The following is a 225,325-nucleotide window of genomic DNA, read 5'->3' on the forward strand; positions in this document are numbered from 1 at the left end:
GGGGGGGGGGGGCGGGGCTCCACCTCGCCTTCGGGGCGGGGCCCCCCCCCCCCCCCGCCCCGGGCGGCCCCCCCGGGGGGGGCCCCCCCCCCCCCCCGCCCCCCGCGGCCGTGGCACCGGATCGACCGCTTTGTCGCATCCACGGGGATCCGTTGGGATCCGTTGGGTCCGTTGGGATCCGTTGGGAGACAGTTCATGTACGACTACGACCTCCTGGTCGTGGGATCGGCCAACGCCGACCTGGTGATCGGGGTCGAGCGGCGGCCCGCGGCCGGGGAGACCGTGCTCGGCTCCGACCTGGCCGTCCACCCGGGCGGCAAGGGGGCGAACCAGGCGGTGGCCGCCGCCCGCCTCGGCGCCCGTACGGCGCTGCTGGCCCGGGTCGGCGACGACGCGCACGGACGGCTGCTGCTGGACGCGCAGCGCGAGGCGGGCGTCGACACGGCGGGGGTCCTGGTCGGCGGGGCGCCCACGGGGGTCGCGCTGATCACGGTGGACCCGTCGGGGGACAACAGCATCGTGGTCTCCCCGGGCGCCAACGGGCGGCTCGCCCCCGAGGACGTACGGGCCGCGCGGAGCCTGCTGCACATCTCCCGGGTGGTGTCGGCGCAGCTGGAGATCCCGCTGGACACGGTGGAGGAGGTCGTACGGAACCTGCCGTCCGGCACCCGGTTCGTGCTGAACCCGTCGCCGCCGAGGCCACTGCCCGCCGAGGTGCTGGCGGCCTGTGACCCGCTGATCGTGAACGAGCACGAGGCACGGGTCATCGCGGGCGACGAACTGGGCGGGGCGCCCGAGGAGTGGGCGCGGGCGCTGCTGGCGCTCGGCCCCCGCTCGGTGGTGGTGACGCTGGGCGCGGAGGGGGCGCTGGTGGCGGCCGACGGCGTCATGACGCGCATCCCCTCCGTGAAAGTGGACGCCGTCGACACGACGGGCGCGGGCGACGCGTTCACGGCGGCGCTGGCCTGGCGGCTGGGCACGGGTGAGGCGCTGCCGGAGGCGGCGGCGTACGCGGCGCAGGTGGGGGCGGCGGCGGTCACGCGCCCCGGCGCCCAGGAGTCCTACCCCACCGCCGAGGAGGTCGGCGCCCTGTGCTGTGCCGGCCCGGGGGACAGCTCCGAGACCCCCGGCCGGGACGGCGAGCCGGGAGCGTCCCTGCGAGGTGGGTCCCTGTGAAGAAGGCCGGAATCCTGAACCGTCATCTCGCGGGTGCCCTGGCCGAGTTGGGGCACGGTCACGGGGTCCTGATATGCGACGCGGGCATGCCGATCCCGGCGGGCCCGCGGGTCGTGGACCTGGCGTTCCGCGCCGGGGTGCCGTCCTTCGCGGAGGTCCTGGACGGTCTGCTTCAGGAGCTGGTGGTGGAGGGCGCCACGGCCGCGCACGAGGTGCGGGACGCCAACCCGCAGGCCACGGCGCTGCTGGAGGCCCGCTTCCCGGACCTCGAGCTGGTCCCGCACGAGAAGCTGAAGCGGCTCACGGCCGACGCCCACCTGGTGGTCCGCACCGGCGAGGCCCGCCCGTACGCGAACGTACTCCTGCGCTGCGGCGTCTTCTTCTGAACCGGCCGCTGCGCCCGAGTGAACCGGCCGCTGCGCCCGAGACACTTCGAGGGGCCCGGTCACTGCCCGGGCCCCTCGGTTTCCCCCACCCCGCCAGAACCCCCGTGATCCCCCCAGATCCCCCCGGGGAGTCCTGACTCCCCTTACGACACGCGGAGAGCGGCAAGGGTTGCACCGTTCGCCGAGAAATTTGCCGCGGGGCCCGGCGCGGGCGGCGCAGGCCTGACTGGCACGGGCTTTGGACAGGGGCGATGATGGATGGAGAGAAGAAGGTGATGGATCACGAACGACCGTGAGCCGGACAAGGCAGACTCCCCCTCGCCGAAGGCGTCCGCTCCGGAGCGAACGTCGGCCCCCGAGGCCATGCGGAGCGCGGCCGCGCAGCTGACCGAGCTGCTCGGGCGGGCTCCTCAGTCCGTTTCGGCGCTGAGGCCGACGGATCAGGGCTGGGAGGCCCTCATCGAGGTCCTCGAGCTGGAGCGCGTTCCGGACACGAGCAGCGTCATGGCCAGCTACAGGGTCGTTCTGGACCCCGCGGGCAATCTGATGGGCTACGAACGCGTACGCCGCTACACCCGCGCGCAGGTCGACAAAGAGGGCCGCTGACAGCGGCCGACGCCCTTCGCTCGAAGGGGAAGATTGTGACTGTAGTGCCGCAGGGCGGTGGTCTGCCGGCCGGCGGGGGCGGCGGAGGTTCGGGCAACCTCTACGACGTACTGGAACTGGTCCTCGACCGGGGCCTGGTCATCGACGCGTTCGTACGGTTGTCCCTCATCGGCATCGAGATCCTGAAGATCGACGCACGCGTCGTCGTGGCGAGCGTGGACACCTATCTGCGCTTCGCCGAGGCTTGCAACCGACTGGATCTGGAGTCGGGCCGCAAGGCCCCCGCCACGCTGACCGATATCACCCAGAGCATCACCGAGGGTGGTGCCCGGGGCAAGAGCAAGGGCGCGCTGACCGGCGCGGTGGAGGCGTTCACGGAATCGCTCCAGAAGGGGAGCAAGGAGCGCGAGAAGGAACACGAGCACATCGAACGCGGCTCGAGCCACCGTTCCTCGAAGGACCGGGAGGAGTGAGCGAGCCGATGGCGCTGTACGTGTACGCGATCACCAAGGACTCGCATCCGCTGGATCTGGACGGGGTCAAGGGCGTGGGCGAGGCGCCCGCCGAGCTGCGCGCCGTCCACAGCGGTTCGCTGTGCGCCGTCGTCAGTGACGCCCCCGAGGACCTGTCGGTCGCACGCCGGGACCTGGAGGCACACAACGAGGTCCAGGGACGTCTGTGGGCCGGCGGCAGCATCCTGCCGCTCGGCTTCGGCTACGTCGCCGAGAACGAGGACGCCGTACGCGCGGTGCTGGAGTCGCGGGCGGAGGAGTTCGCCCAGCGTCTGGACGAGCTGACCGGGCGGGCGGAGTACAACGTCAAGGGCGTGCAGAGCGAGGACGATCTGCTGCGCACCATCCTCGAGGAGTCCGAGCAGGTCGCGGCGCTGAACGCGCGGACCCGCGAGGGCGGGAGCTACGAGGACCGGCTGGCGCTCGGTCAGCTCGTGGCGCAGGAGGTGCAGAACCGTCAGGAGGCGCAGGCCGAGGAGGTCCTGGCCGCTCTGCGGCCGCTCGCACTGTCCGAGAAGGTCTCGCCGCCGTCCAAGCAGTACTTCGTGAACGCGTCCTTCCTGGTGGACGGGGAGCGGGCGGAGGAGTTCACGCAGGCCGGACGGGAACTGGCCGAGCGCCTCGGCGAGGGCATCGAGCTGCGGGTACGGGGGCCACTGCCGCCGTACAGCTTCGCCTGACCGTCCTGGCCGACCGGCCCAATGGCATGAGGAGGCGCTGTGGGAGGACTGGTCACGGGGATCCTGGGGCTGCCGCTAGCCCCCTTCAAGGGCATCGGCTGGGTGCTCGACAAGGTCGTCCAGACCGCGGAGCAGGAGTACTACGACCCGGCTCCCATCCAGGAGGAGCTGATCAACCTGGAGCAGGCGCGGACCGAGGGCCGTATCGGCGAGGAGGAGTTCGCGCGGCGCGAGGAGGCGCTGCTGCACCGCCTGGAGGAGATCAGGGCCTACCACCTGCGGCGGGCGCAGGGCGGGGCGTGACGATCGGCGCAGGAAAGAAAAGAGACGGACCATGAACAACGCCAAGATCGGTGCGGCTGTCCTCGGCGGCTATCTGCTGGGCCGGACGAAGAAGGGCAGGCTCGCCCTGAGCGTGGGGGCGGCGCTGGCCGGGTCGCGGATGAGGCCCGGGCAGGTCGGCAAGCTGCTCCAGGACTCCCCCGTCCTCGGCAACGTCAGCAAGCAGGTGCGCGGTGAGCTGGCGAGCGCGGGCAGGGCCGCGGCGACCACCGTGCTGTCGGCGAAGGCCGAGAGCCTGGCCGACGCCCTGCACGAACGCACCGTGGGGCTGAAGGAGAAGGCGCACGGCGAGGGCGGGCGCGGCCGGGACGAGGAGGCCCGCGACGAGGAAGGCGCGGACGAGGAGGACCGGGAGGACGACCGGGAGGACGACCGGGACGACGCAAGCCGGAGAGAGCGTCGCAGCGGAGCGGGGGAGGAGTCGGATCGCCGGGGCGAGGGGGGCGGAAAGAAGGCGAAGAGCGGGTCCGCACGATCGAGGAGGCCGGACGATGGTTGAGGGCACCCTCAACAAGGTTCGTGGTCAGGTGCAGGGAAACCCTGGCGCGGAGCGGCTGAAGCAAGAGCTTGAGGAGTACCTGCAGGCCCGGCTCCAGGTGATGCTCGAGGGCATGGGCGAGCGGCTGGGTGAGGGTGCCCGCCGGCTGGCGGAGACGCATGTCGGTCCCGGCATGCTGGGCAAGCTCGCCCTGAAGGGCGGCAAGAAGCTCCTCGGAGGGGGAGGCGCGGGGGCGGGGGCGGGCGGAATGCTGTCCCAGGCGAAGGACACGCTGCTCGGCAAGGTCAAGGAGGCGGCGGGCGTAGGAGGCAAGAAGAACAAGCCCGGCGGACCGCAGCGGGGACTGACCATCATCGAGGACGTCGACGTGGGCGTGCCCGTGCGCGAGGCCTACAACCAGTGGACGCAGTTCCCGGACTTCGAAAAGTTCGCCAAGGGTGTCGAGGACGTCCGGCAGGACGACGAGACCACGACCCACTGGCAGGCGAAGATCGCCAAGTCACGTCGCCAATGGCGGGGCGTCGTGACCGAGCAGGTGCCCGACGAGCGCATCGCCTGGACCACCGAGGGCCCCAAGGGCACGAACAAGGGCGTCGTCACCTTCCACCCGCTCGGCGACAACCTCACCAAGGTGCTTCTCGTCCTGCGGTACTACCCCAAGGGCCTGTTCGAGAAGACGGGCAGCCTGTGGCGCGCCCAGGGGCGGCGGGTGCGGCTCGATCTCAAGCTCTACCGCTCGTTCGTCATGTCCCGCGGCGAGGCCACCGGCGCCTGGCGCGGCGAGGTCCGCGACGGGGAGGTGGTCCGCAGCTCGGAGGAGGTGGAGCGCGAGGAGCGCGAGGAAGCGGAGAAAGAGAAGGCAGAGGGCCGCGAGGAACGCGAAGAAGAACCCGAGGAGCGCCGCGAGGGCGAGGAAGAAGAAGAGGAAGAGGAAGAGGACCGCGGGCGACGCCGGGACGAGGAAGAGGACGAGTACGACAAGGACGAGGAGGAAGAGGAAGAGCACCGGGAACGCGACGACAACCCCACCTCCGAGGAGGACGACGAGTGGGAGGAGGACGAAGACGAGCAACCCGACGACCGCTACGACGAGAGGGAAGCATCCGGAGGGCGTCGGCGCCGCGGATAGCCGCGGGCGCCGAGGTGCGCGAGCCCGCCGGTCTTCGCGTCGCCGGCGCCGGGTGCTCAAGGGAACGAGGTCGAGTGTGCCGTGTCCGAGCCCGCCGTCCCCGCGTCGCGGCCCCTGACCCCCTACAGTCAGGGATCCTCCGGCGCGAACCTGGCCGACATCCTTGAACGCGTGCTCGACAAGGGCATCGTGATCGTCGGCGACATCAAGATCAACCTGCTCGACATCGAGTTGCTCACCATCAAACTCCGGCTCCTGGTGGCCTCCGTGGACAAGGCCCGGGAGATCGGCATCGACTGGTGGGAGCACGACCCGGCGCTGTCCTCCCGCGCCGACGGCCGACGCAGCCTCCGGGAACAGAACGAGCGGCTGCGGGCCGAACTGGAGGAGCTGCGCGAACAGCTCGCGTCGTCCCCACCGCCCGAGCTGTCCGAGGGCAGGTCCGGCCGCCGCAGCCGGCCGCGGGAGGACCGCGACACCGAACGAGAACCGCGACGGGACCGCGACACCGAACGAGAACCGCGACGGGACCGCGACACCGAACGAGAACCGCGACGGGACCGCGACACCGAACGAGAACCGCGCACCGAGTCCCGGCGGGCCCGGCGCAGGGTCGATGAGGACGAGGACCGGAGCTGAGGACGGTGGACGAGCAGCTGTGCTACGCGTATGCCGTGCTGGGGGCGTCCGCCCTGGACGAGACGGCGCTCGCGGCTGTCCGGGGCGTGGCGGACGCCCCCGTCACCCTGGTCCGCCACGGCCAGGTGGCGGCCGCGGTGAGTGCGGTGCCCGCGGCCGAGTTCTCGGAGGCGGCCCTGAAGGCCGGTCTCGAGGACCTGCGGTGGCTGGAGGCGACGGCCCGGGCGCACCACTTCGTGATCGAGACCCTGGCCGGGCACACCACGGTCCTTCCGCTGCGGCTGGCCACCGTCTACCTGGACGAGAGCCGGGTGGGGGAGATGCTGGCCGGGCGGGAGGCGGAGTTCGCCGCGCTCCTCGACCGGCTCGCCGCGCACGTGGAGTGGGGCGTGAAGGTCTACGTCGAGGCGCCGCCCGAGCCCCCGCCCGCCCAGGCGCCCACCGGCGCCCCGGCGGGCGGGGAGAACCCGGGGCGGGCGTATCTGCGCAGCCGTCGGCACCAGCGGCAGGCGCGCGAGGACGCCTGGCGGCTCGCCGAGGAGGCCGTTCGGCGGACCGAGCAGGAGGCCAGGGGCCTGGCGGTGGAACGCACCCGGCACCGGCCGCAGCAGGGGGGCCTCGCGCAGGTGCCGGGCGAGAACGTCGCCAACGACGCCTATCTGGTCCCGCGCAGGCTGTCCGAGGAGTTCCGCGACCGGATGCTGCACGCCGCCGACGGCCTGCCCGGGGTCCGCGTGGACGTCACCGGGCCGTGGGCGCCGTACTCCTTCACCGCGCCGCTCGCGCCCGACGAGCGGGAAGGGGCCGGGCAGCGGTGAGCGAGTACGGCCCGTACGACGACCGCCCGGTCGCTCAGCCGCAGGTGGCGTTGATCGACCTGCTGGACCGGCTGCTGAGCGGCGGTGTGGTGCTCACCGGCGATCTCGTGCTGTCCATCGCCGACGTGGACCTGGTGCGGATCTCGCTGCGGGCGGTGATCGTCGCGATCCGTGAGGAGCTGGACGAGGGGTGGGAGACGTTCCTGCCCCCGGGCCACTCCGCGCTTCCGGTCTACGGGAGCCACGGTGACGGGCCCGGCTGACGGCCCGGGCGCGGACCGGCTGCGGGAGGTGGCCGAGGCCGCGACCCGGGCGTTCTCGCTGCTGCCCGCCCGCCCGGACGAGGTCCCCTCGCCGTCCGCCGGCCGGGGCGCCGTCGCGCGCCGTCTGCACGCCGACCCGGAGACGGTGGAGCGGGACCTGGTCAAACTGGTCCTCACCATCGTCGAGTTGCTGCGCCAGCTGATGGAGCGGCAGGCCCTGCACCGCGTCGACGAGGGCGGTCTCACCGAGGAGCAGGAGGAACGGCTCGGACTGACCCTGATGCTGCTGCACGACCGGATGGCCGACCTGTGCGACCAGTACGGCCTGACCATGGCCGACCTCAACATCGACCTGGGCCCGCTGGGCACGCTGCTTCCACCCTGACAGCCTGTGAGCCCCTGGGCGAGCCGGGCCGCGCGAGCCGGGCCGCGCGGACCGGGCCCGCCCGAGGGGCGTCACCGGATCACGTGCTCCACGAACCGCTCCACCGTCTCCGCGAGGACCTCCCGCCCGTCCCGTGCCCACAGCCCGTCGTTGAACAGCTCGACCTCGATGGGACCGGTGTAGCCGGCAGCCTCCACGTATCCCTTCCACTCGCGCATGTCGACCGCGCCGTCGCCGATCTGCCCGCGGCCGTTGAGGACGCCCTCCGGCAGCGGGGTGGTCCAGTCGGCGAGCTGGAAGGTGTGGATCCGGCCACCGGCGCCCGCACGGGCGATCTGCTCGGGGGCCGTGTCGTCCCACCAGATGTGGTACGTGTCCACCGTGACGCCCACCTGCTCCGCCGGGAAGCGCTCGGCCAGGTCGAGGGCCTGGGCCAGGGTCGAGACCACACAGCGGTCCGAGGCGTACATCGGGTGGAGCGGCTCGATGGCCAGTCGCACACCGCGCTCGGCCGCGTACGGGCCCAGTTCGGCGAGCGCGTCCGCGATCCGCTCGCGCGCCCCGCGCAGGTCCCTGGAGCCGGCCGGCAACCCGCCCGAGACCAGGACCAGTGTGTCCGTGCCCAGCGTGGCCGCCTCGTCGACCGCCCGGCGGTTGTCTTCGAGGGCGCGCGCCCGCTCGTCGGGGTCGATCGCGGTGAAGAAGCCGCCCCGGCACAGGGTCGTCACCGTCAGCCCGGCGTCACGGACCAGCTTCGCGGTGGCCTCCACGCCGTAGGACTGGACGGGCTCCCGCCACAGGCCCACCCCCCGGACGTCCAACTCCAGGCAGGCGTCCACCAGTTCGGGCATGCCGAGCTGCTTCACCGTCATCTGGTTGATGGAGAACCGCTCCGGTGCCGTGCTCACTGGGCCACTCCGTACAGGGACAGCAGCGTCTTCATCCGCGTCTCGGCCAGCTCGAGGTCGGGGAACAGGCCGAGGCCGTCGGCGAGTTCGTACGCCTTGGCGAAGTGCGGCAGCGAGCGCGCCGACTGCAGGCCGCCGACCATCGTGAAGTGCTCCTGGTGGCCCGCGAGCCAGGCCAGGAAGACCACACCCGTCTTGTAGAAGCGGGTGGGCGCCTGGAACAGGTGGCGGGACAGCTCCACCGTGGGGTCGAGGAGTTCCCGGAAACCCTTCACGTCACCGGTGTCCAGGACCCGTACCGCCTCGGCCGCCAGCGGGCCGAGCGGGTCGAAGATGCCGAGCAGGGCATGGCTGAAGCCGTGCTCGTCGCCGGCGATCAGCTCCGGGTAGTTGAAGTCGTCACCCGTGTAGCAGCGCACGCCCTGCGGGAGGCGCCGACGCAGGTCGATCTCGCGCTGGGCGTCGAGCAGGGAGATCTTGACGCCGTCCACCTTGTCCGGGTGGGCGGCGATGACCTCGAGGAACACGTCCGTGGCGGCGTCCAGGTCGCTCGAGCCCCAGTAGCCCTCCAGTGCCGGGTCGAACATCGGGCCGAGCCAGTGCAGGACGACGGGTTCGGCGGCCTGGCGCAGCAGGTGGCCGTAGATCTCCAGGTAGTCCTCGGGACCCTTCGCCGTGGCGGCCAGGGCGCGGGACGCCATGAGGATCGCCTGTGCACCCGCCTCCTCCACCACGGCGAGCTGCTCCTCGTACGCCTTGCGGATCTCCTCCAGGGAGCCGGCGGTGAGCTGGTCGGTGCCGACCCCGCAGGCGATGCGCCCGCCGACCGCCTTCGCCTCGGCGGCGGAGCGGCGGATCAGCTCGGCCGCGCCCGCCCAGTCCAGGCCCATTCCGCGCTGTGCGGTGTCCATGGCCTCGGCGACACCGAGGCCGTGCGACCACAGATGGCGGCGGAAGGCGAGCGTGGCGTCCCAGTCGACGGCGGCGGGCGAGTCGGGGGACACGTCCGCGTACGGGTCGGCGACGACGTGTGCTGCCGAGAGGACCGTACGGGAGGTGAACGGCGTGCCGGAGGTGAGGGCGAGGGGCTCGCGGCGCGGCTCGTAGACCCTGAGCCGCCCGCTCGCGTCGGGGAGATGGATGGTCACAGGGAGATCTCCGGTACGTCGAGGCGGCGGCCCTCGGCCGAGGACTTCAGGCCCAGCTCGGCGAGCTGCACGCCGCGGGCGCCGGCCAGCAGGTCCCAGTGGTAGGGCGCGTCGGCGTAGACGTGCTTGAGGAACAGCTCCCACTGGGCCTTGAAGCCGTTGTCGAACTCGCCGTTGTCCGGGACCTCCTGCCACTGGTCGCGGAAGACCTCGGTGGCGGGTATGTCCGGGTTCCACACGGGCTTCGGGGTCGCCGAGCGGTGCTGCACGCGGCACTTGCGCAGTCCCGCGACCGCCGAGCCCTCCGTGCCGTCCACCTGGAACTCCACCAGTTCGTCGCGGTTGACGCGCACCGACCAGGAGGAGTTGATCTGCGCGATCGCGCCGCCTTCGAGTTCGAAGATGCCGTACGCGGCGTCGTCCGCCGTCGCGTCGTACGGCTTGCCGTTCTCGTCCCAGCGCTGCGGGATGTGGGTGGTCGCCAGGGCCTGTACGGACCTCACACGGCCGAACAGCTCGTGCAGCACGTACTCCCAGTGCGGGAACATGTCGACAACGATGCCACCGCCGTCCTCGGCACGGTAGTTCCAGGAGGGACGCTGGGCGGGCTGCCAGTCGCCCTCGAACACCCAGTAGCCGAACTCGCCGCGCACCGAAAGGATCCGGCCGAAGAAGCCGCCGTCGATGAGCCGCTTCAGCTTCAGCAGGCCGGGCAGGAAGAGCTTGTCCTGGACGACGCCGTGCTTGACGCCCGTCTCATGGGCGAGGCGGGCCAGTTCCAGGGCGCCCTGAAGGCTCGTCGCCGTCGGCTTCTCGGTGTAGATGTGCTTGCCCGCCGCGATCGCCTTCTTGATCGACTCCTCGCGTGCGGAGGTGACCTGCGCGTCGAAGTAGATCTCGACGGCCGGGTCGGCGAGGACCGCGTCCACGTCCGTCGACCAGTGCTCCAGGCCGTGCTGCTCGGCGAGCGCCTTCAGGGCGTGCTCGCGGCGGCCGACGAGCACCGGCTCGGGCCACAGCACGGCGCCGTCGCCCAGGTCGAGGCCGCCCTGCTCGCGGAGGGCCAGGATGGAACGGACGAGGTGCTGGCGGTAGCCCATGCGCCCCGTCACGCCGTTCATGGCGATTCGCACCGTCTTGCGTGTCACGTCGATCCCTTCGTACGCGTCCGGCGCCTCGTACGCTCCGGGGTGAGCGTGACAGCAAGCGCTTTCTATGCACGAAGACGCTAGCCTCTGTGCGGCGGCTCGGACAAGACCGCGGAGCCGACGAGATGCACGTGTCCGCATACAGCGTCACAGGAGGTGACACGACGGACACGGTGCCGTGAAGTCGGCCGGTCCGGGAGCGTGAAGTTGGTCGATCCGTCGAACACGGTGAACCGCGGGCCTGTACATGGGTGTCCGTAGAGCTGTAGATGGATCTCGGCGGATGTCGGTGGATGTCGGTGGACGGACACGACGGACGCCGCCGAGCACGACGGGTACGACGAGACACGCGACCGGAGGACGACGATGACGGTGACCCTGGCGGACGTGGCGGCGCGCGCACAGGTGTCGCCCGCCACCGTGTCGCGCGTGCTGAACGGGAACTATCCCGTGGCGGCGTCGACCCGGGAACGGGTGCTGCGCGCGGTGGACGAGCTGGACTACGTCCTCAACGGCCCGGCGAGCTCGCTGGCCGCGGCCACCTCCGACCTGGTCGGGATCCTGGTCAACGACATCGCCGACCCCTTCTTCGGGATCATGGCGAGCGCGATCCAGTCGGAGATCGGGGGCCCGGGCGGACGGGCCGGCGGCGAACGGCTCGCCGTGGTGTGCAACACCGGCGGCTCGCCGGAGCGGGAGCTGACGTATCTGACGCTGCTGCAACGGCAGCGGGCGGCGGCCGTGGTGCTCACCGGTGGCGCGGTGGAGGTCAGCACGCATGTGGAGGCCGTGGGCGCGAAGCTGCGCAAGCTCGCGGCGGCGGGGACCCGAGTGGTGCTGTGCGGCCGGCCGCCGGCGCCCGAGGCGATCGCCCTCACCTTCGACAACCGCGGCGGCGGCCGGCAGCTCACCGAGCACCTGATCGGGCTCGGGCACCGGCGGCTCGGCTATATCGCCGGCCCGGAGGAGCGCACGACGACGCGGCACCGTCTGGAGGGCCACCGGGAGGCACTGGCCGCCGCCGGGCTCGAGGACGACCCGAAGCTGACGGTGCACGGCCGCTACGACCGCCGGGCCGGTTACGAGGCGACACTCGAACTCCTGCGCAGGGACCCGTCTCTCACGGCGATCGTGGCCGCGAACGACACGGTCGCGCTGGGCGCGTGCGCGGCCCTGCGGGACTCCGGGCTGCGCATCCCCGACGACGTGTCGGTGGCCGGCTTCGACGACCTCCCGTTCGCGATCGACGCGGTACCGGCCCTGACGACGGTCCGCCTTCCGCTCGCGGAGGCGGGGGCCCGCGCGGGCCGTATCGCGATGGGACGCGAGGAACCGCCGCCGGGCGGGATCGCGACGGTGCGGGGCGAGTTGATGGTGCGGGGTTCCACGGGGGTGCCGCGAGGGTAGGCGCGTACGGGATCCTCGGGCGCGTCGCGCGGCCGGGGCGCGTACGGGGTCCTCGGGCGCGTCGCGCGGGCACGGCGCGTACGGGATCTCGGGCGCGCCGCGCGGCCGGGGCGCGCCCGAGTGTCGCCGACGGGCGCTCCCCACACGTGCCGAGTAGGGTCCATGAGCATGAAGCTCGCGTTCTCCACCCTCGGTGTCCCCGGCCTGCCCATACCCGATGTGGTCCACCTCGCGGCGACCCACGGCTACCACGGTGTCGAACTGCGCGCGCATCCCGACGAACCCGTGCACCCGGGCATCGGCCCCGCCGAACGGGCCGACGCGGCCGCCGCGTTCAAGGCGGCCGGTGTCGAGATCCTGGGGCTCGCAGGGTACGCACGCGTGGCCGCGCCCGGTGACGACGCGCCGGTCCTGGCGGAGATCCGCGACCTCCTCGACCTGGCCCACGACGTGGGCGCTCCCTTCGTCCGCGTCTTCCCCGGCGGCGGCACCGAGCAGAGCCCGGAGGAGGCCGACGCGACGGCCGCCCGGCGCCTGGGCACCGCCGCCGAGCACGCCGCCGACGCCGGTGTACGGATCCTGCTGGAGACGCACGACTCGCACCGCACCGGCGCGGACGCCCTGCGTGTCCTCGGCGCGGTCGGCCACCGGAACGCGGGCGCGCTGTGGGACGTGATGCACACCTGGCTGGGCGGCGAGCAGCCGCAGGAGACGTACGCGGCGCTGTCCCCGTACCTCGGCTACGTCCAGGTCAAGGACATCGCGTCCGCCGACGACAAGACACCGCTGCCGCTGGGCTCCGGCGTCCTCCCGCTCGCCGAGTGCGTGGAGGTCCTCTCCCGCCACGGCTGGGACGGCTGGCTGTGCTGGGAGTACGAGAAGCGCTGGTACGAGTCGGCGACACCGCTGCCGGAGCTGCTGGGCGCGGGGCGGGAGCACCTGGGGCGGCTGCTGAACGAGTCGGCTTAGAGCCCGGCTCGATGAGCCGGCTTGGAGCCCCAGCTCCGGGGAATCGGCTCAGGGACCCGGTTCCGAGGAATCGGCTCAGGGAGCCCCTGCCCGGCGGCCGCCGTTGTTCGGTGGCCGCCGCCCGGTGACCCCCGTCTCAGGCGCTGTGCCCGTGACATGCGACCCGCCGCCGGCTGGTCCTTCGGGCGGTGGCTCCGCCGGCTGTGGAGGACGAGGTTGCTCTCATGCGGCGATCGTCTCGGATCGGCACTGAGAGGTCCGGCTCTCGAACGTCGCTCGTCAGACCACCCCACTCAGCGGCACCTCGCGTCGGCCCGCCCGGGCCCTGCCGCCTCCCGAAGTGCGACGGATCCGCCAGTTGTGTCGCACTGACAGCCCACACCCACCCCGCACCCGGCCGGAACCACCGATCCCCCGCACGCTGGAAGCCGCCGTCTGCCCGGACCGCCCCTACCTCGCCATCTCCCCCGCCGCCTGAGCCGACTTCCTCGCCACCCTCGCCTCCAGCAGCGAGCGGCACTCCGGCCACTCCTCCGCCGTGATCGAGTAGATCGCGGAGTCCCGGAGCCGGCCCTCCTCGCCCGGTGACCAGGAACGGGACCAGTTGCGCAGGACGCCCTCGAAGCGGGCGCCCGCGCTCTGGATCGCCGCGCGGGAGCGGTCGTTGCGGGCGTCGGTCTTCAGGTCGACGCGGGCCACGCCCCACTCCTCGAACGCGTGGCGGAACAGCAGGAGTTTGGACTCGGCGTTGACGCCCGTTCCCTGGGCGGAGCGGGCGAGCCAGGTGACGCCGACCTCGATGGCGTCGAGCCGGTCCTCCGTACGCCAGGAACGCGGGTCCCAGTACGCCGTCGCACCGACCGCCCGCCCCGTGGCGAGGGAGATCTGCGCGTACGGGGCGAGCCGGCCCGCCGCCGCACGGCCGAGCTGGGCGTCGATGTACGCCCCGACCTCGTCCGCCCTCGGCACCCACGTGAACGCGTACGTGTCCCGGTCCTCCTCCGCCGCCACCGCCAGGTCGGCCGCGTGCCGGTGCTCCAGCGGCTCCAGGCGTACGAGCGTCCCCTCCAGGACCGGCCCTTCCAGCTCGAACGTCAACGCTCTCCCGCCCCTCTGTCCGGCAACCCCGCCCGCAGTTCCGCGAACACCTCGTGGAAGTCCGGGAAAGTCTTCCGCACGCACCCGGGGTCGTCGAACGAAATACCGGGCACCCGAAGGCCCGTCACCGCGAAGGACATGGCGATGCGGTGGTCGCCGTAGGTCTTGATGTCCGTGCCCACCGGCGCCCCCGGCGCGATCTCGATCCAGTCCGGGCCCGTGACCACCCCCACCCCCAGCCGCCGCAGGTTCTCGGCGCAGGCCTCCAGGCGGTCGCACTCCTTCACCCGGGTGTTCGCGACGTCCTCGATACGGACCGGACCGGAGGCGAACGGGGCGATCGCCGCGAGGGTGGGCATCGTGTCGGAGATGTCCCGCATGGTGACCGTCAGGCCCCTCGACTCGCCCGTCCCGCGCACCGTCGTACGGTCCGCGGCCACCTCCACCTCCGCTCCCATCCGCCGCAGCACGTCCACGAACCCCAGGTCTCCCTGGAGCGCGCCCGACCCCAGCCCCGGCACCGTCACCTCGCCGCCCGTCACGGCCGCCGCCGCGAAGAAGTAGCTCGCGGTGGAGGCGTCCGGCTCGATCGCGTACGTCGTGGCGCGGTAGCCCCCGGGCGGGACCACGAAGACGTCTCCTTCGCGCCGCACCTCCGCCCCGAACGCCCGCATCATCGCGACCGTGATGTCGACGTACGGCGCCGACACCAGGTCCGTCACCGTGATGCGCAGGCCCTGATCCGTGAGCGGGCCGAGGAGGAGCAGGGCCGTGAGGTACTGGGAGGACTGGCCTGCGTCCAGCACCACCTCGCCGCCCGCCACCCCGGCCGCCTCGACCGTCAGCGGGTGGCGGCCCTCCGCCTCCTCGTGCCGCAGCCGTACGCCCAGGTCGCGCAGGGCGCGGGTCAGGGGGCCGAGGGGGCGGCGGCGCATCTGCGGCGAGGCGTCGAAGCGGTAGGTGCCGTGGCCCGTGGCGGCCAGGGCCGGCAGGAAGCGGGCCGTGGTCGCGCCGTCCCGGCAGTACACGTCCGCCTCCGTGACGGCGGGACCCTGCGGGCGGCCGTCCACGTGCCAGGCCTCGGGGGTCTGTCCGACGCGGTAGCCGAGGGTGCGCAGGCCCTCGGCGAAGCCCTCGGTGTCGTCCGACCGCAGCGGACGTACGAGCGTGGTGACTCCGTCGGCCGCGGCGGCCAGGAAGAGCGCGCGGGCGGTGATGGACTTCGAACCGGGGATCTCGACTACGGGCATGGGATCATGCTGGCCCGGTGATCGGCTCGCGCGCCGGCACGTCCGCCGACTGGACCTCCTTCGACCGAACCCTCTTCGCCGGTGCCAGCGAGGTCAGCGCCACCCCGCCCACCAGCAGTGCCGCCGCACCCCAGCGCAGGGGGCTGATCGGTTCGCCGAGGAACAGGGCCGCGGACGACATGCCGAAGACCGGGACCAGGAGGGAGAAGGGGGCCACCGTGGACGCCGGGTGACGGCGCAGCAGCCAGCCCCAGGCGCCGAAGCCGAAGACCGTGGTGATCCAGGCGACGTAGAGGACGATGCCGGCGCCCTGCCAGTCGAGGGCGCGCAGCGCGGAGAGGTCGCGGGTCGGGCCCTCGGTGAGGAGGGACAGGCCGAGCAGGGGCAGCACCGGCACCGTGCTCACCCACACCATGAAGTTCAGCGGGTCCGGCGGGGACGCCTTGCGGGTGAGGACGTTGGACAGGCCCCAGCAGGCCGCCGCCACGATGACCAGGGCGAACGCACCGAGCGGACCGGCCGTTCCCTCGTCGACGGCCGCGAGCGCCACGCCTCCGAGGGCCACCGCCATGCCCAGCACCCTCAGGCGCGTGGGGCGTTCGCCCAGGAGCGCGAAGGCCATGAGCGCCGTGAACACGGCCTGGATCTGGAGGACCAGGGAGGACAGGCCGGCGGGCATCCCGGCGGCCATGCCGAGGAACAGCAGCCCGAACTTCGCCACGCCCAGCACCAGGCCCACCGCCACGATCCACTTCCACGCCACCTTGGGGCGGCCCACGAGGAAGACGGCGGGGACGGCCGCGGCCAGGAAGCGCAGGGCCGAGAACAGCAGCGGCGGGAAGTGGCCGAGGCCGAGTTCGATGACGGTGAAGTTGACGCCCCAGACGGCGGCGACAAGAACGGCGAGACAGAGGTGTGCGGGTCGCATACGGCGATGATCACGGCACACGACCGTGAAGCACCAGCGATGATTGCTGCATGGTTGGATGAAGCACCTCTAATCCTCGAGGGGGTCCTCTTGCTCGATCTTCAGCGCCTGCGCGCCCTGCACGCCGTCTCCGTCCACGGCACCGTCGGCGCCGCGGCCACCGCGCTCGGTTACACCCCGTCCGCCGTCTCCCAGCAGATCGCCAAGCTGGAGCGGGAGACCAGGACCGTGCTGCTCGAACGGGAGGGGCGCGGTGTGCGGCTCACCGACGAGGCGCTGCAACTGGCCGCAACCGCACAGGAGTTGCTGGCGATCGTGGAGCGCGCCGAGACCGAGCTGGAGGAGCGGCGGGGGCTGCCCGCCGGGCGGCTGACGGTGGCGGCGTTCGCGTCGGCAGCGCGCGGGCTGATGCCGGGAGTGCTGGCGGATCTGGCGCGCCGGCACCCGGCCCTGGACACCCGGCTGACCGAGGTGGACCCGCATCTGTCGGTCGACCTGGTGGCGAAGGGCGTGGTGGACGTCGCCGTGGCGCACGACTGGGACATCGCGCCGCTGCCCGCCCCGGAGGGGGTGGAACAGGCGGTCATCGGAGACGACCTGTGCGATCTGCTCGTGCCCACAGGACACCGCTTCGCCGGGCGGACGGCGGTGCGCCGCGAGGAGCTGGGCGGCGAACGCTGGATCTGCCAACCGCCGGGCCGGGTCTGCCACGAGTGGCTGGTGCGGACGCTGCGCGCGGCCGGGCACGAGCCCGAGGTGGTCCACCAGGCCGACGAGAACCCGACCCTCGTCGCCCTGGTCGCCGCCGGGCTCGGTATCGCCCTGATCCCGCGGCTGGGCCGGGGCCCGCTGCCCGAGGGGGTCGTCGAGGTGCCCCTGGACCCCATGCCCGTACGGCATCTGTACGCACTGTGGCGCAGGGGAGCGGCCCGGCGGCCGGCGATCGCCGAGACCGTACGCACTCTCCAGCACCACTGGCCCACGGTGTCGGCGCACACGCCCCGTTGACCACCCTGGTACCGACTTCCGGCGGCCGGCCGTTTCCGGGGAACCCGACCCGGTGCGCCTTCGTCCCATGGGCAGGCTGCCGGATGAGTCTCCGCGCTGCGGTGTCGGCCCTCGCTGCTGGCTGCGATCGCTGACCACCCTCTCCGCCGCACGCGGCCGGCAGCACGCCGCCATCGGCGCGCCCCCCTCCAACAGCGCCGATGGCGGCCCCTTGTGTGCGGTGCGTCGTGTGCGGCGCCTTGACCGGCAGAAACTTCCAGGATATTGGTGACTCCTCGGAAGTTTCCTTCAGCGTTCTCCTCCGGAAGGAGCGCACGTGCACGACTCCGGCACGGGAAGCACCGCACAGCCCTCCAGACGCACGGTCCTCACCGCCACCGCGGGCCTGACGGCGGCCCTCGCCCTCACCCCGGGTGCCGCTCGGGCCGCCGGGCACAACGACGAACGACTCAAGGGCCTGATCTCCTCCATGTCGCTCGAGGAGAAGACCGGCCAGCTCTTCGTGATGCGGGTCTACGGCCACTCGGCGACCGCCCCCGACCAGGCCGACATCGACGCCAACCTCAAGGAGATCGGCGTCCGCACGGCCGCCGAGCTGATCGCCGAATACCGCGTCGGCGGCATCATCTACTTCACCTGGGCGCACAACACCCGCGATCCCCGGCAGATCGCCGAACTGTCCAACGGCATCCAGAAGGCGTCGCTCGACCGGCCCGGCGGACTGCCCGTGCTCATCGCCACCGACCAGGAGCACGGGATCGTCGCCCGCGTGGGCAGGCCCGCGACCCTGTTCCCGGGCGCAATGGCGATCGGAGCCGGTGGCTCCAGGGCGGACGCGCAGACCCTGGGCCGGATCGCCGGCGCCGAACTGCGGGCCCTCGGCATCCGCCAGGACTACTCCCCCGACGCCGACGTGAACGTCAACCCGGCCAACCCGGTCATCGGCGTACGGTCCTTCGGCGCCGACCCGGAGGCGGTGGCGGACCTGGTCGCCGCGGAGGTGAGGGGCTATCAGTCCTCCCGCGTCGCCGCGACCGCCAAGCACTTCCCGGGCCACGGCGACACCGCCGTCGACAGCCACTACGGCTTCCCGGTCATCACGCACAGCCGCGAGCTGTGGGAGAAGCTGGACGCGGTGCCGTTCCGGGCTGCGGTCCGGGCCGGGATCGACGCCGTCATGACCGCGCACATCATGGTGCCCGCGCTCGACGACTCGGGCGACCCCGCGACCCTCTCCCGCCCCATCGTCACCGGCATCCTGCGCGAGGAGCTCGGCTACGACGGGGTCGTGGTGACCGACTCGCTCGGCATGGAGGGCGTACGGCAGAAGTACGGCGACGACCGTGTGCCCGTGCTGGCCCTCAAGGCAGGGGTCGACCAGCTGCTCAACCCGCCGAACCTGGACCTCGCCTGGAACGCGGTGCTGGACGCGGTGCGGGGCGGCGAGCTGACCGAGGCCCGGCTGGACCAGTCGCTGCTGCGCATCCTGCGCCTGAAGGCGAAGCTGGGGCTGCTGGACCAGCCGTTCGTGACCGGGGCCGGCGTCGAGCGGACCGTGGGCACCCCGGAGCATCTGCGCACCGCCGACCGCATCGCGGACCGTACGACCACGCTGCTGGTCAACAAGGAGCACCTGCTGCCGCTCTCGCGCCGAACCCACCCCCGGCTGCTGGTGGCAGGCGCGGACCCGGCGCCCCCGACCGGCACCGACGGACCGCCCACCACCGTCCTGGCGAACGCCCTGACCGAGCTGGGCTTCACGGCGACCGCGCTGTCCACCGGCACCGCCCCCTCGGCGGCGACGATCGCGAAGGCGGTGACGGCGGCGGGGGACGCGGACGCGGTGGTCGTGGCCACGTACAACGTCAGCGCGACCAGTTCCCAGCGGACGCTGGTGAACCGGCTGGCCGCCACCGGGAAGCCGGTGGTCGCCCTCGCCGTCCGGAATCCCTACGACGTCGCCCAACTCCCGGACGTCGGCGCCTTCCTGGCGTCGTACTCCTGGACGGACGTCGAACTGCGCGCCGCGGCACGGGTGATCGCGGGCCGGGTGAGGCCGCGCGGGAAGCTGCCGGTGCCGGTGCAACGGGCGGACGACCCGGCGCAGGTGCTGTACCCGATCGGGTACGGGCTGTCGTACTAGCCGTACGCCGGGAACCGGGCACCCCGCCCCCAAATGTCGCAAAACACCCGAGACGTCTGGCGTGGCCCGTGGCCGCGGGTCACGCTGGACGGGGGTGGACCAGGTTGGCGATGCGAGGGACGCGAGCGTTGCTGGGTGCGCTGCTGGCCGCTGCGCTGGTGGTGGGCGGGCTCTCCGGGTGCCAGACGGTGTCGGGGGCGGCGAGGGACCGGCCGAGCGGGCGTGCCACGTCGGCGGCGCCGTCCGGGTTCGGCGCCGAGTTCCTCGCCGTGGACGAGTGCAGTTCCTTCGGGACGACGAGCTTCACGGAAGTGCCGTGCACCAGCGAACGGGCCGCCGCCCGGGTGGTCGCCCGCTACGACGGCGACCCGGCGCAGGGCCCCGCGTGCCCCGCGACCACGGACTTCGTGCTGCACATCAGCCCCTCGGGGGTGGTGCGGCGCGGCTATGCGTGCATGCGGAACCTGGAGCCGCCGCACCCGGGCGACCCCGGCGGCGGGGGCGGCCCGCGCACGATCGTCGGGGACTGCGTGTACGGCGCGGGCAAGGGCGAGGTCCGGGAGACGGCCTGCGACGGCAGGGGTGGGCGCACGCCCGAGTACAGGGTGACGTCGGCGGTCGCGCGCCGCTCGCAGTGTCCGCCGTCGACGGCGCTCTACGTCCAGCTGGGCGGCAGCAGACCGGTGGGGTGCGCCAGGCGGCTGTGAGCGCGGGGACGCGTCAGCAGAGGGTCCACCCGGAACTGACCGATCCGGACCCGACGGAGCCGCGGATCCACACGCACCGGTGACCGGCGTGCACGGTGACGGGCCCGGCGTGGTGCGTGTACTGCCCGAGGTCGACCGCGGGACGGCTGCCGCGCGCCTGCACGCTCACCGACATGGTCTTCCTGCCGGAGACCCGCTTGGCGAAGGTCACCGCGCACACATAGCCGTCGCGCCTGTAGACCTGCACGGAGCCGGTGGAGAACGAGAGCGTACGAACGTTGCGCCCCGAGCAGTAGCCGGCCGCCTCCGCGTGTCCCGGGCTCGCCAGTGCGAGCAGCCCGGACGCCGTCAGTACGGTCATGCCGAGCGCCAGGCGCCGGCGTATCGCACTCTTGTCCACCTTTGTGGTCCCTCCCCGCGACGATGAGCGTACTGCTGTACGGACGCATGGCGTACGGCAGATGGTTGCATCGCGGTGGAGCACACAGGCACACACTTTCGAAGGTTTGGGGCAACCTCCGCAGAATTTCCTAAATCCGACGGAGCGTCAGGCCGAGGAGCCGACCGGCTCCTCCTGCCCCGGTTCCGGCGCCCCCACGAACGTCCGCCACAGCTCGGCGTACCGCCCGCCGCGGCGCAGCAGCTCCTCATGGGTGCCGTCCTCCGCGATGCGGCCGTGGTCCATGACCACCACCCGGTCGGCGCGGGCCGCCGTCGTCAGGCGGTGCGCCACGACCAGAGTCGTACGGCGGCCGACGAGGCGGTCCGTGGCCTGGTTGACCTGGGCCTCGGTGGCCAGGTCGAGTGCGGCGGTCGCCTCGTCGAGCAGCAGGACGTCGGGGTCCACCAGCTCCGCGCGGGCCAGCGCGATCAACTGCCGCTGTCCGGCGGACAGGTTGCGGCCGCGCTCGGCGACCTCGTGCAGATAGCCGCCCTCGAGGCGGGCGATCATGTCGTGCGCGCCGACCGCCCGGGCCGCGGCCTCCACCTCGGCGTCCGTCGCGTCCGGACGCCCGTACGCGATGGCGTCCCGGACGGTCCCCTGGAACAGGTACGCCTCCTGCGGGACCACGCCGAGCCGGTGCCGGTACGAGGTCAGGTCCAGCGAGCGCAGATCCGTGCCGTCGACCAGCACCCGGCCGCGCGTGGGGTCGTAGAACCGGGCGACGAGCTTGACCAGGGTCGACTTGCCCGCGCCGGTCTCGCCGACGAACGCGACGGTCTGCCCGGCCGGGATCGTCAGGTCCACGCCGGTCAGCGCCTCCGCGTCGTCGCCGTAGGCGAAGTGGACGCCGTCGAAGGTGATGTCGCCGCGCAGCGACAGCACTTCGAGCGGCTCGTCGGCGGCCTTCGTGGTGGTGGGCTCCTGGAGGAGTTCCTGGATGCGGCCCAGCGACACCGTGGCCTGCTGGTATCCGTCGAACACCTGGGAGAGCTGCTGCACCGGCGCGAAGAACAGGTCGATGTAGAGGAGGTAGGCGACCAGGGCGCCCGTCGTCAACGTCCCCGCCCCGACCCGGTGCGCGCCCACGATCAGCACGGACGCCGCGGCCACCGACGACAGCAGCTGCACGAAGGGGAAGTAGACGGAGATCAGCCACTGGCCGCGGATGCGCGCCCGGCGGTAGGAGTCACTGCCCTCGGCGAACCGCCGCCCGCCGTCCCGCTCGCGCCGGAACGCCTGCAGGATCCGCAGTCCGGACACCGACTCCTGGAGGTCCGCGTTGACCGCCGAGACCCGCTCGCGGGCGAGTTCGTACGCCTTCACGCTGGCGCGGCGGAAGAAGACGGTCGCCGCGATCAGCGGCGGCAGCGTGGCGAACACGACGAGGGCGAGCTGTACGTCGATCACCAGCAGCGCGACCATGATGCCGAAGAAGGTGACGACGGAGACGAAGGCCGTCACCAGCCCCGTCTGCAGGAACGTCGACAGCGCGTCGACGTCGGTCGTCATCCGCGTCATGATCCGGCCGGTCAGCTCCCGCTCGTAGTAGTCCAGCCCGAGCCGCTGGAGCTGGGCGAAGATCTTCAGCCGCAGGGAGTACAGGACGCGTTCGCCGGTGCGTCCGGTCATCCGGGTCTCGCCGACCTGCGCCGCCCACTGGATCAGGACGGTGACCAGCGCCAGCAGGGACGCGGACCAGACCGCGCCGACGGCCATCCGGGACACGCCCTGGTCGATGCCGTGCCGGATCAGGATCGGCAGCAGCAGCCCCATGCCCGCGTCGACGGCGACGAGGGCGAGGCTGACCAGCAGGGGCAGCCCGAAGCCGTGCAGCAGCCGGGTGAGGCCGTAGGACTCCTCCGGCCGGACGGCGCGTGCCTCGTCGACACCCGGGGTGTCGGTGGCCGGGGGCAGCTTCTCCACCTGGGCGAGCAGCTCGGGGGTCGCCGGGGTGCCGGCGAGGGCGTGGTCCTTGGGCTCGCGGTCGCCGGTCCACAGCCGCGGGGTGACGCCGCGCTCGGCGTCGAACTCGGCGTCCAGCTCGTCCCGGACACTGGTGTCCTCCTCCGGCGGGGCCGGCCGGGCGTGGCCGGGGGAGACACCGCCCAGTTCGTCGGGGTCGGTGAGGAGGCGACGGTAGAGGGCGGAGCGCTCCTGCAGCTCCTCGTGGGTGCCGATGTCGGCGAGACGGCCGCCGTCGAGGACCGCGATGCGGTCGGCGAGGTTGAGGGTGGAGCGGCGGTGGGCGATCAAAAGGGTGGTGCGGCCCTCCATGACCTGCTTCAGGGCTTCATGGATCTCGTGCTCGACGCGGGCGTCCACCGCCGAGGTCGCGTCGTCGAGGACCAGCAGCCGGGGGTCGGCGAGGATGGCGCGGGCGAGCGCGATGCGCTGGCGCTGGCCGCCGGAGAGGGTCAGGCCGTGCTCACCGACCTTGGTGCCGTAGCCGTCGGGCAGCTCGGCGATGAAACGGTCCGCCTGGGCGGCGCGCGCGGCCCGCTCGATCTCCTCGTCGGTGGCGTCGGGGCGGCCGTAGGCGATGTTGCTGCGGACGGTGTCCGAGAAGAGGAAGGAGTCCTCGGGGACCAGCCCGATCGCGGCGCGCAGGGACGTCAGGGTCAGCTCCCGCACGTCGTGGCCGCCGACGAGGACGGCACCGTGCGTGACGTCGTAGAAGCGCGGCAGCAGCAGCGAGACCGTGGACTTCCCGGAGCCGGAGGAGCCGACGACGGCGAGGGTCTCGCCGGGGCGGATCTCGAAGGAGAGCCCGTCGAGGACCGGGCGCCCGTCCTCGTAGGCGAAGGAGACGTCGTCGAACTCAACGGTCGCGGGGGCGTCGGCGGGCAGTTCCTTGGTGCCGTCCTTCAGCGACGGCTCGGTGTCGATCAGCTCCAGGACCCGCTCCGCGCCCGCGCGGGCCTGCTGGCCGACGGTGAGGACCACGGCGAGCATGCGGACCGGGCCGACGAGCTGCGCGAGGTAGGAGGAGAACGCGACGAATGTGCCGAGCGTGATGTGCCCGTGCACCGCGAGCCAGCCGCCGAGTGCCAGCATGGCGACCTGGCCGAGAGCCGGTACGGCCTGGAGGGCCGGGGTGTACTTGGCGTTCAGCCGGATGGTCCGCAGGCGCCCCGCGAACAGCCGGCGCCCGACCTCGCGGAGCTTGCCGGTCTCCTGGTCCTCCTGCCCGAAGCCCTTCACCACACGAACACCGCTGACGGCGCCGTCGACCACGGTCGCCACGGCGGCGGCCTGGGCCTGGGCGTACCAGGTCGCCGGGTGCAGCCGGGACCGGCTGCGCTTGGCGATGAACCCCAGGGCGGGCGCGACGGCCAGGGCGACCAGGGTCAGCGGCAGCGACAGCCAGGCCATGACCATCAGGGAGACCAGGAAGAGCAGGACGTTCCCGATGGTCATCGGCAGCATGAAGAGCAGGCCCTGGATCAGCTGGAGGTCGCTGGTGGCGCGGCCGACCACCTGGCCGGTGGACAGTTCGTCCTGACGCCGCCCGTCCAGCCGGGTGATCGTCCCGTACATGTCCGTGCGCAGGTCGTGCTGGACGTCCAGGGCGAGCCGCCCGCCGTAGTAGCGGCGGATGTAGGTGAGGAAGTAGACGAGAACGGCCGTGCCGATCAGGGCGCCCGCCCAGGGGGCCATGGGCCTGCTGTGGTTCCCGATGACGTCGTCGATGATCACCTTGGTGATCAGCGGCACCAGGGCCGTGAGCGCCATGCCGGCGAGGGAGGAGCCCAGGGCGAGTACGACGTCCTTGGGGTACCGCCAGGCGTACCCCGCGAGTCGCCGCGCCCAGCCGCGAAGCTCCCCCTCGTGCTCTGCCACGCCGGTGCCCTCCTTCAGACCTGGTCTACCGAAAGGCACCAACGCCGTCAGCAGCGGATTTCATCCCTGCGCAACATTCGGACTCGTACCGGCGAGTAGGGCAGCCGCGTGATCCGGACCGGATTCCCGGTCATCGGGAGTTCGGCCGTGTCAGCCCGCGGGAGCCGCCGGATACGCCTCCTGCGGCGTGCTCGTGGGCACGAACGTGCTGGTGGTGGACGTCGTCGGCACCAGGTCCCGGTGGATCGCCCTCGCCACGTTCTGGATGGTGGTGACGCCGTAGTTCATCGTGCTGTTGTCCCAGGTCAGCACGGTGATCATGTAGTCGTGGCCGCGGCCGTTGAACGTGCCGACGCTGTGCACCCGCCAGCCGTGCGTGGAGCGCTGCAGCCAGCCGTTCTTGACGTGCACGGCCACGCCGGAGGGCGCGCCGGCCGGAGTGCCCCAGCGCTGCGAGGAGATGACGTTCGCCATCAGCTTCAGCTCGTACGCGCGGGAGTTGTCGCTCAGCACGGAGTTCTTCGCGGTGAGGAGCTTCAGCAGCTTCTGCTCGTCCTGCGCGGTGATCTGGGTCAGGCCCCAGTAGCCGTTCGCGCCCGGCTTGGTCTGGGTCATGCCGGCGGCGGCGAGGAAGCCCTTGATCTTCGTCAGGCCCAGCTGCTTCCACAGCGCGCTGGTGGCGTTGTTGTCCGACTTGGTGATCATGGCCGTGGCGAGGCTGTTCTCACGGCTCGTCAGATAGCGGTTGTGCTTCTTCGCGTCCCACAACAGGGTGGCGAGCACGGTGACCTTCACCACACTGGCCGAGTCGTAGGCGGACGTGCCGCGCAGCGAGCAGGTGGTGTTGGTGGAGCGGTCGTACAGGCCGACCGCGACGGTGCCCTTGCGGCCGGCGAGGGCCGAGGTGATGTCGTTCTGCAGCTTGGCGGCCAGGCCCGCCTTGCCCGAGGTGCAGCTGACGGTGGGCGTGGCGGCGGCAGCGGGCGCGGCGGCCGCCACGAACGGTACGAGCATGCCGACGCCGAGCCCGGCTGCGAGGACCCGAGTTCTCTGCAGTGCCGGGAAAATGCCGGATATCCGGTGAGTCATAGAGGTTGACCATCCTCTTACATGGACGAGAGCGCGCCCCCCGGGCGCGCTCGTGCCCTATTGACTCACGGGAATGTCCGAAAGTTGTAGGCGAGTTCGGTCACACAATCGTTCGCAGGCCGGTTCACACCCGCAATCGCGGCGCCCCCGTGAGGAACCTCTCACTTGCCGTCCGCTTACCGGGCTCTCACCCATCCACAGCTCACGCCCAGGCGGACCACAGTCCGTACCCAAGGCGTCCCTGCACGGTGCACTGGTGACCTCTGCCACACATCCTCGCTCCGAAGTCCCCGGCCGCCCCCCGGCCCCCGGTTCACCGGCCGCCGGGCCGCCCCACGGTCCGTCCCCCGACGACGGCACCGCGCCGCGCTGGTCGCTGCCGGCGTTGCTCGGCATCCTGGCGCTGGCCGCGGTGCTGTACTCCTGGAACCTGTCCGGATCGAGCCTGAACAGCTTCTACAGCGCGGCCGTGCTGAGCGGCACCCAGAGCTGGAAGGCGTGGTTCTTCGGCTCGTTGGACGCGGGCAACTTCCTCACCGTCGACAAACCGCCGCTCGCGCTGATGGTCATGGGACTGTCGTGCCGCGTGTTCGGCTTCGGCACCTGGCAGATGATGGCGCCGATGATCGTCGCCGCGCTGGCGACCATCTGGATCCTGCACTCCTCCGTGAAGCGGGTGTGGGGCCACGGGGCGGCGGCCGTCGCGGCGCTGGTGCTCGCGCTGACGCCCATCACGGTCGCCATCAACCGCGACAACAACCCGGACACGCTGCTGGTCCTGCTGATGGTCGGCGCGGCGGCGCTCGCGCTGCGCGCGGTGACGAACGGCCGGCTGCTGCCGCTGATCGGCTCGGCGCTGTGCTTCGGACTCGCCTTCAACACGAAGATGCTCCAGGGCTACATCGCCCTGCCCGCCGTGTTCGCGGTCTACCTGTTCGCGGCCCGCGTCGGCGTGCTGAAGAGGATTGTGAACCTGCTCGTGGCCGGCGTGGCCCTGGCCGTCTCCAGCTTCTGGTGGGCCGTGGCCGTGTCGCTGGTGCCCGCCTCCGAGCGGCCGTACATCGGCGGCTCGACGGACGGCACCGCATGGAACCTGATCATGGGCTACAACGGCCTCGGCCGTGTGTTCGGCGGCGAGGGCAACGGCGGTGGCAGAGGCGGCGGAGGCGGCGGAGGCGGCGGCTTCTCCGGCAGTGCGGGCATCGGCCGCATGTTCAACGACATCCTGGGCGGCCAGATCTCCTGGCTGATCCCCTTCGCGGCCATCTCCTGCGTCGGCGGCCTGATCCTGTGCGGCCGCGCCCCGCGCACCGACCTGACGCGGGCCGCACTGCTGCTGTGGGGCGGCTGGACGGCGCTGCACTACCTGACCTTCGCCATGGCCGAGGGCACCATGCACCCGTACTACACGACCGCGCTCGCCCCCGGCATCGCGGCCCTGTGCGGGGGCGGCGGCACGATGCTGCTGCGCGCGTTCCGCGCCGACAGGCGCTGGGCGTGGGTGCTTCCGGCGGGACTGGCCGTGACGGCCGTCTGGGCGATCGTGCTGCTGCGCCGGGCCTCCGGCTGGAACACCTGGCTGTGGCCGGCCATCGGTGTGGTCATGGCGGCGGCGGTCGTCGGCCTGTTCGTCTTCCGCTCGGACGACCGCGTCCGGCTCCTGGCGGCCTCCGTCACCGCGGCGGTCGTCGCGGCGCTCGCGGGCCCGGCGGCGTACGCCTGGTCGGTGCCGTCCCGTTCGGGCGACGGCGGCATGGGCGGCACGAACCCGACCGCCGGCCCCTCCACGGGCGGCGGCTTCGGCGGCGGGCCCGCCCGCGGCCGCGGCGCCTTCGGCGGCAACGGCGGCCCCGGCAACGGCGGGATGCCGGGCGGCGGCCAGCAGGGCTCAGGCCAGAACGCCGAGGCCGGTGGGGCCCCGGGCGGCGGCGCACCCGGCGGCGGCTTCCCCGGCGGCGGCTTCCCCGGCGGCCAACAGGGCGGCGGCAACGCCGAGACGGGCGGTACGCCCCCGAACGGCACCGGCGGCGAGCCCGGCACCCAGGACGGTGCGACCGGCGACGACCGCACGCGCGGGGGCTTCGGCGGCGGCCCCGGTCGCATGGGCGGGGCGAGCAGCGAGCTCATCGCCTACCTGAAGAAGCACCGGGACGGGGCCACGTGGCTGCTCGCGGTCTCCAACTCGCAGGGTGCGGCGCAGATCGAGTTGAGCAGCGGCGTGCCGGTCATCTCCATGTGGGGATTCACCGGCACCGATCGGGCGATGACCGTGGCGAAGCTGGAGGAGCTGGTGAAGAAGGGCGAACTCCACTACGTCCAGCTCGGCGGGGGCATGGGAGGCGGCCCGGGCGGCGGCAACAACAACCTCAGCTCCGAGGTGACGTCCTGGGTCCGGAAGCACGGCACGGCGGTGAAGGAGAGCGCCTACGGCAAGACCACGACAGCGAACTCCTCGTCGCAGACCAGCCAGTCGACGCTCTACCGCCTGGACCCGTCCGACGTCAGCTGAGGTGCGTCGGCGCGAACATCCGCAGGAGCGCCGGCAGGACGACCACCGAAGGCCCTGGTTCCGCCAGGGCCTTCGCCAGGTCGGCCTCCAGGGTCTCGGGGGTCGTACGCACGCCCGGGACGCCGAAGGACTCCGCCAGGGCCACGTAGTCGGGACGGGTCAGTTCCGTCGCCGTGGCCTGACCGAAGGCGTCCGTCATGTACTCGCGCAGAATGCCGTAGCCGCCGTCGTCGACGATCAGCCAGGTGACCGGGAGGTCGTACTGGCGGGCGTGGCCAGTTCGGCGATCGAGTAGAGCGCTCCGCCGTCGCCCGACACCGCCAGGACCGGGCGCGTCGGGTCCGCCGAGGCCGGAGTAGGTGGACGCGTCTGGTGGCACTGCGGTAACTGAACTCCCTACAAGCGAGGAGTCACGCCAGGACTTACCGAATATCGCCCATCCAAAGTCGTCGCCCTAGCTCGTCGAGGTCCGCACGCCGCTCTTCGTACTCGGGCAGCGCGCTCCGCAGCAGCCGCCAGAAGTCCTCGCGGTGCCCGGACACTTTCACGTGGGCCAGTTCATGCGCGATGACGTAGTCGATCAGGTGCATGGGCAACTGGAAGAGCGGCCACCCGAGACTCATCAGACCCTTGGCGCCCGACCCGGCCTGCGGCGGCCGGTACGAACCCCACCGGTCTCCCAGGTCCCGCACGTCGATTTCCGGCTCGGGCACCCCCATGCGGGCCGCCCAGGGCTGAAGCCGGTGTCCCGTCCAGTTCCGGCCGGCCCGGCAGTACCAGTCGACCAGCGCCGCCCGACCCGCCTGCGGCTCCGCCGCCAGATCCGGGCCCATGACAAGGCGCCCCGCGATCAGCCGGACTCCTCCGGTCGCCCCCTCCTCACCGGACACGGCCAGCCGGTACGTACGCCCCAGGTAACGGAAGACCTCTCCGTCGACGAACTGTTTGACGGGACTGAGGGGGCGTGTGCGCTCCCGCTCGTGCCGCTTGGTCAGCAACCAGTTCCGGTGCGCGCGTACGAACTGCTTCGCTTCGGCTGTCGAACGCCCGGCAGGGGTGTGCAGGGTGAGGGTCGCGTCGGTCTCGACGGTCAGTGCGAACCGTTTCCTGCGGGCACTGACGCACACACGCAGAGCCAATCCGTCCACCGTGAGCAGGGATGGGGGGACGGAGTATGTCGAAGGATCGGCCGGCGCGGTCACCCAGTCATTCTCCCCTCGCCCTGGCCCGGAACTGCCGAAGGTTGTCCTGCGCGAAGGAGGCGAGGCGCTCGGCCGCGCTGTCCAACGGCGCCCAGTCCGCACCCACCGGCCGGACCCCGCTGCTGAGCAGGACTTCGTGAAGGTCTCCGGCCAGCATGCTGATGTCCTGGTGCTGTCCCTGGTACGAGGCCCTGGCCATGACCTGGGTGGCGACGTCGCACACCTTGCCCGTGAGCTGCCGGACGTCTGCGCCACCGGCGAGCCTGATCCCGGGTGTGTCCTCCAGGATCTGTTCCACGAGCCGATACACCCTCTGTTCGAGCGGCGTCAGACCGGCGAGTTCCGGGGACTCCTCCTGTTCCTGCCTGGCCTCCTCGATGAGCGGGCCGAACTCCTCGATCTGCTCCTCGAAGCGACCCGGCATCGTGCGCAGGATCTCTTCCAGGCGCTTGGAGAGCCGCTCGTACTTCGCGGGGTCCTCCCTCTTCGTCCGCTCCTCCAGGTGGAAGCGGAGCGCGTGGCCCATCTCCGCCGCGGCCTCCTGCGGCGGCAGCCGCCGCACGGCGTCGTCGAAGGTGAGCGCGGTGAGCGAGACCGGTGGAATGACCTGATCGATCTCCGGGCCTTCGAGGTGGTCGGCGATCATGGCTCGGACCTTGCGGCCGTACCGGCGCATCGTGAACGTGCCGCCCTCGTCGTCCCGGCACAGGCGCCGCACCCGCTTCTGGAGCAGGCTCCAACGCCTGGCGTCCCCGACGTAATTCAGGGCATCTTCGTGCGGAAGAACGCGCTCGAGGGTGGCGAGGAACGCGTGCAGCACCTCGTCGAAGCCGAACCGAAGGTCTTCGGGTTGCAGTGCGAGAGCTGCGGGCCCCAGCTTGGCGAGCTGGTCGAGCTCCGCGTCGTCGATTCCGTTGTGCCGCAGGAAGTCCCGGACCTTCTGGGCCGCGGGCCCGAGTTCGTTCACCTCGTAGGACAGGTCGCGCATGGTGTCGGTGACATCGGCGTTCCGGTACCCGGCCAGTGCGCTGGACAGATGCTCGAAGACGCCGTAGTAGTCGACGACGTAACCGACTTCCTTGCCGGGCGAGGTCCGGTTGACACGCGCGACGGCTTGGAGCAGCTCGGCGTCCCGGATCGGCCGGTCCAGGTAGAGCACCTGTTCGCGCGGCGCGTCGAATCCCGTGAGCAGCATGGACTTCACGATCAGAAACGCGATGGGGCTGTCGGGGTGCACGGGGTCGGGCACCGAGGTGGGAAGCGGCGGCTGCTCGCTGTTGGCGGCCTCGGACCACGGGGCGTTCAAGCCGTCGGCCTGGTCGGTCGGCGGTATCGGGGCCTGCGGTGGGTTGAAGGGGGTCACGGCGACCCACTCCGCGTCGGGCGCCAGTTCGGGGAACGCCTTCTGGAAGCGCTCGGTGTACGCCTCCTGGCGGCCGGCGTCGGTCCACTCCCGCCACTCCCCCCGCTTGCGGCCTGAGCCCGGTGAGATGATGGGGACGAAGTCGATCCGGCGCAGCAGCGCCCGGAATTGGTAAGCCTGGTGGAGGTAGCGCAGCCTGCCGGACAGCTTCTCCGGCGGAATCCCGGCCACCGACTCCGGGTCGAAATCGGACAGCCGGGCCAGCAGTTCGTCACGCGCCTTGCGCAGGGCGTGGTGGTACTGCACGGCCGCCTTCCGGCTGACGGCAGCCACCTGCGCCTTGAAGCCGCCGGGCAGCACGGTGGTGACCCAGTGCTCCAGCATGTCCTCGGCCTTCGCCTCGATCATGGGAACGGACTCGGCGACGTCCCGCTCGGTGGGCCACCGCTTGAGCAGCGCGGCCCGCTCCTCGGGGGTGCGGTCCCGGACGAGGTCGTCGAACCCTCTGTCGAGGACCTCCCCGTCACGGACCTCGCCTTCCCCGGTCCGCCCCTCGTAGCGGATACGCACGACGACGCCGTCGTGCTCGGCGTCCTCCATCCGGTACTCGTCGAGGAAGCCTCGCGGCGAGTCCCCCCGCCCGAAGATCCGGCGCGTGTCCTCCTCACGCCCGGTGATGATCGGCGTACCCGTGAACCCGATCTTGGCGGCATTCGGGACCGCCTTGCGCAGCGCGGCGTGCAGGACGCTGGTGTGGGAGCGGTGTGCCTCGTCGACGAGGACGAGGATGTCCGGTGAGGTGTTGCACTCGGGGAAGTCCGGGACAGGGCCGGGGCTTTCGTCCTCGCTGCGGCCTGTTCCCTCTGCCGTCAGATCCCGGTCGTCTGCGCTGCCTTCCGCGTCCCCGGCGAAGGTGAACCCGGTCCCGTACTTCTGGATCATGCCGAAGACGACGCGCCGCCCACCGTCGCGCAGCAGCCCTTCCATCTGCGTCCGGGTCTCCGCCGTCTCGACGTCGGACTCGCTGAGCTTCAGTGTCCGCGAGAGCTGGGTCTGCAACTGGGTGCGGTCGGTGACCACGACCACCGTGAACTCACTGAGCCGAGGGTGCAGGTGCACCCGTCGCACCAGGAACGTCATGGTCAGCGACTTGCCGGAGCCCTGCGTGTGCCAGATGACACCGCCGCGCTCGTCCTCGGTGTCACGCCCGGCACGGGCCCGCCCGGTCAGCAGTCTGCGTACGGCCTTCTCGGCGGCCCGGTACTGCTGGTGCCGGGCGACGGCCTTCACGGTCCGCACGGCCCCGCCGTCCGCATCCGACTCGACGGTCATCGGGATCACGTAGTGCCGTACGACGTTGAGCAGGGCGGCCGGCCGCAGGACCACACCGACAAGCTTCTGCTGCTCGCCGAGCGGCGCGGGCGCAGCCGAACCGGCGCCGTCCACGAGCAGCCCGGCGGTACGCAGCTCCCGCCGCAGCGTGCTCTCCTCCTCCGGTTCGACGCTGCGCCACGGGTGGAAGTGCTCGGGCTCAGAGGTGACGGTGCCCAGGTGGGCGGTCTCGCCGGTCGCGGCGACGAGGAGCTGCACGGTCCGGAACAGTTCCGGCACGCCGGCGGGGACCGGAGCACCGGTGGCGTCGAGGTCAAGGACGGGATTCCCCGCGTAGTGCCGGAGATCGAGCACGGCACTGCGGACGGGCTCGGCGAGATCGGGGCTCTTGCACTCGACGACGACGAGCGGGATGCCGTTCACGAAGAGGACGAGGTCGAGTATGGACAGTTCGCCGGAGCGGCTGCGCACACGGAGTTGGTCGACGACGGTGAAGGTGTTGCGCGTGATGAGGTCCGGATGCCACTCGACGTACTGGACGGTGGCGGACGGACCACCGTGCGCGGCGGAGGGTGAGGGAAGCGTCCAGCCGTGGAGCAGCATGTCGGTGGCGGCGAGGTTCGCCTGCACGACGCCCTTGCCCAGGGAGAGGGAGGCAAGCTCGCCGACCGCCCGCCGGATGTCGTCCTCACCCATCCAGGGCTGACCGTCACTGCCCCGGAGGTTGATCCGCCGCAGCGCGGGCCCGAGCTGGTCGACGAGCAGCGGCACCGCCGCGTCGAGCGTGTCCAGCTCCACGCCCGGGACGTGCGTCCACCCCATGGCCTCCAACTGCGCGACTAACGGCCGCTCCACCTCGTCCCGCTCGACGTGCACCACCACAGCCCCGCGCCTCTCTCCGTACGTCCCGCTGTTCCCCGGAGATCCATTCTGCGCCCGGGGGGCGGGGTGAGGGGAAGAGAACGGGACGTAGGACCCGGCTGAGCGCGCGGACACACGGGGCTTTGTGCCGGTACGTCCACACGCTCGGCGGAGGGGGTGGGTCAGGTGCCGGGGGCCTCTTCCGGGACGGCGCGTGAGTCCTCGTCGTCGCGGGGCACGGCGAGGCGCGCTCCTCTGCTGCGGGCGATGCGGTGTACGTCGTGGAGCGCCTCGGCCAAACGAGATGCGAGGTAGCGGAGTTGAGGCGTGGTGGCCTTGGCGTCTCCCAGGAGATCGACGGCGTGGCCGAGGAGGTCGTCGGCCATGCCGAGCTGGACGGCTTCGACGTCGTCGGCAAGGCGCGAAAGACGGCTGGTTCCGGTGTCGTCGGTGACGAGGTAGCAGGGGTTACCGTCGAGGTTGGACCAGGGGAGGAGGCGGGGCCGGCCTGACGAGGTGGCGGCGTCGTGACTCTTGTAGATCATGAGACGGCCACCTCGTTGCCCCAGATCCGGCGCGAGCCGACGTCGAAGCCGTGGATGCGCCGTGGCCCTACGTCGATGCCGTGCACGGCGAGCCAGAGGGTCCGGCGACGGCCGCGCTGCTGCCTGGCCTGGGCACGTCGTTCGTGGGCGAGGAGGTAGGGGCGGACGAGCCGGGAGTCCTCGCCGCAGAGGAGGGCTTCGTGCGGGGAGGGGCGGCGGCCGGGCGAGACGGGGGCGGCCGGCACGGGGGTGGGCCGCGCCGCTCCCCCGGCGCGGTGTCGGTGCCGGTTCCGGTGCCGGTGGCGCCCGGAGGCGGGCCACAGGAGCCGCAGCAGCGGCTCGACGAGGCAGGCGATACGGTGCAACATGTCTTCAACTCCAGTGCGGTTGAGGGCCATGCCCCCGGGCCGTCGGTAGCGGTCGCGGGGGTCTTCCGTGCCCAAGGGCAGGTCGACGTGCATGGACGTCGCTGTGTAGCGATCCACTCACAGAGTGAGACGGGCCGGGCTAGGCTCGCCAGAGGGTCAGAGGTGACAACGCATCTGTCACACGGGAGTTCACGGTGAGCAACATCTATGGGGAGTGGTTGAAGGCGCAGCGCGAGGCGGCCGGGATGACACAGCAGGAGTTGGCGACAGCCGCCGTCATGACGCGTTCGCACATCGCGCACATTGAGGCGGGGCGGCGCACCCCGTCCAAGGAGGACGCGAGACGCCTCGACAGGGCGCTGAACACGGGCGATGTGCTGAGCAGCTTCCTGCCGGACGAGGACACCGCTGTCGCGGGGTACTTCGAGGCGGCCCTTCAGCTCGAACAGCAGGCGACGATGATCCGGGAGTTCGCCCTGTCGTTCATCCCCGGCATCCTCCAGACGGAAAGGTACGCACGTGCAGTTCTGAGTACGTCGTTCCCTCCGGTGGGTGAAACGGAATGTGACAGGCTCGTTGTCACACGCCTTGAGCGGGCGAAGATCCTGGAGGACCCGGTGACACCCGTAGTGTGGGCACTGCTTGACGAGGCTGTGCTGCGGCGGGTGGTGGGCGGGCCGGACGTCATGGCGGAACAACTCCGCCACATCGTGAAGCTGGCGGAATCAGGACGCGTACGCGTCCACGTGTTGCCCTTCGCGCTGGGGGTCCACCCCCTCATGCAGAGCATGCTCACCCTGCTCAAGTTCGAGGATCAGCCTCCGGTGGCGTACTCCGAAGGCATCCAGGTAGGCAGGATTCACGACTCTCCCGCCATGGTCGACCGCCTTGAAGGCACCTACGATCTCGCGCTAGGCGACGCAATGCCGCTCAAGGAGTCACTGACCCTGATGAGGGCGACAGCAAAGGACTACGAACACCGTGAATGAACCCATCATCCCCAACGCCTCCTCCCTGCACGGCTGGCGCAAGTCGACGTACAGCGGCAACGAAGGCGGCAGCTGCATCGAGGTTTTGGACGGCTACACGACCGGTGTCCCGGTCCGCGACTCGAAGGCCCCGCAGGGGCCCGCACTGGTCTTCTCGTCGACCGGCTGGTCATCGTTCGTCGCAGCGGTCAAGGACGGCCTGCTGCCCGCCTGACCGCTCACCGTCACGATCCGTCCGGCCCGCCTTAGTGCGCGGGCCGGACGTCGCCCGCTTAGAACCCCTAACGAAATGATCTTCGAAGTGGTTGGATCACCCCGGGACTGCTGATCCGGAGGTGTGCGGTGGCGCGGCCGAAGCCGTGGGAAGTCGACGACGAACTGTGGGCAGTGATCGAGCCGCTACTGCCCAAGGTTGAGCGCCGGACCCGGCACCCTGGGCGCAAGCGGCATCCGGACCGGTTGGTGTTCCAGGGCATCCTGTTCGTGCTGCACACGGGGATCTCCTGGGAACACCTGCCGCAAGAACTCGGCTTCGGGTCAGGCATGACCTGCTGGCGGCGCCTGGCCGAGTGGACCGAGGCTGGCGTGTGGTCCCGGCTGCACGAGGTTCTCCTCGCCAAGCTCCGCAACGCCAACGCCCTGGACTTCTCCCGGGCGGCCGTCGACGGCTCCCACATCCGCGCGTTAAAGGGGGAGCCAAGACCGGACGAAGCCCTGTCGACCGGGGCAGAGCGGGCAGCAAGCACCACCTGATCACCGATGCCACCGGCATCCCGCTCGCCGCCACCCTGACCGGCGGCAATCGCAACGACGTCACCCAGCTCATCCCGCTGCTGCAGGCCGTGCCGCCAGTGCGGGGCAAACGCGGCCGGCCCCGGCGCCGCCCGGACGTGGTGCTCGGTGATCGGGGTTACGATCACGACAAGTACCGCCGCCTGGTCTGGGACCTCGGAGTGAAGCCAGTGATCGCTCGCCGTGGTACCGAGCACGGCTCCGGCCTGGGCACTCAGCGCTGGGTCGTAGAGCGCACGTTCGCCCACCTGCACTGGTTCCGCCGTCTACGCATCCGCTGGGAGATACGCGACGACATCCACGAAGCTTTCCTCAGACTCGCGTGCGCGTTGATCTGCTGGAGGCGGCTCAGGTCGTTGGGCGGGCAACCCTAGAAGGGGGGCCAGCAGGAACCGGCGGGAGGCGCGGGATTAACACGATTCCCGCGACGCATTTCCAATGGCCAGCGCTGGTCAATGACGGACGCGGCCTCCTTGCAGGCGCCACACGCGTTACTCCGATCCGGCATCCACCAGTACGGAGAGACCGAGAGACCCTCGTGTTCTATGCCGCACAGGGTCGCGCCGGAGCCTGTGTAGGCGTAGGCCGTGTCATAGGCATGGGCCACGTTCTCCGGGAGGCTCGGTGATTCTGCCCGCTCCCAGCGCCCGTACATGGGCTGGTACTGCGGCCGTGAAACCTCATGGGGATCTTGTCCCAGCTCGGTCCACGCGTAGCACCAGGAGCAGAACCACCGCTCCTTCACCGGCAAGTCCCACGCCGCTCGCGGTTCCGCTACCGGCGCCTGCCGCATCTCGTGTCCACACACATCACACGTCACAGCCGGATCCTGCCATGGCAACTCCACACCTACCTCTGGCAGCAGGATCCTCGGCCGAACCGCATTCCGATAGGGGTTCTTAGGCCGCCACAGCAGATACCGCAACCCGTCCCGACAGCAAGTCGTCCACAAGCCCCTGCTTGAGTTGACGCAGTTTCGCAAGCTCGGCCACCTCTGCCAGCCTCTGATCGTCTACGGCATTGAGCCGCTCAAGAAACGCCAACTGCCCCAACAAACCCATTTTCGGGAACGGACAATTACGCACGTCATCGGCATTAATGCTGGCTTGAGAGATGGCACTCTTAGCACGCTGCAGAAAGTACCGCTTGACTACCGAGCTCCCCAACCACGTTTCAGTGAACAAAGGCTCGGCAGCGGAACGACGCAGTTTGCATCGCATCATGTTCGACTCAAAAATCGTTGGCTCAGTCAAGCGCCGCACTGATGTTGACTTGCCAACGAGGTCGAGCGTATTCACGCGATTGATTACAATATCCCCTACCTCCAGCCCATATCGTGCAACTTCGTCACCACTAACGGCGACGCGCAACAGACCCCGAGTAAAATCGGACTTCCCCCTGGAGAAGCTGTCAATGCGCACGATAGGGGTGCCTTGCAGACCGTACGAGTTTGCGGGCTTGTAGATCCCATTCTGGGGCCCTTGCTTGAGCACCGCATCGAACAGTCCGCACTCCAGCTCGGCAAGCTCCTCTATCAAACCGGAGCGCAACGCCTCAAACTTAGCAATCGACGCCTCGATGCCCCGCTCCAGCTCAGTGAAACTGTTGATTATCTCAACGATCCGCCGCTGCTCATCAACCGAAAAATCAGGCACAGGAAGTTGGCGCAGCACATCGCCTGAAATCTTCACCATGCTCTCCGAAGTCCCCTGCGCCATAGCCATTACACGTCGCCGTGTTCGCGGAGAACGAAGCACCAACTCAAGGAACTCAACCAAGTAACGCTTAGAGGGACGGACGCGCATCATCAGATCGGGATAGATGCATGGGGTTCCGACATCGCGATAGACCCCCACCATCCCCACCAACGTCCGAGTGTTCGCGCGGCTGACCAGCAGGTCGCCATCCTGAAGGATCGCAGGATGCATCACCGACACCGACCCAGGGGCGTTCTTCAGCTGGACAGGATTGAAGCCCTTAGCCGATAGGCACCCAAGGCCCAACATCTGAACTCCGGTCCAGGCCTGGCTCTCTGGCGGCGAATAGCCATTGCGGATCGGCTCAGCCAAGACGTCGGAAAGCTTCAACTCCGACCAAACGTCACCTGGCATAGCCCAGCTCCTCAAGAAACCCATCCAACTTCGCCGCAACCGCTCCCTGCCCCGCCCGAATCTCCCTCAAGGAAACCGCGTACTTCTGCTCCCACGTCTCATAGGAAGCCGCCAGCTCCCGCTGCCGCCGCACCACATGCCCGTCCAGCTTCGCCGCCAGGTCGTCCCGCAGCAGGTCGAGCACCACCCGGCGCTCCCCCTCCGCGTCCAGCTCCGCCCGTGCCCGGAACAAGCGCGGCGGTTCCTCCCCCAGCGTCGGCGGATCGCTCGGGTACGGATACCGGTGGAAGTCCGCCTCAAGGCGTTTGATGTCTGCGCCCGCCTTCGTGCGTGCTTTCTTCACCCGGGCCAGCTCAGCCGTGAGCTCCGCCAACTCCTCCACACTCAGCGCGACTTCTTCCGAGTCGGCCTCGCTGTCGGACGGCTCACCGTCAGCCTCCGGCTCCTCACCGCCCCCGGAGAGCCGAGCACTCAGCTCCTTGAACCGCGCGTCCGCCTCCGCCTTGCGTGCGTCCGCCTCCGCCAGCTCATCCAGGAACCCGGGAGCAATGGCGGCCACCACCTTGTGGCCGTACGCCTGGCGCCGCTCCGCCGCCGTCCGCGTCCGCAGCTTCTTCGTCCGTGCGTCCTGTTCGGGCGAGAGCATCGTGTCGACGTTCTCGACCCATCCGTCCACAACACCGCCGAACCCGTTCTCCGACAGCGCGAGCAGGTCGTATTTCGCGTCCCACCACCAACCCGCGACCGCCCCCGCCAACGCGTACCGGTCCAGCAGCCCGACCCGGCCCAGCCGTTCCCCGAACGACTTCATCAACTGCCCCCGCACTGCCATCAATGCGGCCTTGCGCTCGGAGGACGTGGAGGAAGCGAGGACTTCGGGCGTGGCCGCCACCGCCTCCAGCCGCAGGGCGGCCTCCTCCTCCCACCACTTGGCGAACTCCGCCCGCAGCGCCTCCTCCCGGGGCCGGGCCAGCTCGCCCAGATCGGGACGGCCGCCCGCCGCCTCGTCCCGGAAGTCGACGTACGCCGGGTCCGCCGGCTCCCGCTCCACGAACAGGTCGGTCACCCCGATCCCGTACGAGTCGAGCAGCGGCTTCTTCGCTTCGATCTCCGCGCGCGGCACCCCGCCCACCAGATGCGCCCGCACGTCCTGCGGCTCCGGCGGCGGCGTGTTGTCCACATACCGGCGGATGTTGAGGTTGTCGTTGTTGGCGGCGAGTTCCTCGCGGGTCACGATCCGCGAGAAGCCGGGTACCTCCTCGTACGCGTGGAAGGTCGAGACGATCTTCTCGGCGTGCTCGGGGAGCAGAATGTTCTGCGCCCGCTCCGCGTGGAACTCGCGGTCGGCGTTGATGAACAGCACCTTGCCCTCCCGCGCCCGGTCCTTCCGGCCCGGCGGGCGGAGCACCAGGATGCAGGCCGGGATGCCGGTCCCGTAGAAGAGGTTCGGGGCGAGGCCGATGACCGCCTCGATGGTGTCCTTCTCCAGCAGTTCCGTACGGATCGTCTTCTCACCGCCGCCACGGAACAGCACCCCGTGTGGCATGACCGTGATCACCATGCCGCCGCGAGGGCCCTCCCGCCTGGCCTCCCACAGCATGTGCTGGAGGAACATCAGGTCGGCCTTGCCGCGCTCGCTCGTCGCCCCGTACTTGGCACGCTCGGCCGGGTGCGCCAGGTCTGCAAGGGTGTAGTCCAGGGAGAACGGGGGATTGCTGAGCACCCCGTCGAACCGGTCCTCGTCCGAGCGCGGAACGTGCGCCGGCTGCGACAGCGTGTCCCCGGTGGCCAGGTCGAAGCGACGTACGCCGTGCAGCACCATGTTCATCGTCGACATGATCCAAGAGCCGGAGTTGGCGTCCTGTCCGGCGAAGAACATCGACGATGTGTCGCCGCCGTGCTCCTCCACGTACTCCGCCGCGTGGATGAGCATGCCGCCCGAGCCGACGCACGGGTCGTAGATCCTCATGTTCTCGGTGGGGGCGAGGAGCTCGACCATCATGCGGACCACGGCGCGCGGGGTGTAGAACTCGCCGCCCTTGCGTCCGGCCGTGTCCGCGAACTCCTTGATCAGGTACTCGTACGCGGCACCGATCAGGTCAGGGAACTCGAAGTCGTCCGTGCGCAGCCGGATACGCCCGAAGTGCGCGATGAGAAGCTTCAGGCGCTGGTCGGCGAGCTTGGCCGCGCCGGACGCGGCCCCCGATCCACCGATGCGGTTGAAATCGAGGTGATCGAAGAGGCCCTTGAGCTTCGCGTTCTGACTCTCGAGCGCTTGTAGCGCGGGACGCAGCGCCTTCTCGTTGATGTTGTGGGGGACAGCGGAGATCCTGTGCCAACGGGCCTGCTCGGGCACGTACAGCACATCGCGCTTGCGGTAGGGGCCCGGCTGCTCAAGGTAGCCGCGAAGGTCCTCGTCGCCGAGCTTCAGCTCCTCGACGGCATACTGCCGGAGCCTGTCCCTGGCCGCCTCGAACTCGTCGTTGGCGCGCTTCAGGAAGAGCAGCCCGAAGATGTAGTCCTTGTACTCGGAGGCGTCCATCGTGCCGCGCAGAATGTCCGCGGCGGCCCACAGATGGCGTTCCAGCTGCGCGAGCGTGAGCTTGGCCACGTACGACTCCCTACAACCCGACCTGAGACAACGGAGAGACCTTATTGCCCGGCCGGAGCCATATCGAAATCGGTGCGCGGACGGCCTCCGGGATCAGTACGTGCCGATGTGCAGCGCCTCCTCCACGAACTCGTGCACGTCTGTGTACGGGTCCCTGTCCCACTTGGCCACATGTGCCGCATGCCGGCTGTTCATCTGCTCGGCGTTCTTCCGCGCCGTCTCGTAACGGCCGAGGATCTGGTGCGGCAGGATGACCTTGGGGGTCTTGGCGTCCTGGGACCCTCGCTGGAACGGGAGCCGCTCGGCCGCCCCGTCGCAGACCCCGGCGAACGAGCCGCTGACCGGCTTGTAGTGGGCGAGCCGCCAGACCTCGAAGCACGGATGCGAGAAGGCGACTCCGATTCCCGCCTTCTCCGCCTCCTCCAACGCGTCGCGAATGTACTTGTATCTGTCGTGGTCGAAGAGACACCAGACCGCGGGCAGGTACTTCGCGTCCAGCTTGGCCCGCTTGGCCTTGCGGTCCTCTTCCCGCTTCAGCTTGATCGCCTGCTCCACGAGGTCCAGCGGCTTGCGCCCGCTGTCCGCCTTGCGGTTGGCGATGTGCATCTCCACCGGGACCTTGTCGGCGTGCGGGACGCCCTTGTCCTTGAGGATGTCGAGATACGAGGGCTCGGTCACCTTGCCCTCGGTGAAGATGAAGACCTGACGCCTGCGTTGTCCGCCCCCTCGGGCCGGACGCTCCCACGAGTCCCTGCCCTTGTGCGCCCGCCCCATCAGTCGCGCCCCGCCCGGTCTGCTCGCTCCCCTGTCTCGTCGTACGTGCCGGCCTCACGCGCCACGAGCAGTCGCCGCGCGATCTGGCCCTCCAGAAGGGCCGGAACCCCGCCGAAAGCCCCCGCGAGGTACGACTGTGTGAGGTCCTCGTCCTCGCCCGGCTCGACGTCGGTGAGGGGATACAGCGCGGTCGCCCCGTCCTTGTCCTTTTCCGTCAGCCACACCTGCCCGGGGTCGAGGAGCCGCTCGCCGCTCGGGGTGGTGAGCACCGTCGCGTCATGCGATGTGAAGACCAGCTGGGCGCCCTTGGGGTTCGCGTACGGGTCGTGGAAGAGCCGGACGACCTCGGCCGCGAAACGGGAGTGCAGGCTGGCGTCGAGCTCGTCGACGAGCAGGACCGCGCCCTCATCGAGGGCGAGAAGCAAAGGGCCCAGGAGAGCGAACCAGGAGCGGGTGCCGTAGGACTCCTCGTGCCAGTCGAAGGCCACATCCCCGGCAGTCGAATGGTGCGTCAGCTTCACCGCGTCCTGCCCCGGGCCCTCCTGGACGACCGTCGCTCCGGTGATGCCGAGGTCCGCGACCCTCAACAGCTCCTGGATCCTGGTGGCCCTCGGGCCGGACAGTTCCTTCGTGGTGTACCGCGCGCGCTCGTCCCGCTCGACCTCGGGGCTGATCATCCAGAAGTTACGGCGGAACCAGTGGAACAGCGCGGAGAGCTGCGGGTGGTTGTCCGTGCCGGCCGTGGAGAGCAGCAGTGCGTTCGGCCGCGTACGCCGTACGAGCTGGGCCCGGTCCCTGACACGCCCGCCGGGCCACTTGAAGACATCCGGCCGGGAGGCGTCGCGGTCGAGCCATTCCTGACGGCGGCCGCGCGGGTAGCTGTGCAGCCACTCGGACTCGACTCGGGTGGCGCCGAGCTCGAAACCGTACGTCCAGCGGACCGAGTCGATGACGACGTCGACCTCGAAGAAGGCAGGTTCGCTCTCGCTCTTGGGATCCAGAGCGAAGACCTGGCGCGGGATGCCGTCGTAAGAGGCCCAGCGGGCGTAGGAGTTAAGGACGGCGTTACGCATGTCGGTCATCGCCGTCAGCACGTTCGACTTACCGGATGCGTTGGCCCCGAAGATGCCGATCAGCGGAAAGACGGAGACGGATTCCCCGCCGGCAAGATCCACCGGGTTCGCCGACCCGCCCTGCTCGTCGCCAGGCACGACGAAGGACAGCTCCTGCTCATCCCGCAGGGACCGTACGTTCGCGACGCGGAACCTCAGCAGCACGCTGTCCTCCTCTCCGGGCTCAGGGTAGTGGCCGCATCTGACATCGGCCCGGTCGGGACGCCTGCGACCTCACGGAACATATCCCTTGAGGGCCACCGCGACCAGCCGATCGGGTGGTCAGCCCGTGCCCAGGTGGGTCGGCGCGAACATGCGCAGGACCGCGGGGAGCACGACCACTGACGGGCCCGGCTCGGCCAGGGCCTTCGCCAGGTCGGCCTCCAGGGTCTCGGGGGTCGTACGCACGCCCGGGACGCCGAAGGACTCCGCCAGGGCCACGTAGTCGGGACGGGTCAGTTCCGTCGCCGTGGCCTGACCGAAGGCGTCCGTCATGTACTCGCGCAGAATGCCGTAGCCGCCGTCGTCGACGATCAGCCAGGTGACGTCGAGGCCGTACTGCCGCGCCGTCGCCAGTTCCGCGATGGAGTACAGGGCGCCGCCGTCGCCCGACACCGCCAGGACGGGGCGCGTGGGGTCCGCCGCCGCCGCGCCGAGGGCCGCCGGGAAGCCGTAGCCGAGACCGCCCGCTCCCTGCGCGGAATGCATGGTGTTGGGAGCCTTCGCGTCGAAGGCCGACCAGGCCCAGTAGGCCAGGATCGTCATGTCCCAGAAGGACGGGGAGTCGGCGGGCAGGGCGCGGCGCACCGACGCCAGCACCTCCTGCTCCAGGGTCAGGTCCTGGGACGCGATCCGCTCGGCCACCTTCGCGAGCAGCGTCCGTACGCGCCGCGGAGCCCCCTCGTCCTCCCGGGCCTCCACCGTCTCCAGCAGCGCCTGCAGCGCCAGGCGGGCGTCCGCGTGGATGCCGAGGGCCGGGTGGTTGGACTCCAGCTTGCCGAGGTCCGCCTCGATCTGGACGACCCGGCCGCGCGGCTGGAACGTGTGGTAGTTCGAGGAGAGTTCGCCGAGGCCCGAGCCGACCACGAGCAGGACGTCCGCGTCCTCGAGGAAGTCCGTGGTGTGGCGGTCCTCCAGCCAGGACTGGAGGGACAGCGGGTGCTCCCAGGGGAAGGCGCCCTTGCCGCCGAAGGTGGTGACGACGGGGGCGTTCAGCTTCTCGGCGAGCGCCAGCAGCTTCCCTGACGCGTCCGACCTGACCACTCCCCCGCCCGCGATGATCGCCGGACGCTCGGCGCCCGACAGCAGGTGCGCGGCCACCGCGGTCAGTTCGGGGCGCGGCGACAGCTCCTCCGGGGTCGCGTCCACCGCCGTCACCACCGGCAGCCGTGTCTCGGCGAGCAGCACGTCCTGCGGGATCTCCACCCACACCGGGCCGTGCGGCACCGTCAGCGCCGACTTCCACGCCTGCGCGATCGCCGACGGGATCTGCGACTGCGTACGGACCGTGTGGACCGACTTGACCACGCCCCGGAACGAGGCCGCCTGGTCGGGGAGTTCGTGCAGGTAGCCGTGGCGGCCACCGCCCAGGCCCGCGGTCGGGACCTGGCTGCTGATGGCAAGCACGGGCGCCGAGGCCGCCGCGGCCTCCTGGAGCGCCGCCAGGGAGGTCAGCGCGCCGGGGCCGGTGGAGAGCAGCAGCGGTGCCGCCTCACCCGTGATCCGGCCGTACGCGTCCGCGGCGAACCCGGCGTTGTTCTCCACCCGCAGCCCGACGTACCGCAGGTCGGAGCGGCGCAGCGCGTCGAACATGCCGAGCGCGTGCTGGCCGGGCAGGCCGAAGACCGTCGTCGCGCCCAGCCCGGCCAGGGTCTCCACGACCAGGCCTCCGCCGTTGCGGCCGGGGGGAGGATTGAGGGCGGCCTCCTGCTGGGCGGGCGTGGGGCGGAGGACCAGGTCGTGGTCGTGCGTCACTTGCTCTCGGTCTCCTCACCGGTGCGGGCCGCCGCGATCTGGCGGGTCATGATCGTCGTCAGTTCGTACGCCGTGTGGGACGCGGCCACCGACGTGATCTCCGCGTGGTCGTAGGCGGGCGCCACCTCGACGACGTCCGCCGAGACCAGGTTGCAGGACGCGAGGCCCCGGAGGATCTCGAGGAGTTCGCGGGAGGTCATGCCGCCCGCCTCCGGGGTGCCGGTGCCGGGGGCGTGCGCCGGGTCGAGGCAGTCGATGTCGATGGAGATGTACAGCGGACGGTCGCCGATGCGCTGCCGCAGCTGGTCGGCGACCTCGTCGGCGCCGCGCCGGTAGATGTCGGCGGAGGTGACGATGCCGAAGCCCATCTTCTCGTCGTCGGTCAGGTCCTGCTTGCCGTAGAGCGGGCCGCGGGTGCCGACGTGGGAGAGCGCGGAGGTGTCGAGGATGCCCTCCTCGACGGCGCGGCGGAAGGGGGTGCCGTGCGTGTACTCCGCGCCGAAGTAGGTGTCCCAGGTGTCCAGGTGGGCGTCGAAGTGGAGCAGCGCGACCGGGCCGTGCTTCCTGGCCACCGAGCGGAGCAGCGGGAGTGCGATGGTGTGGTCGCCGCCGAGCGTCATCAGGCGGGCGCCGGTGCCGAGGAGTTCGTCGGCGGCGGCCTCGATGGTCTCCACCGCCTCGTGGATGTTGAACGGGTTCACGGCGATGTCGCCGCCGTCCGCGACCTGGGCGAGCGCGAAGGGGGAGGCGTCCTGCGCCGGGTTGTACGGGCGCAGCAGGCGGGACGCCTCACGGATCGCGTTGCCGCCGAAGCGGGCGCCCGGGCGGTAGGAGACGCCCGAGTCGAACGGCACGCCGACCACGGCGACGTCCGCGGTGCCGACCTCGTCGAGGCGGGGCAGCCGGGCGAAGGTCGCGGGGCCCGCGTACCGCGGGATGCGGGACGAGTCGACGGGGCCGCGGGGCCGGCTGCCGCCTGCTGCGGGGATCTCGGTGCTGCTCATCGTCGGACTCCTCCAGGAAATGCGTGTTTCTTCCAGTGTCGCGGAGCCCTCCGACAGGCCCCGCACGGCCCGGCCGCCCCCTGGCGGCCGGGCCGAAGCAACAGGGTCAGGCGCCCACCGCCGCGGGCTCCTCCGCGCTCGCCGTGCCGCGTCCGGCGAGCCGCTCCCGCCACGCGGCCAGGACGGCCTCGTCGGTCGGCCTGGTCGCCAGCGACACGACGACGTAGGCGGCGAGCGAGGCGAGCAGCCCGTAGTAGACGGGCTCGTTGGCGAGGATGCCGTAGGACACCATCAGGCCGATGACGGCGAGACCGCCGACCACCACGGAGGCGAGCGCGCCCTGCACGGTGCCCCGCTTCCACAGCAGGCCGCCCAGGATCGGGACCAGTAGACCGCCGACGAGCAGGTTGTACGCGACGGTCAGTGCCTCGACCACGTTGTTCAGCGCGATGGCCGTGCCGATCACCGCCACCCCCATGATCAGGATGAAGACGCGGTTGCCCCTCACCTCGTCGTGCGCCCCCTCGTCGCGGCGCACGACACCGCGCAGCCGCGACCAGATGTCGTTGTTGGCGACGGTCGCACATGCGATGAGCGCGCCGGAAGAGGTCGACATCACCGCGGCGAGGGCGGCGGCGAGCACCAACCCCCGTATTCCGACGGGGAGTTCCTGCTTGACGATGGTCGCGAACGCGTCGTCCGGGCTGCCCAGCTCGGGGAACAGCACCTTGGCGGCGGTGCCGATGACGGCGCCGGCGAGAGCGTAGGCCAGGCAGTAGGTGCCGGCGACCGTGCCGCCCCACTTGGCCGTGGTGTCGCTGCGCGCGGTGAACACGCGCTGCCAGATGTCCTGCCCGATCAGCATGCCGAACGTGTAGATCAGGACGTAGGTGAAGATCGTCTCGCCGCCGATGCCCAGCGGGTCGAAGTACGAGGTCGGCAGCTTGGCCTTCATCTCGCTGAAGCCGCCCGCCTTGACGACCGCGATGGGCAGCAGGAGCAGCAGCACGCCGATCGTCTTGACGACGAACTGCACCATGTCCGTCAGCGTGATGGACCACATGCCGCCGAGCGTGGAGTACGCGACGACGATGGAGCCGCCGAGGATGATCGCGAGCGTCCGGTTCATGTCGAAGAGGACGTCGAAGATGGTGGCGTAGGCGATGGTCGAGGTGACGGCGAGCATCAGGGTGTACGCCCACATGACCACGCCCGAGATCACGCCGGCCCGGCCGCCGTATCTGAGGTCGAGCATCTCGGAGACGGTGTAGACCTTCAGACGGGCGATGCGGGCGGAGAAGAAGACCGAGAGGGCGAGCAGGCCGAGGCCGATGGTGAACACCATCCAGGCGCCCGACAGCCCGTACCGGTAGCCGAGGCCGACACCGCCGATGGTGGACGCGCCGCCGAGGACGATCGCAGCCATGGTGCCGGAGTACATGGCGGGCCCGAGGCGGCGCCCTGCCACCAGGAACTCGCTCTTGGAGCGGGCGCGGCGCATGCCCCACCAGCCCATGGCCAGCATGCCGGCCAGATAGACGACGATCACTGTGTAGTCGACGGCCATGTGTGGGCCCTCCTTCGCGCACTTCCCGGTGGCGTGTCGTGCAGATGGATCTCGGGGACGCGGTCGGCCACTCGGCTCGACCGGGGACGGCAGGGGCTCGCGGGGACATCCGCCCGTACCCGCGGCTGCCGGTCTGGACTGACATTAGGTGGCTGGAAAGCGACTGCGAAGTGTACGTTTCATCCATCCGAACCGAACGGGATGGAGGAACCGTCCACGATGCCGGACACCCCGTCGGCGCCGGCGGTACCGCCGACCCCACCGGTACCGCTCTCCGCCCTGCTGGCCCGCGAGGACCTGGCCCTGCGGCAGATCGCCGGGCCCGGGGACTCCGACACGGCGATCCACTGGGCGCACACCTCGGAGATGGCGGACCCCTACCCCTACCTGCTGGGCGGCGAGCTGCTGCTGACGGCGGGCGTGCACATCCCGGAGGCAGCGGGCTCGGGGACCTACTTCGACGACTATGTCTCCCGGATCGTGGCGGCGGGTGGCGCGGCGCTCGGTTTCGGCCTGGCGCCGGTGCACGACACGGTGCCGCGGGCGCTGGTGGCGGCCTGCGACCACTACGGGCTGCCGCTGCTCGAGGTCCCGCCGCAGACGACGTTCTCCGGCGTGGCCCGCGCGGTGTGGCAGCTGATGGCCCAGGCACGGCTGGCGGAACTGCGCCGCGTCACGGAGGCCCAGCAGAGCCTGGCCGCGGCGGCGTCCCGCCCGGACCCGGTGCCGTCGGTGCTGCGGCAGCTGGCGCAGCGGGTGGGCGGCCGGGCGGTGCTGTACGGACCGGACGGCGCGGAACTGGCGGCAGCGGGGCGAGCACCCGAGGAGGCGGCCCGGGCGCTGGGCGAGCTGGCGGGAGTGGTCCGCCCGGCCGGCCCCGCGGGCTCCGCCCCCGCCTCCGCCACCGACACCGTCGCCGAGACCCATCTCGCCGCCTACGCCCTCGGCACCGGGCAGGGCTTCGTGCTCGGGGTGGCGGCAGCGCGTCGGGACCCCGGCGACCACACCATCGCCTCCGTCGCGGCGGTGCTCCTCACGCTCCTCACCGGGGAGCACCAGAGCGGCACCGGTGCGGCCCGCTCCTCGGCGCTCGTACGGCTGCTGCTCGGTGCCCCGCCGGAGGCGGTCGCGCCCCTGCTGGGCGGCGACCGGTGGGTGGTGGTGCACGCCCGGCCCACCCGGGACGGACCGGCGCCGGACGCCGTGGCCGCGTCCGCGCTCGGCGCCGCGCTCGGATCCACGCTGGTCGATCTCGGGGACGGGTTCGTACGGGTCCTGGTCCCGGCCGACCGCGCACCGGCCCCGCAGCCCGGCTGGACCCTGGGCCTCAGCGCCCCTGCCGCCCCGCGCGACTGGGCCGCCGCCGACACCCAGGCCGCCCGCGCCCTGGCCCGCGCCCGCGCGACCCGCACCGCACTGGTCCGGCACGGCGAGCGCACGGGCCTGGCGGACCTGGTCCCGTCCGCGGAGGCCGAACTGCACGCCCGCACGCTGCTGGCGCCGCTGGCCCAGGGCACCGCCCTCACCGAGACACTGCGCACCTGGCTGTCCCTGCACGGCAGTTGGGACCGCACGGCGGTCGCCCTGTCGGTCCACCGCAACACGGTCCGGCAACGGATCGCACGGTGCACGGCACTGCTGGGGGTGGACCTGGACGATCCGGACGTGCGGATGGAGCTGTGGTTCGCGCTGAAGCAGACGGGGGGTGGGTGAAACCGGACGGCACCCGCGCGCAACACCCCGGGGCGTCCCCGGCCGGGGAGTGACGCGCGTCCCACGCACCGAAACACCGGCGGCCCCGGCGGAGCGCCCCGGCAGAATGGAGCACATGCCGATACCCGGGATCCCCAGCCGCTCCGAGCTCCTCGTCCACCTCGTCCGGACCCGTGTCGCGGGCGAGGTCGCCACACCCCGCGAGAACAACCTCTCCCACTACCGCAAGCTCGCGAACGGCGACCGGAACTTCTGGCTCGGCCTGGAGCTCGGCGACCGCTGGACCGACGAACAGGACGTCCTCGCGGTCATGGCGGAGCGCTGCGGCGTCAACGACGACCCCGAGTACCGCTACGGCCAGGACACCATCGACCCGGAACTGACGGTCGACGCACTGGAACGGCTCGCGGCCCGCCTGCGCAAGGCCGCCGACGGCGGGCAGCGCGTCCTGTTCGCCACCGGCCACCCCGGCGGCCTCCTCGACGTGCACCGCGCCACCGCCGCCGCCCTGCGCACCGCCGGCTGCGAGATCGTCGTGATCCCGGACGGGCTGCGGACGGACGAGGGGTACGTCATGCAGTTCGCGGACGTGGCCGTCCTGGAGCACGGCGCGACCCTGTGGCACACGCACTCGGGCGAGCCGATGCGGGCGATCCTGAAGGGCCTGGAGGCCGAGGGACGCCCCCTGCCGGACCTGGTCGTCGCCGACCACGGCTGGGCGGGCTGCGCGGGACAACTCGGCATCGACTCGGTGGGGTACGCCGACTGCAACGACCCGGCGCTCTTCATCGCCGAGGCCGAGGGCACCGTGCAGGTGACGGTCCCCCTCGACGACCACGTCACGAGCCCTCGCCACTACGACCCGCTGACGGCGTACCTGCTGCACGCGGCGGGCCTGACCGACGACGACTGAGCTCCCTCAGCCGGTCCCCCCGGCCACCCCGGCAGAGCCACCTCAGCGGGGGACGCGGACCACGCCCTCCTGAATCACCGTGATCGCCAGCCGCCCGTCCTGGGTGTAGATGCGGGCCTGGCCCAGCCCGCGTCCCCCGGAGGCGGACGGCGACTCCTGGTCGTACAGCAGCCATTCGTCGGCCCGGAACGGCCGGTGGAACCACATGGCGTGGTCCAGCGAGGCCCCGACCACGTCACCGACGGCCCAGCCGCCGCGCCCGTGCGCGAGCAGCACGGAGTCGAGGAGCGTCATGTCGGAGACGTAGGTGGCGAGGACGACGTGCAGCAGGGGGTCGTCGTCGAGCTTGCCGTTGGTGCGGAACCACACCTGTGAGTGCGGCTCGCGCGGCTCCCCGAATCTGCCGTAGGGCGGCTCGTCCACGTACCGCAGGTCCACGGCCTCACGGGCTTCGAGGAACCTCTCCACTACCTCCGGGGCGAGGTGGTCATAGCCGCGCAGCCGCTCCTGGGAGGTGGGCAGTGCGGCCGGATCGGGCGCGGGCGGCATCGCCGCCTGGTGCTCCAGGCCCTCCTCGTACGTCTGGAACGACGCCGAGAGGTGGAAGATCGGCTGCCCGTGCTGTACCGCGACCACCCGGCGGGTGGTGAAGGAGCGGCCGTCGCGGATGCGGTCGACGCTGTAGACGATGGGCGCGCCGGGATCGCCGGGGCGCAGGAAGTACGCGTGCAGCGAGTGCGCGTGCCGTTCCTCGGGGACGGTGCGCCCCGCGGCGACCAGCGCCTGGGCCGCGACCTGCCCGCCGAAGACCCGCGGAACCACGGCCGACCGGGACTGGCCGCGGAAGATGTCCCGCTCGATCCGCTCCAGGTCGAGCAGATCGAGCAGGGACTGCAGTGCCTGACTCATGGCGTCAGTTGTATCCGGCACTTTTTTCGGGGACCTTACAGACCCATGTCCTTGGCGATGATCGTCTTCATGATCTCGCTGGTGCCGCCGTAGATGCGGTTGACGCGGTTGTCGGCGTACAGACGGGCGATCGGGTACTCGTTCATGTAGCCGTATCCGCCGTGGAGCTGGAGGCAGCGGTCGATCACGCGGTGGGCGACCTCGGTGCAGAACAGCTTCGCGGAGGCGGCCTCGGCGGGGGTCAGCTCGCCGGCGTCCAGGGCCTCGAGCGCGCGGTCGGCGACGGCCTCCGCGGCGTCCACCTCGGCCTGGCAGGCGGCCAGCTCGAACTTGGTGTTCTGGAAGTGGGCGACCGGCTTGCCGAAGACGGTGCGCTCCTGCACGTACTGCTTGGCGAACCGGACGGCGGCCTTGGCCTGCGCGTAGGCGCCGAAGGCGATGCCCCAGCGCTCGGAGGCCAGGTTGTGCCCGAGGTAGTAGAAGCCCTTGTTCTCCTCGCCGAGCAGGTCCTCGGCGGGCACCTTGACGTCGACGAAGGCCAGCTCGGCGGTGTCGGAGGTCTTCAGGCCGAGCTTGTCCAGCTTGCGGCCGACGGAGTAGCCCTCGGACTTGGTGTCCACGGCGAACAGGGATATGCCGAAGCGGCGGTCGTCCTCGCGCGGGGCGGCGGTGCGGGCGCAGACGATGACGCGGTCGGCGTGGACGCCGCCGGTGATGAACGTCTTGGCGCCGTTGAGGACGTAGTGCGTGCCGTCCTCGGAGAGCTTGGCGGTGGTCTTCATGCCCGCGAGGTCGGAGCCGGTGCCCGGCTCGGTCATCGCGATGGCCCACATCTCCTCGCCGGTGACGAACTTCGGCAGGTACCGCTTCTTCTGCTCGTCGGTGGCGAGCATCTTGATGTACGGCAGGGCGAGCAGCACGTGCACTCCGGAGCCGCCGAACTGCACGCCCGCGCGAGCGGTCTCCTCGTAGAGGACGGCCTCGAACTTGTGGGTGTCCAGGCCCGCGCCGCCGAACTCCTCGGGCACGCTGATGCCGAAGATGCCCAGGTCCCCGAGCTTGTAGTAGAAGTTGCGCGGCGCCTGACCGGCGGCGAACCACTCGTCGTACACCGGGACGACCTCGGCCTCGATGAAGGCGCGCAGGGTCTCCCGGAACGCCTCGTGGTCCTCGTTGAACACAGTACGGCGCACCGCCGCCACCTCCAGCTGGATACTTCCGGCCATGTCTAAGCGCTTGCTCAGACATCACCGTACCGGCGAGTACGGACGGCAGTCCAGAGCCATCCAGCCGTAACGCTCGTCACGCTTGCGGAGCAGGACCCCGGCTCATTCCCCGTCCGCCGCCGCGAACGCCCCCCGCGCCATCCGGTGCAGCAGCTCCGCCGTGGCCCCCCGGCCGGGGAGCGAACCCGGCCGCCCGAGGTGCGGGGTCGAGTTGAGCAGCCCGAAGACCGAGTGCACCGCCGAGCGCGCGGTCGGCTCGGCCAGGCCCGGATACACCTCACGGACGACCTCCACCCACAGCTCGACGTACTGCCGCTGCAGCTGGCGCACGAGCTTGCGGTCGCTGTCCCGGAGGCGGTCCAGCTCGCGGTCGTGCAGGGTGATCAGGGGGCGGTCGTCGAGCGCGAAGTCGATGTGCCCCTCGATCAGCGAGTCGAGGACCGCCTCCGGGTTCCGCCCGTCGGGACCTCCGTCGGCCTCGGCGACCCGCCGCCTGGCACCGGTCAGCAGCTGCCCGCTGATCCCCACGAGCAGCTCGGCGAGCATCGCGTCCTTGCCCGCGAAGTGCCGGTACAGACCGGGTCCGCTGATGCCGACCGCGGCCCCTATCTCGTCGACCCCGACGCCATGGAAGCCGCGCTCGGCGAACAGCCGCGCGGCCTCCTTGAGGATCTGCTCGCGACGGGTGGGGGCGTCGGTTCTCGTGGCCATGAAAACAATTCTAGACAGGGAGGTTAGCGGTCGTTAACCTGAAGGAAATGCGTTAACGCTCATTAACAAGGTGAGGGGACCGCAGGATGCAGGAGGCACCGGAGCTGACGAGCGCGGCAGACCCCGCGTCGGAGGCCTGGCGGGCCAACGAGGCGGCGCACCGCGCGCTGGTGGAGGAGTTGCACGCCAAGCTGGCCGCGGCCCGGCTGGGCGGCGGCGAGAAGGCCCGCGCGCGCCACACCGCCCGCGGCAAGCTGCTGCCGCGCGACCGCGTGGACACCCTGCTGGATCCGGGCTCGCCCTTCCTGGAGCTGGCCCCGCTGGCCGCCGAGGGGATGTACGACGGTCAGGCGCCGGCCGCCGGGGTGATCGCCGGGATCGGGCGGGTCAACGGCCGCGAGTGCGTGATCGTCGCCAACGACGCCACCGTCAAGGGCGGCACGTACTACCCGATGACGGTGAAGAAGCACCTGCGGGCGCAGGAGGTGGCCCTCGACAACCGCCTGCCGTGCGTCTATCTGGTCGACTCCGGGGGCGCCTTCCTGCCCATGCAGGACGAGGTCTTCCCCGACCGCGAGCACTTCGGGCGGATCTTCTACAACCAGGCGCGGATGTCCGGCGCCGGCATCCCGCAGATCGCGGCCGTCCTCGGCTCCTGCACGGCGGGCGGGGCGTATGTCCCGGCGATGAGCGACGAGGCCGTGATCGTGCGCAACCAGGGCACGATCTTCCTGGGCGGCCCGCCCCTGGTGAAGGCGGCCACCGGTGAGGTCGTCACCGCCGAGGAGCTCGGCGGCGGCGAGGTCCACGCGCGTGTGTCCGGCGTGACGGACCACCTGGCGGAGGACGACGCGCACGCGCTGCGGATCGTGCGGAACATCGTCGCCACGCTTCCCGCGCGCGGTGCGCTGCCCTGGGAGGTCGTCCCGTCGGTCGAGCCGAAGGTGGATCCGTACGGGCTGTACGGGGCGGTGCCGGCCGACTCCCGCACCCCCTACGACGTCCGCGAGGTCATCGCGCGCGTGGTGGACGGCTCCCGCTTCGCGGAGTTCAAGGCGGAGTTCGGGCAGACCCTGGTCACCGGCTTCGCCCGGATCCACGGCCACCCGGTGGGGATCGTCGCCAACAACGGCATCCTGTTCTCCGAGTCCGCCCAGAAGGGCGCCCACTTCATCGAGCTGTGCGACCAGCGCGGCATCCCGCTGGTGTTCCTGCAGAACATCTCCGGCTTCATGGTGGGCCGCGACTACGAGGCGGGCGGCATCGCCAAGCACGGCGCCAAGATGGTGACGGCGGTCGCCTGCACGCGCGTACCGAAGCTCACGGTGGTGATCGGCGGCTCCTTCGGCGCGGGCAACTACTCGATGTGCGGCCGGGCCTATTCACCGCGCTTCCTGTGGATGTGGCCGAACGCCAAGATCTCGGTGATGGGCGGCGAGCAGGCCGCCTCGGTCCTCGCGACCGTCAAGCGCGACCAGCTGGAGGCACGCGGGGAGTCCTGGGCGGCGGAGGAAGAGGAGGCGTTCAAGGCCCCGATCCGCGACCAGTACGAGCGCCAGGGCAACGCCTACTACGCCACGGCCCGCCTCTGGGACGACGGCGTGATCGACCCGCTTGAGACCCGTCAGGTACTGGGCCTGGCCCTGACCGCGTGCGCCAACGCGCCACTGGGTGAACCCCAGTTCGGCGTCTTCCGGATGTGAGGGGGGCTTGACGACCATGTTCGAGACAGTGCTTGTGGCCAACCGGGGCGAGATCGCCGTCCGCGTCATCCGCACGCTGCGGTCGATGGGCGTGCGCTCGGTGGCCGTCTTCTCCGACGCCGACGCCGACGCCCGGCACGTGCGCGAGGCCGACACGGCGGTACGGATCGGACCGGCGCCGGCGGCCGAGAGCTATCTGTCCGTGGAGCGCCTGCTGGAGGCCGCCGCCCGGACCGGAGCCCAGGCGGTGCACCCCGGGTACGGCTTCCTCGCGGAGAACGCGACGTTCGCGCGTGCGTGCGCCGAGGCCGGCCTGGTGTTCATCGGGCCGCCCGCGGACGCGATCGCGCTCATGGGCGACAAGATCCGGGCCAAGGAGACGGTACGGGCGGCCGGAGTGCCGGTCGTACCGGGGTCGAACGGCAGCGGGCTGACGGACGCCGAGCTGGCCGAGGCCGCCCGCGAGATCGGCATGCCGGTGCTGCTCAAGCCCAGCGCGGGCGGCGGCGGCAAGGGCATGCGGCTGGTGCGGGACACCTCGGCGCTGGCCGACGAGATCGCCGCCGCCCGCCGAGAGGCCCGCGCCGCCTTCGGCGACGACACGCTTCTCGTCGAACGGTGGATCGACCGCCCCCGCCACATCGAGATCCAGGTCCTGGCGGACGCCCACGGGAACGTGGTGCACCTGGGCGAGCGCGAGTGCTCCCTCCAGCGCCGCCACCAGAAGATCATCGAGGAGGCGCCGAGCGTGCTCCTCGACGAGGCCACACGCGCGGCGATGGGCGAGGCGGCGGTCCAGGCGGCCCGCTCCTGCGGCTACGAAGGCGCGGGCACGGTGGAGTTCATCGTGCCGGGCGGCGACCCCTCCTCGTACTTCTTCATGGAGATGAACACCCGCCTCCAGGTGGAGCACCCGGTCACCGAGCTGATCACCGGCCTGGACCTGGTCGAGTGCCAGCTGCGGGTGGCGGCGGGCGAGCGGCTGTCCTTCAAGCAGGACGACGTCACCCTCACAGGGCACGCGATCGAGGCCCGTATCTGCGCCGAGGACCCCGCACGGGGCTTCCTCCCGTCGGGCGGCACGGTGCTGAGGCTGCACGAGCCGCAGGGCGACGGCATCCGCACCGACTCGGGCCTGTCCGAGGGCACGGAGGTCGGCAGCCTCTACGACCCGATGCTGTCGAAGGTCATCGCCTACGGCCCGGACCGTGCGACCGCGCTGCGCAAACTCCGCGCGGCCCTCGCGCAGACGGTCACCCTGGGCGTGCAGACCAACGCCGGTTTCCTGCGCCGACTGCTGGCCCATCCGGCGGTCGTGGCGGGGGAGCTGGACACGGGACTGGTGGAGCGCGAGGTCGACTCGCTGATCCCGACGGAGGTGCCGGACGAGGTCTACGAGGCAGCCACCGCCGTACGTCTGGACGCGCTGACACCGCGCGGGGAGGGCTGGATCGACCCGTTCTCCGTGCCGAGCGGCTGGCGGCTCGGGGGCGAGCCCAGGCCGGTCACCTTCCCGCTGCGGGTGCACGAGCCGGTGCAGTACACACCCCGCGGCACCCACACGGTCACCGAGGACCACGTGTCCGTCGTCGTGGACGGCGTACGCCACACCTTCCACCGCGCCCGCGACTGGCTGGGCCGCGACGGCGACGCCTGGCACGTGCGCGACCACGACCCGGTCGCCGCGTCCCTCACCGGCGCCGCCCGCTCCGGCAACGACTCGCTGACCGCGCCCATGCCCGGCACGGTGACGGTGGTCAAGGTGGCCGTCGGCGACGAGGTGACGGCCGGGCAGAGCCTGCTGGTGGTGGAGGCGATGAAGATGGAGCACGTCATCTCCGCCCCGCACGCCGGGACCGTCACCGAACTGGACGTCTCCCCCGGCACCACGGTCGCCATGGACCAGGTGCTGGCCGTGATCGCGGCGCACGAGGAAGGCCCCGAGAACGACACGGAGGCGGAGCGATGACCGTTCGTGAACTGCCCATGGTGCAACCGGCGCAGGGCCTGCCCGCCCGGGTGAGGATCCACGAGGTCGGTCCGCGCGACGGCCTGCAGAACGAGAAGCGCACGGTACCGACGGAGGTGAAGGCGGACTTCATCCGCCGTCTCGCGGACGCGGGCCTGACGACGATCGAGGCGACGAGCTTCGTCCACCCCAAGTGGGTGCCCCAGCTCGCCGACGCGGAGGAACTGTTCCCGCTGGTCGGCGAACTGCCCGCCGAGCTCCCGGTCCTCGTCCCGAACGAACGCGGCCTGGACCGCGCCCTCGCGCTGGGCGCCCGCCGGATCGCCGTCTTCGCCAGCGCCACCGAGTCCTTCGCGAAGGCCAACCTCAACCGCACGGTGGATGAGGCGCTGACGATGTTCGAACCGGTGGTCGTGCGCGCGAAAGCGCAGAAGGTGCACGTCCGCGGCTATCTGTCTATGTGCTTCGGGGACCCCTGGGAGGGCCCGGTCCCCATCCATCAGGTGGTCCGCGTCTGCAAGGCCCTCATGGACATGGGCTGCGACGAGCTCAGCCTGGGCGACACGATCGGGGTGGCGACCCCGGGCCACGTGCAGGCCCTCCTGTCCCAGCTGAACGAGGAGGGCGTGCCGACCAGCGCGATCGGCGTGCACTTCCACGACACCTACGGCCAGGCGCTCGCCAACACCCTGGCGGCGCTCCAGCACGGCGTGACGACCGTCGACGCCTCCGCGGGCGGCCTCGGCGGCTGCCCCTACGCCAAGTCGGCGACCGGCAACCTCGCCACCGAAGACCTCGTCTGGATGCTCCAGGGCCTCGGCGTCGACACCGGGGTCGACCTCGGCCGGCTCACCGCCACAAGCGTGTGGATGGCCGCACACCTGGACCGGCCGAGCCCCTCCCGCACCGTCCGAGCCCTCTCCCACAAGGAGTAACCGATGGACCACCACCTCACCCCCGAGCTGGAGGAACTCCGGCGCACGGTCGAGGAGTTCGCGCACGACGTCGTGGCGCCCAAGATCGGCGACTTCTACGAGCGGCACGAGTTCCCGTACGAGATCGTCCGCGAGATGGGCCGGATGGGCCTGTTCGGACTGCCGTTCCCCGAGGAGTACGGCGGTATGGGCGGCGACTACCTGGCGCTGGGCATCGCGCTGGAGGAACTGGCCCGAGTGGACTCCTCGGTCGCCATCACCCTCGAAGCAGGGGTCTCCCTCGGCGCGATGCCGATCTACCGCTTCGGCACGGAGGCACAGAAACAGGAGTGGCTCCCGCGCCTGTGTTCGGGCGAGATCCTGGGTGCGTTCGGCCTGACGGAGCCGGAAGCCGGCTCGGACGCGGGCGGGACCCGTACGACGGCCCGCCTGGACACGTCGACGAACGAGTGGGTGATCAACGGCACCAAGTGCTTCATCACCAACTCGGGCACGGACATCACGGGCCTGGTCACCGTCACGGCGGTCACCGGCCGCACGGAGCACGGCCGCCCGAACATCTCCTCGATCATCGTCCCGTCCGGCACGCCCGGGTTCACGGTCGCGGCCCCCTACTCAAAGGTCGGTTGGAACGCCTCCGACACCCGGGAGCTGTCCTTCGCGGACGTCCGTGTCCCCGCGGAGAACCTCCTGGGCGAGGAAGGCCGGGGCTACGCCCAGTTCCTGCGCATCCTGGACGAGGGCCGTATCGCGATCGCGGCCCTGGCGACGGGCCTGGCGCAGGGCTGTGTGGACGAGTCGGTGAAGTACGCGAAGGAACGGCACGCCTTCGGCCGCCCGATCGGCGCCAACCAGGCCGTCCAGTTCAAGATCGCCGACATGGAGATGAAGGCCCACACGGCCCGCCTGGCCTGGCGCGACGCCGCCTCCCGTCTGGTCTGCGGCGAGCCCTTCAAGAAGGAGGCGGCCCTGGCGAAGCTCCACTCCTCCACGGTCGCGGTGGACAACGCCCGCGACGCCACCCAGATCCACGGCGGTTACGGCTTCATGAACGAGTACCCGGTGGCCCGTATGTGGCGCGACTCCAAGATCCTGGAGATCGGGGAGGGCACGAGCGAGGTACAGCGGATGCTGATCGCCCGGGAGCTGGGGCTGGCGGGCTGAGCCGCCCTGCGGGGAAGCCCGGCCGTGAAGAGCGGGGCGCCGTGTCCAGCGATACGGCGCCCCCGCCGTCACCTCGTGGCGCAGTTGTCTTTACGCCACTGGACGAAGTCGCCCACCCGGTTGGTGATGACACCGTCGACGCCCCAGGACGTGGCGGTCTTCCACTTGGTGTCGGTGTCGACCGTCCAGACGAACACCTTCACGCCTGCCGCGTGGAGCTCCGCCAAAGCGGTGGGCCTGGCCGCGAGACCGTTGAAGTTCACCGCATACGTGTCAAGTGAGAACGAGCGGGCCGTGGCCACCGGGTCCGCGTCGAGTGCGTCCCGGAGCAGCGCGACCTTGATCCCGTACGGGGAGGTCTTCGCCTCCCGCACGATGTTCTCGTCGAAGGACTGCACAACGGTGCGCTCGGTCATTCCGGCTTCGGACACCAGCCTGAGGGCGTGGTCGACGGCTTCAGGTGTCTGTGGACCCTTCAGTTCCAGCAGAAGCCGAGTGGACCTCGCCTTCACCGAGGACAGCAGTTCCTCCAGGGTGGGAACGTGCCCTCCGCCCTTCACCGTCAGCTTGGAGATCTCTTCGGCGGTGAGCTCGTCGACGCGTCCGGTCCCGTCGGTCGTTCTGTCCACGGTGTCGTCGTGCATGATGACCGGCTGGCCGTCCTTGGTGAACTGCACATCGGTCTCGACCCAGTCCGCGCCTCGGTCGGCCGCCGCGTCCATGGAAGCGATCGTGTTCTCCGGCGCGATCTGCGGTGCGCCGCGATGGCCGATGCCGTAGGTGCGGGAGCAGTCGAGGGCCGCGCTGTCGTCGGAGACGACGATGTCGTCAAGGGTGCCGGCGAAGTACTCCTGGAAGGCGCCCTTGTAGAGCACCCGTCCGATCTGCAGACCACCGGAGGCACGCCAGGGAGTGGTGAAGGACGCAGCCGCCTGAGGCTTCCCGTTCACGAACAGCTGGATCTTCTTGGCCGACGCGTCATACACGCCCTCCAGATGCGTCCAGACCCCGGCCTGCGCCGCAGTCGAACTCATCGACCGGACGATCCCCGTGTCGTCGGTGTCCTTGACGTGCCGGTTGAACACCCAGCGGTCGTACCACTTGGAGTAGTACAGCTGGAACCCACTGGCCCGCGAACCGGCCTGCGACAAGAACGTGCGGTTGGCGCTCTTGTCGTCCAACTTCATCCACGCCGACACCGAGAACGACTTCGTCGTGTCCACCACCGGCCCCGCCGTGGCCGCATACGCCGACGACCCGTTCAACTTCAACCCGGTCCCGACCTTGCCCGCCACACCGAGCTGAGCACCGCCCCCCGCCACCGTCGCGACGGGTCCGGCGCCCATGCCCCCGCTGACACGGGTGCTTCCCGCGCCCTCGTCCAGCGGGAACGACGCGAGCTCCTGCAGGCGGGCCGGCAGCCCACCACGCGCGATCGCCTCGACCTCCGTCTGCGTGGCAACCGACTGCACGAGCCGCACATCATCGACGGTGCCGGTGAAGTACTCCTGGAAGACGCCCTTGTAGCGCCCCCGGCCGATCTGCAGACCACCGGAGGCACGCCAGGGAGTGGTGAAGGACGCAGCCGCCTGAGGCTTCCCGTTCACGAACAGCTGGATCTTCTTGGCCGACGCGTCGTACACGCCCTCCAGATGCGTCCAGACCCCGGCCTGCGCCGCAGTCGAACTCACCGACCGGACGATCCCCGTGTCGTCGGTGTCCTTGACGTGCCGGTTGAACACCCACCGGTCGTACCACTTGGAGTAGTACAGCTGGAACCCACTGGCCCGCGAACCGGCCTGCGACAAGAACGTGCGGTTGGCGCTCTTGTCGTCCAACTTCACCCACGCCGACACCGAGAACGACTTCGTCGTGTCCACCACCGGCCCCGCCGTGGCCGCATACGCCGACGACCCGTTCAACTTCAACCCGGTGCCGACCTTGCCCGCCACACCGAGCTGAGCACCGCCCCCCGCCACCGTCGCGACGAACTCCTTGGGCGCACCGCCCAGCACACGCCGCGTACCGGAACTCTCGTCCAGACCGAAGGACGCCTTGGTGGCGAAGGCGGCCGTCTGGAGAGGGACTTCCTGCTCAGCCTGCGACACCGCGAACGGGTCGTTTGACCTGCCTGCCACGACGGCCGTCGCCAGCGCCGTTATCAATGTCAATGGCAGCGTAAGTCTGATACGAGACTTCAATTCCGAGTCCTCACCGATTGGGAGCCCAGGCACGGCCCGGTGCTGAACACGGACGTTGTCGACGGTCCCGACAAACCCATGCGCGAACTTCCCCCCTGCAGGTTTCCTCAACGACAGCAGGCCGCCGAAGGCAGAGTTCGGGGGCATGCCGCACGGGTGCGGATCGCGATGACGAGCCGATCAGGCACCCAGGTCACGGACCCTTCGGTCAGCGGCTCGGCGTGACCAACTGAAGGATCTTGACGCGGAGTCTACGACTTTCACAGACGTTTCACAGCCAACTTCCCAGCACTCCGGCGGGGGCCCGACAGACACCGCCTCGCCCGCTCCCCGCCCCCTGGGACATTGAGTAAGGTTAGGCTAACCTAATTGCGATCAGGCTCAGCGGCCCCAACGCACGAAAGCAGACCACCCATGTCCAAAGCTCCCGCCACCCGTCTCACCCGCCGCGGCATCCTCACCGCCGGCGGCGCCCTCGGCCTCGGTGCCCTGCTCGCGGCCTGCGGGGACGAGAAAGCGAACAGTGGTGGTTCGGGCAGCGGGGCCGCGGACGGCAAGTCCGGTCCCTGGTCGTTCAAGGACGACCGCGGGCAGACCGCCAAGGCCGACAAGGCGCCGTCGAGCATCGTCGCGTTCGTCGGTGTCGCCGCCGCGCTGCACGACTACGGCGTCGACGTGAAGGGCGTCTTCGGCCCGACGAAGACCAAGGACGGCAAGGCCGACGTCCAGGCCGGCGACCTGGACGTCGACAAGGTCACCGTTCTCGGCAACGAATGGGGCCAGTTCAACATCGAGAAGTACGCGGCCCTCGCTCCCGACCTTCTCGTCACCACCATGTTCGACGGCGCCGGGACGCTCTGGTACGTGCCCGAGGAGTCCAGGAAGAAGATCCTCGCCGTGGGCGCCCCGAGCGTCGGGATCTCCGTCTACGACCGCCGGATGCCCGAGCCCCTGCAGCGCATGCTGGACCTCGCCAAGTCGCTCGGCGCGGACACCGCCTCCGCCAGGACCGCCCAGGCGAAGAAGCGGTTCGAGGACGCCGCCGCCCGGCTGCGCGCCGCCGCCAAGGCCAAGCCGGACATCAAGGTACTGGCGGGCTCCGCGAGCCAGGACGTCTTCTACGTCTCCGGAACCAACCTCTCGATCGACCTCGAGTACTTCAAGGCCCTCGGCGTGAACTTCGTCGAGCCGCCGGCCTCCGCGCTGAAGGCGAGCGGGGGCTGGTTCGAGAACCTCAGCTGGGAGAACGTCGACAAGTACAAGGCCGACGTCATCATGATGGACAACCGCACCTCGGCCATCCAGCCCGCCGACATCACCGAGGCGACCTGGAAGAAGCTCCCCGCGGTCAAGGCGGGTCAGGTCATCGCCCGCAACCCCGAGCCCATCCTGTCGTACGACAAGTGCGCCCCGCTGCTCGAGGACCTCGCCAAGGCGATCGAGACGGCCAAGAAGGTCAGCTGAACCCCACCCCCTCCCCCGCCCTCCCCTGACGATCGTTCAGGAGTACTCATGACGACGGCCGTAGCCGCCCCGTTCCGTTTCTTCTCCCTCCAGGTCGTACGGACGAGGCGGCTCGGCCCGTCTCTCGTCCGGGTCACCTTCGCCGGAGACGACCTGAACGCCTTCCGCTCCGACGGACGGGACCAGAGCCTGTCCCTGTTCCTGCCGCATCCCGGGCAGCCGGAGCCCGTCATCCCCCTGCACCTCGGCGACGAATGGTGGCACGGCTGGCGTGAACTCCCCGACGACGTACGGGCGGTGATGCGCTCGTACACGCTGCGCTCCCTGCGCCGCGACCCCGACGAGATCGACATCGACTTCGTGCTGCACGGCATCGAACCGGCCGCCGCGGCACCCGCCGGTCCCGCCTCCCGTTGGGCCTCCCGGGCCACCCCCGGCGACCGGGTCGTCCTCCTCGGTCCGGCCGTCGAGGACAACCGCGCGATCCGTTTCCGTCCGCCCGAGGACACCGACCTGGTGGTGATCTGGGCCGACGAGACCGCCGTGCCCGCCGCCTCCGCGATCCTCGAGTCGCTGCCCCCGGGAACGCGCGCCCAGGTCTGGCTGGAGGTCGGGCAGGCCGGTGACATCCAGGACCTGGTGACTCAGGCGGACGCCGAGATCACCTGGCTCGTACGCGACGGCGAGAGGTCCCCCATGACTCTCGCCGCGCTGCGGGACGCCGAACTCCCGCCCACGAAGGCCCCGTACGTGTGGATCGCGGGGGAGGCCGGCCGGGTGAAGGAGCTGCGTCGGCACTTCGTCGGCGAGCGCGGTGTCGACCGGCGGCGTGTCACCTTCGTCGGCTACTGGCGGCACGGACTGAGCGAGGAGCAGGTGCGCGAGGAGCAGTGACGGCGGTCACGACGGGGCGGAGTTTCTCTAGATCCAACTTAGGTTAGGCTAACCTAAGTTCCGACAGAGACGACTCCGCCCCTCTGCTGTCCCGCCCGGACTCCCCCACCGGAGGACCCACATGCGCTCGCACCTGCTCAATGACCTCACCGCGGAGCACTACCGCCGCTCCGTGACCGAAGGAGTGGAGCGGGTGGCCGACCGACTCGCCACCACCGACCGTCCGTTCACCGGCGTCACGGTCGACGCCCTCGCTCCCCGCATCGACGGGATCGACCTGGACCGCCCGCTGCACGACACCACCGCGGCCCTGGACGAGTTGGAGGAGCTCTACCTCCGCGACGCGGTCTACTTCCACCACCCCCGCTACCTCGCCCACCTCAACTGCCCGGTCGTCATCCCGGCCGTGCTCGGCGAGGCCGTCCTGTCCGCCGTCAACTCCTCCCTCGACACCTGGGACCAGTCGGCGGGCGGCACCCTGATCGAGCGCAGGCTCATCGACTGGACCGCCGAGCGGATCGGCCTCGGCCCGGCCGCCGACGGCGTGTTCACCTCCGGCGGCACCCAGTCCAACCTCCAGGCCCTGCTGCTGGCCCGCGAGGAGGCCAAGCCAGGACGGGCCGGGTGGGAAGCATCGGACACGCTCGCCAGGCTGCGCGTCCTCACCTCCGAGGTCAGCCACTTCAGCGTCAGGAAGTCCGCGAAACTCCTCGGCCTCGGCCCCGAGTCCGTCGTCGCCGTCCCCGTCGGCCACGACAAGCGCATGCAGACCGTCGCCCTCGCCCACGAGCTGGAGCGCTGCACCCGGGACGGCCTGATCCCGATGGCCGTCGTCGCCACCGCCGGGACCACCGACTTCGGCTCCATCGACCCGCTGCCCGAGATCGCCGAGCTGTGCGCGCAGTACGGCACCTGGATGCACGTCGACGCGGCCTACGGCTGCGGACTGCTGGTCTCGCCCCGTCGCCGCGGTCTCCTCCACGGCATCGAACGCGCCGACTCGGTCACGGTCGACTACCACAAGTCCTTCTTCCAGCCGGTGAGTTCGTCGGCCGTCCTGGTCCGCGACGCCGCCACGCTGCGGCACGCCACCTATCACGCGGAGTACCTCAACCCGCGCCGCGCGGTGCGGGAGCGCATCCCCAACCAGGTCGACAAGTCGCTGCAGACCACCCGCCGCTTCGACGCCCTCAAGCTGTGGATGACGCTGCGCGTGATGGGCGCCGACGGCATCGGGCAGCTCTTCGACGAGGTCTGCGACCTGGCGGCCGAGGGCTGGAGACTGCTCGCCGCCGACCCGCGCTACGACGTCGTCGTCGAGCCGCAGCTGTCCACGCTCGTCTTCCGCTACATCCCCTCCGCCGTCACCGACCCGGCCGACATCGACCGCGCCAACCTGCACGCCCGCAAGGCCCTGTTCGCCTCCGGTGACGCGGTCGTCGCGGGCACCAAGGTCGCCGGCCGCCACTACCTGAAGTTCACCCTGCTCAACCCCGAGACCACGGTGGACGACATCGCCACCGTCCTCGACCTGATCGCCGGCCACGCCGAGCAGTACCTGGGAGAGTCCCTTGACCGCGCGTCCTGAAGCCACCGGGAAGACGTACGACTTCGTCGGGATCGGGCTCGGCCCCTTCAACCTCGGTCTCGCCTGCCTCACCGAACCGATCGACGGCCTCGACGGTGTCTTCCTGGAGTCCAAGCCCACCTTCGAGTGGCACTCGGGGATGTTCCTGGAGGGGGCCCACCTCCAGACCCCGTTCCTGTCGGACCTGGTCACCCTGGCCGACCCCACCTCCCCGTACTCCTTCCTCAACTACCTGAAGGAGCGGGGCAGGCTGTACTCGTTCTACATCCGCGAGAACTTCTACCCCCTCCGTGTCGAGTACGACGACTACTGCCGCTGGGCCACCGAGAAGCTCTCCAGCGTCCGCTTCGGCACGACGGTCACCGAGGTGACGTACGCGGACCAGGACGAGGTGTATGTCGTACGGACGCAGAACGGCGGCACCTACCGCGCCCGCCGTCTGGTCCTCGGCACCGGCACCCCTCCCCACATCCCGGAGCCCTGCCGCGGTCTCGGCGGTGACGTCATCCACAACTCCCGCTACCTGGACCACAAGCACCGGCTCCAGGCCAAGGAGTCGATCACCCTGGTAGGCAGCGGCCAGTCCGCCGCCGAGATCTACCGCGACCTGCTCGGGGAGATCGACGTCCACGGCTACCGGCTGAACTGGGTGACCCGCTCCCCGCGCTTCTTCCCCCTCGAGTACACCAAGCTCACGCTGGAGATGACCTCCCCCGAGTACATCGACTACTTCCACGCGCTGCCCGAGCGGACCCGCTACCGCCTCACGGAACAGCAGAAGGGCCTGTTCAAGGGCATCGACAGCGATCTGATCGACGAGATCTTCGACCTGCTGTACCAGAAGAACCTCGACGGCCCGGTCCCGACCCGCCTGCTCACCAACTCCTCGCTGACGAGGGCCACGTACGAGGACGGCACCTACACCCTCACCTTCCGCCAGGAGGAGCAGGAGAAGGACTACGAGCTGCGCTCCCAGGCCCTGATCCTCGCCACCGGATACAAGTACGTCGAACCCGGCTTCCTCAGGCCCGTCCGCGACCGTCTGCGCTACGACCGGCACGGCAACTTCGACGTGGCCCGCAACTACGCGATCGACGTCACCGGCCGGGGTGTGTTCCTGCAGAACGCCGGCGTCCACACCCACTCGATCACCTCACCCGACCTGGGCATGGGCGCCTACCGGAACGCGTACATCATCCGGGAGCTGCTCGGCGCCGAGTACTACCCCGTCGAGAAGACGATCGCCTTCCAGGAGTTCGCCGTATGAGCACCGCCGACATCGGCACCTTCACCTTCCGCCCCCTCGACCCGGGCGGCGACGCCGAGCTGCTGCACGCCTGGGTCACGCACCCCAAGGCGGCCTTCTGGATGATGCAGGACGCCACGGTCGGCGACGTGGAGCGCGCCTACCGGGAGATCGCGGCCGACGAGCACCACCACGCGCTCCTCGGACTGCACGACGGCGAACCCGCCTTCCTGATGGAGAGGTACGACCCGGCCCACCGGGAGCTGGCCGGGCTGTACGAGCCGGAGCCGGGCGACGTGGGCATGCACTTCCTCGTGGCGCCGACCGGCACGCCCGTGCACGGGTTCACCCGGGCCGTCATCACCGCGGTGATGCGGCACCTGTTCGCCGACCCGGCCACGCGCAGGGTCGTCGTCGAGCCCGATGTGCGCAACACGGCCGTGCACGCACTGAACGCGGCGGTCGGGTTCGTACCCGAACGCGAGATCGAGAAGCCGGAGAAGAAGGCACTGTTGAGTTTCTGCACCCGTGAGCGGTTCGAGAAGGCGGTGGCGGCATGACCCTCGCCGACGCCGTGGCCCATCTGTCCCCCGAGCGCTGGGAGAAGGCCAACCGCCTCCTCATACGCAAGGCCCTGGCCGAGTTCGCCCATGAGCGGCTGATCACCCCCGAGCGGGAGGAGGACGGCCGGTACGCGGTCCGCAGCGACGACGGGCTCACCCGCTACCGCTTCACCGCCACCCTGCGCGCCCTCGACCACTGGCAGGTCGACGCGGACTCGATCACCCGTCACCGCGACGGCACCGAACTGCCGCTCGCCGCCCCGGACTTCTTCATCGAGCTGAGGCGGTCGCTGGGCCTGAGCGACGACATCCTGCCCGTCTACCTGGAGGAGATCTCCTCCACCGTCTCCGGCATCTGCTACAAGCTCGCCAAGCCGCAGGTCACGTCGGCGGAGCTGGCCCGCTCCGGTTTCCAGGCGATCGAGACCGGGATGACGGAGGGCCACCCCTGCTTCGTCGCCAACAACGGGCGGCTCGGCTTCGGCATCCACGAGTACTTGTCGTACGCGCCCGAGACCGCGAGCCCGGTCCGGCTGGTGTGGCTGGCGGCGCATCGCTCACGGGCGGCGTTCACGGCGGGCGTGGGGATCGAGTACGAGTCGTTCCTGCGGGAGGAGCTGGGAAGTGCAACGCTGAAGCGTTTCCGCGACGCACTCTCGGACCAGGGCCTGGACCCGGCCGACTACCTGCTCATACCCGTCCACCCCTGGCAGTGGTGGAACAAGCTCACCGTCACCTTCGCCGCCGAGGTCGCCCGCCGGAACCTGGTGTGCCTCGGCGAGGGCGACGACGAGTACCTGGCGCAGCAGTCCATACGCACGTTCTTCAACGCCTCGCACCCGGAGAGGCACTACGTCAAGACGGCCCTCTCCGTGCTCAACATGGGCTTCATGCGGGGCCTGTCGGCCGCCTACATGGAGGCCACCCCGGCGATCAACGACTGGCTGGCCCGGCTGGTCGAGAACGACCCGGTGCTGAAGTCGACGGGCCTGACGATCATCCGGGAGCGCGCGGCCGTCGGCTACCGGCACCTGGAGTACGAGGCGGCCACCGACCGCTACTCCCCCTACCGGAAGATGCTCGCGGCCCTGTGGCGGGAGAGCCCGGTGCCCTCGCTCCAGGACGGCGAGACCCTGGCGACCATGGCGTCCCTCGCCCATGTCGACCACGAGGGCGCGTCCTTCGCGGGGGCGCTGATCGAGCGCTCGGGACTCCCACCGACGGAGTGGCTGCGACGGTACCTGCGGGCGTACCTCGTTCCGCTGCTGCACAGTTTCTACGCCTACGACCTGGTGTTCATGCCGCACGGCGAGAACGTCATCCTCGTCCTGAAGGACGGCGTCGTACAGCGCGCGATCTTCAAGGACATAGCGGAGGAGATCGCGGTCATGGACCCGGAGGCGGTGCTGCCGCCGGAGGTGGCGCGGATCCGCGTGGAGGTCCCGGAGGACAGGAAGCTGCTGTCGGTCTTCACGGACGTCTTCGACTGCTTCTTCCGCTTCGTCGCGGCGCACCTCGCCACCGAGGGGATCCTCGAGGAGGAGAACTTCTGGCGGACGGTCGCGGAGGTCGCCCACGAGTACCAGGACGCGAACCCGCAGCTCGCCCACAGGTTCCGCCGGTACGACCTGTTCGCCCCGGAGTTCGCCCTGTCCTGCCTCAACCGGCTGCAACTGCGGAACAACAAGCAGATGGTGGACCTGGCGGACCCGTCGGGGGCGCTGCAACTGGCCGGGACCCTGAAGAACCCGATCGCGGGCCTGTGATCAGCGGTCGCAGACGGGCGGGCACCCCGGTGTACGGTCCGCCGGGGTGCCCGTCGTGCTTCGGCTACCGCGCGGGCCAGGGAACCTGCGGCGAGCGGTAGTAGGCGATGCCGAGTGCCTCCCAGCGCGGCGCCTGGGCCGCGAGCCGCACCCGGTAGGTGTTCCAGTCGTGCGTGGCGGCCGGTGACCAGCCCAGTTCGGCGACGCCCGGCAGCCGCGGGAAGGTCATCCAGTCGATGTCGTGGTCCGTGACGATCGTCTCGGACCACAGCGGTGCCTCGACTCCGGCGATCGCGGAGGCGGGCGCGCCGGGGAGGTAGGCGCCCGGGTCCCAGTCGTAGGAGCGGCGCACCTCGACCAGCCCCGCCCAGTCCTGCCCGAGCGGTGTGTCCGCGGTGTACTTCATGTCCAGGTAGACCCGGTCGGCCGGGGACAGGATCAACGGAGTCCCGTTGCGCGCGGCCTCGGCGACCTGGGCCTTCTCGGCCGCGCTGGTGCTGTCGAGCCCCCAGTACTGTGCGAGCGCGCCCTTGACCGGGTGCGCGCCGGTCACCTGGTGCCAGCCGATCACCGTCTTGCCGTACCGCTCGACGATCGGCTGCACGCGGTCCATGAACTTCACGTAGTCGTCGTGGCTGGTGGAGTGCGCCTCGTCGCCGCCGATGTGGAGGTGGCGCCCCGGTGTGAGCGCGGCGAGTTCACGGATGACGTCGTCCACGAAGTCGTACGTCACCTGCTTGGGAGCGCACAGCGAGCTGAAGCCGACGTCGGTGCCGGTGTACAGCGGCGGCGCCACGCCGTCGCAGTTCAGGTCGGCGTACGAGGCCAGGGCGGCGTTGGTGTGGCCGGGCATGTCGATCTCGGGGACGACCTCGACGTAGCGCGACGCCGCGTAGCGGACGATCTCCTGGTAGTCGGCCTTGGTGTAGTAACCTCCCTTGCCGCCGCCGACCTGGGTCGAGCCGCCGTAGCCCGCCAGGCGCGGCCAGGAGTCGATGGCGATGCGCCAGCCCTGGTCGTCGCTCAGGTGCAGATGCAGTTCGTTGATCTTGTAGGGGGCCAGGGCGTCGACGAAGCGCTTGACCTGGGCGACGGTGAAGAAGTGCCGGGCGACGTCGAGCATCGCGCCGCGGTAGGCGTAGCGCGGGGTGTCCGTGATGGTGCCGCCCGCGACCGGCCAGGGGCCGTGCTGCACGGTCTTCTTCTCGACGGCCGCGGGCAGGAGCTGACGCAGCGTCTGCACGCCGTGGAAGAGGCCGGCGGGCTCGCGGGCGGTCAGAGTGACGCCTCGGGGGCCGCTGTCGAGGCGGTAGCCCTCGGCGCCGTACGGGCCGTCCTGGAGGCGGAGCCGGATGCCGCCGGTGCCGTGCGTGGTGACCGGTAGCCGGTAGCCGGTCGAGGGGCGCAGGACGTCGGCGAGGTAGCCGCCGATGCGGCGGACCGCGCCGGAGTCGTCCACGCGGATGCGGGTGGCGGGGGTGATCTCGTACGGGGATCCGCCCGGTTGGACCGAGGCGGGCGCCGGGATCACCCGGTCGAGGGGGGTGGCGGTGCGGACCGCCCGGTCGGGTGCCCCGGCGGTGACGGACAGGCCCGCCGCCGCGACGAGCAGCAGGGTGCCTAGGAGGCGGGGCGTTCTGTGGTGCTGTCTCACATGCGCTCCCTTCCACGAGGTGCCACGGGCCGGTCCGCTCCGGACCCGATGGGTATAGACCACTCTCTCGCGAACGGGATCGGAACTGGAAGACGGAGGCCTCGAAGCAGGCCGCGGGCACGCGCACACTGCCGGTCGCCGACATCACCGGCGTGGAGTGGCAGCCGGCGGTCGGTCTGGAGAACGGCTGCCTCCGCTTCACCGTGCGGGGAGCCGAGACCAAGGCGCCGCCGAAGTACGACCCCAACTCGGTGGAGCTGTGGGGCTTCAAGAAGGACGCGCATGGGGCGCTCGTCGCGGCGGCCGTCCAGGCCCGGCTGCCGCACCCGGCGGCGCCCGTGGACGCCGTGCCACTGCTCAAGGAGCGGTCCGCGCCCGCGCGGGACGCCGTGGAGAACGAGCACGACGCCCTGCTGCGGCGGCTGCGGGAGCTGGGCGAGCTGCACCGCGAAGGGGTCCTCACCGACGAGGAGTTCGCGACGGCCAAACAGGCGGTCCTCAAGAGGATGTGAGGACCGCCCCCTCGTCGAGGTTTCACTACTTGGCCCGGCGCGCCACCGTGAAGTGGTCGATGCGGTCCCCGGCCTCGGCGATGCCCGAGACCTTCAGCTTGGCGTAGTGGCCGCTCGGCGCGGGCTCGACGTCCACGCGCAGGAACGAGTAGTTGAGGTAGCGCACCCGGGACCAGGCGACGGTCTCGTTGACCTTGCCGTCCTTGGTGTTGATGAAGGAGGCGACGGAGTCGACCTCGTTCAGGTGCCCCTCGTAGGAGTCCGGCGCGCTGAACGCGTACAGGCTGCGGCCGGCCGCGCCCGCCGTCACGTAGACGACACCCTCGGTCTCGGGGTAGGCCGTCTCGCCGATCGGCAGCTTCTTGGCGACCTTGTCGCCCTTGATGACGTCGGTTCGCTCGTACTGGTGGTTGTGGCCGTTGATGACCAGGTCCACCGTGTACTTCTCGAACAGCGGCACCCACTCCTGTCGCACGCCCCCCTCCGAGGCGTGCGCCGTGGAGGTGCAGTACGCGCAGTGGTGGAAGAACACGATGATGAAGTCGACGTCCTTCGAAGCGCGGTACTTCTTCAGCTGCGCCTCGAACCACGTGGTCTGGGTGCCGCCGGAGATGCCGAGGTTGGCCGGGATCTCGAAGGAGACGTCGTTCGGGTCCAGCGAGATGATCGCCGTGTTGCCGTAGACGAAGGAGTAGACGCCCGGCAGGTTCTTCTTGTCGGGCCCGTTGTCGGGGAGCGTGAAGCGGGCCTCCTCGCCGCCGTAGCCGTTGGGCGAGTACCAGGCCTCCATGTCGTGGTTGCCGTAGGAGACCATCCACGGCACGGACTTGGCGACCGACTCGGTCTGGGCGAGGAACTGGTCCCAGGTGCGCGAGTCGAAGCCGGTGTCGGTGGCCTTGCCCTGGCCGGCCGGGTCACCGTAGGCGATGTCGCCGGCGTGCAGGTGGAAGACCGGGTTCTGGCCGAGGATCAGGCTGTCGTTGGCCAGCGCGTGGTAGCTGACGCCCTGGTCGCCGAAGGCCGTGAAGGTGAACGGCTCCTTGTGCGCGGGGGCGGTGGTGAAGGTGCCGAGGGTGCCCAGCAGGTGGCGCTCGGCCGGGTCGAAGCCCTCGTGGCCGACGCCGTAGTAGTACGTCCTGCCGGGGCGCAGGTGGGTGAGCTTGGCGTGCAGGTAGTACTGGGTGTGGTTGCCGCTCGCGCCGACGCCCGCCGGGGTGTAGAGGGTGCGGACCTCGGCGGGGATCTTGCGGGACAGGTCCCAGGGGTGGGCGCCGACCCGGATGAACGGGTTCTTCACGGCGACCGGGACCTGCCAGGAGACGGTGATCTCGGTGCGCGGGTCGTTGCCGAAGGCGAGGTGGCGGCCGAAGGGGGCGACGAGGGCGCCGTCGACGCTCTCGACGGCGGGGGCGGTGCTCTGGGTCGGGACGGCGGCCTGGGCGGTGGCACCCGGCACGAATGCGCCACCCGTGACGGCGCCCAGGGTGACGGCTCCGCCTCTGATCATCGTGCGCCGGGAGAATCTCGCGCGCAGGTACTCGTGCTGCTCCGCCATGCTCATGCGGGCCGCGAGCTTCTCCGGTACTCCCATACGAGGTATGTCCATGTGGCCAGAACTTCCTCCACATAATCAACGTGGCGCAGGACACAGGATGGACAGCCGTCGAACGGGATCCCACAAGAACTTCAACAGGCATCTGCCCGAAATCGGGCACGATTCTTGCGATTCCGGCGTTCTTACCTCAGGATCTACCGGGTGCACGACGAACTTGTCGATCATCTGACGCGGACCACGCCCCTGAGCCGGGGCGAGGCGCTGCGCGTGGTCCAGGACGTGCTCGCCTATTTCGACGAGACGACCGAGGAGTTCGTCCGTCGCCGCCACCGCGAACTGCAGGCCCAGGGACTGGTGAACGCGTCGATCTTCGAACGGATCGAGGCGGACCTGAAGTATCGCGCGGTGGCACCGCCCGAGCTCACGCTCCGGCAACTGCGGCGCATCGTCTACGGCTGAGTCCACGACTGAGCCACCGGACGACCGCCCCATCCAGACGGGGTCAAAAGGGACTTAAGGAAACATATGTGCGGAATCGTCGGATACATCGGTAAGCGTGATGTGGCCCCGCTCCTTCTGGAGGGTCTGCAGCGGCTGGAGTACCGCGGCTACGACTCGGCGGGCATCGTCATCACCTCGCCGAAGACGGCGGGCCTGAGGATGGTCAAGGCCAAGGGCCGGGTCCGCGACCTGGAGGCCAAGGTCCCCGCGCGCTTCAAGGGCACCACCGGCATCGCCCACACCCGCTGGGCCACCCACGGCGCCCCCTCCGACGTGAACGCGCACCCGCACATGTCGGCCGACAACAAGGTCGCCGTCGTCCACAACGGCATCATCGACAACGCCGCCGAGCTGAGGAAGAAGCTGGAGGCGGACGGCGTCGAGTTCCTCTCCGAGACCGACACCGAGGTCCTCACCCACCTCATCGCCCGCTCCCAGGCCGAGAAGCTGGAGGAGAAGGTCCGCCAGGCCCTGCGGCTGGTGGAGGGCACGTACGGCATCGCCGTGATGCACGCCGACTTCCCGGACCGGATCGTGGTGGCGCGCAACGGCTCGCCCGTCGTGCTCGGCATCGGTGAGAAGGAGATGTTCGTCGCCTCCGACGTCGCCGCCCTCGTCGCCCACACCCGCCAGATAGTGACGCTGGACGACGGCGAGATGGCGACGCTGAAGGCCGACGACTTCCGCACCTACACCACCGAGGGCACCCGTACGACGGCCGAGCCGACCACCGTGGAGTGGGAGGCCGAGTCGTACGACATGGGCGGCCACGACACCTACATGCACAAGGAGATCCACGAGCAGGCCGACGCCGTGGACCGGGTGCTCCGCGGCCGCATCGACGACCGGTTCTCCACCGTGCACCTGGGCGGCCTGAACCTGGACGCCCGCGAGGCCCGGCAGATCCGCCGTGTGAAGATCCTCGGCTGCGGCACCTCGTACCACGCGGGCATGATCGGCGCCCAGATGATCGAGGAGCTGGCCCGCATCCCGGCCGACGCCGAGCCGGCGTCGGAGTTCCGCTACCGCAACGCCGTGGTGGACCCCGACACGCTGTACGTGGCGGTGTCGCAGTCCGGTGAGACGTACGACGTGCTGGCGGCCGTGCAGGAGCTCAAGCGCAAGGGCGCGCGGGTGCTGGGCATCGTCAACGTGGTCGGCTCGGCGATCGCGCGTGAGGCGGACGGCGGCATGTACGTCCACGCGGGGCCCGAGGTGTGCGTGGTGTCCACCAAGTGCTTCACGAACACGACGGTGGCGTTCGCGCTGCTGGCACTGCACCTGGGCCGCACCCGCGACCTGTCCGTCCGTGACGGGAAGCGGATCATCGAGGGCCTGCGGAAGCTGCCGGAGCAGATCTCCGAGGTCCTGAAGCAGGAGGAGGAGATCAAGAAGCTGGCGGAGCAGTTCGCGGACGCCCGCTCGATGCTGTTCATCGGGCGTGTGCGCGGCTACCCGGTGGCCCGTGAGGCCTCGCTGAAGCTGAAGGAGGTCTCCTACATCCACGCCGAGGCCTACCCGGCCTCCGAGCTGAAGCACGGTCCGCTCGCGCTGATCGAGCCGGCCCTGCCGACGGTCGCGATCGTGCCGGACGACGACCTGCTGGAGAAGAACCGCGCGGCCATGGAGGAGATCAAGGCCCGCAGCGGCAAGATCCTCGCGGTGGCGCACCAGGAGCAGGAGAAGGCCGACCACACGATCGTGGTGCCGAAGAACGAGGACGAGCTGGACCCGATCCTGATGGGCATTCCGCTGCAACTCCTCGCCTACCACACGGCGTTGGCGCTGGGCCGGGACATCGACAAGCCGCGGAACCTGGCGAAGTCCGTGACGGTGGAGTAGTCCGCGCCGGCCGACTGCGCCGCGATCTCGCGGGTTCGAACGTCAGCAACCCCCTGTGTGCCACCACCACAGGGGGTTGCTCTTTCGGAGGGGCCGGGGCCGCCCAAACCCCGGCCCGGTCGCTGCCTCAGCCGGCGGCCGTCACCCCCCGGCCGGCAGCGCGTCGCGGAAGGGCGGTGGGCCAGTGGGCGAGGGCCGCGGTCGCCGCGTACCAGGCCACCGCTCCCGCCGCCACGGCGAACCAGCCGCCGGCCTTGCCGAGCGCGTCGTTGCCGGCGAGGCGGCCGATGGCCAGCAGCAGCAGCGAGACGAAGAACAGCCCGTAGGTGCCCTGGTCGAGCAGGCCGCCGGACGCTCCGAGCGCCAGGCTCAGGGTGACCAGGGCGAACAGCAGGAGGAAGAGTCCGGCGGCGTGGTCGGACATCTGGTTGCCGGCCGTGACGGCCCAGGTGAACCACAGGGCGCCGAGCGCCGAGAAGGCGGTGCCCGTGGCGGTGTCACGGTCGCGGAGGGCGAGCAGGCCGGCGAGGAACAGGGCGACGCCGCCTACATAGTGGGCCAGTGACACGGCGTCAGCCGTCGTGACGCCGTCGATGACCTTGGTGGATCCGAGCCCGAAGGCCAGCAGCGTGACGCCGAGCGCCAGCCGGCCGACGATGGTGGTGGTGCCTCCCGCAGAGACGTCGTTGTCCACGGCGGGCTCCCTTCTTGTCCTGCGTGTACGGTGCGCGGTGACCGATATATGCCCTTCACAAGGGCACAAACACCTCCGGACGCGAAGGAATTCGTGGAGCGCGGAAAGGGGGTCGGCGGTACCCACGGCGCATCTCACCCGGGCCAACGGGAAGTTGCGGAATCACAACGGCGGAGGTGCGAGCCGGGGGCGCGCGCCGGCTGTAAATCGCGCCCCGCAGGGGGCCGCGGGAAACGGCGCGAGCGACCTCGTACGCCCCGCAGGCGGCGCGCAACCCGCCGGGGCACACCGGTGGCCGGACCGGTGAGCACACGCGGAGCGACAGCTCAGGGAATGACGATCACCGGGCGCTGAGCGCGCTTGGCGAGACGGCCGGCGACCGAGCCGAAGATGCGGCCGACGATGCCGTGCGTGGAGCCGACGACGATCGCGTCCGCCTCGTACTCGCGGCCCACCTCTTCGAGTTCGTGGCAGATGTCACCGCCGCGCTCGACCAGGATCCAGGGCACGTCGGCGAGATGATCCGCGCAGGCCAGCTCCAGCCCCAGGACCTCCGTACGGTGGTCCGGCACGTCCACGAAGACCGGCGGCTCGCAGCCCGCCCACACCGTGGTGGGCAGCCGGTTGGCGACATGGACGATGATCAGGCCCGACCCCGAGCGGTACGCCATGCCGATCGCGTACGCGAGGGCGCGCTCGCTGGAGGTGGATCCGTCGAAGCCGACGACAACGCCGTGCTTGAACGCGGGATCGCACGAAGGGCGTGGCTCTTCCGCCGCCAGGGGATCGGTCGCCGTCGGGTCGGCGACCGGCCGCTTGCGGTCCGCGGGTTCGGAGAATTCGTGACCGGCCATGGCTGTCTCGGCGATGTGATCCTTTGTCGGGGACGACGGTGTGCGGCGGAGCTGTGTCCGGGAATCGTCTTCCCGTCCCCATACCCCCAAGGGTACGGCGGCACGCCTCCTTAGCCCAGATCCCGCACAGGCTGCACGGGGTTCCAGGGAGCATGCACGAGGGAACGCCCGTAACGCAATGGTTGCTGCCCCGTACAGGCGGTTTGCGGGGCGTTCACTCGCGCACCGGTACGGACCGCGCACCAGGGGACACGGCAGTGACCGACCGGCCGCACCCGCGTTGAATCCGGTGACCCACCGCCGGAGGGAGCACGCCGTGTCCGGACCCCGCACCACCCCCCGGAAGCGCCCCGCGTCGAACAGGGCGACCGATGTGACCCGCTGGGCCGCCTTCTGCTGCGTCCTGGTCCCCGCCGTCCTCGTCTGGTACGGCACCTCGCTCGCCGCCGCCGTCAGTACCGCGCTCGGTCTCCTGGCCGTCACCCTCGCGTGCGGCGCCCTGCTCCGGCAGTCGGAGCGGGGTGCCGCGCGCCTGCGGGCCGAGGAGATCGCCCCGCACCGCGGACGCCACAGCCGGACCGGAACGGGGGCGCACAGAGGCGGACGTCACAGTGGTGGAGACACTCCGGTCGACTGACCGGTTTCCGCGCACGCGCCCGTATCTTTTCAGCCAACTTCTCAATCTCGTGCATCACGCCGCCGAACAGCCCCCCACCCCCCGTTCGACCTGCGCTGAAAGGGTCCCGGACGGCGCGCGCACCCTACGGGGATTGGCCACCGGGACGAGGCGCACTTCCCTGCACGCTCCACGAGTGCAACCCTTCGTGATCGAATGCTTCACGCCAAGTTGCCATGTCGACAATGTGCCGGATGGTGAACTGGTCACGCCGGCACCGCGCGACACAGTAGATTCGATCATGACTTTCTACGGCGGGGGACTCGTGCAGGACCGAGGGGAAACGTGCAGGAGCGACACAACCGAGGAGCCGCGACCACCGAGGGGGGCTTAGCAGGATGAGCCACGACTCAACTGCCGCGCCGGACGCCGCGGCCCGGAAGCTGTCCGGGCGACGCCGCAAGGAGATCGTCGCGGTGCTGCTGTTCAGCGGCGGCCCCATCTTTGAGAGTTCCATTCCGCTTTCGGTGTTCGGGATTGACCGCCAGGACGCCGGAGTGCCGCGCTACCGCCTGCTGGTGGCGGCCGGCGAGGAAGGCCCGCTGCGGACCACAGGGGGCCTGGAACTGACCGCGCCGTACGGGCTGGAGGCGATCTCGCGGGCGGGCACCGTCGTGGTGCCGGCCTGGCGGTCGATCACCTCTCCGCCGCCGGAGGAGGCGCTCGACGCGCTGCGCCGGGCGCACGAGGAGGGCGCCCGCATCGTGGGGCTGTGCACCGGCGCCTTCGTGCTGGCCGCCGCCGGGCTGCTGGACGGGCGGCCGGCCACCACGCACTGGATGTACGCACCGACGCTGGCCAAGCGCTATCCGTCCGTGCACGTCGACCCGCGCGAGCTGTTCGTGGACGACGGGGACGTCCTGACGTCGGCCGGTACGGCGGCCGGCATCGACCTGTGCCTCCACATCGTGCGCACGGACCACGGCAACGAGGCGGCGGGCGCGCTCGCCCGGCGCCTGGTGGTCCCGCCGCGCCGCAGCGGAGGCCAGGAGCGCTATCTCGACCGGTCTTTACCCGAGGAGATCGGCGCCGACCCGCTCGCGGAGGTCGTCGCCTGGGCACTGGAGCACCTCCACGAACAGTTCGACGTGGAGACGCTGGCGGCGCGCGCGTACATGAGCCGGCGGACGTTCGACCGGCGCTTCCGCTCGCTGACCGGCAGCGCGCCGCTGCAGTGGCTGATCACCCAGCGGGTGCTGCAGGCGCAGCGGCTGCTCGAGACCTCCGACTACTCGGTCGACGAGGTCGCCGGGCGCTGCGGCTTCCGCTCGCCGGTCGCGCTGCGCGGCCACTTCCGGCGCCAGCTCGGCTCGTCGCCCGCGGCCTACCGGGCCGCGTACCGGGCGCGCCGACCGCAGAGCGAGCGGCAGGCGGACGCCGAGAGCCCCGGCGGCCCGCCGGCGCCGCAGGCCGCGCAGGAGCCCGCCCAGGTCCCGATGCAGACCCGCCGGACGGCTGCGACGAACGGGCTCGGTCCCTCGGCGCCCCTGTCCACGGACCACCCGGGCAAGCACGTGCCCGAGCTGTACGCGGCGGGCCGCCCGAGCGTGCCCGGGCAGCGCAGCGCGCCGTAGCAGCACGGCCGTGCCGGCGCACCGGCGAGCACGGGGTCACCGGCGAGGACGGGCGGGCCGGGGGGTTGTACGACCCCTCCGGCCCGCCCGTCGCCGTATCCGCCCGTGCACAGGTCACATGCACGGGCGGTCCGCACGCCACGCCCGGGCCATAAGGTGGGACACATGAACGATCGCATGGTGTGGATCGACTGCGAGATGACCGGCCTCTCGCTGTCCGACGACGCGCTCATCGAGGTGGCCGCGCTGGTCACCGACTCCGAGCTGAACGTACTCGGCGAGGGTGTGGACATCGTGATCCGGCCGCCGGACGCGGCACTGGAAACGATGCCGGAGGTGGTGCGTCAGATGCACACCGCCTCGGGACTGCTCGACGAGCTGGCCGCCGGCACGACTCTCGCCGACGCCGAGGAGCAGGTCCTGAGCTACGTACGGGAGTGGGTCAAGGAACCGGGCAAGGCCCCCCTGTGCGGCAACTCCGTCGGCACGGACCGCGGCTTCCTGTCCCGCGACATGCCGACGCTGGAGGACTACCTGCACTACCGGATCGTGGACGTCAGCTCGATCAAGGAGCTGGCCCGGCGCTGGTACCCGCGGGCGTACTTCAACAGTCCGGAGAAGAACGGCAACCACCGGGCGCTGGCCGACATCCGCGAATCCATCGCCGAGCTGCGGTACTACCGCGAGGCGATCTTCGTACCGCAGCCGGGCCCCGACTCCGACACGGCACGCGCGATCGCGGCCAAGCACGTGCTGCCGGCTCGGTAGCGGCTCGGCGGGGCCCGACGGGGCGCCACGCCCGACGCCCGGGGAAACGCTGGCGCGAGCACCCCTTCGGACCCTGTACACTTTTTCTCGGCCGGTAGGGGAAACCACTGCGAAAACACCGGTCATGGTGGGTGTAGCTCAGCTGGTAGAGCACCTGGTTGTGGTCCAGGATGTCGCGGGTTCGAGTCCCGTCACTCACCCTCGGTAGTCAGCCGGTGGCCTGTGGGAGCAGGTCACCGGCTGATCTGCTTTTCGGGGTCCCCACTCGTGATCCGCCGAGCGGGGCGTGTCGAAACCCAGCACCTCGGAACCGCTGCCGATCCGTGCCGCCGCGTACCGCAGTCCCGGGAAGGACTCGCGTAGGACCGGGCCCACGGCCTCCTCGTACAGGATCGCGGACAGCTTCAGGCCGGGCATGAAACGGGCTTCGGAGGTCGCCATGACCTCACTGTGCCGGGCGCGTTCCCGCCGGGCCACCGGTTATCGGCGCTGGAGCCGCACGGCCCCGCGCGCCAGCGAGGGGGCCGACTTCGGCCGCGTCAGGACGAGTCCCGCGCCACCAGCTCCGTCGGCAGCACCACCTGCCGCCGGTCCAGTGTCCGGGAGGCCATCGGGCGGTGGTCCGCTATCTCGTCCAGGAGCAGGTCGATCATCGCCCGGCCCATCTCCTCGATCGGCTGGCGCACGCTCGTCAGCGGCGGGTCCATGTGGCGGGCGATCGCCGAGTCGTCGTACCCCACGAGCGCCACGTCGTCCGGGATACGACGCCCCGCCTCCCGCAGCACCTGGCGCGCACCCGCCGCCATCACGTCCGACTCCGCGAACACGGCGTCCAGGTCAGGGTGGCGCGCCAGCAGTTCCGTCATGGCGCGCCGGCCGCCCTCCTCGGTGAAGTCACCGGGCAGGATCAGGGCCTCGTCCACCGCACGGCCGGCGTCCCGCAGCGCGTCCCGGTAGCCGTCGATGCGCCGCTGGGCGCCGTACACGTCGAGGCGGCCGGTGATCGTGGCGATGCGGGCGCGGCCGCGGGCGATCAGGTGCTCGACCGCCGAGCGGCCGCCGCCGTAGTTGTCCGAGTCCACCGACGGCAGGGTCTCCGAGGCCGAGCGGGGGCCGCTGATCACCGCCGGGATCTCCAGCTGGGCGAGCAGGTCGGGCAGTGGGTCGTCCGCGTGGACGGAGACCAGCAGGACGCCGTCCACGCGGTGCGCCGCCAGGTACTGCGCCAGTCTGCGCCGCTCCCGGTCGCTGCCGGCGAAGATCAGCAGCAGCTGCATCTCGGTGTCCGACAGCGCGGACCCGACACCCGTCACCATGTCCGAGAAGTACGGCTCCGCGAAGAACCGCGTCTCCGGCTCGGGGACGACGAGCGCGATCGCGTCCGTACGGTTCGCGGCCAGCGCCCGGGCGGCGGTGTTCGGCACGTACCCCAGCTCCGCGACCGCCGCCTCGACGGCCGCGCGCGTCGCGTCGCTCACCCGGGGTGAGCCGTTGATCACCCGGGAGACCGTGCCGCGGCCCACGCCGGCCCGTGCCGCGACCTCCTCAAGAGTCGGCCGCCGGCCACTCCGGCCCCGCGTTCCGTGGCCTGTCATGGTCGCCTCCCGTCGCACCGCGCGTCGCGCGCCTGGCCTGGAATGTAACAGTCCCGTGCGGCTCCGCGACCGCCGCTGGGGCCGGCCGCCCGGGCCCCCGCGCCCCCGGGGCGGCTCTGCACGGCGGCCAGTTAACGTCCCGATAACTGAACGCGTCCGACACCGTCCGCTCCCTTGACACCCCCGCCCGGACCCACGACTCTTCAACACATCACTTGTGGGAGCGCTCCCACAGTACCTGTCCCATACACATCCCGCACGTTCCCCGCCCGAGCCGCAGCGACAAGACACGGGCCCAGCACAGAAGTTGGCCGGGGGGTCGGCACGTCAGGGCAACTGGAGGACGACATGCGAGCACGTACCCTCCCCCACTCTCGACTTCGCTCGAGCGGGGGGACCCCTATCGGCCACAAGGCGATAGCCCTCACGGCCGTCGTCGTGCTGGGCGCCGGGCTGCTGGCCGGCTGTGCCGACGACGGCGGAGACAAGTCCGGTTCGTCGTCGGACGGCGGCGGCAGCGGCAAGACCACGATCAGCCTCGGCCTTTTCGGCACCTTCGGCTTCAAGGAGGCCGGCCTCTACGCCGAGTACGAGAAGCTCCACCCCAACATCAAGATCACCGAGAACGTCACCGAGCGGAACGAGAACTACTACCCGGCGCTCGTCAACCACCTCACCACCGGCAGCGGTCTGCAGGACATCCAGGGCGTCGAGGTCGGAAACATAGCCGAGGTCGTCAGCACCCAGGCGGCCAAGCTCACGGACCTCTCCAAGGTCTCCGGCGTGAACAAGAGCGACTTCCTCGACTGGAAGTGGGCGCAGGCCACCACCAAGGACGGCCAGACGATCGGCCTCGGCACCGACGTCGGCCCGATGGCGGTCTGCTACCGCAAGGACCTCTTCCAGGCCGCCGGTCTGCCCACCGACCGCACGGAGGTCGGCAAGCTGTGGCAGGGCGACTGGAGCAAGCTCGTCAGCGTCGGCGAGCGCTACCAGAAGAAGGCGCCGCAGGGCACCACCTTCTGGGACTCCCCCGGCGGCCTGCTGAACGCTGTCCTCAGCAGTGAGAAGGAGAAGTTCTACGACTCCTCCGGCAAGGTCATCTACAAGACGAACCCGGCCGTCAAGGCCGCCTTCGACCTGACCGCGGACGCCGCCAAGAAGGGGCTGGTCGGCGCCCAGACGCAGTTCCAGCCGACCTGGGACCAGACGATCGCCAACGTGAAGTTCGCCGCGATGGCCTGCCCGCCGTGGATGCTCGGCTACATCAAGGGCAAGTCGAAGCCGGACGCCAAGGGCAAGTGGGACGTGGCCGTCGCGCCCAAGTCCGGCAACTGGGGCGGATCCTTCCTGACCGTGCCGAAGAACGGCAAGCACGTGAAGGAGGCCCAGGAGCTGGCCGCCTGGCTGACCGCGCCCGCGCAGCAGGCCAAGCTGTTCAGCGTCCAGGGCAGCTTCCCGAGCGCGCAGACCGCGTACAGCTCCCCCGAGGTCACCGGCGCCAAGAACGAGATGACCGGTGACGCACCGATCGGCACGATCTTCGCCGAGGCCGCCAAGTCCAGCCCGGTCCAGGTCATCGGCCCGAAGGACCAGATCATCCAGCAGGGTCTGACCGACAACGGCGTCATCCTCGTGACGAAGGGCAAGTCGGCCGAGGAGGCCTGGAACACGGCCACGAAGACCATCGACAACAACCTGGAGAAGTGACCGGCATGGCCACCCGGCACGACACCGCCGCGCCCCCCGCGAAGGAGGGGGGCGCGGCCCCGGGCCGCCCGCCCGCCGTACCCACGGAGGCGGAGCAGCGGCGCCGCGCACGACTCTCCCGGCGCTGGCAGCGGGACCTCCGCTGGAGCCCGTACGCGTTCGTCTCGCCGTTCTTCCTGCTCTTCATCGCCTTCGGCCTGTTCCCGCTGGTCTACACGGCCTGGGCCTCGCTGCACACGGTGGAGCTGACGGCGCCCACCGACATGGAGTGGGCGGGGCTGCGCAACTACACCCGGATCTTCGACGACGACTTCTTCTGGAACGCGGCGAAGAACACCCTGACCATCGGGATCATCTCGACCGTCCCGCAGCTCCTGATGGCGATGGGCCTGGCGCACATCCTCAACTACAAGCTGCGCGCCTCGACCTTCTACCGGGTCGTGATGCTCGCGCCGTACGCGACCTCGATCGCGGCCGCCTCGCTGGTGTTCGTGCTGCTCTTCGGGCGCGACTACGGCATGATCAACTGGGCGCTGCACTTCGTGGGGATCGACGCCATCGACTGGCAGAACGACAAGTGGCCCTCACAGATGGCCGTCTCGTCGATCGTCATCTGGCGCTGGACGGGCTACAACGCGCTGATCTACCTGGCGGCGATGCAGGCCATCCCGCAGGACCTGTACGAGTCGGCGGCCCTGGACGGTGCCAACCGCTGGCAGCAGTTCTTCCACGTCACGCTGCCCCAGCTGCGGCCGACGATCCTGTTCACGGTCGTCGTGTCGACGATCGGCGCCAGCCAGGTCTTCGGCGAGCCGCTGCTGTTCGACGCGAACAAGGGCGCGTCGGGCGGCGCCGAGCACCAGTTCCAGACGCTGGGTCTGTACCTGTACGAGCAGGGCTGGGTGAACCAGCACCTGGGCCGGGCCTCCGCCATCGCCTGGACGATGTTCCTGATCCTCATCGTGATCGGGATCGTCAACTACGTCATCTCGCGCCGGTTGCGCGCCAGCAGTTAGGAGAACCGGCCGTGACGACGACCCTGACGAGGCCCGAGGAGAAGACCCGGGAGGCCAAACGCGTACGGCGGCCCAAGGCCGCGCGCGCCGGCGGGCAGCTCCACGCCGGTCCCGTGGCATACGCCATTCTGATCCTGTTCAGCATCGGCTCGCTGCTCCCGCTGGTGTGGACGGCGATCGCCGCCTCCCGCAACAACAACCGGCTCGCGCAGACGCCCCCGCCCTTCTGGTTCGGGTCGAACCTGTTCAACAACCTGGAGATCGCCTGGAACGACGCCAATCTGGGCAAGGCGTTCTTCAACACCACGTTCGTGGCGGGGGTTTCGGCGGCGACGATAGTCTTCCTGTCGACGATCGCCGGGTTCGCCTTCGCCAAACTGCGCTTCAAGGGCAAGGGCGCCCTGATGCTGATCGTCATCGGCACGATGATGGTCCCGCCGCAGCTGAGCGTGATCCCGCTGTACATGATGGTCGCCAAGCTGGACTGGACCGACCAGTTGCAGGCTGTGATCCTGCCGTCGCTGGTGAGCGCGTTCGGGGTGTTCTTCATGCGGCAGTACCTGATCCAGGCGCTGCCGGACGAGATCATCGAGGCTGCCCGTATGGATGGCGCGAGCAGCTGGCGCGTGGTGTGGCACGTCGTGTTCCCGGCGGCCCGCCCCGCGATGGCCGTCCTGGGCATGCTGATGTTCGTGCAGACCTGGAACGACTTCCTGTGGCCGTTCCTGGTCCTGACCCAGAACGGCAACCCGACCGTGCAGGTCGCGATCGCGGGCCTGGGCCGCGGCTACACCCCCGACCAGTCGCTGATCATGGCGGGCGCGCTGCTCGGCACCTTGCCGCTGCTGCTGGTCTTCGCGATCTTCGGCAAGCAGATCGTGGGCGGCATCATGCAGGGCGCGGTCAAGGGCTGACGCCCATCCGCCGCCGTCGCCCATCCGCCGCGGATGCCCATCCGCCGTGGATGCCCGACCGCCGTACAGGGGCCGGATCACCGCCGCTCCGGCCCCTTCCCTCTCCCCTCCTCCTTCCCTCCCCTTCCCCCAACTCATCGGTCTTCACGACCTCTTATGGGAGCGCTTCCATGTCTGAGTCCGCACAGTCGGCACCCCCGGTGACCTTTCCTCCCGCCTTCCTCTGGGGCGCCGCGACCTCCGCGTACCAGATCGAGGGGGCGGTGCGGGAGGACGGCCGCACCCCCTCCATCTGGGACACCTTCAGCCATACGCCGGGCAGGACGGCCGGCGGCGAGACCGGTGACATCGCTGTCGACCACTACCACCGCTACCGCGAGGACGTGGCGCTGATGGCCGGGCTGGGCCTGAACGCGTACCGCTTCTCGATCTCCTGGTCGCGCGTGCAGCCCACCGGCCGGGGCCCGGCGGTCCAGCGGGGTCTGGACTTCTACCGCCGCCTGGTCGACGAACTCCTCGCGCACGGCATCCGGCCGGCGATCACCCTCTACCACTGGGACCTCCCCCAGGAGCTGGAGGACGCGGGCGGCTGGCCGGAGCGGGACACGGCGTACCGGTTCGCCGAGTACGCGCGGATCGTGGGCGAGGCCCTCGGCGACCGCGTGGAGCAGTGGATCACCCTGAACGAGCCGTGGTGCAGCGCCTTCCTGGGCTATGGCTCCGGGGTGCACGCCCCGGGCCGTACCGACCCGGCGGCGTCGCTGCGCGCGGCCCACCACCTGAACCTGGCCCACGGCCTCGGCGCCTCCGCCCTGCGGTCCGTGATGCCGGCCCGCAACGCGGTGGCGGTCAGCCTCAACTCCTCCGTCGTGCGCACGGTCTCGCAGGACCCTGCGGATCTGGCGGCCGGCCAGAAGATCGACGACCTGGCGAACGGCGTCTTCCACGGCCCGATGCTGCACGGCGCGTACCCGGAAACCCTGCTGGCGGCCACGTCGTCGGTCACGGACTGGTCCTGCGTCCGCGACGGCGACCTGGAGACGATCCACCAGCCGCTGGACGCGCTGGGTCTGAACTACTACACGCCGACGCTCGTCTCGGCGGCCGAGGAGCAGGCGAGCGGCCCGCGTCCGGACGGCCACGGCGCCAGCGCCCACTCGCCCTGGCCGGGCGCGGACGACGTGGCCTTCCACCAGACCCCGGGCGAGCGCACCGAGATGGGCTGGACGATCGACCCGACCGGGCTGCACGAGCTGATCATGCGCTACACGCGGGAAGCGCCGGGCCTGCCGCTGTACGTGACGGAGAACGGCGCGGCCTACGACGACAAGCCGGACCCGGACGGCCGCGTCCACGACCCGGAGCGGATCGCCTACCTGCACGGGCACCTGGCGGCGGTGCGCCGGGCCATCACGGACGGCGCGGACGTGCGGGGCTACTTCCTGTGGTCCCTGATGGACAACTTCGAGTGGGCTTACGGCTACGGGAAGCGCTTCGGGGCGGTGTACGTGGACTACACGACCCTGGAGCGGACGCCGAAGTCCAGCGCGCACTGGTACGCCCGGGCGGCGCGGACCGGGGAGCTGCCGCCGCTGGAGGACTGACCGGCGGGGCCAGGGGTTCGGGGCGCGGCACAGGAGGGAGGTGCCGCGCCCCGGCGGTTCGCCGTGCCGCCCGAAGCCTGTCGCGACGGGGCTTCGTCGCGTGGCCCACCGCCCCAGGGTTTGGTCGCGCTTGAGGATCAGGCGGTGGCACCGTACGGAACGGGCCTAGTTGTAGGCGGCGAACGCCTTGGAGAACGCGAACCTGTCCTGGGTGATCGAGCTGCACGTCGGGTCCGCCGTCGGCTTGGGGCCGCCGTCGCACTGCTTGTCGCGTGCGGCCGACCACATCGACAGCCAGCCGAGGCCCTTGGACCTGGCGAAAGCCACCAGTTGGGTGGCGTCGTCGACCTTGAAGGTCTCGGAGGAGACGTCGTTGACGCCGATCATCGGGGTGACCGCGACCGTCTTCCAGGCCGCGCTGTCGGTCAGGCCCAGCACGCTCTTGATCTGCGCCTGCGTCGCGGTCGCCGCCTGCTCGGCGTAGGTGCCCATGTCGCCGCTGTACGCGGGGCCGTAGTCCATCGCCATGATGTTGACGGTGGAGATCTTCACGCCGTTGGACTTGGCGTCGGCGAGGAGGTTCACTCCGTCCTGGGTCAGGCCCTCCGGCATGACCGGCAGCGTGAACGACACGTCCAGTCCGGGGTGTTGCTTCTGCAGCTTGGCGATGGCCTGGGCGCGGCGGGTGTTCGCGGCCGTGTTCGGCAGCGCGCCGCCCTCGACGTCGAAGTCGACCTTGGTGAGTTTGTAGGCGTCCACGGCCTTCGCGTACGCCGCCGCCAGCGTGTCCGCCGAGGAGCAGGTCGTGGCAAGTTCCGAGCCGGAGGCGCCGCCGAAGGAGACCCGGACGTCGCCGCCCTTGGCGCGCAGGGCGCCGATCTGCGCGGCCACCGCGTCGTTGCCGAGGTCGGAGACGCCGCCCCACTTGGGGGTGCAGCCGCCGCCGTCGGTCACGAACGCCAGGTTGTAGTTCTTCACACCGGTCGCGTCGGCCGCGGCGACCAGGTCGAAGGCCGGATAGAGGGACGTGTCGACGTACGGGGAGAAGCCGGCGTTCGTGGTGGATCCGGTGCCGGTGCCGCCTCCGGTGGTCTGCGTGGCGGTGGGCGACGGGGTGGCGGTCGAAGGCGGGGTCGGCGCAGGGGTGGGGGGCTGGGTCGGGGACTGGGTCGGGCGGCCGCTCGGCTGCGGGGTCGCGCCGTCGTCGGCGGAACACCTCGCGCCGTCGATGAGACAGCCCGTCGGGTCGCCGGAGCCGCTCACGACGAAGCCGACGGTCACCGACTCGCCCGCCGCGAGGCCGTCCTTGTCCCATGACGGCGGCTTCACGGTGACGTGCTGTCCGCTCACCGCCGGCGTGCCGTCCCACAGCGAGCTGAGCTTCGCACCCGAGGGCAGGTCGAACTGCAGCGTCCAGTCGGCCTTGGCCTGGCCGCTGTCGTTCGTGATCACGTACTGCGCGGTGTAGCCCGTCGACCAGGTGCTGGTCTTCGTGTACGCCGCGCCGACGCCGGCGGCGTGCGCGGTGCCGGTGACCACCAGAGCGCCACCACCGACCACGACGGCGGCGACCGTGCCGCCGATCGCCTTGTTCCTGCCGCTGATCCCGCGCCGGTGCGCCTTGCTCATCGTGTGCCTGCCTTCGCTGGTACGAGGGGTGGATGCGGCAGCACGCTAGCGAGCCGGTAAGGGGCAAAACGCCTGACCCGGGCGGGCGTTGAGGACCTTAGGGTGCGCTTAAGGAAGGGATCGGGGGCGGTTAAAGGTAGAGACCAATATGCGGCGGCGGCTGCGGCGTACGCGGTGGCCTCGCCGTATCGGGGCCCGTCCGTCCAGCTGGAACCAGATCCGCACCTCTGCGCCGCCCAGCACCGAGGAGCCGATCCGTACGTCGCCGCCGGTCGACTCGGCGAGCCGGCGCACGATGTCCAGGCCGAGGCCCGTCGAGCCGTCACTGCCCGAGCCTCGGCCGCGGGCCATCGCCGCCTGCGGGTCCGGTATCCCGGGCCCGGCGTCGGACACCAGCACGATCACCGCGTCCTCGGCGTTGTGCACGTCGACCGCGAACGCCGTGCCCTCCGGGGTGTGCCGGAAGACGTTGCCGAGCAGGGCGTCCAGCGCGGCGGCGAGGTCGGAGCGGGCGACGGGTATGCGGACCGGACGGTCGGCCCCGGCCACCCGCCACTTGCGGCCCTCGTCCTCGGCGAGCGCCGACCAGAACTCCATCCGCTCGCGCACCACCTCCGCCGCGTCGCACCCGGCGCCCGGTCCGGCCGCCGCGGTCTGCGGCTTGGCCTCGCGGGCCGTACGGATGATCGTGTCCACCTCGCGCTCCAGCTGCGCCACCGCCTGACGGGTCTGCTCGGCGGCCGGCCCTTCGCCGAGCGAGGCCGCGTTCAGCCGCAGCACGGTCAGCGGCGTCCGCAGGCGGTGGGACAGGTCGGCCGCCAGCTCCCGCTCGTTCGCGAGGAGTTGTACGACCTGGTCGGCCATCGAGTTGAACGCGACGGCCGCCGCGCGCAGTTCGGCCGGCCCGTCCTCGGGGACACGCGCCCCGAGCTGCCCCTCTCCCAGCTCGTGCGCGCCCTCGGCCAGGCGCCGCGCGGGCCGCACCATCCGCACGCCGAGCCGGTCGGCGACCGCCACCGAGCCGATGATCAGCGCCACGCCGACCGCGGCGAGCACCGCCCAGGCCGTGCCGACTCCGTGCGTCACCTCGGACTCGGGCACGTAGACCTCGATGACGGCGATCGCCCCGGAGCTGAGAGCGGTGGGCTGGAGCAGCGTGGAGCCCCCCGGGACCTCGGTGGTGGAGGCACGTCCGAGCCGGCGGGTGGCCGCGATGTCCTTGGCGGCGGCGCGTCGGCGGCCGATGTCGACCGCCTTCGTGCCCTCCCCCGCCGGGATGTGCACCGCTATTCCCTCGTCGGAGCCCGCCGAGGCGACGACCCGCTCCAGCTGGTCCCGGTCGGTGGTGATGGACAGCGCGGGCGCGATCGCGGCGGCCTGCCGCTCGGCGCCGGCGAAGGCCCGGTCGCGCGCCATCTCCTTGACGACCAGCCCGAGCGGGACCGCGAAGGCGACCACCACCATCGTGGTCACCGCCAGACACACCTTGACCAGTGCCCACCTCATGGCAGCGGCTCCGGATGAGGCGGCTCCAGCTTCACGCCGACTCCGCGCAGGGTGTGCAGATAGCGGGGCCTGGCGGCCGTCTCACCCAACTTCCTCCTGAGCCAGGAGAGATGCACGTCAATGGTCTGGTCGTCGCCGTACGACTGTCGCCAGACCTCCGCGAGCAGTTCCCTGCGCGGCACGACGACGCCGGGACGTCCGGCGAGGAAGGCGAGCAGATCGAACTCACGGCGAGTCAGGTCGAGCGGCACCCCGTCCAGTTCGGCGTGGCGGCGCAACGGGTCGATGGCGAGGCCGCCGACCCGGATGACGGTCGGGGAGGCGGTGTCGGCCGCGGCTGTGCGGGTGCGGCGCAGCACCGCCGCGATCCGGGCCGAGAGGTGCTCGACCGAGAACGGCTTGGTCAGGTAGTCGTCCGCGCCCGCGTTGAGCAGGCGGACGATCTCCGTCTCGTCGTCGCGTGCCGTGGCGATGATGACGGGGACGTCCGTGATGCCGCGCAGCATCTTCAGCGCCTCGGAGCCGTCCAGGTCGGGCAGCCCGAGGTCGAGGATGACGACGTCGAAGGGGACGTGCGCGACCTCGCGCAGCGCCTCCAGCGCGGTGCCGACGCTGCGCACGGTGTGTCCGGCCTCCGTCAGATGCCTGATGAGCGCCGAGCGTACGAACTGGTCGTCCTCGACCACGAGCACACTTGCCATGGGCGGCACCGTACGCCATGCGGGCCGGGCCGTTCGGGGGCTGTGGACAACTCCCCACGCCGCAAGGGAAGAAACGGAACTGTGTGCGATCCGTGAGACACCCGTGGGGCTGGTGAGGCAGTATGGCCGGGATGTTGAGAGGTCTCCTGCACGTACTGGCGTGGACGCTGGCCACCGGAGCGGCGGCCACGTTGTCGTGGTGGGGTGTCCACACGGTGCTGGCGGGCACCGCGTACGACCCGCCGCGCGCCCTGCCCGTCACCGCGGGCGGGGCGACCACGCAGGAGTCGAGGCCGCTCGCTCCCTCGACGCGGCGGCCGGCCCCGTCGAAGAGCCCGTCGCCGACGCCGAGCACGACGAGCCCGCGGCCGACGCCCTCCAAGTCCCGCGCCACGAAGCCCGGCCCGTCCACCACCGCTTCCGGCCAGGTCAAGAGCTACGACACCGCCGGCGGTCGCGCGGTCTTCGACCTCGGCGCCACCTCGGCGACGCTCGTGTCGGCCACCCCCGGCACCGGCTGGTCGATGCAGGTCTGGAAGACGGAGACCTGGATCCGCGTGGAGTTCGCGTTCGGTGCCGACCGGGTGTCGGTGTTCTGCACCTGGCACGACGGTCCGCCCCATGTGGAGATCGGGAACTACTAGGGCCCGTCCTTCGCAGGCGGCGGGCTCGGTGTGTTCAGTGAAGGAGCTCGGTGTGTTTCAGCGGAAGACCGACGGCGGGGGCGCCGGGGACGCCACCGCAGCCGCGTCCGTGACCGCCGCCGCGCCGCCCGTGAAGTCGGTCAGCGCCCTGCCGTGCTCCACGCGCGCGGGATGCGGGTCCGAGGCGGCTCGTCGGGTCAGTTCGGCGACCGGGAGCGGGTGGGTGCAGGCGGCCAGGACCGCGTTCCCGAAGCGCTTGCCGCGCAGGACGGCCGGATCGGCGATCAGTGCGAGCTCGGGGAAGACGGCCGCAGCCGTCGAGATCTGGCCGCGCAGATGGGCGAGCGGAGGGCCGTCGGCGAGGTTGGCCGCGTACACACCGCCGTCCTTCAGCGCCCGGCGGACCTCGGTGAGGAACTCGACCGACGTCAGGTGCGCCGGGGTGCGCGCCCCGCTGAACACGTCCACGATGACCAGGTCCGCCCAGCCGTCCGGCACCTTGGCGAGCCCTTCCCGGGCGTCCGTGGAGCGCACCCGGATCCGGGCGTTCGGGTCCAACGGCAGGGCGCGGCGCACGAGTTGGACGAGCGCCGCGTCACGCTCCACGATCTGCTGAGTGGAGCGCGGACGGGTGGCGGCGGTGTAGCGGGCGAGGGTGAACGCGCCGCCGCCGAGGTGCACGGCGTGCACGGGACGGCCGGGCGGGGCGGCCAGGTCGATGACGTGGCCGAGCCGGCGCTGGTACTCGAAGGACAGGTACCGCGGGTCGTCGAGGTCGACGTGCGACTGCGGGGCGCCGTCGATGAGGAGGGTCCAGGCGCGCGCCCGGTCCCGGTCGGGTATCAGCTGGGCGAGGCCGCCGTCGACCGCCTCGACGACGGCCTCGGCTCCCTGCCCGCGTCGTGCGTTCCGTGACCTGCCCATCCCGCCATTATCGGGGGCGGCGGGGAGGGGCGGCTCATCGAGGACGGGGCCCTGCTCGGCGACCCGGTCGGCTCACGTCCCTCGCCCGACCGGACGGCGTTCGAACCGGGGTGTGGACGGACCGACGGTTGCCGTGGCGGTCCGGCCGGGCGGGCCGCTCATCGGCAGTTGTCGGCGGCCTCGATCATGCGGGCCGCCTCCCCGAGGGCCGCGCGCAGGACCGCCGGGTCCGTGGCCGGTTCCGCCTCGCCGGGCGGCAGGAGCCAGCCCGTGCCCTCGACCGGGGGCAGCGGGACGACCAGGCTCATGCCGCGCCCGTCGGTCTTCGTGCACGTGCTGCCGGGGACGTCCCACGCATCCGCCGTGCCGGGCGGCACCAGGAAGCCGAGGGTGTCGCAGTCGTCGTCGTGCAGGACGGGCCCGACGCAGTCGCCGGCGCCGCGGCGGAGGATGTCGACCGCCTCCAGACCCTGCCGGGTGGGCACGGTCACGAGGTCGGGGGCCCGGTGCGGCGGTGCGGCGCACTCGGGGGCCGGCACGGTCTGGGCGGCCTGCGGCCGTGTACGGAACTCGGTGCTGTGCGGGGTCTGCGTCCCGGCATCCACAACGGAACCCTCCTCGACGGTGAGTTGGGTCGGGAGTTCGGGCGGCTCCCGGTCCACAGGGTTCAACGCTCGGGAGCGTCAACGGCAACGGCGCAACACTGCCGCAAAGGATGGCAGTTCATGGCAGATCTCGCATGAGATATCCGGTTTGTAGCCAAACCTCGCATGACCACACCTGCGAGGAAGGTACGTTCTTGCACCGCCGGACGCAGGGAACCAACTGGCACCACGCGGACAAGCCACCCCAATCCGGCATGGTTCGACGGTTCGCACGAGAGGGCCCGGCCATGACCTCGTCCCAGACCCCCCGGCCACCACGGCCGAATCTCACCTTCCGGCAGCTGCGCGGATCACGCTCGCCGGGTGAGTTCGCCGCGGCGGTACGGCGTGCCGCACGCGAGATCGGCGAGCGGGTCAGCTGTGACGCGCGGTACATCGGACGTGTCGAGGCGGGCGAGATCCGTTGTCCCAACTACGCCTACGAACGGGTGTTCCTGCACATGTTCCCCGGGCGCACGCTCGCGGACCTGGGGTTCGCGCCCCGCTCGGCGGTGCGCGGCCGAGGGGCGCGCACCGTCGACGAGGCGCCCCCCGCACACACCAACCGCCGTCCGTATGCCTCCGATGAGCACCGGAAGGCGTACGAGACGTATGACCGATCAGACACCTACGAGTCGCACGAGTCGTACGGCAGGCCCGCGTACGACGCACAGAACCACGAGGAGAGCGACGTGCAGCGTCGCGCATTCATGACCGGCGGCACCGTGACGGTGGCCGCCGCCTCCCTGGGCCCCTTCGGGCTCACCCTCGGCGGACCCGCAGCGGCCGCCGAACGCCCCGTCCACCGTGCGGGCTCGTCCGAGGCGAGCGCGCTCGAGGAGGCCGTACGCAAGATCCGCCTGCTCGACGACCGGCACGGCGCGGACGGCCTGTACCGGCGCGCGGCGGCCCCGCTGCGCGCCGCGTACGCGCTGCTCGACGCGGGTACGACCCGGCAGACGGTCGCCGACCGGCTGTACTCGGGCGCGGGTGAACTGGCCATCTCGGTGGGATGGCTGGCGCACGACTCCGGGCGTTACGACGACGCCCGCTCGCACTACGCGGAGGCGCTGGCGACGGCCCGGATGTCCGGGGACCCGGGCCTGGAGGCACACGCGTTCTGCAACACGGCGTTCCTCGCGCGCGACGCGGGCCGGCCGCGGGAGGCCGTACGGGCGGCCCAGGCGGCCCAGCGCGTCGCGCGCCCGCTCGGCTCGCACCGGCTGATGTCGCTGCTCGCCCTCAGGGAGGCGGGCGGCTGGGCGGGACTCGCGGACCGGGCGGGCTGCGAACAGGCGCTCGCACGGGCGCAGGCGCTCTTCGAACGGGGGCCGTCGGACCCTGACCCGGAGTGGATGACCTTCTACGGCGAGGCCGAACTGGAGGGCCTGGAGGCACAGTGCTGGTCGACGCTGGGCGACTGGGCGCGGGCGGCCCGGCACGCACGGCGCGCGGCGCAGCTCCAGGATCCGCACTTCACCCGGAACATCGCCCTGTACACAGCCGAACTGGCCGACGACCTGGCCCGCGGGGGCCGTCCCGACGAGGCGGCGCAGGCCGGTCACCGCGTGCTGGACCTCCTGGACCAGGTCCAGTCCTCGCGCGTCCTGACGATGCTGGCGGGCACGGCGAGGGTACTGCTGCCGCACCGGCGGGCGTCGGGGGTGTCGGCGTTCCTGGAGCGGCACGCTTCGGTGCCGCGCAGTGCGTGAGCCGCTCGGGGCAGGGGTCGCCCGGGTGTCGGTTCCGCGACTCGGCGGTACGAAGGGCCGCTGCGCCCACCCGTGCCGTCCTGGGCGTCCCCCAGGCCGTCAGGGCTCCGGGGGAGGCACGACTGCCCGCAGCTACGCCAAGTGCCCCAAGTCGTTCCACGACTCGATCGCCGGCTCCCCGTAAGCCCACCCGAGCACCGAGAGCGACGTCGGATTCAGCCGTATCCGCGCCGCGAACTCCAGCGGCAGCCCCAGCCACCGCGCCCCGATGGACCGCAGGATGTGCCCGTGTGCGAACACCAGCACGTCCCGGTCCTCCGACCGCGCCCAGGCCACGACCTCGTCCGCGCGCGCGGAGACCTCCGCCAGGGTCTCCCCGCCGGGCACGCCGTCGCGCCAGATGAACCAGCCCGGCCGGTTCTCCTGGATCTCGGCCGGCGTCATCCCCTCGTACGCCCCGTAGTCCCACTCCATGAGCGTGTCCCAGACGCCCGCCCGCTCGCCGAAGCCGGCGAGTTCGCAGGTCTCACGCGCGCGTACCAGCGGACTGGTGCGCACCTCGGCCCCGGGCAACCCGCCGAACGGCGCCCGGTGCAGCCGCTCTCCGAGCAGCTTGGCGCCCCGCCGGCCCTCCTCCAGCAGCGGCACATCGGTCCTGCCGGTGTGCTTGCCGGACAGCGACCATTCCGTCTGTCCGTGCCTGGCCAGCAGGATGCGCGGTGCCATGAGAGACCTTTCCGGGAGAAATGAGCAACGACGTCACTCCATCATCGCCCACCCCTTCCCAGGGCAACCCGGGGGGCGATCTCTGCGTCTTTGAGGGCCGGGGCGCCCCACGTAGGCGGGCGCCCGCACCGTAAGGTGGCACGACCGGACCGCCGGGAGCCGCGACCAGGAGCAGAAGGGGGAGGGCGAATCGGATGCCGCAGGCCGAGACACCAGGCATCGGGGTGGGCCCGCTGACCCGGCTGCGCTGGTGGACCGAACTGCCGCTGATCCTGGTGGTGTACGCCTCCTACTCCGCGGGCCGGCTGCTCGCGCGGGGCGATGTGGGCGGCGCCGTCGACCACGGTGTGGCGATACTGCGCCTGGAGAAGCTGCTCCACATCGACGCCGAGCATCCGCTGAACCGTCTCTTCACCCGCGAGGCGTGGCTCGGCGTGCCCGCGGACTTCTGGTACGCGTCGCTGCACTACCTGGTCACCCCCGCGATCCTGGTGTGGATCTTCAGGCGCCGCGCGGAGCACTACCGGGCGGCCCGCACCTGGCTGATGGCGTCCACGTTCCTCGGTCTGATCGGCTTCTCCCTGATGCCGACCTGCCCGCCGCGCCTGCTCTCCGCGGGCCACGGGTTCGTCGACACGATGGCGCAGTACAGCTCCTACGGCTGGTGGGGCGACGAGGCGAGCGCGCCGCGGGGCCTGGGCGGCATGACCAACCAGTACGCGGCGATGCCGAGCCTGCACGTCGGCTGGGCGTTGTGGTGCGGGGTGCTGCTGTGGCGGCACGGCCGCTCGCGCTGGGCCAGGGTCGTGGCGGTCGTGTACCCGCTCGGGACCACGTTCGTCGTGATGGGTACCGCGAACCACTACCTCCTCGACGCGGTCGCCGGGGTCGCCGTCATGGGCGTCGGCTTCCTGCTGAGCCGGCCGGTGATGCGGGCGGCGGACGCGGTCAGGGCCCGGCTGCGGGCGCGGTTCGCACCGGTCGCGGAGCCCTCGTCAGCCGCAGGTTCCCCAATTGTCAGTGCCGGATGCCAGACTTCGGCGGGTGAGCGAATTCCCCGACAGCCCCTCTCCCGCCCCGGGCCGGGTGCCGCTCCCGCGGACGCGGGGGACGGCGCTGCCGCTTGGGGCCTCCCCCACTCGAGCGAAGCCGAGAGTTTGGGGAAGGCTCGCTGAGCTGCGCGGGCCGTCCGTCCAGCCCAGGGCGCTGGACGCGCGCGCCCTCGCCGCGCTCGCCGCGAACCCCGGATGCCGGCGGCGCGCACTGCTGGACGGCGCCGGGGTGGACAAGGCGGCGCTGGCGGACGCGCTGGGCGCGCCGTCGGCGTTCGGCCAGTCGCAGTTCGCCTTCATGCGGGGCAACGCGTTCGAGGCCCGGGTCAAGGCGGACGGCGGTGCGGAACTGCTGCGTCTGGTGCACGAGAAGCTGGATCCGACCGCCGACGCCCGGGAGGGGGCCCTCGTCCCGGATCTGGCCGCGGTCGGCCCGGAGGGGCGCACGGCGCGTACGGCCCTGGCGCTGCGCGAGGCCACCGAGGCGCGCCGCTGGGCGCTGCTCGACCACCCCATGCTCGCCCTGGACGTGGCGGGATCGCCCGCGTTCCTGGAGCCGGACGCGGTGGTGGTGCACCCGGACGGCAGCTGGACGGTCGTGGAGATCAAGTCCTTCCCGCTGCTCGACGGTTCGGCGGACCCGGCGAAGGTGGGGGCGGCCGCGCGGCAGGCCGCGGTGTACGTGCTGGCGCTGGAGGGGGTCGCCGAGCGCCTCACCCCCGCACCCGTCGTACGCCACCGGATCCTGCTGGTGTGCCCGAAGGACTTCTCGAACCTGCCCACCGCCTCGCCCGTCGACGTCCGCAAGCAGCGCGCGGTCACCCGGCGCCAGCTGGCCCGTCTCACCCGCATCGAGGAGATCGCCGACGCCCTCCCGGAGGGCACGTGCTTCGCGCCGGACCTTCCGCAGGAGGAGCTTCAGGCCGCGGTGGAGTCGGTCCCGGCGACGTACGCGCCGGAGTGCCTGGCCGCCTGCGAGCTGGCCTTCCACTGCCGTGACCGCGCCCGGGCCCAGGGCGCCGTGGCGGCCCTGGGCCGGTCGCTGCGGGCCGAGCTGGGCGGCCTGAGCACGGTGGACGACATCCTGGCCGCCGCCCACGGCACGGCCGGGGACCCGGACGACCCGGCGGTGGCGGCCCTGCGCCGGGCGGCGCGGCTGCGGGCGGAGGCGCTCGCCGGACGGGAGGGCGCCGTATGTCCCTGATCACCACCCTCGCCCGCCTGGAGGCCGTGCGGACCGGCCGCGCCCAGCCCGCCGCCACGGTCCGGCACCGCCACCTGTCCGAGCGGCCCCTCGTCTTCGTCCCGCTCATCACCGCCGGCGAGGCCGGGGCGCCGCTCGGCGCGCTCGTCGGCACCGACCGGGACGCCCCCCGGCTGCTCGTGGTGCCGCAGCCCCGCGACCGCGACCTCAGGTTCGCGTTCCTCGCCGAACTCGCCGACGTCGTCCTGCCCTACATCGACGCCCACGCCGACGCCGTGGAAGCCGCCGAGCGCACCGAGACCGACCCGGAGACCGGCAAGCGGGTCAAGGTGGAGGTCGAGCTGTGCGCCGACGCACCGCAGCTGATCGTGCCGAGCCGGGCGGGCATCGACTTCGTACGGCTGCTCGGCCGCTCGATGCGCTTCCGCCGCACCGCCGAACAGGACCCGGAGACCCCGCACCCGGCGCCCCCGCGCGTGCCGCTCCTCGGCCGCTGGCTCACGCACTTCGGCGAGCGTGCCCGCGTCCCCGGATCCTCCCTGCTGCTCGCGCTCACCGATCTGCTCGGGCGGCACTGGGCGACCGGGCAGTCGAACCTGGAGGACCAGCACCTGGGCGCGCTGCTCGCCTGGATCGACCCGCCCGAGGGCGCCGCGGGCGCGGACGCCGCGCTCCACGCCGAGCTGGCGCGGGACGCGGAAGGCCAGTTGCTGTGCCCGCCGGCCGGACCGGCCACCGACCCGGCGTTCGACAACAAACTGCTCGCCCCCGCGATCGAGCGCTACGACCGCGCCCGCACCCGGCTCGCCGCCGCCGAGGACGGCATGGAGGCGGACGACCGCTTCGGTGAACTCACCGCCGCCGAACGGGAGATCCGCGCCCTGGTGGAGAGCCGTACGCGGCCGACCTGGGACGCCGTGTGGCAGGGGCTGGATCTGCTGCGCGCGCTGCCGGAGGGCGCGCATGTCGCGGACCGGTGGACGCGCGACCGCTGGTCGTTCACCGGGCACCGGGACCGGGTGGCCGCCGGGGAGCCGCCGCAGCCGCGCCACGACGACGCGGTCACCGCGGCGAACAAGCTCGCCACGCGCGAGCGCGAACAGGCCCGCCTGGACGCCCAGGAGGCACTCGACGACCCGCTCGTCATGGCCGGGCGGCGGCTCGCCGGGGAGGCGTTCGCGGGCGAGGTCACGGAGGTCGTGATGGCGTACAGCGAGGGCAAGCGCCCCAGCCCGCGCCCGCTGGTGACCGTACGGACCGAGGACCGGCCGCACCTCGGGGAGCGCACGAAGGTGTACCGGTCACTGGGCGGGAAGCCGCAGGCGGCGGAGTTCGTGGGCCACGAGGGGGACGGCCTGCTGGTGCTGCGCGTCGTCGACAAGATGGGCCGCGGCAAGGAGCCGGAGGCCGGGTCGGTCCCCGAGAAGGGGGACCACGTGTGCTTCACGCTCTTCGAACACGAGCAGCGCGGCGGGGCCAAGCTGCCCGACCCGGAGGACACCCCGTGGACGCACGGCGGGCCACCGGGTGAGGGCGAGGCCGTACCGCAGCCGGATCCGGTGACCGAGGAGGACGTGCTGTGACCGTGTTCGCCCCGCCGGGCAGGGACTTCGGTCCGGGGGCCGCGGCCGCCCGGGCCACCGAGGCGATCCTGCGCGACACGCTGCACGGCGCGCACAGAGGAGTCGTGGTCGACTCGCCGCCGGGCGCCGGGAAGTCGACGCTGGTCGTCCGGGCCGCACTCGAACTCGCCTCTGCCGGACGTCCGTTGATGGTGATCGCGCAGACGAACGCACAGGTCGACGACCTGGTGCTGCGGCTGGCCGAGAAGGAACCGGACCTCCCCGTCGGGCGGCTGCACAGCAGCGACCCGGACCCGTACGACAAGGCGCTCGACGACCTGCCGAACGTGCGCAAGTCGGCCAAGGCGGGCGACCTTGCGGGCCTGGACGTGGTGATCTCCACCGCCGCCAAGTGGGCGCACGTCAAGGACGTCGAGCCGTGGCGGCACGCGATCGTGGACGAGGCGTACCAGATGCGCTCGGACGCGCTGCTTGCGGTGGCAGGCCTGTTCGAGCGGGCGCTGTTCGTCGGCGACCCGGGGCAGCTGGATCCGTTCGCGATCGTCGGCGCGGAGCAGTGGGCGGGGCTTTCGTACGACCCGTCGGCGTCCGCGGTGACGACGCTGCTGGCCCACAATCCCGAGCTGCCGCAGCACCGGCTGCCGGTGTCCTGGCGGCTGCCGGCGTCGGCGGCGCCCCTGGTGTCGCAGGCGTTCTACCCGTACACGCCGTTCCGCAGCGGTACGGACCACGGGGCCCGGCGGCTGACCTTCGCGGTCGCGCCGGACGGCTCGGGTCCCGACCGGGTGATCGACGAGGCGGCCGAGACCGGCTGGGGGCTGCTGGAGCTGCCCGCCCGGCACACCCCGCGGACGGACCCGGAGGCGGTGCGGGCGGTCGCCTCGGTCGTCCGGCGGCTCCTCGACCGGGGCGGCGCGGCGGTGTCGGAGCGGGCGGAGGAGCCGGTGCCGCTGACCGCGGACCGGATCGCCGTCGGCACCGCGCACCGGGACCAGGCGGCGGCGGTGCGCTCCGCGCTGGCGGACCTCGGCGTGCAGGACGTCACGGTGGACACGGCCAACCGGCTTCAGGGCCGGGAGTTCGATGTGACGGTGGTGCTGCATCCCCTGTCGGGCCGCCCGGACGCGACGGCGTTCCACCTGGAGACCGGCCGCCTGTGCGTGCTGGCGTCCCGGCACCGGCACGCGTGCATCGTGGTGTGCCGCGCGGGCGTGACGGAACTGCTGGACGACCATCCGTCGACGGAGCCGGTGCAGCTGGGGGTGACGGTGAAGTTCCCGGACGGGTGGGAGGCGAATCACGCGGTGCTCGCACATCTGGCGGAGCACCGGGTGACCTGGCGGCCGTGACCTGGGAACGTGGCCGGACGGGGGGCGCTGGGCTGCGGCGGACATCGCGGGGCCGGCGGGCGCCGGGCTGCCGGGAACATCGCGGGTGCCGGTGGCCTTGAGACTCGGGGGGCGCGGGCGCGCGGCGGGAGAGCGCGCGGCGGCGTGCCCCGCTCACATCCCGGCGCCCTTGCGTCGGCGCGCGACAATGGACGGTGGCCCACCCGAAAAGGGCGCCACCCGAACCGTACGAGGAGGACAAGACATGGCGGAGCCCACGCCGCGTCGGAACGAGCCGCGGCTACGCCCCGCGCCCTTGCTCTTCGAGCCCGCGGAGGCGGCCTCCGACCCGGAACACTTCTTCGACCTGGAGTCGCTCGACGACCCGCGGGCGCTGCTGGCGCGGGCCACGGAGCTGACGCAGGCCTTTCGCGCGGCCGCGGACCGGGCGGTGGAGTACCAGGCGATCGCCGCGGCCCAGCTCGCCGACCCGCGCCGCTTCGACCGGCTGACGCCTGCGGCGATCGCCGAGCGGGCGGAGTGGACCGAGGACTACGCGAAGAAGATGGTGGAGTTCGGGCGGGATCTGCTCCGCGGGGTCGACTCGAACGGACCGGAAAGCCTGGGATGACCAGGCCGGCGCCTCACAGCGCCGACAGCATCGAATGATCATGCGGCATATGCCCGGCCGCACCTTACCCCCTCTCACACCCTTCTGTCCCCGTTTTCCGCAACCCTCGGAGACCGACTGCTCACGGCCGGTAGATCTGACTCCCATGAGCAGTCGAACGCCGTCCATCGAAGCCTGTCGCGACGTCTGCGGTGTCACCTCCGAGGGCGCCGCCTGGCTCGCCTCGGCGGGAGCGAATCCGCGCAGCACCCTCGCCCTCTGGGCGGATCGCCCCACCGCCCCGGTGGTCCTGCCGTGCGGCACCGCGTTCGACGTCGTCAACACCCCCGCGATGTTCGGGCGGCGGATGCTCGACCGGCTCTGGGACGAGGGTCCCGGCTCCGGGCCCGTCGCCGTCCACAGGGGCCGCACCCTGCTGTTCACGGCGCCCGGCACGGCCCGGCGACTGCCGGCGCTGCTCGACTGGGAGGAGTGGGGCGGCCGCACGCCCGAGATCCCGCCACTGTTGTGCCATGGGGTCGGCGACGCGGTGACGGTGCCCGCCGTTCACCCGGCCGACCCTGCCGCCACCAGGCTCGATTCCCGCTGGCTGGTCGCGCCCGACACCCGCCGGCCCTGGCTGCCCGGGCCGGAGGTCGTCCTCTGGGCGGCCGTCCGAGCCGCCCGCGCGGCGGCCTCGGACCCCGTAGGGATATCGATTTTTCCTCCCGCCGACCAGGGTGCTAAGGTCTACGACGTCAGCAGGCGCCGCTAGCTCAGTTGGTTAGAGCAGCTGACTCTTAATCAGCGGGTCCGGGGTTCGAGTCCCTGGCGGCGCACGATGACGATGGCGAGGCGTGTTCGCGGAAAGCGCGAACCGGTCTCGCCATCTCTGTTCTTGCGCGGCTTCGCCGCGCGTTGTGGGGGCTTCGCCACCCACACCCCCATCCGGGTCCGCCGCAGGCACCGCCCGGCATGCACGGCACCGTGTACGCGAAAAGCGCGAACCGGTCTCGCCATCTCTGTTCTTGCGCGGCATCGCCGCGCGTTGTGGGGGCTTCGCCACCCACACCCCCATCCGGGTCCGCCGCAGGCACCGCCCGGCATGCACGGCACCGTGTACGCGAAAAGCGCGAACCGGTCTCGCCATCTCTGTTCTTGCGCGGCATCGCCGCGCGTTGTGGGGGCTTCGCCACCCACACCCCCATCCGGGTCCGCCGCAGGCACCGCCCGGCATGCACGGCACCGTGTACGCGGAAAGCGCGAACCTCCACCGCAGGCGCCGCCCAGCGACCGCACGGCACCCGCGCGGTCGCTGAGAGCCGTGCGGTGGGTGCAACATATCCGCACTTTCTGTTGCACTCCCGGACAGGCACCCCCGGCGACCACCCCCACCGCATGCCGCTGAACCCACCCGGCGTGCAGGCGAGGCGCGATGGCGCCCCGAACACCGGGCACAGCCCAGCCCACGCGCACGTCGCCTGACCTGGGGCACCCGTTCCTCCGGGCCGCTCGCTCGCTTCTCACCCGTGCTGGAGCGGGACTAGTCAAGGGTCGGCCGGAGGCCGATCGGCGCAGCCGACGCGGAACGCAGCGCAGCGGAGTGCAGCGCCCTTGACTCGGCCCGCGGAAGCACGACCCTGACAAAGAAGCGAGCGGCCCAGCCGACTCATCCCTTCGTGATCCGCACCGTCCACCCTCCAGAAGCCGTCCTCCCCTCCGCCTCCACCCGCACCCCCTCCCCCGGCACCGTGAAGGTCTCGCCCTCCCGGATCGGCGCGTCCGCCAGGGGCGGGTACACCGACGTGCCGGCGCAGGCCGAGCTGTGCGGGTGGGCGTCCAGGACCTCCACCGGCCCGCCCCCGGAATCCGTCTCGCCGCGCACCCGGTAGACGAGGATCCCCTGGGTGCAGGCCGCGCTGTCGTTGCCCACCGCCCCGCGCGCCTCGATGGCCAGCACACTGTCGATCCCCGTCCGCACCACGGCCAGCTTGGTGCCGTGCCCGGAACCGAACGCCTCCACCCCTCGCGCCGGCACCCCCGCCGCACCCGCGCTCACCGGCGCCTGCGGCACTCCGGTCGGCCCCGCAGCCACCGGCTCCAGCGTCAGCCGTGTGCTGCCCGGAGCCCGTACGCACACCACCTGGCTCTCGTCCAGCCACCCCAGCTTCCACTTGTGCCAGGCGAAGAGATCCGGGGCCAGTCCGAACTGGCTGCCCATGAGGTCCCAGTCGCCGACGTAGGTGTCCCAGTCCCCCTTGCCGTCGGTCGGACGGTGGTAGAGGTCGGGCAGGTCGAACACATGGCCTGTCTCATGGGCGAGGACGAGTTGGTCCGGCGGGTGCTTCTCGAAGACCGTGACCACCCGGCGGATGTCCCTGCCGTCGGCCCGCAGGGGGATGTCCAGGTTCACCACCTTCGTGGCGTCCGAGTCGACGCCGGGCGCGTCGGGGTCGGCCACGAGATACACGACGTCGTACCGGGAGAAGTCGACGTCCTTGTCCGCCGCGGCGAGCGCGTCGCGCAGATAGGTGGCCCGGCTCTCGACGCTCCAGTCGCGCCGTATGGCGTAGGAGGTGGACGGGTGCGGCATCCGGATCCAGTGGTCCACCGGATGGGGACGCAGCGCGAACCGGCCATAGGACGCGCGTTCGAAGAACCGGCTGGTGTCCGGGAAGTAGTCACCGGTCAGCTCCATCGGCGTGGTCCTCGGCGTCGCGTCGGGGAAGGACAGGAAGACCAGGACCGCGTCCAGCGCGCGGGTGGGGCGTGTGTAGGCGGCGTTCCAGGTGTCGACGCCCTCGGAGTGGTGTGCCCGGCTACGAGCGATCTGGCAGGCCGCGGCCAGGGGTTCGACCAGCGCGGGGCCCGTCACGAGCGAGGTCGCGACCAGCGCGGTCATCGACGTGGCGAGGGCCGCGCTGCTGCGCAGGACGGGTGACGCGTCCCGCGCGAGCCCCTTCAGGGTCTCGCGGGTGAGCCCCGTGAGGGGGAGCGGACGCGGCACGTCGACCTCCGGGTGCGGTTGTCGGAACTCCACTCCCAGCCTGGTCTCATTTGTATGACTGCGCCCTGTTTGTCTGCCCCGGAAGGGTGAGAGCCATCAGCCAGGCGATGACCCAGGAGGGAACCGCGACGGTCGTGGGAGGGGCAGTGCGGGGCGGGAGCGCACAACGGCGCACGAGCGCCAAGGGGGCGGCCGACATGCGCCGACGCCCCCAGTACTCACGGAACGTCACAGCCGTGGGCGGCCTGTTGGATCGGGGTCCGGCACGGGCAGAAACGATCTGTCAGAACACGTGCTCGCCGCGGGACACTGGACATCGGCTGGAAGGCCCCTGGGCCAGCCTCTATGATCGGCACACTTTCCTGCACGAACACGGCTTGTACGGCCGCCCCCCCTTGCGGCCGTCGACCCCGACGAGACCCAAGAGATCCGTACGAAGAACGAGTGCACTGCGGGAGCGAGCGGTGAGCGGAACGTCCGATGGGCCGGCGCCCGCGGCAGACCTCGTCGGCCCGGCCATCACAGAGAGTTACGACACCACGTCATCCGGTACGTCCCAGCCATCCCCCCTTTCCGACGACCCGTCCCTCACCTCTGAAGACCGACTCCTGACCCCGCCCGTCGACGCACCAGCCCTCACCATGTCCGTCGACGTGCCGTCCCTCACTCCGTCCGTCGACGCACCGCCACTCACCCCCGCCGTCGGCACGGCACCCTTCACCCCGTCCGCCGGGCCCCAACCGGTCTCGTTCGGCGCAGCGTTCACCGCCGCGCCGCTCGCCATGGCGGTCGTCGACCGGGAGGGCCTGGTCGTCACCGCCAACGAGACGATGGGCTCACTGCTCGGCACCGGCGCGGAAGCACTGGTCGGCAAGGTCGCCGCCGACCTGCTGGACCTGTCCTCGGACGCCCGCTCCTGGCACGCCTACCGCGAGGTGCTGGGCGGACGCCAGGCCAAGCTCCGCTGCACGCGCCGCGTCAAACACCCCGACGGGCACTCGCTGTGGGTCCAGGTGACCGTGACGCCGCTGCCCGAGGCCGAGAAGGCCGTCCTCCTCTCCGTCTCCGACATCAGCGCCCGCCGTGAACTCCAGGCCCGGCTGCGGCACTTGCAGATGCACGACCCGGTGACCAGGCTGCCCAACCGGACGCTGTTCTTCGAACGCCTGTCGGCCGCGCTGGAGGCGGATGCGTACGAGGAGAGCGGCACCGGCCGGATCGGACTGTGCTACCTGGACCTCGACGGCTTCAAGGCGGTCAACGACACCCTCGGCCACCGCGCCGGCGACCGGCTGCTCGCGGCCGTCGCGGAGCGCCTGACCCGCTGCGCGGACGAGGCGGGCCACGGACGGCCCACCACTCCCCTGGTGGCCCGACTGGGTGGCGACGAGTTCGCGCTCCTGGTCGAGGACTCCACAGGCACCGAGCAACTGGCCGAACTGGCCGAGTCGGTGCTCGAGGCGATCCAGGAGCCGTTCGACCTGTCCGGGCAGCGGCTGTCGGTGTCGGCGTCCATCGGCGTCGTGGAGCGGCACGCGGCCGGCACGAGTGCGACCGGTCTGATGCAGGCGGCCGATACGACGCTGTACTGGGCGAAGGCGGACGGCAAGGCCCGCTGGACGCTGTTCGACCCGGAGCGCAACGCCCACCGGATGACCCGTCAGGCACTGTCCTCGGGGCTGCGGCCGGCCATCGAACGGGGCGAATTCACCCTGGAGTACCAGCCGTTGGTCGGCATGGAGGACGGACGGGTGCGCGGGGTGGAGGCGCTGGTGCGCTGGCATCACCCCCAGTTCGGCACCTTGACGCCGAATCGGTTCATCGGACTGGCGGAGGAGGACGGCTCGATCGTCCAGCTCGGGCGCTGGGCGCTGAAGACGGCCTGCCGGCAGGCGCGCCGCTGGCAACTGGAACGCCCGGACGAGCCGCCGCTCTTCGTCAGTGTGAACGTGGCGGTGCGCCAGGTCTGGGACTCGGACCTGGTGGCGGACGTGGCTGAGACCCTGACGGAGACCGGACTCGCCCCGCATCTGCTGCAGTTGGAGCTGACCGAGTCCGCGGTCATGGGTTCGGCCGGCCGTCCCCTCCAGGCGCTCCAGGCACTCAGCGAGATGGGGGTGCGCATCGCGATCGACGACTTCGGCACCGGATACTCCAACCTCGCCTATCTCAGCCGGCTGCCGGTGTCCGTGCTGAAGCTGGACGGGTCGTTCGTCCGGGGTTTCCAGTACGAGGGCACGGACGCGCATCCGAACCCGGCCGACGAGGTCATCGTGGAGGCCATGATCCAGCTCGCCCACCGGCTGGGCCTGACGGTCACCGCGGAGTGCGTGGAGACCTCGGCCCAGGCCACCCGCCTGCGCCGCATCGGCTGCGACACCGGACAGGGGTGGCTGTACTCACGCCCGGTGCCGCCGGACCGGATCTCGGAACTGGTGGAGGGGGACGGCTGCCGGAAATAGGCCAGTCCCGCGTTTGCGGACGCGGCCGTTCGGGCCGATGGGGGCGGGGCGCGGCACCCGGGGACGGCGCGACCGACCTCGGGTGCCGCAAGAACGCCGGGTGGCTCAAGCCGCCGCGGGCAACCCATACGCGTCCGCGACGAGTTCGTACGACCGCAGCCGTACGTCGCCGCTGTGGGCGTTGGCCGTGAGCATCAGCTCGTCGGCGCCTGTGCGCTTCTGGAGGTCGTCCAGGCCGGAGCGGACCTCGTCCGCAGTCCCGTGGACGACGTTGGAGTTCCAGGATCCGATGAACTCCTCCTCCATGGGGCTGAACTCGTGCGCCTCCGCCTCCTCCGGTGTGGGGACGAGGCCGGGGCGGCCCGTCCGCAGCCGGAGCATGTTCAGTGCGGCGGCCCGGACCTGGCGCCGGGCCTCCTTCTCGTCGTCGGTGGCGAGCGCGGAGACGCCGATGAGGGCGTACGGCGCGTCGAGGACCTCGGACGGGCGGAAGGAGTCGCGGTACAGGTCGAGCGCCGGGATGGTGTTCTGCGCCGAGAAGTGGTGGGCGAAGGCGAACGGCAGGCCGAGCATGCCGGCCAGGCGGGCGCTGAACCCGGAGGAGCCGAGCAGCCAGATGGGCGGCCGGTGCGGCGACTGGACGCCGCCCGGAGAGGTCGCCTGGACGGGGCCCGGGACCGCGTGGATACGGGCGTACGGGTGGCCGTCCGGGAAGTCGTCGTCGAGGAACCGGGTCAGCTCGGCGAGTTGCTGCGGGAAGTCGTCGGCGCCCGAGTGGATGGGGGCACCTCCCAAGCCGTCAAGGCTTGGGGGACGTTCGGTGCGGCGCAGCGCGGCGGCCGTGGCGCCGTCCGTACCGGGGGCGCGGCCGAGGCCCAGGTCGATACGGCCGGGGGCCATGGCCTCCAGCGTGCCGAACTGCTCGGCGATGACCAGCGGGGCGTGGTTGGGCAGCATGACGCCGCCCGAGCCGAGCCGGATGCGGTCGGTGTGGGCGGCGAGGTGGGCGAGGATCACCGCGGGCGAGGAGGAGGCCACTCCCGGCATGGAGTGGTGCTCGGCAACCCAGTACCGGTGGAAGCCACGGGACTCCGCGAGCCGGGAGAGGGCGACGCTGGTACGCAGGGCGTCGGTGGCGGTGGTGCCCGCGCCGACGGTGACCAGGTCCAGTACGGACAGGGGGACGGGGGCGGTGCCCTGTGCCGTGCCTCGGATCTCGTCCACTGCTGTGCCTCCTGCGTGAGCGTCGCGTCTCTCACACCTGTAACAGGAGACGGTCTCCGGTTATTCCCGCCACGCCCCGGGAGACATCGGCGCCGGGGATCCCCACCCCGGAGACCCCCGCCTCGCAGCTCCAGGCCCTTGAGACCCCGGGTCCCGAGACCCAGGACCCCGAGACCCACCGGAGGCCCCCGCTCCCGCTGCCGCTCCCGAGAGCCCCCTACACCTGCACCACCGGCTCCCGGGTGAACAGCGTCCCCAGGCTCGGCGCGTTCACCCGGCGGTCCACCAGGCGCAGCGCCTCCCACACCGTGACCTGGTTCGCCGTGAGGACCGGTTTGGCCAGGTCCTTCTCCAGGGCCGTCAGGTGCGCGGCCGTGTGGAGGGCGGTGTCCGGGATCAGGACCGCGTCCGCGTCGGCGTGGTCGCCCGCACGGGCCAGCGCCAGGACCTCATCGGCGCCCCAAGCGGCCACCTGCGCCGCCGTTCCGGCGTCCGCGGCGTGTACCGCGACCACCTCCGCGCCGGCCGCCCGCAGGAAGGAGGCGAATTCCTGCGCCACGTCGTCCGGGTACGTCGCCGCGACGGCCAGCCGCCGCGCCCCGATCTCCCGCGCGGCGTGCACGAAGCCGAAGGCGGTGGACGACGCCGGCATCCCTGCGGTGCGCGCGAGGGTGCGCGCCTGTTCGTGGGCGCCCTCCCAGCCGTGCAGGAAGCTGCCGCTGGTGCAGGCCCACACCACCGCCTCCGCGCCCGCGAGCCGCAGCTCCTGAGCGCTCGAGGCGAGACGCTGCGGCGAGCCCATCTCCCGGAGCAGATCGGCGCGGTGCGCGTCCTCGCCGACGTCGGTATGCACGAGATCCACCCGGATGTCGCCGGCCAGCAACTGCTCGATGCGCGGATAGTCGTCCTCGGCGAAGTGGCCCGGGTAGAGGAATCCGAGTGCGGTCATGCCCAACCTTCCTGTTCGTTCGGCGGTACGGGTCCCCGGTGTGCCGCCGCGTCGAGCAGAGCCTGCCGGTGACCCATGGCGCGGGTACCCAGGTGAGGCGGGGCCGTCCCCCTCATCACCTGGTCGGTCGTGTTGACGGCACCGTGCCGCGGTGCGACCGTGGTCGATCCGCGCACGTCGGACGCCCCGTCGGCCGCTGTCGGCCGCCGCCGAACTCGAGGAACGGTTCAGCATGACGGCTTCCCTGCCCGGCCCGACCGTGCTCGTCCTGGACGGGGACCCGCTCCTTCGGCTCGGCCGGCTCACCGGCCGGGCGCGGATCGAGCACGTGGACGCCTCGACGCTCGCCGCGCGGCTGCCGTACGCCGATGTGCTGCTGGTGTGGGACATCGCCTCCCGCGCGGTGCGCGACGCCTGGCCGGGCGAGGGGCCGCGCCCGCGCTGGGTGCACATCGCGAGTGCGGGGGTCGATCATGTGCTGTGTCCCGAACTCGCCGCGTCGGACACGGTGGTGACGAACGCGCGCGGCGTCTTCGAGCAGCCGGTCGCCGAGTACGTGGCCGCGCTCGTCCTCGCCCTGGCCAAGGACCTGCCGCGCACCTGGGACCTGCAACGGGAGCGTGAGTGGCGGCACCGGGAGGCGCTGCGGGTGGCGGGCACGCGCGCGTGCGTGGTCGGTTCCGGACCGATCGGGCGGACGATAGCCCGTACGCTCAAGGCGCTCGAGGTGACCACGTCGATCGTGGGCCGGGTCCCGCGCACCGGCATCCACGGCCCGGCCGACCTGGACCGGCTGATGGCCCGCGCCGACTGGGTGATCGCGGCCGCGCCGCTGACCGAGCAGACGTACGGCATGTTCGACGCCCGCCGCTTCGGCGTCATGCAGCCGTCCGCACGGTTCATCAACGTGGGACGCGGGCAGCTCGTGGTGGAGGAGGCACTGGCCGAGGCGCTGACGAAGCGGTGGATCGCGGGCGCGGCCCTCGATGTCTTCCGGCAGGAACCGCTCGGCCCGGACAGCCCCTTGTGGCGGGTGCCGGACCTGTTGGTGTCCCCGCACATGAGCGGTGACACGGTCGGCTGTCCGGACGAGCTCGGCGCCCAGTTCCTGGCGCTGTACGAACGCTGGGCCGCGGGTAAACCGCTGCTGAACGTGGTGGACAAGAAACGGGGATACGTTCCCGGCCACTGAGCCGCCGCCCGGTCGCCGTCGCCGCTGGTCAGCGCCCCGGTCAAGCGAAGCGGCGGCCTCCGGTTCGGGCCGCCGAGGACGATCGGGGCCGGAACTGGCCTGAATACATCGCATGGTCCCGGGTAGCTGCGCGCCCATGGCTCCCCCACGGACGAATGCACGGACGTACGACCCGGGGCAACCCGGAACCACCCGCCGGTCGCTGCTCGCCGGTGTCGCCGCGTTCGGCGCACTGGGCGCGGCCGGCTGCAGCCGTGTCGCGGCGGCGTCGAGCACGCCCGGCGGCGACCTGCTCAGCCGGCTCAGGGCCCAGGGCGTCGTCCGCCTCGGCATCGCCGGCGAGATCCCCTTCGGCTACATCGACAAGAACGGCCGTCTCACCGGTGAGGCCCCCGAGCTGGCGAGGGTCGTCTTCAAGCGGCTCGGCATCGACCGGGTGCAGCCCGTGCCGACCGAGTTCGGCTCACTGATCCCCGGTCTGAACTCCCAGCAGTTCGACGTGGTCTCCGCCGGGATGTACATCACCCCGGAGCGCTGTCAGCAGGTCATCTTCGCCGACCCCGACTACCAGATGCTCGACGCGTTCATCGTGCGCAAGGGCAATCCGATGGGCCTGCACGACTACAAGGACGTCGTCGCGAAGAAGGCGAAACTGGCCACCGGCACGGGGTACGCGGAGATCCAGTACGCCGTCGAGGCCGGTTACAAGCAGAGCGACATGCTGATCGTGACGGACCAGGTGGCCGGCCTGAACGCCGTGGAGGCCGGCCGCGTCGACGTGTTCGCCGGGACCGCGCTGACGGTCCGCGAGGTCGTCAAGAAGTCGGGCAAGGCGGAGGCGACCAAGCCCTTCGCGCCCCTGGTGAAGGGCAAACCGCACGTCGACGGCGGTGGCTTCGCGTTCCGGCCCACCGAGACCCGGCTGCGGGACGCCTTCAACGCCGAGCTGAGGAAGATGAAGGCGAGCGGCGAACTCTTCCGGATCCTGCGCCCGTTCGGCTTCACCAAGGCCGAGATGACCGACATGACCGCGAAGGAGCTCTGCCGCGGATGACCCCGGGACTGTGGGAACTCGTACTGAAAGGCGTCTGGACCACGATCCAGCTCCTGGTGCTCGGCGCCCTGCTCGCGACGGCCGTCTCCTTCGCCGTCGGCATGGCGCGCACCCATCGCAGATGGATCGTCCGCTTCCTCGCCGGTTTCTACACCGAGGTGTTCCGCGGCACCTCCGCCCTGATCATGATCTTCTGGGTGTTCTTCGTGCTGCCGCTCGCCTTCGGCTGGCAGCTCGTGCCTCTGTGGGCGGGCACGCTCGCGCTGGGTCTGACGTACGGGGCGTACGGTGCGGAGATCGTGCGCGGGGCCCTGAACTCGGTGGATCCCGCGCAGCGTGAGGGCGGGATCGCGCTGAGCTTCACCCCGTGGCAGCGGATGCGGAAGATCCTGCTGCCGCAGGCGGTGCCGGAGATGATCCCGCCGTTCTCGAACCTGCTGGTCGAACTGCTCAAGGGCACCGCACTCGTGTCGATCATGGGCATGGGCGACCTGGCGTTCAGCGGCAACCTGGTGCGTCTCGCACTTCAGGAGAGCGCGCAGATCTACACCTACGTCCTGCTCATCTACTTCGTGATCGCCTTCCTGCTCACCCGGCTGATGCGGGGCCTCGAGCACCGCCTGAAGGCCGGCATCGGCAAGGCGCCGCGTCCCCGGCCCCGGGCCGTCGTGCGGCAGCCGGTCGGAGGTGGTGTCCGATGACCTGGAACTGGGGCGCCGTCCGCGCCTTCATGCCGCACTTCTTCGACGGCCTGCTCGTCACCCTGGAAGCGCTCGCCCTCGGCTCGCTGATCTCGTTCGCGGTCGGTCTGGTGTGGGCGCTGCTGATGCGCACACCGACCCGGTGGGTGCGCTGGCCGGTGGGCGTCGTGACGGAGTTCATCCGCGACACCCCGCTGCTGGTGCAGCTGTTCTTCCTCTTCTACGTGCTGCCCGAGTGGGGCCTGACCTTCTCCGCGCTGACCACCGGTGTCGTGGCGATCGGCCTGCACTACTCCACGTACACCATGCAGGTCTACCGGGCCGGTATCGACGCCGTGCCCGCCGGCCAGTGGGAAGCGGCCACCGCGCTGAGCCTGCCGACGCGGCGCACCTGGACGGCGGTGATCCTGCCGCAGGCGATCCGCCGGGTCGTGCCGGCGCTCGGCAACTACGTGATCGCGATGCTGAAGGACACGCCGATGCTGATGGCGATCACCGTCCTCGACATGCTCGGCCAGGCGCGGCTCTTCTCCCAGCAGCACTTCCAGTTCACCGAGCCGCTCACCGTGATCGGTGTGGCCTTCGTCCTGATCTCCTACCCCGCCTCCCTCCTCCTGCGAGCACTGGAGCGACGCCTTGTCCGCTGACACCCCCCTGATGAAGCAACCCGACGCCCATCCCCACCCGCAGGCGGACTCCGGCGAGCTGATCCGCCTCGAGAAGGTCACCAAACGGTTCGGTGACCACACGGTCCTCGACCGGCTCGACTTCTCCGTCGACGCCGGCCGGCACGTGACGCTGATCGGCCCGTCCGGCTCCGGGAAGACCACGATCCTGCGGCTGCTGATGACCCTGACCAAGCCCGACGAGGGCACGATCACGGTCGGCGGACAGCGCCTGTACCCGGCGCCCGAGAAACAGGTCCGGGAGATCCGCAAGAACATAGGGATGGTCTTCCAGCAGTTCAATCTGTTCCCGAACATGAAGGTGCTGCGGAACATCACCGAGGCTCCGGTGACCGTGCTCGGCCTGTCGAAGGACGAGGCGGAGGAGCGGGCGCGCGAGCTGCTCGACCTGGTCGGGCTGAGCGACCACCTGGACAAGTACCCGAGCCAGCTCTCCGGCGGCCAGCAGCAGCGCGTGGCGATCGCCCGCGCCCTCGCGATGCGCCCGCAGGTGCTGTTGCTTGACGAGGTGACGTCCGCGCTCGACCCGGAACTGGTGGCCGGTGTCCTCGACGTGCTCCGTGACGTCGCCCACAGCACGGACATCACGATGCTCTGTGTGACCCACGAGATGAGCTTCGCGCGGGACATCTCCGACCGGGTCCTGATGTTTGATTCCGGCCACGTCATCGAGGCCGCTCCCCCGGACAAGATCTTCAGCGAGCCCGAGCACACACGCACGCGGGAATTCCTCAGCGCAGTGCTGTGACTACGGGAAGTGAAGGCGACGGCCCTCTCCGGGTCCCGGCACGCGAGACATGACCTCGGCATATGCCGGAGTGGCGCGTTCCTGCTGAGCGGGCCCAAGCCGCCGCAAAGTTGCGCAACACCCGCTCCCCGGCGCGCGTTTGAGCCGTATCGTGGAGGCAGCCCAGCTGTCCCGAGGATGGCCCAAAAAGCGCAGGGGGAGACCGTGGCGCTGACCCATGAGCCGACCGTCCCGTACCACTCGGCCCAGGACGCGCTGCGCGTCCTCGAGACCGTGGCGCGGCACTCCACCGGTGTCACCGACGTCGAGCTGGTCCGCCACACCGGTCTCGGCAGCCAGCGGCTGACCTCCCTCCTGCGGATGCTGCGCCGGGAGGGGTACGTCGAGCAGACGCTCGACGGCGCGTACGTCACCGGGGCCGCCCTCAGACGACTCGGCTCCGCCCAGGGCCATGAGCAGGCACTGCGCGAGCAGCTCCAGCGCACCCTGGACCGGCTGCGCGACTCGGTGGGTGCCGCCGTGTACATCAGCCGCTACATCGACGGCGAGGTGCGGATCACCCAGTGCGCCGCGAGCGCGCTGGCGCCCGCGGTGCACGAGTGGGTGGACTTCCGCTCCTCGGCCCACGCCAGCGCGGTCGGCAAGAGCCTTCTCGGCCAGCTCGACGTGAACGGCCGCCGGGACCACCTCGCCCGGTACAAGATGGCCCGGCTGACCTCGCGGACGATCACCAGCGAGAAGGTCCTGCTGTCCCGCCTGGACGCCCACCCGCCGACGGTTCCGGTGCTCGACCTGCAGGAATACGCGGTGGGCACGGTCTGCGCGGCCGTCCCGATCACCGCGGGCTCCTCGGTCGGCTGCCTGGCCCTGTCCCTGCCGGTCCAGCACGCCCACCGGCTCCGGCAGGCGGCGGAGAGGCTGAACAGGGGCGCGGCCCCGGTGGTCCTGTCCCTCACGATCTGAGCGATCCCGGATGGTCCGCAGGGGTGGTCACGAGCACCCCCGGGGACCAGGTAGTATTTCTTTTGTCGCCGGGAGCGAAAGCCGAAAGCGACGGAGTCTGCGCCGCTAGCTCAGTTGGTTAGAGCAGCTGACTCTTAATCAGCGGGTCCGGGGTTCGAGTCCCTGGCGGCGCACGACAAGGGGCTCCTCGCGAAAGCGAGGGGCCCCTTTTGCGCTGGTGGTGGAGGCCACGGGGCGCCGAGGGGGCCCGGGCGGCGTCCGGCGCGCCGGCCCGACCGTCAGCTGTGGAGGTCCACGGCGACCGTGGCCATGAAGCCGACGCAGAACACGACGATCCCGCAGAGGAAACCCAGGACGCCTGCGGTGGCCACCGCCTGCCTGCCCCGCCTCGGGGGGCGCGCGGTCGCCACCACCCCCGTGCGGGCCTCGGCGTAGTGGACGGTGACGATGTCGCCCTCGACCGTCGTCCCCGGGCCACCCTCCTCCTCGAACCGGATGGCGACGCCGTCCCGCGTCGTGAACTCGTAGACGTGGTGCAGCGTGGTGCGCACGGAGGTGTCGTTCCGGCCGCCGTGGACGGTCGTGTACGCCTTGAGGCAGCGCCCCTCGGCCGTCAGCCCGCTGTTCCACGCGCTTCTGATCTGCAGCCAGCGGTACACCACCCGGTACCCCAGGAAGCCGGCCGCGGCCGTGATCAGTACGGGTACGACGTAGAGCATCGCGTCCATGGGTTCCCCCCGAGGTCACAGGTCTGGTTCCGCACACCGGCGCGTCGCCGCCGGTGTGCGGAACCTACCCGTGGGGGGTGGCGGATCGGCTCAAGAAAGCCTCAGAGCTCGGGAGGTGAGGATCCGGGCTCAGAACGTGACGTCCGCGCAGGAGTAGAACGCGTTGCCCGTGTCCGCGATCGTCCACACGCCGAGGATCACGTGGTGGCCGCTCAGCCCCGTCGGCAGGGTGCCGGTGTGGGTGAGCGTGGACGGCGGGCGCTGACCGTTGTACGGCACGGTCAGGAACGGGGTGAGGTCGAGGTCCGCGCGGGTCAGTGCGTGGTTCTGGTTCCAGCCCGGTTTGGTGACGTAGTACCGGAAGTCGGTCGTGGCGTGCGAGGCGGTGAACTGCCAGCGGAAGGTGTAGCTCTGCCCACCGGTCACCTTCGTCGTGGGCCAGGGCGCGCCCGAGGGTGTCCTCGGCTGGTCGAGCGCGCCGAAGTTGGTGTGGTTCGCCGAGCAGATCCGGCCGTCGCCGGGGCCGGCGGCCGGGAAGCCCTTGGGGCCCTCGACGCTCTGCGGTTCCCACTGGATGTCACCGCAGCCGGTGACGATGCCGCCGTTCGCGGCGCACATCTTCTGCCTGCTGAGGGGCTGGTCGGTGTAGCCGTGGGCGCTGGCGCCGCCGGTGGAGAGCACGAAGGCTCCCGCGGTCGCGAGGCCCAGCACGGCGGCGTACAACCTGGTCCTGGTGCGCATGCTGCCGCTCCTTGTGAACGTGGGGGAGTTCAGTGAGCCGTGCAGGTCTAGACCAAGCCTCAGATTATTGCCGCCAGTTGAACATGTCCATACCAATCGCACACCGATCGTGGAGCCTGTTCGCACCGCCCGGTCGGCGCCCGCCGTGGTCGGCAGGCGCCGCCTCCCCGGGGCGGCGCACACCTCAGCCCGACGCCCGCCTCACCCCCCGTCGCCCGCCCGTCCCGTGCAGAACGCCACCGTCAGGTCCCGCACCAGCGCCTTGCGTTCGTAGTCGTCGAGGTCCGCCAGGCCGCGCGCGGTCAGCCGGGTCACCGTCTCCTCCACCGCGTCCAGGACCGAGCCGATCACCGCGTCACGGTGCTCCGCGTCGAACGCGTCGATACGGCGCCGCTGCATGCGGGCGGCGACCTCGGGGGCGTACTCGATCCGGGTCGGCCGGGCCGAGAACACCTCCAGGCCGACCGACGCCACGTCCGCCGCGACCAGGCGGGTCAGCGTGTCACCGACCGCCTCGACATTGCGCAGGCTCACCACGTCCGCCACCGCCGGCAGGTCGGCCGGCACCTGCGGCAGCACCCGCGCGAGCGCCAACTCGACGCACTCCCGCAGATAGGTCTCGTGGTCGTCGATGCCGAACACGGCGCGGGCCGTGTCCCGGACCTGCCAGGTCACCAGCACCACCACCCGCAGCGCGACCCCGTTGGCGTCCACCGCGGGGATCGGCTCGCTGCGCCAGTGGCGCAGTCTTACGTCGACCCGGCGGCACAGCACCAGCGGATTGACCCACATCAGGCCGGTGCGGCGCACCGTGCCCCGGTAGCGCCCGAACAGCGACAGGGCCCAGGCGCGCCCGGTGTCCCCACGGCTGAGCCCGCCGAAGCCGAACAGGAGGAGCGCGCCCGCGACGGCGTACGCGGCCCACTGTGCGAGCCCGAGCCTCGTGCCCGAGACCGGCGGAAGGTCCAGCGCGCGCACCATGGCCCGCGGCAGGACGCCGGCCCACCACGAGGCGGCCACGCAACCGGCCGCACCGGCGATCCCGGCCAGCAGGCCCGCCGTCCAGGGCAGCACCCGCGCGGGCCGTTCGATCAGTTCGGGGTCCACCATCGGCACCTGCCGCCTCGGGGCGGCGGGCACCTGGACCCGCGGTTGCTCACCGGTGCCGAGCCGCCGTCCCACGACGGTCGGGGCGAGTGGCAGCGGCTCGGTGTCGGGACCTTTCCGGAACAGCAGATGCACCGGGATCTCGGTGGTCGACTCGCTGTGGATGACCCGGCCGGGCCGCGCGTCGGCACCCTCCGGCTCCTCCTCCTGCTCCGGGGTCGGTGATGTCGTCGTAGTCATTCGTGCCTCCACATGCGTCAGGAGAAGAGCCGTCGCCAGGTCTCCGGCCCCGGGAAGCCGTCGGCCCCACGGCCGCTCCAGCCCTGGGCGCGCTGGAAGGCCTCCACGTTCCGCCGGTCGGCCTCGCCCCAGCGCGCGTCGGGACCGTCGGTGTAGTGCGCGCCGAACCCCTTTTCGACCAGCTTCCGGCCCAGCAGGGCGACGTGCGGGTTGTCCGCCCCGGGGCGGAACAGGTCCCGGCCCGGGTAGTCGGGCGCCTGCGGCGCGGGGGCGCTCCGCAGGGCGCGGGCGCCGACTCCGTCGACGGACCGGCCGGGAGTCGCGATCACCGGGCGTTTGCCGCCCGTCCCCGACGCCGGTTGCGTCGAGTCGCCGGGACCCGGCAGTCCGGGGGCACCAGGGACACCCGGAACCGGGGAGACGCCCGGAACGCCGGGGACCCCGGAGACTTCTGGAGCACCGGGGACACCGGGAACGCCCGAGACGCCGGGCACCCCGGGAACGGTCGGCCCGGGGATCGGCGCTTCCTTGCCCTGGGTGCTCTCCTTGGTCTCGGTGATGTTCTTGTAGCGGTAGGGCACATAGCGGCCGGAGTTCGACCAGTACGCGTACGGGGTGACCTTGCGGCGAGCGCCCGGCGGGGTCTCCTCGTAGGCGATGTAGTCCGTGTGCTTGTAGTCCGACCAGCCGCCGAAGATGACGACGTGCGAGCCCTTCTCCGGATTGTCGGGATTATGGAAGAGGAGAATGTCACCCGGCTGCAGCTGCTCCTTGGTGATGCGCACGCCGAACTTGTCGAGGCTGCCCGTCCATTCGTTGGAGCCGAGGTTCCAGGCCATCGAGACGAAGCCGGAGCAGTCCTGCCGGTAACCGTCGGACCAGTAGTCGTCCATGCTGTACGGGACCCGGGCGTCGATCCACTTCTTGGCCCGGTTGATGATGTCGGCGCGGGTCGTCGTGGCCGCAGCGGTCAGGTTCGGACCGCTGGCCGGGCCGTGCAGTGGCGCGGTCTTCCCCTGCGGGGTGTCCTGAGGCTGGTCACTCGCGGGCACGAACGGCACGGACGGCACAGGTGGTCCGGGCTGGGCGGGCGGCGCGTGGGTGGCAGCGACGGCGGGCATCGCCTGGACCATGCCCAGCGCCGTGCCCGTGGCGGCGACCAGCGCCAGGGCCGTGCGAGCCGGCGGGCGGCGGGATCCCCCGACGACGGAGGAAGGGGGGACGACGCGGCGCCGGCGCACACAGCCGGGGCAGTCGCAGTCATCCATGGGTTCGAATTCCTCGAATACCGGTGTCTCCATGCGACGTCCCTCACACTCCCTGTCGGCATTCGGGGGAATTTGCGCCGTTAGTCGTCTTAGTCCTCTTTTCTGCACATTCGTCAGTTACCCATGCGCACCGGGAAAGCACAGGGTGACGGGCCGAATGATGTAAGCGAAGTCATTCGCACGGGTACCGGTCCCTCCGGACGGAGGCCTCCTCGAACCCTGGGGTGGTCAGCAGCACCGTCCGGCGTCGGGTAGAGTTCTCCGGGTCAGCAGGCGCCGCTAGCTCAGTTGGTTAGAGCAGCTGACTCTTAATCAGCGGGTCCGGGGTTCGAGTCCCTGGCGGCGCACGATGGCGATGGCGAGGCGTGTTCGCGGAAAGCGCGAACCGGTCTCGCCATCTCTGTTTTTGCGCGGCTTCGCCGCGCGTTGTGGGGGCTTCGCCACCCACACCCCCATCCAGGTCCGTCCGCCTCCCCGCCCCGCGAGTACGGCACCCCTCTGCAGGTCCGTCCGCCTCGCCGCCCAGCCGGTACGGCACCCTCCCGGCCGCCCCCGGTACGGCACCCTCCCGGCCGCCCCCGGTACGGCACCCTCCCGGCCGCCCCTCGCGGTCCCCGCCCAACGCATACCGCGCTCCCGTCAGGTCCGCCCGCGGTCGCACGGCCCGGCACTGAGGTACCCCCTCCCGCACCCGCCACGGTCGCCCCTCCGGCGCACCGGCACCCCCGCTGCGGTGCCACCGTTCCGCCCCGTGGGCCAGGCGGAGCCGGTGGCGCCGTATGGAACCACTTCCTCAACATCCGTGAACGAGTGGCCGCAACCGCACCACAAGGCACCAAGAAACTACCCATTGAGTCGGTATGACCTGTAAACACCGCGTTTCGCATCTTGCGATCAAGCCGGACGCCGTAGAACCCTGGGCTGCAAGGGACTGCCGTTGCATGGCAGTTGGGGGTAGGGACCGGTTGCCAGGCACGGGGATGGGGGCCCCGCAGAAACGGACGCCGAGGGGGGCGTCATGCAACCGGAAGGTCGCTCTTCGTGTCGATATCGTGTAGATGACGCGGTGACGCCGACCTGTCACTGATTCGTCCGCCAAGGTCGAGGGGGACCAAAAGCGGGCGAAAGCCAGCAAAAACACACACGCACCTGTGCGTGCGGGGGGATGACTCATGACGTCGACGCCGACGGGCGCCCGGCAGGACTTCGACCCGTCAGAGACGACCCGGCTCAGGGTGGTGTCGCACCGAACGGGCCACACCGGCACCATCCACCGGATCAAACGGACACTGCCCAGATACGACTACGAGCACTACAGCCGGCTGGCGGGTCCTCTCACCGAACCCGACCCGACCAAGCCGTACAAGGTCCAGTACCGCTCGCTGCTCTCCCAGGAGCCGCACCGCATCCGCGCCGCCCTCATGCTGGGCGCCGCGCCGCTGCTGTCGCTGATCCTGCTCGCCTGGCTGCTGCAGCCCGAACACTGGACCGAACGCGACTATCCCGCCTACGACTTCCTGCCGGCCCTCGACATCGTGATGCTGGTCTCGATCGGCCTGATCGAGTTCTTCCGGTGCATGAACGTACTGTCGAACGCGCACGCCACCCTGGTCGCCCGCGACCCGGTCCCGGTGGTGCCCGAGACCGGCAGCAGAGTCGCGTTCATCACCACCTACGTGCCCGGCAAGGAACCGCTGTCGATGGTGACGAAGACCCTGGAGGCCGCCGTCCGGCTGCGCCACCGGGGCCTTCTGCATGTCTGGCTCCTCGACGAGGGCGACGACCCCGAGGTGAAGCGGGTCTGCGAGCGCCTGGGTGTGCACCACTTCACCCGCAAGGGCGTCGAGAAGTGGAACCGGCCCACGGGAGCGCACCGCGCGAAGACCAAGCACGGCAACTACAACGCCTGGCTGGAGGCGCACGGTGACGACTACGACTACTTCGCCTCCGTCGACACCGACCATGTGCCGCTGCCCAACTACCTCGAGCGGATGCTCGGTTACTTCCGTGACCCGGACGTGGGATTCGTCATCGGCCCGCAGGTGTACGGCAACTACGACACCTTCGTCACCAAGGCCGCCGAGTCGCAGCAGTTCCTCTTCCACGCGCTGATCCAGCGCGCCGGCAACCGCTACGGCGCACCCATGTTCGTCGGCACGTCCAACGCCGTGCGGATCAGCGCCCTGAAGCAGATCGGCGGTCTGTACGACTCGATCACCGAGGACATGGCGACCGGGTTCGAGATGCACCGCCACCGCAACCCGGCCACCGGAAGGAAGTGGAAGTCGGTCTACACCCCGGACGTGCTCGCGGTCGGCGAGGGCCCGGCCGCCTGGACCGACTTCTTCACGCAGCAGCTGCGCTGGTCGCGGGGCACGTACGAGACGATCCTCAAGCAGTACTGGAAGGGCTTCTTCTCACTGCCGCCCGGCAGGCTCTTCAACTACACCATGATGATCATCTTCTATCCGATGTCGGCCCTCAACTGGATCCTCGCGGCGCTGAGTTGCGCCCTGTTCCTGGGCATCGGCGCATCGGGTGTGAACATCGACCCGACGGTCTGGCTGATGCTGTACGGCAACGCGTCGGCCCTCCAGATCGGCCTGTACATCTGGAACCGCCGGCACAACGTCTCCCCGCACGAGCCGGAGGGCTCCGGCGGTGTGGCGGGCATGGTGATGTCGGCGCTTTCCGCGCCGGTGTACGCCCGCTCGCTCATGGACGCGGTGCTGCGCCGCAAGAGCAGGTTCGTGGTGACCCCCAAGGGCGATTCGGCCAGCCCCGACACGTTGTTCGGGACGTTCCGGATCCACCTGTTCTTCATCCTGGTCTTCGGCGGCTCGATCGTCGCCGGTCTCCTCCTCGGCCACTCCCACCCCGCGATGATCACCTGGGCCGCGCTCGCACTGCTGATCACGGCCTCACCGATCGTCGCCTGGCGCTGGACCCTGCGGCAGGCGAAGAAGAAGCCGGCCGCGGCGGACGAGCCGCAGGACACCGCGGTGACACCGCACCAGCCCACCGGGACGCACACACCGGGGCAGCGGCCCGTCCTGGCCGGACACGACGACCAGACCATGCAGATCGCTCTCGGGGGACGCAAGAAATGAATGACCAGGCCGGCCGCCGTCGCGCTCGACGGCTGGCGCTCGGCACGGCGGTGGTCCTCGCGCTGGGCGGAATGAACGGCCCGTGGCTGTACCGCTTCGGGACGGCGCAGTACCACGACTACGTCATCAACAAGCCCGAGTACAAGGCGGAGAACGGGCACTGGCAGATCGTCGAGTTCCCCAAGGAGTACCGCCAGGACACCATCCACGCGGTGCTGCTGCACACCGGCAAGGTGCTGATGATCGCCGGGTCGGGCAACAGCCAGGAGAACTTCGACAAGAAGCAGTTCGACACCCGGATCTGGGACCCGGTCAAGGGCACCATCAAGAAGGTGCCCACACCGAACGACCTGTTCTGCACGGGCCACACCCAGCTCGCGGACGGCAAGATCCTGATCGCGGGCGGCACCAAGCGGTACGAGAAGCTGAAGGGCGACGTCACCAAGGCCGGCGGCCTGATGATCGTCCACAACGAGAACCCGGACAAGCCGATCACCCTGCCCGCGGGCACCGCGTTCAAGGGCAGGGAGAACGGCAAGACCTTCGTGTCCAAGGACCCGGTGCTCGTACCGCGCGCGACGAAGGTCTTCGACAAGAAGACCGGGAAGTTCCTGCGCAACGACCCCGGTCTCGGCCGTATCTACGTCGAGGCGGTCAGGAGTGGGGCGAAGTACGAGACCGGCACCCAGGACAACTACCGCATCCAGGGCCTGACCGGCGCCGACGCACGCAACACCTACGGCATCGCGCAGAAGCTCGCCCTCGACAAGAAGGACTTCCAGGGCATCCGGGACGCCTACGAGTTCGACCCGGTCGCGGAGAAGTACATCAAGGTCGACCCGATGAACGAGGCCCGCTGGTACCCGACGCTCACCACCCTGAGCGACGGGAAGATCCTCAGCGTCTCCGGGCTCGACGACATCGGGCAGCTCGTCCCCGGCAAGAACGAGGTCTTCGACCCCAATTCGAGGAAGTGGACGTACACCCCGAAGATCCGTCAGTTCCCGACCTACCCCGCGCTGTTCCTGATGCAGAACGGCAAGATCTTCTACTCGGGTTCGAACGCGGGCTACGGACCGGACAACGTGGGCCGCGACCCCGGCATCTGGGACGTCGACACCAACAAGTTCACCAAGCTGCCCGGGCTCAGCGACCCGAACATGATGGAGACGTCCGGCACGGTGCTGCTGCCGCCCGCGCAGGACGAGAAGTACATGGTGATCGGCGGCGGCGGGGTCGGCGAGTCCAAGCTGTCCAGCAGGAAGACCCGGCTGATCGACCTCAAGGACAGCAGTCCGAGGTTCGTCGACGGCCCGTCCCTGGAGAAGGGCACGCGCTACCCGCAGTCCTCCGTCCTGCCCGACGACACGGTGCTCGTCTCGGGCGGCTCGGAGGACTACCGGGGCCGCAGCGACTCCGACATCCTCCAGGCGCGCATCTACCACCCGGACAGCAACACCTTCCAGCGGGTCGCCGACCCGCTGGTGGGCCGCAACTACCACTCGGGCTCGATCCTGCTGCCCGACGGGCGGGTGATGTTCTTCGGTTCGGACTCGCTGTACGGCGACAAGGCGAACACCAAGCCGGGCAAGTTCGAGCAGCGGGTCGAGATCTACACGCCGCCGTACCTGTACCGGGACGGCCGGCCGTCGCTGTCGGGCGGGCCGCAGACCATCGCACCGGGCGCCTCCGGGACGTACACCTCGCAGCACGCGTCGGTGATCCGGAAGGTGCGGTTGATCCGGCCGAGTGCGTCGACGCATGTCACGGACGTGGACCAGCGGTCGATCGCCCTCGACTTCAAGGCGTCCGGGGACAAGCTCACGGTGACCGTACCGAAGAACCGGAACCTCGTCCTTCCGGGCTGGTACATGCTGTTCGCCGACGACGACCAGGGGACGCCGTCGGTGGCGCAGTGGGTCAAGGTGCCGTAGCTCGTACGCAGACGGGGGCGCCCTCCGCCACGGAGGGCGCCCCCACTGTCATGGTGGGCACTCCTCGCCGGCGCCGTCAGCCGGCGCCACCGGCCGGCGCTACTTGCTGGCCGTGGCGAGCTTCAGCGCGTAGTCGGCCCACCACTGCCCCGCCTTCGGGCCGCCCTTGCAGGTGCCGTCCGACTCCCCCGGGCGTTTCACCCACAGATAGGCGTCCACCAGCGGGTCCGCCGTCCTCGTCGTCGGGGGCTCGCCCAAGGCCCGGTCCGGTGGGTTGCACCAGCGCTGCTGCGGGTCGCCGTCCGTGTAGGGGCCGTTGCCGTTGCGGCTGGTGTCGACCACGAAGTGCTTGCCGCCGACCTTCGCCGACAACTGCTTGCCGTAGGCGATCGAGTCCTCGGTCGAGTAGAAGTTGGAGACGTTCACCGCGAAGCCGTCCGCCTGGTCGACGCCCGCCTGCTTCAACGGCTGAAAGATCTCGTCCGGGTGCTGCCAGCCCGCGTTGCCGGCGTCCAGGTACACCCGCGTGTTGCTCAGCGCCTTCAGCTTGGTGATCGCGCCCTTGAGCAGGTCGTAGCGCTCCTCGTGGAACTGGTCCGGTGTGCACCCGTCCACCATGTGCAGGACGGCGTCCGGCTCGAGGACCACCGTCGTGTGCCGGTCCCCGATACCCCGGGCCACGCCGTCGATCCACGCCCGGTAGGCGTTGCCGTCGGCCGCGCCGCCCTGCGAGAACTGGCCGCAGTCGCGGTGCGGGATGTTGTAGAGGACCAGGATCGCCGTACGGTCCGCCTTCTCGGCGGCCTCGGTGAAGCCCCGCGCCTCCGCCTCCGGGTTCTCCGGGCCGATCCACTCCCCCGTCGGCTGCTCGGCGATCTTCCTGATCTGGTCCGCCTCCGCCGACCTCCCGGCCTTCTCGTACGCGGTGACCTGCCGTGCCGCGTTCCCGTCCGGGTTGACCCAGAACGGGTCCGACGCCTTCGGCTGCTGGGTGATCCTGCCACCCGAGCCGCCCTTCTCGTCCTCGCCCCCGCCCCCGGAAGAGGAACACCCGGTCAGCAGCAAGGCGGCTCCCACCGCGGCCACCGCGGCGACGCGTGCCCCCACACCCCTCGTCCCGTACATCCAACTCCCCCTTGGCTGTACCGCGTTCCGCACCAATCGTGACATACCCGCCGCGTCACGGTGAGCCACTCGTGAGGTACGCCGACACGATCACGTTGGCCGAGTAGGAGTCGCTCGCCTTGTCGTAGGTGCCGCCGCAGGTGATCAGCCGCAGCTCGGCCCGGCCGGGTTCGCGCTGCCCGTAAGCCTGCCGGGCGTCGAAGTGGTCACGGGAGAGCACCTCGACGCTCTCGACGGTGAACTCGGCGACTTTGCCGTCGTCGCGGACCACCCGCACCGCTGCGCCCGGCCGCAGGGTGCCGATCCGGTAGAAGACGGCGGGCTTGCTCCGGGTGTCGACGTGCCCCACGAACAGCGCGGTCCCGGCGGCCCCCGGGGTCACCCCGCCCTGGTACCACGCGACCACCCCCGGCTCGTCGAACGGCGGCGGGTCGACGGCACCCTGCGCGTCCAGTCCGCGCGCCACCACCGGTGCCTGCACGCTCAGGTCGGGGATGTCGACGCGCAGCGGCAGGGCCTGCTTCAACGGCGTCGCGGCAGATGGAAGTTGTGCCGTCGGGGGGCGCCCGACGGCGGCCATGTCGCCGGTCGTCGGCGCGGAGATCCCCGGGCGTACGTCGGTGACCTCGCGGCCCCACATCCACAGCCCGAGCAGCAGGATCACCCAGGCGACGCCCATCAGCAGGCGACCGGTACCGCAGGAACGTTCATGCCCGGACATGGCTCACTCCGTGCCACGGCCCCGGCGGGCACCGCGCGCGACGACCACGACACCGGCGACGCCCGCGAGGACCAGCCCGATCACCGCGTGCCGCAGACCGGGCACCGCGACCCGGGGGTCGTCGGAGGAGGCGCCCGACGTACCGCCGCCGCCCGCGTGCACCGGCGCGACCGGGGATGAGGGGAAGGACGGGGAGAAGGGGGACGAGGGGGAAGAGGGCCGGGAGAGCGGGGAGGGGGCGGACGGCGAGGTCGTGGGGGCCGGTGACGGGGCCGGTGACGTCGTACCGGCGGCTGCGTACGGCGTGGGAGCGGCGGGCGCGGACGCCGCGAGGCTGTCCGGCGCGACGGCGGTGGACGGCGGAGGGCTGTCGGGCGCGACGGCGGTGGACGGCGTCGCGCTGCCCGGTGCGGGCGCCGTCGGGCCGGCCACGGTGAGCGCGTCCCTGATCTCCCGGCCGTCGCAGCCGACCGTCACCTGGTACCGGCCCGGCGCCAGGGCCGAGCGGACCCGGGTCTCGCCGGAGAGCGTGCCGTCGCCCCCGACCAGCCGTGCCTGAGCCACGAACGCGTCCGACTCCGCGGTGCCTGTCGTGCTCGTGCCCGGGCAGCCCCGTACGGCCAACCGGACATCGCTGCCCGGCGCGGGGAACGCGGGGGTCAGGACGACGCCCTGCGCGTCCGCCGCGTACGCCGCGGGCGTGAGGGCGCCCGCGACGACGGCACCCGCACAGAGGGTGAGCCGTAGTGAACCCATCGTGAACCTCCCGATACCAGGAGGCTCCCCCGTCGGACACTCCGGCGCATCCGGACGGGACCCTCGACTACTCCGTACGAGGGGCGGGTCCTGCGCCGTCCGGGCCGATGGGCATGGGCTGCCCGGCGCGTCAGACCCGGTCCACGAGGTCCGCGATCGAGTTCACGACGTGGGACGGGCGGAACGGGTAGCGGTCGATGTCCTCCACCGTGGTCAGCCCGGTGAGCACCAGGAACGTCTGCATGCCGGCCTCGATGCCGGCCAGTACGTCGGTGTCCATCCGGTCGCCGATCATCGCGCTGGTCTCGGAGTGCGCCCCGATCGTGTTCAGACCCGTCCGCATCATCAGCGGATTCGGCTTGCCCGCGAAGTACGGCTTCTTGCCGCTCGCCTTGGTGATCAGTGCGGCGACCGCTCCGGTGGCGGGCAGCGGCCCCTCGGTGGACGGGCCGGTCTCGTCGGGGTTGGTGCAGATGAACCGGGCGCCGTCCTTGATCAGCCGGACCGCCCTGGTCATCGCCTCGAAGGAGTAGGTGCGGGTCTCGCCGAGGACGACGTAGTCGGGCTCGTGGTCGGTCAGGATGTAGCCGATGTCGTGCAGCGCCGTGGTCAGGCCGGCCTCGCCGATCACGTACGCGGTCCCGCCGGGCCGCTGGTCGTCCAGGAACTTGGCCGTGGCCAGCGCCGAGGTCCAGATGTTCTCCACCGGCACGTCCAGACCCATGCGACGCAGCCGGGCGTGCAGGTCGCGCGGGGTGTAGATCGAGTTGTTGGTGAGCACGAGGAAGGGCTTGCCGGACTCGCGGAGCTTCTTCAGGAAGGCGTCGGCGCCGGGGATCGGAACACCTTCGTGGATGAGCACGCCGTCCATGTCGGTGAGCCATGACTCGATGGGCTTGCGCTCTGCCATGTGCGATCTCCTGCCGTACGCAAGGGGAACCGGGGACTCCGGGGACGCCGGAAGACGGTGCGCCCGGGGCCCCAGCGTAATCACGGCCGGTCGGCCTTCCTCCCGCCGGGCACGGCGTTCCGCGTGCGGGCCCGGCGGTGCCACCGGTACAGCAGCAGGGGCAGGCCCGCGGCCAGGAGGCCGCCCGCCGTCAGGAGCAGCCCGCCGGCCATCGTGCCGAGGCCGCGCGGCGCCCGGGGGCCGGTGTCGGCGAGCGCCTCGGAGGCCGGACTGCGGCGGGGGGCGGGCGAGGGGGACGTCGGTTCCGGTTTCGTCCGGGCGTCGGCCTCGATGCCGAACCGGTAGTCGTCCGACTGGCCGACCCAGTCGCCGTTGTCGCCCTGCCGCCGCACGATCGCGGCGGTCGCGACGACCTCGTCCTGCGGGGTTCCGGAGGCGAACGCGAGCCGCACCTTCACGCTGAGGGTCCGGCCCGGGGCCACGGTGAAGCCGGGGAAGCCGTCGTCGAAGGGGCCGACCAGTTCCTGCCGGTCGGTTCGTTCGAAGGTGACGGGGTGTGGGTGGCCGCCCTCGAAGAACTCCAGTTGGGCCTGGGCTGCCGTCAGCGCCCGGCGGGTGTCGACGAGGACGAGTACCGGGTGGATGCTGCCGCAGGTCTGCGCGGACGTGTTCTTCAGGTCGATGTACCAGGTGTGGGCGGCACCACCGGCCGCGTAGGTCCTGGGCCCGCCACGGATGCGGGCGGTGAGGGGGAAGGTGTGCTGGTCCCGCCCGGAACAGGTGGGCCCCGGGCCGACGGGGAGCGCGGCGGCGGGCGCCTGGAGGAGGAGCATGGCGGCGGCGAGGGCACAGGGCAGGAGCAGGACCAGGGGGACGCGGAGGGCCAGGCGGGCCAGTCCGGCCCGCCGGGGCGAGCGGGACCCGTGGGGCAGGCGGGAGAGCGGGCAGGAGAGCGGGCGGGAGTGCTCTCCGGGGCGCCGAAGCGGTCGAGAGTGTCGCATGAAGATATGACCGGACAGGTGGGGTGACCCCAGAGCGCGCCACGCCCTCAGAGCCGGAGCAGGTGGCCCAAGTCCCCCCGATCAGCGCAGTCGCCGACGCAGCCGCCGGACCTGCGGGCGGGTGCCTGGGGTCAACATTCCACCGGCCCTGAAGTCACCCTTCCGCCCGCTCCAACACCCCGGCCACCCCGGCTCACCCTCCTCCCGCCGGAACGCCCCGGCGCGCCCGTTCGCCCGCCGGAACGCCCCGGCTCACCTCGGTCCGTCCGCCCGAACTCACCGGCTTACCCCGTCCGCCCGCCCGAACACCTGGGCTCACCTCGTCCGTCCGCCCGAACGCCTGGGCTCATCCCTCCGCCCGCCCGAACAAGGGCGCGAGCAGCAACTGGGCCGCGCCCTCCGCCACGCCGCGCGCCCCTCCGGGAGCGATGACCACCGGTACGCCCGCCCTCGCGCCCTCGCGCAGGGCGCGTGCGTCGAGGACGGCGCCCACCCCTCGGACGAAGGACTCCGGGTGCGCGGCGACGGTACGGCCGCCGAGCAGGATCAGGTCGATGTCGAGCAGTCCGGCCAGGTTCGCGGCGCCCACGCCGAGGACGCGTGACGCCTCGGCCACGTCGCCGCGCGCGACGGCGGCGAGGCAGAGCGCCTCCACGCAGCCCCGGTTTCCGCACCCGCACGGCGGCCCGTCGAGCTGGATCACCTGGTGCCCGAACTCCCCCGCCCCGGTCCGGGCGCCCCGGTGCACGGCGCCGCCGATCACCAGCCCGGCGCCGAGTCCGGTCCCGAGGTGCAGATAGGCGAACGACGCGTCCGCCGTCTCGGCCGCCCCGCCGAGGGCGAGCCCGAGCGCGGCGGCGTTGGTGTCCTTGTCGACGACCACGGGCAGCGCCAGCCGCCGGGCCAGCGCCTCCCGCAACGGGAACCCGTCCCACTCGGGGAACCCGGTGACCCGGTGCAGCACACCGTGCCGGTGGTCGAGCGGGCCGGGGAGAGCGACCCCGAGGCCGAGCACGGCCACGTCGCCCACCAGTCCCTCGACCTCACGGGCCGCCTCCTCGACCACGGCCTCCACCCCCGCGCCCAGGTCCAGCGGGACCCGCCGCTCCGCGACCACCGCTCCGGTGAGCTCGCACAGCACGGCCCGCAGTTCGTCCCGGTCCAGGTGCAGCCCCACGGCGTGCCCGGCGCCCGGTACGAGCCGCAGCACCGTGCGCGGCTTGCCGCCCGTCGAGGCACGGCGGCCCGCCTCCGCCACGAGCCCGTCCGCCCGCAGCCGGGCAGTGATCTTGCTGACGGCCTGCGGGGTCAGCCCGGTCCGCTCCGCGAGCTCGAGCCGGCTGATCCCGGACTCCCCGGCCGCCCGCAGCAGATCCAGCACCAAGGCCGTGTTGTGGCTGCGCAGGGCGAGCAGGTTCACCCCGCTCGCCGCAGTCCCTCCGCCATGCCCGCCGTCTCCACCCGGTCCCGCGTACGTCCTGTTCACGCCTCCATTCTCCCCGGCGCTTGCACTTTGGCAACAGTGTTGCGAAAGTGGGGCGCATGACTGGCACAGCCCCTGGTACTGACACCCCCCTCCGCGTGGGCCTGGTCGGCTACGGCCTCGCGGGCTCCGTCTTCCATGCCCCACTGATCGCCGCCACCGAGGGCCTGGTCCTCGACACGGTCGTCACCTCGAACCCGGAGCGGCAGCAGCAGGCCCGCGCCGAGTTCCCGGACGTGCGCCTCGCCGCCACCACCGACGAGCTGTGGCCGCGCGCCGGCGAACTGGACCTGATCGTCGTCGCCTCGCCGAACAGGACGCACGTCCCGATCGCCTCCGCCGCCCTCGAGGCGGCCCTGCCGGTCGTGGTAGACAAACCGGTCGCGGGCACGGCGGCCGAGGCGCGCGGGCTGGCGGCGCTGGCCGAGGAGCGGGGCCTGCTGCTCTCGGTCTTCCAGAACCGCCGCTGGGACAACGACTTCCTGACGCTGCGCAAGCTGCTGGCGGAGGGCGAGCTGGGCGACGTCTGGCGCTTCGAGTCCCGCTTCGAGCGCTGGCGCCCGAAGCCCAAGGGCGGCTGGCGGGAGTCCGGCGACCCCGCAGAGATCGGAGGTCTGCTGTACGACTTGGGCAGCCATGTCGTCGACCAGGCGCTGGTCCTCTTCGGTCCGGCCGCCGCGGTGTACGCCGAGTCGGACGTCCGCCGTCCTGGCGCGGAGGCGGACGACGACACGTTCATCGCGCTCACGCACACCAGCGGCGTCCGCACCCACCTGTACGTCTCCGCGACGGCCGCCCAGCTCGGCCCCCGCTTCCGGGTCCTGGGCTCGCGGGCGGGATACGTCAAGTACGGCCTGGACCCGCAGGAGGCGGCCCTGCGCGAGGGCCTGCGCCCCGGCCCGGAGTGGGGACAGGAGCCCGAGTCCCTGTGGGGCCGCGTCGGTTCCGGAGAGTCCCCGCTGACCGGCGGCGGCCGCCCGGAGCCGACCCTGCCCGGCGACTACCCGGCGTACTACGCGGCGATCGCGAAGGCCCTGCGCGAGGGCGGCCCGAACCCGGTGACGGCCCTGGAGGCGGCCGAGGCCCTGGACGTCCTGGAGGCCGCGCGACGCTCGGCCCGCGAGGGCGTGGAGGTGAAGCTGTGACCACCGTGACGCCCGAGATCCCGGAACTCGAGGAGCAGGAGCGTCGTCTGACGCTCACTCGGTTCACGTACGACGACGCCTGGCGGCTGGGCACGCTGCTGGTGGAGCTGGCGCGGGCCCGACAGGCCCCGGTGGCCATCGACATCCGCCGCGGCGGCCAGCAGCTCTTCCACGCGGCACTGCCCGGCTCGGCGCCGGACAACGACGCCTGGATCGACCGCAAGCGACGCGTGGTCGAACGCTACGGCTGCTCGTCGCTGCTGGTCGGCTCCCGCTTCCGCGCCAAGGGCACGACGTTCGAGGACTCCTCCCGCCTCGACCCCGACGTGTACGCGGCCCACGGCGGCTCCTTCCCGATCAGGGTGGAGGGAGCCGGGGTGATCGGCACGGTGACGGTGTCGGGACTGCCGCAGGTGGAGGACCACCGGTTGGTGGTCGAAGCGTTGGAGCAGTTCAAGATCTAGGGGTTGAGGGGCGCCCCTGAAGGGGCACGGGGAACTGCGCGACCAGCCGACGGCGGCCCGCGGTCGACGAACCGCCGCAGTTCCCCGGCCCTCCCGGCGGAGCGTCTACGCGTCTTTCAGCTCCTGCCGCTGACGTCCGAGTCCTTCGATCTCCAGCTCGACCACGTCCCCGGCCCGGAGGAACGGCTTCGGCTCGGGCCGCCCCAGCGCAACCCCCGCCGGCGTACCGGTGTTGATGACGTCACCGGGATACAGGGTCATGAACTGGCTGACGTACCGCACCACTTCGGCGACCGGGAAGATCTGCTCCGCCGTGGTCCCGTCCTGCTTCAGCTCCCCGTTGACCCAGAGCTTCAGGGAAAGGGTCTGCGGATCCGGCACCTCGTCCGCCGTCACGAGCCAGGGCCCGAGCGGGTTGAACGTCTCGCAGTTCTTCCCCTTGTCCCACGTCCCCCCGCGCTCGATCTGGAACTCGCGCTCGGAGACGTCGTGCGCGACGGCGTACCCGGCGACATGTGCCAGCGCCTCCTCGTGGGATTCCAGATAGCGGGCGGTCCGTCCGATGACGACCGCCAGCTCGACCTCCCAGTCGGTCTTGGTGGACCCGCGCGGCACGAGCACCGTGTCGTTGGGCCCGACCACCGTGTCCGCCGCCTTGAAGAAGATCACCGGCTCGGCGGGCGGCTCGGCACCGGTCTCCCGGGCGTGGTCGTGGTAGTTCAGCCCGATGCAGACGATCTTGCCGATCCGGGCGAGCGGCGGCCCGATGCGCAGCCCGGTGGGGTCCAGCTCGGGCAGCTCACCGCTCCCCGCCGCGGCGCGGATCCGGCCGAGCGCCACGTCGTCGGCGAGCAGCGGCCCGTCGATGTCCGGGACGACACCGGACAGGTCCCGCAGGATTCCCTCGGCGTCGAGCAGCGCGGGCCGCTCCGCCCCCGCCGTACCGACTCGCAGCAGCTTCATGGTCACAGTCTCCCTAGATCGCGGGCAGCCGCCGAAGGGTGCGGCCAGGCCAGGCCGGTGCACAGCCATCGGAGGACTGGTCGATCCTCCAAGGTCGGCGGTCAGTCCGCAATACCCCGTTCACGGACTGGGACCGCCGACGACCGCCCCGCGCGCTCAGCGGTACAGCACCGCCCGCTCCACGGCGCTCCACGTCGTACTGGTGACCACGTACAGTGCGGCGGCCAGCGGCACCACCGCCACGGTGACAACAGTGAAGAAGGACAGGAACGGCACGGCCTTGGTGACCGTGCCGAGCCCGGGCACCTGCTCCTCGCCGCTCGGCTGGACCGGGTTCTCGGCCATCGTCCGCTTCGTACGCCGGTAGTTGAAGGTGGCGACGGCCGCGACGAGTGCGAACAGCCCGAGGTAGACGAGCCCGGCCGGCCCGAGCAGCCCACCGTGGGCGAGGGCGTCGGCCCACCGGTCGCCGAGCGGGGCGGCGAACAGCGCGTGGGCGAGCAGATCGTTGGCCGCGCCGCCGATCGTCGTGGTCGAGAACAGGTGGTACAGCAGGAAGAAGGCGGGCAGCTGCAGGAGGCTCGGCAGCAGGCCGGACAGCGGGGAGACCTTCTCCTCCGCGTGCAGGGCGAGCACCGCCTTCTGGAACTTCTCCGGGTCCTTCGCGTGCTTCTTCTTCAGCTCGGTGATCCTCGGCTGCAGCCGGGCGCGTGCCTGCTGTCCGCGCGCGGCGGCGCGGGAGAGGGGATGGACCAGGAGTCGTACGAGCGCGGTGAACAGGACGATCGCGGCGGCCGCGGCGAAAGTGTGGAAGAGCGGCTGGAGCAGGTCGGCGAGATGCTCGACCAGGTGGGCGAAAACGGACATGAACGCGGACAAGGGTGAGCCCTCCGGGGTCTCGTCGTGCCGGGGTGGGATGGGGACGGTGTCGGCATGACGACCCGCGCGGGGTCACGGACGTACGGGAGAGACGTACGGAAGGGCCGTACGGGAGACGTACGAGGAGGACGTGCCCTACGCGGCGGTCGCCGGGAGGGCGCGCCCCGGTGCCCGCGGTCGCGTACGGCCCGGGGCGTCGGGGTCCCGTTGCGGCAGGAACGCCGTACGGTGCTCCCGGTCCCGTATCGCCGTACGCACCCGGGTCGGCGGTACGGCGGGCACGCTGCGGGCGGCGATCAGCGCGCAGACGGCGAGGGCGGAACCGGCGGCGGCGGTCGCGGCGAACGCGACGGCGGCGTAGAGGCCGCCGGCGTCGAGGAGCGCGACCTCGAGCAGCAGGAGCAGCAGCACGGCGGCGGGGCGCAGCTGCGCCCAGCTCCGGATCATGTGCACCCCTCCCCCAACTCGCTTGCGCTCACTGCCTTTATACAGGCTCGATCTCGAGCGGTTGCAGCATCCTCTTCGGCTTCAGCAGCGCCCGGCTGACCGGATCGGCCGGGTCCGGATCGAGCCCGGGTCCCGGGAACATGACGACGTCCCCAAGGGGCACGACGGTTCCGCAGTCGGGGCATTCACCGTACGACCCGAGTTCCTTGTCCGTGCCGCAGGTCGCGTGCCGGAAGACGCGCGTTTGCGTTTCGGAGTAGTGCTCGCGCCCCCACCTGCCCAGCGCCCGCAAGGCGGGCCACAGGGCGATGCCCCGGTCGGTGGGGACGTACTCGTCGCGCGGCGGCGAGTCCTGGTAGCGGCGCTTCTCGAGGATGCCCTCGGAGGTCAGGGTCTGGAGGCGGGCCGCGAGGACGGCGCGCGGGATGCCGAGGTGGACGAGGAAGTCGTTGTAGCGCCGTACGCCGTAGAGCGCGTCGCGCACGACGAGCAGCGTCCAGCGCTCGCCGATGATCTCCAGCGCACGGGCGATGGAGCACTCCTGCGTCGCGTAGTCCTTGCCGAGAGCCATGAGCTCACTGTAGCGAGTTTCCGACGCATGAGTTCAGTCACCGAACCGACTTTCCGAAAGCTTGGTTCAATGACCGAACCGATGCTGCTAGCGTCGCCTCAGCACCAAGGTTCAATGACCGAACCTTACGATCCGACCCCGCCCCGGAAGGGCAGGCCATGCCACAGCTGCAACGCACCGGACCCACCACCGCGGGGCCCCGCACCTCCCCCGCCGCGCACGAGCCCCCGCGAGCGACCGCCACCCTCGCCCTGACCAGCGCGGCCACGGCCGTGGCGCTGATGACGTACACCGCGCCGGCGGTCACGCTCCCCGCCACCGTCGCCGCCCTGCACACCCCGCTGTCCGCGCAGGCCTGGCTGCTCAACGGCACCCCGCTCGGCCTCGCCGCGCTGCTCCTGGTGGCCGGCAGCCTCGCCGACGACTACGGCCGCCGGCGGATCTTCGTGGCCGGCACGGTCGCCCTCGGCATCACCACCGTGCTCGGCGCCTTCGCGACCTCGACATGGCTGTTCACGCTGTTCCGTATCGCGCAGGGCGCGGCGAGCGCGGCGCTCCTCGCCAGCAGCCTCGGCCTGATCGTGCAGGCCTTCCCGACCCCGCGCGGCCGGCTGCACGCGACGGGGGTGTGGGGCGCGTTCGTCAGCGGAGGCATCGCGGTGGGACCGCTGGTCGCGGGGGCGCTGCCCGGCTGGCGCCTCGCGTACGGGGTGCTGGGCGCCGCGGCGCTGATCGTCGCGGCCCTGTCCACCCGGGTGCTGACGGAGTCCCGCGCGCCCCGGGGCGGCCGGCCGGACCTGGCGGGCGCCCTCGTCTTCAGCCTGGCCCTCGTCTCCCTGGTGGCGGCGCTGACGCTGGGCCGGGACGGCTGGCTGCGCACACCGGTGGCGCTGCTGCTGGCGGCGACCGTGGTCCTGATGGCGGCCTTCGCCCTCATCGAGCACCGCACCCGCACCCCGATGATCGATCTGTCCCTGCTGCGCCGTCCGCGCTTCCTCGGTTCCGCCGCGGGCGGTCTGTTCACGGGCCTGGCGGTGATCGGCCTGTTCACCTTCCTGCCGACGCTGCTCCAGCGGACGCTGGGCCTGAGCCCGATGGCCACGGCGTGGCTGTTCCTGCTGTGGTCCGGGCTGTCCTTCGTGGTCGCGCTCCAGGTCAAGCGGCTGCCGGGTCGCGTGGCGCCCCGCCACCAGCTGGCCCTCGGTTTCGCGCTGCACGCCGTCGCCGTCCTGACGCTGCTCGGCGCCGTGGGCTCCGGTTCCTGGACGCGCGTGCTGCCGGGCCTGGTGATCGGAGGCGTGGGCAGCGGCCTGCTGAACGCCGCGCTCCCTCTGGTCGCCGTGGAGTCGGTCCCCGCCGAGCGCGCGGCCATGGGCTCGGGCGCCCAGCAGACGTTCCGCTACATCGGCTCCTGCGCGGGCGTGGCCCTCACCATCGCCCTGGCCACATCGGGCGGCCCCGCCTCACTGGCGCACGGGGCGAACGTCGCCGCGGTCGTCTCGGCGGGCCTGGCGCTCGTGGGCGCGGTCGCTGTCCTGGCGCTGCGGGAACGGGCGTGAGGGCTCCGTGGATCACGGACCGGCGTGAGGACTCCGTGGATCACCGGGCCGGCGTGAGGACTCCGTGGATCACCGGGCCGGCGTGAGGACTCCGTGGATCACCGGGCCGGCGTGTGGACTTCCTGGATCACCGGGGCCGCATGGACAGGAGCTTGCCCCACACCACCAGCCGGTACCGGGAGGTGTACTCGGGCGTGCAGGTGGTGAGGGTGATGTAGTACCCCGGGTCGTCGTACCCGTAAGCGGGCTCGACGACCGAGCGCGGCACGGGCCGTACGACGCCCGAGTCGCGGGCGAAGGTCTCGGGCAGGAGCTGGTCGACCGCGTACGTGTACACGGCCGCTCCGGTCTCCACCTCGACAAGGTCCTTGACCCGCAGCCGGTTCAGGTACCGGAACGGCTCCCCGTGCGTGTTCCGGTGCCCGGCGACGGCGAAGTTCCCGGCCTGGCCCGGCTGTTGGGTGCCCGGGTAGTGGCCGACGTATCCCTTGTTCAACACCTCCGCCTTGCCCACGCCCTCGGCGACGGGAACGCGGAGGTGCAGACGCGGGATGACGAGCACGGCGTAGGCCTGGGAGCGGCCGGGACTCGGCTGCCGGAAGCCCCCGCCCTGCGGGCCGCCGCCTTCACGCCGCGCACCGGAGGAGGCCGACGCGCCGGAACCGTCCCCGGCCCCGCCGGTCTCCACGCCGGCGGTCGCCGCCGCCCCCGCGCTCGCCGCCGTACCGGTGGTCGCCGCCGTTCCCCACTCCCGCTCCAGGGCCTCCACCTTCCGCTCGGCCCCCTGCCGGGCCTCCCGGTTGGTCCACCACACCTCGTGCACGACGAGCAGCAGAAGCACCAGGCCGACGGTGACGAGGAGTTCCCCACCGGTCCACAGCGCACGCCGGCGGAGGGCACGGCACCGCCGGGTGCGGTGCACGACGACGGAAGCCCGCAGAGCCCGCACGCGTACGCCTCCTTCGCCGGGGTCCCCGCCGCGCGGCGGGGTGCGCGCCGCCGCGGGCCGCCCGCACCATAGAAGAGGCGCCTTCAAGTCACCAGGCCCATACGCCCGGTGTACTCCCTTTCCCGCCCCCTCCCCGTCCCTCCCTCCCCTCCGTCCCCCTCCTCTCCCTCCCGTCCGTCGCCCTCCCCTCCGTCCTCCGCTCCCGCTTCATCTACTGGTTTTAGAAAGGGCCGTCAGAACCCTCGACAACCCCACGGGCCACACCCGATCCTTCCTGTTGCATCCAGCGGAACCGGTCGAACGCCGAGGGGACGACCCGGCGTTCGGGCGGCACGGAGAGGCGGAGAAGGCCATGATCCGACGCAGAACCCTGCTGGCCGCCGCGGGCGGCACGTTCCTCGGCAGCGCCCTGGCGACCGGCACCGCGCACGCGGACGCGACCATCGCGGTCAACCCGGGCACCACGTACGGGAGCTGGGAGGGCTGGGGCACCTCTCTGGCCTGGTGGGCGAACGTCTTCGGCGCGCGGGACGACTTCGCCGACATCTTCTTCACCACCAAGTCGGTGTCGTACAACGGCAGGACGCTCCCCGGCCTTGGCCTGAACATCGCCCGCTACAACCTCGGCGCGTGCAGCTGGAACAGCGTGGGCGGCGCATCGATGGTCGCCTCTCCCAACATTCCGTCCTTCAAGCAGATCGAGGGCTACTGGCAGGACTGGAACAACGAGGACCCGACCTCCTCGGCCTGGAAGTGGACGGCGGACGCGACCCAGCGCGCGATGCTGGTCAAGGCGACCCAACGCGGCGCGATCAGCGAGCTGTTCGCCAACTCGCCCATGTGGTGGATGTGCCTGAACCACAACCCCTCAGGCGCCTCCGACGGCGGCAACAACCTGCAGTCCTGGAACCACCGCCAGCACGCCTCCCACCTGGCCTCCGTGGCCCTCTACGCCAAGAACAACTGGGGCGTGAACTTCACGACGGTCGAAGCCTTCAACGAGCCGTCGTCGGGCTGGTGGAAGGCGGACGGCACCCAGGAGGGCTGCCACATGGACGCGTCCGTGCAGTCGGCCGTCCTGCCGTACCTGCGCAGTGAGCTGGACAAGCGGGGCCTGACGGGCACGAAGATCTCGGCGTCGGACGAGACCAGCTACGACCTGGCGCGCACGACGTGGGGCTCCTTCAGCTCGACCACGAAGGGCTACGTCAACCGCGTCAACGTCCACGGCTACCAGGGCTCCGGCGGCCGCAGGGACCTCCTCTACACGGACGTGGTGAAGACGTCGGGCAAGGCCCTGTGGAACTCGGAGACGGGCGACGGCGACGCCACCGGCCTCACGCTGGCGAGCAACCTGCTCCTCGACTTCCGCTGGCTGCACCCGACGGCGTGGGTGTACTGGCAGGTGATGGACCCGACGGCGAGCTGGGCGATGATCGCCTACGACGCGAGCACGCTCCAGCCGGGCGCGGTGCAGACGAAGTACTACGTGATGGCGCAGTTCAGCCGCCACATCCGCCCCGGCATGACGATTCTCGACACAGGGGTCGACTACGCGGTCGCGGCCCTGGACAAGTCGGCGAAACGCCTGGTGATCGTGGCGGCGAACAAGTCCACCTCCGCCCAGACCCTGACCTTCGACCTCTCCCGCTTCACGACGGTGACGGGCGGCACGGGCGGCGTGGTCCCGCGCTGGAACACGGTCACGGGCGGCGGCGACCTGTACACGGCACACTCGGACACCTACCTGAGCGGCAAGACGCTGAGCGTGCCGTTCGCGGCGGGCGCGGTGCAGACGCTGCAGGTGGACGGGGTGGTGGCGTGACACCCGGAAAGTAACCCCTCGAGGTGACCCTCGCGGGAGACCAGCGCCACCCCTGGCCTGCGAATCTCTCCTGTATGTCAGCCGTCGGCAGTACGGTGTCCCCCATGCGCCCCGACACGCCTGCCGAGAACGTCGACCACAACGCCGAAGCAGCACGCCTGGAGCGGACTGCCGGCCTGTATCCCGAGGACGCGGAACACCTGCTGCTGCAGGCCGCGGCCCACCGGGAACTGGCCGGCGACCGCCCCGGCGCGACCGCGCTGTACGACCGCCTGCTGTCCTCCGGCGAGCCGCTGGAGAACCCCCACCTGGTACGCGCCCTGAAGGCGTCCAACCTGTGGGAGTACGACCACGAGGCGGAAGCCCGGGCGATCATCGAGGGAATCCGCACGGCCGCCCCGAGGCACCCGGCCCCCTGGGTGATCGTCGCGGAGTCCCTGGAGTCGCACGACGAGCTCGAGGCGGCCGAGAAGACGTTCACGGAGGGCCTGCGGCTCCTGGTGGGCGACGGCACGGAACCCCCGCAGTCCACGCACCCCCTCCTCTACGGCCGCCACCGCGTCCGCCGCATGCTGGGCGCGCCCCACGACGACTGGGACGCCCTGGCGGACACGGTCCACTCCTCCTCCATCACCCTGGACGAACTGCACGACCCGAATCGCATCTGGACCCTGGGCTCGAACAACCCGGCGGAACTGAAGGCGGAGATCACCCGCCTGCGAGCGGAACTGGGCGCCTACCGGGAGGCCCTGTCCCGCCCGTTCCCGGTGGCGGTCCTGCACTGGCCGGCGGGCGAGCTGGCGGAGCTGGTGGCGATGTATCCGTCGCTGAACGTTGAGTACCCCTCCCATGAGGAGCACCTGGCGACGATAGAGGGCTCACTGAGGGAACTGGCGGCCTCCGGGACGGGGAACCTGGGGATCGTGTCCGGGACGGTGCCGTCGTACGAGGCCTTCGCGGCGTCGGAGGGCGCGTCACCGGGGGATACGGCCCTGCTGCCGCAGTACGCAACGATCTTGGCCGCACGGGGGCGGGCTGTGGCTTGGCCGCCGGAGCGGGGGGATGGGTGCTGGTGTGGGTCGGGGCGGGCGTATGAGGGGTGCCACGGGGTCTAGGTCCGCGCTCTCCGGTCCGGCAACACCGCAATTGGCGGGTTTGTGCCACTTACCGCTCTGACAAGGCCTGTTCGGATCCGTGCAGGGTGGCTCAAACCCACCAATTGCCGCTCCGGCAATCACTCAGCCGCGACCGCGCAGGACGGAACTCGCTCCGAAGACGATCAACATTCGGCACGACACCTTCGAGTGTCGGTAGTTCCTGTTAGAACAGACCCCCTATCAACGCGAGCGATCGCGCAGACACGCCACGAGGGATCAAAGGAGCAGTCGTGGGGGAATCGGGGGGCCTGCCGCAGCCGGTCGCGGGTGTCTATGAGCAACTCATCACCCAAGACCTGCAGGACCGTATAGGGCGCCTGGCAGCCGCAGGCTGGAAGGCCATCGATGCCGAGGTCAGCGAAGCGTCAGCACCCCACGTGCTGGCCCGGTACATCGGCGAGGCCGTGGGACGCCGGCTGAGTCAGCTGCCGCAGAAGAAGCAGGTGGCCGCCGCCAACGAGATCATGCGGGCGCTGGCTGCCAGCGCCCCCGACCCGGACGAGGACCAGGCCGGCAGCGCCATCGCTGATGGCCCCCGGCAGCTCTTGGCCCTGGCCGAGCAGGAGGCGCCCGGGGTGTTCGCCATCCGCCCCCTTACGCCCCTGTCCGAAACGGCGCTGATCACCAACGCCCCGGATGATCCGAGCCTCGGCGCCGAGTTGAGGGCGGAGCTCGCCACCGCGGACCGGATCGACCTGCTGTGCGCGTTCGTGAAGTGGTACGGCATACGGGTTCTCGAGGACTCGCTGCGTGCCGCGAAGGAGCGTGGCGTCCCGATCCGTGTCATCACGACCACCTACATCGGGGCCACCGATCGGTACGCCCTTGACCGCCTGGTCCGCGAATTCGGTGCCGAGGTGAAGGTCAACTACGAGATCCGGTCCACGCGTCTGCACGCCAAGGCCTGGTTGTTCCGGCGCAACACCGGCTTCGACACGGCTTACGTGGGCAGCTCCAACCTGTCGAAGGCTGCACTGCTCGATGGTCTGGAGTGGAACGTACGGCTGTCCTCGGTGGCCACCCCGCGGGTGCTCGACAAGTTCGAGGCGACCTTCGACGCCTACTGGGCCGACGCTGCGTTCGAGGCCTACGACCCCGACCGGGACGGCGAACGGCTCGCCGAGGCGCTGGCCCAGGCCGGCGGCACCGGGTCGGCCGGAGAGCTGAAGATCAGCCTGTCCGGCCTCGAAGTGCACCCCCTCCCGCATCAGAAGGACATGCTGGAGCGCCTCCGGGTCGAGCGTGAGATCCGCGACCGTCATCAGAACCTGCTGGTCGCGGCTACCGGCACCGGCAAGACCGTCATGGCCGCCCTGGACTACCGGAGTATGCGCGACAAGTTCGGCGGAGCGCTTCCGCGACTGCTCTTCGTCGCCCACCGCAAGGAGATCCTGCGGCAGTCCCTACGGACCTACCGCGAGGTGCTCGACGACGCCTCCTTCGGCGAACTGCTTTACAACGGACAGGAACCCCGCGACTGGACGCACGTCTTCGCGAGCGTCCAGTCCCTCAACCTCCGGCGACTGGAGCAGTTCGCCCCCGAGCACTTCGACGTCATCGTCATCGACGAGTTCCACCATGCGACCTCGGACACGTACCGACGGGTCATCGAGCACTTCCAACCTGCCGAACTGCTCGGCCTCACGGCGACCCCAGAGCGGATGGACGGGCTCAATGTGCAAGACGAGTTCTTCGGCGGCCGTATCGCCGCCGAGCTGCGGCTGTGGGAAGCCCTCGAGAACGATCTGCTGTGCCCCTTCCACTACTTCGGGCTCCCGGACGGCACGGATCTGACCAACCTCGCCTGGCGATCCGGCACTTACGACCGGGACGCGCTGGGCGACCTCTACACGGGTGACCATGCGCGTGCTCGTATCGTCATCAAGCAGGTCAAGGACAAGATCGCCAACCCGGCGACGATGCGAGCGCTCGGTTTCTGTGTGACCAAGGCGCACGCGCATTTCATGGCCCGGTGCTTCCGCGAGGCGGGTTTCCAGGCCGAAGCCCTCGACAGTGACACGGCTCCCGCCCTGCGCGAGCGGACGCTGGAGGACCTCAAGGCGGGACGTATCCAGGTGATCTTCTCCGTCGACCTGTTCAACGAGGGCTTGGACGTACCCGACGTCGACACCTTGCTTCTCCTGCGCCCCACAAACAGCGCGACGGTCTTCCTCCAGCAGCTTGGGCGCGGGCTGCGCCGTACACCGAACAAGCCGGTGCTGACGGTGCTCGACTTCATCGGTCAGCACCGCGCGGAGTTCCGCTTCGAGGAGCAGTTCCGGGCCCTGACCAACCTCTCCCGCAATCGTCTGCTCGACAACATCGAGCGCGACTTCCCCCAGTTGCCCTCCGGCTGCCAGATCATTCTGGAAGGCAAGTCGAAGGACATCGTCCTCGACAACATCCGCACGCAGCTCAAGGCCACCATCACGACACTGGCGAAGGAGGTCAGGGACTACAGCACGCCCAAGCTGGTCGACTACCTGCGCGAGAGCCGCCGGGAGATCAAGGAGCTCTACAAGAGCGACAACTCCTGGACCAAGGTGCTGCGCAAGGCGGGACTCATAGAAGCGGCGGCCCCGTCGGGCGAAGCGGAGCTCCTCAAGCGCGTTCACGCTTTCCTGCACGTCGACGACCCGGAACGGGTCCGGGCGTATCTGCGCCTGCTCGAGCACGACGCGCCGGACTACGACTCCTTGTCCCCAAAGGAACAGGCGTACGCTCGCATGCTCTTCTTCAACCTGTGGGACAACGCGGGGGGCTTCACCAGTTACCAACAGGGGCTCGAGTCACTGCGCACGCAGCATGTGGTCCGCGACGAGCTCCGGCAGGTCCTGACCTACGTCCTCGACGAAGCCGACCACTTCCCCATACCCCTCGACGGCCCACTCGGCCATATCCCGCTGAAGGTACACAGCGCCTACAACCGCTCCGAGGTCCTGGCGGCTCTGGGCGTGGCGCAACTGGGTGGCCAGATGCCCAGGGACTTCGGACAGGGCGTGCGGTGGGTGGAGGAGATCCAGACCGACGCTCTGCTCATCACTCTGGAGAAGAGCGAGCGGGACTTCTCCCCCACGATCCGCTACAAGGACTACGCACTCAGCCCCACCCGCTTCCACTGGGAGTCGCAGAGCACCACACCGGCAAACTCCCCGACCGGATTGCGCTACCAGAACCATGCCAAGCAGGGCAGCCACGTCCTGCTGTTCCTGCGCCGCTACAAGCGCAACAGCATCGGGAAGTCCCAGCCGTGGATGCTCCTGGGCCCCGCCACCTACCACCAGCACACCGGCAGCAAGCCCATGGCGATCACGTGGGATCTGCGGCACGAGCTTCCCGCCGATGTGTGGTCGTACGCGGCTGCGGTCGCCAGCGGCTGAGTGTCTCCGGCGCCGCTTACACGGAGATGCCGACCTCGGCTTCGAAGTGCACCTGGGCCCGGTCCAGGACCTCGTCCGCGTCACGGCCATGAGCATGAAACCAGTGGAGGAGATCGGCGATGATGCCGATCGCTGTCTCCTCCGCCGAGGCCAGGGTCAGACGGTGCGCTGCAGCACCCGCCACATCTGGCGTACGCCCGGTCCCGTAGAGGTCCAGCAACCCCTGAGCTCTGCTCAAGCGAGGACTCGTATTCGCCGAGCAGGGCAAGGCCGTCTCCGTCTCAAGCTCACACCAGGTCACCTTCCGATCGGCACGTAGCTCGACGCCCCAGCGGACGGCCGTGGCCTCGACGAGGGCCATGCCCCGGCCGCTTTCGGAGTCGCATCGCGCTTCGACCAAGGTGGGCAGGGCGCGGGTGTCCGGGTCATGGACCTCGATCCGCAGGTGAGAGCCATTCATTGACACGTCGAGCGTGGTCGGCGTTCCCGAGCCCACATGCGTGATGACGTTGGAAACGAGCTCAGTCACGCAGAGTTCAGCTGCGTCGGCGACATCCCGCAGACCCCACAGTCCCAAGTGGAGTCGCACCATCCGGCGAAGAGCCGATACCTCCTCAGGCTCTGCAACGAAAGGGAGGCTCCACGGCTTCCTCGACGGATTGTGGTCGTTGTACCTCACGCCAACTCCCCTACATAAACCCATGTTGCCGACCGCAACAGGCTGCGCGCCCAGAGTTGCATTGGAACTCTCAAAATGGAACTCTCATCAGGTGCGAGGAGGAGTGCGGACTGGCATGCGCGCCCCGGCGTGCGCCACCACTTGAGGCCGCCTTCGAACAACGCACACGATCTGGCTGAGCAACGAGAAGGGCACTACAGATGGCAGTCGGACCCACCACTCGAAGGCGCCAACTCGGTGCCGACCTGCGCCGCCTCCGCGAGGCCGCGGGCCTCACCCTGGAAGAGGCGGGCGCCCGCGTGGGCATCTCCAAGGCGACGCTGAGCCGCTACGAGACGAAGGAGGGAACGGTCAAGTGGCCGGCTATCGAAGCCCTCTGCCGCGAGTACGGCGCGTCCGACGAAGAACGTCTTGCGCTGGTCGAGTTGGCGAAGGGTGCCAAGATCCAAGGATGGTGGCGATCACTCGCCGACCCAATCCCCGAGTCCATGAATCTCATGCTCACACTCGAAGACGAGGTCGTCCGCGAAGACCACTACGCCTGCATGTACGTACCCGGCCTCCTCCAGACCCGCGCCTATGCCGAAGCTGTCCACCGCGCCTCGGAGGTGCAGTGCCCAGAGCGAGAGGTGCAACACATGGTCGACATCCGCATGAAGCGGCAGGAGCTCTTGGAACGGGACGAACCACCACACATCTGGTGCGTGGTTGACGAGTCGGCGATCCGGCGTCGGGTGGGTGGCAAGGAGATCATGCGAGAGCAGCTCAAGCATCTCCTTGCCGTAGCGCAGCGACCTCACGTGACGATTCAGGTGCTCCCCTTCTCGACGGGGGCGCATGCGGCGTCCGTCGGTAGCTTTGCGATCCTGCGCGGTCAGACGCGGGAGCTGGACGTCGTGTACGTGGACCTCCTCGGCGGAGGGTTGTTCATGGAGAAGCCTCAGGAGCTGGAGCGTTATAGGTTGGCGTTCGAATACCTCAGTGCCCAGGCACTCGACTTCGAGTCTTCGGCCGAGCTGGTCAACCGCATAAGCCAGGAGATGTTGTGACAGCGTCCTCACGGCAACAGTGGTTCAAGTCCTCCTACAGCGGTGGGACCGGGACCGAGTGCGTGGAATGTGCACAGGGCCTCGACGGCATGCTTGTACGGGATTCCAAGCAGAGTGACGGCCTAGTGATCGCCGTGCGGTCCGGGGCGTGGCGTAGCTTCCTAGGCGCGCTGAGCAGTGGTGATGCTGAGGTCGGCCAGGATGAGCGACCCTAACCGACGGCGCTGAGACCACGTCCGTCCGCGCGGTGAGTTGAGCGTCGTCCGACGTCCGAAGGCCTGCCCATGTGCGACGGGCCCTCCCGTGCGTCAGAGTCAGCCCAACGCGTCGATGGCCTTCACGATCAGCGCCCGCGCCCCCGCACCGTACACGGCCATGCCGCGTAGCTCCTCGAACGCCTTCACGTACAGCGCGACCTCGGATGGCTGGGTGACCTGGACTCGCGCCGACAGCAGCTCGATCGAGACAAGGCTCTCGTCGTACACGTGGAACAGTTCCTGCGGCCACATGGCCCGCTCCGAGGTCACACTGGGGATGATGCCCAGCGATACCGACGGCAGGGCCCCTGCCGTCAGCAGATAACCGAGTTGCGCGGCCATCGCGTCGCTGTCGCCCAGTTGGTAGTAGAGCACCGGCTCCTCGATGACCATCGAGAAGCGGTGGCCCGGCTCGTGGATGATCCGGGACCGTTCGAGGCGCGCGGCGACGGCTTCCGCCACGTCGTCGGGGATGTCGCGGAACCTCGTGATCGAGGACATCAGCCCCATCGCGTAGCCCTCGGTCTGGAGGAGGCCGGGGACCAGGGTGGGTGAGTAGATGCGGAACAGTTTCGTGGACTTGAAGAGCGGGACATAGCTGTTCTGCAGCTGCTTGAGGCCCGTGCGGACCTTGCGCCGCCACTCCACGTACAGGGACTCGGCGTTGCGGGACTGAGCGATGATGTCATCCGCCTGGCCGGAGGCGCCGCACGCCCCGCACCAGCGCCTGATGTCGTCAGCGGAGGGCGGCGTGCGGGCCCCTTCGATCCGGTAGGTCTTCGGGTGGCTCCAGCCGCAGCGCGCGGCCAGCTCAGGCCCGGTGATCCCGGCGTCGGCGCGGAGTTCCCGCAGGCGCTGGGCGACTGCTTCGCGGGCGGCCTGCGCCGAGGAGGACGGGGATATGGGCATGAGCCGGCCTGGTCACTTTCGCGCTAGCTGATCTTGTAGTTCTCGTGCGGGATCGCTCGTGCCCACACCGCCTCGAAGGCGGCGGCGCACAGCTTCGCCGCAGCGGGGTCCTCGCTAATTTCGCCGCCTGCGGAGGCGCCCTCGCCGGTGAAGTGGTTCCACCGGATCAACTGGCCGTCGATCAGCCAGAAGTCGTTGCCCGGCAGGGCGATGTCCGAGGCACGTCGGCGCGGCAGCCAGCGGACCTGTTCACCTGCGGCGACGTTCGTGAACGTGCCGTCGTACAGGAAGCGGGTGTACTCGCTGACCGGCTCGGAGACGATCCGGGCCCGGCGTACGACGACCCCACGGCTCACCGTCTCCTGGATCAGGTCGAGCCACGGTCGCCACCACGATCCACGGTCGGCCGGGTCGTGTCGGAAGCCCGCTCGCCACTGGGCGAAGGGCCCCTTCTCGTAGTCGACGGCGTAAGAGTCGCGCATCTCCAGGTGGACGGCTGACCGCTTCGCCGCGCCGAGCAGTTCAGGCCACGGGGGGACGCTCGAGGGCATCGCACGCCTCCCTGATCATGTGCGCCATCCTGGCCGGAATCCTGATCACCGCTTCGTTCTCCGGGATGCCCACAGCATGCCCGGGAACCTCGAACGCCGCGCACTCCGCTTCCAGTTCCGGGCTCGGCTTCCAGCCCTGAAGGACGAGTTCGTTCCTCTCCTGGTCGACCCACACCGTGGGGCTTTCGCCATCACCGGTGTTCGGATCGATCCCGATGAACCGTAAGGGCATGCCCGCCTCCCGCACCTTTTGGTGTTCAGCTTCGTACATAACTGTTTTGGGAACAGGCGGCGCAGGTCAAGACCGTATGCGAGGCGCGTGCACATCGCTGCACATTGCTGGAGTCAGTGAACGCCGCGCTCGTACCGTCAGAGGTCATCAAGGACCCCGGCGAAGGGATGAGCCCTCCCAGGGTGCGGCCAACGCTGCCAGGAGCGTCGACATCGTGCATGCCAGAACCCACCCACCTGCCGGGGCAGAACAACCAACACAAACGGAGCGCGCCGCGCTCGACCGGGCCGCTGAAGCCTTGGCCGCGAAACCGTCGTACGCGGCCTACAAGGCGCTCATGACCCACTACAAGCACTGTCACGGCTGCGCGTACGCCACCGCCCCATGCGCCGAGGGCCGACATCTGCGGCGAGCATGGGTGGCGGTGCGCTGGTCATGAGCAACACGACGATGGGCAAGGCCGTTCATCTGTTACCGCCGCCCGAGTGGCCGAAGCCCGGACCGGGCTGCGGTGTGTGCGCTGCATTGGCCAAGCAGCGAGACGAAGCCGCAAGAGCCGGAGACCGATCGAAGGTATCGGACTGCAACGTCGAGATCCGCGAACACAAGGACGCACACCCGAGGCGGCGGCCGTGAGCCGCTCGTAGCTCGACCCCGCAGCGGACGACCGTGGCCTCGACGAGGGCCATGCCTGGTCCGCTTTCGGAGTCGCCCCTGCCTTGACCACCGAACTGGCCCACACCAGTCACCTGGCGATGGCCGCGTGTGCGTTAGGGTGTTCGCGACCAAATCGGCTACTGGCCGGTAACAAGACTGCCGATCCGGCACGGGGAATCAGGACCGACGCACGGTGACAAGCCGCGTGCGCCGGTCAAGGAATGCATGTACCACAACTTCAGATCAAGAATCGCGGCGTTCTTCGTCGCCTTGGCCATCGTGTGCACCGGCTGCGTGGGATCCGCAGCCGGCGCTCAGGCCGCAGAGCAGAGCCGCGTGGAAAGGCTTGCGGAGATCGTCCGCAAGGTGGCCCAGTACGCGAACTGCGACCGTCTGCCGCTCCTGGAGAGGCCGGCGTGCCTGAAGCAGTTCGCGGGCAAGGCCATCGCGCTCGGCGTCGGAGTGGGGGTGTTCCTCTACACCGCCCAGGACGCCATGAAGGATCACGGAGCGAGCTTCAAGGCCCTCGACAAGAACATCAAGGACCTCGAAGCCCTCAAGCCGTTGGACCTCGTGGACCCGAGCACGTCTCCGGACCCCGCCCAGCAGGTGAAGCTGCTGCAAAAGGCCGTCGAGACCTTCAAGAGCGCCGAGCCGCACCTCGACAAGCTGGGCAAGAACCTGGCCAGGGCGGACTCCCTGCTCGGGGACCAGAACGACTCCCTGCTCGCTCTGACCTTCCTGACCGTCGCGCTGGGCGAGTACTTCCCCGAGCCGAAGAAGTACCCGGAGGCCAAACCCGTCTTCGACTTCGAGAAGGAGCTGGACGAGCTCAACGACGCGCTCGACCAGATCAACGCGGGCTTCGACAAGATGAACCGCGGCCTGGACACCATGAACTCGGGTGCCCGCGACGTCAACAAGGGCCTGTCCGAAGCCAACAAGGGCATCGACAAGGCCAACAAGGGCATGAAGGAGCTCAACGACGGCATTCGCCAGGCCAACCGGGGAGTGGACGAGGCCAACAAGCACGTACCCGGCATCAAGAAGGGCGCTGAGAAGCTCCGTGACATGTCGGGGCTCGACTTCGACTTCTCCGGCATCGGGGACAGTTGGGCCTCCGGCAAGTCCCTGCTGGACGATGCCGAGCAGCAGCGCAGGATGTCGCTGCTACTGGACCTGCTGCCCGGTGTCGGCGACGGCAAGGGCGTAGTCGAGGCACTCGTCGGCAAGGACCTGGTCACGGGCCAGAAGTTGACCACGGAAGAGCGCATGCTGGGCGGGCTGTCCGTCCTGGACTGGTTGCGGGCCGGTGACAGGCTGCTCACGGCGGACGAGGTACGCAAGGCACGCAAGGGCGAACAGGCCGTCACCTGCAACAGCTTTCCCGACGGCACCAAGGTGCTGATGGCGGACGGATCGCAACTGCCCATCGAACAGGTACGGGAAGGCGACCGCGTCCTGGCCGCCGACCCCGCGACCGGCCGCCAGCAGCAGGAACCGGTCACCGCCCTGATCACCGGTCAGGGCGAGAAGAACCTCGTCGACATCACCGTCCAGACCGACCAGGGCCCCTCCAAGGTCACCGCCACGGATGGGCACCCCTTCTGGGTCGACGACCTCGAAGCCTGGGCGACAGCCGGCCAACTGCAGGCGGGTGCCTGGCTCCGAACCGGCGCGGGCACGCGCGTGCAGGTCAGCGCTGTAAACGCCTGGACCGCTCCCGACGAGACCGTCCGCAACCTCACCGTCGGTGACCTGCACACCTTCTACGTCATGGCCAGCAGCACACCGCTGCTCGTTCACAACACCAACGGCTGCGGCAAGTGGAAGGCCGAGTACGACGCCCTCCCCAACGGCAAGCAGAAGCACGTCAAGGAGATAGCGACCGCCGCGGAGCTGCGAAAGACCTTCGAGCGGTGGACCGAGGGGGCCGAGCGGCTGCCGGCCCGTGGACCGAAGATCCCGGATGTCTACAAGCTCCCCGACGGCACGATCATTCAGTGGCGTGCGTCATCCGCCTCGGGTGGGGAGACCATCGACATCTTCCCCGTGACAGGCAAGGGAAAGAAGGTGCACCTGCCCAGTGAGCACTGAGTACATCATCGGGGAACTTCTGGAAGAAGGACTGGACGACTGGGTACCTGTCGACCGGCTGGTCGGACTGGCGCAGGAGGCAGTCGAGCACTCCGGCCGCGACTTCCGCGAGGTGGCCACGGAAACGCTCACCCAACTGGTGAGCGGCGGGCTCATGCAAGTGGGAGACCTCGGCGACAGCGGCTTCGAAGCGTGGAGCGGTACTCCCGACGCCATCGTGCAGCGAGTCGTCTCCACACTCGAGGGATTCGACTGGCGGCCGCAGGGTGGCGCCTGCTGGCTCGCCAACACGGCGCACGGCAACAGCCGAGCGCCCCGCTAGAACCGGATTCATGACTGCGCATACCGCGCCACTCGCACCAGCGGGCTGGCGCGGGATGCACGGTCGAGGCGTGCCCCGGGCGCCGCGACCTCGCACGGTCGGGTGACCTGCACGCACGCCGACAGCAGCTCGACCCGTATCCCGGCACGTCCCAGACCAACACCTGATGATGAGGTGCGAGCGAACGTGCTGTGGCACGCCATACGTCCGGGACCCGTGCACTTGCACGCTGTCGCGCGCCAGGCCGGTGTCACCTCCCCTTCTTGCCGGAAGGAGCAGAAGAACCGGCAGAAGCGGACGGTGTCTTCCCCGCGGCGCCGCTGTCCGCCGCGCTGCCGCCCCCGCCGTCACGGCCGCCGCCCGACGCCGGCAGATGGGCGCAGTACTCCGCGACAGCCGCTTCGCTTCCCGCCGCCTCGACGAGGCGCCGCGGTGCGGCCGGTGGATGGCCGTGCGTCTGCCGGGCCGCCCGGTAGGCGGTGCACAGGCTGTGCAGCGACTGGGCTGCCGCGGTCGGGCCCGCCGCGTCGGCGGAGGAGCGCGCTCCGGGCTTCCCGCTTCCGGGGGCCGCACCGGTGGCGTCGGCGTCGGGGAGTTCGCCGGGTGCGGACGTCGTCGAGGGCCGCGGCTGGGGCGAGGCGGAGACCTGGGCTCCGCCCGGAGTCCGTCCGGGGCCTCCCGGGAGGGGCAGGTGGAGGGCGTTGGTCTGGACGGCCACCGCCACCCCGCCGAACGTCAGCGCGGCCGTCACCGCGCCGATCCCGGCCTTGGCCCATCCCGGCGTTCTGCGGCGGCGGTATCGGGGCGCGCCCGCCGACGCGCCGGGGAGGGCTCCTTCCGACGCGGCCCGGAAGGCGGCCACTGCAGCGTCTTCGCCGTCCGCGGGCGAAACGTCCTCGGGGGTGGCGGCCGCCGCCCGCAGCACCGCCGACAGACTGCCGAACTCCTCACCGCCGGCACCCGGTACACGCTGCAGCAACCGCTCGGCCGTGCGGTCGTCCAGCCGGATGCGCTGTCCTTTCCTCACGCGGTGTCCTCCAGTATCGCCGGTCGGCCCACGGCCGGTCGTGGCGGCTGACCGGTGTTCAGCATGTCGGCCAGTTTCCTCAAGCCCCGGAAGGCGCAGACGCGTACGGTGCCGGGACGCTTGCCCAGCACCCGTCCGGCCTGCTTGGCGTCCAGCCCCAGCACGACGCGCAGCAGGACCGCCTCCGCCTGGTCGCTGGGGAGGCTCGCGATGAGGGCCAGGGCGCGGTCCGTGGACACCGATTCGAGCGCCTCGTCCGCGGTGTCGGACGCCGACGGCAGGTCCAGCAGGTCGCTCTCGTCACCGCCGATCAAAGGGCGCCGGCCGGAGCGCCGCAGGTGGTCGAGCGCCCGGTTGCGGGCGACCTTGGCGGCCCAGCTGCGGAACCCGTCGCCGTCCCCGTGGAACGTGCCGAGGTCACGGGCGATGTGCAGCCACGCCTCGGACATCACGTCCTCCGCGTCGGCCGCGCCGATCAGCGTCCGCACATAGCGCAGCAGCATCGGGTGCACCATCCGGTAGACGCGGCGGAACCCGTCCTCGTCCCCGTTCTGGGCGGCGTGCACGGCATCGGTGAGGGCGGCGTCATGCCTCTGCCCGTCCCGGGCCGCCGGGTCTCTGCTCGCCTCGCGCACGGTGGTCATCCTGCCGCACGCCCAAGCTCGTCAGGCCACCGGCCCGGTTCATCACCGTTCGTCCGACTCGTCCCGCACCGCGGGGACGAGGTGTAACACTTCCTGCCGAGTCGGCTCTCTCATTGCGGTCGGCCGAGTCGGCAGGCCGGTCGGGACAGGGAGCACAACTCGTGCAGTGGACGGACGAAAGCGGCAGAACGTACGGCGATGACCCGTACGGCGGTGTCGGGTACCCGTATGCCCACGGGTACGACTACGACGGCAGCGCCGTCACGGACACCGCCACCACGCCCTGGGACTCGGCACAACTCGAACAGTGGACGCACCCCGGCGGTGCCCCCCGTGCGACGGGACCGGAGCCCTACGCCACCGGAATGCCGTCGTACTCGGCCGGCACGCAGCCTCACACGACCGGACCGGCCCCCGCTGCGTGGGACGCCCCCCATGGTGACGTTCTCACCGTGTCGCCCCCGGAACCCGACGCACCCGGCCACGTGCCGGCCCCGGACGCAGCCGACAGCGAGTCGGCGCGGCCCGTCTTCGTCGACTCCTCGGGGCGACGCCAGCGCCGCGTGCTGCGCGCCGCCCGGCTGCTGCTGATCCCCGCCGGCGGCTACCTCGCCCTGCTGATCAGCGCCGCGCTGGGCGGCCCCACCCTCGACGCCCCCTTCGTTCCCCAGCCGGACCCCACGCACCACCCGGCGGGGCCCAGCGTGGCCGCGCCCGACTCCTCGCCCGAAGCCGGCCGGTCCGCGGGGAGCGCGAGCCCCACCACGGCGCGGCAGACCTCCCGCCCCACTGCCCGGCCGACAGTGTCCGCCACCCCTGCGGCCACCTCCGCGCCGACCGCCGGGGCCTCCCCGGCTCCGGCCCCGGCCGCCACCCATGCCGCCGCCCCCAGCCCCACACCCAAGGGCCGCGCGATCGGCTCGTCCCACAAGCCCGTGAAGTGATCAAGGCCCCCTGACGTGACCGACCGCCGTCGCCGCGACGCCGCTCCCCCGCGCCGCCGCAGCCACCACCGCAGCCCCCGCCAGATCACGCCCCGCACCCACTGGCTGCTGCTGAGCGTGCTCGCGGTGACCCTGTCGGCGGCCCTGCTGCTGCAGGGCTACACCCACCACATGTTCGGCATCACGTCGGACGACGTGACCGGCGCCCGCGGCCGGAACGACACGGTGCCCGGCCAGGTGGTCCACGGCGGCCCGGTGATCGCGAACGCCGCCACCTCCCCGCACACCGCCGAGGTGAAAGCCGGCACCATCGCGCTGACCTTCGACGACGGCCCGGATCCCGTCTGGACGCCACGGATCCTGGACGTACTGCGCCGCAACCACGTGCACGCGACCTTCTTCGTCGTCGGAACGCAGGTCGTCGCCCACCCGGAGCTGGTCCGACGGATCATCGCCGACGGGAACCAGGTCGGCATCCACACCTTCACCCATCCCGACCTGGCCCGCGTCGCCCCGTGGCAGCGCTCCTTGGAGCTGCGGGAGACGCAACTGGCGGTGGCCGGCGCCGCAGGGGTCACCTCCGCGCTGCTGAGGCCGCCGTACTCCTCGGAGAACGACGCGCTGAGCGACGCCGACTGGTCCGTCCTCAAGCAGGCCGACGCGGCAGGCTATGTCACGGTGCTCACCACCCGGGACGCGGAGGACTGGCAACGGCCCGGTGTGGACCGCATCGTGGCGAACGCGACACCCCGCGGCCACTCGGGGCAGATCGTGCTGATGCACGACGCCGGCGGTGACCGGGCGCAGACCGTGGCCGCACTGGATGTCCTGGTGCCACGGCTGAAGGCCCGGGGTTTCCGGTTCGCGACGGTCGGCGACGCCGTCGGCATGACCGCACCCGTGCGGCCCGCCGGGCTCCGCGACCACCTGCAGGGGCTGGCCCTCATCTGGATGCTGCGGGGCGGCGACTGGATCGTGTGGCTGCTGGGCGTGCTGATGTACGCGGCGGGGGCGATCAGCGTGCTGCGCGCGGTGGTCGTGCTGATCGCCGCCCGACGGCACCGGCGGCTGCGGGCCGTGCACCGGGGCCGGTCCTGGGGGCCGCCGGTGACCGAGCCCGTCAGCGTCATCGTCCCCGCCTACAACGAGAGCGCCGGGATCGAGGCGGCCGTGCGCTCGTTGCTCGCCTCCGACCATCCGGTGGAGATCATCGTGGTGGACGACGGTTCGACCGACGGCACCGCCGACCTGGTGGAGTCGCTGCGCCTGCCGGGGGTGCGGGTGATCCGGCAGCGGAACGCGGGCAAGCCCGCCGCCCTCAACACCGGACTCGCCGCCGCCACCTGCGACCTGGTGGTCATGGTCGACGGCGACACGGTCTTCGAAGCCGACACCGTCCGCACGCTCGTGCAGCCCTTCGCCGATCCTCGCGTGGGTGCCGTCTCTGGCAACGCCAAGGTCGTCAACCGGGGCGGTCTGCTGGGCCGTTGGCAGCACATCGAGTACGTGGTCGGATTCAACCTGGACCGGCGCCTGTTCGACCTCGCCGAGTGCATGCCGACCGTTCCGGGCGCGGTGGGCGCGTTCCGCCGCCGGGCGCTGCTGGACCTCGGCGGCGTCAGCGACGTCACCCTCGCCGAGGACACCGACCTCACCATGGCGCTGTGCCGCGCCGGCTGGCGCGTGGTGTACGAGGAGGGCGCGAAGGCGTGGACCGAGGCGCCCGCGTCACTGAACGCCCTGTGGCGGCAGCGGTACCGCTGGTGCTACGGCACCCTGCAGGCCATGTGGAAGCACCGCGGCGCGCTGGTGCAACGCGGTGCCGCCGGGAAGCTGGGCCGCCGGGGCCTGGTCTATCTGCTGCTCTTCCAGGTGCTGCTGCCCCTGCTCGCCCCCGTCGTGGACGTCTTCGCCGTGTACGGTCTGGTCTTCCTCGACCCGGTGCGGGTCGTCGGGCTGTGGCTCGCCTTCCTGCTGCTGCAACTCGTCATGGGCCTGTACGCGTTCCGCCTGGACGGGGAGCGGCCGGGCCCGCTGTGGAGCCTGCCGCTTCAGCAGTTCGTCTACCGGCAGCTGATGTACCTGGTGGTGATCCAGTCGGTGTTCACCGCCGTGTCGGGCTCGCGGCTGCGCTGGCAGCGGATGGAACGGTACGGCAGCCTTCAGGCCCCGGCCCCGGTGGGCGCGGAGGCTCGTCCGAGCGACGTCACCCCGCAGGCACCCGCTTTCGCGCCGCCGACACCGTACGACGGTCCTACGCCACCGTCACCGTACGACGCCTCTCCCCCGCCGTCACCGTACGACGCCTCTCCGCACCCGGCACCGCACGACCCCTTCGCGCGGTCGGCACCGTACGACGGCCCTCCACCGCCCGCACCCCACGACGGCTTCCGGCAGCCCATGCCGCACGAGACGACCCAGTGGTACTGAGAGGACAGTGACCCGAGCGCATGAGTGGACACCGGCGCCGACCGCCGCAGAGCACCTTCGCCGGCAGCCGTGCCGCGGGTGACCGCGCCACGGGCCGCCGGGCCGCGCGGCACCCGGCACCCGGCCCGGGGCACCAGGCTCCAGGGCCGGGCATGTCACGGCGCGCCCGGAGAGCGGCGCCGCAGCGGAAACGGTGGATCGACTACCCGCGCGGGGGCAGGACGGGTCCGCACCGCTGGCTGCCGTCGGTGCGTCAACTGCTGGGGCTGTTCCTGTTCTGCTTCGGCGCCACGGTGGCGGCCGTCGGTTACGCCTATGCCACGGTCACCATCCCCGACCCCAACCCGTCGACACTGCTGCAGAACAACGTCTACTACTGGTCCGACGGCACCGTCCTGACGACCGACGGCAGCGTCAACCGGCAGAACGTCACCCTCACACAAGTCCCCGCAGACGTGCAGTGGGACTTCATCGCCGCGGAGAACGCGTCCTTCTACACCGACCCTGGAATCGACCCGCAGGGCATCCTCCGCGCCGTCGTCCACATGGCCGAGGGCGGGTCCGTGCAGTCCGGGTCCACGATCACGCAGCAGTTCGTCAAGAACACCTATCTCGATCAGTCGCAGACGCTCTCGCGCAAGGTCAGGGAACTGCTGATCTCTTCCAAGATCGGCGCGGTCATGAGCAAGCAGCAGATCCTCCAGGGGTATCTGAACACCTGCTTCTTCGGCCGCCAGGCCAACGGCATCGAGGCGGCCGCGCGCATGTACTACGGGCTCCCGGTGGAAAAGCTGAACGCGAGCCAGGGAGCGTTCCTCGCGGCAGCGGTCAACGAGCCGAGCCTGTTCCAGTACGCCGACTCAGACCCCGTGGCCAGGACGCAGGCCACGGCCCGCTGGTCCTGGGTGCTCGACCGGATGGTGACCGTCGGCAGGCTGACACCGCAGCAGCGGGCCCGGTACGCGGCCGCCGGTTTCCCGGCGCCCAGGAAGTGGAGCCCCGGTTCGGGGTTCACGGGCCAGGTCGGCTACCTGGTCCAACTGGCCAGGTCGTACATCCAGGCGCACGACCCGAACATCACCGACAGCAGCCTGAGCCGGGGCGGTTACCAGATCCACACCACCTTCGACAGGAAGAAGACGGCACAACTGTCCCGGGCCGTGGCGAAGGTGCGCACGGAGCGCCTCGATCCCGCGCACCGGTCGGTCGACCGGGACGTGCAGGTCGGAGCTGCCTCGGTGGATCCCAGGACCGGAAGGATCCTGGCCGTCTACGGCGGTCCCGGCTTCGACCGGGCCCACTACACGGACAACGCCGACACCTCCGGCGTCCCGGTGGGCTCGACCTTCAAACCGGTCGTCCTCGCCGCCGCTCTCCAGTACGGAGCCGTCCTGCAACCCGGAAAGTCCCCGCAGCCGATCACCCCGGCCAGCAAGTTCGACGGCGACGACGGCATCCAGATCAAGGACCAGCAGGGCCACTACGTCACCGACGACAAGGACCCCACCGGGCTGCTCCACCAGCACAACGACACCGACCAGCGCTGGGGCTACATCGATCTGCGCAAGGCGATGGAGCAGTCCGTCAACACGCCGTACGTGCAGCTCGGGGAGGACGTCGGCTACGGGAACGTCGCGGGGACGGCGGAAGCCCTCGGGCTGCGCTCCGGCAGCCTCGCCGCCCCCAGCGCCGGCTTCTACATCGGCACCTCGACACCGAGCGCCATCCGGATGGCGGGTGTCTACGCGACCTTCGCCGCCGACGGGATGCGGGCCACCCCGTATTCGGTGACCCAGGTGACCCACAACGGTTCGCCGCTGACCGGCTTCACCGCCCCGACCGCGGTACGGGCCCTGCCGGCGGCGGTCGCCGACAACGTGACCGACGTGCTCCGGGGCGTCATCGCCCGCGGCACCGGCACCAAGGCGCAGGCGCTCGGCAGGACCGCTGCCGGCAAGACCGGAACGACCGACGACTACCGCTCGGCCTGGTTCATCGGCTACACCCCGCAACTCGCCACATCCGTCGTCCTCTTCCGTGAGGACCCGAAGCACCCGCAGTTGCAGTCGCTGGTCGGTGTCGGCGGCCTGCAGAAGGTGTTCGGCGGCGACATTCCCACCGAGATCTGGACCGAGTACATGCGCGACGCCCTCGCCGGCCTGCCCGACGCCTCCTTCCCCGCGCCGGCCCCACTCGGCCGGGGTGCCGACGAGCTCGGCGCTCCGTCCCCCTCGCCCTCCCTCGCCAAGCCACCTGCCAAGCGGGGCGACAGCACCGGCAAGAAGAGGACCACCCCCCGGAACACCCCGACGACCAGCCCCGTCTGCCGCCATCGCAAGTGCCGTTGACCCGTCCTCCCGCTCGCAGGCGGGAGGCCCGGCGTCACTTCGGCGCCGGGCGGGGCGGCCCGTGGGTGTCGTACGACGCAGCCCCCGACTGCTGAGGCTTGAGCCGGTTGGGCCCGCGGAACAGGTCTCTATGTGATCTGGCCGGCCGCCCACTCGGCCCAGTCGCGGCGCATGGCGTTGAACCGCAGGCCGTACTCCAGGACGATCCGGCCGTAGGTGGAGAGGTTGTCGTCGTCCCAGTCGACGGATTCGGCGAGGCGGCGCAGGCTCTCCTCGCCCTGGGCGGACATCTCGACCAGTTCCGTGAGGTAGGCCCGCGCCTGGCCGGGAGTCAGCACGCCGAGGAAGAACACCCGCAGCAGGATGTCGCTGCGGGTGTTCCGCTGTGGTGCGGTCTCGGTCAGCCAGTGCCGCAGCTCGGCCATCCCCTGCTCGGTGAGGGCGTACTCCTTGCGGCCTCTCGGCCCCTCGGCGGTCACGGTGATCAGTCCGGCGCCCGCGAGCTTGGTCAGCTCGGTGTAGATCTGGCTCTGCGTCGCCGGCCAGACGTTGGCCAGTGATGTTTCGAACAGCTTCAGCAGGTCGTAGCCGCTGGCAGGCCGTTCGGACAGAAGCCCCAGCAAGGCGTGTCGAAGGCTCATGCCCACCACCTTACATTCCACTGTTGACATGTTCCTACAGGAAGCTCTAGCTTCGACATGTCAGAACTGGAATGTCGGTGGAATGTCGAACGGGGAGCCATCCAATGTCCTATCTGCGCACGTTCCTCCCGTGGATCATCTTCGCCGTGCTGCCGTCCGGCCAGTGGCAGTGGGCCGCCCTGGCCGCCCTGGTCGTCGCGGTGGCGGTGATCGTCCGGCAGCGCCGGGCCGGTGCCGGATTCGACGCCCTGATCATCGAGACGGGCTCCGCGGCCTTCTTCGCCGTCCTGGCCGTGATCGCCTTCACCGACCCGCACTCGCCGGTGCACGACTACTCGGCGGCTGCGTCGTCCGGCACGCTGGCGGTCGTCGCCGGGGTCTCGCTGGCCATCGGCAAACCCTTCACTCTGGGCATCGCCAAGCGCACCACGCCCCGCGAGTTGTGGGGGCTGAGGCCCTTCATCCGGACCAACGTCGTCATCACCGCCGTGTGGACCGCCGCCTTCGCCCTGACCGCCGTCGTGCTCGCCGTCGTCGCGCACGCCGGGAACGCCCACTCCACCACGGCCACCCTCATCCAGGTCGCCGGGTTCGTGATCCCGATGGTGTTCACGGTCCGCTACGTCGCCGCCGTCCAGGCCAAGGCCGGCGCCGGGGCCGCGTGAAACGTGCCGGTCGCCGCCTTGCCCCGGACCGGGCGCGGGTCCGTCAGGTGAAGCGGAACTCCTCAAGCGCGTTCACGCCTTCCTGCACGTCGACGACCCGGAACGGGCCCGGGCCTGTCTGGGCCTGCTCCAGGACGACGCGCCCGCGTACGGTTCCTTGTCCCCCGGGGAACAGACGTACGCTCGCATGCTCTTCTTCAACCTGTGGGACAACGCGGGCGGTTTCACCAGCTACCAAGACGGGCTGGAGTCACTGCGCACCCAGCGGGTGTTCCGTGACGAGCTCCGGCAGGTTCTCGCATACGTCCTCGACCAAGCCGACCATTTCCCCATCGCTCTCGAAGGCTCGCCGCCACTACGTCTACATGAGCGCGTACGAGGGCAGCCCGTTCACCCGGTTCCACGACCGGCTGAGCGCCGAACCGTCCTGGACCGTCCATTCCCTGCCGTTCGGGCACAACGTCATGTCCGAGTGCCCCGACGAGATCCACGCCCTCCTCATCGACGTCGCGGCCCGCGCGACCGGGTGAGACCAGCGCCTCCTGCGCAAGACCGGCTCGATGGGTTACTCCCCCGTCTCACCGTCGCTCAGTTGTCGGGCGATGTCGAGGTGGCGAACGTGGCCGGCGTACTCCTGAAGGCCGTCTGTCAGGGCAGCCGGGAACGGGAAGACCGCCACCCCTGGCGAGGTGGCGGTCTTCCCGGCTGCGGTCGCGCTCCGGGCGCGATCCCTTCGAAGCGCTATGAGGGGCTGTTGTAGCGCTCGATCACGTGGACCCGGTCGAAGGTCCAGTTGCCCGGGGCGGCGGTCCAGCCCCCCGCGGGCCCGTTGAGGGTTCCGTCGGCCTTGGTGGTCCAGGTGATGGTCTTCACCGAACCGTCGGCGTAGCCGTAGAAGGTGGCGAGGTCGTCGCGGCCGTCACCGTTGAAGTCCCCGGTCACGAGCTGCATGTGATCGCGGTAGTAGTTGCCGGCGGCGGTGGTCCACAGGTCGGTGCGGTTGCCCAACTGGCCGGAGGGGCCGGTGGGGGTGAAGCCGATCACCGCGTCGTGGCCGTCGGCGTAGTCGTACCAGACCGCGACGTCGTCACGGCCGTCGCCATTGAAGTCCCCGGAAAGGACGGTGGCCCTGGCGAAGGTCCATCCGGTCGGCGAGTTCCAGCCGGCCACGGGCTCGCCGAAGCCGCCGTCGGGCTTGGCGGGGAAGGTGAAGAATTTGACCTCACCGGTGGCGTAGCCGTAGAGGGCGGCGAGGTCGTCGCGGCCGTCGCCGTTGAAGTCGCCAGTGACGAACTTCATGTTCGTGGCCGTCCAGCCGTCCGTGCGCTGGAACGAGGAGAACGGGGCGTTGAAGCCTCCGTCGGGCTTGGCGAGGAAGGTCTGCAGCTTGTCACTGCCGTCGGCGTAGTCGTACCAGACGGCGATGTCGTCGCGGCCGTCGCCGTTGAAGTCACCGGCGTTGACGGTCATCCGGGAGAAGGTCCAGCCGGAGGTGGCCTTCCAGGAGAACTGGGGATCGGCGAAGGTGCCGTCTCCCTTGCCGAGCCAGGTGATCAGAGCGACTTCGCCGCTGTCGTACCCGTAGAAGGCAGCCACGTCGGCGATGCCGTCCCCGTTGAAGTCACCGGTGACCCTCTTCATGTGGGAGGCCACGTAGTTGCCTGCGGGGGTCTGCCAGCCGCGGGCGGGGGCGCCGAAGCCGCCGTCGGGGGTGGCGGGGAATGTGTGGATCTGGTCGCTGCCGTCGGCGTAGTCGTACCAGTCGGCCATGTCGCTGCGGCCGTCGCCGGTGTAGTCGTGGCGGACGGTGGTGCCCGCGGCCCACTGCGACTCGCCGTTGGCGTTGTAGATGACGAAGTTGCCGCTGTCCTGCAGAACCGCCTTGCCACCGGGAGCCGTGGTTCTGGACTGCCACAGGACGGTGGTGCCGTCGGTGTCGACGACGGCGAGGTTCCCGTTGGCGTCGAAGCGGGCGGTCGCGCCGGGGTGACCCCCGGTCTTGGTGGACCACCTGGTGGTGCCCGCGTTGGAGACCACGACCAGGTTGCCGTCGGACTGCAGGGTCAGCCGGGCGGCGTTGGAGGTCAGGCTGTCGCCCGCCCTCAGCACGGTGCCGGCCGCGAGCGTGTTGCCGTGGGCGACGTTGTCCAGCCGGGTGGAGACGGCGTCGGTGCGGGTCTCGGACGAGTCGATCCCGAAGCAGCCGCCCTGGTAGGACTGGCTGCTGAGGGCGACCAGTTCGGTCCTGCCGTCCTTCTGCCGTACGATCGGCCCGCCCGCGTCGCCGGCGCAGATGGCGTCCCCCGCCGTCTTGCCGTGCATGGCGATCGTCGTGCCGTTCACGGAGTCGACCGTGAAGGTGGCGGTGTGGAGTTTGAGCGGTGCCCACTCGTCCTTGGTGCGGCCATATCCGGCCGCCGTCAGCTCCTCGCCGGCGGCGGGTGCGGTGCTGGCGAACGCGACCGGCGTGATCCCGGTGGTCGGTGAAGCCAGACGGCCCAGCACCAGGTCCCGGTCATCCCGGGGGACGAGTTCGACCACGTCACGGGTCTGGCCACCGGTGGTGGTCAGATCGGTGCGGCCGATGGTGGCCGTGGTCTTCCACTTCGGCTTGCCGGGGGTCACCTGGGTCGCGTCGTCCGCGGCGAAGCAGTGCGCGGACGCGGCGATCCACTGCGGCGCCACCAGTACCGCGGAACAGGCACGCAGGCCGTCCCCTATGTCCAGACGGGCGGTGAAGGCATAACTGTCGTCGGTGGGGGCAGGGCCGGTGACGGCGGACGCGGGCGGGGCGCACAGAGCGGCCGGGCCGGCGAGGAGTGCGGCGACGAGTGCGGCGACGCGCACGTGTCTGGTGTGTCGCATGACGTGAATTCCTGGGAGTGAGGTCTGCGGGGCCGATGACCGGCCGCCGGCGGAACGGGGCAACGGAGGCTGCGCGAGGGCTACTTGGAGGACCTGATCTCCACGAGCATGAACGCACGGCCCTGGTCGTCGGCGCTCTCCCCGACCGCGGTCCAGGCGTTCTTGCCGACGTCGAAGGACTTCTGCTCCGTGCCGGTGGTCATGTCCACCTGCGTCGCGTAGTCGTTGCCCTTGATCCCGTAGACGGAGGGGATCTCCAGGGTGAGCCAGCCGGAGTTGCCGGTGACCTGGAAACAGATCTTGTCCTTGTTGCGCGCCCAGACCTCGAGCTGCCCCGTTCCGCTCACGCAGTCGGCGAGCGTGATGTGTCCGTCGCCCCGTTTGAGGACGATGTGCTTCTCCGCCAGGATCTTGTCCGCCTGCGGGTAGTCGAAGTTCTCCACGGCGTAGCCGGGAGCTTCACCGGCGACGGGCGCGGCCGCGTGTGTTCCGGAGTTCCCGGAGGCGGAGGTGCCGCCCGGGAGGGCCAGCCAGGTCAGCGCGCCGGCCACTGCTGCTGCCAGCACGGTACCGACGAATCTCTTGTTTTTCGGCCTTGCCGCGATTGCGCTACGCGCCTTCATTGAAGTCCTATGGGTTGATTCTGATGGGTACGCCAGAACGCGTTCAGTACGTGGGTCGGGCCGCGACGGGCAGGGTGGCAGAAGTCGGCGCGAAATGAGCACCCTCAGAAATGCACATGGCCATGGAACCGCCCCCCGGAAATGAGCTGTCGACGGGAGAGACCCCATCTGGGGATCACAGTGTGAAACTCACCCGCAGTCTCGTTCATCCAAGCTGGAATTGTTGATTGCCGTCCACCGGACGAAGAGTGAAAAAAGGTTGCTTTGCAAGAGTCCCGCATGGCGTGTGTCACACGAAGAAAGTGCCGTGGTCACCCGTGTAAAGGTTTTCGTCACCTCGTTGTGCGAGCAGCCACCGTTTTTCTGGCCACCTCCGCCTTACTGGTTTTCGCGGTCGGGTCCTCGATCCACCGGTCCTGTCTTCGACCGCGGGCTTACGCCCGGTTCGGGTTCGAGGCAGGTTCCGGCGAGGAATGTGGTGAAGAGGTCGGGATGGGGCTGGGCGACGGTGAGCCGGCTCTGCTGCCGAGCGCGGCGTTTCACCCGGCGGCTCCTGCGGCCGGAGCGCGTCCGCCACCCGCGGGCGGCGCCGTCGCGGCTCAACCCGGTTGGGAATCCGGGAAGTTCGCTTCGCCTTGGGTCCCCGTCATGCCACAGACGGCCGACTCGCCGAACGGCGCATCGAAGATCAGTGATGACTCCACGTGTTCCCCCTCCATGGACCTGGTGTCACGCACACGCAGGGAGCCGTCAGGAATGGTCATTTCCCGAGTCGGACACTCGAAAGCCTGCACGTGGCAGATAAAGCTGATCGAGATGATCCTTGGCTTGCCGTATGCAGAAACGAGGGCGAGGAGAGCCGGCGCAAGCATCTCCAGCGCGATTCCATTCATCCTGCACGGAACGGCCGCAGAGGGATTGGGACACCCCTGCCGCCAGCGTGTGACCTGAACACGTTAACTCCCGGTTGTTCACCTGTCCAGCAAGGCGAAACGGACAACCACACCAAAAACAGACAAGAAAGTTGTAGAAATCTGGAATATCTGGGTGGCCGTGCTGGTCATTGTGAAGAAACGGTGAAGATGATGTACAAGAATAATGGGTTGCCTTGATCCCTGTAAAGATCAGGCAAGGAAATCCGTTCGCGCCTGATGAATCCTTCGGTGATTCCCGGATGTCGCAGCATTCGGACAACCGGGCCAGATCGGGAGGACCTGCCGGTCATTTATCTGTACTCCTTTGCTTGCACCGAAAAACTGTGTGAGGATCCCCTTTCGGTTGGCGCGCAGGAGAAGTGATGGGGGAAAAGTCACCGTGCGCCGATATGGAGCGGCCTGCACTCGAGCGGCACGGTCACAGCTGCCGAGGGCCGCAGGGCCGTACGCCCAGGGCGCCCGCCGCGATTGCCGCCTCGCCCTCCACCGGCCTCGACGAGATGTCCGCCCATCGGTGTCGCGTGCCGCCAGCCACTTCGCCCTGTCAGTCAGCACCTTGAGGACGACACACATATGCAGACAACTTTCTGGAGCAGACGGCGCCTCCTGACTGTGGCGGCTGCCACCGCGGCAGCGTCGGCGCTGCCGCTGACCAAGGCGCCCCGGGCCTTCGCCGACACGGGTGGCACCCCCGACATCCCCTCGCTCCCCGACACACCGCGGGCCAAGGCCGTCGCCGCGTGGCAGGGCGGCGGCAAGGCGACCAAGGCCGCGGCGGCCGCCGCGCTCGCCGGCACCGACGCGGACGTCGAGGCGTTCCTCACCACGGCGTTGCCGGCCGCCATCGCCGAGGACAACCGGGCCGCCGTCTTCAAGACGCTCTCTCTCGCCGGCAAGGGCACGACCGCCGAGATCTCCCGTGTGCTGGAGGCGGGGGACGCCGAGATCTCGGCCTTCCTCGCCGGTGGGTACAGGACGGCGCAGATGGAGGACATGCGGGTCCTCGCCCTCACGCTGAAGTCGTTGGGCGGCAGTGGCGTGCAGGCGGCCGCGGACACCGCCATCAACGACGGTTCCGGCGACGCGCTGCTGAAGTTCATCACCGACACCCAGTTCTCCGCGCGTCTGGAGGACGAGACCGTTGAGGTCTTCAAGATCCTCAAGGGTGCCGGGCCCGAGCTCACCAAGTACGCGCGGCGCGCCCTGGACGACGGCGGCGCCGACGCCATCCGCTGGTTCCTGGAGATCGGGCAGAACATCGCCCGGGCCCGGGACGACGAGGCCGCCACCATCGAGCAGCTCGTCGCGGTCACCGAACGGCAGTCCAAGCGCGCCCAGTTGTCGACGGAGAAGGCGAAGGAGGAGTCGGACAAGGCGAAGACGGCCGCCGCCGAGGCCAAGAAGGCCGCGCTGGAGGCCGCCGACGAGGCGCAGGCCGCCAAGGAGGACGTCGCCAAGTCCGCTGCCGCCGCCCGCAAGGCCGCGAGCGCCGCCAAGGGCGCGGCCAACGCCGCCTCCATCGCCATCTCCGCCTCGTACGCCGCCCAGACCGCGGCCCGCAAGGCCGCCTGGGCCGCGCACGCCGCGACGTCCGCCGCCGCCACGGCCGCATACGCCGCCTCCGCCGCGTACCAGGCCGCCATGGCCGCCTCCAAGGACGCGTCGAAGACGGCGGCCGCGAAGGACGCCGCGATCGCCGCCCGCAACGCCGCTGCCCAGGCGCGTACCGCCGCCAAGGCCGCCGACGCCGCCAAGATCGCCTCCGCCCAGTCGGTCGCGGCCGGCAACTCGGCTGCCGCCGCCGCCCGTGACTCCGCCGCCGCGGCGAACGCCTCGGCCACTGCCGCCACCGCTGCCGGCGCGGCCAACTCCGAGGCCGCCGCCGCGCGCGCCGCCGCCGCCGAAGCCGACGCCCAGGCCGCACGCGCCACCAGGGCCGCCTCCTCCGCGCAGTCCCTGGCCAACACCGCGGCGAACGCCGCCGGGGCCGCCCGCGACGCGGCCAACTCCGCGGCCGACCACGCGGAGAAGGCGGCCGCCGCGGCCGACGAGGCAGTCAAGTACGCGGGTCAGGCGCTCGACTTCGCCAACAAGTCCACCGCGTACGCCAATGACGCCCAGGCGGCGGCCGATGCCGCGGTCAAGGCCGTCCTGGACGCGAGGGACGTGGAGCAGAAGGCGCGCGACGCGGAGCAGGCCAAGCTCGACGAGTACACCGAGCAGGGCAAGGCCGACGCCGCCGCGCTCGCCGCGCTCGAGCAGCGGGACAACGAAGCGGCCCGCAACCAGCTGACCCAGCAGCAGGCCACGGACTCGGCCACGCTGGACCTGATCGCGGCGGCCGAGAAGGCGTTCAAGGACGGCGACCACCCGACCGCCGTCGGCCACGGCCGCAAGGCCTGCCTCGCTCTGCTGTCGTCGCACGGCACCTGGACCCGCGAAGCCGCGGCGTTCGCGCTCGCCGCCGGTGACGAGTCGATCCTGACCTGGATCGACACCGACCGGACCATCGCGCAGAAGCAGGACGACCGCGAGACCGTCCTCTTCCTGAGCACCGTCTCCACAGCCGGTGTGGCGGCCGCGGCACAGGCGGCCCTGGAGTCCACGGACGAGGCCGCGCCCACCGCCTTCCTCACCACCGGCGCGATCGAGGCGGCCAAGGAGGACCAGACTGCGGCGATCTTCCGGATCCTCGGCAACAACCCCGGCAACGCGGTCAGGCGGGCGGCGAACGACGCGCTCAACGACGGGTCGGCCAAGGCGGTGCACGAGTTCTTCACCGTCAAGTACGCGCCGGCCCAGGCCGAGGACGACAACGTGGCCGTCTTCTCGGCCATCGGCTCCGCGGGCCCGTACACCAAGATGATGGCGACCGTGGCGCTCGAGGGCCCGAGCTGGATGCGCCGCAACTTCGTCTCCACCGTCTACCAGCGGACGCTGCAGCTCGACGCGGACTCCGCCGCCCACATCGCGGCGATGCAGGCCTTGCTGGCGCACGCCGCAAAGCTGGCGCAGGACGCGACGACGAACGCGGCCCACGCGCAGAAGGTCGCGGCGGAGGCGCGCAAGGCGTCGGACGAGGCGCAGAAGTGGGCCACCGCCGCCACGAACTCCGCCGCCAAGGCGCAGACGTACAAGCAGCAGGCGCAGGCGAACGCGGACGCCGCGGAGAAGTCCGCGGCCGACGCCCAGGCCTCCGCCGACAAGGCGAAGAGCGCGGCGCTGGCCGCCCGGGGCGCCTCACGGCGCGCCAACTACTCGGCGAACCAGGCGACCGCCGCCGCGGCGGCGGCGACCATCTCCGCCAACAACGCGCAGGCTTCCGCCAATGCGGCCGCCGCGTCCGCGCTCCAGGCCGGAAAGGACGCAACGACGGCTGCGAAGGCCGCGTCCGAGGCGAAGCACATCGCCGCCACCAAGCGCAGGCAGGAGCAGATCGCGGCGGCCAAGGCGGCCGCGGAAGCGGCCGCGAAGGCCAAGCAGAACGGCGTCGATCAGGCGGACAACGCCGACAACGACGCGGCGAAGGAACCGTACAGGTTCCTGGGCGGCACGGCGAAGGACTGGAAGGGTGTCGCCGACACGCTCGGCACCATCTCCACGTACACGGGCTACGCCGCCGCCCTGTCGCTGCTGGTGCCCCCGCCGGCGGGCGAGGTCCTCTACGGCGTCTTCGGCGGCGTCTCCCTGATCACCGGTGTGGCCAGCACCGTCATCTACGGGTTCGCCGAGGGGCCGTTCTCCGCGGACTGCCTGAACTCGGCGTTCGGTGTGGCCGTGGGTGTCTTCACCACCGGCCTTCCGTGGGGCAAGTTCGGCGGGGTGATCGGCGACGCCCTCGGCCCGCTCGAACACGGCGCACTGTCCGTCGGCGCCCAGATCCAGCGCGTCGGTACGGCGGCCCTGTCACCGGCCACCGGTGCCATCGTCTCCGCCGGAAAGGCCGTGGGCGACGCGGTCAGTGACACCTGGCATGACCTGACGCCATGGTAAGAGCTCACGTCACCACAGACGGCTGGGTCCTCATCGCCGGCGCCGCCACCATCGTCCACCTGGTGGCGATGCGCTGGTGCATGCCCACCCCCAAGGCGAAACAGCGCGTGTCCGTGGCGCCCTTCGTCGGCCTGGTCCTCCTCGTGCCCGCGGCCGTGGTGAGGGGTTACTCCCTCTCCCACACGCTGTACTTGTACAGCTGCGTCCTGCTCGCGTTCGTCGTCATGCTGGTCCCGGTGCGGAAGCGGGTGATGGCCGACATCGTCGAGCAGCAGCGGAAGCCCTGGGAAAAGGTCCCGTTCAACGTGGTGAGCCTGTACTGGGTGGCCTTCTCGTTCACCGGCTGCGTCATCGCGACGGTCTGTCTGTGGCCGGTCCTCGAATAGCGTGACGCGGAGCGTAAAGGGCGGCGCACGCCCGTGGTCCGGGTGTGCGCCGCCTTCGGCGTCCGCGCGGCGGCCATCGCCCTTCAGTGTCCGCGGCCGCCGGCACGCCAGTGCCGGCGAGCCCGGCGGCCGCCGCGGCCCTGCAGTAAAAGCACTTGGTGGGGCGGCACTTGAGTCACTAGTCTGCAGGCAGCCGTGACACCGACCGAGGAGGTGAGACCCATGAAGGCTGTATCCGTGTGGGTGCTCCCCCTCGTCTTCACGGCCGGCGACTGACGTAGGTGTCGCCGGGAGCGCCTCGACAACAAGGCACTCCCGAAAGGCAACACCTATGTACTCTCACTCTCTGAAGTTCACCGCCGAGTCGTCGGCGAACGGTGTCCGAGAACGCGACTTCACCGTGGGCGAGATCCCCGGCGTGCTCTGGTCGCCGGCTTCCGGCGCCGATCGCGCTCCCCTGGTGCTGATGGGGCACGGTGGCGGCACGCACAAGAAGTGGCCGGCGATGACGGGCCGCGCACGCCTCCTCGTGACCGGTTGCGGCTTCCACGTCGCCTGCATCGACGCACCCGGTCACGGCGACCGGCCGCGCACGGCGCACGACGAGCAGGAGATCGCCGAGCTGTATCGGGCGAGGGCGGCGGGCGAGCCGGAAGGCCCGATCGTCGTCCGCTACAACGCCCACCTGGCCGCGCGCGCCGTGCCCGAGTGGCAGGCGACCCTGGAAGCCCTCCAGGAACTGCCGGAGATCGGCGCCGAAGGGCCGGTCGGCTACTACGGTCTGAACATGGGCACCGCGATCGGGGTGCCGTTGACCGCGATCGAACCCAGGATCAGCGCCGCGGTCTTCGGTCTCCACTGGCCCGACGCGCTGGCCGAGACGGCGAAGCAGATCACCATTCCCATAGAGTTCGCGCTCCAGTGGGACGACGAGCACATCCCGCGCGAGTCCGGTCTGGCGTTGTTCGACGCCTTCGCCTCCGAGGAGAAGACGTTGCACGCCAACACGGGCAGGCACAAGGAGCTGCCCAGGTTCGAGTCCGACAGCGCGGCGCGGTTCTTCGCACGGCACCTCGGCGGGGTCGTCACCTCACCGGCCTGACCCGGTGGGGGATCGGCGCCCGGCACCGACAGGGCCGGGCGCCGTCGGCCAGACGGCCGCTACCTCCGTACCCAGAGGCAGAAGGGATGCCCCGCCGGGTCGTACAGGACGCGTACGTCGTTCTGAGGTTGGAAGTCCGCCACCGTGGCGCCCAGCGCGCGGGCGTGTTCGACGGCTGTCGGCAGGTCGGTCACCTCGATGTCCAGGTGCATCATCATCTGCTGGTCGGACGGGGTGGAGGGCCAGCGCGGGCGCCTGTAGGACGGCTCAGTCTGGAACGACAGTCCGGCGGTGCCGTCGGGTGGCCCGATCTCGACCCAGCCCGGCTGTTCCTTCCGCACCGGCCAGCCGAGCAGGTCCTGGTAGAAGCGGGCGAGGTCGTGGGCGTCGCGCGCGTCCAGGGTGGTCGCGGAGAGTGTGAAACGTGGTTGCGGCTTCATGGGGTCCTGGTGCCCCGGTTTGTCGGCGGGAGACCGGCACGTCGACGTTCGGGCCGCTACTCCTGCGGTGGCGCCGGAGCGCGGTGACGCTCCGGTTGCCGCCCGGCGCCACGGCGGAACAACGCCGTCCAGAGGAAGGGTTCCCCGAAGTGCGGGGAGGCCGGTGGCTCGTCGTGCATGCGGCGCAGTTCGATCTCCTCCAGGTCGGAGAAGATCCGGCGCAGGGAGTCGGGAGTGTGGGCCCGGCCGCCCTTGAGGCCGCCCTCACGGTAGAAGTCGAAGTCGTCGAGCTCCGAGCCCATCGCGCCGGCCGCGAAGCGACCGCAGTGGGGAGCGCTGCCGAACACGGCCGTGAAGGGCCTGTGGGGTTACGCGTTCTCTTCGCCGTTGAGTCGGCGGAGCAGGCCGAGCAGTGTCTCCCGGTCCGCGGCCGGCAGGGCGGCGAAGCATTCGGCGAGTACGTCGTCGGCGACCTTGCCTCCCCTCACCAGGACCTGTTCGCCGGCGGGTGTCAGGTGGTGCTCGATGCGTCGGCCGCGGCCCGGGCGGCGTTCGATCAGGCCCTGGGCGGTCAGGCGGGTCGCGAGGGTGCCGAAGGCCTGTTCGGTCTGGAAGGTCGCAGCGGCGAGTTCGCGGGCCGACGCCCCGGGGGAGCGGCTGATCGCCCGAAGGGCGTCCCACTGGGCGAGCGTCGTCCCCACGGCCGCGAGCGCGCTGTCGAGCGCCCGGTGCTGCCGGTACTGGGCCTGCTTGACCGCCCTGCCGAGGACTTGAAGGTCGCCGAGGTCGCCGCGCGAGAAGTGCATGGCGCAAGTCTACGCCGCGACTAAGCTAGCTTAAATAAGCATCTTTAGTTACTGTGGCCGCATGCAGACAGAGACCACAGCGGTCGTCCACGACGACCTGCCCCTCACCTTGTCGGAAGCCGGCCACGGCAGGCCGGTCCTGATCCTGCACGGCGGTGGAGGCCCGGCCACGGTGGCCGGTCTGGCCGCGCGCCTCTCCGAGCGCGCGCACACCCTCACGCCCGTGCACCCCGGATGGGACGGCACCCACCGGCCCGGGTGGCTCACCGGCGTCGACGACCTGGCCCTCGCCTATCTGCACCTGCTGAGCGAACGGAAGCTGGACGACGTCCTCGTCGTCGGCTCCTCGCTCGGCGGCTGGATCGCCGCCGAGATGGCCGTGCGCGACACGGCCGGGATCATCAGCGGCCTCGTCCTGATCGACGCCGTGGGCGTGCGCATCGAGTCGGCACCGATCACCGACTTCTTCGCCCTCGACGCCCGCGGCGTCGCCGAGCACTCCTGGCACGACCCGGACCGCCACTACGTCGACCCGGCCGGCATTCCCTCCGACCAACTCGCCGTCCGCCAGGCCAATATGACCACCCTGCGCATCCTGGCCGGCGAGCCCTACATGCACGACCCCAAGCTGCTGCGCCGGTTGGGCCGTGTCCGGGTTCCCGCCCTCCTGGTCTGGGGCGAGAGCGACCGTATCGTCAGCCCCGCCTACGGCGCCGCGTACGCCGAGGCCTTCGGTGACGGTCGGCTCGAGGTCGTCCCGAAGGCGGGCCATCTGCCGCACATCGAGCAGCCGGACGTCACCTTCGCGCACATCGCCGCGCACATGGAGGGGCGGGCGCCGCTCGTCGTACACGAGTGACACCCGCTCCTCCGGGCCGCGCCTCCAGGCGTCAGCCGAACATGCCCGGCCGGTAGTCCCCCGCCGGCTGCCGGACGATGACGTTCACACGGTTGTAGGCGTTGATCAGGGCGATCAGGGACACGAGGGCCGCGAGCTGGTCCTCGTCGTAGTACTTGGCGGCGTTCGCCCATACCTCGTCGGTGACGCCACCGGCCGCGTCCGCGATGCGGGTGCCCTGCTCGGTCAGCTCCAGGGCGGCGCGCTCCGCGTCGGTGAAGACCGTGGCCTCCCGCCAGGCGGCGATCAGGTTGAGGCGGAGGGAGGTCTCCCCGGCGTGGGCGGCGTCCTTGGTGTGCATGTCGGTGCAGAAGCCGCAGCCGTTGATCTGGCTGGCTCGGATCTTCACCAGTTCCTGGGTCGCGGCCGGGAGGGCCGAGTCCGACACGGCCTTGCCCGCGGAGTTGATGTGCTTCAGGAACTTGGCCGCGGCCTGGTTGCCGAAGAGGTTGAGACGGGCGTCCATGGTGATCTCCCCATACCTTGCCGTGTCGACGGTTACGCAACAAGGACAGGGCGACCCGGCGCGGATGTGACACGCAGACGGGCCGGGTCGGTGTGATGTGCGTCACTTGCCCGTCTTCAGGGACGCACTGACGGTCGCGTGCAGGCGTTCCGGCTGGTCCAGCGTCGCTTCGGTCGTGAGGGAGCGGTCCCCGCCGCGGAGCGAGGAGCCGCGCCGCTGGGGGCGCGGCCCCTCGCTCCGCGGTCATGGGGGTGATCACATATGCGTGGGCGCCGGTGTCACACCGCCGGCGCCAGTTCCGCCTTTCCGAACAGCAATGCGTAACCGGAAGGGAGTTGGCGGAGCAGACGAGCCGTCAGGTCGTCGCCCACCAGGGCGGGCAGCGTGCTGAGGACCGCACTGACGTCCCAGCGCGCCGTCGCCGGTGTGGCGCCCTCGATACGGGTCGCCACCGCGTCCACGAACTCGGGCGCCGCAAGCGGCCGTGTCACCGGGATCTGCGAAGCGATCAGGCGCGCCGCTTCCTCGGGGAGGCGGCGGGCCAGTTCCACGCGCTCGTCGCCGATCACATGTCCGCCGAGGGCGGAGAGCACGATGCGGGTGATGCGCTCGGCCTCCTTGATGGTCGTGTACTGGCCGGATTCCTGCACCGCCTCGACCAGCCGGGACCAGTCGGGCCGGGTCGTCGCCTCCACCGCGCTCGGCGCGTCCAGGATTGCCGTATCGATCGCGCCCATCGTCGCCGCTCCGGTCGCCGCCGCTCTCGTCGTGGTCGTACTCATCGTGCGGGTACTCCTCCGTTTCGCTTCCCCACCCGGTCCCCTCCCGGGTACCCGGTTGCCGTCGCCCGTCCCGCGACGATTCGGACACAGGACGGGCGCTTTTTTGCCGGTGGACGTCAGCTGCTGAGCTGCTTGCGCTTGTCGCCGCCCGTGATCTGGATGCGGCGCGGCTTGGCCTCCTCGGCGACGGGGATGCGGAGGGTGAGGACGCCGGCGTCGTACGAGGCGTCGATGCGTTCCGTGTCCAGGGTGTCGCCCAGGAAGAGCTGGCGGGTGAAGGTTCCGGTGGGGCGCTCGGCCACGAGCATGTCGGCGCCTTCGGGGGCCGCGGAGCGGCGCTCGGCGCGGACGTTCAGCACGTGGCGTTCGACATCCAGGTCGATCGACTCGGGGTCGACGCCGGGGAGGTCGAAGTGGACGACGAGTTCGTCACCGGAACGGTATGCGTCCATCTGCATCGCCGCTGGACGTGCGGCGCCGCCGAAGACCTGCTGGGTGAGCCGGTCGAGCTCGCGGAACGGGTCGGTGCGCATGAGCATCACAGGTCACTCCCTTCCTGAGGTGCTGCTGTGCGATGCCCTTTACGACTTCTTATATAGCGCGGAGGCAGAAAGTTGACAAGCTCCGACTCAAGTTGCTGGGAGGGCGGTGTTTGCGCAGGTGAGGCGGGGCTTCGGGCCGGGCGTGACCGGCGCGTACGGGAAGGCGGTGGTGGCGCGCCGGGGCGTGCCCCCGCGCCGCGAAGCGCCCGCGCAGAGTTAGCCTCGATCGATCACACACACGCACCAGCAGGAGGCAGGCAGCGATGGCGAAGGTTCCCACAGCTCTGGTCGCCGCGAGCGGGCTCGTCGGCGGGTACGGGGTCGCCCGCTGGACCAGGAAGCGGCAGTTGGGCGGGGCCGTGCTGGCCGTCGCGGGCGCCGCGGCCGCGCAGCAGTGGCGGCGTCAGGCCGGGGGCGTGGCCGCCGGGGCGCTGACCGCCGCGTACGTGGCCGCGTTCGCCGGGTCGCACCCGCTGGCCAAGAAGGTGGGCGCGTGGCCGTCGGTGTTCGGGGTCGCCGGGGCCGTCGCGCTGGCGTCCTGGGCCGTGGCCGACCGGCGCGGCTAGGAGAGGCCGACGGGCCCGCTCGGCTCGGCTGAAAGGCACTGTTCCGCGCAGCCGCTCTGATCGGGAGGACAGGCCCTGGCCAAGTCCCGGACCCTCACAACGGATTGGTGAGCGTCAACTCCTCCGCCTCCTTCGCCCATTCCCCCCGGAACGCCCGCGCCACCCCCGCCGCGACCAGTACCCCGGCCGCGATCAGCAGCGTGAAGAAGCCCCAGGCCAGGGGCCACAGCGAGGCATCCGGGCCCGGGTGGGCGCGCAGGGAGACGTGCATCAGCGTGGCCGGGGGTGCCGCCACCAGCAGCAGGGGCCAGCCGAGGTCGTCCCAGTGGCCGAAGTAGGCCGCGAGGAGCAGCAGGGCCAGCGCGAGGAAGAGGACGCCGACGACCGTCACAGGGGTCGTCTCCTCGGGGGCGGTGGGGCGGTTGCGCAGGTCCCACGGCAGGCACAGGAGGTACGCCCCGGCCGCGAGCGCGGCGCCGAGCAGGCGGATCAGCCAGCGCTCGGGCCAGGGGCGCCTTCGCATGGGGCGGAACAGCTTCTCGGTCATACGTACGAGGGTGGCCGCGGAGCGGCGGGGTCGGGAGAGTACGGATACTCAGATCCCCACCGCTGCGCGGCCACCGGTGCCGCCTCCTACGCGTCGCCTGTGCGGCCCCTTACGGCGTCGCCTGTGCCCCTCGCGTCGTCGTCGCCGCCGTCAGCGGCCGGGCGATGTCCTCCAGCGAGCGCCGTTCCGCACGTACCGCGAGCAGGGCGGCGACCAGGCCCGCCGCGCACATCACCGCCGCGCCGATCTGGAAGGCGAGGACCGTGTCGGCGACCTTGCCGGTGCCGGTGAGGTCCGCGAACAGGATCGGGCCGGTGACACCGCCGGCCGCGGTGCCGATCGCGTAGAAGAAGGCGATGCACATGGCCCTGGTCTCCATCGGGAACACCTCGGAGACCGTCAGATAGGCGCTGGAGGCGCCCGCCGAGGCGAAGAACAGCACCGCGCACCAGCAGGCCGTCAGCGTGCCCGCGCCCAGCGAGCCCCGGTCGAACAGCCAGGCCGTGCCGAACAGCAGCACACCGGAGATCAGGTACGTCGAGGAGATCATCACCCGGCGGCCGACCGTGTCGAAGAGCTTGCCGAGCAGCAGCGGGCCCATGAAGTTGCCGATCGCGATGACGGCGAAGTAGTAGCCGGTGTGGTCGGCGGGCACGTCGAAGAACTTGGTCAGGATCGCGCCGAAGCCGAACGTGATCGCGTTGTAGAGGAACGCCTGGCCGATGAAGAGGGAGAAGCCCAGCACGGTGCGCCTGCGGTAGTCGTGGAAGACCGTGCGGGCGATGGTGCCGAAGCCGATGCTCTCGCGCTGGTGGATGGTGATGGTGCCCTCCGGCTCCGGAAGCCGCTCCCCCCGTTCCTCCTCGATCCGCCGTTCGATGCCGGAGACGACCTGTTCCGCCTCCTGTTCGCGGCCGTGGATCAGCAGCCAGCGCGGGCTTTCGGGGACGTGCCGCCGTACCAGCAGGATGACCAGGCCGAGTACGACGCCCAGGGCGAAGGTCAGCCGCCAGCCCACGTCCTTCGGCAGGATCGCGGTGTTCAGGGCGACGATCGACAGCAGCGCGCCGCCGACGGCGCCCACCCAGAAGCTGCCGTTGATGATCAGGTCGACCCGGCCGCGGAACTGCGCCGGGATCAGTTCGTCGATCGCGGAGTTGATGGCCGCGTACTCACCGCCGATGCCGAAGCCGGTCAGAAAGCGGAAGAGGAAGAACCACCAGGAGTTGAAGGACACCGCGGTCAGGGCGGTGGCGCCGAGGTAGACCGCGAGAGTGATCATGAAGAGTTTCTTGCGTCCGAACCGGTCGGTCAGACGGCCCCAGAACAGGGCGCCGGAGCAGGCACCCGCCACGTACAGGGCGGCCGCGAGACCGGTGACCTGGCTCGAGCTGATCGCGAGTCCGCTGCCCGGCTCGGACAGACGGCTGGCGATGTTGCCGACGACCGTGACCTCCAGGCCGTCGAGGATCCACACCGTGCCGAGGCCGATCACGATCGTCCAGTGCCAGCGTGACCAGGGCAGACGGTCGAGACGGGCGGGTATGGCGGTGGTGACCGTGCCAGGGCGTGGCGCGGTGATCGACATGGCTCCCTCCTCACGGGCGTCGGGGTGACGCCGCATGCGCCCCGGGTTCCCGCACCGGCGCCGGTTACGCTCCCAGCGCCCGCGACACCGTGTAGATCAGCAGCCCGGCCAGCGAACCCACCACCGTGCCGTTGATCCGGATGAACTGCAGGTCACGGCCGATGTGCGCCTCGATCTTGCGGGTGGTGTGGCCGGCGTCCCAGCTCGCGACCGTGTCCGTGATCAGGGAGGTGATCTCCCTGCGGTAGGTCGTCACGACGTGCACCGCGGCGCCCTCCACCCAGGAGTTCACCTTGCCCTGCGTCCTGGGCTCGGTGGCCATACGGGCGCCCAGCGACAGCAGCGACGCCCGCACCCGCAGCCGCAGCTCGCTGCGCTCGTCCTCCGCCGCCGAGACGATCATGGATCGTACGGCCGTCCAGGCGGAGGCGATCAGGTCCTGCACCTCGCCGCGGCCCAGCACCTCGCCCTTGAGCCGCTCCACGCGCGCCCGGGTGTCGGTGTCGGACTGCAGGTCGGAGGCGAAGTCGGCGAGGAACCGGTCGAGGGCGCCGCGCGCGGGGTGCGTGGGCGCGTCCCGCATCTCGGTGACGAAGCGGAGCAGCTCCTTGTAGACCCGCTCACCGACCTTCTTGTCCACGAAGCGGGGCGTCCAGCCGGGGGCGCCGCCCTGGACCGCGGCCATCACCTGGTCGTCGTGCAGGACGAGCCAGTCGTGGGCGCGGGCGCAGACCAGGTCGACGATCCGCCTGTGGCCGCCGTCCGCGACGACGCGCTCCAGCAGCTTGCCGAGCCCGGGCGCGATCTCCTGGGCGTCGGCGCGGCGGGTGATGGCCTCGCCGACCACCGCCTGCACGTCGGAGTCGCGCAGCACGGTCAGGGCCCCGCGCAGGGCCGTCGCCAGCTCGGCCGTCACCCGGTCGGCGTGCTCCGGCTCGGCGAGCCAGGCGCCCAGACGGCTCGCTATGCCGACGGCGCGCAGCCGCTGCCGTACGACCTCCTGGGACAGGAAGTTCTCCCCGACGAACTCGCCGAGGGAGACGCCGAGCTGGTCCTTCTTGTTCGGGATGATCGCCGTGTGCGGGATCGGCAGGCCGAGCGGATGACGGAAGAGGGCCGTGACCGCGAACCAGTCGGCGAGCGCGCCGACCATGCCCGCCTCGGCGGCCGCCGCCACATAGCCCGCCCAGGGCCCCGCGCCCGTGTTCTGCGCCCATCTGGCCAGCGCGTACACCACCGCGACCAGCAGCAGCAGCCCGGTCGCCGTGCCCTTCATCCGGCGTACGCCCCGGCGCTTCTCCTCGTCGGCAGGGCTGAAGGACGTCATCGCCCGGCCTGCGGCGACGCCCGGGCCGGACGGCTGCCGCACCGTCACCTCGTCGTCCGTCTTCGTCCGTTCCATCCACTCCACCCGTCCGCGTCCCCCGTACACATTGTCCCTTCCCGACCGACTCATGGAACGGAACAGGAGTTCCCGACGTCTTGTCCGGAGAGGGAAGATTCGGGGGCTTTCCATGGTTACGTCGGGGGTTTCCCCCAAGGGGCCGGCCCAGGGCCGCGCCGGTTCCTCTACGCCCCATGACGCATCATGAGAAATGATCAATACGGAGCTCCGGGCTCCGCTCCCCCTAGGAGACAACGCAACCGCGTGACCAGGAAACACGGTTATGCCCTGCTGGCGGCTGTCCTGACGATCGTTCTGACCGTCTCGGCCGCCATATACATCGGCGTCACGGCCGGTGACGGCGGCCGCCGTGGCACGCTCGTCGCCGACCACCCCACCCCGCCGAACGCCGCCGAACCCGCCTCCACCGGCATCTGGGTGGGCGCCTGGGCGGCCTCGCCGTCCGGGGCCGAGCCCGGCACCCGGGCGACCGGCATGGCGGGCAGGTCCGTCCGCAACGTCGTACACGTCGGCGTCGGCGGGACGAGTGCCCGCATCACGCTGTCCAATCTCCACGGCGGACAGCCGCTGAGCATCACGCACGCCTCGATCGCCCTCGCCGCCGCGGACGACACCGCCCGGGCGGCCGACGGCAGCATGCGCCGGCTCACCTTCGGCGGCCTCCCCTCGGTCGTCATCGCGCCCGGTGGCCAGGTGGTCAGCGACGCCGTACGGATCGTCGTCCCGCGCGACGCGGACGTGCTGGTGACCACCTACTCCCCCACCCCGTCCGGCCCGGTCACCTACCACCGGCACGCCCGGCAGGTCTCCTACGCCGCCCAGGGGGACCGCACCGAGGGCACCAGCGGCGCCCCCTTCACCGTCCCGACCCTCTCCTGGCGCTATCTGACCGCGGTCGACCTGCTCAGCAACGAGGCGACGGGCACCGTCGTCGCGCTCGGGGACTCGATCACCGACGGCATCACCTCCACCGTGGGAGCCGACCGCCGCTGGACGGACGTGCTGTCCGAGCGGCTGCGCCAGGCAGCCGGATCGGGTGGCGTGCCCCGCTACAGCGTGGTCAACGAGGGCATCAGCGGCAACGAGGTCCTGGCGGGCGGCGGGGGCCGGCCGGCCGACAACCCGAGCGGTCTGAGCCGCTTCGGCCGCGACGTGCTGGGGCGCACGAACGTCAAGGTCGTCGTCATCGACCTCGGCGTCAACGACATCCTGCACAACCCCGGCCGGGCCGACCCGGACCGGATCACCACGGGGCTGCGCACCCTCGTCCAGGAGGCCCACGCACGCGGCCTGAGGGTCGTCGGCGCGACCCTGATGCCGTTCAAGGGCCACCACGTCTACCGGGCCGACCGGGAGCGGGTGCGCCAGGCCGTCAACGCGCGGATCCGCTCGGGCACCGTGTTCGACGCGGTCGTCGATTTCGACCGGGCGCTGCGCGACCCCTACGACCCGCGCCGGCTGCGCTCCGACTACGACTCGGGCGACCACCTCCACCCCAGCGACAAGGGGTTCCGGAGGATGGCGGAGGCCGTCGACCTGACCTCGCTCAAGGGCGCCGCGCCCGCCGAGCTGTAACCCGGCTCACCGAGCCGCGATCCCGCTCACCAGCCGCCGTGACGGCGCCGGTCGCGTTCCTCGCGCCGCGCCTCACGGCGCTCACGGTGCCCCTCGCTCCGCTCCTCAGGCCACTCGCACCGGGAGCTGGGGCCCAAACGCCTCCGGGTACGAAGCGCCCGGATCCGGCGCGCCCCGCGCTGCGGCACTCACCCGACGCCCGCGCGGGCGTAACCGCTCACCAGCCGCCGTGACGGCGCCGGTCGCGTTCCTCGCGCCGCGCCTCACGGCGCTCGCGGTGCTCCTCCCGCCGCTCCTCGCGGCGTTCGCGCATCCAGTCGCGGTGCTCCTCGAGCGCCCTGTGGGCGTCGAGCAGGCCCTCCAGGCCTTCACGGGGGGAGTTCTCCAGTTCCCCGCGACCGGCCTTGCGCTCCAGCTTCTCCTGGCGCCGCCGTTCCTTCAGCCGCTGCCGCTCGGCCTTGGTCAGCTTGCGCTCGACGCCGACCCCGCCCCAGAAGGCGAACCCGGTGACGACCACGCGCGGCGCGCCCGGCTCCCCCGGCACGCCCTCCTCACGGTGGTCGAAGCCGCCCATGATGCCGATGCCGCGCACGACCACCTCGACGCCGGGCGGCACGATGACGTTCATCCCGCCCATGATCGCGACGCAGTTGATCTCGACCTCGCGGTCCGCGAAGTCCGCCTCCCTGAGGTCGATCTCACCGCCGCCCCAGAAGGCGAAGCAGTTGAACCGCCTGGGCACCCGCCAGCGGCCCTTGCGCTGGAACCCGGACATCACGGCGACCGCCCACGTGGACGACCCCTCCCCACCGGTGATCCGCTCGGCCCAACGGCCGCTCTGCACCGGTTCCTTGGTCAGGGACACGGCCGGCGGCGTGGCACCCGCAACCGGCAGGTCCCTGGTGATCGGCGCCAGTTCGCGGTACGTCCGCGCCTTGTACGTCGCCTCCAGCCGCTCCTCGAACTCCTCCATGTCGAGACGGCCCTCCGCGAGGGCGTCCCTGAGGACCTCGGCGACTCGTTCACGATCGGCGTCGGAGGCGCGCAGATCCGGATCCGGGACCGGGGTGTGCGGCGCCGGCCGCTGCTCGTCGCTTCCCCCGTGAGACACAGCGTCGGTCATGGGCGTCAGCCTACGAGTTCGCGGCGTCCCGGACCACGCCGCGGCCCTCACCGGACTCCTCGGTGTGCTTCTCCGCGTGCACCTCGGTCCGCTTCTCCGCGTGCCTCTCCGCGTGCTTCTCCGCGTACATCTTCGCGATCACCGCCTCGATGTCCGGCTCCCGCACCGACAGGTCCACCAGCGGGTACTCCGCCGCGACCCGCGCCACCAGCGGCGCCGCCGACTGTGACGCCGGGAACGCGAGCCACTGCCGCGGCCCCTCCACCCGCACCACGCGCGCGGGGGGCGCCTGGATCGGCGGCAGCTCCCGCTCCAGGTCGACCACCAGGGTGCGTTCGCTGTCGCCGACCTCGTGCAGCCCGGCGAGCGGGCCGTCGTACATCAGGCGGCCGTGGTCGATGACCATCACCCGGGAGCACAACTGCTCGATGTCCTGCAGGTCGTGCGTGGTCAGCAGCACCGTCGTACCGCGCTCGGCGTTCACCTCCCGCAGGAACTCCCGCACCTTCACCTTGGAGATGACGTCCAGCCCGATCGTCGGCTCGTCCAGGTACAGCACCTCGGGGTCGTGCAGCAGCGCCGCCGCGATGTCGCCGCGCATCCGCTGGCCCAGCGACAGTTGCCGCACCGGCACGTCCAGCAGCGCGCCGAGCTCGAGCAGTTCGACCAGGCGGCCGAGGTTCTCGCGGTAACGGGCGTCCGGGATGCGGTACATGCGGTGCATCAGCCGGTAGGAGTCGATCAGCGGCAGGTCCCACCACAGGGTCGTACGCTGCCCGAAGACCACGCCGATGCGCTGCGCGAGCCGGGTCCGCTCCCGGGAGGGGTCGATGCCGGCGACCCGCAGCCGGCCGCCGCTCGGGGTCAGGATCCCGGTCAGCATCTTGATCGTGGTGGACTTCCCGGCGCCGTTCGGCCCGATGTAGCCGACCATCTCGCCGCGCGCCACGGTGAAGGAGATCGAGTCCACGGCCCGCACCTGCCGCCGCTCGCTCTTGAGGAACCCGGTCCTCTTGCGCACGTCGAAGACCTTCTCGACCCGGTCGAGTTCGATGAACCGGCCGTCCTCGCGCCGGCCGTCGCGGTCGGGGCCGCCGTCCACGCTGTCCATGAGTTGTCCCTCAGCTCCCCGTACTCCGGTACGAACGCAGTCCCGCCCGCCACGCCACCCCCGCCAGCCCGCAGCAGCCCGCCGCGACCAGCGGCGGGGCGAAGGCCACCCAGGACGGCAGGTCGAGCGGATAGGGCCGCCCCAGCACGTACAGCGCGGGCAGCCAGTTGACGAAGGCGAGCGGCAGCACGAACGTCACTCCGCGCAGCAACTCCTTCGCGAACACGGTGGGCGGGTACTGCAACAGCGTCTGCCCGCCGTAGGTGAAGGAGTTCTGCACCTCGGAGGCGTCCTGCGCGACGAACTGGAACGCCGCGCCCGCCACGAACAACGCGCAGAAGATCCCGGCGCCGCTCGCCAGCGCCAGCGGGACCATCAGCACCTTCAGTGGAGTCCAGGAGACGTTCAGGGCGGCGACGGCGTACCCGAGGACGAGCACCCCCTGGGTGACCCGGCCGAGGCGGCGCAGCCCGAAGCGGTCCGCGGCGACCTGCGCCAGCACCGGCACCGGGCGCACCAGCAGCGTGTCCAGCGTGCCGTCGCGCACCCGCCGCCCCAGCCGGTCCATCGAGCCGAGCGCGAGGTCGGCGAAACCGAACGCGGTCGCGGACAGGCCGTACAGGAACGCGACCTCCGGCAGGCTGTAGCCGCCCAGCGTGTCGATCCGCGAGAACATCAGCATGATCGCGACGAAGTCCAGCGCGGTGCCGACGAAGTTGCCGACCGTGGTCATCGCGAAGGAGGCACGGTAGGCCATCGTGGAGCGGATCCACATGGCGGTGATCAGACGGTAGGCGCGCAGCCCCTCGCGCACCCGGCCGTACGTCCTCCCCTCCCCGTACGCCTCCGTGCGCTCCCGGTCCGACGAGCGGCGCAGATGCCCTTCAGCCACCCTGGACCACCACCCGCCGGGTCGCCGCCGACTGCACCAGCCGCCCCGCGGCCAGCAGCACCACCGCCCAGGCGCCCTGGAAGGCATAGGTGGGCAGGGGATCCGCCGTGCCGAGCAGCACGTCCAGGGGGGCCTGGAGCAGCGCCGACCAGGGCAGCACGCGGACGATCTCGCCGAGCGCGCCGGGGAAGACGTTCAGCGGCAGCAGCATGCCCGAGCAGAAGACCGCCAGCAGCCAGGACAACTGGGCCACCCCCGCCCCGTCCAGCAGCCAGAACGCGCAGAGCGCCACGACGAACCGGATCGCGAAGCTCACCACCACCCCGAACCCGACCGCGACCAGGAAGGCCAGCCAGGTCAGCGGGCTCGTGGGCAGCGCGAGCGGGAACAGCAGCGCGCCCACCACCAGTGGCACCACGCCCCGGCCGAGCAGGTGGAAAAGCGCCCGCCCCGCGTCCGCGGCCAGCCACCACAGCTGAAGGTCGGCGGGCCGGTACAGGTCGATGGCGATGTCGCCGGTGCGGATGCGTTCGATCAGCTCGTCCTCGAAACCGCCGCCCATCACCGAGACCGTCATCAGCAGCGCCTGACCCGTCCACACGTACGTCAGCGCCTGGCCCTCGTCGTAACCCCCCAGGTGCGGCCTTTCGTGCCACAGGGCCAGATAGGTGTATGCCAAGATCAATCCGAAGACTGTGTTGGTGAACACCCCCGCCGCGGTCGCGGTCCGATAGGTCGCGTACCTCCGGAAACCACCGGCGGCGACAGCGGCGTACAACCGCCCTGCCCCCACGGAAGTCCTCCCTTCGACGCGTTCCGGGCGAAGCGCAGGAGCCTAGCGCGCGGACGAAGTGGCGCACCACACGTTTTCCCGCACGGAACGTCCCTCGTGCCGGGAACTGGAACGCAAGGTGCGACAGTCTTCATCAGGGGATGCAGATGGCGTACGAGGACGTACGGGAACGTACGACGCGAAACGGGAGTCCGGCACCACGATGAGCGACGAGCCACAGCCGCAGAAGAGCAGCCAGGTCGTGGCGTCCGAAGAACCACGGACGGCGCCTGTCGCCGCGGTTCCCGGCGACGGCCCGAAGCGGCCGAGGCGCACGGGATGGCGCCGGCTGGTCCCCACCTGGAAGACGGTGCTCGGCACCCTCGTAGTGGGCCTGCTGCTCCTGGTCGGACTGTTCGCCCTCGGCTACTACACGGTCAAGATCCCGGCGGCGAACGCGGCGGCCACCAAGCAGAGCAACGTCTACCTGTACGCGGACGGCAGCGAGCTGGCCCGCGACGGCACCGTCAACCGCGAGAACGTCAAGCTCGCGCAGATCTCCAAGGCCGCCCAGCACGCCGCGCTCGCCGCCGAGGACCGCGACTTCTACACCGAGTCCGCCGTCGACCCCAAGGCGATGGTCCGAGCCGCCTGGAACACGGCCACCGGCAAGGGCAAGCAGTCCGGCTCCACGATCACCCAGCAGTACGTGAAGAACTACTACCTCGAGCAGCAGCAGACCGTCACCCGCAAGGTGAAGGAGTTCTTCATCGCGATCAAGCTCGACCGCGAGAAGAGCAAGGACGACATCCTCGAGGGCTACCTCAACACCAGCTACTTCGGCCGCAACGCCTACGGCATCCAGGCCGCGGCCCAGGCCTACTACGGCGTGGACGCCAAGGACCTCTCGGTCGGCCAGGCCGCCTACATCGCCGCCCTGCTCAACGCGCCCAGCGAGTACGACGTGATCGCGCACCCCGAGAACAAGGGCGCGGCCCTGGCCCGCTGGAACTACGTCCTCGACGGCATGGTCAAGAAGGGCTGGCTGAGCGCCACCGAGCGCCAGAAGGAGACCTTCCCCACGCCCCGCCAGCAGGTCCACGCCTCCGGCATGTCCGGGCAGCGCGGCTACCTGGTCGAGGCGATCAAGGACTACCTCACCAGCAACAAGATCATCGACGAGGACACCCTGGCCCGCGGCGGCTACCGCATCACCACCACGCTGGAGAAGTCCAAGCAGGACGCCTTCGTCAAGGCCGTCGACGACCAGGTGATGAGCAAGCTCGACAAGAAGAACAACAAGGTCGACCGGTACGTCCGCGCCGGCGGCGCCGCCATCGACCCGGCCACCGGCAAGGTCGTCGCGATGTACGGCGGCATCGACTACACCAAGCAGTACGTCAACAACGCGACCCGCCGCGACTACCAGGTCGGCTCCACGTTCAAGCCGTTCGTGTTCACCTCCGCGGTGCAGAACGCCTCGCGCACCCAGGACGGCGTCACCATCACCCCGAACACGGTGTACGACGGCACCGACAAGCGGCCCGTGCAGGGCTGGTCCGGCGGGGCGTACGCGCCGGAGAACGAGGACAACGTCTCCTACGGCCCGATCACCGTCCGCAAGGCCACGGACAAGTCCGTGAACGCCGTGTACGCGCAGATGGCCGTGGACGTCGGCCCGTCCAGCGTCAAGCAGACCGCGATCCGCCTGGGCCTGCCCGCGAACACGCCCGACCTGCAGCCGTACCCGTCGATCGCGCTCGGCACGGCCACCGCGAGCGTCCTCGACATGACGCAGGCGTACGCGACGCTCGCCAACCACGGCAAGCACGGCACGTACACGCTGGTCGAGAAGGTCAGCGACGGCACGCAGAGCATCGAGCTTCCGCAGCAGTCCACGCAGCAGGCGGTCAGCCGGGAGGCGGCGGACACCACCACGTCGGTCCTGCGGAGCGTGGTCGACAACGGCACCGCTACCGCCGCACAGGGCGCCGGCCGGCCCGCCGCCGGCAAGACCGGCACCGCCGAGGAGGACCAGGCGGCCTGGTTCGCGGGCTACACCCCGCAGCTGGCCACCGTGGTCGCGGTGATGGGCCAGGACCCGGACACCGGCAAGCACGAGTCGCTCTACGGCGCGATGGGCGTGCCCCGCATCAACGGCGGCGGCGCGCCCGCGCAGATCTGGGCGCAGTTCACCAAGGACGCGCTGCAGGGGCAGCCGGTGAAGGACTTCGACCTGCAGCTCCAGGCGGGCGCGGACCAGACGCTGGAGCCTCCGAGCACCGGGCCCAGGGACCAGCAGCCGGGCACCACCGGCGACCAGTCGAACGGCGGCACGACAGGCGGCCAGTCCAGCACCCCGGGCCAGAACCAGGGCCAGACCCAGGGGCAGACGACGGGCGGCACCCCGGGCACGGGCGGTACGACGACGGGCGGCACACCCGGCACGGGCGGCACCACGACCGGCGGCGCCACGACGGGGACGGGCGGCACCACGGGCGGTGGCGGCACGACGGGGAACGGAGGCACCACCGGCGACGGCGGCACGACCGGCACCGGGGGCACGACGGGCACGGGCGGCACCACCGGCACCGGAGGGACCACCGGGGACGGCGGCACGACGGGGAACGGCGGGACGACCAGCGGGGCGCTGAGCGCGCAGGGCCGGAGGTCGTAGCGGCAGGGTCCTCGCCGTGTGCGAACGGCCCGCACCGGATCACACCGGTGCGGGCCGTCCGCATACGTGGGAGGCGGGACGGTCAGATGCCCAGATCCTTGATGATCTTCGCCACGTGGCCCGTCGCCTTCACGTTGTACAGGGCGCGCTCGACCTTGCCGTCCCCGTCCACGATCACCGTGGAGCGGATGACGCCGACGACCGTCTTGCCGTACAGCTTCTTCTCGCCGAAGGCGCCGTACGCCTCCAGCACCTTCTTGTCCGGGTCGGCGAGGAGGGTGACCCGCAGGGACTCCTTCTCGCGGAACTTCGCGAGCTTCTCCGGCTTGTCCGGGGAGATGCCGATGACGTCGTAGCCGGCGCCCGCCAGCAGGTGGAGGTTGTCCGTGAAGTCGCACGCCTGCTTGGTACAGCCAGGGGTGAGCGCAGCCGGGTAGAAGTACACGATGACCTTGCGGCCCTTGTGGTCGGCCAGGGAGACCTCGTTGCCGTCGGCGTCCGGCAGGGTGAAGGCGGGGGCGGTGTCGCCGGGCTGGAGTCGCTCGCTCATCGGTACCTCACGGGGCAAGGGGCGGGTCACGCGGATCACGCGGGTTACCCGATGAGCCTAATCTGCTTCTGGGCCCTCCACGGGGGTGCCGAGGAGTGCGTTCGGCACAGAGCTGACAGACTGTCGACCACAGAATCACGAAAATTGCGCGGAACACGCCGCACACGACCACGGAGGAAGCGCGGTGACGGACACGTCGAGCACACCGGACACCAGGACTCCGGCCGAGATCGAGGCGGACATCAAGCGCCGCCGCGAGACGCTGGCCGAGACGCTCGACGAGATCGGCGTCCGGGTACACCCGAAGACGATCGTCGGGGACGCCAAGGCCAAGGTCGTCTCCAACATCGACCACACGCTCGGGCGGGCCTACGTGGGCGTCAACCGGGTCGTCAGCGAGGTCAAGGGCCAGCTGGTCACCGAGGAGGGCGCGCCGCGCCTCGAGCGCATCGTGCCCGTGGCCCTGGTCGTGGTCGGTGTCGTGGGACTGTTCGCGCTGGGCTCCCGGCGGCGCAAGGACTGACCCGGCCGCGCGCGAGGCCGTCGAAGGCAGGTAGGTTCAGGGCGTGAGCGAGAAGACCCACCACGACAAGTTGCCCATCCGGATGCTGCACGACCGCGTGCTGGTGCGGCAGGAGACCGGCGAGGGCGAGCGCCGCTCCGGCGGCGGCATCCTGATCCCCGCGACCGCGGCCGTGGGCCGGCGCCTCGCCTGGGCCGAGGTCGTCGCGGTCGGGCAGAACGTACGGACCGTGGAGCCGGGCGACCGGGTCCTGTTCGACCCCGAGGACCGCGCCGAGGTGGAGGTGCGCGGCATCGCCTACGTCCTGATGCGCGAACGCGACCTGCACGCCGTGGCGGCGGACCGCTTCGAGGGGGCGGAGGACTCCACGGGGCTGTACCTGTAGATCAACGGCGTTCACCCGAAAGGGGCCGGTGACCATCGTCACCAGCCCCTTTTGCCGTGCCTTTCCGTGACTGTCCGATGAGCGGTTCGTTACTCCGTACGAGATCGCGAACGCGCGGTCGAGATCGGAGGGGGCATGGCCACGACGGACAAGTACCAACGGAACACGCTCGCGGAGGCAGTCGCCGGCTCCCATACCTGGAATGACCTCATGCGCCGACTGGGGCTCAAGCCGAGCGGTGGACAGCGGCGCGAGCTGCGCTTGGCGGTACCCTCAGCCACGAGCTACGCCGATCTCATGCGCGCCCTGAAACTCGACGTGAACGACACGAATCACAGACGCATCCGCCGTAAGGTCGCCGAGCTCGGCCTGGACACAAGCCACTTCACTCGACGCCCCTGGGGCTCAGTGCAGACAAGCCCGCGCACGGCCATGAGGGAGAAGGTACTTGTGGTCCTTCCGCCCGGATCCGCGCGTCCGAACCGGGCACGGCTGCATGCGGCCTTGCAAGATTCAGGGATTCCCTGTCAGTGCGCCACCTGCGGAAACCCGGGCCAGTGGCTGGGGCAACCGATCACACTCCAGATCGACCACATCAACGGTGACTGGCTGGACAATCGCGTCGAGAACCTGAGGTATCTGTGCCCGAACTGCCATGCCCTGACAGCCACATGGTGCCGCCAGAAAGTCGGGCGCCGTACAAAGCATCCGGACCCACCCGTACACTGAGCAACGCGAAACGACACAGGAAGACAGAGTGTCCGTTTTATCGCGGTCGTGGCGAAATGGCAGACGCGCGGGCCTTAGGAGCCCGTGGGAGAAATCCCGTGTGGGTTCGAGTCCCACCGACCGCACACAGACGTGGCATGACGAAAGGCCCGGTCCAGGTAAGGGACCGGGCCTTTCGCGCAGCCTGCGTCAGCCCAGCAGTTCCCGCACCACCGGTACCAGCGCGCGGAACGCCTTGCCGCGGTGGCTGATCGCGTTCTTCTCGTCGGGGGTCAGTTCCGCGCAGGTGCGCGTCTCGCCCTCGGGCTGGAGGATCGGGTCGTAGCCGAAGCCGTTCGTGCCGGTGGGCTCGTGGCGGAGGGTGCCGCGGAGTTGGCCCTCGACCACCCGTTCCGTGCCGTCGGGGAGGGCCAGGGCCGCCGCGCAGGCGAAGTGGGCGCCGCGGTGGGGCTCGTCGATGTCCGCGAGCTGGGCGAGGAGCAGGTCGAGGTTGGCCTTGTCGTCGCCGTGGCGGCCCGCCCAGCGGGCGGAGAAGATGCCGGGCGCGCCGTTCAGGACGTCGACGCACAGGCCGGAGTCGTCCGCCACCGCGGGCAGGCCCGTGGCCTTGGCCAGGGCGTGGGCCTTGAGGAGGGCGTTCTCGGCGAAGGTGACGCCGGTTTCCCTGACGTCGGGGATGTCGGGGTAGGCGTCCGCGCCGACCAGGTCGTGCGGGAGGCCCGCTTCGGCGAGGATAGCCCTGAGTTCGGTGATCTTTCCGGCGTTGCGTGTGGCGAGGATCAGGCGGGTCATGGGACCAGTATCCGTGGGCGGTGCGCGGCCTCGGCGCCCGCCTGCGGGGCTAGGAGGACGTGCAGACCTTCGTCAGTTCGCCCGCCGCGTTCGTCACCGGGGCCACGTCGGGGGTCTTGTCGCCGTTCTTCATGGCGTCCCGGACACCGGTGACCGCCTTGTGCAGGTCGTCGACCGCCTTGTTGACGTCGACGTTGTCCGTCTTGTCGCTGATCTTGCCGAGGTTCTTCTCGATGGAGTCGAGGGCGTCGTCCGTCTGCGTCGGGTCGTTCGCCGCGTTCTCGACGGCCTGCTGGAGGCCGGTGACGCTGTCGGCTATGGCGTCGGCGGTCTGGACGCAGTCGATGGCCTTGTTCACGGCGTCGCAGCCCGCGCTCGCGCCGACGGCGGCGAGGACGGCGACGGTCGCGAGAGCGGCGGTGGCGGTGCGTCGGCGGTGGCGCGCGGCCATGGAGCGGTTCCCTCTCGGTGGTGGTGAGGGTGGGGCGCGCGGTGTCGTCCGTGCGCCCCACCCGGGTTCACTCCTGAAAACGCCGTACCGCGCTACGCGGTTGCGTCCAGCGCCGCCCGCTGGATCGCGGTGAGCTGTTCGCAGCCCGCCATCGCGAGGTCGAGGAGGGCGTTCAGTTCCCCGCGGTCGAAGGGTGCCGCCTCCGCCGTGCCCTGGACCTCGACGAAGCGGCCGTCGCCGGTGCAGACGACGTTCATGTCGGTCTCCGCGCGGACGTCCTCCTCGTAGCAGAGGTCGAGGAGCGGCACGCCGGCCACGATGCCCACGGACACGGCGGACACGGTGCCGGTCAGCGGCTGCCGGGTGGCCTTGACGAGCTTCCTGCGCTGCGCCCAGGCGACGGCGTCGGCGAGCGCCACGTAAGCGCCGGTGATGGCGGCGGTGCGGGTGCCGCCGTCGGCCTGGAGGACGTCGCAGTCGAGGACGACGGTGTTCTCGCCGAGCGACTTGGTGTCGACGACGGCGCGCAGGGAGCGGCCGATGAGGCGGCTGATCTCGTGCGTACGGCCGCCGATCCTGCCCTTGACCGACTCGCGGTCGCCGCGGGTGTTGGTGGAGCGGGGCAGCATGGCGTACTCCGCGGTGACCCAGCCCTCTCCGCTGCCCTTGCGCCAGCGCGGCACGCCCTCGGTGAGGGAGGCGGTGCAGAGGACCTTCGTGTCGCCGAAGGAGACGAGGACGGAGCCCTCGGCGTGCTTGCTCCAGCCGCGCTCGATGGTGACCGGGCGGAGCTGTTCGGGGGTACGGCCGTCGATTCGAGACATGGCGCCGAGCCTATCCGCAACTGCGTCAGGGGCTTCTCCCACGGTGGGAGAAGCCCCTGGCCATCGGCGTATGCGTACTGGTGTGTGAGTCCGCGTGAGCCGGTGGCTCACATCATGTCTTCGATCTCCGCGGCGATCGGGTCGGCGTCGGTGCCGATGACGACCTGGATGGCGGTGCCCATCTTGACGACGCCGTGGGCGCCGGCGGCCTTCAGGGCGGCCTCGTCGACCAGCGAGGCGTCGTGGACCTCGGTGCGGAGCCGGGTGATGCAGCCCTCGATCTCGTCGATGTTGTCGATGCCGCCGAGCCCGGCAACGATCTTCTCAGCCTTGCTGGCCATGTCCTTACTCCCTGAGCCGAACCGCTGTGTCGAAACTGGTCTACACCACCCCGGGAACGGCCGCAAAGCGCCGGGCGGGAACACCGCGCCCGCCTACGTGGCCTTTATCACGAGTGCGGCATTTGCTCCCTGTCTGTCCGAGGCAACAGAATTCATGGGTTCCTTATCGCGCCTTCACCGTGCTACAACAGGTCTACACCACAGGTGGTGTAGACCACACGGGGCTGCTTCACCCCCGTTCCACCCCCCCCTTCCCGTCCCCCGGCAGCCCCGGCACATGGAGGAAGTATGAGCACCGCCACCGCAACAACGGCGGCCCCCGCGAAGAAGCGGGGTTCCGGTCTGTTCCAGGGCCTGCAGAAGGTCGGCCGCAGCCTGCAGCTCCCGATCGCCGTGCTGCCGGCGGCGGGCATCCTGCTCCGGCTGGGCCAGCCCGACGTGTTCGGCGACGACGGACTCGGCTGGCACAAGGTCGCGTCCGTCTTCGCGACCGCGGGCGGCGCCGTGTTCGACAACCTGCCCTTGCTCTTCTGCATCGGCGTGGCGATCGGCTTCGCCAAGAAGTCGGACGGCTCCACCGCGCTCGCGGCCCTGGTCGGCTTCCTCGTCTACAGCAACGTCCTCAAGGCGTTCCCGCTGAGCGAGCAGCACATCGAGAACGGCAAGATAGTCGAGGCGACGTACAACAACCCGGGCGTCCTCGGCGGCATCCTCCTGGGTCTGCTGTCCGCCGTACTGTGGCAGCGGTTCCACCGCACCAAGCTGGTCGACTGGCTCGGCTTCTTCAACGGCCGCCGGCTCGTCCCGATCATCATGGCGTTCGTCGGCACGCTCTTCGGCGTCTTCTTCGGCCTGGTCTGGGAGCCGATCGGCAACGGCATCTCCGACGTCGGCAAGTGGATCACCGGTCTCGGCGCCGTGGGCGCGGGTCTGTTCGGTCTGATCAACCGCGCGCTGATCCCGGTCGGCATGCACCAGTTCGTGAACGCCGTCTCCTGGTTCCAGATCGGCGACTACAAGAACTCCGCGGGTGTCATCGTGCACGGCGACCTGAACCGCTTCTTCGCCGGTGACCCGACCGCCGGACAGTTCATGTCGGGCTTCTTCCCGATCATGATGTTCGGTCTGCCGGCCGCCGCGCTCGCCATCGCCCACACCGCCCGCCCCGAGCGCCGCAAGGCCGTCATGGGCCTGATGATCTCGCTCGCGCTGACGTCCTTCGTCACCGGTGTCACCGAGCCGATCGAGTTCTCGTTCATGTTCATCGCGCCGGTGCTCTACGGGATCCACGCGGTCCTCACCGCGCTGTCCATGGCGATCACCTGGGCGCTCGGCGTCCACGCCGGCTTCACGTTCTCGGCCGGTGCGATCGACTACCTGCTGAACTGGAACCTCGCCACCAAGCCCTGGCTGATCATCCCGATCGGCCTGGTGTTCGCGGCGATCTACTACTTCGTCTTCCGGTTCACCATCGTCAAGTTCAACCTCACCACCCCGGGCCGCGAGCCCGAGGAGGAGGTCGAGGACCTGACCAAGGCATGACGGTCCAGTAGTACCGGCAGGGCCCCGGAGCCACCTACCCCGTGGTTCCGGGGCCCTGCTGTGCGTGTGTCAGCCCTCCGGTGCCACGCCCTCCAGCGCCGCGCTCACCAGGTCCACCGCCAGGTCACGGGTGTCGTGAACCGGAAGACTGTTGTCCGTGTACCAGTCGGTCGTGGCCTCCGGGTGCGGGCCGGTGACCGCCACCAGGCCGGCGCCGAAGCGGGTCACCAGAGCGGCGGGCAGACCGTTCGTGTACGTGGCCAGCACCCGCGTGTCCGCCGCCGCGGCGGTCTCGTCGAGGACGAAGCAAGGCCCGTCCTGGAAGAACAAGGTCCGGGGCCGACCCCGCCACACCACCCCGACCAGCGTGTCGCTCTCGTCGTGGACCGTGCACTCCGGCGAGGAGATGTACTGGTCGGTGTCCCCGGGCAGCAGCCCGAACCCGGGGGTGGCCCCGGCCAGATAGCCGCCCAGGCAGAAGCCCACGTACCGCCCGCCGCCCCGGACGAAGTCGCGGATCGCGTCGCGTTGCCGCCGCAGCTTGCGGTAGGCGCGCGAGAGCGTGCCGCCGCCCGGCTGGGCGTACACCAGGGCCCGGGACAGCGACCCGGCCGAGAACGGCACCGCCTCGCGCGGCCCGGTGAAGCGGACGTCCAGGTCCCAGGGGCCGGCGGTGAGCAGGTCCGCGACCGCCTCCGGGCATCCGGGCAGACTGGCCGGCCCCCGGTAGACGAGGGCGAGCGCACGCCGCCCGGCGCCGGACGCATCGGCGTGTGCCACGCCTTCCTCACCGCCCCGAATGCGCGACGCCCTCGGCGGGGAGCCCGCGCCAACTGGTCCCCGGCGTCAGGTGCTCCCCCTTCATGACCAGGGACAGTGCCCCGAGCCGGACGCTCTCGCCCACCACCGCGTCGTACAGCACGATCGCGCGGGTGCCGATGCTCGCTCCGGACCGGACGGTCACCTTCGACATCTTCATGACCCGGTCCTCGAACAGGTGGGTCTGCAGGGAGACGTGGGTTCCGATCGCGGCGTCGTCGCCCACCTCCACCAGGTCGAACTCGGTGAGGAAGGTGGTGCCGATCCAGGTGCGCCGTCCGATGCGGGCGCCGAACAGGCGGAGCACCGGCGGCAGGAAGGGCGTTCCCACCAACATACCCACTCCGGCCGGGACCGCAGCGGCCTCGAACAGGCCGGTGACGAACTCGGTGCGCCGGACGAACAGGCTCCACAGCGGTGCGACGCGCGGCCGGTACCGCCCGACGACGACGCGCTTGACCAGCGCGCAGAACGCGATGACGGCGCCCATCGCGCCCATGGCGAGCAGCGGTGACACCAGCACCGCCACCGGCACGCCCGCCCGGCGGGTGAGGGCGGAGAGCGCCGACAGGAACAGGCAGCCGCCGGCCGCCAGCAGGGAGGCGGGCAGGGTGGCGCGGAAGAACTCGATGCCCAGGCGCCCCAGCACGGCCCTGCGGGTCGGCCGGTAGGTCAGCTCCTCGGGGAAGGATCCGCTGCTCTGCCGCACCGGAAGCCGCAGCGCGGGCGAGCCCAGCCAGGTGGTGCCCTCGGGGACGCGATCCGGCGGCGGGACGGTGCCCACGCCCACCAGGGAGCCCGCTCCGAGTTCCGTTCCTGCCGGGACGAGCGCCGCGTTGCCGACGAACGCGCGGCTGCCCACCTCGGTGGGCCCGAACGCCACCCGGTCCGCGGCGAAGGCGGCGGACCCGATGCTCGCCATGTCCGCGACGAAGCTGCCGTCCTTCAGCGTGAGCAGGCCGGGGTCGACGTGGGCGGCCGTGGACACCTCGGCGCCCCGGCCGACGCGCGCGCCGAGCAGCCGCAGCCACGACACGGTGTAGAGGGTGGCGTACAGCGAGTTGGTGAAGGTGAGGCTGTACTCCAGCAGCTTGTCCGCGACCCACTTGCGCACGCCGAGGAAGGAGCGCGCGGGGTGGATGCCGACGGGTACCCGGGGCAGGACGAGGCGCTTGCCGACGGCGACCACCGTGCACACCGTGGCCACCAGCAGCGGTCCGGACAGCGCGGCGGCGGCCGCTCCGGCGCCCCCGCCCCAGCGCAGCCAGGCCCACCGGACCAGGGCGGAGGACGGCAGGATCATCGCGGGCGGGGCGGCCTCCAGCAGGAGCAGACCGAGCAGTGCGGCGGCCAGGTGCCGTGGCCGTCGGCGGTCGGTGTCGCAGGGCCCGGCCAGCATGGTTTCCACGGCCGGGGCGAGGGCATCGACCGGGCGCGCCGGTGATCCGGCTCGGCGCGCCCCGGCGGGGACCGGCTCGCCCGGGCCGAGCAGGGACTGCTCGCCGAGTGCGGAGCGGTCGCCCATGCGGGCGCCGGGTTCTAGGACCGCCCCCGCGCCGACGTAGGCCCGCTCACCGATGGTGATCGGGGCGACGGTCACCCATCCGTCGGCGACCTGCCAGGGCCGCAGGCAGACACCGTAGCCGACGGCGGTGTCGCTGCCGACGCTCAGCAGGGTGGGCAGGGTGATCAGGCCGGTGGCGATGGTGGCGCGGGCCCCGATGCGGGCTCCGAGGAGCCGCAGGTAGGGCGCCATGAGGGGCGAGCCGCTGAGCACCCGGAGCGGGCTGATGCCGAGCAGCAGGTCCAACGCCCACAGGCGCAGGTAGACCACCCCCCACAGCGGGTGGCGGCCGGGGGTGATGCGCGCGGCGAGGGGGCGGGCCAGGACGACGGGGAGCAGCCAGCGCAGGGCGGTGTAGCCGGTCAGCACGGCGATCGCGGGTTCGGCCACCGCCCAGCCCGAGACCTGGCCGTTACGGACGGCGAACGAGACGGCCAAGGGCAGCGTGAACAGCAGCAGCACGATGTCGATCGCCGCGGCCTGGGCGAGCCCGGCGCGTGCGATCCGGGCGCGGCCGTGGCGGAGCGGTGGCGGGCGGGGCGGTTCGCTGGTGGCGGGGATGGCCGTCTCCCTGCTGCGCAGCCGGGCGGCGAGCGCGCGGACGGTCGGGTGTTCGTAGAGGTCGCGCAGGGTGGGACCGGGTTCGCCGTCCCGGCCGCGCAGCAGGGAGACGGCCCGGGCGGCGAGCAGGGAGTGGCCGCCGAGATCGGTGAAGAAGTCGGCCTCGGCGGACAGCTGGTCCGGGGGGATGCCGAGGACCTGGGACCAGGCGTCCCGGACGCGGGTCTCCCGGACGTCGCGGGCGGGCACCACCCGACCGGTGCACGCGAGCCGTCTGCCGGTCGGGACCGGCAGCCGGCTGCGGTCGGCCTTGCCGCTCGGCATGACGGGCAGCCGGTCGAGGACGTCCAGGAACGACGGCACCATGTACGCGGGCAGCATGCGGCGCAGACGCTCGTGGAGGCGGGCGGCGAACGCGTCGTCGTCCCGGGCGCCGTCCGGTGCATGGGGGCCGCCGGCGCGGACGACGTAGGCGGCGAGAGCCTTGCCGTCCGGGCCCTGATCGGCTCGCGCGCCGGGCACCGGGACCAGCGTGGTGACCGCCGCGGCCACGTCTGGGTCCTCCAACAGGACGTTGTCGATCTCGTCGAGGGCGACCCGGTGGCCGCGGACCTTCACCTCGGCGTCGGCCCGGCCCAGGTACTCGATGTCCCCGTCGGCGGTCATGCGGCCGAGGTCCCCGGTGCGGTAGAGCCGGCCGCCGCGGGGGGCCAGCGGGTGCCGGATGAAACGCTCGGCGGTCAGGTCGGGGCGGCCCACGTAGCCGCGGGCGAGGCCCGGGCCGCCCAGGCAGATCTCGCCGGTCGCGCCGTGTGGCGCGGGGCGGAGCCGCTCGTCGAGCAGCACCACCGAGTACGTCGGCAAGGGGCGCCCGATGGTGACGGGCCGGCCCGGGCGCAGTTCCTTCCAGGTCGCGGTGACGGTGGCCTCGGTGGGTCCGTAGGTGTTGAGGACGCGGCGGCCGGGCCTGCTCCACCGCTCGGCGAGCGGCGCCGGGCAGGCCTCGCCGCCCACGAGGAGGCCGCGGATCCGCGGCACGTCCCGCGGAAGGGTCGCCAGCAGCGTGGGCACGCAGTAGAGCACCGTGACGGCCTGCTCATCGAGGAAGTCGGCGAGTTCGTCGCCGAGCCGTCCCGGTCCGGCCGGTCCGGCGACGAGCGTGGCACCCACCGTCCACGTCGGCCAGATCTCCTCGATGGAGAAGTCGAACGACAGGGTCATGCCCTGGTACACCCGGTCGTCCGGGCGTATGCCGTAGACGGGGGTCACCACGCGGAGGAAGTTGCAGATGCTCGACTGAGCGATCTCCACGCCCTTGGGGCGGCCGCTGGATCCCGAGGTGTACATGACGTAGGCCACGGGGTCGTCCTCATCCGGCTCGGCGGCGGGCGGACGTGTGGTGGGCAGGCGGGCCAGGTCGTGGGCCAGGGTGTCGGTCTCGATCACCCGGCACCGCCTCGGCGCCCCGGGGGCGAGAGCGGAGGTCGTGAGCAGGGCGGCGGCGCCGACGTCGGCCAGGATGAAGGCGACGCGGTCCGGCGGTGCCTCCGGATCGACCGGCACGAACGCTGTCCCGGCCTTGCAGACGCCCAGGAGGCACGCGTACATCTCCACCGAGCGCGGCACCATGAGCGCCACGCGTGCGCCCGGGCCGATACCCAGCCGGCGCAGGTGGTGGGCGACCTGGTTGGCGCGGGCGTCGAGGCCGGCGTAGGTCAGGCGCTGCCCGTCGCACTCCAGCGCCACGGCCGACGGGCTGCGGTCGCAGGCGGATTCGAAGTAGCGGTACAGCCGGCCGAGGGAACGCGGCGTCCCTGGTCCGGTGTGGCCTCTGGTCCTGACGGTGGGTCGGGCGCAGGCGTGGGAGGCCATCGGGGCTCCTCCTTTTCGGCTCGTGGAGGTTCTCGCTCGTCCCGGTGACCTCTCCAGCCTGTGCAGGCGTCACTGAGAAGAAGCTGAGAGAACGCAAGAGGATGCAAGAGGACGCAAGAAGACGTAAGAGGATGCAAGAAGACGCAATAGGACAGACGACGCAAGAGGCCACTGAGAGGACACGCAAAGACCGCCGCTCCATGGGAAGCGGCGGTCGGCGTCGGATCGTCCGGAGAGGCCTCGATGTGCCGTTCGACGTCTTGGGGCCAAGGCGTCAGAGCTCGTACGTAGCCCGTGGCGCCGCCAGTTCGACCGGTCCCGGATAGACCGCGCGGGCGTCCGTCAGGTTGACCTGGGGGTCGGTCCACGGCGGGATGTGGGTGAGGACGAGGCGGCGCGCCCTGGCGCGGGTGGCGGTCTCGCCCGCCTCACGGCCGTTCAGGTGGAGGTTGGGAATGTCCTCCTTGCCGTGGGTGAACGCGGCCTCGCACAGGAACAGGTCGGCGTCGCGCGCGAGTTCGTCCAGCGCCTCGCTCACACCGGTGTCGCCCGAGTAGGTGAGTGACCTGCCGCCGTGCTCGATCCGGATGCCGTACGCCTCCACGGGGTGGCGTACGCGTTCCGTGTGCACGGTGAACGGGCCGATCTCGAACGTGCCCGGCTTGACCGTGTGGAAGTCGAAGACCTCGCTCATCGAGGATGCCGAGGGCGTGTCGCCGTAGGCGGTCGTCAGGCGCTGTTCGGTGCCCTCCGGTCCGTAGACCGGGATGGGGGCGCAGCGGCCGCCGTCGTGGCGGTAGTAGCGCGCGACGAAGTACGCGAGCATGTCGATGCAGTGGTCGGCGTGCAGGTGGCTCAGGAAGATGGCGTCAAGGTCGTACAGACCGCAGTGGCGCTGCAACTCGCCCAGGGCGCCGTTGCCCATGTCGAGCAGCAGCCGGAAGCCGTCGGCCTCGACGAGGTAGCTCGAGCAGGCCGATTCCGCGGACGGAAACGACCCCGAGCAGCCGACGACGGTGAGCTTCATAGAGCTGGAACCTCCGTGGCGGGGCGTGCGCAAGGCAGGGACGGGGAACGGTGACGGGGGTCGTGCGGTCCGTCGAGCGTAAGGCGCAAAAGGTCGGGTCGCTCCTCCGCCAGGGGCCGTTGTGGGGGAACTCACCTGTGGTGTCACCGGTTCGGCTGGAACAACGGCGCGCGCGGCGCACCGTATGGCGCACAGCCCGCGACTGAGCCGCTCGTTGGCGCGTGCGAAGGGCGCGCAGTGATGCGGACGCGCCGGTACCGTCGTCCGTATGGACACGTCGTGGTGGCTCGCGCTGGCGGCGGTGGTGCTGCTCGCGCTGGTCGCGACGCTGGTGGACGGATGGGGGCGCGGGCGGCGTCACCGTGCCGCGGCCGCGCGTCCGGCGGGGCGTGCCCGGGTGCATCCGCGGCCGGCCGAGATCTGGTGGGCGAGCGTGCCCCACGGTGACCGGCCGGGCGGCAAGGAGCGGCCGTGCCTGGTGCTGACGGTGCGCGGGGACAGCGCGACGGTCGCGCGGATCACCAGCCGGTACCGCGACGAGCGGACGGGCGTGATCCCGCTCCCGCCGGGGTCGGTCGGCGACGTCCAGGGGCGGCCCAGCTTCCTGGAGACGGACGAGCTGCGGGACGTGCCGCTGTGGGACTTCCGGCGCCGGGTGGGGGTGGTGGACCCCGCGCTGTGGGACCAGGTGCGGTACCTGGCGGGATGAGCGTGTTCATGGCGGGCCTCATGGCTTGGTCACCGTGACCGTGACGGTCCACCGCTGGATGCCGAGGCACGACGTCTGGCCGGGGCGCTTCGCGCACAGCGGGCGGGTGGCTGCCAGCTGTGCGGTGCCGGGCGCGACGGCGTCGAAGGCGGCCACGGCGTCGCCCGGCTGAACGACGAAACCGGCGTTGACGGCCTTCAGCGCCGCGCCGGTGGCGGTGACGGGGGTCCAGGGGCGGTCCTGGGTGCCGTCCAGGGTGAGGCGGAGCTGTCCGCCGGTGGTCAGGCACACGGTGTGGCCGGTGTCGGCGGCGGTGAGCTGGACGTGAGGGGTGCAGCCGGCGGGAGTGGCCGTGGGGGACGGTTCCCCGGAGGAGGGCGCCGAGGGGGAGGCCGACGGGGACGCCGATCCGGACGCGGGCGCCGAGGCCGACCCGGTCACCGACGGGGACGGCGACACCGCGCCGCTGCCGGCCGCTCCCGGCCCACTGTGCGTGCCGCAGCCCGCGAGGAGGAGCGCCGCTGCCGCGACGGCGATGGCAGTGGTCCGCTGAGCGGTGGTACGGCGCATGAGGGCCGCCTCTCGTTTCTCGTGCCCGTGTGTGCCGATGTGACGTTTCTCCAGCGCATCAGGATCCCCACGAGCCCGCAAACGGGCCCCGGCCCACACGCCCGGCCGGGGCCCCTTCGCGCACAGGTGCGTCAGCTCGTCGTCACGGCGGTGTCGTCGATGACGAAGCTGGTCTGCAGCGAGGAGTCCTCCACGCCGCTGAACTTCAGGGTGACCGTGGACCCCGCGAACGAGGACAGGTCGAAGGACTTCTGGGTGTAACCGGAGGCCGCGTTGACGTTGGAGTACGTCGCCAGCGTGGTCGACCCGGCGGTCACCGTCAGCTTGTCGTACGCGGTGCTGCCGGTCTCCGCGGTGTCGATGTGCAGGTAGAAGGTCAGTGTGGCCTTGCAGCCGGACGGGACGGTCACCGACTGGGACAGCGTGTCGGTGTGCGAGGAGCCGTACCCGTCGAGCCAGGCGTAGTAGGAGCCGCTGTGCGCCGCCTCACCGCTGTCGTTGGTGATCACACCGCTGGAGGCGCTCCAGGTGGTGTTGCCCGACTCGAAGCCCGGGTTGCCGAGCAGCTGCGCCGAGGTGCAGGTGCCGCCGGAGGAGCCGACCGTCCAGGTGAAGGAGGTCGAGCCGGAGGCGCCGGTCGCGTCCTTGGCGGTGACGGTCACGCTGTAGGTGCCCGCGGTGGAGGCGGTGCCGGAGATCAGGCCGGTCGAGCTGTTGATCGACAGGCCGGTGGGCAGTCCGGTGGCGCTGTAGGTGAGGGTGGCGCCCGCGCTGTCCGTCGCCTTGATCTGCAGGCTGACCGAGCCGCCGGTCGTGGTGGACTGGTTGCCCGGGTTGGTGACGGTCACCGTGTTGCCGGTGCTGCTGCCGGAGGAGAAGGCGGTCGTCCCGTTGGGGGTGCCCCAGCCGGTCGGGCCGTCGTAGCCGGTGCGCGCGGTGCAGAAGTACGAGGTCGAGCAGGAGCCGTTGCTGCCGCTGGTGACGTCGTACAGGTTGCCCGTGTGGGAGTAGGGGTACTTCGCCGGGTAGTCGGTGGAGCCCGGGGTGCCCGCGAGGGCGTAGACGCCGGCGATGATCGGGGCGGAGGCGCTGGTACCGCCGTAGACGGCCCAGCCGGAGCCGCCGTAGGTGTCGTAGACCGCGACGCCGGTTGCCGGGTCGGCGACCGCGGAGACGTCGGCCTCCATGCGCTTGGAGCAGCCGGTGTCGGTCTGCCAGCTCGGCTTCGGGTCGTAGGCGGAGCAGCCGGAGCCGGTGCCCTCGGTGGAGCTGGTGTTCCACACGGACTCGGTCCAGCCGCGGGAGTTGGACGACGTGCTCAGCGCGGTCCCGCCGACGGCGGTGACGTACTGGGAGGTCGCCGGGTACTCGGCGCCGTAGCCGGAGTCGCCCGCGGAGACGGTGATCGCGACACCAGGGTGCTTGAAGTACGAGGTGTCCTCGCTGGTCTGGGAGGAGGACTCGGAGCCGCCCCAGCTGTTGGAGACGAACTTGGCGCCCAGCGAGACCGCCTCGTTCTCGGCGATGCCGAGGTCGGTGTCGTTGGCGGAGTTGGCCTCGACGAGGATGATGTTGCAGTTGGGGCAGACGGCGCTGACCATGTCGATGTCCAGCGCCTCCTCACCGGCCCACCCGGAGTCGTTCGTGGGCAGCGAGGTGGTCGAACCGGTCTGGCTGACCTGCTTGAAGCAGCCGTTGGCCTTGGTGCACGCGGACAGGCCGTACGTCGAGCGGTAGGTGGCCAGGTCCGACTCGGCGTTGGGGTCGTTGTAGGCGTCGACCACGGCGACGGTCAGGCCGGAGCCGCCGGTCGAGGGCAGGTTGTAGGCGCTGTGCAGGTTGGCCGGGGAAAGGCCGGAGGGCGCGGCGGCCGCGAGCGCGGAGGCCAGCCGCTGCTTGACGTCGGTGCGGCGCTGGGCGAAGCAGGACGCCTGGCCGGGCTTCGCGGTGGCGCACAGGTGCTGCGTCGGGACCTTCTGGCCGGCCTTGCCGGTCGAGTGGACGGTCTGCCGCTGGGGATCGGTGAGCGCCGTGGCGTTCTGGGACGTGCGGGTGGTGTGCGCGGTGGCGGCGGGCGCGGTCTGCGCGCCCGCGGACGGGGCCGCCAGGAACCCGGCGACGGTGAGGGTGAGGGCCGGGACGGCGGCGGTCAGGAGTCTTCGAAGACTCCGGCGCCGCTTGTTCGGGCGTGACTCACGCATGGGGGTGTTGCCTCCATCGGTCGAGGCCGGCACCGCGCGGCCTGGGTGGGGCCGGACGCGGACCACAGCCGGAAGTGGGGATTCGCGAGCTGAGTGGCAGGCCGTGACGCGCGTAGCGGCGGTGGAACGCGCGTCATGGGCATGACACTTGGAACACCCTGCGATGCCGATGAGCGTGACATTGACAGGACGGGCAGAACGTAGCTCCGTCCGCCTCCGAAAGGTTCCCCCCGGCGAAGATCTTTGCCGCGCCGTAGGCAACGCTTAGCCCCCTCATAGGAGGGGGTTGGCGCATTGATGGCGGGACGGGCCGGAGGGCTTCAGGCCCAGAGCTGGCCCTGGAGCGTCTCGATGGCCTCTTCCGTGGTGGCGGCCGTGTAGACGCCGGTCGACAGGTACTTCCAGCCGCCGTCGGCCACGACGAAGACGATGTCGGCGCTCTCGCCCGCCTTGACGGCCTTCTTGCCGACGCCGATCGCGGCGTGCAGCGCGGCGCCGGTGGAGATGCCCGCGAAGATGCCCTCCTGTTGGAGCAGTTCACGGGTCCGGGTCACCGCGTCCGCCGAGCCCACGGAGAAGCGGCTGGTGAGGACGGAGGCGTCGTACAGCTCCGGCACGAAGCCCTCGTCGAGGTTCCGCAGGCCGTACACCAGGTCGTCGTAGCGCGGTTCGGCGGCGACGATCTGCACGTCCGGCTTGTTCTCGCGCAGGTAGCGGCCCACGCCCATCAGGGTGCCCGTGGTGCCGAGCCCGGCCACGAAGTGCGTGATGGACGGCAGGTCGGCGAGGATCTCGGGGCCGGTCGTCGCGTAGTGCGCGCCCGCGTTGTCCGGGTTGCCGTACTGGTAGAGCATCACCCAGTCCGGGTGCTCGGCCGCCAGCTCCTTGGCGACGCGTACGGCGGTGTTGGAACCGCCCGCCGCCGGGCTGGAGATGATCTCGGCACCCCACATGGCGAGCAGTTCCCGGCGCTCCTGCGAGGTGTTCTCGGGCATCACGCACACCATGCGGTAGCCCTTGAGCTTGGCCGCCATGGCCAGGGAGATCCCGGTGTTGCCCGAGGTGGGCTCGAGAATCGTGCAGCCGGGGGTGAGGCGGCCGTCCTTCTCCGCCTGCTCGATCATGTGCAGCGCGGGGCGGTCCTTGATCGAACCGGTCGGGTTGCGGTCCTCCAGCTTGGCCCAGATACGGACGTCGGGGGACGGCGACAGCCGCGGCAGGCACACCAGGGGGGTGTTGCCCACCGCGGCCAGCGGGGAGTCGTAGCGCATCGGGATCAGCGACCGTCGGGCTCAGGCCATGCCGCCGGCGACGGCCGGCAGGATCGTCACGTTGTCGCCGTCGGCGACCTTGGTGTTGATGCCGTCGAGGAAGCGGACGTCCTCGTCGTTGAGGTAGACGTTCACGAAGCGGCGCAGCTCGCCGCCGTCCACGATGCGGGCCTGGATGCCCGGGTGACGGGTCTCGAGGTCGGCGAACAGGTCGGCGAGGGTCTCCCCGGTGCCTTCCACCGCCTTCTGGCCGTCGGTGTACTGGCGGAGGATGGTCGGGATGCGGACCTCGATGGCCATGGTTGCGGGCTCCTGTCGGAAGGAAGTCAGGGTGGGGGTCCACCCTGCTCGAGCGAAGTCGAGAGCTTGGGGGCGCGCGGCGGGCGCGAGAACGCAGGGATGCGCGGGTCGGGCCCCGCGGCTCACGGCCGTACGGCGGCAGGGACAGCGTCAACAGATGGCGCTGGCGAGCCTGCACAGGTCGACGTGCAGCCGCGCCACGAGCAGTGCGCCCGGCGTCTTGTCGCTCACGTCGTTCAGAACCATGCGCTCATCGTAACGATTCCCGGCCGGGGCCCTGGAGTGTGATCTCGCTGTTCGGACAGATTTCATCCGCGATGCGAGATCAGTACGACTCCACGATCTTGACCTCTTCCTCCGTGACCTCGCCCTCCACGATCCGGAACGAGCGGAACTGGAAGGGGCCCGCGCCGTCGGTGTCGGCGGTGGAGACCAGGACGTAGTGGGCGCCGGGCTCGTTGGCGTAGGAGATGTCCGTGCGGGACGGGTAGGCCTCGGTCGCGGTGTGGGAGTGGTAGATGACCACCGGGTCCTCGTCGCGGTCGTCCAGTTCCCGGTAGAGCTTGAGCAGGTCGCCGGAGTCGAACTCGTAGAACGTGGGCGAGCGGGCCGCGTTCAGCATCGGGACGAAGCGCTCGGGGCGGTCCGAGCCGGCCGGGCCGGCGATGACGCCGCACGCCTCGTCGGGGTGGTCCTGGCGCGCGTGCGCGACGATCCGGTCGACGAGGGCCTGGGTGATGGTCAGCATGACGGCCAGCATAAGCAGACATTCGAGGGGGGCCGCGCGACGGGGGCGCCCCCAGGCGTTCAGCTCTGGGGGCGCGTCAGGCAGGGCGGTGGTGGGAGACGGGTGGGCCGCCCGGTACCGAGGGGTGGTACGGGGCGGCCCACATGGTGAGCTACGAGCGAGTCAGGAGACTCACGTGGGACTCAGCGGACCTTCTCCAGCTCCTGCTCCCGGCGCTGGGCGACCTGCGGGTTGCGGGCCTTCAGCACCGCCCAGCCGACGGCCAGGGCGGCCGCCCAGACCGCCATCACGTACAGGCAGACGCGGGAGTCGGCGTCGTAGGCGATCAGGCAGGTGACGAAGAGCAGGAACGCGATGGCGATCCAGCTGCACACCGCGCCGCCCGGCGCCGGGAAGGAGGAGGCGGGCAGCCGGCCCGCGTCCACCGCGCGGCGGTACAGGACGTGGCTGACCAGGATCATCAGCCAGGTCCAGATGCCGGCCGCGGTGGCCACCGAGGTGACGTAGCCGAACGCCTTCTCCGGGACGACGTAGTTGAGGACCACGCCGATGCCCATGAAGGCGACCGAGACCGTGATGCCGAGGGCCGGGGTCTTCGAGGCGGACAGCTTGCTGAAGACGCGGGGCGCCTCGCCGTTGTCCGCGAGGGTGCGCAGCATGCGGCCCGTGGAGTACATGCCCGAGTTGCAGGACGAGAGCGCCGCGGTCAGCACCACGAAGTTGACGATGCCCGCGCCGGCCGGGATGCCGATGACCGCGAACGCCTTCACGAAGGGGCTGACGCCCGCCGCGAACTCGGTCCACTTCACCACGCACAGGATCACGGTGAGGGCGCCGACGTAGAAGAGGGCGATGCGCCAGGGCAGGGTGTTGATCGCCTTGGGGAGGGTCTTCTCCGGGTCCTCGGACTCGCCCGCGGTGACACCGACCAGTTCGACGGCGAGGTAGGCGAACATGACGCCCTGCAGGGTCATCAGGGACGAGCCGATGCCCTTGGGGAAGAAGCCGTCGAACTGCCAGAGGTTGGAGACCGCGGCCGTGTCGCCGGCGGCGCTGAAGCCGAAGGTCAGCACGCCGAGACCGATGACGATCATGCCGATCAGCGCGGTGACCTTGACCATCGAGAACCAGAACTCGATCTCGCCGAACAGCTTCACCGAGATCAGGTTGGCCACGAACAGGACCACCAGGAAGACCAGCGCCGTCACCCACTGCGGGATCGACGGGAACCAGTAGTGGACGTAGATCGCGGCGGCCGTCAGCTCGGCCATGCCGGTCACCACCCACATCAGCCAGTACGTCCAGCCGGTGAAGTAGCCGAAGAACGGGCCGAGGAACTCACGGGAGTACTCCGCGAAGGAACCCGACACCGGGCGGTACAGAAGCAGCTCGCCGAGCGCCCGCATGATGAAGAAGATGATCACGCCGGCGAGGGCGTACATCAGGATCAGGCTGGGTCCGGCCTTGGCGATGTTCGCCCCCGCGCCCAGGAACAGGCCGACGCCGATCGCGCCGCCGATCGCGATCATCTGGACCTGACGGCTGCCGAGCCCGCGCTCGTACCCCTCCTCAGGGGTGTTCTCCGTCTCGACCTGCGCTGAGGTCATGTGTGCTGCGCCTTTCTCCATGCCGACCCGGGCCTCTCGTCGGCCGCGGATCGTCTCGATCCCCCCGGATTGATGGAGCGAGCGGGCTCGGGCTCTCCCGGGTCCGCTCATGCCTGGCCGACGGTCGTCGGCTCGGTGGCGCACCCGGCGCAACATGGGTGGTGTTCGCCGGGCGGTCGTGAAGATTTATCACGACCGCAACACTGATCACCCGGACGCGATGTGGCGCAGCACACAGCAAGAAGCGGACAAAGTACGCACGAACGGCCCATACATGGCCGCAATGGTGACGGGATCGTTATCCGGATTTGAGCGTCCGCTGAGCGAACACGAAATCCACACAGGTCAGGGCATAAGGGTGGTGACGAGCGTCTCCTGGAGACCACCGAGCCACAGATACGCCATCACCATCGGCTTGCGCGGGTCCTCGTCCGGCAGCCGGTACAGCTCGTCGGTGTCGTCCTCGTCGGCGACCTCGAGCCGGGAGCCGATCGCGAGGCGCAGGTCGTTCAGGGCGCCGAGCCACTGCTCGCACTCCTCGCGCGACAGCTTCAGCACCCCGCCCTCCCGGCTCGCCGAGGTCAGCGCGTCCAGGGTGTGGATCACCGCGAGGGCGTTCTCGCGTTTGCGGGCGCGCAGGTCGTTCTCGGTGAAGCGGCGGAACTCGGCGGAATGGGCGCGCAGCTCGTCGGCCTGACCGGGCGAGACGGGCTCGCTGCCCGGGTCGCCGTACGCGTCCGGGAACAGCCGGCGCAGCACGGGGTCGGCGGGCGGCTCGCTCGGGCCCTCCGCGAACAGCTCGGCGAGTGGATCCTCGGAGGCGTTCTCCGCGGGGCCCGGCCCGATGAGTTCCAGCAGCTGCACGGCCAGCGAGCGGATGATGGAGATCTCGACGTCGTCGAGGGCGACGGCCGCGCCGCCGCCGGGGAGCGGTTCGAAGTGTCCTGACATGAAGGGAGGTCGCTACTTCCGGTCCTGCTGGAGGGTGGCCCACAAGCCGTAGCCGTGCATCGCCTGCACGTCGCGCTCCATCTCCTCGCGCGTACCGCTGGAGACGACCGCCCGGCCCTTGTGGTGGACGTCGAGCATGAGCTTGGTGGCCTTGTCCTTGGAATAGCCGAAGTACGTCTGGAAGACGTACGTCACATAGCTCATGAGGTTGACCGGGTCGTTGTGGACGATCGTGACCCAGGGGACGTCGGGCTCGGGTACGGCGAACTCTTCCTCCGCCGGCTGTGTTCGTTCGATCTCTACGGGAGCGGGTGACGTCACAAGCCCCATGCTGCCACCCGAGGGGGGTGGTCGCACAAACGGGCACCTCCACCCGGCCCGCAAATCGTCAGACTGACGAGATGAGGAGTACGATCGGCTGTCCCAGGCACTTGAAGCACCGATGGGTGCACTCGAACAGTCGTGTGTGAGGAGAGCTTTGGTGGGCGTTGCGGATCTCGGGTTGCCCGAAGAAGGGCGCGAAGCGCTTCCTCATAAGGGCGGTGGTGGGCGACGGGTGGGCGTTCCCTCGACGGCGCTCTTCACCGACCACTACGAGTTGACGATGCTGCAGGCCGCCCTCAGGGCGGGCACCGCCGAGCGGCGTTCGGTCTTCGAGGTCTTCACCCGGCGGCTGCCCGACGGCCGCCGCTACGGCGTGGTGGCCGGTACCGGGCGTGTCCTGGACGCGGTGGAGAACTTCCGCTTCGACGCGGGCGTCCTCGGCTTCCTGCGCGAGCGCCGGGTCGTCGACGACGAGACGCTGGACTGGCTCGCCGGCTATCGCTTCAGCGGCGACATCTGGGGCTACCCGGAGGGGGAGGTGTACTTCCCCGGCTCGCCGATCATGCGGGTCGAGGGCTCCTTCGCCGAGTGCGTTCTGCTGGAGACCGTCGTCCTGTCGATCCTCAACCACGACTCGGCCGTCGCGGCCGCCGCCTCGCGCATGGCCTCCGCCGCCGGGGGCCGGCCGCTGATCGAGATGGGTGCCCGGCGCACCCACGAGCTGGCCGCCGTGGCCGCCTCCCGCGCCGCGTACGTCGGTGGCTTCACCACCACCTCGGACCTGGCGGCCGGCTTCCGGTACGGCATTCCGACGGTCGGGACGTCCGCACACGCCTTCACCCTGCTGCACGACAGCGAGCAGGACGCCTTCCGGGCCCAGGTGGAGTCGCTGGGCCGGGGCACCACGCTGCTCGTGGACACCTACGACGTCACGGAGGCCGTCCGGCTGGCCGTCGAGGTGGCCGGGCCAGAGCTGGGCGCCGTGCGCATCGACTCGGGGGACCTGCTGCTGGTCGCGCACCGGGTGCGGCAGCAGCTGGACGCGCTGGGCGCCTCCCACACGAAGATCATCGTGACCTCGGACCTGGACGAGTACGCCATCGCCTCGCTGGCGGCGGCGCCCGTGGACGCGTACGGCGTGGGCACCCGGCTGGTCACGGGCTCCGGGCACCCGACCTGCTCGATGGTCTACAAGCTGGTCGCCCGCGCCGAGTCGGCGGACCCGAAGGCGCCGCTGGTGCCGGTGGCGAAGAAGTCGACCGGCGGCAAGACGTCCGTCGGCGGGCGCAAGTGGGCGGCGCGGCGACTGGACGAGCACGGGGTGGCCGAGGCCGAGGTGGTCGGCATCGGGCCGGTGCCGGACGAGCTGGCGGACCGGCAGCTGCTGGTGCAGCTGGTCAAGGGGGGCGAGGTGATCTCCCGGGAGCCGCTGGACGTCGTCCGCGACCGGCACGCGGCCGCCCGCGCCAACCTGCCGCTGTCGGCGACACAGCTGTCGCGCGGGGAGCCGGTGATCCCGACCGAGTACGTGTGACGCGCCGCTGTTGACGCGCCGGGAGGACCATGGAGGGAGGGGCCGGGTGCGGCTTCGGCCGCTGCTCGCTTGAGGGCGCATGGACGGACGGCGGGCGGAAATGCACCGGCGACGCACCCCGCGCACCGGCCGACCGCCCGATGCCCTCTCCCGCCCGGTCCCCGAAGTCTCTAGGCTCGGTAGGTCATGTAGTTCACGGACGGCCGGGCCCGCACCCTCCACACCCGAACCGCTGCCAAGCCGAAGGACACCGACCATGCGCCGCGCCTTGATCGTCGTAGACGTGCAGAACGACTTCTGTGAGGGTGGCAGCCTCGCGGTGTCCGGGGGTGCCGATGTGGCCGCCGCGATCACCGAGCTGATCGGGCAGGCCCCCGCCGGGTACCGCCATGTGGTGGCCACCCGTGACCACCACATCGCCCCGGGCGGTCACTTCGCCGACAACCCGGACTACGTCCACTCGTGGCCCGCGCACTGCGTGGCGGGCACGGAGGGCGTGGGCTTCCACCCGAACTTCGCCCCGGCGGTCGCCTCCGGCGCGGTCGACGCCGTGTTCGACAAGGGGGCGTACTCGGCGGCCTACAGCGGGTTCGAGGGGGTCGACGAGAACGGGGTCGCGCTCGCGGACTGGCTGCGGGAGCGGGAGATCGACGAGGTGGACGTGGTCGGGATCGCCACGGACCACTGCGTGCGCGCCACCGCGCTGGACGCGGTGCGCCAGGGCTTCCGTACGCAGGTCCTGCTGGACCTGACCGCCGGGGTGGCCGAGGAGACCACGGAACGCGCGCTGGAGGAGCTCCGGGAGGCGGGCGTGGAGCTGTCCGGCAAGCCGGTGGTGTCCTGACACCCGCCGGGCCCCCGCACCCGTGCGCCCCGCTCCCGTGCGCCCCAGCGGGTCACGGCTGGGTTGTCCGTCTCAGCAGGGACCTGATCGGGTGCCACAGCTCGACCGACAGGTCCTGTGCCGCGGTGTCCGGGGCCGTGCGCCATATCAGGCCGTCGGGGTGGTGCAGGACCGCCGTGACCTCGTCCGGGGAGGGCGGGGCCGCATTGCCGCGCAGGTAGACCGCGCGCATGCCCAGGTTGCGCAGACGCGTCAGGGCACGGGCGCGGTTCTGGGCGTGGACCAGGACACGGACCGAACCGGCGCCCGAACCGGGGCTGGGCAGGTTCAGAGCCACCACCACACTGCCGTTCGGCAGCTTGCAGAAACCTCCTGCGGCCATACGCGTCATACCCCCGTGAGACCTGGTGTCAATAAGAGAGCCACAGCAGGCACCTAAACACGATCGGCGGCCGCCCGCCAAGGGGCTGCCGCCGATACGCTTCTGACCTGCGCAAATGCCGACTACTTCACCGCGGGTCCGACTTCCAGCTCGATCGTCGAGCCGTTCACGCCCTGCTTGACGATCTCGATCTTGGTGTTGGTGTCAGTGATCTTGACCCCGGCCGCCGGGTTCGAGGCGTCGTAGTAGGTGCTGGTGTGGTCGTTGAAGACCGACACACCCTTCGACGACTTGATCTTCGTCGCGACGTCCTCCTTGTGCAGGGTGATGCCGTCGGTGCGCTCCAGGCTGAAGGGTGAGTCGTAGGCCTGGATGCGGTTGCGCATCAGCGTGCCGTCGGACCACTTCAGCGCGGTGGGGTGCGAGTCGACCGGCAGGATCAGGCCGGTGCCGGCGTGGTCCTTGGTGTTGTTGTCCGCCTGGGAGGTGTCCCACTTCCAGATCAGCAGGCCGTTCTGGTACGGGTAGTGCTCCACCCAGTCCGGACGGGCCGGCGCGAAGCCGAAGTTGTACGGGCCGACCTTGAGGGTCTTGTCGTACGACACGTACTGGCGGTTCTCGGCGATGTAGTACTGCTTGTAGTCCCTGGTGAAGGACGCGCCGATGCGGGAGAAGCCGTTCGCGGCCCAAGCGGCGTCCGCGCTCTCGGCGTTGTCGGAGAAGAGGGCCGAACCTCCCCCAGAGGGGGTACCCCCAGCAGTCAGCGTTATCTCGTCGGCCGCGAAGCCCTTCAGGGCCACACCGCCGTCCGTCTGGTAGCGGAAGCGGAGCTGGATCTTCTTGCCCGCGTAGGCGTCGAGGGGGTACGACAGCTTCTTGTAGCCGTCCACCGTGCCGGTCAGGGCCGGGGCGCCGCTGGCGTCACGCGGGATGGCCTGGCCGTCCACCGTGCCGTCCAGCGCGGTCCAGTTGGCGCCGCCGTCGGTCGACACCTCGGTGTAGAGGTAGTCGTAGCCCGCCTCGATGTCGTAGTAGCCGTCGAGGGTCAGCGTGGCCGAGGACTTGCCGGTGAGGTCCACGGAACGGGTCAGCGTGTTCTTCAGGTCGTTGCCGCTGCCGCTCCACCACTGGGTCGAGCCCTGCGCGGGGGTGACGACCTGGGTGGTGACCGCCTTGTCGGGCAGGTTGACCACCAGCGCCTGCCGGTACTTGGTGTTGTACTCGGCGACGCCCAGCTTGTGCCAGGACTTGATGCCGGCCTTCGCCGTGTCGTAGTTGAGCCAGCCCAGCTGGAGCTTGTCCCAGGCGTTCATGTCGCCGGGGAGGTCGCCGATGGTCTCCTTGCCGGTGCCCAGCCAGGAGCCGGAGGACATGAGCGTCCAGAAGCCGGTGGAGTTCTCGCCGCCGTTGGTGTCGTACTCGTCCGGCAGGCCGAGGTCGTGGCCGTACTCGTGGGCGTAGACGCCCAGGCCGCCGTTCTCCGGCTGGATGGTGTAGTCGCCGACCCAGATGCCGCTGTCGCCGATCTGCGTGCCGCCCAGCTTGTTGCCCGCCGGGCCGGTGGCGCCGGCGTCGGTGCCGAAGGCGTACCAGCGGTGGGCCCAGATCGCGTCGGTGCCCTGGACGCCGCCGCCCGCGGACTCGTCCTCACCGGCGTGCACGATCTGGAAGTGGTCGATGTAGCCGTCGGGCTCGTTGAAGTTGCCGTCGCCGTCGTGGTCGTAGCGGTCCCACTGGTCGAACCGCGCCAGGTCCGCCTTGATGTCCGCGTCGGACTTGCCGGCCGCCTTCTGCTGGGCGACCCAGGCGCTCACGCCGTCGCTGACGACGTTCCACACGCTCGGGCAGTTCTTGGAGCCGCAGGCGTTGTTGCCGTAACGGGCCTCGTTGTACGGGACCTTGACCCAGTCAGCGACCTCGCCGTCCACCGAGTAGCGGCCCGAGGACTGCTTCTCGTAGTACTTCTTCACCGACTCGACGTTGCTGCCGGTGCCGAAGTACAGGTCCTGGAAGTGCTTCTGGTTGTAGTCCTTCTGCCAGGCCGTCGAGTTGTCCTTCGTACGGTCCGGCGCGGCTATCTGGTTGTGCAGGGGGCCCGCCGTGCCGCCGAACTCGGGGTCGGTCCTGTCGCCGAACTCGACCAGGATGGTGAAGATCTTGTCGGTCTTCTCCCGGCTCAGCTCGACGTACTTGGGGTCGCCCTTCTTGCTCTTGAGCTCGACGACCTTCGAGCCGTCGCGCTCCTCGGGCTGGGCCTTGCCGGATATGACCTGGTTGAGGGCCTCCTGGCGCTGGGCCTCCTGCGTCTTGCTCAGCGGGCCGTCGAGGTCGTGCTCCTGCTGCTTCACCGGCGCCGGGTCGTGCCGGGTGGCGGCAGTGGCCTCGGCGGTGGTGCTCGCCTGCGCGACGGCGAAGGTGGAGAACGTGGCGGAGGCCGCCGCGAGCGCGACGCCTATCGCGGCCGCTCTGAACGTCCAGGGTCTGCTGGTCACTTGAGTTCCTCCCCCGCGCCAGGGCGCACGGAAGGGGGTCCTGGTCATGGAGGGGCCCGTGCGCACCGATCAACGCGTGTAGTCAAGTGACGACATTTGACCGGAGGTTTACAAGAAAAAACAGATCTTGACTTGCACAGGTCAAGTGCATTAACAGGACGAGATGTTCGCTATACGAACGAGCGCGGTCGGCATAATCCCCCGTCAACCGGCGCGTGCACGTGTCCAGTTGCTGGAACGCATGACTCCGTGCGCCCCTTGTGCTTCGGAACCGTGGGTTAGGTCACGCTTACCAGCCGTTCCGCTCGGGCATGGTGGCGAATAGAGTCGGCGGGTGGAGCGCCGGAATGGCGGCGGTTTGCCCTGTCGACACCGTTGTCATTTCCGCAATTCCGTGGTTGTACGTTCAAGTGTCCCTAGTTCTGCCCCTAGTTGTCCGCATCCTCCCCCATCACGAGAGGCACGGGGGGAGTCCCCCACCCCGAGGAATGGCCATGCCTCGTCCGAACGCCGCACAGCTCGCCTACGGTTCCTGCACCGTGATCTTCTCCACCCTCGCCATGCTGCTGCTGTCACAGACAAGTTCGGGCCTGGGGATCGCCGTGATCGCCCTGTCGGCGCTCGCACTCGGGCTGCTCGTCGCCGTGACGGTACCGCTGCCGAAGTCCGCACCGGCCGCCGCCGAGCGGCCCGCCGCGCGGCAGCACGCACCGGTGGGGCGCCCGACGGCGTCGGTCGGATCCACCGCGGCCACCGAGCCCGTCCGGGAGACGGCAAACCCCTGAACCGGGCGCCGTGCGCACAACTTCACACCGAGCACTCGAACCGGCGGGCCCCTGATGCACGGGCCCGCCGGTTCATGCGTACGCCACCGCCCTCTGTCAGACCGCCGTGCTGACCTCCACCGTCCTGGCCGCCTTGTCGTGCAGCCCCTGTTTGTAGGGCCGGTCGAAGAAACTCCAGCCGCCGCAGATCGCGGTCCACACGCAGGCGCAGCAGAACGCGAACGGCAGCCACAGCACCAAGGCGCGGATCAGGGACGCCTGGAGGGAGGGGTTCGAGCCGTCGTCGAGGTTGGCCACGCGCATGTTCAGCAGCCTCTTGCCGAGCGTCTGCCCGGTTCTGCTGATCAGGATCGTGTCGTAGGCCGTGTAGAGCACGGCCGCGATCACGGACTGGCCGAGGGACTTGCCGGTGTCGACCTTGGTGGCCTCGAGGTTGTACTCGACGGTGTGGAACGCCCAGGACAGCAGCCAGACGACCACGCCGACGAGGATCATGTCGATGATCCTGGCGAGGACGCGCTTGCCGCTGTCGGCGAGCGGGGGCATACCGGCGAGGGGGTCGGTGCCGTCGTAGGGGCCCTCGGGGCCCCCGCCGCCGTACGGGCCGCCTCCGCCGTAGAGGCCGCCGCCCTCGGGGCCCCCGCCGCCGTACGGGCCGCCTGGGTGGGGCGGGGGTGTGCCGTACGGGGGGCTGCCGCCGGGCGGCTCACCGCCGGTAGGGGGCTGTCCGTGGGGCGGCGGGCCACCGGGCGGGGGCTCGCCGCCGGGCGGCGGACCGCCGGACGCGGCCCCACGGCCGGGCGGTGGCCGGTCGGGGTCCGGGGCGTCTCCTCGGCCGGGCGGTGGCGGTTCGGTGCTCATGGCCCGAGTCGACCGCGAACCCTCCGGCTCCGCATCCCTACAGGTCCGTCCGGGTCAGCCGGCCACGAACGTACGGGCGGCCTTGTCGTGCCAGCACTGGCGCCACGGGCGGTCGAACACGCACCACAGGACGCCGACCACGCCGACGGCGAGCACACCGGGGACGCTGTAGACCAGCCAGCGGCGCAGGGCCTGGCCGAAGGTGGGGGGCTCATGGGCCTCGATGTCCCGTACCTCCAGACCGCACACCTTCTTGCCCAGCGTGCGCCCCCACTTGGCGGTCGGCAGCGCCTCGTAGAGGACCCCGAAGCCCAGCAGCACGGCGAGCACGATCGCGAGGTAGACCGACGTCGTGCCGTCGAGCAGCCAGACCGTGACGGTCTGCCCGGACAGCTTCGCCGCGTCGATCTTCCCGTTGATGTGGTCGATCGCCTTCGTGCCCAGCGGTACCGCGGCCACGCCCGTGACCGCCGCCAGGACAAGGGTGTCGAGCAGCCGCGCCGCGAGCCGCTTGCCGAGTCCCGCGGGGCGGGCCGCCGCCTGTGCCCGGGCGGCCGCCTGGAACGGGTCCTCCACCGGCGGCTTCCAGGGCGCGACGGGCCGGTCGCCGGGGCCCGGGCTCGCCAGCTGGTGCACCTGCTGCGCCCAGGAGGGCTGGCCGCCGCCGGGGCCGCTGGTCAGGGGCGTGGCGACCGGCGCGGCGGACTGCTGCGGGGGCACCCCCGCCGCGGGCGTCGGGACGGACGGTTGCTGCGGGGGCACCCCCGCCGCGGGCGCCGCGGGCTTCGGGACGGACGGCTGCTGCGGTGCCGGGACGGGGCTCGGGGCGGCCGGGTCCAGGCCCAGCGCCTGACGGGCGGCGGCCTGGGCGCTCGCCGGGCGCGCGGCGCCGGGCTGCGCGGCGCCGGAGCCGGTGCCGGAACCGGCAGTCGCCGTGCCTCCGCCCTGCTCCCCCGTGCGCGGGGAGACCGCGCGGAACTTCATGGTGCCCTCGGACGGAGCGGGTTCGTCGGTACCGGCGGTGCCCTCCGGGCGCGCCGGCCTGTGGAGCGCCGTCGTGCCGGGCGAGCCCGGGGACGCCTCGGACCCGGAGCCGGCAGCCGGCAGCCGCGGGTCGGCGGCCTGCGCGGCGCCCCAGGACACCCGGCGGTCCTGCTCACCACCGAAGCCGGACTGCTGGGAGCGGTCGGCACCCCATGCCGGGGCGGGCTCCGGGTGGCTGTCGGCCTGGGCGGCGCGATCGGGTTCGTCGACCGGGTCCTCGTCGAAGAAGTGCGGCCCGGTCTCCTCCACCGAGGGCTGCGCGGGGCGCGCGCCCGCCGGCGGGGAGAGCGGCTCGCCGTCGGTGGGAGCCGGCCGGCTGGTGCCCGGGACCCAGGAGACACCGTTCCAGTACCGGACGTATCCGGGGATGGAGGGGTCCGGGTAGTAGCCTTCGCGGGGCCTGTCGTCGCCGGGTGCCGGGGTTGGGGCGCTCATGTCCGTCGTCCCGTATCTGCTCGGGGGGTCGTGTGAGGCTCCACATCTATCAGAAGTGCGCAGGCGGCATTGCCGGTCCGCCGGTACCCACCCCTTTCCGGGCGACACCGTGCACGCCCTTCACACGCCCCGAACACACCCCGAAAGCAGTGGGCCGAACGGGTCAGAACAGCTTGCCGGGGTTGAGGATGCCCAGCGGGTCGAAGACCTGTTTGACGGCCCGTTGCATCTCCACGCCCACCGGGCCGATCTCGCGCGCCAGCCACTCCTTCTTCAGGACGCCGACGCCGTGCTCGCCGGTGATCGTGCCGCCGAGTCGCAGGCCGAGGGCCATGATCTCGTCGAAGGACTCGCGGGCGCGCCGGGACTCGTCGGGGTCCTGGGCGTCGAAGCAGACGGTCGGGTGGGTGTTGCCGTCACCGGCGTGGGCGCAGACGCCGATGGTGAGCTGGTACTTCTCGGCGATCCGCTCGACCCCTTCGAGCATCTCGCCGAGCTTGGAGCGGGGCACGCACACGTCGTCGATCATCGTGGTGCCCTTGACGGCCTCGAGCGCGGTGAGCGACAACCGCCGCGCCTGCAAGAGCAGTTCGGACTCGGCCGCGTCGTCGGCCGGTACGACCTCGGTGGCGCCCGCGGCCTCGCACAGCGCGCCGACGGCGGCGAGGTCGGCGGCAGGGTCCGGGGTGTCGAAGGCGGCGAGGAGCAGCGCTTCGGTGCTCTCCGGCAGCCCCATGTGGGCGAGGGCGTTGACGGCCTTGACGGTCGTACGGTCCATGAGTTCCAGGAGCGACGGCACGTGCCCTCCCGCCATGATCCGGCACACGGCGTCGCAGGCGGCGGCCGCGGAGGCGAACTCGGCTGCCAGGACGAGTTGCCGGGGCGGCTTCGGCTTCAGCGCGAGGATCGCCCGTACGACGATGCCGAGGGAGCCCTCGGAGCCGACGAAGAGCCGGGTGAGGTCGTATCCGGCGACCCCCTTGGCGGTACGGCGGCCGGTGGACATGAGGCGTCCGTCGGCGAGGACGACGTCGAGGCCGAGGACGTACTCGGCCGTCACCCCGTACTTCACACAGCACAGGCCGCCGGAGGCGGTGCCGATGTTGCCGCCGATGGTGCACATCTCCCAGCTGGAGGGGTCCGGCGGGTAGTACAGGCCGTGTTCGTTCACCGCGCGGGAGAGCGCGGCGTTGACGACGCCGGGTTCGACCACGGCGATGCGGTCGACCGGGTCGATCTCCAGGATGCGGTTCATCCTGGTCAGCGAGAGCACGATGCAGCCGTCGCAGGCGTTGGCGGCGCCCGACAGGCCGGTGCGGGCGCCCTGCGGGACGACGGGTACGCGCAGTTCGGTGGCGGTCCGCATGACGTGCTGGACCTGTTCGACGGTGCGGGGCAGCACGACCACGGCCGGGGTCCCGGCCGCGCAGAAGCTCGCCATGTCGTTCGCGTACGAGGCCGTGACGTCGGGGTCGGTCAGGACGGCCTCGGCCGGCAGGCCGGCCCTGAGACGGTCGAGGAGGTTGCCGGTGACTTCGTCGCGCGGGGCTTCGATACGGCTCATGATCACAGCGTCGCACCGGGGGGCGGCGGTGGGAAGCCCGGAGCGTCCCCGGAGGAGCGCGCCGGGGGCCGGCGCTCCTCCGGGGGACGGCTTCCGGGAGGGCCTACAGGTTGCCGCGCCTGGCCTGCTCGCGCTCGATCGCCTCGAACAGGGCCTTGAAGTTGCCCTTGCCGAAACCCATGGAGCCGTGCCGCTCGATGATCTCGAAGAAGACCGTCGGGCGGTCCTGGACCGGCTTGGTGAAGATCTGCAGCAGATAGCCGTCCTCGTCGCGGTCGGCGAGGATCTTCAGCTCGCGCAGGGTCTCGACGGGGACCCGGGTGTCGCCGACCCACTCGCCGAGGGTGTCGTAGTACGAGTCCGGGGTGTCGAGGAACTCCACGCCGGCCGCCCGCATGGTGCGGACCGTCCGCACGATGTCGTTGGTGTTGAGCGCGATGTGCTGGACGCCGGGACCGCCGTAGAACTCCAGGTACTCGTCGATCTGGGACTTCTTCCTGGCGACGGCGGGCTCGTTGATCGGGAACTTGACCTTGAGCGTGCCGTCGGCGACCACCTTGGACATCAGGGCGCTGTACTCGGTGGCGATGTCGTCGCCCACGAACTCCTTCATGTTCGTGAAGCCCATGACCTTGTTGTAGAACTCCACCCATTCGTTCATGCGGCCGAGTTCCACGTTGCCGACGCAGTGGTCGATCGCCTGGAAGGTGCGGTGGGCGGGCGGCTCGACGATCGGGTCGGCGGCGACGTAGCCGGGCAGGTAGGGGCCGTCGTAGCCGGAGCGTTCGACCAGGGTGTGGCGGGTCTCGCCGTAGGTGGCGATCGCGGCGAGGACCACGGTGCCGTGCTCGTCCTTCAGCTCGTACGGCTCGGCGACGGAACGGGCGCCGTGCTCGAGGGCGTACGCGTGGGCGGCGCGGGCGTCGGGGACCTCGATGGCGAGGTCGATCACGCCGTCTCCGTGCTCGGCCACGTGCTGGGCGAGGAAGTGGCCCCAGGTGGTGGTCGGCTTGATGACGGAGGTGAGGACGAAACGGGCGGAGCCGTTCTCCAGGACGTAGCTGGCGGTCTCGCGGCTGCCGTTCTCCGGTCCGGAGTAGGCCACGAGCCGCATGCCGAAGGCGGTGGAGTAGTAGTGCGCGGCCTGCTTGGCGTTGCCGACGGCGAAGACGACCGCGTCCATTCCCTTCACCGGGAAGGGGTCGGCCTCGCGCGCGGTGTCAGGGGCGTGGTGTGTGGTCTGCGTCATAGCGGCAGCCTCGCCCGGCGCCGCAAGGTGCGCAATAGTTTGCTTTTCGACTGGGCAATCTGCTCAGTGAATCGCCCGTGTCGCCGGGCGTTCTGTACAGGATGACCATCGAGGAGCGCGGTATGGCGATCGATCATCTGGACGCCCGGCTCATCGTGCTGCTGGCGAGGGAGCCGCGCATCGGGGTGCTGGAGATGTCCCGACGGCTCGGGGTGGCCCGCGGCACGGTCCAGGCGCGCCTGGACCGGTTGCAGGCGGGCGGTGTCATCCGCGGCTTCGGCCCGGAGGTGGACCCGGCGGCGCTCGGCTACCCGGTCACGGCGTTCGCGACGCTCCAGATCCGCCAGGGCCAGGGCGCGGACGTACGGGCCCATCTGGCGACGGTCCCGGAGGTCCTGGAGCTGCACACGACGACGGGCAGCGGCGACATGCTGTGCCGTCTGGTGGCCCGCTCGAACGCGGACCTGCAACGGGTGATCGACCGGGTGGTCGGCTTCGAGGGCATCGTCCGCGCCTCCACGGCGATCGTGATGGAGAACCCGGTACCGCTGCGGGTGATCCCGTTGGTGGAGCAGGCGGCGCAGGACCGGGAGGAGGCCTGAGCGATGGGGCCGAGCCCCGCGGCGCAGTGGTGGGGCCGGTCCCTGCGGGGCAGTGGCGGGATCAGGTCCCGCGCCCGGCCGGGTCCGCCGTGGCACGCAGCACCGGGTCCTTGCGCAGCCGTACGAAGGTGACGAGCAGGGTCACCGCCTGCAGCACGGCGCACGCCCCGATGACGTCGGTCAGATACGGCGGTGGGGTGACGGCGAGCAGGACGCCCGCCACGGGGAAGGGCAGCAGCAGGAGCAGGATCGTCAGGGACAGCGTCGTGCCGAAGGCCGCGGGCGGGATGGTCAGCGAGCGCAGCGTGCGCAGCACCACGGTGAGCCCTCCGTCGGCGGCCATGAAGAGGGCCACGAGGGCTGTGTAGCTGAGGTAGGAGGGGGCCTGCGGCACCGCCAGGCAGGCGGCGGACGCGACGGTCGCACTGATGACCCCGACCCCCCACAGGCCCAGCCGGTCGAGCGCGAACCGGCAGCAGGTGACCGCGACCAGCGTGGCGGCGGCGGCGACCGACCAGAGCGTGCCGACGGCGGCCGGCGACCGGCCGAAGTGGTCCTCCACGAGGACGGGGCCGGCCGACTGCAGCAGGCCGAGTGCCAGGTTCGAGCAGGCGAGGCCGGCCACGAGCCGCCGCAGCGAGGGCAGGGAGCGCAGCGTCCGCCACCCTTCCCGCATGCCTCCGCGGCGTCCCTGTCCGCCCTGGCGCGCCGCACGCAGGGGCGTGGGCGGGGTCTGCAGGGCGAGGCCGGCGGACAGGAAGGACAGCACGCTCAGGCACGCGAGCATGCGGGTCGGCCCGGTCAGGAGCAGCACGCCGCCCAGGGCCGGGCCGACGAGGGTGGCCGTCTGGTCGATGCCGATCAGCACCGGCTGCACCTTGTGGGACCGCCCCTCGACGCGGCGGCCGACGATGGCGCCCACCGCCTCGTTGGCGATGAAGCTGAACTGGGTGAGGGCGCCGGTCACGGCGGCCAGCGCCATGACGGTGGCGGTCTCGGCCGTCCCCCGCGGCAGCATCACCAGCACGACGGCGGCGCCCGCGACCAGCAGGGCACGGGTGAGCGAGGCGAGGAAGCACACGATCGCCGCGCCACTGCGGTCCACCAGGTCACCGGCGAAGCCGAAGGCGGCCACCCGGGGGATCCACTCCAGCGCGAAGGCCAGTCCGGTCAGGGACGCGGAGCCGGTGGTCGCCAGCACGACGAGCGGCATGGCGTAGGTCGCCATGGAGTAGGCGAGCGCGTCGCAGGCGCGCGGCGCGTAGACCCGTCGGAACAGGCTGCCGGTGGGCACCGCGGCGTGCCGGCCGGCCGGCTGGATCTCGTACAGGGAGACGGTCACGAAGTGTGGCGGCTTTCGGTGAGCGGGTGCACGGACGGACGGCCGGAGCGTTCCCCGCCGTTCAAGCGGACGAGGGTGCTTCAGCCGTCTCGGCCTGCATGGGCATGACACAGCACTGGGTCACGGGGTACTCCGCTCGGAAACGGGAGCCGAAGACAGGCAAAGGCCGCGCCGGCAGGCCTTGTTGAGGTGTTAACTACGGCGCGGTAACAAGATAGCGGAAGAGATCGCTCCCGCAGAGCCCCCGCGGTGCGTCGATTGACTCGGGGTTCGTGTGCCGGTCCCCAGGGCCGTCGACCGGTCTCCGGGGTCCGTGGCCTAGCAGCTCGGGACCGAGTCCTTCGCCTTCTCGAGGGACACCAGGGCGTCGATGGCGCTCCTGAGGGTGGTCACCGGGACCAGGCGCAGGCCCTTGGGCAGTTCCGCCTTCGCGTCGGCGCACTCCGCCCTCGGGACCAGGAAGACCGTCGCGCCGTCGCGCTTGGCGGCCTGCGTCTTGAGGGCCACGCCACCCACCGGGCCGACCTGGCCCGAGGAGTCGATCGTGCCCGTGCCGGCGATCGTGCGGCCGCCCGTGAGGTCGCCGCCCGTGCCGTTGCCGTTCAGCTTGTCGATGATGCCGAGGGTGAACAGCAGCCCCGCGCTGGGGCCGCCGACGTCCGCGAGCTTCAGCGTGACCTTCACGTTCTTGTCGCTGAGGTGCAGATACGACAGGGCCGCGCGGGTCGCCGCGTCCTGGGACTGCTTCATCTGCTCGGTGTTGTGCTGCTCGATCTCCTTGACCGTGTCGCCGCTCGGGTACACCGCGTCGCGCGGCAGCACCGCGCGGTCCGTGCGGAACCAGCCGTCGATCACGTCCCCGAGTGAGACCTGCGCGTCGGGGCCCGTCGCCTCGATGGTCGTCATCCGCAGCTGGCCGGTCGTCGTGCGGGTGGGCGCCCCGTTGATCGTGATCACCGCGGTGCCCTTGTTCTGGCCCAGCACGTTCGCCGTCATGCCGGGCTGCGCCACGGCGAACGGCAGCGGCGCGAACACCGCCGTGGCGAGCAGGGCCACGACGGGCAGGGCGCAGACGGTGGCGGCCTTGGGGCGGGAGAGGCGAGAGAGCACGGGATCAATCTAACGCGACGGCCACTTTTGGCCAGGCGCCGGTCAGGCCCCGGTTCTCGCTCAGGCCGCCCGCGGTCAGGCCCCCGGTTCTCGCTCAGGCCGCCCGGTCAGGCGCCCGGTTCTCGCTCAGGCCGCGTAGAGGTCCGTCCTTCCCGTCGTGAAGCGCCGTAGGGCGTCCGGCAGCGGTTCCACACCGATCCCGGGCCCGGACGGGACCGGCAGATGGCCGTCCTCCAGGACGAACGGCTCGGTGATGTCCTCGGCGAAGTAGCGGGCCGACGCCGAGGTGTCGCCCGGGAGCGTGAAGCCGGGCAGGGCTGCCAGGGCGAGGTTCGGCGCGCGGCCGATGCCCGTCTCCAGCATGCCGCCGCACCACACCGGCACCCCGTGCGCGTGCGCCACGTCGTGCACACGCCGGGCCTCCGGATAGCCCCCCACCCGCGCGGGCTTGACGTTCACCACGCGGCAGGCGCCCATGGCGATCGCGGAGGCGGTGTCGCGGGCATTGTGCAGGGACTCGTCCAGACAGACGGGTGTGGCCAGGCGCTGCTGGAGCCGGGCGTGGGCGTACAGGTTGTCCTCCTCCAGCGGCTCCTCGATCAGCAGCAGCCCGAACTCGTCCAGCCGCCGCAGGTGCTCGGCGTCGGCGAGCGTGTACGCGGTGTTCGCGTCGACCTGGAGCGGCAGCGCGTCCCCGAACCGCTCGCGCACGGCCCGTACGGGCTCGAGGTCCCAGCCGGGCTCGATCTTCAGCTTGATGCGGACGTACCCCTCGGCCAGGTAGCGCTCGACGTCGTCCAGCAGCTCGGGCACGGAGTCCTTGATGCCGACCGACACCCCGGCCGGCACCCGGTCCCGTACCGCCCCCAGATAGGTCGCCATCGGCATGCCGTGCGCGCGCAGCTCGGCGTCCAGGACCGCCGTCTCCAGCGCCGCCTTGGCCAGCTCGTGCCCCTTGACCTGCGCCTGGGCCGGGGCGAGCGCGGCCGTCGCCAGTCGCGGCAGGGCGGCGGCGCGCGGCAGCAGGAAGTCCCGCAGGACGATCTCGGCCCCGGCGACGAACTCGGAGCAGTAGCGCGGCTCCGGGTCGGCCGCGAACTCCGACCAGCCCTCGGCTGCGTCCGTGACGACGTGCAGCAGGAAGGTGTCCTTCGTGGTCATCGTCCCGAAGGAGGTGCGGAACGGGGTCACGAGCGGGATCGCCACATGGACGATCTCGACGCGTTCGAGCTTCATGCCGGGGACTCCTCCTCTCGGGTGAGCGTTCGGCTGAGCGTGTACCAGCCGTCCCGGGACATGCCCGTCGCCGTGAACCCCTCGGCGAAGGCACCGGTGAAGACGTCGCGGACGGCGTGCCGCCAGCGCAGGGCGAGAGCGGGGTCGGCGGCGCGCAGGGCGACGATGTCGTCCGGTACCCGGCACCACACCTGCCGGTCGTCGTGGGAGCGGCGGGCGAGCGGGGCGCCGTCGGGGGCGAGGTGGGTGACGGCTGCGGCGGCGCGGTCGCCGGTCCCGCGCCCCTCGCGGGGCGCCGCCAGGTCCCAGGTCACCGTGAGCCGGTCGCTCTCGTCGCCCTCGTTCACGCCGTCGGCCATCGGACCGTAGAAGTCGACCAGGTACTCGGTGCCCCTCGCGCCCAGCTTGACCAGGTTGAAGCGGGCGTTGCGGCCCACCAGCGGGTCGAACGTCCAGCGCAGGGTGCGCGCGCCGTGCTCCAGGAGCCAGTGGCGCTGCGCCTGTTTCACGGCGTATCCGACGCCCCGGTCGGCCGCCGCCAGCAGGGAGTACGCGTCCGCGGACGCCGGAGGCCCGAAGACGGCGGCGCAGGCCCCGGCGAGCCGGTCGCCGTCCAGGGTGTACGCCGCGTGCACGGCGCCGCCCGCGTGCACCAGGCTGTGCATCACCTCGGCAGGCAGCGGCGGGGCCTGCCGGGGGGTCCGCCAGACGTCGCTGAAGAAGTCGGCCACGGCGGCGATACCGTTCACGTCGTGCACGGTGCGCACGGTGACCCCGGCCGCGCGGGCGGCGTGGTCGGCGTCGTCCGCGTGGGTGCGTACGGATGGTCGGTCCGTCTCTGCAGTCATGACACGAGTGTCGAAGGAGTGGCGGGCGTCCGCGTTGTGGAGACGGACAACGTACGCGTACGTTGCTGAGGGGATCGACCAAACACCCGGGGGCACTGCCATGGACGTCCGCACGCTCGGCGACCTGCTGGACGTCGTCGGCGAACCCTCCCTGCGCCTGCGCACCGCGCCCGCCGGGCTGACCGCGCCCGTCACCGAGGCGCTGCTCCACGACACTCACGCCCCGCTCCCCCGCACCCCGGGAGCCCTGCTGCTCGCGGTGGGCGTGCCGCCCCGGTCCGCCGCGCCGCTGGTGCGGGCAGCGGCGGAGGCCGGGATGACCGGTGTCGTCGTACGGGGCGAGGACGGGCCGGTCGCCGAGGCGGAGGCGGCCGGGGTCGCCCTGCTCTGCGTGGACGAGGACGCGGCCTGGCACCAGGTGCACCTGCTGCTGGCGTCGGCGCTGGCCGCGCGCCCGGCGGCCGGGGGCGGCGGGGACACACGCGGGGAGTTGTTCGCGCTGGCCGACGCGGTGGCGGCGGCCGTCGGCGGGGCCACCGCGATCGAGGACCCGGGGCAGCGGATCCTCGCCTACTCGACGGTTCCCGGGCAGGCCACGGACGAGGACCGTCGGCAGGGCATCCTCGGCCTGAGGGTGCCGGAGATCCCGGACAACGCCGAGCAGTACCGGACCGTCCTCGCGGCCCCCGGCCCGGTACGGCTGCCGGCTCTCGCGGGGGCGCTGCCACGGCTGGCCGTCGCCGTACGCGCCGGCGGCGAGACCCTCGGGTCCCTGTGGGTGGTGGACGACGGCCGGCTCGCACCCGACGCCGAGGAGGCCCTGGCGCGCGGAGCGTCCACGGCCGCCCTGCTCCTGCTGCGCGCGCGTGCCGCGCGGGAACTGGCCCGGCACCAGGACGGCGCCCTGCTGCGCCGCGTCCTCGAGGGCGCCGCCGACCCGGCCGCCGCCGCCCACCGGCTGGGGCTCCAGGCCGTACGGGTCGCCGCGTTCGTCCTGGACTGCGACTCCACGGTGTCCGCCCCGTCCGCCTCCTCCGCGCCGGACGACGAACAGACCACGCTCCGGCTGCTGGACCTCGTACGGCTGCAGTGCGAGGCGCGGTACGGACGCCACGCGTGCGTGCTGGTCGACGGGGTGGTGTACGCGCTGCTGCCCGCTTCCGGAGAGCGTGGTGGTGAGCGGCACGTGCGGTTGGCGGAGGACATCGTGCGGCGGGCGGGACGGGCGCTGCGGGTGCCGGTGCGGGCTGGGCTCGGGGAGGTGGTGCCCTCCCTCGCCGCGGCTGCCGCCTCGCGGCAGGACGCGGACCTGGTGCTGCGGGTGCTCGGTCCGGAGCAGCCGGTGGCGTCCGTGCGGCAGGTGAGGGCCCGGATCACGCTGCTACGGCTCGCCGAGGTGATGCGGGGCAGGCGGGAGTTGGCCGCGGGCGCGTGGGAGGAGGTCGTGGCGTACGACCTCGGGCACGGCACGGAGTACGCGGCGACACTGCTCGCGTGGCTGGAGGCGGGGTGTGATGTGGGGAGTGCGGCGGAACGGCTCGCCGTGCACCCGAACACGTGCCGGTACCGGCTGCGTCAGGTGCGGCGGCAGCTCGGGGTGGACCTGGACGACGCGGATGAACGGCTGGCGCTGTGGCTGCAGTTGAGGGTTCTGAACGGCTGAGTGTTTCGAACAGCCGAGGGTCCTGGACGGCTGAGGATCTGGACGGTCGAGGGTCCTGGGCGGCTGAGGATCTGGACAGCCGAGGATCTGGACAGCCGAGGATCTGGACGGCCAAGTGCCCTGGACGGCCAGGGATCTGGACAGTCAAGGGCCCGACAGCTGAGGGTCCTGGACAGCTGAGGGTCCTGGACAGCTGAGGGCCCTGGACAGCCGAGGGTCCTGGACAGCCGGCGGTCAGCGCAGTGCCTCCGCCACCTCCCTCGCCGCGTCCACCACCCGCGGGCCCACCCGCTCCGGTACCGAGTCCGCCAGCATCACGACGCCCACGCTGCCCTCGACCCCGGTCACCCCTATCAGCGGTGCGGCGGCCCCGCAGGCCCCTGCCTCCAACTCGCCGTGCGTGAGCGTGTACCCGGGCTCGGCGATGGGCTGCCGGCGGGCGGCGAGGATCGCCCGGCCCGCGGCTCCCCGGTCGAGCGGGTGCCGGAACCCTGCGCGGTACGCCACGTGGTAGTCCGTCCACGACGGCTCGACCACCGCGACGGCCAGCGCCTCCGCGCCGTCGACGAGCGTGAGGTGCGCGGTCGCCCCTATGTCCTCGGCCAGCGACCGCAGCGCGGGCAGCGCGGCCTCCCGCACCAGCGGATGCACCTGGCGCCCCAGACGCAGTACGCCCAGCCCGACCCGGGCGCGGCCGCCCAGGTCGCGGCGTACGAGCGAGTGCTGCTCCAGCGTGGCCAACAACCGGTACACCACGGTGCGGTTCACGCCCAGTTTGTGGGAGAGCTCGGTGACGGTCAGCCCGTGGTCGGTGTCGGCGAGCAGCTTGAGGACCCTGAGGCCCCGGTCGAGCGTCTGGGAAGTCTCCGCGGTCACGACGCCCACTCCTTAGTGGTGAGGTCGACGGCCCCCTTCGCGGCGGATGCGACACCGAGTCCCGTCGGCGACGCGCTTCAGAGGCCGCCGATCGGCTGGCGGCCCGGGCGGCTCCCGGACTCTGTCGCTTCACGGCTGCGCTCCGCGGCGGCGCTGCCACGGGGCGTGTGCGTAGCGGGACAGTAGCGAGCCGGTTCGCTCAGCGGAAGGCTCCGTCCAGAATCCGGTCAGTGGCCGGTGGGGAGTGGTTCGGTTTGCGGAGATACGTCCCCCGGTCAGCCAGTCCCTGGCCCCACTTCGTCGGGGTCACTTCATCCGCGTGGCCCACTCCTGGACCTTCGCGATCCGCTGCCGCAACTGCCCGGCCGTGCACTCCGCGCTCGGCGGGCCCCCGCACACCCGCCTCAGCTCGTTGTGAATCACGCCGTGCGGCTTCCCGCTCTGATGGACGTACGCCCCGACCATCGTGTTCAGTTGCCGGCGCAGCTCCATCAGTTCCTTGTGCGTGACCACGGGCCGCCGTTCCGCGGGCAGCTCCAGCAGGTCGGCCTCCGCGTCCGGCTTCTTCCTGCTGTGCGCGATCTGCCGGGCCTGCCGCTTCTGCAGCAGCAACTGCACCTGTTCCGGCTCGAGAAGCCCCGGGATGCCGAGGTAGTCCTGCTCCTCCTCGCTCCCCGGGTGGGCCTGCATGCCGAACTCGGCGCCGTTGTACATGACCCGGTCGAAGACGGCGTCGGACTCCAGCGCCTCGAACGGCAGCATGTCCTGCTCGCCGGTGTCCTCGTCCTTCTCCCGGTTCGCCTCGTCCATCTCCTTCTCGGACTCGGCGTACGGGTCTTCGGCCTCGCCGTCCTTCTTCGGCTTGTCGAGGACGTGGTCGCGTTCCCGCTCCATCTCGTTGGCGAAGGAGAGCAGGTCGGGCACGGTCGGCAGGAACACGGACGCCGTCTCGCCGCGCCGCCGGGACCGTACGAAGCGGCCGACGGCCTGGGCGAAGAAGAGAGGCGTCGAGATGGTGGTCGCATACACCCCGACCGCGAGCCGGGGCACGTCGACGCCCTCGGACACCATCCTGACCGCGACCATCCACCGGTCGTCGTTGTTGCTGAACTCGTCGATCCGGTCGGAGGCACCGGCGTCGTCGGACAGCACGAGGGTCGCCTTGTGCCCGGTGATGTCGCGGATCAGCTTGGCGTAGGCGCGGGCCGAGTCCTGGTCCGAGGCGATGACCAGGGCGCCCGCGTCCGGGATGGACTTGCGGACCTCGGTCAGCCGCTGGTCGGCGGCGCGGAGCACGCTCGGCATCCACTCGCCGCGCGGGTCGAGCGCGGTGCGCCAGGCCTGGCTGATGGCGTCCTTGGTCATGGGCTCGCCCAGCCGGGCGGCGATCTCGTCGCCCGCCTTGGTGCGCCAGCGCATGTTGCCGCTGTAGGAGAGGAAGATGACCGGCCGCACGACGCCGTCGGCGAGCGCGGCCCCGTAGCCGTAGGTGTAGTCGGCGGCCGAGCGCCGGATCCCGTCCGCCCCCTCCTCGTACGTCACGAACGGGATGGGGTTGGTGTCGGAGCGGAACGGCGTACCCGTCAGGGCGAGTCGGCGGGTCGCCGGCTCGAAGGCCTCCAGGCACGCCTCGCCCCAGGACTTGGAGTCGCCCGCGTGGTGGATCTCGTCGAGGATGACGAGGGTCTTGCGCTGCTCGACGCGGTTGCGGTGCAGCATGGGCCGCACGCCGACACCGGCGTAGGTGACGGCGACGCCGTGGTACTCCCGGCCGAGCGGTCCGGCGCTGTACTCGGGGTCGAGTCTGATCCCTATCCGCGCGGCGGCCTCCGCCCACTGCTTCTTCAGGTGCTCGGTCGGCGCGACCACGGTCACCTGCTGCACCACGTGATGGTGCAGCAACCACGACGCGAGCGTCAGGGCGAACGTCGTCTTACCGGCGCCGGGGGTGGCGACGGCGAGGAAGTCACGCGGCTGCTCCTGGACGTACTTCTCCATCGCCCCCTGCTGCCAGGCACGCAGCTTGCTGGCGGTGCCCCAGGGGGCACGGCCCGGGAAGGCGGGCGAGAGGTGGTGGGAGTGCGAGGAACTGGAGCTGGCGGCGGCGGTGGTACTCACGGTCTCCGTGTGGGTCGGGCGGCGGGGATGCGTACGACAACCGGGCCACCCTACCGGCGCCCCGGTGCGGCCGACGCTCGGACAGCGCCGGACCGGCCGGGGATGGGATTCAGCTCACATCGCGCTACGCACGCACCTCGGTCAGCGCGCGAAGCGCGGCAGCTGGGCGGCGATCTTCGGTACGTCCAAGGCGCCCTGGCAGACGTCCAGCACGAATCGCTCGGCCTCGTCCACGTCGAAGTCCGCGTCCAGGGGGTGCCCGTTCACGTGCAGGAACACCCAGGTCGCGTACCAGGCGATGCGCTTGTTCCCGTCGACGAGGGCGTGGTTGCGGGCAAGGGACTCCATCAGCGCGGCGGCCTTCTGCCACACGTCGGGATAGGCGTCCTGACCGAACACACTCGACTGAGGACGCGCGAGGGCCGAGTCCAGGAGCCCGTAATCGCGCACGTCGTCCACCCCGAGCCGCTTCGTCAGGTTCAGCAGCTCGGGAAGCGTGAGGTAGTGCATCAGGCGAGTCTCCGGTTCAGCTCCGCACTGACCTTCAGGACGTGCTCCGCCGCCTCGTTGAACAGACGCGAGTGCTCGTTTATGGCCGACATCACGGCGTCGTGCGCGAACGCCTGCATGCTGCGCCCTTCCGCCGCAGCACGCTCGCGCAGCGCCTCGAGCTCCTCGTCCGTAAACCGCAGGTTCAGTCCAGCCATGGTTCGACGGTACTACGTGGTACCACTCGGTGTCACCGGGATTCCGTCCGCAGCCGCGTGGTCACCCAAGCCCCCACCAGCGCCACCACCGCCATCGGAAGGAACACCGCGGCGAAGGCTGCGGGATGGGAGCCCTGGGCGGTCGTGTCCGTGGCGGTGTGGGCGACGGTGCCGCCACCGAGCGCGGCGAACGCGGCGCCGCCCGCGGACAGGAGCACCACGTTGGACAGGCCGTCGGAGATCTGCAGGGCGGCCGAGTTGGCGCCCGCCTCCTCGGGCGCGGACAGCTTCAGGAGCAGGACGCTGGTCGAGGAGATGACCAGGCCCATGCCGAAGCAGCCGAAACCCCAGGCGACCGCGACGATCCACGGGGGCACGGCGTGGATCAGCACGCTGGGCGCGGTGGCGATCGCGGCCGCGACGACCACCATGCCGAGCGTCATCAGCCGCTCCCGGTACGGCTCCAGGCGCGGCCTGGACTGGATGTACGAGCCCAGTGCCCAGGTCGCGCCGGCCGGCGCCAGCGAGAACCCTGCCAGGGTTGGCGACAGGCCGCGCTCGGTGACGAGCATGAGCGGGATGAAACTCTCCGCCGCGATGAACGCGCCCGCCGACACACCGCGCAACAGCACCACGGACGGCA

Annotated in this window: 197 protein-coding genes, 5 tRNA genes and 5 pseudogenes (1 of these 207 cut by a window edge); 98 read left to right on the forward strand and 109 right to left on the reverse strand. The window is 70.9% G+C overall.

Going from position 1 to position 225,325, the window contains the following annotated elements; all coding sequences use genetic code 11:
* The first annotated feature begins 195 nt into the window (after positions 1 to 195).
* The 12 genes from ACFYZE_RS16525 (at position 196) to ACFYZE_RS16580 (ending at position 7,435) form a co-directional block, all read left to right on the forward strand.
* Positions 196 to 1,176, forward strand: coding sequence for a ribokinase (locus ACFYZE_RS16525; protein WP_388993648.1), 981 nt, complete (start codon positions 196 to 198; stop codon positions 1,174 to 1,176).
* Entirely contained in the window at positions 1,173 to 1,562 is a 390-nt protein-coding gene (gene rbsD / locus ACFYZE_RS16530) for a D-ribose pyranase (protein ID WP_388993650.1), read from the forward strand. The genes ACFYZE_RS16525 and rbsD overlap by 4 nt, the downstream gene beginning before the upstream one ends.
* Positions 1,563 to 1,841: 279 nt before the next feature.
* Positions 1,842 to 2,168: a gas vesicle protein gene (locus ACFYZE_RS16535; protein ID WP_388994369.1), complete on the forward strand. Its 327-nt coding sequence runs from the start codon at positions 1,842 to 1,844 to the stop codon at positions 2,166 to 2,168.
* A gap of 35 nt (positions 2,169 to 2,203) precedes the next feature.
* Positions 2,204 to 2,641 carry a gas vesicle structural protein GvpA gene (locus ACFYZE_RS16540; protein WP_388993653.1) on the forward strand — a complete coding sequence of 146 codons (438 nt, stop codon included), beginning with the start codon at positions 2,204 to 2,206 and terminating at the stop codon, positions 2,639 to 2,641.
* Complete coding sequence (locus ACFYZE_RS16545) at positions 2,638 to 3,360, forward strand: GvpL/GvpF family gas vesicle protein (RefSeq protein WP_388993655.1); 723 nt, start codon at positions 2,638 to 2,640, stop codon at positions 3,358 to 3,360. The genes ACFYZE_RS16540 and ACFYZE_RS16545 overlap by 4 nt, the downstream gene beginning before the upstream one ends.
* A 39-nt stretch (positions 3,361 to 3,399) precedes the next feature.
* Positions 3,400 to 3,663 (forward strand): gas vesicle protein GvpG, encoded by a 264-nt coding sequence (locus ACFYZE_RS16550; protein ID WP_388993658.1) that lies wholly within the window; start codon positions 3,400 to 3,402, stop codon positions 3,661 to 3,663.
* Between the two features lie 31 nt (positions 3,664 to 3,694).
* The gene (locus ACFYZE_RS16555) at positions 3,695 to 4,201 is read left to right on the forward strand and encodes an ABC transporter substrate-binding protein (protein ID WP_388993660.1); all 507 of its coding nucleotides are present in this window, start codon (positions 3,695 to 3,697) and stop codon (positions 4,199 to 4,201) included.
* Complete coding sequence (locus ACFYZE_RS16560; RefSeq protein ID WP_388993663.1) at positions 4,194 to 5,330, forward strand: SRPBCC family protein; 1,137 nt, start codon at positions 4,194 to 4,196, stop codon at positions 5,328 to 5,330. Before ACFYZE_RS16555 ends, ACFYZE_RS16560 begins: the two co-directional genes overlap by 8 nt.
* Positions 5,331 to 5,411: 81 nt before the next feature.
* Positions 5,412 to 5,969 carry a gas vesicle protein GvpJ gene (gene gvpJ, locus ACFYZE_RS16565; RefSeq protein WP_388993666.1) on the forward strand — a complete coding sequence of 186 codons (558 nt, stop codon included), beginning with the start codon at positions 5,412 to 5,414 and terminating at the stop codon, positions 5,967 to 5,969.
* A 5-nt stretch (positions 5,970 to 5,974) separates the two neighbouring features.
* Positions 5,975 to 6,787 (forward strand): GvpL/GvpF family gas vesicle protein, encoded by an 813-nt coding sequence (locus ACFYZE_RS16570; protein ID WP_388993670.1) that lies wholly within the window; start codon positions 5,975 to 5,977, stop codon positions 6,785 to 6,787.
* Positions 6,784 to 7,050: a gas vesicle protein gene (locus ACFYZE_RS16575; protein WP_388993673.1), complete on the forward strand. Its 267-nt coding sequence runs from the start codon at positions 6,784 to 6,786 to the stop codon at positions 7,048 to 7,050. The genes ACFYZE_RS16570 and ACFYZE_RS16575 overlap by 4 nt, the downstream gene beginning before the upstream one ends.
* Positions 7,034 to 7,435, forward strand: a complete 402-nt coding sequence (locus ACFYZE_RS16580; RefSeq protein ID WP_388993676.1) for a gas vesicle protein K — start codon at positions 7,034 to 7,036, stop codon at positions 7,433 to 7,435. The genes ACFYZE_RS16575 and ACFYZE_RS16580 overlap by 17 nt, the downstream gene beginning before the upstream one ends.
* A gap of 71 nt (positions 7,436 to 7,506) precedes the next feature.
* Here ACFYZE_RS16580 and ACFYZE_RS16585 read toward each other — a convergent pair whose 3' ends face one another.
* From ACFYZE_RS16585 to ACFYZE_RS16595, 3 genes are read right to left on the reverse strand one after another with little or no spacing between them, the layout of a single operon-like run.
* Positions 7,507 to 8,307 carry a sugar phosphate isomerase/epimerase family protein gene (locus ACFYZE_RS16585; protein ID WP_388994372.1) on the reverse strand — a complete coding sequence of 267 codons (801 nt, stop codon included), beginning with the start codon at positions 8,305 to 8,307 and terminating at the stop codon, positions 7,507 to 7,509.
* A gap of 32 nt (positions 8,308 to 8,339) precedes the next feature.
* Positions 8,340 to 9,491: a dihydrodipicolinate synthase family protein gene (locus tag ACFYZE_RS16590; protein WP_388993679.1), complete on the reverse strand. Its 1,152-nt coding sequence runs from the start codon at positions 9,489 to 9,491 to the stop codon at positions 8,340 to 8,342.
* The gene (locus ACFYZE_RS16595; protein ID WP_388993682.1) at positions 9,488 to 10,639 is read right to left on the reverse strand and encodes a Gfo/Idh/MocA family protein; all 1,152 of its coding nucleotides are present in this window, start codon (positions 10,637 to 10,639) and stop codon (positions 9,488 to 9,490) included. Before ACFYZE_RS16595 ends, ACFYZE_RS16590 begins: the two co-directional genes overlap by 4 nt.
* 366 nt (positions 10,640 to 11,005) lie before the next feature.
* Between ACFYZE_RS16595 and ACFYZE_RS16600 the strand changes: the two genes are divergently transcribed.
* Together ACFYZE_RS16600 and ACFYZE_RS16605 are read left to right on the forward strand one after the other, a co-directional pair.
* Entirely contained in the window at positions 11,006 to 12,046 is a 1,041-nt protein-coding gene (locus ACFYZE_RS16600) for a LacI family DNA-binding transcriptional regulator (protein WP_388993685.1), read from the forward strand.
* A 168-nt stretch (positions 12,047 to 12,214) separates the two neighbouring features.
* The gene (locus ACFYZE_RS16605) at positions 12,215 to 13,015 is read left to right on the forward strand and encodes a sugar phosphate isomerase/epimerase family protein (protein WP_388994375.1); all 801 of its coding nucleotides are present in this window, start codon (positions 12,215 to 12,217) and stop codon (positions 13,013 to 13,015) included.
* Positions 13,016 to 13,465: 450 nt separating this feature from the next.
* On the opposite strand, the gene ACFYZE_RS16610 is transcribed toward ACFYZE_RS16605, so the two are convergent.
* From ACFYZE_RS16610 to ACFYZE_RS16620, 3 genes are read right to left on the reverse strand one after another with little or no spacing between them, the layout of a single operon-like run.
* The gene (locus ACFYZE_RS16610; protein WP_388993688.1) at positions 13,466 to 14,113 is read right to left on the reverse strand and encodes a GNAT family N-acetyltransferase; all 648 of its coding nucleotides are present in this window, start codon (positions 14,111 to 14,113) and stop codon (positions 13,466 to 13,468) included.
* Positions 14,110 to 15,363 carry a 3-phosphoshikimate 1-carboxyvinyltransferase gene (gene aroA, locus ACFYZE_RS16615; RefSeq protein ID WP_388993691.1) on the reverse strand — a complete coding sequence of 418 codons (1,254 nt, stop codon included), beginning with the start codon at positions 15,361 to 15,363 and terminating at the stop codon, positions 14,110 to 14,112. The genes ACFYZE_RS16610 and aroA overlap by 4 nt, the downstream gene beginning before the upstream one ends.
* A 4-nt stretch (positions 15,364 to 15,367) precedes the next feature.
* Entirely contained in the window at positions 15,368 to 16,291 is a 924-nt protein-coding gene (locus tag ACFYZE_RS16620; protein ID WP_388993694.1) for an EamA family transporter, read from the reverse strand.
* 90 nt (positions 16,292 to 16,381) lie between these two features.
* Between ACFYZE_RS16620 and ACFYZE_RS16625 the strand changes: the two genes are divergently transcribed.
* The 3 genes from ACFYZE_RS16625 (at position 16,382) to ACFYZE_RS16635 (ending at position 20,149) form a co-directional block, all read left to right on the forward strand.
* Positions 16,382 to 17,299, forward strand: coding sequence for a LysR family transcriptional regulator (locus ACFYZE_RS16625; protein WP_388993697.1), 918 nt, complete (start codon positions 16,382 to 16,384; stop codon positions 17,297 to 17,299).
* A 316-nt stretch (positions 17,300 to 17,615) separates the two neighbouring features.
* Positions 17,616 to 19,442, forward strand: a complete 1,827-nt coding sequence (locus ACFYZE_RS16630; RefSeq protein ID WP_388993700.1) for a glycoside hydrolase family 3 protein — start codon at positions 17,616 to 17,618, stop codon at positions 19,440 to 19,442.
* 110 nt (positions 19,443 to 19,552) lie between these two features.
* The gene (locus tag ACFYZE_RS16635) at positions 19,553 to 20,149 is read left to right on the forward strand and encodes a hypothetical protein (RefSeq protein ID WP_388993703.1); all 597 of its coding nucleotides are present in this window, start codon (positions 19,553 to 19,555) and stop codon (positions 20,147 to 20,149) included.
* A 13-nt stretch (positions 20,150 to 20,162) separates the two neighbouring features.
* Here the strand turns inward: ACFYZE_RS16635 and ACFYZE_RS16640 are convergent, their stop codons facing one another.
* The 3 genes from ACFYZE_RS16640 to ACFYZE_RS16650 form a co-directional block, all read right to left on the reverse strand.
* The gene (locus ACFYZE_RS16640; RefSeq protein ID WP_388993705.1) at positions 20,163 to 20,549 is read right to left on the reverse strand and encodes a hypothetical protein; all 387 of its coding nucleotides are present in this window, start codon (positions 20,547 to 20,549) and stop codon (positions 20,163 to 20,165) included.
* Between the two features lie 147 nt (positions 20,550 to 20,696).
* Complete coding sequence (locus ACFYZE_RS16645) at positions 20,697 to 24,434, reverse strand: ABC transporter ATP-binding protein (RefSeq protein WP_388993708.1); 3,738 nt, start codon at positions 24,432 to 24,434, stop codon at positions 20,697 to 20,699.
* Between the two features lie 150 nt (positions 24,435 to 24,584).
* A complete protein-coding gene (locus ACFYZE_RS16650) occupies positions 24,585 to 25,448 on the reverse strand; it encodes a serine hydrolase (RefSeq protein ID WP_388994378.1) in 864 nt (287 codons plus the stop codon).
* Positions 25,449 to 25,779: 331 nt separating this feature from the next.
* Here ACFYZE_RS16650 and ACFYZE_RS16655 point away from each other — a divergent pair, with 331 nt between their 5' ends.
* Positions 25,780 to 28,032, forward strand: coding sequence for an ArnT family glycosyltransferase (locus tag ACFYZE_RS16655; RefSeq protein WP_388993711.1), 2,253 nt, complete (start codon positions 25,780 to 25,782; stop codon positions 28,030 to 28,032).
* Here the strand turns inward: ACFYZE_RS16655 and ACFYZE_RS16660 are convergent.
* From ACFYZE_RS16660 to ACFYZE_RS16680, 5 genes and pseudogenes are all read right to left on the reverse strand, one after another.
* Positions 28,025 to 28,383 (reverse strand): annotated as a pseudogene (locus ACFYZE_RS16660) (thiamine pyrophosphate-dependent enzyme); the annotation flags it as partial. The gene ACFYZE_RS16655 and the pseudogene ACFYZE_RS16660 overlap by 8 nt on opposite strands.
* Positions 28,384 to 28,454: 71 nt before the next feature.
* Positions 28,455 to 29,180, reverse strand: a complete 726-nt coding sequence (locus ACFYZE_RS16665) for a M48 family metallopeptidase (protein WP_388993714.1) — start codon at positions 29,178 to 29,180, stop codon at positions 28,455 to 28,457.
* Between the two features lie 58 nt (positions 29,181 to 29,238).
* A complete protein-coding gene (locus ACFYZE_RS16670) occupies positions 29,239 to 32,811 on the reverse strand; it encodes a type I restriction endonuclease subunit R (protein ID WP_388993716.1) in 3,573 nt (1,190 codons plus the stop codon).
* A 161-nt stretch (positions 32,812 to 32,972) separates the two neighbouring features.
* Entirely contained in the window at positions 32,973 to 33,335 is a 363-nt protein-coding gene (locus ACFYZE_RS16675; protein WP_388993718.1) for a hypothetical protein, read from the reverse strand.
* The gene (locus ACFYZE_RS16680) at positions 33,332 to 33,703 is read right to left on the reverse strand and encodes a hypothetical protein (RefSeq protein WP_388993721.1); all 372 of its coding nucleotides are present in this window, start codon (positions 33,701 to 33,703) and stop codon (positions 33,332 to 33,334) included. Before ACFYZE_RS16680 ends, ACFYZE_RS16675 begins: the two co-directional genes overlap by 4 nt.
* Positions 33,704 to 33,897: 194 nt before the next feature.
* Between ACFYZE_RS16680 and ACFYZE_RS16685 the strand changes: the two genes are divergently transcribed.
* The 3 genes from ACFYZE_RS16685 (at position 33,898) to ACFYZE_RS16695 (ending at position 35,858) form a co-directional block, all read left to right on the forward strand.
* Positions 33,898 to 34,692 (forward strand): Scr1 family TA system antitoxin-like transcriptional regulator, encoded by a 795-nt coding sequence (locus ACFYZE_RS16685; RefSeq protein WP_388993724.1) that lies wholly within the window; start codon positions 33,898 to 33,900, stop codon positions 34,690 to 34,692.
* Positions 34,685 to 34,906, forward strand: a complete 222-nt coding sequence (locus tag ACFYZE_RS16690; protein ID WP_388993726.1) for a DUF397 domain-containing protein — start codon at positions 34,685 to 34,687, stop codon at positions 34,904 to 34,906. Before ACFYZE_RS16685 ends, ACFYZE_RS16690 begins: the two co-directional genes overlap by 8 nt.
* 128 nt (positions 34,907 to 35,034) lie before the next feature.
* A protein-coding gene (locus ACFYZE_RS16695) for an IS5 family transposase (protein ID WP_388993729.1) occupies positions 35,035 to 35,858 on the forward strand; the annotation gives its coding sequence in 2 pieces (ribosomal slippage) (positions 35,035 to 35,380 and positions 35,380 to 35,858; 825 coding nt in all).
* Positions 35,859 to 36,383: 525 nt separating this feature from the next.
* Here the strand turns inward: ACFYZE_RS16695 and ACFYZE_RS16700 are convergent.
* The 7 genes from ACFYZE_RS16700 to ACFYZE_RS16730 all read right to left on the reverse strand — a co-directional run bounded on the left by ACFYZE_RS16700 (position 36,384) and on the right by ACFYZE_RS16730 (position 46,637).
* A complete protein-coding gene (locus tag ACFYZE_RS16700; protein WP_388993732.1) occupies positions 36,384 to 37,595 on the reverse strand; it encodes a hypothetical protein in 1,212 nt (403 codons plus the stop codon).
* A complete protein-coding gene (locus tag ACFYZE_RS16705) occupies positions 37,585 to 40,206 on the reverse strand; it encodes an N-6 DNA methylase (RefSeq protein WP_388993735.1) in 2,622 nt (873 codons plus the stop codon). The genes ACFYZE_RS16700 and ACFYZE_RS16705 overlap by 11 nt, the downstream gene beginning before the upstream one ends.
* Before the next feature lie 93 nt (positions 40,207 to 40,299).
* Entirely contained in the window at positions 40,300 to 40,980 is a 681-nt protein-coding gene (locus ACFYZE_RS16710; RefSeq protein ID WP_388993738.1) for an RloB family protein, read from the reverse strand.
* Positions 40,980 to 42,257, reverse strand: coding sequence for an ATP/GTP-binding protein (locus tag ACFYZE_RS16715; protein ID WP_388993741.1), 1,278 nt, complete (start codon positions 42,255 to 42,257; stop codon positions 40,980 to 40,982). Before ACFYZE_RS16715 ends, ACFYZE_RS16710 begins: the two co-directional genes overlap by 1 nt.
* A gap of 117 nt (positions 42,258 to 42,374) precedes the next feature.
* On the reverse strand, positions 42,375 to 44,066 hold the full coding sequence (locus ACFYZE_RS16720; protein ID WP_388993744.1) for a thiamine pyrophosphate-binding protein: 1,692 nt from the start codon (positions 44,064 to 44,066) through the stop codon (positions 42,375 to 42,377).
* Positions 44,063 to 45,070: an agmatinase gene (gene speB, locus ACFYZE_RS16725; protein ID WP_388993747.1), complete on the reverse strand. Its 1,008-nt coding sequence runs from the start codon at positions 45,068 to 45,070 to the stop codon at positions 44,063 to 44,065. The genes ACFYZE_RS16720 and speB overlap by 4 nt, the downstream gene beginning before the upstream one ends.
* A gap of 106 nt (positions 45,071 to 45,176) precedes the next feature.
* Positions 45,177 to 46,637, reverse strand: a complete 1,461-nt coding sequence (locus ACFYZE_RS16730) for a sodium:solute symporter (protein ID WP_388993750.1) — start codon at positions 46,635 to 46,637, stop codon at positions 45,177 to 45,179.
* 219 nt (positions 46,638 to 46,856) lie between these two features.
* On the opposite strand from ACFYZE_RS16730, the gene ACFYZE_RS16735 reads away from it, so the two are divergent.
* Together ACFYZE_RS16735 and ACFYZE_RS16740 are read left to right on the forward strand one after the other, a co-directional pair.
* Positions 46,857 to 48,350 (forward strand): PucR family transcriptional regulator ligand-binding domain-containing protein, encoded by a 1,494-nt coding sequence (locus ACFYZE_RS16735; protein WP_388993753.1) that lies wholly within the window; start codon positions 46,857 to 46,859, stop codon positions 48,348 to 48,350.
* Positions 48,351 to 48,465: 115 nt separating this feature from the next.
* Positions 48,466 to 49,263 (forward strand): phosphatase, encoded by a 798-nt coding sequence (locus tag ACFYZE_RS16740; protein ID WP_388993755.1) that lies wholly within the window; start codon positions 48,466 to 48,468, stop codon positions 49,261 to 49,263.
* 42 nt (positions 49,264 to 49,305) lie between these two features.
* Here ACFYZE_RS16740 and tesB read toward each other — a convergent pair whose 3' ends face one another.
* The 3 genes from tesB to ACFYZE_RS16755 form a co-directional block, all read right to left on the reverse strand.
* Positions 49,306 to 50,172: an acyl-CoA thioesterase II gene (gene tesB, locus ACFYZE_RS16745; protein ID WP_388993758.1), complete on the reverse strand. Its 867-nt coding sequence runs from the start codon at positions 50,170 to 50,172 to the stop codon at positions 49,306 to 49,308.
* 35 nt (positions 50,173 to 50,207) lie between these two features.
* Positions 50,208 to 51,365: an acyl-CoA dehydrogenase family protein gene (locus ACFYZE_RS16750; protein ID WP_388994381.1), complete on the reverse strand. Its 1,158-nt coding sequence runs from the start codon at positions 51,363 to 51,365 to the stop codon at positions 50,208 to 50,210.
* A gap of 135 nt (positions 51,366 to 51,500) precedes the next feature.
* Positions 51,501 to 52,109 carry a TetR/AcrR family transcriptional regulator gene (locus tag ACFYZE_RS16755; RefSeq protein WP_388993761.1) on the reverse strand — a complete coding sequence of 203 codons (609 nt, stop codon included), beginning with the start codon at positions 52,107 to 52,109 and terminating at the stop codon, positions 51,501 to 51,503.
* Between the two features lie 86 nt (positions 52,110 to 52,195).
* On the opposite strand from ACFYZE_RS16755, the gene ACFYZE_RS16760 reads away from it, so the two are divergent.
* The 4 genes from ACFYZE_RS16760 to ACFYZE_RS16775 are packed head-to-tail and all read left to right on the forward strand — an operon-like array spanning position 52,196 to position 57,880.
* Positions 52,196 to 53,812, forward strand: coding sequence for a carboxyl transferase domain-containing protein (locus tag ACFYZE_RS16760; RefSeq protein WP_388993765.1), 1,617 nt, complete (start codon positions 52,196 to 52,198; stop codon positions 53,810 to 53,812).
* 16 nt (positions 53,813 to 53,828) lie between these two features.
* A complete protein-coding gene (locus tag ACFYZE_RS16765) occupies positions 53,829 to 55,781 on the forward strand; it encodes an acetyl-CoA carboxylase biotin carboxylase subunit (protein ID WP_388993768.1) in 1,953 nt (650 codons plus the stop codon).
* Entirely contained in the window at positions 55,778 to 56,716 is a 939-nt protein-coding gene (locus ACFYZE_RS16770; protein WP_388993770.1) for a hydroxymethylglutaryl-CoA lyase, read from the forward strand. The genes ACFYZE_RS16765 and ACFYZE_RS16770 overlap by 4 nt, the downstream gene beginning before the upstream one ends.
* Positions 56,717 to 56,719: 3 nt before the next feature.
* Positions 56,720 to 57,880 (forward strand): acyl-CoA dehydrogenase family protein, encoded by a 1,161-nt coding sequence (locus ACFYZE_RS16775; protein WP_388993773.1) that lies wholly within the window; start codon positions 56,720 to 56,722, stop codon positions 57,878 to 57,880.
* 68 nt (positions 57,881 to 57,948) lie between these two features.
* On the opposite strand, the gene ACFYZE_RS16780 is transcribed toward ACFYZE_RS16775, so the two are convergent.
* Positions 57,949 to 60,018 (reverse strand): glycerophosphodiester phosphodiesterase family protein, encoded by a 2,070-nt coding sequence (locus ACFYZE_RS16780; RefSeq protein WP_388993776.1) that lies wholly within the window; start codon positions 60,016 to 60,018, stop codon positions 57,949 to 57,951.
* A gap of 477 nt (positions 60,019 to 60,495) precedes the next feature.
* On the opposite strand from ACFYZE_RS16780, the gene ACFYZE_RS16785 reads away from it, so the two are divergent.
* The 6 genes from ACFYZE_RS16785 to ACFYZE_RS16810 all read left to right on the forward strand — a co-directional run bounded on the left by ACFYZE_RS16785 (position 60,496) and on the right by ACFYZE_RS16810 (position 67,602).
* Complete coding sequence (locus ACFYZE_RS16785) at positions 60,496 to 61,545, forward strand: ABC transporter substrate-binding protein (RefSeq protein WP_388993779.1); 1,050 nt, start codon at positions 60,496 to 60,498, stop codon at positions 61,543 to 61,545.
* A 48-nt stretch (positions 61,546 to 61,593) separates the two neighbouring features.
* Entirely contained in the window at positions 61,594 to 62,439 is an 846-nt protein-coding gene (locus ACFYZE_RS16790) for a siderophore-interacting protein (RefSeq protein WP_388993782.1), read from the forward strand.
* Between the two features lie 121 nt (positions 62,440 to 62,560).
* Positions 62,561 to 64,027: a lysine decarboxylase DesA gene (gene desA / locus ACFYZE_RS16795; RefSeq protein WP_388993784.1), complete on the forward strand. Its 1,467-nt coding sequence runs from the start codon at positions 62,561 to 62,563 to the stop codon at positions 64,025 to 64,027.
* Positions 64,011 to 65,294 (forward strand): lysine N(6)-hydroxylase/L-ornithine N(5)-oxygenase family protein, encoded by a 1,284-nt coding sequence (locus ACFYZE_RS16800; protein WP_388993787.1) that lies wholly within the window; start codon positions 64,011 to 64,013, stop codon positions 65,292 to 65,294. Before desA ends, ACFYZE_RS16800 begins: the two co-directional genes overlap by 17 nt.
* The gene (locus ACFYZE_RS16805; protein ID WP_388993790.1) at positions 65,291 to 65,833 is read left to right on the forward strand and encodes a GNAT family N-acetyltransferase; all 543 of its coding nucleotides are present in this window, start codon (positions 65,291 to 65,293) and stop codon (positions 65,831 to 65,833) included. Before ACFYZE_RS16800 ends, ACFYZE_RS16805 begins: the two co-directional genes overlap by 4 nt.
* The gene (locus tag ACFYZE_RS16810; protein ID WP_388993792.1) at positions 65,830 to 67,602 is read left to right on the forward strand and encodes an IucA/IucC family protein; all 1,773 of its coding nucleotides are present in this window, start codon (positions 65,830 to 65,832) and stop codon (positions 67,600 to 67,602) included. Before ACFYZE_RS16805 ends, ACFYZE_RS16810 begins: the two co-directional genes overlap by 4 nt.
* Positions 67,603 to 67,666: 64 nt before the next feature.
* Here the strand turns inward: ACFYZE_RS16810 and ACFYZE_RS16815 are convergent, their stop codons facing one another.
* Positions 67,667 to 69,256 carry a beta-N-acetylhexosaminidase gene (locus ACFYZE_RS16815; protein WP_388993795.1) on the reverse strand — a complete coding sequence of 530 codons (1,590 nt, stop codon included), beginning with the start codon at positions 69,254 to 69,256 and terminating at the stop codon, positions 67,667 to 67,669.
* 38 nt (positions 69,257 to 69,294) lie between these two features.
* Between ACFYZE_RS16815 and ACFYZE_RS16820 the strand changes: the two are divergent.
* Positions 69,295 to 69,768: pseudogene (locus ACFYZE_RS16820) on the forward strand (DUF4429 domain-containing protein); the annotation flags it as partial.
* 25 nt (positions 69,769 to 69,793) lie between these two features.
* On the opposite strand, the gene ACFYZE_RS16825 reads toward ACFYZE_RS16820, so the two are convergent.
* On the reverse strand, positions 69,794 to 71,359 hold the full coding sequence (locus tag ACFYZE_RS16825; protein ID WP_388994385.1) for a fibronectin type III domain-containing protein: 1,566 nt from the start codon (positions 71,357 to 71,359) through the stop codon (positions 69,794 to 69,796).
* A gap of 165 nt (positions 71,360 to 71,524) precedes the next feature.
* On the opposite strand from ACFYZE_RS16825, the gene ACFYZE_RS16830 reads away from it, so the two are divergent.
* Positions 71,525 to 71,782, forward strand: a complete 258-nt coding sequence (locus ACFYZE_RS16830) for a hypothetical protein (RefSeq protein ID WP_388993799.1) — start codon at positions 71,525 to 71,527, stop codon at positions 71,780 to 71,782.
* Between the two features lie 66 nt (positions 71,783 to 71,848).
* The gene (gene glmS, locus ACFYZE_RS16835; protein ID WP_388993801.1) at positions 71,849 to 73,666 is read left to right on the forward strand and encodes a glutamine--fructose-6-phosphate transaminase (isomerizing); all 1,818 of its coding nucleotides are present in this window, start codon (positions 71,849 to 71,851) and stop codon (positions 73,664 to 73,666) included.
* A 127-nt stretch (positions 73,667 to 73,793) separates the two neighbouring features.
* Here the strand turns inward: glmS and ACFYZE_RS16840 are convergent, their stop codons facing one another.
* Together ACFYZE_RS16840 and ACFYZE_RS16845 are read right to left on the reverse strand one after the other, a co-directional pair.
* Positions 73,794 to 74,360: a GPR1/FUN34/YaaH family transporter gene (locus ACFYZE_RS16840; RefSeq protein WP_388993804.1), complete on the reverse strand. Its 567-nt coding sequence runs from the start codon at positions 74,358 to 74,360 to the stop codon at positions 73,794 to 73,796.
* A gap of 326 nt (positions 74,361 to 74,686) precedes the next feature.
* Positions 74,687 to 75,214 carry a universal stress protein gene (locus tag ACFYZE_RS16845; protein WP_103838671.1) on the reverse strand — a complete coding sequence of 176 codons (528 nt, stop codon included), beginning with the start codon at positions 75,212 to 75,214 and terminating at the stop codon, positions 74,687 to 74,689.
* Positions 75,215 to 75,530: 316 nt separating this feature from the next.
* On the opposite strand from ACFYZE_RS16845, the gene ACFYZE_RS16850 reads away from it, so the two are divergent.
* The 4 genes from ACFYZE_RS16850 to ACFYZE_RS16865 all read left to right on the forward strand — a co-directional run bounded on the left by ACFYZE_RS16850 (position 75,531) and on the right by ACFYZE_RS16865 (position 78,432).
* Positions 75,531 to 75,851, forward strand: a complete 321-nt coding sequence (locus ACFYZE_RS16850; protein WP_388993807.1) for a hypothetical protein — start codon at positions 75,531 to 75,533, stop codon at positions 75,849 to 75,851.
* Between the two features lie 377 nt (positions 75,852 to 76,228).
* Positions 76,229 to 77,464 (forward strand): helix-turn-helix domain-containing protein, encoded by a 1,236-nt coding sequence (locus ACFYZE_RS16855; RefSeq protein WP_388993810.1) that lies wholly within the window; start codon positions 76,229 to 76,231, stop codon positions 77,462 to 77,464.
* 165 nt (positions 77,465 to 77,629) lie between these two features.
* Positions 77,630 to 78,232 (forward strand): oligoribonuclease, encoded by a 603-nt coding sequence (orn, locus tag ACFYZE_RS16860; protein WP_388993813.1) that lies wholly within the window; start codon positions 77,630 to 77,632, stop codon positions 78,230 to 78,232.
* 127 nt (positions 78,233 to 78,359) lie between these two features.
* Positions 78,360 to 78,432: transfer RNA gene (locus ACFYZE_RS16865), tRNA-His, on the forward strand.
* Between the two features lie 52 nt (positions 78,433 to 78,484).
* On the opposite strand, the pseudogene ACFYZE_RS16870 reads toward ACFYZE_RS16865, so the two are convergent.
* Positions 78,485 to 78,673: pseudogene (locus ACFYZE_RS16870) on the reverse strand (hypothetical protein); the annotation flags it as partial.
* Positions 78,674 to 78,771: 98 nt separating this feature from the next.
* A complete protein-coding gene (locus ACFYZE_RS16875; RefSeq protein ID WP_388993816.1) occupies positions 78,772 to 79,827 on the reverse strand; it encodes a LacI family DNA-binding transcriptional regulator in 1,056 nt (351 codons plus the stop codon).
* A 348-nt stretch (positions 79,828 to 80,175) separates the two neighbouring features.
* Between ACFYZE_RS16875 and ACFYZE_RS16880 the strand changes: the two genes are divergently transcribed.
* The 4 genes from ACFYZE_RS16880 to ACFYZE_RS16895 all read left to right on the forward strand — a co-directional run bounded on the left by ACFYZE_RS16880 (position 80,176) and on the right by ACFYZE_RS16895 (position 85,071).
* On the forward strand, positions 80,176 to 81,537 hold the full coding sequence (locus ACFYZE_RS16880) for an extracellular solute-binding protein (RefSeq protein WP_388993820.1): 1,362 nt from the start codon (positions 80,176 to 80,178) through the stop codon (positions 81,535 to 81,537).
* Between the two features lie 5 nt (positions 81,538 to 81,542).
* Positions 81,543 to 82,553 (forward strand): carbohydrate ABC transporter permease, encoded by a 1,011-nt coding sequence (locus tag ACFYZE_RS16885; protein ID WP_388993823.1) that lies wholly within the window; start codon positions 81,543 to 81,545, stop codon positions 82,551 to 82,553.
* A gap of 11 nt (positions 82,554 to 82,564) precedes the next feature.
* A complete protein-coding gene (locus tag ACFYZE_RS16890; protein WP_388993826.1) occupies positions 82,565 to 83,467 on the forward strand; it encodes a carbohydrate ABC transporter permease in 903 nt (300 codons plus the stop codon).
* Positions 83,468 to 83,637: 170 nt separating this feature from the next.
* Positions 83,638 to 85,071, forward strand: coding sequence for a GH1 family beta-glucosidase (locus ACFYZE_RS16895; RefSeq protein WP_388993829.1), 1,434 nt, complete (start codon positions 83,638 to 83,640; stop codon positions 85,069 to 85,071).
* Positions 85,072 to 85,236: 165 nt separating this feature from the next.
* Here the strand turns inward: ACFYZE_RS16895 and ACFYZE_RS16900 are convergent, their stop codons facing one another.
* From ACFYZE_RS16900 to ACFYZE_RS16910, 3 genes are all read right to left on the reverse strand, one after another.
* Positions 85,237 to 86,700, reverse strand: a complete 1,464-nt coding sequence (locus ACFYZE_RS16900; RefSeq protein WP_388993832.1) for a cellulose binding domain-containing protein — start codon at positions 86,698 to 86,700, stop codon at positions 85,237 to 85,239.
* A 108-nt stretch (positions 86,701 to 86,808) separates the two neighbouring features.
* Positions 86,809 to 88,206 (reverse strand): sensor histidine kinase, encoded by a 1,398-nt coding sequence (locus ACFYZE_RS16905; RefSeq protein WP_388993834.1) that lies wholly within the window; start codon positions 88,204 to 88,206, stop codon positions 86,809 to 86,811.
* Positions 88,203 to 88,907, reverse strand: a complete 705-nt coding sequence (locus ACFYZE_RS16910; protein ID WP_388993837.1) for a response regulator transcription factor — start codon at positions 88,905 to 88,907, stop codon at positions 88,203 to 88,205. The genes ACFYZE_RS16905 and ACFYZE_RS16910 overlap by 4 nt, the downstream gene beginning before the upstream one ends.
* A gap of 131 nt (positions 88,908 to 89,038) precedes the next feature.
* On the opposite strand from ACFYZE_RS16910, the gene ACFYZE_RS16915 reads away from it, so the two are divergent.
* The gene (locus tag ACFYZE_RS16915; RefSeq protein ID WP_388993840.1) at positions 89,039 to 89,551 is read left to right on the forward strand and encodes a hypothetical protein; all 513 of its coding nucleotides are present in this window, start codon (positions 89,039 to 89,041) and stop codon (positions 89,549 to 89,551) included.
* 57 nt (positions 89,552 to 89,608) lie between these two features.
* On the opposite strand, the gene ACFYZE_RS16920 is transcribed toward ACFYZE_RS16915, so the two are convergent.
* Both ACFYZE_RS16920 and ACFYZE_RS16925 read right to left on the reverse strand, forming a co-directional pair.
* The gene (locus ACFYZE_RS16920) at positions 89,609 to 90,475 is read right to left on the reverse strand and encodes a spermidine synthase (RefSeq protein ID WP_388993841.1); all 867 of its coding nucleotides are present in this window, start codon (positions 90,473 to 90,475) and stop codon (positions 89,609 to 89,611) included.
* 158 nt (positions 90,476 to 90,633) lie between these two features.
* Positions 90,634 to 91,014, reverse strand: a complete 381-nt coding sequence (locus ACFYZE_RS16925; RefSeq protein ID WP_388994388.1) for a hypothetical protein — start codon at positions 91,012 to 91,014, stop codon at positions 90,634 to 90,636.
* A gap of 353 nt (positions 91,015 to 91,367) precedes the next feature.
* Between ACFYZE_RS16925 and ACFYZE_RS16930 the strand changes: the two genes are divergently transcribed.
* A complete protein-coding gene (locus ACFYZE_RS16930) occupies positions 91,368 to 92,831 on the forward strand; it encodes a hypothetical protein (protein ID WP_388993844.1) in 1,464 nt (487 codons plus the stop codon).
* A gap of 132 nt (positions 92,832 to 92,963) precedes the next feature.
* Here ACFYZE_RS16930 and ACFYZE_RS16935 read toward each other — a convergent pair whose 3' ends face one another.
* Positions 92,964 to 93,557 (reverse strand): histidine phosphatase family protein, encoded by a 594-nt coding sequence (locus ACFYZE_RS16935; RefSeq protein ID WP_388993847.1) that lies wholly within the window; start codon positions 93,555 to 93,557, stop codon positions 92,964 to 92,966.
* Positions 93,558 to 93,751: 194 nt separating this feature from the next.
* On the opposite strand from ACFYZE_RS16935, the gene ACFYZE_RS16940 reads away from it, so the two are divergent.
* The 7 genes from ACFYZE_RS16940 to ACFYZE_RS16970 all read left to right on the forward strand — a co-directional run bounded on the left by ACFYZE_RS16940 (position 93,752) and on the right by ACFYZE_RS16970 (position 100,173).
* Positions 93,752 to 94,732, forward strand: coding sequence for a phosphatase PAP2 family protein (locus tag ACFYZE_RS16940; protein ID WP_388993850.1), 981 nt, complete (start codon positions 93,752 to 93,754; stop codon positions 94,730 to 94,732).
* Entirely contained in the window at positions 94,644 to 95,813 is a 1,170-nt protein-coding gene (locus ACFYZE_RS16945; RefSeq protein WP_388994391.1) for a hypothetical protein, read from the forward strand. Before ACFYZE_RS16940 ends, ACFYZE_RS16945 begins: the two co-directional genes overlap by 89 nt.
* On the forward strand, positions 95,804 to 97,396 hold the full coding sequence (locus ACFYZE_RS16950; RefSeq protein WP_388993853.1) for a hypothetical protein: 1,593 nt from the start codon (positions 95,804 to 95,806) through the stop codon (positions 97,394 to 97,396). The genes ACFYZE_RS16945 and ACFYZE_RS16950 overlap by 10 nt, the downstream gene beginning before the upstream one ends.
* 2 nt (positions 97,397 to 97,398) lie before the next feature.
* A complete protein-coding gene (locus ACFYZE_RS16955) occupies positions 97,399 to 98,745 on the forward strand; it encodes an AAA domain-containing protein (protein ID WP_388994394.1) in 1,347 nt (448 codons plus the stop codon).
* Positions 98,746 to 98,989: 244 nt separating this feature from the next.
* On the forward strand, positions 98,990 to 99,355 hold the full coding sequence (locus tag ACFYZE_RS16960) for a hypothetical protein (protein ID WP_388993856.1): 366 nt from the start codon (positions 98,990 to 98,992) through the stop codon (positions 99,353 to 99,355).
* A 145-nt stretch (positions 99,356 to 99,500) separates the two neighbouring features.
* Complete coding sequence (locus ACFYZE_RS16965; protein ID WP_388993859.1) at positions 99,501 to 100,109, forward strand: bifunctional DNA primase/polymerase; 609 nt, start codon at positions 99,501 to 99,503, stop codon at positions 100,107 to 100,109.
* Positions 100,100 to 100,173: transfer RNA gene (locus ACFYZE_RS16970), tRNA-Lys, on the forward strand. The genes ACFYZE_RS16965 and ACFYZE_RS16970 overlap by 10 nt, the downstream gene beginning before the upstream one ends.
* An 830-nt stretch (positions 100,174 to 101,003) precedes the next feature.
* Here ACFYZE_RS16970 and ACFYZE_RS16975 read toward each other — a convergent pair.
* Positions 101,004 to 102,341 carry a M6 family metalloprotease domain-containing protein gene (locus ACFYZE_RS16975; protein ID WP_388994396.1) on the reverse strand — a complete coding sequence of 446 codons (1,338 nt, stop codon included), beginning with the start codon at positions 102,339 to 102,341 and terminating at the stop codon, positions 101,004 to 101,006.
* A gap of 464 nt (positions 102,342 to 102,805) precedes the next feature.
* Between ACFYZE_RS16975 and ACFYZE_RS16980 the strand changes: the two genes are divergently transcribed.
* Positions 102,806 to 104,803, forward strand: a complete 1,998-nt coding sequence (locus tag ACFYZE_RS16980; protein ID WP_388993862.1) for a putative bifunctional diguanylate cyclase/phosphodiesterase — start codon at positions 102,806 to 102,808, stop codon at positions 104,801 to 104,803.
* Positions 104,804 to 104,908: 105 nt separating this feature from the next.
* Here ACFYZE_RS16980 and ACFYZE_RS16985 read toward each other — a convergent pair whose 3' ends face one another.
* Positions 104,909 to 106,027: an LLM class flavin-dependent oxidoreductase gene (locus ACFYZE_RS16985; RefSeq protein ID WP_388993865.1), complete on the reverse strand. Its 1,119-nt coding sequence runs from the start codon at positions 106,025 to 106,027 to the stop codon at positions 104,909 to 104,911.
* A 217-nt stretch (positions 106,028 to 106,244) separates the two neighbouring features.
* Entirely contained in the window at positions 106,245 to 106,976 is a 732-nt protein-coding gene (locus ACFYZE_RS16990; RefSeq protein WP_388993868.1) for a decarboxylase, read from the reverse strand.
* A 232-nt stretch (positions 106,977 to 107,208) separates the two neighbouring features.
* Between ACFYZE_RS16990 and ACFYZE_RS16995 the strand changes: the two genes are divergently transcribed.
* From ACFYZE_RS16995 to ACFYZE_RS17025, 7 genes are all read left to right on the forward strand, one after another.
* On the forward strand, positions 107,209 to 108,168 hold the full coding sequence (locus tag ACFYZE_RS16995; protein WP_388993870.1) for a D-2-hydroxyacid dehydrogenase: 960 nt from the start codon (positions 107,209 to 107,211) through the stop codon (positions 108,166 to 108,168).
* A 136-nt stretch (positions 108,169 to 108,304) separates the two neighbouring features.
* Positions 108,305 to 109,222 carry an ectoine/hydroxyectoine ABC transporter substrate-binding protein EhuB gene (gene ehuB, locus ACFYZE_RS17000; RefSeq protein WP_388993873.1) on the forward strand — a complete coding sequence of 306 codons (918 nt, stop codon included), beginning with the start codon at positions 108,305 to 108,307 and terminating at the stop codon, positions 109,220 to 109,222.
* Positions 109,219 to 109,923 carry an ectoine/hydroxyectoine ABC transporter permease subunit EhuC gene (ehuC, locus tag ACFYZE_RS17005; protein WP_388993875.1) on the forward strand — a complete coding sequence of 235 codons (705 nt, stop codon included), beginning with the start codon at positions 109,219 to 109,221 and terminating at the stop codon, positions 109,921 to 109,923. The genes ehuB and ehuC overlap by 4 nt, the downstream gene beginning before the upstream one ends.
* Entirely contained in the window at positions 109,920 to 110,570 is a 651-nt protein-coding gene (gene ehuD / locus ACFYZE_RS17010) for an ectoine/hydroxyectoine ABC transporter permease subunit EhuD (protein ID WP_388993878.1), read from the forward strand. Before ehuC ends, ehuD begins: the two co-directional genes overlap by 4 nt.
* A gap of 10 nt (positions 110,571 to 110,580) precedes the next feature.
* On the forward strand, positions 110,581 to 111,357 hold the full coding sequence (gene ehuA / locus ACFYZE_RS17015) for an ectoine/hydroxyectoine ABC transporter ATP-binding protein EhuA (protein WP_388993881.1): 777 nt from the start codon (positions 110,581 to 110,583) through the stop codon (positions 111,355 to 111,357).
* Positions 111,358 to 111,561: 204 nt separating this feature from the next.
* The gene (locus tag ACFYZE_RS17020) at positions 111,562 to 112,320 is read left to right on the forward strand and encodes an IclR family transcriptional regulator (RefSeq protein ID WP_388993884.1); all 759 of its coding nucleotides are present in this window, start codon (positions 111,562 to 111,564) and stop codon (positions 112,318 to 112,320) included.
* A gap of 99 nt (positions 112,321 to 112,419) precedes the next feature.
* A tRNA-Lys gene (locus tag ACFYZE_RS17025) sits at positions 112,420 to 112,493 on the forward strand.
* A gap of 105 nt (positions 112,494 to 112,598) precedes the next feature.
* Here the strand turns inward: ACFYZE_RS17025 and ACFYZE_RS17030 are convergent.
* From ACFYZE_RS17030 to ACFYZE_RS17045, 4 genes are all read right to left on the reverse strand, one after another.
* Positions 112,599 to 113,048, reverse strand: a complete 450-nt coding sequence (locus ACFYZE_RS17030; RefSeq protein WP_388993887.1) for a DUF3592 domain-containing protein — start codon at positions 113,046 to 113,048, stop codon at positions 112,599 to 112,601.
* Positions 113,049 to 113,177: 129 nt separating this feature from the next.
* Positions 113,178 to 113,789 carry a lytic polysaccharide monooxygenase gene (locus tag ACFYZE_RS17035; RefSeq protein WP_388993889.1) on the reverse strand — a complete coding sequence of 204 codons (612 nt, stop codon included), beginning with the start codon at positions 113,787 to 113,789 and terminating at the stop codon, positions 113,178 to 113,180.
* Positions 113,790 to 113,990: 201 nt separating this feature from the next.
* Positions 113,991 to 115,136: an SPFH domain-containing protein gene (locus ACFYZE_RS17040; protein ID WP_388993892.1), complete on the reverse strand. Its 1,146-nt coding sequence runs from the start codon at positions 115,134 to 115,136 to the stop codon at positions 113,991 to 113,993.
* Between the two features lie 17 nt (positions 115,137 to 115,153).
* Positions 115,154 to 116,437 (reverse strand): peptidoglycan-binding protein, encoded by a 1,284-nt coding sequence (locus tag ACFYZE_RS17045; protein WP_388993895.1) that lies wholly within the window; start codon positions 116,435 to 116,437, stop codon positions 115,154 to 115,156.
* A 240-nt stretch (positions 116,438 to 116,677) separates the two neighbouring features.
* On the opposite strand from ACFYZE_RS17045, the gene ACFYZE_RS17050 reads away from it, so the two are divergent.
* The 3 genes from ACFYZE_RS17050 to ACFYZE_RS17060 all read left to right on the forward strand — a co-directional run bounded on the left by ACFYZE_RS17050 (position 116,678) and on the right by ACFYZE_RS17060 (position 121,448).
* A tRNA-Lys gene (locus ACFYZE_RS17050) sits at positions 116,678 to 116,751 on the forward strand.
* Between the two features lie 825 nt (positions 116,752 to 117,576).
* On the forward strand, positions 117,577 to 119,514 hold the full coding sequence (locus tag ACFYZE_RS17055; protein ID WP_388993898.1) for a glycosyltransferase family 2 protein: 1,938 nt from the start codon (positions 117,577 to 117,579) through the stop codon (positions 119,512 to 119,514).
* Entirely contained in the window at positions 119,511 to 121,448 is a 1,938-nt protein-coding gene (locus ACFYZE_RS17060) for a galactose oxidase-like domain-containing protein (RefSeq protein WP_388993901.1), read from the forward strand. The genes ACFYZE_RS17055 and ACFYZE_RS17060 overlap by 4 nt, the downstream gene beginning before the upstream one ends.
* 99 nt (positions 121,449 to 121,547) lie before the next feature.
* On the opposite strand, the gene ACFYZE_RS17065 is transcribed toward ACFYZE_RS17060, so the two are convergent.
* The 6 genes from ACFYZE_RS17065 to ACFYZE_RS17090 form a co-directional block, all read right to left on the reverse strand.
* Complete coding sequence (locus ACFYZE_RS17065) at positions 121,548 to 122,573, reverse strand: glycoside hydrolase family 6 protein (RefSeq protein ID WP_388993904.1); 1,026 nt, start codon at positions 122,571 to 122,573, stop codon at positions 121,548 to 121,550.
* Between the two features lie 55 nt (positions 122,574 to 122,628).
* Positions 122,629 to 123,294: a class F sortase gene (locus ACFYZE_RS17070; protein WP_388993907.1), complete on the reverse strand. Its 666-nt coding sequence runs from the start codon at positions 123,292 to 123,294 to the stop codon at positions 122,629 to 122,631.
* Between the two features lie 3 nt (positions 123,295 to 123,297).
* Positions 123,298 to 124,050, reverse strand: coding sequence for a hypothetical protein (locus ACFYZE_RS17075; protein WP_388993910.1), 753 nt, complete (start codon positions 124,048 to 124,050; stop codon positions 123,298 to 123,300).
* Between the two features lie 130 nt (positions 124,051 to 124,180).
* Positions 124,181 to 124,960 (reverse strand): HAD-IIA family hydrolase, encoded by a 780-nt coding sequence (locus tag ACFYZE_RS17080; RefSeq protein WP_388993912.1) that lies wholly within the window; start codon positions 124,958 to 124,960, stop codon positions 124,181 to 124,183.
* A gap of 80 nt (positions 124,961 to 125,040) precedes the next feature.
* Positions 125,041 to 125,961: a hypothetical protein gene (locus tag ACFYZE_RS17085; RefSeq protein WP_388993915.1), complete on the reverse strand. Its 921-nt coding sequence runs from the start codon at positions 125,959 to 125,961 to the stop codon at positions 125,041 to 125,043.
* A gap of 346 nt (positions 125,962 to 126,307) precedes the next feature.
* Positions 126,308 to 127,447: an ROK family transcriptional regulator gene (locus tag ACFYZE_RS17090; protein WP_388993918.1), complete on the reverse strand. Its 1,140-nt coding sequence runs from the start codon at positions 127,445 to 127,447 to the stop codon at positions 126,308 to 126,310.
* A gap of 56 nt (positions 127,448 to 127,503) precedes the next feature.
* On the opposite strand from ACFYZE_RS17090, the gene ACFYZE_RS17095 reads away from it, so the two are divergent.
* Entirely contained in the window at positions 127,504 to 128,589 is a 1,086-nt protein-coding gene (locus ACFYZE_RS17095) for a Gfo/Idh/MocA family oxidoreductase (protein WP_388993921.1), read from the forward strand.
* Positions 128,586 to 129,053 carry a heme-degrading domain-containing protein gene (locus ACFYZE_RS17100; RefSeq protein ID WP_388993924.1) on the forward strand — a complete coding sequence of 156 codons (468 nt, stop codon included), beginning with the start codon at positions 128,586 to 128,588 and terminating at the stop codon, positions 129,051 to 129,053. Before ACFYZE_RS17095 ends, ACFYZE_RS17100 begins: the two co-directional genes overlap by 4 nt.
* A 105-nt stretch (positions 129,054 to 129,158) precedes the next feature.
* Here ACFYZE_RS17100 and ACFYZE_RS17105 read toward each other — a convergent pair whose 3' ends face one another.
* From ACFYZE_RS17105 to ACFYZE_RS17120, 4 genes are all read right to left on the reverse strand, one after another.
* Positions 129,159 to 130,016, reverse strand: a complete 858-nt coding sequence (locus ACFYZE_RS17105; RefSeq protein ID WP_388993927.1) for a fumarylacetoacetate hydrolase family protein — start codon at positions 130,014 to 130,016, stop codon at positions 129,159 to 129,161.
* A gap of 156 nt (positions 130,017 to 130,172) precedes the next feature.
* Positions 130,173 to 130,883 (reverse strand): membrane protein insertase YidC, encoded by a 711-nt coding sequence (gene yidC / locus ACFYZE_RS17110; protein ID WP_388993930.1) that lies wholly within the window; start codon positions 130,881 to 130,883, stop codon positions 130,173 to 130,175.
* 147 nt (positions 130,884 to 131,030) lie between these two features.
* Positions 131,031 to 131,342: a DUF6412 domain-containing protein gene (locus ACFYZE_RS17115; protein ID WP_388993933.1), complete on the reverse strand. Its 312-nt coding sequence runs from the start codon at positions 131,340 to 131,342 to the stop codon at positions 131,031 to 131,033.
* 37 nt (positions 131,343 to 131,379) lie between these two features.
* The gene (locus ACFYZE_RS17120) at positions 131,380 to 131,913 is read right to left on the reverse strand and encodes a winged helix-turn-helix transcriptional regulator (protein ID WP_388993936.1); all 534 of its coding nucleotides are present in this window, start codon (positions 131,911 to 131,913) and stop codon (positions 131,380 to 131,382) included.
* Between the two features lie 158 nt (positions 131,914 to 132,071).
* On the opposite strand from ACFYZE_RS17120, the gene ACFYZE_RS17125 reads away from it, so the two are divergent.
* Positions 132,072 to 133,472 carry an MFS transporter gene (locus ACFYZE_RS17125; protein ID WP_388993939.1) on the forward strand — a complete coding sequence of 467 codons (1,401 nt, stop codon included), beginning with the start codon at positions 132,072 to 132,074 and terminating at the stop codon, positions 133,470 to 133,472.
* A 127-nt stretch (positions 133,473 to 133,599) separates the two neighbouring features.
* Here ACFYZE_RS17125 and ACFYZE_RS17130 read toward each other — a convergent pair whose 3' ends face one another.
* Entirely contained in the window at positions 133,600 to 134,412 is an 813-nt protein-coding gene (locus tag ACFYZE_RS17130; protein WP_388994399.1) for a class E sortase, read from the reverse strand.
* A gap of 361 nt (positions 134,413 to 134,773) precedes the next feature.
* On the opposite strand from ACFYZE_RS17130, the gene ACFYZE_RS17135 reads away from it, so the two are divergent.
* The 3 genes from ACFYZE_RS17135 to ACFYZE_RS17145 all read left to right on the forward strand — a co-directional run bounded on the left by ACFYZE_RS17135 (position 134,774) and on the right by ACFYZE_RS17145 (position 140,783).
* A complete protein-coding gene (locus ACFYZE_RS17135; protein ID WP_388993942.1) occupies positions 134,774 to 136,246 on the forward strand; it encodes a beta-1,6-galactanase in 1,473 nt (490 codons plus the stop codon).
* Positions 136,247 to 136,350: 104 nt separating this feature from the next.
* A complete protein-coding gene (locus ACFYZE_RS17140) occupies positions 136,351 to 137,361 on the forward strand; it encodes a hypothetical protein (protein WP_388993943.1) in 1,011 nt (336 codons plus the stop codon).
* A 272-nt stretch (positions 137,362 to 137,633) separates the two neighbouring features.
* Positions 137,634 to 140,783: a DUF3427 domain-containing protein gene (locus tag ACFYZE_RS17145; RefSeq protein ID WP_388993946.1), complete on the forward strand. Its 3,150-nt coding sequence runs from the start codon at positions 137,634 to 137,636 to the stop codon at positions 140,781 to 140,783.
* 16 nt (positions 140,784 to 140,799) lie between these two features.
* Here the strand turns inward: ACFYZE_RS17145 and ACFYZE_RS17150 are convergent, their stop codons facing one another.
* Positions 140,800 to 141,486, reverse strand: a complete 687-nt coding sequence (locus tag ACFYZE_RS17150) for an ATP-binding protein (RefSeq protein ID WP_388993949.1) — start codon at positions 141,484 to 141,486, stop codon at positions 140,800 to 140,802.
* A 176-nt stretch (positions 141,487 to 141,662) separates the two neighbouring features.
* On the opposite strand from ACFYZE_RS17150, the gene ACFYZE_RS17155 reads away from it, so the two are divergent.
* The gene (locus tag ACFYZE_RS17155; protein ID WP_388993952.1) at positions 141,663 to 142,511 is read left to right on the forward strand and encodes a helix-turn-helix domain-containing protein; all 849 of its coding nucleotides are present in this window, start codon (positions 141,663 to 141,665) and stop codon (positions 142,509 to 142,511) included.
* Positions 142,508 to 142,726: a DUF397 domain-containing protein gene (locus tag ACFYZE_RS17160; protein WP_388993954.1), complete on the forward strand. Its 219-nt coding sequence runs from the start codon at positions 142,508 to 142,510 to the stop codon at positions 142,724 to 142,726. The genes ACFYZE_RS17155 and ACFYZE_RS17160 overlap by 4 nt, the downstream gene beginning before the upstream one ends.
* A 99-nt stretch (positions 142,727 to 142,825) precedes the next feature.
* Here the strand turns inward: ACFYZE_RS17160 and ACFYZE_RS17165 are convergent, their stop codons facing one another.
* The 3 genes from ACFYZE_RS17165 to ACFYZE_RS17175 are packed head-to-tail and all read right to left on the reverse strand — an operon-like array spanning position 142,826 to position 144,460.
* Positions 142,826 to 143,677 (reverse strand): helix-turn-helix domain-containing protein, encoded by an 852-nt coding sequence (locus ACFYZE_RS17165; protein WP_388993957.1) that lies wholly within the window; start codon positions 143,675 to 143,677, stop codon positions 142,826 to 142,828.
* A 23-nt stretch (positions 143,678 to 143,700) separates the two neighbouring features.
* Entirely contained in the window at positions 143,701 to 144,228 is a 528-nt protein-coding gene (locus tag ACFYZE_RS17170; RefSeq protein ID WP_388993960.1) for a DUF6879 family protein, read from the reverse strand.
* The gene (locus tag ACFYZE_RS17175) at positions 144,200 to 144,460 is read right to left on the reverse strand and encodes a hypothetical protein (protein ID WP_200417618.1); all 261 of its coding nucleotides are present in this window, start codon (positions 144,458 to 144,460) and stop codon (positions 144,200 to 144,202) included. Before ACFYZE_RS17175 ends, ACFYZE_RS17170 begins: the two co-directional genes overlap by 29 nt.
* Positions 144,461 to 145,342: 882 nt before the next feature.
* Between ACFYZE_RS17175 and ACFYZE_RS17180 the strand changes: the two genes are divergently transcribed.
* The gene (locus tag ACFYZE_RS17180; RefSeq protein ID WP_388993963.1) at positions 145,343 to 147,214 is read left to right on the forward strand and encodes a polymorphic toxin-type HINT domain-containing protein; all 1,872 of its coding nucleotides are present in this window, start codon (positions 145,343 to 145,345) and stop codon (positions 147,212 to 147,214) included.
* Positions 147,204 to 147,536: a hypothetical protein gene (locus ACFYZE_RS17185; RefSeq protein ID WP_388993966.1), complete on the forward strand. Its 333-nt coding sequence runs from the start codon at positions 147,204 to 147,206 to the stop codon at positions 147,534 to 147,536. The genes ACFYZE_RS17180 and ACFYZE_RS17185 overlap by 11 nt, the downstream gene beginning before the upstream one ends.
* A gap of 250 nt (positions 147,537 to 147,786) precedes the next feature.
* Here ACFYZE_RS17185 and ACFYZE_RS17190 read toward each other — a convergent pair whose 3' ends face one another.
* Complete coding sequence (locus ACFYZE_RS17190) at positions 147,787 to 148,563, reverse strand: hypothetical protein (protein WP_388993969.1); 777 nt, start codon at positions 148,561 to 148,563, stop codon at positions 147,787 to 147,789.
* Positions 148,560 to 149,207 carry an RNA polymerase sigma factor gene (locus ACFYZE_RS17195; protein WP_388993972.1) on the reverse strand — a complete coding sequence of 216 codons (648 nt, stop codon included), beginning with the start codon at positions 149,205 to 149,207 and terminating at the stop codon, positions 148,560 to 148,562. The genes ACFYZE_RS17190 and ACFYZE_RS17195 overlap by 4 nt, the downstream gene beginning before the upstream one ends.
* Before the next feature lie 161 nt (positions 149,208 to 149,368).
* On the opposite strand from ACFYZE_RS17195, the gene ACFYZE_RS17200 reads away from it, so the two are divergent.
* From ACFYZE_RS17200 to ACFYZE_RS17210, 3 genes are all read left to right on the forward strand, one after another.
* A complete protein-coding gene (locus ACFYZE_RS17200) occupies positions 149,369 to 150,151 on the forward strand; it encodes a hypothetical protein (protein ID WP_388993975.1) in 783 nt (260 codons plus the stop codon).
* Positions 150,152 to 150,166: 15 nt separating this feature from the next.
* Positions 150,167 to 152,581, forward strand: coding sequence for a glycosyltransferase (locus tag ACFYZE_RS17205; RefSeq protein WP_388993978.1), 2,415 nt, complete (start codon positions 150,167 to 150,169; stop codon positions 152,579 to 152,581).
* 152 nt (positions 152,582 to 152,733) lie between these two features.
* Positions 152,734 to 154,929: a transglycosylase domain-containing protein gene (locus ACFYZE_RS17210; RefSeq protein WP_388993981.1), complete on the forward strand. Its 2,196-nt coding sequence runs from the start codon at positions 152,734 to 152,736 to the stop codon at positions 154,927 to 154,929.
* A gap of 128 nt (positions 154,930 to 155,057) precedes the next feature.
* Here the strand turns inward: ACFYZE_RS17210 and ACFYZE_RS17215 are convergent, their stop codons facing one another.
* A complete protein-coding gene (locus ACFYZE_RS17215; RefSeq protein WP_388993984.1) occupies positions 155,058 to 155,570 on the reverse strand; it encodes a PadR family transcriptional regulator in 513 nt (170 codons plus the stop codon).
* Between the two features lie 104 nt (positions 155,571 to 155,674).
* Between ACFYZE_RS17215 and ACFYZE_RS17220 the strand changes: the two genes are divergently transcribed.
* From ACFYZE_RS17220 to ACFYZE_RS17230, 3 genes and pseudogenes are all read left to right on the forward strand, one after another.
* Entirely contained in the window at positions 155,675 to 156,235 is a 561-nt protein-coding gene (locus ACFYZE_RS17220) for a hypothetical protein (RefSeq protein WP_388993987.1), read from the forward strand.
* Between the two features lie 46 nt (positions 156,236 to 156,281).
* Positions 156,282 to 156,602: pseudogene (locus ACFYZE_RS17225) on the forward strand (DUF3427 domain-containing protein); the annotation flags it as partial.
* Complete coding sequence (locus ACFYZE_RS17230) at positions 156,601 to 156,765, forward strand: hypothetical protein (RefSeq protein ID WP_388993990.1); 165 nt, start codon at positions 156,601 to 156,603, stop codon at positions 156,763 to 156,765. The pseudogene ACFYZE_RS17225 and the gene ACFYZE_RS17230, both read left to right, overlap by 2 nt.
* A gap of 211 nt (positions 156,766 to 156,976) precedes the next feature.
* On the opposite strand, the gene ACFYZE_RS17235 is transcribed toward ACFYZE_RS17230, so the two are convergent.
* Positions 156,977 to 159,100 carry an FG-GAP-like repeat-containing protein gene (locus ACFYZE_RS17235; protein ID WP_388993993.1) on the reverse strand — a complete coding sequence of 708 codons (2,124 nt, stop codon included), beginning with the start codon at positions 159,098 to 159,100 and terminating at the stop codon, positions 156,977 to 156,979.
* 80 nt (positions 159,101 to 159,180) lie between these two features.
* Positions 159,181 to 159,723: a hypothetical protein gene (locus ACFYZE_RS17240; RefSeq protein ID WP_388993996.1), complete on the reverse strand. Its 543-nt coding sequence runs from the start codon at positions 159,721 to 159,723 to the stop codon at positions 159,181 to 159,183.
* Positions 159,724 to 161,231: 1,508 nt separating this feature from the next.
* Here ACFYZE_RS17240 and ACFYZE_RS17245 point away from each other — a divergent pair.
* The 3 genes from ACFYZE_RS17245 to ACFYZE_RS17255 all read left to right on the forward strand — a co-directional run bounded on the left by ACFYZE_RS17245 (position 161,232) and on the right by ACFYZE_RS17255 (position 166,139).
* Entirely contained in the window at positions 161,232 to 164,651 is a 3,420-nt protein-coding gene (locus tag ACFYZE_RS17245; RefSeq protein WP_388993999.1) for an ALF repeat-containing protein, read from the forward strand.
* Positions 164,645 to 165,037 carry a hypothetical protein gene (locus tag ACFYZE_RS17250; RefSeq protein ID WP_388994003.1) on the forward strand — a complete coding sequence of 131 codons (393 nt, stop codon included), beginning with the start codon at positions 164,645 to 164,647 and terminating at the stop codon, positions 165,035 to 165,037. Before ACFYZE_RS17245 ends, ACFYZE_RS17250 begins: the two co-directional genes overlap by 7 nt.
* A gap of 331 nt (positions 165,038 to 165,368) precedes the next feature.
* On the forward strand, positions 165,369 to 166,139 hold the full coding sequence (locus tag ACFYZE_RS17255) for an alpha/beta hydrolase (RefSeq protein WP_388994005.1): 771 nt from the start codon (positions 165,369 to 165,371) through the stop codon (positions 166,137 to 166,139).
* Between the two features lie 59 nt (positions 166,140 to 166,198).
* Here the strand turns inward: ACFYZE_RS17255 and ACFYZE_RS17260 are convergent, their stop codons facing one another.
* The 3 genes and pseudogenes from ACFYZE_RS17260 to ACFYZE_RS17270 all read right to left on the reverse strand — a co-directional run bounded on the left by ACFYZE_RS17260 (position 166,199) and on the right by ACFYZE_RS17270 (position 167,385).
* The gene (locus ACFYZE_RS17260) at positions 166,199 to 166,579 is read right to left on the reverse strand and encodes a VOC family protein (RefSeq protein WP_388994008.1); all 381 of its coding nucleotides are present in this window, start codon (positions 166,577 to 166,579) and stop codon (positions 166,199 to 166,201) included.
* 56 nt (positions 166,580 to 166,635) lie between these two features.
* Positions 166,636 to 166,896: pseudogene (locus ACFYZE_RS17265) on the reverse strand (SAM-dependent methyltransferase); the annotation flags it as partial.
* 51 nt (positions 166,897 to 166,947) lie between these two features.
* On the reverse strand, positions 166,948 to 167,385 hold the full coding sequence (locus ACFYZE_RS17270; protein WP_388994011.1) for a MarR family winged helix-turn-helix transcriptional regulator: 438 nt from the start codon (positions 167,383 to 167,385) through the stop codon (positions 166,948 to 166,950).
* Positions 167,386 to 167,446: 61 nt separating this feature from the next.
* Here ACFYZE_RS17270 and ACFYZE_RS17275 point away from each other — a divergent pair, with 61 nt between their 5' ends.
* Positions 167,447 to 168,244 carry an alpha/beta fold hydrolase gene (locus tag ACFYZE_RS17275; protein ID WP_388994014.1) on the forward strand — a complete coding sequence of 266 codons (798 nt, stop codon included), beginning with the start codon at positions 167,447 to 167,449 and terminating at the stop codon, positions 168,242 to 168,244.
* Between the two features lie 31 nt (positions 168,245 to 168,275).
* Here the strand turns inward: ACFYZE_RS17275 and ACFYZE_RS17280 are convergent, their stop codons facing one another.
* The 3 genes from ACFYZE_RS17280 to ACFYZE_RS17290 all read right to left on the reverse strand — a co-directional run bounded on the left by ACFYZE_RS17280 (position 168,276) and on the right by ACFYZE_RS17290 (position 170,070).
* Positions 168,276 to 168,749: a carboxymuconolactone decarboxylase family protein gene (locus ACFYZE_RS17280; protein WP_388994017.1), complete on the reverse strand. Its 474-nt coding sequence runs from the start codon at positions 168,747 to 168,749 to the stop codon at positions 168,276 to 168,278.
* Positions 168,750 to 169,027: 278 nt separating this feature from the next.
* Entirely contained in the window at positions 169,028 to 169,486 is a 459-nt protein-coding gene (locus ACFYZE_RS17285) for a DUF2267 domain-containing protein (RefSeq protein ID WP_388994402.1), read from the reverse strand.
* 161 nt (positions 169,487 to 169,647) lie between these two features.
* Complete coding sequence (locus tag ACFYZE_RS17290) at positions 169,648 to 170,070, reverse strand: Hsp20/alpha crystallin family protein (protein WP_388994020.1); 423 nt, start codon at positions 170,068 to 170,070, stop codon at positions 169,648 to 169,650.
* A gap of 266 nt (positions 170,071 to 170,336) precedes the next feature.
* Here ACFYZE_RS17290 and ACFYZE_RS17295 point away from each other — a divergent pair, with 266 nt between their 5' ends.
* On the forward strand, positions 170,337 to 170,639 hold the full coding sequence (locus ACFYZE_RS17295; RefSeq protein WP_103844300.1) for a hypothetical protein: 303 nt from the start codon (positions 170,337 to 170,339) through the stop codon (positions 170,637 to 170,639).
* Between the two features lie 94 nt (positions 170,640 to 170,733).
* On the opposite strand, the gene ACFYZE_RS17300 is transcribed toward ACFYZE_RS17295, so the two are convergent.
* From ACFYZE_RS17300 to ACFYZE_RS17310, 3 genes are all read right to left on the reverse strand, one after another.
* Positions 170,734 to 171,186 (reverse strand): hypothetical protein, encoded by a 453-nt coding sequence (locus ACFYZE_RS17300; protein ID WP_388994023.1) that lies wholly within the window; start codon positions 171,184 to 171,186, stop codon positions 170,734 to 170,736.
* Between the two features lie 109 nt (positions 171,187 to 171,295).
* Positions 171,296 to 172,774: an MFS transporter gene (locus tag ACFYZE_RS17305; protein ID WP_388994026.1), complete on the reverse strand. Its 1,479-nt coding sequence runs from the start codon at positions 172,772 to 172,774 to the stop codon at positions 171,296 to 171,298.
* 64 nt (positions 172,775 to 172,838) lie between these two features.
* On the reverse strand, positions 172,839 to 174,176 hold the full coding sequence (locus ACFYZE_RS17310) for a DUF445 domain-containing protein (protein WP_388994028.1): 1,338 nt from the start codon (positions 174,174 to 174,176) through the stop codon (positions 172,839 to 172,841).
* A gap of 246 nt (positions 174,177 to 174,422) precedes the next feature.
* Here ACFYZE_RS17310 and ACFYZE_RS17315 point away from each other — a divergent pair, with 246 nt between their 5' ends.
* Complete coding sequence (locus ACFYZE_RS17315; protein ID WP_388994030.1) at positions 174,423 to 175,754, forward strand: SGNH/GDSL hydrolase family protein; 1,332 nt, start codon at positions 174,423 to 174,425, stop codon at positions 175,752 to 175,754.
* Positions 175,755 to 175,971: 217 nt separating this feature from the next.
* Here the strand turns inward: ACFYZE_RS17315 and ACFYZE_RS17320 are convergent, their stop codons facing one another.
* The 4 genes from ACFYZE_RS17320 to ACFYZE_RS17335 are packed head-to-tail and all read right to left on the reverse strand — an operon-like array spanning position 175,972 to position 179,673.
* Complete coding sequence (locus tag ACFYZE_RS17320; RefSeq protein WP_388994032.1) at positions 175,972 to 176,877, reverse strand: DUF1707 domain-containing protein; 906 nt, start codon at positions 176,875 to 176,877, stop codon at positions 175,972 to 175,974.
* A 10-nt stretch (positions 176,878 to 176,887) separates the two neighbouring features.
* Entirely contained in the window at positions 176,888 to 177,988 is a 1,101-nt protein-coding gene (locus tag ACFYZE_RS17325; protein ID WP_388994035.1) for an ATP-binding cassette domain-containing protein, read from the reverse strand.
* A 10-nt stretch (positions 177,989 to 177,998) separates the two neighbouring features.
* On the reverse strand, positions 177,999 to 178,880 hold the full coding sequence (locus ACFYZE_RS17330; protein WP_388994038.1) for an ABC transporter permease: 882 nt from the start codon (positions 178,878 to 178,880) through the stop codon (positions 177,999 to 178,001).
* Entirely contained in the window at positions 178,873 to 179,673 is an 801-nt protein-coding gene (locus ACFYZE_RS17335; protein ID WP_388994040.1) for an ABC transporter permease, read from the reverse strand. Before ACFYZE_RS17335 ends, ACFYZE_RS17330 begins: the two co-directional genes overlap by 8 nt.
* A gap of 202 nt (positions 179,674 to 179,875) precedes the next feature.
* Here ACFYZE_RS17335 and ACFYZE_RS17340 point away from each other — a divergent pair, with 202 nt between their 5' ends.
* On the forward strand, positions 179,876 to 182,329 hold the full coding sequence (locus ACFYZE_RS17340) for a transglycosylase domain-containing protein (protein ID WP_388994043.1): 2,454 nt from the start codon (positions 179,876 to 179,878) through the stop codon (positions 182,327 to 182,329).
* A gap of 82 nt (positions 182,330 to 182,411) precedes the next feature.
* On the opposite strand, the gene bcp is transcribed toward ACFYZE_RS17340, so the two are convergent.
* Positions 182,412 to 182,879: a thioredoxin-dependent thiol peroxidase gene (bcp, locus tag ACFYZE_RS17345; protein WP_388994046.1), complete on the reverse strand. Its 468-nt coding sequence runs from the start codon at positions 182,877 to 182,879 to the stop codon at positions 182,412 to 182,414.
* Between the two features lie 184 nt (positions 182,880 to 183,063).
* Between bcp and ACFYZE_RS17350 the strand changes: the two genes are divergently transcribed.
* From ACFYZE_RS17350 to ACFYZE_RS17365, 4 genes are all read left to right on the forward strand, one after another.
* Positions 183,064 to 183,402, forward strand: coding sequence for a DUF3618 domain-containing protein (locus tag ACFYZE_RS17350; RefSeq protein WP_388994049.1), 339 nt, complete (start codon positions 183,064 to 183,066; stop codon positions 183,400 to 183,402).
* Positions 183,403 to 183,445: 43 nt separating this feature from the next.
* Positions 183,446 to 183,787, forward strand: coding sequence for a co-chaperone GroES (locus ACFYZE_RS17355; RefSeq protein ID WP_181139332.1), 342 nt, complete (start codon positions 183,446 to 183,448; stop codon positions 183,785 to 183,787).
* 135 nt (positions 183,788 to 183,922) lie between these two features.
* On the forward strand, positions 183,923 to 184,516 hold the full coding sequence (locus ACFYZE_RS17360; protein WP_388994052.1) for an HNH endonuclease: 594 nt from the start codon (positions 183,923 to 183,925) through the stop codon (positions 184,514 to 184,516).
* Positions 184,517 to 184,558: 42 nt separating this feature from the next.
* Positions 184,559 to 184,641, forward strand: a tRNA-Leu gene (locus ACFYZE_RS17365).
* Between the two features lie 64 nt (positions 184,642 to 184,705).
* Here ACFYZE_RS17365 and rdgB read toward each other — a convergent pair.
* From rdgB to ACFYZE_RS17385, 4 genes are all read right to left on the reverse strand, one after another.
* Positions 184,706 to 185,308 carry an RdgB/HAM1 family non-canonical purine NTP pyrophosphatase gene (gene rdgB / locus ACFYZE_RS17370; protein WP_388994055.1) on the reverse strand — a complete coding sequence of 201 codons (603 nt, stop codon included), beginning with the start codon at positions 185,306 to 185,308 and terminating at the stop codon, positions 184,706 to 184,708.
* Between the two features lie 49 nt (positions 185,309 to 185,357).
* Positions 185,358 to 185,759, reverse strand: coding sequence for a hypothetical protein (locus tag ACFYZE_RS17375; RefSeq protein WP_388994058.1), 402 nt, complete (start codon positions 185,757 to 185,759; stop codon positions 185,358 to 185,360).
* 92 nt (positions 185,760 to 185,851) lie between these two features.
* Positions 185,852 to 186,583, reverse strand: coding sequence for a ribonuclease PH (gene rph / locus ACFYZE_RS17380; protein ID WP_388994061.1), 732 nt, complete (start codon positions 186,581 to 186,583; stop codon positions 185,852 to 185,854).
* Between the two features lie 107 nt (positions 186,584 to 186,690).
* Complete coding sequence (locus tag ACFYZE_RS17385) at positions 186,691 to 186,924, reverse strand: glucose PTS transporter subunit EIIB (RefSeq protein WP_043440579.1); 234 nt, start codon at positions 186,922 to 186,924, stop codon at positions 186,691 to 186,693.
* Positions 186,925 to 187,212: 288 nt separating this feature from the next.
* Here ACFYZE_RS17385 and ACFYZE_RS17390 point away from each other — a divergent pair, with 288 nt between their 5' ends.
* A complete protein-coding gene (locus tag ACFYZE_RS17390) occupies positions 187,213 to 188,466 on the forward strand; it encodes a PTS transporter subunit EIIC (RefSeq protein ID WP_388994064.1) in 1,254 nt (417 codons plus the stop codon).
* Positions 188,467 to 188,535: 69 nt separating this feature from the next.
* Here the strand turns inward: ACFYZE_RS17390 and ACFYZE_RS17395 are convergent, their stop codons facing one another.
* From ACFYZE_RS17395 to ACFYZE_RS17405, 3 genes are all read right to left on the reverse strand, one after another.
* Positions 188,536 to 189,246 carry a BPL-N domain-containing protein gene (locus tag ACFYZE_RS17395; protein ID WP_388994067.1) on the reverse strand — a complete coding sequence of 237 codons (711 nt, stop codon included), beginning with the start codon at positions 189,244 to 189,246 and terminating at the stop codon, positions 188,536 to 188,538.
* Between the two features lie 7 nt (positions 189,247 to 189,253).
* The gene (locus tag ACFYZE_RS17400; protein ID WP_388994070.1) at positions 189,254 to 193,282 is read right to left on the reverse strand and encodes a Pls/PosA family non-ribosomal peptide synthetase; all 4,029 of its coding nucleotides are present in this window, start codon (positions 193,280 to 193,282) and stop codon (positions 189,254 to 189,256) included.
* 274 nt (positions 193,283 to 193,556) lie between these two features.
* Positions 193,557 to 194,309, reverse strand: a complete 753-nt coding sequence (locus ACFYZE_RS17405; protein WP_388994073.1) for an MBL fold metallo-hydrolase — start codon at positions 194,307 to 194,309, stop codon at positions 193,557 to 193,559.
* Between the two features lie 268 nt (positions 194,310 to 194,577).
* On the opposite strand from ACFYZE_RS17405, the gene ACFYZE_RS17410 reads away from it, so the two are divergent.
* Complete coding sequence (locus ACFYZE_RS17410; RefSeq protein WP_388994076.1) at positions 194,578 to 195,018, forward strand: type II toxin-antitoxin system PemK/MazF family toxin; 441 nt, start codon at positions 194,578 to 194,580, stop codon at positions 195,016 to 195,018.
* An 18-nt stretch (positions 195,019 to 195,036) separates the two neighbouring features.
* Here ACFYZE_RS17410 and ACFYZE_RS17415 read toward each other — a convergent pair whose 3' ends face one another.
* The 9 genes from ACFYZE_RS17415 to clpS all read right to left on the reverse strand — a co-directional run bounded on the left by ACFYZE_RS17415 (position 195,037) and on the right by clpS (position 202,996).
* On the reverse strand, positions 195,037 to 195,588 hold the full coding sequence (locus ACFYZE_RS17415; protein ID WP_388994079.1) for a hypothetical protein: 552 nt from the start codon (positions 195,586 to 195,588) through the stop codon (positions 195,037 to 195,039).
* Between the two features lie 131 nt (positions 195,589 to 195,719).
* Positions 195,720 to 197,789, reverse strand: a complete 2,070-nt coding sequence (locus ACFYZE_RS17420) for a putative Ig domain-containing protein (protein WP_388994082.1) — start codon at positions 197,787 to 197,789, stop codon at positions 195,720 to 195,722.
* 320 nt (positions 197,790 to 198,109) lie between these two features.
* A complete protein-coding gene (locus ACFYZE_RS17425; protein WP_388994085.1) occupies positions 198,110 to 199,060 on the reverse strand; it encodes a PLP-dependent cysteine synthase family protein in 951 nt (316 codons plus the stop codon).
* A 21-nt stretch (positions 199,061 to 199,081) separates the two neighbouring features.
* The gene (locus tag ACFYZE_RS17430) at positions 199,082 to 199,360 is read right to left on the reverse strand and encodes a MoaD/ThiS family protein (protein WP_103845066.1); all 279 of its coding nucleotides are present in this window, start codon (positions 199,358 to 199,360) and stop codon (positions 199,082 to 199,084) included.
* A gap of 150 nt (positions 199,361 to 199,510) precedes the next feature.
* Positions 199,511 to 199,606 (reverse strand): winged helix-turn-helix domain-containing protein, encoded by a 96-nt coding sequence (locus ACFYZE_RS17435; protein ID WP_216825713.1) that lies wholly within the window; start codon positions 199,604 to 199,606, stop codon positions 199,511 to 199,513.
* A gap of 79 nt (positions 199,607 to 199,685) precedes the next feature.
* Positions 199,686 to 200,108 carry a Mov34/MPN/PAD-1 family protein gene (locus tag ACFYZE_RS17440; protein ID WP_388994090.1) on the reverse strand — a complete coding sequence of 141 codons (423 nt, stop codon included), beginning with the start codon at positions 200,106 to 200,108 and terminating at the stop codon, positions 199,686 to 199,688.
* 182 nt (positions 200,109 to 200,290) lie between these two features.
* The gene (locus ACFYZE_RS17445; protein ID WP_388994093.1) at positions 200,291 to 201,715 is read right to left on the reverse strand and encodes an amino acid permease; all 1,425 of its coding nucleotides are present in this window, start codon (positions 201,713 to 201,715) and stop codon (positions 200,291 to 200,293) included.
* Positions 201,716 to 202,060: 345 nt separating this feature from the next.
* The gene (locus ACFYZE_RS17450) at positions 202,061 to 202,666 is read right to left on the reverse strand and encodes a DUF2017 domain-containing protein (RefSeq protein ID WP_388994096.1); all 606 of its coding nucleotides are present in this window, start codon (positions 202,664 to 202,666) and stop codon (positions 202,061 to 202,063) included.
* A 12-nt stretch (positions 202,667 to 202,678) separates the two neighbouring features.
* Positions 202,679 to 202,996, reverse strand: a complete 318-nt coding sequence (clpS, locus tag ACFYZE_RS17455; RefSeq protein ID WP_388994098.1) for an ATP-dependent Clp protease adapter ClpS — start codon at positions 202,994 to 202,996, stop codon at positions 202,679 to 202,681.
* 151 nt (positions 202,997 to 203,147) lie between these two features.
* On the opposite strand from clpS, the gene ACFYZE_RS17460 reads away from it, so the two are divergent.
* Both ACFYZE_RS17460 and ACFYZE_RS17465 read left to right on the forward strand, forming a co-directional pair.
* The gene (locus ACFYZE_RS17460) at positions 203,148 to 204,524 is read left to right on the forward strand and encodes a nicotinate phosphoribosyltransferase (RefSeq protein ID WP_388994101.1); all 1,377 of its coding nucleotides are present in this window, start codon (positions 203,148 to 203,150) and stop codon (positions 204,522 to 204,524) included.
* Between the two features lie 256 nt (positions 204,525 to 204,780).
* A complete protein-coding gene (locus ACFYZE_RS17465; protein ID WP_388994105.1) occupies positions 204,781 to 205,368 on the forward strand; it encodes a nicotinamidase in 588 nt (195 codons plus the stop codon).
* 52 nt (positions 205,369 to 205,420) lie between these two features.
* On the opposite strand, the gene ACFYZE_RS17470 is transcribed toward ACFYZE_RS17465, so the two are convergent.
* Positions 205,421 to 205,750 carry a hypothetical protein gene (locus ACFYZE_RS17470; RefSeq protein ID WP_388994108.1) on the reverse strand — a complete coding sequence of 110 codons (330 nt, stop codon included), beginning with the start codon at positions 205,748 to 205,750 and terminating at the stop codon, positions 205,421 to 205,423.
* Between the two features lie 122 nt (positions 205,751 to 205,872).
* A complete protein-coding gene (locus ACFYZE_RS17475; protein ID WP_388994111.1) occupies positions 205,873 to 208,242 on the reverse strand; it encodes an immune inhibitor A domain-containing protein in 2,370 nt (789 codons plus the stop codon).
* 494 nt (positions 208,243 to 208,736) lie between these two features.
* Here ACFYZE_RS17475 and ACFYZE_RS17480 point away from each other — a divergent pair, with 494 nt between their 5' ends.
* Positions 208,737 to 209,027 (forward strand): hypothetical protein, encoded by a 291-nt coding sequence (locus ACFYZE_RS17480; protein WP_388994114.1) that lies wholly within the window; start codon positions 208,737 to 208,739, stop codon positions 209,025 to 209,027.
* Positions 209,028 to 209,123: 96 nt separating this feature from the next.
* Here the strand turns inward: ACFYZE_RS17480 and ACFYZE_RS17485 are convergent, their stop codons facing one another.
* The 4 genes from ACFYZE_RS17485 to hppD all read right to left on the reverse strand — a co-directional run bounded on the left by ACFYZE_RS17485 (position 209,124) and on the right by hppD (position 214,180).
* Positions 209,124 to 209,888, reverse strand: coding sequence for an RDD family protein (locus ACFYZE_RS17485; RefSeq protein WP_388994117.1), 765 nt, complete (start codon positions 209,886 to 209,888; stop codon positions 209,124 to 209,126).
* A 54-nt stretch (positions 209,889 to 209,942) separates the two neighbouring features.
* A complete protein-coding gene (locus ACFYZE_RS17490) occupies positions 209,943 to 211,367 on the reverse strand; it encodes an RDD family protein (protein WP_388994120.1) in 1,425 nt (474 codons plus the stop codon).
* Between the two features lie 163 nt (positions 211,368 to 211,530).
* Positions 211,531 to 212,937 carry an FAD-binding oxidoreductase gene (locus ACFYZE_RS17495; protein ID WP_388994122.1) on the reverse strand — a complete coding sequence of 469 codons (1,407 nt, stop codon included), beginning with the start codon at positions 212,935 to 212,937 and terminating at the stop codon, positions 211,531 to 211,533.
* A gap of 97 nt (positions 212,938 to 213,034) precedes the next feature.
* Positions 213,035 to 214,180, reverse strand: a complete 1,146-nt coding sequence (gene hppD, locus ACFYZE_RS17500; protein WP_388994125.1) for a 4-hydroxyphenylpyruvate dioxygenase — start codon at positions 214,178 to 214,180, stop codon at positions 213,035 to 213,037.
* Between the two features lie 122 nt (positions 214,181 to 214,302).
* On the opposite strand from hppD, the gene ACFYZE_RS17505 reads away from it, so the two are divergent.
* Positions 214,303 to 214,782, forward strand: coding sequence for an Lrp/AsnC family transcriptional regulator (locus tag ACFYZE_RS17505; RefSeq protein ID WP_388994128.1), 480 nt, complete (start codon positions 214,303 to 214,305; stop codon positions 214,780 to 214,782).
* Positions 214,783 to 214,843: 61 nt separating this feature from the next.
* Here ACFYZE_RS17505 and ACFYZE_RS17510 read toward each other — a convergent pair whose 3' ends face one another.
* From ACFYZE_RS17510 to ACFYZE_RS17525, 4 genes are all read right to left on the reverse strand, one after another.
* Positions 214,844 to 216,124: an MFS transporter gene (locus ACFYZE_RS17510; RefSeq protein ID WP_388994131.1), complete on the reverse strand. Its 1,281-nt coding sequence runs from the start codon at positions 216,122 to 216,124 to the stop codon at positions 214,844 to 214,846.
* Between the two features lie 318 nt (positions 216,125 to 216,442).
* Entirely contained in the window at positions 216,443 to 217,234 is a 792-nt protein-coding gene (locus ACFYZE_RS17515) for a S16 family serine protease (RefSeq protein ID WP_388994133.1), read from the reverse strand.
* 126 nt (positions 217,235 to 217,360) lie between these two features.
* On the reverse strand, positions 217,361 to 218,470 hold the full coding sequence (gene menC, locus ACFYZE_RS17520) for an o-succinylbenzoate synthase (protein ID WP_388994136.1): 1,110 nt from the start codon (positions 218,468 to 218,470) through the stop codon (positions 217,361 to 217,363).
* Complete coding sequence (locus tag ACFYZE_RS17525; RefSeq protein WP_388994139.1) at positions 218,467 to 219,318, reverse strand: chorismate synthase; 852 nt, start codon at positions 219,316 to 219,318, stop codon at positions 218,467 to 218,469. Before ACFYZE_RS17525 ends, menC begins: the two co-directional genes overlap by 4 nt.
* Positions 219,319 to 219,418: 100 nt before the next feature.
* Here ACFYZE_RS17525 and ACFYZE_RS17530 point away from each other — a divergent pair, with 100 nt between their 5' ends.
* Positions 219,419 to 220,981: a PucR family transcriptional regulator gene (locus ACFYZE_RS17530; protein ID WP_388994141.1), complete on the forward strand. Its 1,563-nt coding sequence runs from the start codon at positions 219,419 to 219,421 to the stop codon at positions 220,979 to 220,981.
* A 234-nt stretch (positions 220,982 to 221,215) separates the two neighbouring features.
* Here the strand turns inward: ACFYZE_RS17530 and ACFYZE_RS17535 are convergent, their stop codons facing one another.
* From ACFYZE_RS17535 to ACFYZE_RS17555, 5 genes are all read right to left on the reverse strand, one after another.
* Positions 221,216 to 221,857 (reverse strand): IclR family transcriptional regulator, encoded by a 642-nt coding sequence (locus tag ACFYZE_RS17535; RefSeq protein ID WP_200417667.1) that lies wholly within the window; start codon positions 221,855 to 221,857, stop codon positions 221,216 to 221,218.
* Between the two features lie 306 nt (positions 221,858 to 222,163).
* Positions 222,164 to 223,975, reverse strand: coding sequence for a DEAD/DEAH box helicase (locus ACFYZE_RS17540; RefSeq protein WP_388994144.1), 1,812 nt, complete (start codon positions 223,973 to 223,975; stop codon positions 222,164 to 222,166).
* Positions 223,976 to 224,116: 141 nt separating this feature from the next.
* On the reverse strand, positions 224,117 to 224,485 hold the full coding sequence (locus tag ACFYZE_RS17545; protein WP_366024802.1) for a Fic family protein: 369 nt from the start codon (positions 224,483 to 224,485) through the stop codon (positions 224,117 to 224,119).
* Positions 224,485 to 224,682, reverse strand: a complete 198-nt coding sequence (locus ACFYZE_RS17550) for a hypothetical protein (RefSeq protein WP_103845121.1) — start codon at positions 224,680 to 224,682, stop codon at positions 224,485 to 224,487. The genes ACFYZE_RS17545 and ACFYZE_RS17550 overlap by 1 nt, the downstream gene beginning before the upstream one ends.
* A 32-nt stretch (positions 224,683 to 224,714) precedes the next feature.
* A protein-coding gene (locus tag ACFYZE_RS17555) for an MFS transporter (protein ID WP_388994148.1) crosses the window boundary here: on the reverse strand, positions 224,715 to 225,325 show its 3' portion. It continues 838 nt past the right edge of the window; only the last 611 of its 1,449 coding nucleotides appear in the window; the start codon falls outside the window, past its right edge; its stop codon occupies positions 224,715 to 224,717.

The sequence above is a fragment of the Streptomyces sp. NPDC001796 genome, assembly GCF_042892355.1.
In the GTDB taxonomy this organism is placed as follows: Bacteria; Actinomycetota; Actinomycetes; order Streptomycetales; family Streptomycetaceae; genus Streptomyces.

What these genes read in the sequence shown, in the direction of transcription:
- ACFYZE_RS16525 (WP_388993648.1), top strand. Translation starts at nt 196, where the DNA reads ATGTACGACTACGACCTCCTGGTCGTGGGATCGGCCAACGCCGACCTG.
- ACFYZE_RS16555 (WP_388993660.1), top strand. Translation starts at nt 3,695, where the DNA reads ATGAACAACGCCAAGATCGGTGCGGCTGTCCTCGGCGGCTATCTGCTG.
- ACFYZE_RS16560 (WP_388993663.1), top strand. Translation starts at nt 4,194, where the DNA reads ATGGTTGAGGGCACCCTCAACAAGGTTCGTGGTCAGGTGCAGGGAAAC.
- ACFYZE_RS16585 (WP_388994372.1), bottom strand. Translation starts at nt 8,307, where the DNA reads ATGACGGTGAAGCAGCTCGGCATGCCCGAACTGGTGGACGCCTGCCTG.
- ACFYZE_RS16600 (WP_388993685.1), top strand. Translation starts at nt 11,006, where the DNA reads ATGACGGTGACCCTGGCGGACGTGGCGGCGCGCGCACAGGTGTCGCCC.
- ACFYZE_RS16605 (WP_388994375.1), top strand. Translation starts at nt 12,215, where the DNA reads ATGAAGCTCGCGTTCTCCACCCTCGGTGTCCCCGGCCTGCCCATACCC.
- aroA (WP_388993691.1), bottom strand. Translation starts at nt 15,363, where the DNA reads ATGCCCGTAGTCGAGATCCCCGGTTCGAAGTCCATCACCGCCCGCGCG.
- ACFYZE_RS16620 (WP_388993694.1), bottom strand. Translation starts at nt 16,291, where the DNA reads ATGCGACCCGCACACCTCTGTCTCGCCGTTCTTGTCGCCGCCGTCTGG.
- ACFYZE_RS16635 (WP_388993703.1), top strand. Translation starts at nt 19,553, where the DNA reads ATGCGAGGGACGCGAGCGTTGCTGGGTGCGCTGCTGGCCGCTGCGCTG.
- ACFYZE_RS16650 (WP_388994378.1), bottom strand. Translation starts at nt 25,448, where the DNA reads ATGCTCGTACCGTTCGTGGCGGCCGCCGCGCCCGCTGCCGCCGCCACG.
- ACFYZE_RS16675 (WP_388993718.1), bottom strand. Translation starts at nt 33,335, where the DNA reads ATGATCTACAAGAGTCACGACGCCGCCACCTCGTCAGGCCGGCCCCGC.
- ACFYZE_RS16680 (WP_388993721.1), bottom strand. Translation starts at nt 33,703, where the DNA reads ATGTTGCACCGTATCGCCTGCCTCGTCGAGCCGCTGCTGCGGCTCCTG.
- ACFYZE_RS16700 (WP_388993732.1), bottom strand. Translation starts at nt 37,595, where the DNA reads ATGCCAGGTGACGTTTGGTCGGAGTTGAAGCTTTCCGACGTCTTGGCT.
- ACFYZE_RS16710 (WP_388993738.1), bottom strand. Translation starts at nt 40,980, where the DNA reads ATGGGGCGGGCGCACAAGGGCAGGGACTCGTGGGAGCGTCCGGCCCGA.
- speB (WP_388993747.1), bottom strand. Translation starts at nt 45,070, where the DNA reads ATGAGCAGCACCGAGATCCCCGCAGCAGGCGGCAGCCGGCCCCGCGGC.
- ACFYZE_RS16730 (WP_388993750.1), bottom strand. Translation starts at nt 46,637, where the DNA reads ATGGCCGTCGACTACACAGTGATCGTCGTCTATCTGGCCGGCATGCTG.
- ACFYZE_RS16735 (WP_388993753.1), top strand. Translation starts at nt 46,857, where the DNA reads ATGCCGGACACCCCGTCGGCGCCGGCGGTACCGCCGACCCCACCGGTA.
- ACFYZE_RS16740 (WP_388993755.1), top strand. Translation starts at nt 48,466, where the DNA reads ATGCCGATACCCGGGATCCCCAGCCGCTCCGAGCTCCTCGTCCACCTC.
- tesB (WP_388993758.1), bottom strand. Translation starts at nt 50,172, where the DNA reads ATGAGTCAGGCACTGCAGTCCCTGCTCGATCTGCTCGACCTGGAGCGG.
- ACFYZE_RS16755 (WP_388993761.1), bottom strand. Translation starts at nt 52,109, where the DNA reads ATGGCCACGAGAACCGACGCCCCCACCCGTCGCGAGCAGATCCTCAAG.
- ACFYZE_RS16760 (WP_388993765.1), top strand. Translation starts at nt 52,196, where the DNA reads ATGCAGGAGGCACCGGAGCTGACGAGCGCGGCAGACCCCGCGTCGGAG.
- ACFYZE_RS16765 (WP_388993768.1), top strand. Translation starts at nt 53,829, where the DNA reads ATGTTCGAGACAGTGCTTGTGGCCAACCGGGGCGAGATCGCCGTCCGC.
- ACFYZE_RS16770 (WP_388993770.1), top strand. Translation starts at nt 55,778, where the DNA reads ATGACCGTTCGTGAACTGCCCATGGTGCAACCGGCGCAGGGCCTGCCC.
- ACFYZE_RS16775 (WP_388993773.1), top strand. Translation starts at nt 56,720, where the DNA reads ATGGACCACCACCTCACCCCCGAGCTGGAGGAACTCCGGCGCACGGTC.
- ACFYZE_RS16785 (WP_388993779.1), top strand. Translation starts at nt 60,496, where the DNA reads ATGTCCAAAGCTCCCGCCACCCGTCTCACCCGCCGCGGCATCCTCACC.
- ACFYZE_RS16790 (WP_388993782.1), top strand. Translation starts at nt 61,594, where the DNA reads ATGACGACGGCCGTAGCCGCCCCGTTCCGTTTCTTCTCCCTCCAGGTC.
- desA (WP_388993784.1), top strand. Translation starts at nt 62,561, where the DNA reads ATGCGCTCGCACCTGCTCAATGACCTCACCGCGGAGCACTACCGCCGC.
- ACFYZE_RS16805 (WP_388993790.1), top strand. Translation starts at nt 65,291, where the DNA reads ATGAGCACCGCCGACATCGGCACCTTCACCTTCCGCCCCCTCGACCCG.
- ACFYZE_RS16810 (WP_388993792.1), top strand. Translation starts at nt 65,830, where the DNA reads ATGACCCTCGCCGACGCCGTGGCCCATCTGTCCCCCGAGCGCTGGGAG.
- ACFYZE_RS16825 (WP_388994385.1), bottom strand. Translation starts at nt 71,359, where the DNA reads ATGGGAGTACCGGAGAAGCTCGCGGCCCGCATGAGCATGGCGGAGCAG.
- glmS (WP_388993801.1), top strand. Translation starts at nt 71,849, where the DNA reads ATGTGCGGAATCGTCGGATACATCGGTAAGCGTGATGTGGCCCCGCTC.
- ACFYZE_RS16845 (WP_103838671.1), bottom strand. Translation starts at nt 75,214, where the DNA reads ATGGCCGGTCACGAATTCTCCGAACCCGCGGACCGCAAGCGGCCGGTC.
- ACFYZE_RS16855 (WP_388993810.1), top strand. Translation starts at nt 76,229, where the DNA reads ATGAGCCACGACTCAACTGCCGCGCCGGACGCCGCGGCCCGGAAGCTG.
- orn (WP_388993813.1), top strand. Translation starts at nt 77,630, where the DNA reads ATGAACGATCGCATGGTGTGGATCGACTGCGAGATGACCGGCCTCTCG.
- ACFYZE_RS16875 (WP_388993816.1), bottom strand. Translation starts at nt 79,827, where the DNA reads ATGACAGGCCACGGAACGCGGGGCCGGAGTGGCCGGCGGCCGACTCTT.
- ACFYZE_RS16880 (WP_388993820.1), top strand. Translation starts at nt 80,176, where the DNA reads ATGCGAGCACGTACCCTCCCCCACTCTCGACTTCGCTCGAGCGGGGGG.
- ACFYZE_RS16885 (WP_388993823.1), top strand. Translation starts at nt 81,543, where the DNA reads ATGGCCACCCGGCACGACACCGCCGCGCCCCCCGCGAAGGAGGGGGGC.
- ACFYZE_RS16895 (WP_388993829.1), top strand. Translation starts at nt 83,638, where the DNA reads ATGTCTGAGTCCGCACAGTCGGCACCCCCGGTGACCTTTCCTCCCGCC.
- ACFYZE_RS16900 (WP_388993832.1), bottom strand. Translation starts at nt 86,700, where the DNA reads ATGAGCAAGGCGCACCGGCGCGGGATCAGCGGCAGGAACAAGGCGATC.
- ACFYZE_RS16905 (WP_388993834.1), bottom strand. Translation starts at nt 88,206, where the DNA reads ATGAGGTGGGCACTGGTCAAGGTGTGTCTGGCGGTGACCACGATGGTG.
- ACFYZE_RS16910 (WP_388993837.1), bottom strand. Translation starts at nt 88,907, where the DNA reads ATGGCAAGTGTGCTCGTGGTCGAGGACGACCAGTTCGTACGCTCGGCG.
- ACFYZE_RS16915 (WP_388993840.1), top strand. Translation starts at nt 89,039, where the DNA reads ATGTTGAGAGGTCTCCTGCACGTACTGGCGTGGACGCTGGCCACCGGA.
- ACFYZE_RS16920 (WP_388993841.1), bottom strand. Translation starts at nt 90,475, where the DNA reads ATGGGCAGGTCACGGAACGCACGACGCGGGCAGGGAGCCGAGGCCGTC.
- ACFYZE_RS16930 (WP_388993844.1), top strand. Translation starts at nt 91,368, where the DNA reads ATGACCTCGTCCCAGACCCCCCGGCCACCACGGCCGAATCTCACCTTC.
- ACFYZE_RS16935 (WP_388993847.1), bottom strand. Translation starts at nt 93,557, where the DNA reads ATGGCACCGCGCATCCTGCTGGCCAGGCACGGACAGACGGAATGGTCG.
- ACFYZE_RS16940 (WP_388993850.1), top strand. Translation starts at nt 93,752, where the DNA reads ATGCCGCAGGCCGAGACACCAGGCATCGGGGTGGGCCCGCTGACCCGG.
- ACFYZE_RS16950 (WP_388993853.1), top strand. Translation starts at nt 95,804, where the DNA reads ATGTCCCTGATCACCACCCTCGCCCGCCTGGAGGCCGTGCGGACCGGC.
- ACFYZE_RS16960 (WP_388993856.1), top strand. Translation starts at nt 98,990, where the DNA reads ATGGCGGAGCCCACGCCGCGTCGGAACGAGCCGCGGCTACGCCCCGCG.
- ACFYZE_RS16965 (WP_388993859.1), top strand. Translation starts at nt 99,501, where the DNA reads ATGAGCAGTCGAACGCCGTCCATCGAAGCCTGTCGCGACGTCTGCGGT.
- ACFYZE_RS16990 (WP_388993868.1), bottom strand. Translation starts at nt 106,976, where the DNA reads ATGACCGCACTCGGATTCCTCTACCCGGGCCACTTCGCCGAGGACGAC.
- ACFYZE_RS16995 (WP_388993870.1), top strand. Translation starts at nt 107,209, where the DNA reads ATGACGGCTTCCCTGCCCGGCCCGACCGTGCTCGTCCTGGACGGGGAC.
- ehuB (WP_388993873.1), top strand. Translation starts at nt 108,305, where the DNA reads ATGGCTCCCCCACGGACGAATGCACGGACGTACGACCCGGGGCAACCC.
- ehuC (WP_388993875.1), top strand. Translation starts at nt 109,219, where the DNA reads ATGACCCCGGGACTGTGGGAACTCGTACTGAAAGGCGTCTGGACCACG.
- ehuD (WP_388993878.1), top strand. Translation starts at nt 109,920, where the DNA reads ATGACCTGGAACTGGGGCGCCGTCCGCGCCTTCATGCCGCACTTCTTC.
- ehuA (WP_388993881.1), top strand. Translation starts at nt 110,581, where the DNA reads ATGAAGCAACCCGACGCCCATCCCCACCCGCAGGCGGACTCCGGCGAG.
- ACFYZE_RS17030 (WP_388993887.1), bottom strand. Translation starts at nt 113,048, where the DNA reads ATGGACGCGATGCTCTACGTCGTACCCGTACTGATCACGGCCGCGGCC.
- ACFYZE_RS17035 (WP_388993889.1), bottom strand. Translation starts at nt 113,789, where the DNA reads ATGCGCACCAGGACCAGGTTGTACGCCGCCGTGCTGGGCCTCGCGACC.
- ACFYZE_RS17040 (WP_388993892.1), bottom strand. Translation starts at nt 115,136, where the DNA reads ATGACTACGACGACATCACCGACCCCGGAGCAGGAGGAGGAGCCGGAG.
- ACFYZE_RS17045 (WP_388993895.1), bottom strand. Translation starts at nt 116,437, where the DNA reads ATGGAGACACCGGTATTCGAGGAATTCGAACCCATGGATGACTGCGAC.
- ACFYZE_RS17055 (WP_388993898.1), top strand. Translation starts at nt 117,577, where the DNA reads ATGACGTCGACGCCGACGGGCGCCCGGCAGGACTTCGACCCGTCAGAG.
- ACFYZE_RS17060 (WP_388993901.1), top strand. Translation starts at nt 119,511, where the DNA reads ATGAATGACCAGGCCGGCCGCCGTCGCGCTCGACGGCTGGCGCTCGGC.
- ACFYZE_RS17065 (WP_388993904.1), bottom strand. Translation starts at nt 122,573, where the DNA reads ATGTACGGGACGAGGGGTGTGGGGGCACGCGTCGCCGCGGTGGCCGCG.
- ACFYZE_RS17070 (WP_388993907.1), bottom strand. Translation starts at nt 123,294, where the DNA reads ATGTCCGGGCATGAACGTTCCTGCGGTACCGGTCGCCTGCTGATGGGC.
- ACFYZE_RS17075 (WP_388993910.1), bottom strand. Translation starts at nt 124,050, where the DNA reads ATGGGTTCACTACGGCTCACCCTCTGTGCGGGTGCCGTCGTCGCGGGC.
- ACFYZE_RS17080 (WP_388993912.1), bottom strand. Translation starts at nt 124,960, where the DNA reads ATGGCAGAGCGCAAGCCCATCGAGTCATGGCTCACCGACATGGACGGC.
- ACFYZE_RS17085 (WP_388993915.1), bottom strand. Translation starts at nt 125,961, where the DNA reads ATGCGACACTCTCGACCGCTTCGGCGCCCCGGAGAGCACTCCCGCCCG.
- ACFYZE_RS17095 (WP_388993921.1), top strand. Translation starts at nt 127,504, where the DNA reads ATGACTGGCACAGCCCCTGGTACTGACACCCCCCTCCGCGTGGGCCTG.
- ACFYZE_RS17105 (WP_388993927.1), bottom strand. Translation starts at nt 130,016, where the DNA reads ATGAAGCTGCTGCGAGTCGGTACGGCGGGGGCGGAGCGGCCCGCGCTG.
- yidC (WP_388993930.1), bottom strand. Translation starts at nt 130,883, where the DNA reads ATGTCCGTTTTCGCCCACCTGGTCGAGCATCTCGCCGACCTGCTCCAG.
- ACFYZE_RS17115 (WP_388993933.1), bottom strand. Translation starts at nt 131,342, where the DNA reads ATGATCCGGAGCTGGGCGCAGCTGCGCCCCGCCGCCGTGCTGCTGCTC.
- ACFYZE_RS17120 (WP_388993936.1), bottom strand. Translation starts at nt 131,913, where the DNA reads ATGGCTCTCGGCAAGGACTACGCGACGCAGGAGTGCTCCATCGCCCGT.
- ACFYZE_RS17125 (WP_388993939.1), top strand. Translation starts at nt 132,072, where the DNA reads ATGCCACAGCTGCAACGCACCGGACCCACCACCGCGGGGCCCCGCACC.
- ACFYZE_RS17135 (WP_388993942.1), top strand. Translation starts at nt 134,774, where the DNA reads ATGATCCGACGCAGAACCCTGCTGGCCGCCGCGGGCGGCACGTTCCTC.
- ACFYZE_RS17140 (WP_388993943.1), top strand. Translation starts at nt 136,351, where the DNA reads ATGCGCCCCGACACGCCTGCCGAGAACGTCGACCACAACGCCGAAGCA.
- ACFYZE_RS17150 (WP_388993949.1), bottom strand. Translation starts at nt 141,486, where the DNA reads ATGGGTTTATGTAGGGGAGTTGGCGTGAGGTACAACGACCACAATCCG.
- ACFYZE_RS17155 (WP_388993952.1), top strand. Translation starts at nt 141,663, where the DNA reads ATGGCAGTCGGACCCACCACTCGAAGGCGCCAACTCGGTGCCGACCTG.
- ACFYZE_RS17165 (WP_388993957.1), bottom strand. Translation starts at nt 143,677, where the DNA reads ATGCCCATATCCCCGTCCTCCTCGGCGCAGGCCGCCCGCGAAGCAGTC.
- ACFYZE_RS17170 (WP_388993960.1), bottom strand. Translation starts at nt 144,228, where the DNA reads ATGCCCTCGAGCGTCCCCCCGTGGCCTGAACTGCTCGGCGCGGCGAAG.
- ACFYZE_RS17175 (WP_200417618.1), bottom strand. Translation starts at nt 144,460, where the DNA reads ATGCCCTTACGGTTCATCGGGATCGATCCGAACACCGGTGATGGCGAA.
- ACFYZE_RS17180 (WP_388993963.1), top strand. Translation starts at nt 145,343, where the DNA reads ATGTACCACAACTTCAGATCAAGAATCGCGGCGTTCTTCGTCGCCTTG.
- ACFYZE_RS17195 (WP_388993972.1), bottom strand. Translation starts at nt 149,207, where the DNA reads ATGACCACCGTGCGCGAGGCGAGCAGAGACCCGGCGGCCCGGGACGGG.
- ACFYZE_RS17210 (WP_388993981.1), top strand. Translation starts at nt 152,734, where the DNA reads ATGTCACGGCGCGCCCGGAGAGCGGCGCCGCAGCGGAAACGGTGGATC.
- ACFYZE_RS17215 (WP_388993984.1), bottom strand. Translation starts at nt 155,570, where the DNA reads ATGAGCCTTCGACACGCCTTGCTGGGGCTTCTGTCCGAACGGCCTGCC.
- ACFYZE_RS17220 (WP_388993987.1), top strand. Translation starts at nt 155,675, where the DNA reads ATGTCCTATCTGCGCACGTTCCTCCCGTGGATCATCTTCGCCGTGCTG.
- ACFYZE_RS17230 (WP_388993990.1), top strand. Translation starts at nt 156,601, where the DNA reads ATGAGCGCGTACGAGGGCAGCCCGTTCACCCGGTTCCACGACCGGCTG.
- ACFYZE_RS17235 (WP_388993993.1), bottom strand. Translation starts at nt 159,100, where the DNA reads ATGCGACACACCAGACACGTGCGCGTCGCCGCACTCGTCGCCGCACTC.
- ACFYZE_RS17240 (WP_388993996.1), bottom strand. Translation starts at nt 159,723, where the DNA reads ATGAAGGCGCGTAGCGCAATCGCGGCAAGGCCGAAAAACAAGAGATTC.
- ACFYZE_RS17245 (WP_388993999.1), top strand. Translation starts at nt 161,232, where the DNA reads ATGCAGACAACTTTCTGGAGCAGACGGCGCCTCCTGACTGTGGCGGCT.
- ACFYZE_RS17250 (WP_388994003.1), top strand. Translation starts at nt 164,645, where the DNA reads ATGGTAAGAGCTCACGTCACCACAGACGGCTGGGTCCTCATCGCCGGC.
- ACFYZE_RS17255 (WP_388994005.1), top strand. Translation starts at nt 165,369, where the DNA reads ATGTACTCTCACTCTCTGAAGTTCACCGCCGAGTCGTCGGCGAACGGT.
- ACFYZE_RS17260 (WP_388994008.1), bottom strand. Translation starts at nt 166,579, where the DNA reads ATGAAGCCGCAACCACGTTTCACACTCTCCGCGACCACCCTGGACGCG.
- ACFYZE_RS17270 (WP_388994011.1), bottom strand. Translation starts at nt 167,385, where the DNA reads ATGCACTTCTCGCGCGGCGACCTCGGCGACCTTCAAGTCCTCGGCAGG.
- ACFYZE_RS17275 (WP_388994014.1), top strand. Translation starts at nt 167,447, where the DNA reads ATGCAGACAGAGACCACAGCGGTCGTCCACGACGACCTGCCCCTCACC.
- ACFYZE_RS17280 (WP_388994017.1), bottom strand. Translation starts at nt 168,749, where the DNA reads ATGGACGCCCGTCTCAACCTCTTCGGCAACCAGGCCGCGGCCAAGTTC.
- ACFYZE_RS17285 (WP_388994402.1), bottom strand. Translation starts at nt 169,486, where the DNA reads ATGGGCGCGATCGATACGGCAATCCTGGACGCGCCGAGCGCGGTGGAG.
- ACFYZE_RS17290 (WP_388994020.1), bottom strand. Translation starts at nt 170,070, where the DNA reads ATGCTCATGCGCACCGACCCGTTCCGCGAGCTCGACCGGCTCACCCAG.
- ACFYZE_RS17295 (WP_103844300.1), top strand. Translation starts at nt 170,337, where the DNA reads ATGGCGAAGGTTCCCACAGCTCTGGTCGCCGCGAGCGGGCTCGTCGGC.
- ACFYZE_RS17300 (WP_388994023.1), bottom strand. Translation starts at nt 171,186, where the DNA reads ATGACCGAGAAGCTGTTCCGCCCCATGCGAAGGCGCCCCTGGCCCGAG.
- ACFYZE_RS17305 (WP_388994026.1), bottom strand. Translation starts at nt 172,774, where the DNA reads ATGTCGATCACCGCGCCACGCCCTGGCACGGTCACCACCGCCATACCC.
- ACFYZE_RS17310 (WP_388994028.1), bottom strand. Translation starts at nt 174,176, where the DNA reads ATGGAACGGACGAAGACGGACGACGAGGTGACGGTGCGGCAGCCGTCC.
- ACFYZE_RS17320 (WP_388994032.1), bottom strand. Translation starts at nt 176,877, where the DNA reads ATGACCGACGCTGTGTCTCACGGGGGAAGCGACGAGCAGCGGCCGGCG.
- ACFYZE_RS17325 (WP_388994035.1), bottom strand. Translation starts at nt 177,988, where the DNA reads ATGGACAGCGTGGACGGCGGCCCCGACCGCGACGGCCGGCGCGAGGAC.
- ACFYZE_RS17340 (WP_388994043.1), top strand. Translation starts at nt 179,876, where the DNA reads ATGAGCGACGAGCCACAGCCGCAGAAGAGCAGCCAGGTCGTGGCGTCC.
- bcp (WP_388994046.1), bottom strand. Translation starts at nt 182,879, where the DNA reads ATGAGCGAGCGACTCCAGCCCGGCGACACCGCCCCCGCCTTCACCCTG.
- ACFYZE_RS17360 (WP_388994052.1), top strand. Translation starts at nt 183,923, where the DNA reads ATGGCCACGACGGACAAGTACCAACGGAACACGCTCGCGGAGGCAGTC.
- rdgB (WP_388994055.1), bottom strand. Translation starts at nt 185,308, where the DNA reads ATGACCCGCCTGATCCTCGCCACACGCAACGCCGGAAAGATCACCGAA.
- ACFYZE_RS17375 (WP_388994058.1), bottom strand. Translation starts at nt 185,759, where the DNA reads ATGGCCGCGCGCCACCGCCGACGCACCGCCACCGCCGCTCTCGCGACC.
- rph (WP_388994061.1), bottom strand. Translation starts at nt 186,583, where the DNA reads ATGTCTCGAATCGACGGCCGTACCCCCGAACAGCTCCGCCCGGTCACC.
- ACFYZE_RS17385 (WP_043440579.1), bottom strand. Translation starts at nt 186,924, where the DNA reads ATGGCCAGCAAGGCTGAGAAGATCGTTGCCGGGCTCGGCGGCATCGAC.
- ACFYZE_RS17390 (WP_388994064.1), top strand. Translation starts at nt 187,213, where the DNA reads ATGAGCACCGCCACCGCAACAACGGCGGCCCCCGCGAAGAAGCGGGGT.
- ACFYZE_RS17400 (WP_388994070.1), bottom strand. Translation starts at nt 193,282, where the DNA reads ATGGCCTCCCACGCCTGCGCCCGACCCACCGTCAGGACCAGAGGCCAC.
- ACFYZE_RS17405 (WP_388994073.1), bottom strand. Translation starts at nt 194,309, where the DNA reads ATGAAGCTCACCGTCGTCGGCTGCTCGGGGTCGTTTCCGTCCGCGGAA.
- ACFYZE_RS17410 (WP_388994076.1), top strand. Translation starts at nt 194,578, where the DNA reads ATGGACACGTCGTGGTGGCTCGCGCTGGCGGCGGTGGTGCTGCTCGCG.
- ACFYZE_RS17415 (WP_388994079.1), bottom strand. Translation starts at nt 195,588, where the DNA reads ATGCGCCGTACCACCGCTCAGCGGACCACTGCCATCGCCGTCGCGGCA.
- ACFYZE_RS17420 (WP_388994082.1), bottom strand. Translation starts at nt 197,789, where the DNA reads ATGCGTGAGTCACGCCCGAACAAGCGGCGCCGGAGTCTTCGAAGACTC.
- ACFYZE_RS17425 (WP_388994085.1), bottom strand. Translation starts at nt 199,060, where the DNA reads ATGCGCTACGACTCCCCGCTGGCCGCGGTGGGCAACACCCCCCTGGTG.
- ACFYZE_RS17430 (WP_103845066.1), bottom strand. Translation starts at nt 199,360, where the DNA reads ATGGCCATCGAGGTCCGCATCCCGACCATCCTCCGCCAGTACACCGAC.
- ACFYZE_RS17435 (WP_216825713.1), bottom strand. Translation starts at nt 199,606, where the DNA reads ATGGTTCTGAACGACGTGAGCGACAAGACGCCGGGCGCACTGCTCGTG.
- ACFYZE_RS17440 (WP_388994090.1), bottom strand. Translation starts at nt 200,108, where the DNA reads ATGCTGACCATCACCCAGGCCCTCGTCGACCGGATCGTCGCGCACGCG.
- ACFYZE_RS17445 (WP_388994093.1), bottom strand. Translation starts at nt 201,715, where the DNA reads ATGACCTCAGCGCAGGTCGAGACGGAGAACACCCCTGAGGAGGGGTAC.
- ACFYZE_RS17450 (WP_388994096.1), bottom strand. Translation starts at nt 202,666, where the DNA reads ATGTCAGGACACTTCGAACCGCTCCCCGGCGGCGGCGCGGCCGTCGCC.
- clpS (WP_388994098.1), bottom strand. Translation starts at nt 202,996, where the DNA reads ATGGGGCTTGTGACGTCACCCGCTCCCGTAGAGATCGAACGAACACAG.
- ACFYZE_RS17465 (WP_388994105.1), top strand. Translation starts at nt 204,781, where the DNA reads ATGCGCCGCGCCTTGATCGTCGTAGACGTGCAGAACGACTTCTGTGAG.
- ACFYZE_RS17470 (WP_388994108.1), bottom strand. Translation starts at nt 205,750, where the DNA reads ATGGCCGCAGGAGGTTTCTGCAAGCTGCCGAACGGCAGTGTGGTGGTG.
- ACFYZE_RS17480 (WP_388994114.1), top strand. Translation starts at nt 208,737, where the DNA reads ATGCCTCGTCCGAACGCCGCACAGCTCGCCTACGGTTCCTGCACCGTG.
- ACFYZE_RS17485 (WP_388994117.1), bottom strand. Translation starts at nt 209,888, where the DNA reads ATGAGCACCGAACCGCCACCGCCCGGCCGAGGAGACGCCCCGGACCCC.
- ACFYZE_RS17490 (WP_388994120.1), bottom strand. Translation starts at nt 211,367, where the DNA reads ATGAGCGCCCCAACCCCGGCACCCGGCGACGACAGGCCCCGCGAAGGC.
- hppD (WP_388994125.1), bottom strand. Translation starts at nt 214,180, where the DNA reads ATGACGCAGACCACACACCACGCCCCTGACACCGCGCGCGAGGCCGAC.
- ACFYZE_RS17505 (WP_388994128.1), top strand. Translation starts at nt 214,303, where the DNA reads ATGGCGATCGATCATCTGGACGCCCGGCTCATCGTGCTGCTGGCGAGG.
- menC (WP_388994136.1), bottom strand. Translation starts at nt 218,470, where the DNA reads ATGAAGCTCGAACGCGTCGAGATCGTCCATGTGGCGATCCCGCTCGTG.
- ACFYZE_RS17525 (WP_388994139.1), bottom strand. Translation starts at nt 219,318, where the DNA reads ATGACTGCAGAGACGGACCGACCATCCGTACGCACCCACGCGGACGAC.
- ACFYZE_RS17530 (WP_388994141.1), top strand. Translation starts at nt 219,419, where the DNA reads ATGGACGTCCGCACGCTCGGCGACCTGCTGGACGTCGTCGGCGAACCC.
- ACFYZE_RS17545 (WP_366024802.1), bottom strand. Translation starts at nt 224,485, where the DNA reads ATGCACTACCTCACGCTTCCCGAGCTGCTGAACCTGACGAAGCGGCTC.
- ACFYZE_RS17550 (WP_103845121.1), bottom strand. Translation starts at nt 224,682, where the DNA reads ATGGCTGGACTGAACCTGCGGTTTACGGACGAGGAGCTCGAGGCGCTG.